The sequence below is a fragment of the Agarivorans albus genome (assembly GCF_019670105.1).
GTDB lineage: Bacteria > Pseudomonadota > Gammaproteobacteria > Enterobacterales > Celerinatantimonadaceae > Agarivorans > Agarivorans albus.
In genome coordinates this window covers 3607501-3838186 of record NZ_AP023032.1, presented here as the reverse complement: position 1 = coordinate 3838186, position 230686 = coordinate 3607501, and the positions used below count along the sequence as shown (strand labels likewise).

Below are 230686 nucleotides of genomic sequence, written 5' to 3'. Positions count from 1 at the left end.
CTAGGCTTTGGGTATTGCCTTGTGGGTCAATGTATTGGTAATCATCGGCAGCACTTAAGAACTCGCTGCCTTTAAGCAGTGAAGGTTTGATGCTAATTTTGCCTTGTTCTACCAAAATACCCAGCTCGCCAAAGCGGGTTAGAATTTCTTCCTTCACTTGCCCTGTCATGCCTGGCTGCTGAGCTCCGGCTTGTTTAGGGGTATGTGAGTAAGGGTCGGTAGGGAAGGCGCCGTACACCTCTGGAGACTTGTTAAAGCCAATGCCCGCTCGTACTTTGTAGTAGTACTCAGCTAGTTGTTGAGTGGCTAAGGAGTGCGGGTCAAGTTTGTAGGCGGCAAAATAGTTCTCTTGCACCGCTAACAATAGCTTAGACACCATATGCCAGTAGATTGAACCTAGACCTTCATAGCCAAACATTGTGCCAGAGCGACCAGTAAAGGCTTGGTGGTTAAACACTTCTTCGTAAACGGCAAAGATGTCTTGCCAGGCTGAGTCGGCGACTTCTGGGTAATCTGCTTTGGCGACGCCAATAGCAGCGGTTAGCGCACCTGCATTCTCAAAATCAGCATTAAAGTGGTAGTGACCTTGGTTATCTTGCTCCACAATACGTGGGTCGTGCTTCTCAAGCATGGTTTGCAGTGCCGGGTTAGCCGCAACGCGCGCTGCTAAAATTCGGTTTTTATTGGCAAAGCCCGCTAAGTCGCGATCGGGATAAAGCATAAAGGTGTGCTGATCCGCGCGGTACATACTGCTGTTGTATAACTTATCGAGTAAGTGAACCGCTTCGTCTGGTGTGAGTACTCCAGCAGACAATACCGCAACTTGGCCTTCTAACATTGGGTAAAGGTAATCTACAGCCACTTCATCTTGTTTATAATTAATGATGTTATAAGCGTTGTACAAACCGTCGTTACGGTAGTTGCTGGCAATACTCTTATCCATAATCTCTAGGCTTGGAGCAAGTAGTGCTTGAATATCTGCTACATCTACGGTTACTTTGCCAGAGAAGCCATGTTGGTAAACATGTTGGCGGTAATCTGCTGCGGCCTTGGCCAAGTCACGTAATACTTGGTTACGTTGAGTTTCGTTTACTGGCGCAGCCGCGACTAGTTGGCTAGCCTCTTGTAAAATTTTACTGCTAGCACTTAACCACTCGGCGAGCTCTTTAGACATGGCGTATTGCTTGTTGTCGGCAAATAGTTTTTGCATAAAGGCCACATAACGACGCATGTAATAAAGGGTTACCATGGACAAGCCAGTACCCACAATCGCGTTGTTGGCATCGTTCCATTCTGGGCGTTGGGTATTTAACCAAATACCGCCGTCTAACACTAAGTTTCCTAGCTTAGCGAGTAGTGGAACCAATAGTTTTTCAGCCAAGTTTGCCAAGTAGACTTCTTGGTTTTGGTCAAGCAATAGGCGAGCATCGCTGCCCATTACGCTTTGGCGGCTTTCAATGATTTTCTGTTTGTTTTCGTTAAATTCAACGGTGTTTTTGGCGTCGGCAAAAATCGCTTCTGCTGAAGAGATCTCGTAAGGCACATTGGCGTAGCTAAAAATCTCTGTATCTAGCAGGGCTTTTAGCTCTGCAGGTTGGTATTTGTCTGATTGCTCCAAAAATTTAAGCAAATAGATAATCTGGTGATCACCCCAGTAACCAATGTTGCTCCATGGATCGTCAGATTCCAATAACTCCCAATCAACCCCTGCTTTGGTGATGCGGTAAGGATTGTAGCCGTCAATGGTCGAGGCATTCACAAACTTGGCAATAAAGCTCTTAATAAAGCTTGGGTAACTTACGCCTAGTGCTTCCCAGTTTTGGAAAATGTCACGCCAGTTACCTTGGTAAGACAATAAACGATTGCCTTGGTTATCTTTTAGCTTGATCTCGAAATGATTCCAAGGGCGGCTTGGGTCGCCGTGGCGACGGCCAAAAGTAAGCGGTAAGTACTCATGGCACAAACGCAATAATTGCGGGCTATTTTGTTTAGCCGCTAACGACAGTAGCTCGTCGTAGTTAATCTTAGCTGGCAAGCTATTTAAGAAGCTTGTTTGGTCTAGCGCTACTTGGGTATTGGCATTCTTTAGGGTTTTCACAAAATCTGCACTTTCAACCCAGTACTGGTCAACAACCACACCACCGCGCATGTTGTTAAACAATACGTTGGCGTAGTGGTGTACGCTGGTCTCATCTTCTGCGGTTTTCTGGTAAGCATCGCTGCCAGCCATAAGCTTAAGAAGCTCCTGATGGTTTTGTTCAATCGATGCCATAACCGCTTGCTCAAGTTGTTGCGGCTTGCTGATTTGCTGCTGCAACTCTGCTAACTGGGCGTGTGATTGGTCAACATCGGCGACAATGCTCCAGCTATCCTGAGTGGCGGCGGCAAGTGTTAGCTTTTTATGAATGAAATAAGAGCCCCTTACTCCACGTGTTAGTTGTTCGTCTTCTACTGAGCTGCCACGGCGAAATGCAGCTAACTGCTGGCTAGACAGCAGTATTGATTGGCAGTTTTCCGCTAGCGAGAATACGCTAGTTGCTAACAGTGATTCTGCAGGCTCTGCGCGGTCGCTCAATTTAGCGTATAAGCTGTAAGTGGCTAGGCTAGAGTTGGCTTCGCGCTCATTCCATTTGTAGGCGTCAAGTAGGGCGCTGCTGCCTTGCATAATTGAGAATGGCGTATTCGACGGCAGTAAGTTTTGAATGCCATCCACTAGCTCAATTTCACGTGTTTTATGAGTGGTGTTGGTGAGTGTTGCTTGACGAACAAAACCAAACTTTTCGCTGCTGCTCCATTGGTACTTAAAGCTTAAACCTAAATCAAAATTGAGCTCTTCAAAGATGATTTTGTCACCCGCAATATTTTTATAAATATTGCGACGCAATTGGTAGAAACTATCGTGGTGTTGATTGAAGGGTTCCCACTGTTGGATGCCTGCTTCGCTCGTTACTTTTACAATAGTTTTGCTGCCGGTGTTTTCAGCATTCTCATGAATATAATCTACTGATTTATAGGGAAACAAAGCGTTCTCTGGGCGAATGCGCCCTGCCGATAAACAACCGGTTGAAGAGATGAATAACCAATGGTCGCTGGCTGAAACCACACTGATAAAAAACGGGGCCATCTGATCGACGTTTTTGATTTGGTAGTATTTATCACCATCAATAGAGACAAACTCTCCGGTGATGTCTTTTGTTAATGTATCCATGTTTTCTTCTTTCATTAGCTTAAAATCCATGTAAGCGCTTACTTTGCAGCGCAAAAAAATTCTTGTTAAACGTTAAAGCAACGTATGAAGTGATCGTCGGCAATTTGAGTCACTTCTGGAAATGCTTGATTACACTTGTCCAAGGCATTTGGGCAACGCGCAGCAAATGGGCAACCCACTGAGTTAGGGTGCCACATAGGAATGTCTCCCTTTTTCGCACCTAGTTCACGGCGACCACTTTTACTTGCCTCTGGCACCGCCGACAGTAATAGCTTGGTGTAGGGGTGCTGGGGCGTTTGGGTTACTTTGTCACTGTTACCCCATTCCACCATGTGGCCTACGTACATAACAGCAGTCTTTTCTGCAAAGTAGCGTGCGGTAGCAATATCATGAGTGATGTACATGAAACTGATGCCACGTTTGTCTTTTAAATCGGCCATGAGGTTCAAAATGCCCAAGCGCACCGATACGTCTAACATCGAAATCGGCTCGTCAGCTAAGATAACTTCTGGGTCAACCGCTAGTGCGCGAGCAATAGCAACCCGTTGGCGTTGACCACCACTTAGCTCATGGGGGTATTTCTCGGCGGTTTCCACTACTGGCGAAAGGCCTACTAAATCGAGCAACTCGTAAACCTTATTGCGTAGTTCTTTTTTGCTGGCGCGTTTGTGAATTAGCAAGGGGCGAGCAATATGGTGGTAGATTGAATGCACTGGGTTAAGTGAGCCAAAGGGGTCTTGGAAGATCATTTGTACTTGGCGAGCATATTCTAGCGAACCATGTTGTTTTACAAACTCATCCAAAGGCAGGCCCTTAAATAGGATGTCACCGCCATTTTTCTCATAGATGCGTGTTAGCACCCGAGCACCGGTACTTTTACCGGAGCCAGACTCTCCAACAATCGCTAAGGCTTGGCCCTTTTTAAGCTCAAAAGATACATCGTTAACTGCCCGCATTAGGTTATTTGGGTTAGACGATAAACCAATGGGAAAGTCTTTAATTAAGTTTTCGACCGCAAGTACGGTTTGATTTTCGCTTACTACGCTCATTTTTGAACCTCCAAAATATGACAAGCAGCATGAACACCGCTAGCTTGTGCGCGCAAAATAGGTTCATCGCTTTTACAGTTTTCTACACAATCGTTACAGCGCGCTTGAAAGTTACAGCCGCTAGGTAATTTGAGCAGGTTTACCGGGTCGCCTGGGATCCCGTATAAGCGCTCTTTTGGCCCATGAATGGTTGGGAACGACGAAACCAAACCTTTGGTATAAGGGTGGCTAGGCTGGTTAAATACTGTTTTGGCGTCGCCAATTTCAATCAAGTTACCGGCGTACATAACTCCAATACGGTCGGCTATTTCGCCCATTAAGCTTAAGTCGTGGCTAATGAACAAAATCGAGAAGCCAAACTTCTCTTTTAGATCGTAAAGCTCATTAAGGATCTCTCGTTCAACCACTACGTCTAGAGCCGTGGTTGGTTCATCCATAATGATTAGCTTTGGCTCTAGCGCTAAGGCGATAGCGATAACGACACGTTGGCGCATGCCACCACTTAATTGGTGAGGGAAGCTTTTTAAGCGGTCGCCATGAATACCCACTACCGACAGCAACTCAGTGGCTTTTTCGTTAGCCTGTTTTAGACTGACTTGCTTGTGAGCCAAAATAACATCGATTAACTGCTCACCAATGGTGATTACTGGGTTAAGTGAGTTCATGGCACTTTGGAATACTACCGAGGTGTCATTCCAGCGAAATGCCCGTAGCTGTTTATCGTTCATTTTCAGCACGTCCTTGCCCTTATAAAGGATTTCTCCTTCAGGGATTAGCGCGGGTGCTTTATGTAAACGGGAAATCGCGAAGGCGAGGGTGCTTTTACCGCAACCCGACTCACCAGCTAGGCCAAGGGTCTCGCCTGGGGCAATGCTTAAACTTACATTGTTTACCGCGCGAGCAATGCCATTGGGTGAAACATAGTCAACGCTTAGGTTGTTAATCTCTAGTAATGCTTGGCTCATGCTAAACCTCGACGTTGATTGGCTGCTTTTTGCAGTTTTTTCCATACTTTTAGGTGCGGACCAGTTTTAAGTTTTGGATTACTTACTTGGTCAATTGACATGTTAATTAGCGCTAGCGCACCACCGGTAAAGGCTAGAGCTAAGGCTGGTACTAGCATCTCCCACCATGCGCCGGTGTAGAGAGAAGAAGAAACTTGCGCCCAGTAGAGCATAGAGCCCCAGCTAACTTCGGTGGCGTCGCCTAAACCTAATATGCCTAAACCGGCCTCAGAGCCCATGGCGTAAATCACCGTACCCAAAAAGCCACCAAATACGATAGAAACCAAGTTAGGAAGAATTTCCACTAAGATGATGCGCAGCTTGGATTCGCCCATTACCTCGGCCGAAATGATGAACTCTTTGTTTCGTATTGCCATGGTTTGGGCTCTGATAACCCTAGCGCCCCATGGCCAGGAGGTGACCCCCAGCAGCACGGTTATCACTAAGGAGCCCACTTGCCCAAGAAAGGCGGCTAATACAATCAATAAGGGCAGTTGCGGAAAAACCAAAAATACATTGGTGATGAAGTTTAACCATTCATCAATTTTGCCACCAAAGTAACCAGAACTAACGCCAACGGCTACCGCAATGCTCATGGCAATAATACCGGCAGTAATCGCAACCGTTAGTGATTTACGGGCGCCAAAAAGCACTTGGCTAAAAACGTCGCGGCCGTTACGGGTTGTGCCCATAATGTATTCGGCACTTGGCGCTTGGTGAGGTCTGGATACACGTTTTTGTGGATCGTGTGTTGCAATTGCTGGAGCAAATAGTGCACCGAGCAAAATAATTGTAGCTAGTAATCCGCCAATAATTGCCGGTGGATTACCATGAAAAAAGGCTAAACACTTGGCTAATACTTGGTGCCACTTAGCTGAGTTGTGATGATGTTCCATAGTAAAACCTACTTCGAAATACGGGGATCAAGCCAGACATACAACAAGTCGGCGATGAAGTTTGCAGTTAGTACCGCAGTAACAAGAATGAGCAAAATAGCCTGAATAAGTGGGTAGTCGCGCGCCACAATACCTTTAAGCAAGATGTTGCCTAAGCCTTGGTAGTTAAACACCACCTCGGTCATGATTGAGCCGGCAAATGAGAAACCAATGGCCATGGCTATAGCGGTAGCTACCGGTAAGATCGCGTTACGCCCAGCGTAGCGATACATTACCCGAAAGCTCGATAGACCTTTGGCTTCTGCCATCGTCACATAGTCTTCACCCAGCACATTAATCATGGCGTTACGCATGTTAAATACCCAGGTGGCAATGCCTACCACAACCATGGAGCCCATGGGTAATATGGCGTGTTTAAGTACGCTACCAATAAACTCCCAACTAAAAGCAGGGTCTAAGGTAGGGTCGTAGGTATAAGCCAGTGGCAGCAGCTCTAACTGCAAACCAAAAAAGTAGAACAGCAATAATGCAGTTACGATGTACGGGAAATTACTAATAAAGGCGAGTACCGGCGGAAATACCTGACCAAAAAAACCTTCACGTCGATAAGAAGCGTAGGTGCCAATTGATACCCCGATAATTAGCGCTACAATCAATGAACCTAGGGCTAGGAACATGGTCCACGGCAGGGCCATTCCTATCACTTCAGTTACTCCCACTGGGAACATTAATACTGAAGGACCTAAATCCAAGGTAAATACACTTTTAATGTAGGCAATGTATTGCTCAAAAACCGAGCCATCCATAAAACCATACATTTCTCTTACCGCGTCCATTTGCGCGGGATCCATTCTGCCTTGAGCTGCTGCAAATAATGCGTCAACTGGATCGCCTGGCATTAACCGGGGTAACAAAAAGTTAAAGGAGATGGCGATCAAGAAGGCTGTGAAGTAAAAGCCCAGTCGGCGTAATAAAAAACTCATAATATTTTCCAAAGTAAGAGAGCCAACCAGTGGCTCTCTACAGTTGTGTTACTTAAGGTGAAGATTGTTAATGATTAACACTCGTTTACCACCGTCGTACCATACTGGCTGTACATATGGGTTTTCTGCGTTTGGCCAACCAACAATTTTAGAGCTGTTGTATTGGAACCAAGTTGGATTAGAAAATAGCGGAATGAAAGGTAAGTTCTCTGCGCTAAATACTTGCAGCTGCTTGATGATGTCGGCCTGTTCTGCAGTGTCGTTAGTTTTGCCAAAGCCATCAATTAGGGCGTCAATTTCTGGTGAGTGAACACCATGACCACCATGCCACGTTTTACCAATGCGCGAACTTGAGTAGTAATCTTGGTAAGCCAAAATAGGGTGGGTAGCTACTAGCGACCAGTTAATCGACATTTTGTATTTACTGTCTTTTAGTGACGAGTCATACACTGCCCAATCAACGGTTTTCACATTGGCTTTAATGCCTACTTCTTCGAAGTATTCGGTAACCATTTGTACTACTTGGATCCAATCGGTCCAGCCGTTTACTACTTCAATATCAAACTCGATGCGCTTACCGTCTTTGGTTTGGCGGAAGCCATCGCCACTTTTATCTACATAGCCAGCTGCATCTAACATTTGGTTAGCTTTGTCTGGGTTGTAAGTGGTTAAGTCTTTGTACTTAGCGGTAACGTCGGCATCAATATAAGTGCTGTATAGTTCACCAATACCACCGGCATTAAAGTTAACCGTTGGGTAACCATAGGCCGCGATATCTACAATCGCTTCACGGTCTAAAGCCATTGATAAGGCTTTACGTAATTCTAAATCGCTAAAAGGCGCTTCTTTTGTATTTACGTATAAATGAATAGCATCGTTTGCTGGGTACCAGTAATGATGATTTTCTGGGCTTGCCGCAACAAATGTATTGTCGATGTCAGCAATAAAGTTGGAACCCCAGTCAATTTCGCCTTTCATTAAAGCTGGCTGAATTTGCGAGTTATCGTTGTAAGAGCGGTAGGTAATACAATCTAAGTGAGGCAAACCTTCTAAGTAATAGTTGGGGTTGCGGCACAACTCCATTTGCTGGGTTTTAATATACTTCACTTCGGTCATTGGACCGCTACCAATAGGGTTGGGGTTTGTGAAGGTGGTTAAGTCACTTACTTTACTCCACACTTTTTCTGGAATGATATGGTATTTCTCTAGGTTCCAGATAAAGGTTGAATCAGCCTGGTTTAACTTAAACTCTACCGTTGTATCATTCGTTGCTTCAATGCTAATTAGGTTGCCGTCGGTCCAAATACCACGTTGGTCAAATGCACCATTTTCTTTGGTCATGGTGAAGCTATAAGCTACATCTTTAGCAGTAAGAGGGCTGCCATCAGACCAGGTTAAACCATCACGAAGGGTGAGCTTAATGGTTTTAAGATCGTCGGAATATTCAGCTGATTTAGCCAGGCGCCACTCAGTTTTACCGGTCATATTGTTGAAAACCATTAATGGTTCAAACATCACTCCATGTAACAAGTCTTTAGAAGTATAAGGGTTGTAGTTTTCTACAAAACCAGTACCAATAATCGGTACGGTAAGGGTTCCGCCTTGTTTAAGATCGCTGGCTATTGCGCTTCCTGATGACAACATTAAACCGCAAATAATTGAAGATAAAACCGTTTTACTCTGCATTAGATAATCCTTTTTTATCGGCACTCTCGCTAGGTACGCTTTCTTATTAATCCTTAAGGTCCACACTATAAGTCTTAAGAGCCAAAAAGAAAGCGCTTTCTTTTGTGGCACTCTATTTTAGAATCGAAATGTAGGCAATCTAAAGGCGGTTATTTTTCTACTTGGGTCACATTTAGCTCGGTTTTTACCTAATTAGGGGTGTTTACGAGTGGAAAATACACTATTTCCTTGGGATTTAAGCCATGCGCGTTTGATCTTGATAAGCTTTTCATAGGATTTGTATTAACAATATTTTGAAAACGCTTACTTTTCGTGATGAGCCTCAATATTTTTAATTAAGCCTTGCGGTAACGCTGTACAGATTCCGTTAGCTGTTGTTTATTTATACGTGTAATGGCGATGTAGCATTGCGCTCTAAACAAATTCATGGACAAGAACACTGGCTGAAAAGTCATTTTTTTAGCAATAAAAAGTAAGCGCTTTCTTTTTTGAGAGCCAAAAATAATCCGTTTTTTAGTTAAAACATGATGTTAATAACTATCAAGGACACATGGAATGACAGTGACAAATAGCAAATTCAAACTGGCCAATACGGTATTAGCTGCCGCTTTGGCTCTTGCGTTAAGTGGTTGTGCTGACGAAGTAGTAAATGGCGAAACCCCCGCAAATCCAGTAGAGCCTACCGATCCGGTTGAGCCAACTGATCCAGTAGGCAACGACCTGCTGGTGTTTAATGATGCGATAAACCCTTATTGGCCTGCATGGGACTGCTGTGGTGGTACCACACCAACGAATCCAATTGAGCTTAGTGACTACGGCATGGTCACCGAGTTTGCGATTAATGCTCAGCCTGCGGTGTTAGGTTTTGTTCGTGATAGTGAACGTGGTGCTTTAGACGCGAGTGCAATGGAAAGCACCGGTACTTTGGAGTTTGACCTTAAAATGACAGCCAGCCCAGGTGATGTGAACTGGGCGGTAAAATTAGAAAGTAATGGCGGCATTCAAAATGACGCCGGTGGTGAAGAAGTTGAAATAATGATCACCGCGCCGGTGTTAGATACTTGGCAGCACGTTAGTGTGAACCTTGCAGACTTAGCGACCCAAGGTTTAGACCTAAGCAGCATTGATAACATCTTAATCTACCCAGCTTGGGGAGAAGGTGAAGGCGCAGTTTACCGCGTAGACAATGTAGAGTTTGTGGCAGACGGTAATACCACCGACCCTGTTGATCCGGTAGAACCAACTAACCCAGATGCTGACAGCGGAACAAAACTATCATTAGATTTACCCATGACAGATTTTGGTGGTGCGGTAACCGAGTTAGCCGCAGCTAATCCAGCCTTAAATGGCATTACCGCTTACAGCACTAGTGCTACGGTAATTAAAACTACCAAAGCAGCGGCTGCAGAAGACTGGGCTGGCACCACACTGGGCGATACGGCCACCTTAGCCATTACCCAAGATCGCAGCATTATAAGTGTGTGGGTGTATTCACCAGAATCGGGCGTACCAGTGCTGCTTAAAGTAGAGAATGCAGACGACGATACACAAACTGCCGAGGTACTTGTTTACACTACTGTGGCGGCTGCCTGGGAAAAACTTAGCTTCGACTTTACCAATGTTGCAGATGGTACCCAGCAACTTAATCCAGAATATACCTTTAACAAAAAATCAATTTTCTTCGACTTCTTAGTGGACGCCAGTGAAGACAAAATTTTTTACTGGGATGACGTGACCTTTGTAGAACAAGAAGACACGACTGACCCAGTTGACCCAGTTGACCCAGTTGACCCAGTTGACCCAGTTGACCCAGTTGACCCGCCTGAAGGTGACTCAGTGGTAATTTTCAATGATGCCGCTAACCCAAGTTGGATCGCCTGGGATTGTTGTGGCGGTACCACACCAGCCGTGGTGACCGATAGCGATGATAGCTATGGAGCAGCCACCGAGTTTGAAGTAGTTGGCGAACAGGTTAATGGCTTTAGTAGCCGTGCCGATCACGGCGCTACCAACGGAACGCCTATTGATGCGAGTGCTTGGGCAAACGGTGGGTCTATCTCGTTTGACTTGAAATTGACCGCTGAAGGTGGCGCAACCGATTGGAAGTTTAAAGTTGAATCAAACGGCGGAGCTAACTTCGCAGAACTGAGTTTAGCCGAGCTTCCAGAGCTAGATACTTGGAAGCACTACAGCTTTGACTTAGCGGAGTTACAAAATGCAGGACTAGATCCAAGCGCTATTGACGTAGTGATGATTTTTCCAGCATGGGGAACGGGCATCGGTTCTAAATACTTAGTCGACAACGTTCAAGTCTCTTCCACTGGCGGTACCGAAGCGCCAATCGCTGGTGATGACAACACGGTAACTATCGATGAAGGCATAGATTTCGAAACCAAAACACTAAGTTGGGAAGTATTTGAAAACGACGACAACCCAGTTATTGAGTTTGTTGCTAACCCTGATACCTCTGGCATTAACGGCTCTGCTACGGTAGCCAAAATTACCGCTCGCGCAGCGGGAGCACCATGGGCTGGCACAGTGACTCGATCAGTAGAAGGTTTTGAGCTTAACGCTAGCAACAGCACTGTGAAAATGATGGTTTATAAAGACAAAATCAGCGCAGTACGCCTTAAGTTAGCAGCGGCTAACCAATGGGGAGCAGAGATTCTTGCGAGCAATACTAAGGTGGGCGAATGGGAAGAGCTGACTTTTGATTTTAGTCAGCACCCAGAGTTTGCCGCGGCTGCTGCACAAGGAGATATGGTTGAAGTTGTGGTATTCCCAGACTTTGATGACCCCATCGTAGAGGTTCGCCCTGCTGATACTGTTATGTATTTCGACAACATCAGCTTTAGCGCTCAACCGTAAGCTTAGATTGCAGGGGCATTTTGCTAAGTGCCCCTGCATTTATCCGTCACCGAGAATGCGCTAAACGTATTCTCATTTTCAAGGAAGTATCAGGTTAATTGTTTCAATTTAACTGGTGGAAAAAAGATGAAAATATGTAGTTTAAAATCAATTTTGCTGGCCGCCATGTCGGTATTAGTGGTGGCTTGTGCCGATGAGCCCCTGAATGATTTGGGTGATCCGGGAACTGGCCCTGGAACTGGCACCGAGCTTGCTCCTCAACCTGGCCCTGGTAGCGTTTATCCTAGCGCTCTAAACGGCGATGTAATTTTGGGTAACCCCGATTACTTAGCGATTTCTTATGGTGCTTGGCGTTCAACAGTACGCGAAAGTGGCGTTAATGTACCTACGGTTGATATGCATAAAGAAGACATGCAAATTTTATCGGCCATGGGCATAAAAATGCTCCGCACCTACAATACTCAGGGTTTCATTGGCCTTGATGGTAAAAGCAATACCGAGAACCTATTACAAGCCATTGCCGAGCTAATGGCCGAAGATGAATCTTTTGAAATGTACGTGCAGTTAGGGGTATGGATTGATGCCCTAAACTCATGGACTGATCAACCAGTGATTCACGATCAAGAGAACCCTGAAAATGCTTTAGAAATGGCTAAAGCCAAAGAGCTTGCCTTAGCTTACCCAGAAATCATCAAAGTGATTGCGGTGGGTAATGAAGCAATGGTTAATTGGGCAGAATACCACGTGGTACCTGGCATTATCCTTGGTCACGTTAACGACTTACAGCAATGGAAATCTGAGAACCCTTCGGTAGCCAATATTTGGATTACCAGTTCTGATAACCATGCGGTATGGGCAGGCATCGACGACAGTGCCAACATTGGTGAACAAGCAGATCTTATCGCATTGATTGAAGCAGTAGACTATGTGTCTTTACATACCTACGCTCACCACGACACGCTTTACGACCCTACTTTTTCAGCCGATTGGAAAGTACCTGCCAGCGAGCAAGATTTAACCGTGCAGGAGCAAGTTGATTCAGCAATGGATAAAGCCTACTTGCATACCGTGTCACAAATTAAAGTGGCGCAAGACTTTATCAATACCATTGATTCGAGCAAGCAAATTCACATCGGTGAAACGGGCTGGTCTACGGTTTCAAATGAAAACTTTGGTGCCGGCGGCACTCAAGCTGCCGACGAGTACAAGCAAAAAGCATTTTATGATGCAATGCGTACTTTCTCCAACGATTTTGGTGCGTCACTGTTTTTCTTCCAAGCCTTTGACGAGCCATGGAAGGGCGATGAAAGCAACCCGGGCCACTCAGAAAAACACTTTGGCTTAATTGATATTGACGGCAATGTTAAGTACCTAGCTTGGGATAAAGTAGAGGCCTTAAACAGCGCTGGTTTAACCCGCGGTGATGTATCGTCGTTTACTGCTAGCTTTGGCGGTGACTTTGATACTTTAATGGCGACTATTTTACCACCTCCTTATGCACCTGTTGTTACCCCTCCTGAAGAAGGTGAGTTTGTAGTATTGAATACTGCCTTATACGAAGGTGCGGTTGCCTATGGTTGGGACAGCCCTGCTACCGCTTGGGCTGGCGTAGATGATGCCACTGGCGTATTAACCATTGCTTCAGATCCTGCTACTGCCAAAGATTGGGGTTGGGGAGCTGGCGTAGGTATTCCTGGACAAACTAGTAACCTTTCAAGCTCTACCCAAATCACTTTCGAAATTAAAGGCGATGCTGCTTATGGCTTCTACCTTGGTTTCCAAACAACGGCCTCGGGCGGCACTAATCATTGGGTTCGCTTTAACGATGGCCAAGGTTACACCCTAACTGACCAGTGGGTTGAACACACTATTAGCTTAAGCAGCTTCTCTAACTTTGCTGCTGCTGATCTTAGCGTGGTTAACTCACCGTTCACTATTGCGGATCTTTATGCTGAATCAGGTGGCAGTGCGCCAACCTTAAGCAACATAGAAATTCGTAACATTTCTTGGTTGGAGTAAAGCGCCTCTAACCATTAGCTAGCGTACCAGTCGTTAGCGCGTAAGCCAGAGGCGATGATTAAACCTGTTTGATCATCGCCTTTTTTATTTAGCCCTTTGCTCGGCTGCGATCTGCGTGGCTAGCAAAACGGCTCAGCTTAACTCAAGGATAGTAAGCAAGATGTTTTCTCAAGACGATGCAGTAAGCCGTTTTACAGTTGCTAAAAAAGCAACGCTGTTGGCTGGTTTGTTTTTTGCAGCTACTTCATCGGCGCAAGCCGGCTGGGAAGTACAGTGGATCGACACCTTTGATGGTAGCCGGGTAAATTGGAGCAATTGGACCGCTCAAACTCAAGCAAACTATAACAACGAAGTGCAATGTTATACCGACGATGATTACTCTGATGAGCGCAACTATGAGGTATCGGAAGGTAGCTTAAAAATTATCGCCCGCAAAAAGACTCAAAACTGTGCAACTTTAGGCGGTCAACAAAAAACCTGGACCTCAGGGCGCTTAAATTCAAAAGACAAACGAGAGTTTCTGTATGGTCGTATTGAATCGAGGATCCGTTTTCACAACCTAGAAGCGGGTACTTGGCCAGCGTTTTGGATGTTAGAAAACCGCATTGCCGAGCAGCCAATAAAGGGTGATGGCGATAATGTAAATTGGCCAAATGTTGGGGCAGGTGAAATAGATGTATGGGAATGGTTTTCTAATGAGCCAAATACCTATATTACCAACTTCTTTAATGTATCAGGCTGTGGTGAAGAGCATCGTTATACTTATCCAAACGGTGGTAGCGATGTATTAAATTGGCACAAATACGCCATGGAGTGGAGCGAAGACAAAATAGACTTTTACGTTGATGAGACCTTGGTAGTTAGCCAGAATATTAGTGGCTGCAACCAATATCAAGAGCCTATGTTTGTACTGCTTAATCTGGCTATGGGCGGCAATTTAGGTGGTTTTATCGATCCCAATTTAGCGCTTGCCACTATGGAAGTCGATTACATTGCCCATTGCCAATTTAGCGATAGCAGCGATGCTAGCTACTGTGATGAAAATGCGCCCCGTGCCGATGATTCTGAGCCTAGCGACAGTTTAGCCAGTGTTGAACTTAGCCTTACTCAAGCAGGTAATGATACCCGCTTAGTCGACCCTGCTGCCGGCATGGTTACGGTAACTGCCAATATTGAGCAGGGTGAAGAGCCACTCGACAATTACAGTTTGTATTGGCAAACCGATGAACTACCTAGTCCAATTATGCAGGGAACCACTTTGCAGTTTGACCCTGCGTCAATGCTTGATGGCAGCTACTCCCTGCAAGTAAGCCTAGAGCATAACGCTGATAGCCAACTTAGCACCCGCGATGGTTTAGATTTTACTGTGCAAGCAAGCAGTGAGCCTGTTGATGGTCAATCAGATGGTGATTCGGGTGGTGGCAGCTTTGGCTTAGCAACTTTGCTTGGTTTAGCTGGTCTGCTGGTTTTTCGTCGTAAACACTTCAAATAAGCGCTGATTTAAGCGCTATTTCATTTTTGGCTAAGCCTTTTTGCGCTTAGCCAAGCTTTACCTTTCGCCTTGCTGTCCCCAATCGGGTAGGCACTTTTGCACCTGAAATTTATTAAAATTAATAAGGATATTAGTGATGATTGAAATGCTCAAAATTTACTTTTTGGCAATATGTTGTGCCTTAATGCTGGGGTGTGGAGGCAGCAGCGAGACAGACCCCGAGCCACAAAACGCTTATCAAGTTGCTGTCACGGTAGTGGATGCAAATAGCCAATTACCATTAGCAGATGCTCAAGTAAGCATTGCAGAGCAGGCTCAAACAAGTGATCAACAAGGTTACTCTAGCTTTGAGCTAGCTGCTGGTAGCTATTCCTTAAGCGTGAGTTTGGCTGGCTATCAAACTCACCAACAATCTCTAGAGCTTGGTGAGCAAGGCTTAAGCGTAAGTATTAATTTGGAGGCGCAACCAACAGTTAGCGGGCCTTTATATGTTTTTCACTCCGACAATGATAGCTCGTATAACATTGAACACTGGGGAGATAACTGGGGATCTGGCAGTGTAATTAGTGACCTTGATGACGCAAGTATGGGTCGCGTTGTTAATATCACCAGTGGCACCGCCTGGGGCAATAAAGCGTCTATTGCTTGGGGGAATGAGCCTGAAAATGCGGTAGCGATTGATGCTTATACCCACCTTAGATTTAAGATAAAAGCCAATTCCTTTACTGCGGTAGAGGTGGTATTGCAAGGGCCAAGCAATCCTGAATCTAAAGTTGCTTACGCCTTGAGCAGCGGCACGCCATTAGAAGATGGTTGGGTAGAAATGGAAGTTCCTCTGCCCTATGGCTTTAGCCAGCTAACTTGGCTAGGCTTAATTTTTGATAGCACCATCAGTGATAGCTTGTTGCTCACAGACATTTATATGTTAAGCCAAGAGTTAGTGACTAGCCAACCAAGTAGCGCTGCACCACAGCCACCTGCCTTAGCCGACAACGAAGCAGTAGTGATTTTTAGCGATAGCTTAAATGAAGACCAATATATATCGGTGTGGAACTCCAACTGGTGGAATGCGCCATTTTACTCGCCTGGAGTGATTGATGATAACAACTATGCCCGTTATGAGATTGCCGGATTGGGCGTAGAAGGCGGTGTTACTGGTATCGAGTTTGGTATTGAAAATGGCAGCGTTGATGCCTCTTCTCACGTGAATATGAACCTAGATTTGTATTTAGAGGCGGGCATTAGTCAACTGGAGATCCACTTAGTCTCCAGTGATGGCTCAGCTTTGTATAGTGTTATTTCTCCTCAAACTGAGCAATGGGTGTCTTATCAAATTCCCTTTGCTGAAATGCAAGATGCTGATGGCGAAGGTGACGGCGTATTAAACCCAGCAACGTTAACTATGGCCGGCATTAAGTTGTGGGGAGAGCCGGGTAAAGCAGTGTTCTTAGATAACCTGTACTTCTCTGGCCAGTCAAATACCTTCGAGTTAGCAGTAAGTGTTGTAAACCAATCCTCTCAAGCCATTGCTGGAGCGCAGGTGAGCGTGGGTGAGCAAAGTGCAACTACTAACGCCAGTGGTGTGGCTTTCCTTAATCTTGCAGAAGGCGAGCATAAGGTTAAAGCCGATGCCAGTGGTTACGGTGCGGCGCAAAAAAATCAGCAGCTATTGGGAGCTGATGCCAGCCTAGAGATTGTGCTGGTAGCAGAAAACCCTGGGCCAAGCGTTGCGGCAAACGTCGCTAGCGTGAGCGATGATGAGGTATTGGTTTTATACAGTGATAGTTTACAGGTAGATAAACCGATTTCTTATTGGTCTGATAATTGGTGGAATGCGCCAAGCCATAGTGAGATTCAAGTAGCAGGTAACAATGTTGCTCGCTTGCAGATTATTCCAGATGGCGTTGAAGGCGGCGTAACGGGCATTCAATACGGTATTCAAGATGGGGTTGTGAATGCTTCTGGCATGACTGGCTTGCGCTTTGATATGTATGCTACCAGTGGTGTTAGCCAAGCGGTATTCCAGGTTGTCTCTGCCAGTGGCCCGGTTATCCATACCATGCTGCCTGTAGCAACCGAGCAGTGGATTAGTGTTGAGCTAGTATTTGCAGATATGGTTCAACCCGGTGCTTTTGATGCCGCCAGCTTATCGCAACTTGGTGTGCAGCTTTGGGGTACCACTAGTGACAGCGTATACCTAGACAACATCTACTTTTACTAGCTTGCATAGCTAACTCAGCAAAAAGGAAGCCTTGGCTTCCTTTTTTGGTTGTGTGGTTTGCGCGTTTAATCCTAGGGTGGATTAAGTGTGATTATGCTTGCTGGAGCGAGTTGGTTGAGTTTATCCCAGCCTTGCTTAAAGTCGCTTTCACTAAAAAACAGCTGGTTATAGCTGCCGTCATTTAGAGCTAGATAAAGCCCTTTTTCTAAACGTTCTGCGAGCTCAATATTGTCTTTATTCACGTAGAAAAAATATCGACAAGTGTACTTGAGAACCACGTTATCCAGTAATTCAAACTGATTGGTGTGAGCTGCAAGCTCAGACCATACCTCATGCGCACCGCGTGAAAGGTAATCAAAGCGGCCTGCGGCCAACATAGGTAATAAGCTATGGTTTACCGAAGTAACAGGCTCGATGCCGTTGTAACGCATTACTTTGGTATCACTCCAATAGGTACCAGAGCCTGCACTAAATTGACGAAGTTGGCGTAAAGTCTTTATATTTTCAAAGCGCTTGCTATCGCCTGCTTGTACTAACAAAAAGCGATATTGGCCAAGGCCTTGTAATAAGTCGAACTTAACAGGGCGCAGTGTTTTATTACGCTGTTTAGTGGCTGTGGACCACATTACGTCTATGTATTGCTTGTCTTGTAAATAGCGGCGCAAGCGCTCATTGCTTAGCTCTCGCTCAAAAGGTTGAAGATTGGCAATGCCATACTCTTGTTCGGTTTTGGCTAGGGCAAGTGCCAGAACTTTTTCAAAATATTCTGAGCGTTGGCTGAACTTAGGATAACTAATGGTTTGTGGGTTATCAGCCATAGCATCATAGGGCAGCAATAGACCTAGCAATAGTGCAGTAGCGAGTGTTTGTTGTGCCCAAGGCTGCATGAGTATTCGCATCATATTTAACTAAATTCAATTTTGTTTCGGCCATTCATTTTGGCCTTATATAGCGCTTCATCCGCACGCTTAAACCAAGTATCAATGTTGGCCGAGTTTAGCTGTGCAACGCCAAAGGAGCTGGTTACTTGTTGTTGCTCTATTAACGGGCTGTTCGCGATAAGTGATCTAATGTTTTCGGCTAATACACAAGCCCCTTTTAACTGGGTATTGGGACACACAATCACAAACTCTTCGCCGCCCCAGCGGGCAAATACATCTTGGCCTCTAATAACCTCTGCTACTTGCTGACTGATAGATACTAATACTTGGTCTCCCACATCATGACCATGTTGATCATTTATTTGTTTAAAGTGGTCAATATCAAACATGATTAAGCTGGCTGCTTTAGATGAATGGGAGAACTCACTCATCAATGTGGAGAGTGTGCTACTTAAGCCGGCTCGATTAAGCAATTTAGTGAGGGGGTCGTGCTTTGCCATGGTTTTATATTTATCGCGCTCAATGCTCAAAAAGCTATTGATTTTATTAAGCTCTTCAGTTTTATTTTTCGATATTATGTATTTATTGCGCATTTTTCCGGCAAGGAAAATAGCATGTACCACTATGCTGGCAATCCATAGCGACAGCAGCAAAAAGTACAGATCTCTAGCGTTTATCCACTTACCACTAAAGCTAAAGGCATGCAGGGTAATTTCTAAATCTTTAAGTGAACGATTGTCGCCAGTCGCAATTTGTAAATACTCTACATTATCTAACCTAGCACCAGTGTCTATACCGTAGGGTTTGGCAAATACCCACCAAGATGGCACATAAAACTGATTTAACGCTAATTGATATTGAGCGCGTCCAATGGTTGGGTTGATGGCTTGAATATTGGCGCGAGTATGGCTGATTCTGTCATTACCATTTGGTAAGTCTTGCTCATTATTGAGCAGGTAAATCAGCACAGTGTCGCGCCTTAGATCAACGGTGGTTAAGTCTATCGTTAAAGTGTCAAACTTAGATAAGTCGGCATATTGTTTTAGCTTGGCTTTAAGTGGAATTAACATACTGCAAAATGGAAAAGTATGAGAGTTTACGGTTTTGCAGTGCAAAGTGACATTGGCATCGTTAACCTTAAGAGTACCAACAGATGCTCCCCCATTTATGTCATCGTTAAGTGCCGTCGCATTAAAGTGCTGATCAACCGGGTAGTTTAGCGACATGTTCATACCAAACTGTTGCCACAACATAAGGCTTATGGTGAATACCACCAACAAGGGATAGTAGATTTCTTGTCGACAATACTTCATTACTTTTGTTACCTCTGGTATTGCTTGGCGCAGTAATGCTATCTGGTAGGCATCTCACAAAACGCGTTATTGATTAATATTTGCCTTGTATTTGGCAGCAGAATTATTACATTGATAAAAAGAAAGCGCTTACTTTGATGTGTTGAACGTGAAGTTTGTCGGTGTTTTTACTCTAAAATGCTAAGCGGAACACATTTATAGGTACTAAGTGGCAGGGCTGGAAGGCCCGTAGCACGCGGTGTGGCGTGCATTGCTAGAGATAAAGGGAACTGTTATGAAAACAATTTTGGCCGCAAGTATAGTGTTAGCCTTGACCGCTTGTAGTAATAATCAAAGCATGATTGTTGACTACGGAACTGACGATACCAAAGATATTCAGAAAATTGCGCCAGAAGAAGGTTATGCAGCCTTAAAGCAAGCTGCAATATGTTGTGAATCTTTAAAGCAGCTTGATTACCAATTAGTTACTGCGCCAGGCAAGTTAGATTTTACTATTACGGCCAGTGACCCGGTATTTAACTTTAGCTCTGGGCGCTCCTTTGTAAAGGCATTTGAGCTACCTAATGCGCAAGGAGCAACCAATATTGATGTATCGGCCCCTATAGTAAATAGTGTGTTTGTACCATCGATTTTGGTGCTTGATGAAGATCATCAACCTTTGCAGTTATTCGACGACACTACGATTAACTACGATCCCAGCTCTATTGTTAGCGTAGATCGTTATTACGGCAATATATTGCTGCCGAGCCGCTACGGAGACCAGCAAAAGGCGAAATACCTATTGGTGTTTACTACCACCGAAGCAATGCAGCAGCAAACTAAGCTGAACCCACCAGACAGTAAGGCCGCAGAAACTGGCAGAGTAGATGTAAATATGAAGATTCATATGAACAAGCCTGTACCACATACTGCCATTGGCGCCGCTCGCCTCGCTTTTGATTATGTCCCAGCAGAGAAGCAAAATGCTGATGCGCTTGCTGCAGCTGCGGTAGTTACAACTAGCAATAGCGCTGTAAAGGTAGAACCTAGTCAATCTAGTGTCGATAGTATTTCCGCTAACTCAGCCAGTAGCAATACGCAAATATCTAGCATAGAACCAGAGGTAGCGGCCATGTTTGAGCAACTTATTCAGCAAGCAGTTGCCGATGGGAACTATGATAAAGCTCTAAAAATAGTTAAAGACGCTGAGCAAGCAGGTTTAGTGAATGCCAATGAGGTTTTTGTTAAGGCTGTAAAAGCACAGTAAAGTTTAGTTATAACCTTCTTCACACTCTAGTTAACTGCGCCCGCTGGTAACGTAGAGTGTGAATTTGCTACAAAATTCTTAACCTATCTCCACTTAGCTTGATTTTATTCATATAACTCTTTGATTTATATATATTTAATTCATTTAAATTCAAATAGTAAGCGCTTTCTTTTTGTGTGGGGGCGGTCACATTATGTTATTTGCTAAATATTTATACTAAAAATGAAAGTTTTTTAATGTGTTTTTACTGGTCTTTGTCTCATTAAGCCGTTTGTGGCTGTTTTGTGAGCTTTGTGCATTAGAGATTTTCATTTTTTTAGCCAAGAAAAGAAAGCGCTTACTTTTTGATGGTTGTTTTATATGGAAAATACTGACTTTTAATGGAGTTAAAATGAAATTGTCTAAACTATCGCTTGCGTGCTTAGCTGCAGTGTCTAGCTTGTCTCTCTCTGGTGGTGCTAATGCGTCTACCGAAGGTTTTGAGTTTCATGGCTACTTTCGTGCAGGGCTACTAACAAGTGCCGAAAACGATTTTAAAAAATCTAATTTTGCAGGCCAAAAAGAAACCTTAGGTCGTTTAGGCTTGGAAGCCGATAACGATGCTAGCCTTAACTTTGCTAATACTTGGGCCTTTGATGATGGCCGCTCAGTTAAAGTAAATGTTGGCTTAGGCGACTACGGCCAGGAGAGTTCTCTAAGCGCCAGCGCCGATGCCTTCCAAATGGGTTTTGGCCAGTTATTTATCGAGTTTGATGGCATGTCCTCAAGTGGCGTGTTCTGGGGTGGTAAACGAGAATACGGTAAAGATAACTACATCTTTATGACCGACTTTTTCTACAGTGATATGTCGGGTACCGGTGTAGGTATTACTGGCTACGAAGTGGGTGATGCACTGCTGGATTTTGCCTACATTGCCAGTGATCGCGTAGACCCTGATATTGACCGTTGGGCGACTGACGATGCAGGTAATTTAGAAAACCTTAATAACATCATGCATGCCTTTCAATTTGGTGTGACTTATGGCGCGCTTGAACTGTCTGCTATGTATAAAACCATGCCAGATAACTGGGATATGGATGGTAAAGAGTGGGCCGAAACGGGCTACGATTTAACCGCTATTTATACCCTTAATAGCTTCTTTGGTATTCCTGGTAATGGCTTCTCTAAAATTATTGCTCAAGCCGGTAAAGGTTTAGGTTCGGGCAACTTGCTAGCAGGTACTATCACTTCTTATAACGCTTACCACCCTGGTTCGCAGTTCCAAGGTGAACACCCAGATTGGACCTGGAGTTCAGCGTCTGCTGGTGGTGATGCCAACCGCTTGTTAACTATGGTTGATGAGAAAGATACCTCGGCACGTTTATTACTGTGGGGCGGTTACACCTTAGATAATGGCATTGGCTTCTTCCCGTCTATTCAAGGTCAATACAATGACCACCACGAAAATGATCTAGGTAGTTACGACTACTGGATTTCTGCAATGGTTCGCCCAACGTTCCCAGTAAGTGACCACTTCTACGTGCAGGGTGAATTAGGTTATGTGCATAACAACTGGAGTGGCGCCACGTCTAACCAGTCTAAAATTACGGTTGCACCAACCTTCATCTTACCTACCGGTATGGGACCTGCTCCAGAAATTCGTTTCTTAGCTACATATCTGCCTAAGTCGTGGACTCATACTAACGAATCGGGTGAATCAGATAGTGACTTCATCTTAGGTTTCCAAGCCGACGTGTGGTGGTAAACCCTTTAGAGCCTCTACTTAATTAGAGGCTCTAGCTAGTTCAAAACGTTTCCTTTCGTTCTTTACCTTTTTATTGGGGTAGGCGAGGCAATAACGCGGTTAACTAGGCAGCGAGCAATAGAGAGCTGAACAATTGCACGCTAGCTTAAGTAACCACGAATACTGTTTGTGTAGGACTGTATTTAGTAGCGCTTTTGTCTCGTCCTTTTTTAACTACTTGCCAACTTAGGAGTCAGATAATGGTTTTGATAGGAGTATTTATTTTACTGGTAATTAGTTATGTCGTTGTTATGGATATTGTCAACATAGTAAATTCTTGGTGATGTATGATTAGATTGTTCTCAAATAAAAAAGCCCGCAATACCTCTTTGGTAAGGCGTATGTACTTAGGCTTTGCGGTAATGGTGTCGCTGTTTATTGTTACTGTTGTTTTAATGCTTAATGGCACTAGTCGGGTTCACCAGCAACTGCTGATGGTGAACTCCGATGCACTTCCTCTAGTCACCTATTCCAATCTCACCAGTGTAAACTTGCTGATTGCCGATAAAACTTTTAAAGATTTTCTTACCACGGAAAACAGCGCCAAGCAGCAAGAGTTTGCCGATAAATTTGAGCAAGACCATCAAGCATTTTTAGCAGCTCTGGCAAAACTTAAGCAAGCTACACCTAAAGGTTCTTCACTAACTGAGCAACTGTTTGCATTAGAAGAACTAGAGCAACGTTATTTTGCCGAATCTAAACTGGCTATGGCTAACTACCGTAACCAACTTTCTGCTCAAAGTGAGCGCCGAATAACCGCTCGCCGTTTTCAACAACTGCAAACCGAATTGCGCTTAGGCATGAGCGAGTTTGTAAATAGCCAAGATGATCTAGCCATAAAACTAATGGCTAAAAGCTATTTTGAAAAACTAAAACAAACCGAAACCATTACCTCAGATGCCTTGGCTAGTGATGATGTGAAAGCCATTGCCGAGGCAATCAAAAACAATAAGCGAAGTGTTACCAGGCTTAATTTTTCTTACCAAGGCCTAGCCACACAATTGCCCGAACTTAGCCAGCATTTTGACCAAGCAACTGAACAGTTTATTCAAGACGTAGGCAAAAAGGGTGGGGTATTAGACTTACATCACCGCTCGGTTAAATCACGCAACTTACTGTATCAAAATATTGCAGTGCTGGCCGAAGAGGTAGATAGCGCGCTAGCCATTTTAGGCGAGTTTAGACAAGCGGCTAACGTACTCAAAGATAGCGCTATAGATAGTGCCGAATCTATTTACCGCGATAGTTACCAGCATGCTTTTGTTATTGGTGGCGTGGTGAGTGTCTTCTTATTGTTTTTGGCGTGGATCCTCTCTCGTAACGTGCGCAAGCCTTTAGCCAGTATGCTGCAGACCTTAGAAGCGCTTACCGCTGGTGATATGCGCCAGCGAGTGGATAACCATAGCTTTATCGAATTTGAACAATTGGGCGCGCACATTAATACCTTAGCGAGTCACTTGCAGAGCATTTTGCAAAAGCTTGGGGTAACTTCTACTAACCTGGCCGAAGTGTCTGCGCAAAACCAGTCTGCTATGTCGGAATCAAGTGATCGCCTTGGCGAGCAGCGCCATCAAACGGCTACTGTTGCGACCGCCATGACCGAAATGGAGCACTCAGTTAAAGATGTAGAGGCAAGTGCGAGAAGCTCGATGCAAAAGGTGGGCGATGTAGAGTCTGCAGTGCGCACCGGTAGTTTAGTAATGAGCAACAACACAGCCACTATTAATACCCTATCTGGTCAACTTAATGAGTCGGTAGACGCGGTTTCTGCGGTGCAGCAAATGAGTGTAGACATTGGCTCTATTCTCGACGTAATTCAGCAAATAGCGATGCAAACCAACTTATTAGCGCTAAATGCCGCCATCGAAGCTGCTAGGGCGGGTGAGCAGGGGCGTGGCTTCTCGGTAGTGGCCGACGAAGTGAGAGTGTTGGCAAAACGCACCACTGATGCAACCAGCGAAATTGAAGAAATGATCCAAGGTTTACAAGATAAATCAGAAGATGCTAACGCAGTGATTCAACGCTGTGTGAGTGAAATGCAAAACAGCGTGGAGCATTCAGAGCAAGCTAATAAAGCCATGAATGATATTCAAACCAGCATCGCCGAAATTAGCCAAATGAGCTATCAAATAGCTCATGCCGCTGAAGAGCAAACGACTACCGCCAATATGATTGCTCGTAGCTTGGAGGATATTAATAACGTTGCTGATTCCAATACTCACTCAATGAAGCTTGTAGCTAAAGTGAGTAATAAGCTCGACGAATTAGCCCATCAGCAAAATGAGCTGGTATTGGGTTTTAAAGTGTAAAGAGCGCCAGATAAAGCACAAGGATGTGCTGCGTTAAGTAAAGCAAGGCTCAGTGGTTGATAGCCTGAACTAAGCGTTATCAACTAGGGAAGCAACATGCAACAAATTGGTCATTACAAGGAGTGGGTTTTGAAATCGATTATTTGGCTGGGCTTGTTCGCATTGCTTGTGTCTCCTAGCTTGTTTGCCTACAACAGCTTTAGGGTTAAAAACCAACCCAACGAAACCATTAGTAACAATGCGCAAATCACCTATAAAGAACTGTTCACTAGTGCGGGAGTGCTTAAATCGAACATTCATGGCTTGGTAGGTTTGGTTAAGCATTACGGCATATTCAAACTTAGTTGTGCTGCCGAGGGTGGGGTAAGGGTCGAACACAACATTTTAAGCGCTCAACATAAAACCTTGTACCTCGATGGTAAGGCCTTAGCGGTGGATTTAAGCCACGGTTTGCCTGAACCAGTTATTGCTAATTTAAAAGTGGCTAATTCAGTCAGCTTCGCACAAGAGATCACCAATACTGCTGGAGAGGTTATTCCGGCTAATCAGGTTATTTCGCTAGCAGGCTTTGAGGCATCTTATTATCGGGTGAGTTATTTGTGTAATGAGCAACAGAAAGTGACGGCTGCACTGCGATTGTAAAAGGATTGTTCAGGCTTAGTTGAGCAAAGGCTGTTTTATTGGTTGCTAAGTAATTTTTTGTTGCTGCACCGACAGAAAACCAATGATAGAAGTTGTAAGGCAGATTAGTAATGTGTGGGGGATGCATACGCATAAATTTAGTTTGAATTGAGTAATCTGGGTGTAGTTTATTTATTATTTTAAGTTGACGATTAGTTTAAGTAACCCTGAATGTAACCCTTTGCCAACCTCATTGATTTTTAATGATTTAAAATCAATACGTTAATTGCATTGTTCAAGTCCGGCCTCTGTACCATATTTAGAAAAAGCCGTCCTAGTGACGGCTTTTTTGCGTTTTGATGCCGGAGTTTTCCCTTTATGTGTCATCATTTAGCCCAATCGGACTTCAATCAAATAGCTTAAACAAGCAATCTTGTTTCACGTGCTTATTGGTGGGTGTTATCAATCAATGGCTTTGAAGTAAGCTCTGACTTCGCTTATTGTTCTTGTCTAGCATTGGTTGTTAAGAGGGTGTGGTTTGTTGGTTAATACCATAGACAAGGTTTTATTTGCGGTTCTGCTGTTGGGCTTTATGCAGTTGCCGCTGTTAAGCAATCATTACTTGCAGTTTGTCAGTGGCCAACATGATGTATTGCAACAGCAAGTGGACAACTTTCAACAGAATGCCGAGTTGCACCAATACTCAAGCATTGACGCGATGATTGATGACTTTAAGAATAACTCTAACTTGGCGGTGCGCACAGACGCCGAGCAAAAACAGCAAACCATGTATGAATACGAGGAGCTGAACCAAGCCATTATAGTCTTTGAGCAAGGCACTTATTATCAGAAAGCCAAATACATGTTTAGCCCTCAGCGCTGGGAAACGCTTGAAAAAGTACTCGCTAACTTCAAACCTGGTATATCTTTAGAGCCATTATTCTTAGCCTATAGTGGATTGGCCGCTTTGTTGTTTGGCGGCCTGCTGATGTGGCCGATTAGAAGGGCGGGGCGGACACTTAAGTCTTAATACCAATCGTACTAAGTAACTGTTCATTCTATCTGGATAAAATACTAGATAACTGCGTTAGAATTTTTGATTGTAGAATAACTACTTATCGAAAAATCCTGGCTTATTCTCGAGTATTTATCCTGCGTTATTTCTGATTATTTACTTAGTGTGATTGGTATAAGTGAGAAGTCGTTACCAGCAGATAGTTAAAAGGCTGCATTAAGCAGCCTTTGGATTAGCGAGATCTGACTATTTTTTATAGTTTTGCCGCGGCTTCGAAGACTGCATGAGTGTACGCGCCTTCCGGTTTTTTGGTGATTACCGGCGTCGAATCACTATCCAGTAGAACGTTCACAGTGCGGTCAAAGGCTGCTGGGTCTAAGTAGCCGATACCTTTATCACTGCTGGCCAGTAATTTGGCTACTTCGTTAGCCATACGAATTTGGTGCTCTTCTGTTTGAGCGCCAGTATCATCGTAATCCAATACTATTAGGCCTGCTTCTTTAGGGTTAGCTGCCGCCCATTCCCAGCCTTGAATCGTTGCCTTTAAAAACTTGGCATAAGTAGCTAGTTTCTTACTGTCTTTTAAGCTGTCTTCTAGTACATATAAGCCGTCTTCTAAAGTGGCTACGCCTTCTTCTTCATACTTAAACAGCATCAGTTCTTCATTGCTTAAACCGCCATCTAACACTTGGCCATATTCGTTGTAAGTCATGGTTGAAACACAATCTGCTTGGCCTTGGAAAATGGGGTCTACATTAAATCCCTGTTTTAGAACTGTAACTCCATCTTCGCCGCCCGTTGTGTCGTAGCCTAGTTTAGACATCCAGCTCAAGAACGGGTATTCGTTACCAAAAAACCACACTCCTAAAGTTTTGCCTTTAAAGTCGGCAGGGCTAGAAATTCCGCTAGATTTCAAACAGGTTAACATCATGCCCGATTTGCCATAAATCTGCCCTATGTTAACCAGTGGTAAGCCTTTTTCTCGTGTTGCTAGTGCTGAAGGTAGCCAGTCGACCACTACGTCGGCTCCGCCACCGGCAAGCACTTGTGCTGGGGCTATGTCGGGTCCGCCTGGTTTAATGGTTAAATCAATTCCCTGGTCTTGGTAAAAACCTTTGTTTAGCGCTACGTAGTATCCAGCAAATTGAGCTTGAGTTACCCACTTTAGCTGTAAAGTCAGCTTCTCTGCTGCAGATGTCCCAAAACTAGCTGCAAGTAATGCAGCGCCTGATGCCAATGAAATCAGTTTCTTATTCATAGTTAATTCCCTTTATTACAACAATGCCTGAGTGTGTAAATTAGCGCTTATGGCTTCCTCTAAAAGCGGGATGCCAAAACAGTAATGACCTTTCTAAAAGAGCCAAGGCTCCGTAACTTAAGGACCCCGCAATTGCTGCAACAACAATCGTGGCCCAAACCATATCCATGTTCATTCGGCCTACTTCAGTAGAAATCCGAAAGCCCATACCTACGATAGGTGTGCCAAAAAACTCAGCCACAATTGCGCCAATGAGTGCCAGCGTAGAGTTGAGTTTTAAGGCGTTAAAAATGAACGGCAAAGCCTGTGGTAGTTGGCTTTTTATAAAAATCTGTGACTTGTTAGCAGCGTAGGTATGCATGAGGTCGTTATGAATGGCGTCGGTTGACTGTAAACCCGCAAGCGTATTAATAAACATTGGGAAAAATGTCATAACTACAATCACTGCGGCTTTTGATTGCCAATCAAAGCCAAACCACATCACCATGATAGGCGCGATACCAACAATTGGGATCGCCGACATAAAGTTCCCCAATGGCACTAAACCTGCTCGCAAAAACCGGTTTTTTACTGCCACTTGAGCAACTATGAATCCAGCGCTGCAACCTAGGAGGTAACCCGCCAAAACCGCCTTTAAATAAGTTTGCTTAAAGTCGGCCCAAAACATCGGTAAGTTGTTAGTTAAACTATAAAAAATATCGCTAGGTGCTGGCAGCAACACGGCTGAGACGGCAAAGCCTACCACTATGCTTTGCCAAGTAAGCAGTAGCATAAAGGCAAACAAGCTAGGCACAAGTACCTTCGTAACAGCAGCGTAGCTAGGGCGAGTTTCGGCCAGTTGAGTGAGTTGACTGAGTAAGGCAGAAACAGCATAAGCAGATACCGCAAGCAGCATAAGCAAGGCTGGCGATTGTTGATAGAAGCCTTGCTCACTCGAGCTTACTAAGGCTAGTTGGCCGGCCAACAGGCTGAGGTAAACGATGGTTAAAACATACTTAGGCATTGCTCAGCCCTCCACGACGTTTTAGCAAGGCGGTTTCTGCTAGGTTAACTATCCATACCAGTAATGAGCCAAGGAGTGCTGCCATGATCAGCGCTGCCCAAATTTGTTGCGTTTGGCCATAGTAAGAGCCACTTAACAAGCGAGAGCCCAACCCACCCTGAGCACCTGTTGGCAGTTCGGCAACAATGGCCCCTACTAATGCGGCCGCAATGGCCACTTTTAAACTGGCAAATAAGTAAGGTTGCGCCGAATACCATCTAAGTTTCCAAAAGGTTTGTAGAGCGCTGGCATTGTAGGTGTGCATGAGTTCTACATGCAGAGTGTCTGGGGCGCGCAAGCCTTTTACCATGCCAATGGTGACCGGGAAGAAAGACAAGTACATAGAAATAACCGCTTTAGGTAATACCCCGGTGATATTTAACGCACCTAATACCACCACAATAATTGGGGCAATAGCGAGTATTGGAATGGTTTGGGAAGCAATAATCCAAGGCATTAAACTAGCTTCCAAGGTCTTGTTGTGAACGATGCCAATGGCAATCACAATGCCTACAACAGAGCCCAAAAGGAAACCAAGCATGGTCGAGTTTAAGGTGATTAAGCTATGGTGAACTAAGGAGCGCTTAGAGCTAATTGCCGTATCAAAAACCGACTTTTTTAACTCTAAGGCTACTTGATGTGGGGCCGGCAGCATGGGGCGTTTTACTTGATAGGCTTGGCTAATAACTTGGCTGTATGTCCACTGTTGTTTTTTCCGTTCTAGCTGGTTGATTAGCTGGTTACCATTCATCAGCAAGGCAGCGATATACCAAATGCCAATAATGGCCAAAATCATACTGACGACTGGTAGCCAATTGGCGCGGAAGTTGAGGTTTTTCATATCACTACTCTCCCATGAATCTAATCAATGGCATGGTCGTTGGCTAGGGCGCTACGAATTTCGGCAGCCAATTGATGAAAAGCCGCTTGGTCGCGTAATGCCAGTGTTTTTAACCTAGGCAAGGGGCTCTCAATCACTTTTACTATTCGCCCAGGTCGCGGCGACATCACCACGATATGGGTGGAGAGAAGCACCGCTTCGTCGATAGAGTGGGTGACAAATACCACGGTTTTTTGTGTTTCCTGCCAGATGCGTAGTAACTCCATGTTCATGTGGTCACGGGTAATTTCGTCTAGAGCTCCAAAGGGCTCATCCATTAGCAGTAATTGCGGATTAATGCATAAAGCACGGGCTATTGAGGCGCGTTGTTGCATGCCTCCTGATAGCTGCCAAGGAAACTTGTTGTGAAAGTCTTGTAGGCCAACCATTTTCAGGTTTTTATCAATCTGCTTTTGTTGATGAGCACCAGACCGACCCGATATCTCCATTGGCAGGGCACAGTTTTGTTGAATGGTGCGCCACGGTAGCAAGCCCGGTGCTTGAAATACGTAGCCATAAAGTCGATTAAGTCGGGCGTCTTTAGGAGAAGTGCCGTCTACTTTGATACTGCCAGAAGTGGCTTGTTCTAAGTCGGCAATTACCCGCAACAGGGTGGTTTTACCGCAGCCTGATGGCCCAATAAATGAAACGAAGTCGCCTTCGTTAATATTCAAGTTAATGTTTGAAAGGGCATTTACTGGGCCGTCGTTGGTAGTAAACACCAGCGACAGATCCTCTATCGAAATCATTGAACGTTTGAGTTCAGCAGCTTGGTCTATTGTTTGTTCATCCATGACTTGTTTAATTGCTAGCATTGTTGTCCCTCTATCTTGCTATTAACTCGGTAAATAGTTAGCGCTGTACTGGCACTGGAGTATTTGCCTTATTAAATTTTTCCACGGCATCAAAAATAGAAGGGAAAGCAGGTCGTTTTATGTAGCGCCCGGCTCCTTCCTCTACAAACAACTGACCATCTTTAAATACCACCTTACCTTGGCTAATAGTGATGTGAGGAGCGCCGGTTACAGTGCGCCCTTCAAAGATATTAAAATCAATTTTCTGGTTATGGGTGGCGGCCGAGAGGGTATGTTTTTTCTGAGGATCCCAGATAACGATGTCGGCATCTGAGCCCGCAGCAATGCTGCCTTTTTGTGGGTAAATATTGAATATTTGGGCCGAGTTAGTCGATGTAACCGCCACAAATTCTTGCTCGCTTAAACGGCCTTGATTGACGCCCGAATCCCAAAGCACCATCATTCGGTCTTCTACGCCGGCAGTGCCATTGGGTATTTTGCTAAAATCATCTTTCCCTGCCGCTTTTTGCTCAGCACAAAAACAGCAGTGATCAGTGGCGGTAGTTTGTAATGTGCCACCCTGTAGTGCTTTCCATAATACCTCTTGGTGACCTTTAGGTCGGAAAGGCGGGCTCATAACATGAGCTGCCGCAGTCGCCCAATCAGTGCTTTGATAAACGCTGTCATCTAACTCTAAATGTCCGGCTAAACACTCGCCGTAAACTCGCTGGCCTTCATGGCGAGCTCTGGCTATTTCATCTACCGCTTCTTTACATGAAACGTGCACTAAATACAGAGGTACGCCTAGAGACTGTGCGATACGGATCGCCCTGTTGGCGGCTTCGCCTTCTACTTCGGTAGGCCGAGAAAGGGGGTGAGCTTCTGGGCCGGTCATGCCAGCTTCAAGCAGCTTTTGTTGCAGGTGATAGACAAGCTCGCCATTTTCCGCATGCACCGTAGGCATAGCGCCTAACTCTAAGCAGCGATTGAAGCTGTTCACCAAGGTTTCGTCTTCCGCCATAATGGCATTTTTATATGCCATAAAGTGTTTAAAGCTGTTCACGCCATGTTCGTTAACTAACAGGCCCATATCTTGGTATACGCTGTCGTCCCACCAGGTTACCGCTACGTGGAAAGAGTAGTCAGCTACCGAGCGCGAAGCCCAATCTCTCCAAGTATTAAACGCTTCCATCAAGGGTTGCTGAGGATTGGGAATTACAAAGTCGATAATCATGGTAGTGCCGCCGGCCAAGCCAGCAGCAGTGCCGCTATAGAAGTCTTCGCTTGCCACTGTTCCCATAAATGGAAGTTGCATGTGAGTGTGCGGATCGATACCTCCAGGCATCACCAGCTTACCTTTGGCGTCGATGACTTCGGTATCGTCGGGAACGCTTAGGTTCTCGCCTACTGCTTTAATCAAACCGTGTTCACAGTAAACGTCGGCAAATATGCTTTGATCAGCGTTTACTACCTTTCCACCTTTTATTAATAAACTCATGGCTCACAAACTCCATTTCGACTTGCTTAAAGACAACACCATGCTTGAGGTGTTCTCCTATCTCTTTTGAGGTATCTATGTTTATGCAATCTGCTGACCATATGGACAGAAGTTGTATTTGAGTGTGCTGTAAGCCGCGTACTTACTTGGCTTGAGTGCTTAAAGTGGCAGTGTTTGTCGAGCTTGGTAAAGAAGGCTAACGCCTCAAGGCTGGGCGGTTAAGCCCAATATTAGTGCATAAAAACTGAGCGATTTACTCGGGAATTAACTGTTTTTACTGATGTTATTTGTATGTGTTTTATTTATTTTTAAATAAATCAATGGTTTATGTGTTTATGGTTTATATCCTGTCCGCGTGGTCAGTAGTTTGCATGTGTCCACCTCGTATAGAACTGATTTGTTACTTCACTGCTTAGTACTAGGCGTATTTTGGTTATTGGAGGCCATGATGAGTAGCTTTAAAATTAATAGTGACCGCTTGTGGGACAGTTTAATGGAAATGGCAAAAATAGGTGCCACAGCCAAAGGGGGGTGCAAGCGCTTAGCCTTAACTGATCTCGATAAGCAAGGTCGCGAGCTTTACATTAAGTGGGCTGAAGAAGCCGGGTGTACGGTAAGTGTTGATCAGGTTGGCAACATATTTTGTGTACGCCCCGGTGAGGATATGAGTTTAGCGCCTGTTGGAACAGGCAGTCACTTAGATACCCAACCTTCGGGTGGTAAATTTGATGGGGTTTTTGGCGTACTATCCGGATTAGAAGTGGTGCGCTCACTCAATGATCTTGGCATTAAAACCAAACACCCTATTGAAATATCGGTATGGACCAATGAAGAAGGCTCGCGATTCGCACCAGCAATGATGGGGTCTGGGGTGGTGTCTGGCCGCTTTAGTCTGCAAGAGATATTGGACAGTCGTGATGTTGATGGTTTGCGTTTAGGTGACGAGCTGCAGCGAATAGGTTTTGCCGGAGATGTTCCAGTAACAGGTAGACAGTTCCATGCCTTTTTCGAAACGCATATTGAACAAGGTCCCTACTTAGAGGCAGAAGAAAAACAGATTGGTGTAGTGACCGGAGGTCAGGGGCAGCGCTGGTTTAATGCTACGTTAACGGGTCGAGAGTCACATGCTGGTACTACTCCAATGCACTTGCGTAAAGATGCGTTGTTGGCCAGTACTCAGCTCATTCAAAAGGTAGAAGACATTGCCAAAGCTCACCCTCCGGGATGTGGAACCGTAGGCTTTGTTAATGTTACGCCCAACTCTAGAAATACCATTCCCGGTAAAATTGAAATGAGTATTGATTTACGCCATCCCTTGGATGAAGAACTAAGTGCTATGGATAAAGAGCTGAGTGATTTTGTTGCTGAGTTAGCCGCGCAAACTGAAGTAGCAATTGAGCTGGATCCGTTTTGGTATTATGAGCCGATCCACTTTGACAAGGCTTGTGTCGAAGCCGTAAGAAACGCGACGGCTAAACTGGGGTACAGCCATATGGATATTATCGCTGGTGCCGGACACGACGCCTGTTATGTCTCCGACTTTGCGCCTACTGGAATGATTTTCACCCCTTGTCTAGATGGGATTAGTCATAACGAAATTGAGAGCACAACCCAAGAAGAGTGTGAGGCGGGCTGCTCGGTATTATTAAATGCCATGCTGACAATGGCTGAACAAGTTAGTGAAGATAGTACGATGCTGGCAAGTGATTTGGCTTGAACTTAAATTAACGAAAAGGCTAGCCAGAGTACTGAGTAATCTTGCTTGCTCTGTTGGTTTCGCATGGTGTTAAGCTATTGTTTTATTAGAATAGTTTAACACCACAACCTTTAAGTACCATGCGTGTGAGAAACTCAACGCCTTCCTCGTAGTCGCTTTCTTCCAACTTCTCTTTATCCATCATCATACTGCTTTGCATTGCATAATCGGCGTAAGCCTGAGTAGACGACCAAATCATAAATAGCAGGTGCTCTGGGTTGATGGGATCCATCCACTGCTTGGCGATCCATTCCCTAAATACCTGACAGGTTTTATCAAACTGTTGTTTTAGCTCGGTGGCTAATTGCTCACGCAAGTAAGGCGCACCATGCAGGATTTCGGCAGCAAATATTCGAGAGGCATTTGGGTGCTCTTTAGATAGCGTCATTTTTTGCAATATGTATTGGCGTAGCGCCAGCTTGGGGTGGTTATCGGCTGTCATCTCATCCATGTGGCTCATCCAAACCACCAATAGTTGGCTTAAAACACCCTTATATAAGGCTTCTTTAGTTTTGAAGTAATAGAGCACATTTGCTTTGGGTAAGTTAGCTTCGGCTGCGATGGCTGCAATGGTAGTAGCGCTATAGCCATTTTGAGCAAATAGCTTTTCTGCTACCTCTAAGATTTGCTTCAAGTTGTCTTTGCGAATATCGGCGAGCTTACGGCGTTTTGCTTTGCCTGGCGGCGGAGTTTTCATACTAATTGGTTTCTCAATGTAAGAGCACTTATTGCACTATTATGTAGCTGTTTGCCTTTAAAGTGAGCAAGTAGCCTAACTAAAGCATACCGTGTAATTGCAGCAGTTGTAATAGTGCTAGGTTATTTTTAGCTGGAAAGTGGCTTAATTATCCATAGAAAACAAATGGATATGATGATATTGATTATTTCAAAGTAATCTTCTGACCGTGTGGTCAGGAGGTGGCATGAGCTTTGCCTTATTTTTATACAACTAGAGATGCACGTCTCAGTAATAAAAAAGATAAGGAGATCCCATGGTGATGAGTATGGAGAAGCCACAAGGCTATTCGCAACAGCAGCTAGCGCTTGATCAAATGTTCAAGGACATCAACCCTGCGTTAAGTGCCCGCCAAGCCGGAATAGAAAGTTCGCGTTGTTATTATTGCTACGACGCGCCTTGCATAACCGCTTGCCCTTCAAAAATTAACATTCCTAGTTTTATTGCCAGTATTCATGCTGATGACTTAACTGGTGCTGCCAAAACCATTTACCAAGAAAACATTATGGGTGGCAGCTGTGCGCGGGTGTGTCCAACGGAAATTCTGTGTGAACAAGCATGTGTTCGAAACAAAGAACAAGAACAGGCTCCGGTGAAGATTGGCCTATTGCAACGTCATGCGACAGACAACGCAGTATTTGTTGGTCATCCCTTTAAGCGTGAAGCCGCCACCGGAAAAACCGTAGCTGTTGTAGGGGCTGGGCCAGCCGGTTTAAGTTGTGCTCACCGTTTAGCGATGTTGGGTAATGATGTGGAAATTTTCGAAGCTGCATCCAAAGCGGGTGGCCTAAATGAGTATGGCATTGCCAAATATAAGCTCACCGACAACTTTGCCCAAAAAGAAGTGGATTTTATATTAAGCATCGGCGGTATTACCTTACATACCGAAACAGCTTTAGGAAAAGATATCAGCCTAGAGCAACTAAAAGACCAGTTTGATGCCGTGTTCTTGGCCTTGGGCCTACAAGATGTGCAGTCATTAATGTTGGTGAACGAAGTACATCCTCAAGTGATTAATGCTGTTGATTTTATTAGAGAGTTGCGCCAGGCCAGTGACCTCAATCAACTCGATATCCCGCCGGAAAGCGCAGTGGTTATTGGGGCGGGCAATACCGCAATAGACATGGCATGCCAGCTTAAACGTTTAGGCACCGAAGAAGTTACCTTAGTTTATCGCCGTGGTGAAGAGCAAATGAGCGCCACCAAACACGAACAACAAATTGCTAAAAATCATCAGGTGAGAATAAAAACCTGGGCCAAACCCGAGAAGATTAACCTCGACCATGATGGCGTGCTACGCAGTATGACCTTTAGGAAAACCTATAGCGAAGACGGGCAATTAAAAGATAGCGACCAAACCTTTGATATTGCTTGCTCTGCTGTGTTCAAAGCGGTGGGGCAAAAATTTGCTTTCCCAGAAAAAGAGCAGCTAATTCCCACTCTAAGTAACGGCAAAATCACTACCGTAGGCCAGCAGGTTACCAGCCTAGATGGCGTGTTTGCTGGTGGCGATTGCACCGCAGAGGGACAAGATCTTACTGTTGAAGCTGTTCAGCAAGGCAAGTTAGCAGCCTTAGCGATTCATCAACATATTAATTCGGTAGAGGTGTGAAATTATGGCTGACTTATCAATAGAATTTGCAGGAATTAAATCTCCAAACCCATTTTGGCTAGCGTCTGCTCCGCCAACAGACAAGGCTTACAATGTGGAACGAGCCTATGAAGCTGGCTGGGGTGGAGTGGTGTGGAAAACACTAGGCGAAGACCCTGCCGCGGTAAATGTTTCCTCTCGTTATTCGGCGATTTACGACCACAATGGCGAAGTGGCAGGCTTTAACAACATCGAGTTAATAACCGATCGCAGCTTAGAAGTTAACTTACGTGAAATTGAAGCGGTTAAAAAAAGCTGGCCAGATAGGGCGCTAGTGGTATCGCTAATGGTGCCCTGTGAAGAAGAAGCCTGGAAGGAAATTGTAAAACAAGTTGAGCAAACAGGAGCCGATGGTTTAGAGCTTAACTTTGGTTGTCCTCATGGGATGCCCGAGCGAGGCATGGGTGCAGCGGTAGGACAAGTGCCAGAATACGTAGAAATGGTCACTCGCTGGTGCAAAACCTACAGTAGCATGCCGGTTATCGTAAAACTCACACCTAATATTACCGATATTCGTTTTTCCGCTCAGGCGGCAAAACGAGGTGGCGCCGACGCGGTATCGCTGATTAACACCATTAACTCGATTACTGGTATTGATTTGGACCAAATGGCCGCCAGACCGATTGTAGATGGTAAAAGTACTCATGGTGGTTATTGTGGCCCAGCTGTTAAGCCGATTGCCTTAAACATGGTGAGCGAGATTGCTCGTGATCCGGAAACCGCGGGCTTACCCATCTCGGGGATTGGTGGTATTGGTAATTGGCGCGATGCCGCAGAGTTTATTTCTTTGGGGTCGGGCTCGGTGCAAGTGTGTACCGCAGCGATGATCTACGGATTTAGAATTGTTGAAGAGATGAAGTCGGGTTTATCTAATTGGATGGACAGCAAGGGTTATGAAAAAATCACTGACTTCCAAGGCCTAGCAGTTCCCAATACTACCGACTGGAAGTACCTCAATATGAACTACAAGGTTGTAGCCGATATTGACGAAGATAAATGCATTGGCTGTGGTCGCTGCTATATTGCCTGTGAAGATACCTCTCACCAAGCCATCAATAAAACAGAACGCGCCGATGGCAGTGTTGCGTTTGAAGTAATTGAAGATAAATGTGTTGGCTGTAACCTTTGCCAAATCACCTGCCCAGTTGAGCAGTGTATTAAGATGGAGCAAAAGGAGGCCGAGAAGCCTTACATGAACTGGACGCAAGACCCGCGTAACCCCTATAAAGATGCTTCATAAGTGCCGTAGTTTCAGCGCATAAATACTAGCCTCCAGAACTTTTGGAGGCTTGTTTCTAGATAGGTAACTTGAGGGCTGCTGAAGGGAAATAAAGCGGCCGAAGCCGCAATTAATTACTATGAACCTAATGCAGCTAAACGCTGTTCAGTTTGCTCTATAGCATTTAATCCCCAGTCAACTACCGCCTCGGCGGGCTCAATATCGTAGAGATTTTGGCCGCTGGCGTGGTTAAGTATTTTGGCCGCACGCCAAGTGGCCAAGCTTAGTTGTGGCTCGGCAATACCGTGGCTGTGAATGCCAGCGTTAACCATGTAAATGTGGTTGCGACTCGCACCAGGCCATTTCACGCTAAAGTCTGGGCATAGCTCGGGCAGGCCTTGTGGATTAAGTGGGATTTGCTTGGCAAGTTCACTTAAGCACGCCGGTAGAGCACGGCTATAACCGGTGCACAGAATCACTACATCGGCGTTTATTTGAGTATTGTCGTGGGTAAGACCGTGTTCCAAATGCAGCTTATAACCAAGCTCTGAATGTGCCATAGACATAAGGGTACGATTGGGTTGAATAGACCACCAACTCGGTTTATTAAGTACAAAACGGTCGTGATATAAGCGTTGATAAATGCCTTGTAGGCAATCATTGGTGATGCCATCGCTGGTTAGCTTCTGTCGCGATACTTCACTGTTCTTGGTTTGCTGTGCCAGTTGGTAAAAACCATCTACGTAATCTGGCATGAAGTACTGGTCAGTAAAGCAGCTTTCATCTAAGGCCTCTATGTTAGAGCGGCGCGATATCCAGTTAATCTCTTTTACTTCACCAAAGGTATTGTCGAAGAGGTGTTGGAATACGTCTGCACCGGTTTGCCCGCCGCCAATTATAGCTACTCGTTTACCGCTTAAATTGGGTTTTCTAAGCGCTAATTCACTGGCATGAAAACAGCTATTGCTTATGTGTGGTTCGCAAAACGCAGGTACTTGCGGTTGCATGCCGGTGCCTACAACCAAATGCTTACTTTGATAACACTGATTGTCAGTCTCGATGCTAAAAAGGTCACCATCAAATTCGATTGACTGAACGTTTTGGTCAAATCGGGTATTAGCCAAGCTGTGGGCCGCCCAGCTTAAGTAGTGGGAAAACTCTAGGCGCGATATTACCGATTGGCCGGAAGCAATAAACGGATAGAGTTTGTGCTGCTCCACCAAGTAGTTTAAAAAACTATAGGGGTTGGTTGGGTCTATACCAGTAACTAAATCTTTTAAGTAAGAGGTTTGCATTTTTGCGTCGTTAAGCAACAAACCAGGGTGCCACGCAAACTCCTTTTTTCTCTCTAGAAACAAGGTGGAAAGGGCCGATTTAGTGCTGGCAAGCGCGGCAATACTAAGGTTAAAGGGGCCAATACCAACGCCTAATAGATCTAGTTTTTGAGTGTTCATATTACTATCCCTAAATCGCATATTGAGTGAAAAAACGCTCGCGGTCGCACTGTAATAGCGCCGCTCGCTTGTGAGGAAAATCAAACTCGAATTGCTTTTCTAAACCTAGTCTTTCGGTAATGCTAACTACGCGGTGATTATCGGCACGCGGCTCGCCCATGATTCGTTGGGTATTGGGCTCATCTAAAAAGCAGTACTGCAAAATGGCCGAGCCCCAAGTATCAAAGTACACGCCGCCTCTAAAGCTAAAATTACCTACCAGTATGTGTACTCCTCGGTCGTGATCTTGGCATTGATAATGCGGACCTAACCTGTCTTCTGGCGTCCAATACACCTCAAAATAACCAAAGGGAACGCCGTCAAATTCACCAATTACGGCATATTGATGGGCGTCCTCTTCCATTTTACTTAGGTACTCAGTGTGGCTTTGAAGGCTGCCTTCTAGCTCCCATACCGGTGAGATAATGGGGTGGTTGTGCCAGCGGTTAAAGCAGCTTAAGTCTCGCTGTTTGTCTATCACCCTAAAGGTGACTTGTCGCTTAAGGTGATAAAAATAGCGGGTAAATACTTGCCCGGTTGGTTTGTTGGGGCGAGAAGGATGCTTTATGCCGTTAGTGGCCACTGAGGTTTGTGGCTGATGCGCTGCTTGTTGCTCTCGCCATAGTGGCGCAGTTTGCAAAAACTGACTTAAACTCAAAGCCTTATATTGAGACTCCGCAACTAAAGCTTTGGCTGCTTTGGGGTAGTAGTTACTTTGCAAGGCAGCTACGTTAAGTTGGAACAAGCCATGTTCAGCAGCGCTCCACCATAGTAAGTCATCGGTTTTATGAGTCGCATTTAGCTGCGCATTATCTTCTTCAAAACTGAGTTGGCACCAATCACCTACTTTTTCCATTAATCCCCGGCTTAGGCTTGTCCCGTTCTCTCGAATCTCGAACTTAATGGCATTATCCGAGATGCGTTCATCTGCGAAACACAGGGTTCGGCCTCCGGCTAAGCTTTTAAAGCTTAATTGCTCAGCTTTTTGCTGTTTAAAAGGATTTGAAATAGAGCAGTAAATCTGGCTCGGGTCGGCTAATGTTGCCTCGTTATGGTCGGCTAAAAAGCAATAGAAATTGCGCTTCCAGTGAAGGCTTGGTGAGTTGAGTAAGTAGCTGTAAAAAGAGTTATCTTTTGGGTTTCTGGCGCTAAGCTCACTCATTTTGTCACGACATAAATCCCACAGTTTGGTTTCGTTAATTAGCTCGCCTGCTCCGATGGCAGCGATGGTGTTGAGTAAGGTATTTCCTATCAAATAGTAAGCGTGATAAGGATTCACCTGCTCAGCTTCCATAAAGTACTCAGGTACGCCATCGCTAAGTTGCTCTTTGAATAATGCTAATGCTTGGCTGGTTAAGCCGATACCTTGGCAATCTCTAAAGGCTGAGCCTGTAGGTAAATTATCTTCAATCTTGACCAAGATATTTTGCTGGTGGGCCAGCAAAACAAAGCCATAATCTGAACGTGCGATACACAGTGGCTTGATTACATTATCCCAAAAAGTCGACATCCAATGCAGTGCAGCATGCTCAAAGCACAGTTGCTGTTGCTGGGCATAGCGCTTAATCCAGCTAACTATTTGCGGCTCGGTTTGGCTGGCGTTTACTTGGTTTATGCTAGCTAAACAATACACATTGGCTGCGTTTAACTGGCTTTTCTCTTGATTGGATTTATGGAAGGGGTTTTCTCTAAAACTAATGAGTGGAAGATCTAACACCTCTCCATCAATGTCGTTAATGCTGGCCCAAAGCGGCTCTTCGATGAAGTAACTGTTTGGCAAGCGTTGGCGTAACTCTGCTCCGTTCTCACTATTAAGTAGTTGAGAAAATTGAATGCCTCGTTTGGCTTCTTTGCTGCTTAATAGGCGTAAAGAGTTGGTGAGCTTAACCGGTAATGAAACTTTTAGCATCCAAGCTTGTTGTGGATGGTAAATAGCACGGCTAGACGAGGTAGCTGTCCAGCCTGGTGAGCTTAGTGCTAAGTCTTTTACCACTTCATTCAGGCTTAAAGCCTGCTGGCTTTCTCGCCAGGCTTTAGCTTGCAAGGGGTGCATAGGAAACGGCACCCATTGTTTATCGATAAATTGAATTTCGCTCGGCTCTTTGGCGATTTTAACGCTGTTGCTATACAGCTGTTTGAGCTTTTCGCTCAGGTCGCCAATTTCACTTTCGCCTACTAAATGCGAGCTATGTACCGCAAACCATTCTATCGAGAATTGGCCAGCAAACTCTGGCAAATATTGGGTTTTCTCTTGCTGGTTAAGCGGCTCGCAGCTTTTACCTGCAGGGTGCATGCTGTGGCCACCAGTTAAACTTTGTTCCGACATAATAAACTGGTCTAGCGTAAGCGTAGAGCGCTCTGCTAGTGCCTGCTCAGCGCTATTTATGTAGCAATTAGAATCTTGCACCCGCTGTAAGAATAAGGCTTTTTTGTCTTCGCTTAACTCAGGGTAAAGTGCATTTACAATCAGGGTAGTAGCTTGCTTAAAGCTTATTGGGCTTTGGCTTTGCGCCTCATGCAAAATGATTTCGCCGCTATAACGGTGGCGCCAGCTGGGCGATACGTAACGTAGCTTTAACTCCAAGCTGGCCTTAGTAGAAAGAGGAAGAAAGACCGACTCTCCCTCGAGATGTTTGTTGGCGGTTTCAGCCAAAAGGCTATTGAAAAAAGCCTGCTGACAAAGTGCATGGGTACTCATTTTAGTCGCTCCTGATTGGCTGATTTAGTTTCTCCCCAAGGGCTTACGTTTGCCGCGCCAAGCCACTCGAAGCTGTGGTCGCTCACATTCGCGCGGGCTTTTTCTCTTTTACTTATTGGGCTACCTAACACCAAAAAACCTACTGGTTGGTGCTTATTTTGTAGGCCCAATAATTGGCGCACATTAGGTAGCTCGACCGCGTCGGTGCTATACCAAACCCCGCCAAACCCCAAAGCGTCTGCAGCTAACAAAATCATTTGGCATGCGGCTGCAGCAGAGAACACTTGGTCTTGTTTGGAGATGGGGCTGGGCTCGTTTATTTCGGCTGATACCAACACGATGCTGGGGGCTTGTTTTAAGTAGCTGGCAAGGCGTTTCGCTCGCTGTGGATCTAGCTCACTATTGCTTTGTTGCCATGCGGTTTGTAGCAAGCTGATTAGCTCTTCAATACGTGTTTGTTTAATCACTAAAAAATGCCATGGCTTTAGCTTTCCGTGGTCGGGAGTGCTCATGGCCGCTTGTAATATATCGGTCATTTGCTGGGTATTAGGCGCCGGCAAAGACAGCTCATGAACGTGGTAAGACACACGTTGATTGAGAAATTGTTGGAGTGTATTCACACGCGATTCCTGTAGCTAAGAAGCAAGAGTAAAATGAAGTAGATGGAGCCGATAACCGATACCATAAGGCCAGCGGGTATTTCGTTAGGCGCCATTAATTCGCGGCCTAAGCTGTCGGCCCATATCAATAAAATGGCACCAGTAATGCCCGATGCAGGTAATAGATGCTTGTGGCGATATAAACCTAAAAGCCGCGCACAGTGCGGTGCTAATAAGCCGATAAAGCTAATCGCCCCAATACTGGATACACAAATAGCAGTGAGAACCGCCGAAATAGCCAATAACAAGTAACGTTGGCGCTGTAACGCCAGGCCTAAGGTTTTAGGAATAACTTCGCCAAGCGGCATTAAATCTAACTGCCTTAATAGCGGGATGATGGCAACCAAGCAAAGTGCGATAACCGAAGCAATTGGGATAATTCGATCAAAGGTTGCCCCGTAGGTGGTACCCGCTAACCACATCATGGTGACCGAGGCGGTGGAGCTGCCAAAGGTGAGTAAAATCTGGGTGGCGGTGCCAGCAAAGGCAGTAATTACAATGCCAAATAAGGCTAGCTGGGCAACACTGAGCTGCTGCTTTAAGCCCCAAGACAGTAAGCCAATCACTAAGCTTCCACCGACCAACGCGGCGAGGGTTAACTGCCATTGATTCGCTGCAGGAAAGTACACCAATACCACGGCAATCAGTAATACTGCCACCGCACTTACACCAGAAATATCTGGGCTGGCCATGGGGTTTTTAAATAAGGTTTGCAGCAAAGTACCTGCGCAGGCTAAGCCAAAACCACCTAAACCCGCCAACAGCACCCGCTGATTCACCCATATTGCGCCTACATCTTGTGGGCTGCGCAAACAAAAAAACAAACTTAAACCAAGCAGAGCGCAAAGCGAAGCCAGTACCACGCGAGGGCGGGCATGAATGATAGGTGTTAAGCCGATGTTTTGGCTTTCCACGGCTGCAAGCGCTTTACCCGAGCGTTGAAAGAGCAGGAATACAAAGTAAGGCGCACCAAGCAAGGCAGTAAAAGCGCCAGTTGGTAAGCGATACCCTAGAAACAGTAAGCTACGCGAGCACCACTCTGCGGCTAATACTAAGGCTGCACCAATAATAACGGTGACTAGCCATTGTAAAGCGACATTATTGTTTTCGCCCTTAGCGAGTCTTAATACTAAGCGAGTAAGGTGAGGCGCCATTAAGCCCACAAAGCCAATCATGCCAACAATTGAAGTGGCTAAGGCAGCTTGGCCAATGGCGAGCAGCAAAATAGTCCAGCGCCAAGGTTTAACTGCTAAACCCAAGGCTGCGGCATTGGTATCGCCTAATAAAAATAGCGCTAACTTAGGTAAGACCAAGAGGCTTAAGGCTAAAAATGCCAGCATGGGTAGCGCTGTTTGTTTTAGTACTTCAGGGTTGGTTTGAAGTACTTGGCCGCTGCCCCATAAAAACAAGCCATCGGTTTGATTTTCGAAGTACAGCATAAACAGCGAAGAGAGCGCGCCAGCGCTTAAACCTAGCGCCATGCCAATTAAAACCACTGGTAGTTTGCCGCCTCCAATTAGCTGGCTAACCGCTAATACCGCTAAAGACAGCAACAGGCCACCCACTAAGGCACCCATCCATACCAGTTGTAGATTGGCCTCAGGTACAATTACCCGTACTAGCACTGCACCAAGCAGCGCACCAGCGGCAATTCCTAAGGTAGATGGGGAGGCAAAGTCGTTATCTAAGCTGTTTTGAATTAAGAAGCCAGAACTTGCCAGCAGTGCGCCAGTGCATAAAGCCATTAGCGCGGTAGGTAGCCAAATGTTAGTCAGCATTGCGTCTGCCAAACCAACCGGTGCAATGGCGGGGCGGCTAAAATAGTATGCGCTTAGCAGTAGCAGTAATAAACCTAGGCTTGAAGAAAGAGATTTAACCACCTTGTTGCTCCTGCCAATCTAGTAGTGAATTAGCAAAAGATTCAGCCATTTTTATCGACGACAGTGGCCCTCCAAAACTAAATAAAGGTTCAACTTCCGATAACTGGTTCTGCTCAACAAAGGGCAATAAAGGCCACACTGGTGAATGCATCATGCGCTCGCCGTCTACTTGGTTACCCGCAAGCAGCAAATGGCTGTTGCTTAGTTTTGGCAGCTGCTCAAGTTGCAGGTGGATAAAATCTTTACCCGGTAAACCTTGCTGCCAAACATAATTAAGCCCTAGCTGCTGGCTTATCGCACCGGCCAGGCTTTTATCGGTGAACACTCTTAAGCCGTAACCCATGCCAACAAACTTGGCGTAAGCAATTGGTTTATTGCTTAAACCTTGGTCTGCAAGTTGCTGTTTTAGCTCGGCTAAGCGCAGGCTTAAACGCTGTAAAGTTGCATCAGCGAGTTCAGTTTTATTCACTAACTTAGCAATGCCACTAAATACCTGTTGCGACTGCTCAAAGTAACTAAATTCAGTTTGCTTAGCTGAGGGAAATTGCTGGTAAAGCAAAGTAGGCGCTATGTGCTCTAAGGCGTCTAAAATTCGGCGATGGCGAAATTCATAACCGATAATTAAGTCGGGCTTTAACCTCGCGATAGTGGCCAGATCTGGCTCTTGGCGACGGCCTATTTCAGTGACCGAGTCGGGCAGTGCAGGGTGGTTAGTTTGCCACTTTTTGTAGCCTTTGGTTAAGGTTACTCCCACTGGCACAATATCTAAGCTCAGCAGCATTTCCGTTGCTGACCAATTCAGTGCTACTACCCGCACAGCAGGCTGCTCGAGGCTAACGCAATTGCTTAAACATACTTGCTGGCCCGCGGCATGAGCCGCTGTTGTGCTTAGTAAGGTTATGGCTAAAAACATCAGGCGAGTTGCTAGCAGGATCATTGCTGTTCCTCTGGCCATAGTATTTGTTGTTGTCCTAGTTGGTGGCTGGTAACCGGTGTTTGGTAAACTTCGCTTACGTCCTTGGCGTTAATCACCCGTTTGGCCTCACCACTATTCACAATGAGGCCATGATTTATCAAAATGGCTTGGTCGCTAAACTGCGCGGCTTGGTTTAAATCGTGGAGTACCCATACTATGGTTTTGAGGTATTTCTGGTTCAAACGTCGAACAATTTTTAGCAGGCTTAATTGGTGAGAGATATCTAACCAAGAGGTCGGTTCATCCAACATTAATACTTCGGTATCTTGGGCAAGCACCATCGCTAACCAAACTCGCTGTAGTTCGCCACCTGATAAATCGGTAAGCAATTGCCGAGCATAATGTTTAACCCCAGTTTCTTGCATCGCCCAATCAATGATTTCCTTATCGTCGTTAGAGATATTTTTATACCAAGGACGGTGAGGATGACGACCAAAACACACTAAGTCGGCCACATTTAAGGTGGCAGGCACGGGGTTGCGTTGTGGTAACAAGGCTAGCTTTTTAGCTAGCTGAGCACGGCTATAGCTTGGTAAAGCTTGGCCAGCAAATTCCACTTGCCCACTGGAAGGGGCTTGCAAGCCACAAAGCACCGACAATAGAGTGCTCTTGCCTGAGCCGTTAGGACCAATAAGCGCGGTAACCGCGCCTTGCTGTATCGTTCCACTCATATTTTTGAGAATGGTATTTCCCCCCAGTTGGAGGGAAATATTATTAAAAGTAAACAAGCGCTATCCCCTAGAATTCAGCGTTGTAGCTAAGTGCGTAGGTTCTGCCTTGGCCTTTAAAGCTAAACAATTCTGGTGCCGAAATGCTGCTGTAAAGGATCTGCGCGCGTTGTGACCAAAGGGTTTCGTAGTCTTTGTTGAAGAGGTTTTGAATACCAAAGTTAAGTTGGCCAATCGGCAAGGCGTAGTAGGCACTTAAGTTTGCTAACGAATAACCCTTAAGCTCTCCGCCGTTGTCATCGCTGTAGTCGGCCAGAGTTTGCCATTGCAACTCGGCGCCATAGTTAAAGTTGTCGTAACCACCGCGCAGTACGGCATTAGATGGGCTGGTTTCTTCGGCTGCTAGTGCGCTCCAAGAGCCGTCTGATTTAGTTTGGCTTTTGATTAAATGCGCTTGTACACCGCCGTACCAGTTTTCGGTGAACAGGTAGTTGGCTTGTCCTTCTAGTCCGTAGATGCGTCGTTCATCGTCGTTCACTACTACTGCTAGGTTGCTACGATCGTAAGAAGTGGTTTTATCCGACAATGAATAGTAAGCCGCTAATTGCACATCGTAGTTTTGTTGGGCGGTACGCCAACCTAGTTCGAGTGAGTTAGTTTTAACTCCTTCAAGGCGGTTATCGGCAACGTTAATGCTGTCAACCAAGCTTGGACCGTCTCCGTAGGTGCCACTGTAAGTGCCATTGCCGTAGTATTTGGCTGGGTCTGGTAAGTTGAAACCTTGGCTAAAGTTGGCCCAAAGTTGCTGTTGGTCGTTAATTCGATAAATTGCACCTAGGTTAAACAGCAGCTCGTTGTAGTCGGTTTTGCCGCCCTTAATGGCATCTGGTGAGATCGGGCCGTAAGCGCCAAGGCCTGCTAGGTGTTGTTGCAATACGCCTACGTTGTCGCCTACTTCATGTTCAATGTATTGGTAACGTAGTCCGCCAGATACACTCCAATCTTGGTTGATATCCCAGTTCGCTTGGCCAAAAGCCGACAGCTTCTGGGTATCAATATCTGGGTAGCGCTGCAGGGTTTGTACTTGCTTAAAGTTCATGCCGCCAGAGGCTAGCGCGGTGTTGGTATCAAAGATTTTTTGCTTGGCAGAAAAAGACTCAGACTCGGCATCAATACCGTAGCTAATTTCCAGGCTATCAAAGTCTTTGGTGAACAGCAGTTTTGCGCCAAGTACATCGGTTTCTTGTAATGATGCGCCGTATAAGGGGTAACTACTACCGGGTAGCGGCGAGCCGGTTACTTGATAAATCGATGGGAAGGGATAAAACTGCATCGACTCGCTGCGGTAATACGCCTCGGCCAGCATGGTTTGATTTAGCAGGTTGTTGTGTCGGTATTGCGCATTAACTAGCACACGCTCGGTAGCGGGTTGCTCCTCTAGTTGCAGGCCTTTTTGTATGCTAATTAGTTCTGGTGCACCAAAAATACCGGCTAAGTTAGGACCCAAATAAGTGCCGTACTCTGTATCTTGTTCGCTGTTGTAGTATTGGCCTGTAAGCGATAATAGCTGTTCGCTGGTGGGTTCAAATTCAAGATTACCCATGATATCGATGCTTTGATTAAATTGCAGATCGGTTTGGGTGATGTCTGGCAAAATCATTTGGCCATTGGCGTCGTAGGATGCGCCGCGCCCTTCGTAAGCGGCAGACAGTCTTCCTCGTAGTTTTTCGCTACCACCAGATACTGCTAACGCTAGGTTCTTGTTGAGATCCTCGCTGCTGCTAAAACCAGAAGAACCGCCAACTCTTAGCTCAACTTTTGTTTCATCTGGCGTCGCTTTTTTGGTGATGATGTTGATAATACCGCCGGCTGCGCCTGCGCCATATATCGATGTAGCGCCCGATAGTACTTCTACGTGAGCAATATTGAATGGGTCTATGCTGTCTAACTGGCGGCTAATTGCGCGGGTTGAGTTAAGCGATACGCCATCAATCATTACCAGCGCAGAGCGACCACGCAGGTTTTGGCCAAAGTTGGTACGCCCTTCGTTACCAAAATCAAAGCTAGGGATGAGACGACCTAAGGCGGTTTTTAAGTCGGCACCGGTGTTTATTTCGCGGTTTAACTGGTCTTGCTCAATCACCCACATGGTGGCTGCGATATCTGAGATTGAGGTATCCACCCGGTTGGCGGTGACTACCACCGTTTCCAAGGTATTGGCTGCATGGCCACAACTGGCAAACAGCACGAGTGCTAGTGGTGTTAACTTGGTGCTTAAAGTGTTTAGTTTGTTCATTATCTTCCTTGAACCTTAGTTATTGTTGTTACGTAAGAGTTGCTTGCAGTTGAGCTTGTCGGTTTAGGTGAACGATCAATCCGATCATTGCCAAACTGAACAACCAAATTGGGGTGAGCAGGGGGATGCTCAGCAATAAACTGATACTCGCTACTGCGGTACCTAGCAGGTAGCCAGCGGTGTGAGCCCTGGCTAAATAGGCACTTCGTTTTGCTCTAAACGAAAGTGATGGATTGGCTTGGTAGGCTTGTTGGCTATACCAACTTGGCAGGCCTGAAATAGCAAAAGCCAAGAGGGCTAATGCCAGCAATAACAGCCACCAAGTGGCTACCGAGAGGCTAAGTAGCATGGCGCCGCTACCAAGAAATAGTAAAAATAGGCTGGGAATAAGCCGCGCGTAGCGGGAGATTACAGGCAGTAAGAAGAACTGATAAACAATCAGTGCCGAGCTTAAATACAGCAGTAGAGAGGCATATACCTTGCTGGCTTGTTCACCCTGATAACCAAAGTTAAATAGCTGGGGAAGAACATAATATTGAACAATGCTAACCAGTGAAGTGGTTAGCACCGCCAAGCTTAAAATACTTTTAAAATGCCAAGACTTAGATGAGGTTATAGCGTGATTTTGGGTTTGCTGTTGCTTAGCGCTAGACCACGGCGGGGTGGTGCTAAGGCTATATAACAAGGCAGGTAAAACCAGCACAATAGGGCTAAACATAAGCCAATTTGTGGCCAGAGGAAGTAAGGCCAAGCTAGGCCCTAATAATCTGCCAATGGTGATGGCACCGCTGGTTTTGGCCAGTTGCCCAAGGTTAGTTTTGTTTACCACGCTAAGGTGGCAGTGAGCCAAAATAACAAAAGCGCTGCTAAATACACCCAACAACAAACGGCTTGCACCAACCACTAGTAGCGAAGTTTGCTCGCTGGCAAAAAGGCTTAGCCAAAATAATACATTGGCTACTAAGAAGCCGCCCACAGCAATGCGTGTGCTAGTCCAAAGGCCTAATTGGCTAAGTCTATTTCCCCAAAATTTCACGCCAAACCAATAAGTGATTAGGTTCAGGTTTAAGATCAGGGTGACTAATCCTAAGTCTTTTTCGCTTTGGGTAAACCCGAGTAAGTTCGATAGTTCTGGCAAAAAAGCCAGCACCAAAGTTTGGTTTAAGCCCAAAAGAATGAGTAAGCAGCGATACAACAAAACTACAACTTAAATACAAATGATAATAATTTGCATTATCATTGTTTATTTTTGTGGCTCATGTCAATATATTGATAACAAAAATAGCAACAAAAAATAAACTTAGTTTTACAAGGGGTTAGGAGAAGTAATGTTCAATCAAGCTCAGTGGCAGTTGGCCAATACTCATTTGGTCGCAAAAATTTTGAGTGAATTACAGTTTGAAGAACGGCTTCAATTTAGTCTAGTAGACGCTAGTAAACAGCAAGCTAAACCCTCGGATACTTTGCAATATGTTCTGGCTACGGCAAGTCGTAACTGGCGTTTTAACGCCAAGCAGGCTATCTGGGGCATGTTTATTATTGAGCCATCAAGCATTGAATTAAGTGATGCAAGTGTCCCGCTTGCTAGTGAATTACTGTTGGATATTCAAAGCCAAATTCAGATTAGTGATATTAATTTAGCTGGGCTGTTAGAGGAGATACAACAAACCTTATACAGTGATGTGCTGCGTTGGGAGCAGCAACAAAACATCAATGCGACCGATTTAGTATTGCTTAGCGAAACCCAGCGACAAGCATATTTAGACGCTCATCCTAAGGCCATTGCTAACAAGGGGCGTTTAGGCTGGGGTAGCCAAGAGCTTGCGAGCTATGCGCCAGAATCGGCAAGCGCAATTAAGCTGCATTACCTAGCCGTAGATAAAACACTCTGCCAGGTAGGCTTTAAACCGGGCTTAAGCCAAGCAGACCTACTTGAACAAACCTTGAGTGAGCAAGCATTTAGCTCTATGAATTCCAAACTGCCTAATGATTGGCAGAATACCTATTATGTTTTGGCGGTTCATCCTTGGCAGTTTGAGCGCTTTATTCAGGTGCAATATGCGCAATACTTAGCCGAAGGCTCGATGATTTACTTGGGCGAAGTAGCCGATTGCTGGCTAGCACAGCAATCTATTCGCACCCTAAGCAGCGACAACCCAGCCTTGGCTTTTGATGTGAAAACCGCCTTAACCATTCTTAATACTTCTTGTTATCGAGGGATCCCCGGGCAGTTTATTGCTCAGGGGCCACAGTTGTCTCAATGGTTAGCGGACTTGAGCCAGCAAGACGCTTTGTTTGTAGAGCGCGGGTTGTATGTTCAACAAGAGGTGGCAGGCGTATTTTGCCCTCATCCTCAGCAGCAACAGTTGCAGGCGGGGGCTTACCGCTATAAAGAAATGCTGGGCTGTATATGGCGAGAGCGCGCAGAAGCGGTAATTCCACAGCAGCAGCGGCCGATGTCTATGGCCACTCTCATGCAGCAAGACAATGGCGGAGAAGCAGCGATTGTTGCGCTGATCAGCTTAGCTGAGATTAGTGCTGAAACGTGGCTGCGTAAGCTGTTTAAGCACGTGGTCGTGCCTTTATATCACTTAATGTGTCGCTATGGCGTAGCCTTGGTCGCCCACGGGCAAAACATTACCTTGGCACTTGATAAACACCAACCTGCTGGTTGCATTATTAAAGACTTTCATGGTGATTTGCGCTTAATCGATCAAGCATTTCCCGAGCTTGAAAGCTTAGATAGCGAAGTGAGAGCTAACTTAACTCGCTTGCCTGCTAACTATTTGATCCATGATTTGATTACTGGCCACTTTGTTACGGTGCTACGTTTTGTTTCGCCTAAGTTGGTCAGTTTAGGTGTGAGTGAACAACAGTTTTATAGCTGGCTTGCCCAAGAGCTTGCTAGTTATCAAGCTAGTCACCCAGAGCTAAAACAACGCTTTGAGTTGTTTGATATATTTAAACCAGAAATAGAAAAGATTTGTGTAAATCGGGTGCGATTTAAGATTGGGTATGGTGATAGTGATCAGCGGCCATTACCGGAAATTGGCGAGCCGATAGCAAATCCTTTGTGTTGCTCTATTAGTCCTAAGAATTGATTCTCAAGCTTTACTGGCTTAATGCATAAGGGCGAAGCTCGCTCTTAAGTGTTTGTTGAACCTAGAGGCTGGCTAAGCTGCAGAGACGTAATAGCCGCAAACCTTCCAATGACCGTTCTCAAACACCGGTGTCACTGTTTCTATAACCTTTTGCAAGTATTCGGCTTCGAGCTCAAATTCTATGACCACATAGTCACCTACCGGTGCATTTGGTACCTTGCAAATATGATTCGCGCTCTTAAAGGTTCGGCGGGTGGTTTCTCCCACTTGCTGATTGACCAGTGTAATGCGTTTACTGAGCTCATCTAAGGAAATTTGTGAGCGAAAGTAGTCAGCTGTTGCCTTGTAGGCTTTTCCATAGTGGCTATTATCAATTAAATGTAACCAAGCTAAAGCTTCATTTACTGCTTCTGTTTTTAACTCTTTGTTTATTTTCACCTTATTTCCTTACTAGGGCCTGTTGATCTTTGGTGTTGAAATTTTATTCAAGATAAGCGGGCTTTAATCGCGGCGAGCACTTTGAAACCTAGTGGGCTAAGTGAAAAGTGTTCAACGAAGAGTAAAGTTCGCTTATCTGAACCCTTCGGGCAGCATTTCTTAGCCATTTATTCAGCGTTAGCGAGTGATTATTAAGCCCACTTAACTTCACACTCACTGCCTTGCCTAAATGGTTAATAAATTGCTGTAAAAACCATCAGCAAAGATCAACAGGCCCTAACTTGTTGCTTGGTTCTATTGGTTTTCTCCAATACGCCACAGCACTCCACTGGGATCGGTGAGGCAAAAATCACGCATCCCCCATGGTTGCTCACTGATTGGCGTGATGCTAAATGCTAATCCCGAGCCAGAGAGTTTGTCGCTAATAGTTTGATGCCAATGATCTAGGTCTTTAACCAGCCAATGCAGCATCAAGTTGTCGCATAACTGTTTTTGGTAAAAGTTTTGCAGTAGAAAAGAACAATTTTGGTGGTGGAAATAGGCAACACCTTGCTCGTTTGAAGCCAAGGTAAAACCAATGGTTTGGTAAAACTGGATGGAGGTTTCAAAATCCTTACTAGGTATAAATGCTTTTATTTCAATGGACTGTAGCGGCTTCATGGTTTTCCTTACTGCTAAGTAGGTCTAGCAGTTGTGGTATTTAGTTAAGCTGCACTAAACATCTCTTGTGTTAAGTTTACCGAGCGACATAGTGATGGGATATCGGGCAGCAACAGGTTTGAGCCTACTTCTTCAATTAGGCCCTCGGTTTTAAGTTTTTTCATGGTTCTGGATAAGGTTTCTGGCGTCATGCCTAATTGAGATGCTAGCAGCTTTTTACTGCAAGGCAGGGCTATTCGGTTCTCTTTTACATACTGTTTCTTGTAGATCTCTGCCAGTTTCATCACTAAGCGCTGATTAGCATTTACCTGGGTTAAAATGTCGATAGTATTCATCAATTCGCCTATGCGGTTGCCCATAAAACCCAATATTCGTAGTGACAGCTCAGGGCATTGGTGAAGCGTACTAAAGACATGCTCATAGGAGAAAGAGGAGAGAATGGAGTCTTGCTCTATACGAGCACTCATTGGGTATTTTCTTGGGCTTAAAAATAACGCAACTTCGGCAAAAATATCGCCGGCCATGAACACTTTAAACAGTTTTTCATCGCCATTAGGCATTAGTCGAAACAGTGATACTTTACCTTTTTCTATGCGATACATGTGGTTAGCTGACTGTCCTTGGCTAAATAACAGGTCGCCAGCTTTACAATAAAGCTCTGTTCTTCCTTCAAGAAATAGCTGTTTTTCTTTGGTTTTTAATACGGATATCATCGACGCTGACATAACTAAACCTCACGCTTGATAATTATCAAGAAGATAAAACATTCACTTGAATTATATTGGGAATGATAATCAATATCATTTGAAAGGCAAGTGGTTTTGGAGGATATATGTTTGGTATTAGTCGAGAGTTTCAAAGGATTGTCTTAGTTGCAATAGTGGTATTACTAAGCCTGCTGATGTTCTCAGTCGCTGCTGTTTAGCCGCAGTTTGTCTCTTCTGTATAGTGATGTTGCTAAGTAATAGCCATGTTTGGCGTTTGCCTATTCGCTAAACATTGCCTGTGGCATTTCAGCTAAAAAATAATCACTCCCTTATAAACAAAGTATTTGCAAAGCTAAAAGATCTTAATGATAATGATTTTCATTTGTATTTGTTGGCGGTGAAATGTGAATACTTGGCAAGGAATGATGAATATCGGCAATCAGTTTTTTAACCAACAAAATTGGCCTGAAGCTGAACGTTATTACGAAGACGCAATTTTTCTGCTTGAAGAGCGATTGGTTAAAAATCCACGTTGCGTTGAATCCATTCAAGGGTGGATTTGTGCTTATCACAACCTTGCCGAAATGTTTAACCGTGCCGGCAAGTTTGAAGATGCTCAACGCTGTTTGTTTATTCCCCATCAGTCGATGTTACGCATTTATCAAGACCAGCAAAGTGATGAGGACCTACAGCTGATTGCGCTTAAGGCAATCAAACTTACGCTTAATCCTTTGCTTGAGTTTGCCAAAGAACATCCACCCTGTGAGGCCTGTTTAGCCGAGCTTGAATCTCAACTTGAGCTAGCTTATGGCGATCAAAGGACCTACCACTAACCCTAAATGTAAAAGGACTTTTATGAAAAATCTTGCCGTAAAAACACTGGTAATAAGTGCAGCCTTGTTGCCTTGTATGGTGTTTGCCCATGCTGGTCACGATCATCAATCTAGTTGGTCAAACTTAGTTCACTTTCTATGGTTAGCCCCGATTATTGTTGCGGCCGGCCTGTTGTTTATTACACGTAAAAAAGCAGCATCAAAAAAATAAGGAGATAAGCATGTTTTACAATGCTTTCGCAAGATTGGATGAAGTGTTTAGCTTTAACAAGGTGTCTGCACATTGCGATATTCCGTGCAAAATCTACGATCCTATTTCGGCTCAGTTAGCGGTATTAACCATGATCCGTATGGTTGATTTGCTTGAAGAGCTACACGCTAAGTCTGAACTAAGTGCTAACGACCAAGCTCAGTTTGGCAGACTAGTCGCGCAAAAAGAGGAACACGGTTTAAAAGTAAAAGAAGAGATTAGGGTGATTTGGGGAGATTACATCAAGCAGCCTCAGCTTGATGCTTACCCGCAGTTACATGAGCTTAGCCACAGTATTATGCTGGCTGCATCTAAGGCTAAGCAAAATATCGATAAAAGTGCTTGCCTAGAGCTACTTGATAAAGTGAATCAATTTGCCGATATCTTTTGGCAAAGCAAAGGTGTAGCTACCTTTAAGGCCACTTGCCCTTATCCGCCAGCGCAACAGATCGTATACCCGGATTTGAAGGCGTAATTGTCTTGTTTGGTTTAAGCATTAACAAGATTAGAGGAGATAGCATGTCTCCTCTTTTACCTAAAAACAGCTATGTAATGTTTCACCGTTATTACCTGACTAAGCACTTTAAAGCGGGTGATGTAGTTAAAGTATTGCACCCTAAGTTTGGGTTAATTGTGAAACGAATAGGTTGTATCGACAAGTATGGCTTTATTTGGTTACGCGGCGAAAACCCTAGCAGTGTATCTACTGTTGATATGGGCCCTGTGCGTGCTTCGCGCATTAAAGGCAAGGTATTATTCTGGGTTAAACCGAGCTAAATAAGTTAGCGGTTTATATTATCGATAAATACTGTAGTTTCTGTTTACTAACAAGGTTCTAAGGCAGGCACTATTTGGCGAGTTTGCTGACAATTCCTTTCTTTACCCCTATAAATCATACTGATATTGTTGTTATTTATTTGTTTAGCTTGAACTATGTATTAAGCTTGGCTTAACTAAGCGTGTAAACAAGCAAAAGGCATTGCTTTGATGCGGTATGAGCGTAGTGACGGTATTTTCTAGCAGGAGGGTTGGATGACCGAACAAGAATTACTATCCCGTGTGAATGAATTACCCAAAGTCTCCAGTGTGGTTCAAGAGCTTGTTAGCATGCTTAACGACCCTGATTGTGATTTTGCCATGCTGGCAAAAAAGATATCCATGGACCAAGTGATTAGTGCGCGAGTATTGCGTTTATCCAACTCTGCTCATTTTGGTCGTAGCCGCACCATTGCCTCGATTAATGAGGCGGTGATTCGTTTAGGCATTGCGCCGCTCAAAACTATGGTGGTGGTATCTTGGCTTACTAGTGCGTTTCCCCGAGTGCCTAAGCTGGATATGCAGACCTATTGGAGTGATACCTTCGAGATTGCTAGCATTGCCAGTAAAATAGCCGAAAAAGTGCGTATCGATGCTAATGAAATGTTCACCGCGGGGATCTTGCATAACATTGGCGATTTAATGGTGTTTACTTTAGCGCCCGATGTTGCCGAACAGGTGGCCGCTCGAGTGGCAGAAGGGGAAGACCGCCAAGCTGTGCAGCAAGAGCTCCTTGGCACTACCACCGCAAAACTGGGCGCCGAACTAGCACGCGCTTGGAAATTTGCCCCGCGCTTAGTAGATACCATCGAGTTTCATGTAAATCCCGATGCCGCTAAAATTGAACCGCTGCGTGCCTTGGTGCTTAACTTTGCTTGTCGCTTGCATCAAGATTGGGATCATTTGGAAAGCAAAGCTGCCAAAATTGATTACTTTGCCAGCCATGCAAATTCTGGCGCGCTGGTATTGCCATCCTCTTTTTATGTGTCTATCGACAAAATCCGCGGCCAAGGCCGAGAAATGGCGCTGCAAATGGCGAGCTAGCACTAAAAGCGCTTATTGAGCTTGCTATTCTATGGTTTAATAGGCGCGTTAATTAGCTAGTGGATCCTTGTAGTGAGCGCATCAAACGAAAAACGTCTAAATAAATTTATCAGTGACTCGGGATTCTGTTCCCGTCGTGAAGCCGATAAATTGATTGAACAGCAGCGAGTAACCATTAATGGTCAAAAGCCTGAGTTAGGGACTAAAGTTCAACCGGGCGATAAAGTTGCAGTAGACGGTAAACTGATAAAAGCTATCGCTAGCAATAAATCTGATCGTGTTTACATCGCCTACAACAAGCCCATTGGTATCACCAGTACTACAGAGCGCCATGTTAAAGGCAACATTATTGATGCCATTGGCCACAAGCAGCGCATTTTCCCTATCGGCCGTTTAGATAAACCCTCTGAAGGGCTTATTTTTCTAACTAGTGACGGCGACATCGTAAATAAGATTTTGCGTGCCGAAAATGCTCACGATAAAGAATACGTGGTGACGGTAGATAAACCCCTAAGCGAGCGTTTTGTTGAACGGATGCAACGTGGCGTACCTATTTTAGATACCGTGACTAAGCCCTGTAAGGTGAAGGTAAACAGCAAGTTTGTCTTTACCATTGTGCTTACTCAAGGCCTAAACCGCCAAATTCGCCGGATGTGTGAGTATTTGGGTTATGAAGTTACCAAGCTTAAGCGCACCCGTATTATGAATGTGCACTTAGATAAACTTCGCCCTGGCCAATGGCGCAACTTAACAGATGCAGAAATGGCCGAGATTAATCAAGCTGTAGCCCATTCAAGTAAAACCGCACCAGAAACCACAGCAGCCACCGAGAAAAAGGTGTTTGTGAATAAAGCGGCAAGCAACAAGGCGCGTGATAAGTTTAAAAAAGCGCGTAGCCAAGGGGCAAATAAAGCTACTTTAAGCCTAAAGAAAAAGTAATCTTAAGCGGATTAATATTCAGCAACTTAGAAGCTCATGATGATAGATAAACAAGCGCGGCAATACCTGCAAGAGATGGATATCGATGTGTGGCTCAAGCGGGCCACACCGGTAAGCAAAACTCTGCGAGCGTCGCAGTCTTGGCCGCTAGTGCTAATTATAGAGCCTGCAGTTTTAGAGCAGCATTTAGCGCTGTTTAAAGGCATTGTTGCGGCGATGAAGCTAGAGTGGGCCGATATTCATATTTGTAGCGCCGCGCATTTTCCAGAAGCTATCGATAGTTGGGTGTTATGGGCCGATCCTTTGAACACCGCACCTAAGCATTCTAAAATCTTGTTTTGCGACCCACAGCAGTTGGCTAGCGATAAACAAGCTAAGCGTATTTTATGGCAGCAGATATGTGCTCAGATCTTAAAACAAGCTTAAGCCCTCTATCGGTGATGGATGTGCCGATGATGCTAAACATAGAGCAACAAGCACATTCGCACCCATGGAGCCGCGCTTTACTCACCAGTAACTTTGGTGGTTTGTATCGAAACCTTGGCCTTTGGCAAGACGACCGCTTATTGGCTTACATTATTTTGCGGGTGGTGGCTGGCGAGGCTGAATTGATCAATATTGCGGTAACGCCCGAACAGCAAGGCAAGGGTTTAGGCACCCAGCTTATGCGGGTAATGTTAGAAATGGCAGACGAGCAGCAATGGCAACAGATTTTGCTGGAAGTTAGAGAAAGCAATGTGAGTGCTCAAAAGCTCTATCTGCGTTTTGAGTTTGAGCAAATAGATCGCCGCAAGGGCTATTATCCCTGTGATAAAAAAGGGCGTGAAGACGCCCTTATTATGCAACGTTTTTGTTAGGCTTTATTTAGCTGCAACCGATGTTGCGGCTCTCTTCATTACCAGTGCCACTGAAAGTGAATACCCTGATAATTACTACCACCTTTAATTCTGCCAAATAGCGATGAGTTCTCGAAGATACCCGAGCGGTGATGAATGTTATAACCCAGCCACATTTTTTCCATTTCTGGCTTCTTAAACAAGTCACCTAAGTTTACATCTAAAGAAAAGTCTAAATAGTTGAGCAACTTGCTTGGATTATAACCTTTACCTTCTTCGGCTAAGTCAACTTCTTCGATATAGGTAATATTGGTGACATAAGAGAGGCCCTCTGCTACGCCAAAACGCCAACGAATTGGCCAAGTGAAGGTGTAATAAGCCTTAAAGGCAATCACATACTCTAGGATTGGATCCTGTACCTCAGAGCTATGGTGATAAGCCAAGCCTGGCGTTAGGTAAACGTCTATCGGGAAGCCGAGCAAGGTTTCACTGAGTAAGTGACCATAAAACACCGAGCTTAACTGGTTGTTATATTCATCTTTTTCGGCTTTAAAGTGGATGATATCGCCTAAGTTAGAAGGCGTAGCCCAAGCATGAGATACCCTCAAGTAACCTTTTGGCCAGTCGCCTTCAGTGGTTTGATACTGCTGATTGAAAAAGCTAATGCCCAAAAAGCTTTCGAATTGAAAATCTTTGTCGATGATATCTACGTTTTGTACTTCTTTACCGTAATAAGTACCCCCTAAGCGACCCACTAGATAGAAGTCTCGCCATACGTGGTAGCGCATATCGATACCGGCTTTTAAATCCACATCAGCTTGGGTTTTAAAAAGCTCTAGGCCGTAGTAGCGGGTATTGTACTCGCTGCTTTTAAGGTGAGCGATGGCATAGGGCGCTAGATACCAGCGATTGTAGTGCTTCTGCCAAGTAAGGCCTAAGTTGCCGTGAAAATTACCGGAATCATCACTTAATAACTCGGTGTTAAAAGAATAATTGGGTTTGAAGCGCCATTGGCTGCGAACACCGTAATCAATGCCGTCGCCGCGAATTTGGTTTTGATACTCTGACGGAATGTCGAAGAAGCGATATCGGCCCATAACAGAGATATCAAAGTCGTCTTCTTTCCATATTTTGTAGCCGGCTTCTAAGCCGTCTAGATATACTCGGTCGCCTCGGTAATATAGCAGCGGCATAACATCAGCAACGGTATTGGTTTCTGAGCGATAGGGGATAGTGGCATTTCTAAATCCAAAAGCGATGCCCCAATCGTCATCCATTAAACCGTCAACCATTTCACTGGCTTGGCTACTAAGGCTAAAACACCACAATGTTAAGACAAGAGAATATGAGAGTAGCGAGTTAAGGTGGCGTTTCACCGCTTGATTCTTCCATGTTGGCTGTTTTTCGAGCCAATATTGTCGCACGGGTCACAGATAAACTAAAGCTCGCTTCAGAAAGTGGCATGAAGTTTCCTTTTTGCAAGGTATCTTGTGCCACCCAAATTTGATTCATTTCTAAAACCAAATAGCTAGAAACGTGGTGCTCAGGATCAAACATTACAAACAAAGATGGGTAGGTATTAAGGTTGAACTGGTCGGCAAAACGCTCGTGGGTGCGGTCGGTATCAATGTTCACCTGTACTTTCACATAGTCTTCAAGCATGCGTTTGATTTGAGGATTGTTTAAATAGTCATATTCAAACGCGATACAGCGTTGGCAGGCTTGCCTGCGCAAATACAAAAACAGCGGTTTTTCAGTGAGTTTTGATTCTCTAATGCCTTGATGGTAGCCCTGGATATCAAATAGCCAGCCATCTTTGGCGCTCACTCCGCGGCCATGAACGTGGTAGATAAAAATGTAACTAAGAGCAGCGCCACCTAAGGCTATCAATATCAAAGTAAAGAAGACTTTTTTGAATAGCTCAAAGCTCATCGGTTGCCCCTTGGTGAATTAACTAAGCATTTGTTTATAAACGTACTTAGTTAGCTATCGGCCTAATAATAGTAAGCTTTAGTTTGTTGATAAATCAAGCTAGGGCTAGCTTGCAAGATTTGCTTAAAAAAAAGCCTCGCGAGTGCGAGGCTTTTTGCAGGAGAGCTTAGCTATTTAACAAATTCTAGAATTGTTAGTTGCTCACCTAGGTAGGCAGTATTGTTACCAGGAACTGGATACAGCTGCGAACTACGAGACTGTCCATCGTCGTTGTCTGCTAGGGCAATGTTCCAGTCAATGGTTTTACCCGCTAAGCTGTCTACCGGCAATTCAATAGAGAATTGCATGATGGTGCCATCTTCATTCCATTTGGCAACACGCTTACCAGGGAAGGTGTTTTTCTGGAAATCTTGACCCACTATGCTGCGCAGTTGTACAAACTCTTCACCAACTTTAATGAAAATTTCAATGTTGTCAGTTTGCCAATCATCGCCACTGGTCACCGTTTTGTTGTCATGGCGGTGAACAACGCCATGCAAGGTATTGCCAGAGTAAGCTACCCGCCAAGTGCCATGAATAATGTCTTGGCTTGGTGGTGTTTGGTTGATTGGATTAAGTTGGTTAAAGGCAAATGGGTAGTGGTAAACATTTTCCCATTTTGATAGGTCAAAAGCGCTAGTGGCGTCAAAGCCTTCAATTGGCTCGGCTTTAAAGCTAACTACTTGGCCTTTCAATTTATCGCTAATTTCAGTGTTTTGAGCAGTAAAGAATACTTCGCCAAAATCATGACCTTGCCAGCCGTTGTTAGTACCAGGCACCGGGTAAAGCTGCGCGTGACGACCAGCTTCTGGGCCAGCATCGTTATCGGCTAAGGCAATGTTAAAGCCTAAAGTTGTACCCGACAGAGTTTTGGTTTTCTTCGGCGTAATTGAGAACTCTAGAACAGTACCATCTTCGCTCCAGTAGTTTTTGATATCAGCTTGGAAGGCTGTAGGAGCAAACTCTTCGCCAACTAACGCACGAATTTGCGCAAACTCTTCACCAAAACCTAGGAATACCTCTACAGAGTCATTTTCCCAAACCTGCGCTTTGTTACCGGTAACAGTTTTGTCGTCTCTACGTTCGACACGCCCATAAAGGGTGTTGTCATCATAAAGTAAGGCAAAGCGACCCGAGATGTTGCTCTCTGCTGGTAAGGTTAAGTCTTTTCCACCTAACTGGTTGTAGGCGAAGGGGTAGAATACCGCGTCATTCCACTTGGCAATGTCGCCATCTAGAGGCATTGCTTGTTTCGCTTCATTACTAATAAAGGCTTCGAAGCGGCGTCCTGTATCAGCTAATGGTGCTGGTGGCTCCCAATCAAATTTACCGGCGGCTTTATCGGCAAATACTTTATTAACCGCTGTGTAAGCTGGTTTTTCTTTGTATTGCTTATCAAACATTAAGCCGTGGTCGTAACCTTTAAACCAATGCGGGATCCAGCTGTATTTATCGCTAATACCCCAAGTAGTGAAGAAGTTAACTTCATCATAGTAAGCTGTTAGCTTGGCTAAGTCTTCATACATGTTGGCTTGTTGTTGCAACATCCGGTCAGTAGCGGGATCTTGCATACGAATATCAATTTCGGTGAAGTGAAACTCTAAACCAAGCTCTTGAATTCGCTCAATGTTGGCAGCAATGTCGGCAACCCGAGGCTGTACGCCAACTACCAAGTGGGCTTGAGTACCAATACCGTGAATAGGCACACCTTGCTCTTTCAGTTTTTTCACTAAGCGGTAAGCTGCGTTCGCTTTTGGTGTTTTACCTTCGGTAGAGTAATCGTTGTAAACCAAAATCGCATCAGGGTCGGCTTTGTGGGCAAACTCAAAGGCTTTTGCAATATAGTCTTCACCTAGCGCTTTGTACCATATTGTTGGGCGCCAGCCGCCGTTATCATCTAAGGCTTCGTTTACTACGTCCCAGTATTTCACTTTACCTTTGTAGTGACTCACTACAGCGGTAATGTGCTCTTCCATGATTTTTAGCATTTCTTCTTTAGAGAAGTCGCCATTGTCTAACCAATCAGGGTTTTGAATGTGCCATACCAAGGCGTGGCCACGAACCATCATGTTATTTTTTTGAGCGAAATCTACCAGCTTGTCAGCTTTATCGAAGGTGAACTTGCCACGCTCTGGCTGCAAGTAGCTCCACTTCATTTCGTTTTCTGGGGTAAGTTGATTGAATTCACGAGCCAGTGTCTCGGCGAATTGCTTATCTTGAAGGTGGCGTGTTTCTAAGGCCGCACCGATGAAGGTGTCTTGACCTTTTACTACATCTCTTAACGGAGCAGCATTTACTTGTAAGCTGCAAATTGCAGCAGCAAGCGCCGCCACTTTAAAAAATCCTGTCTTAATCGCATGCTGGCGCATGTTTCTCACTCCTTAAACCGTTCTTAGCTTAAGGCTACCTTAGCCCTCCTTTTATCTAGGGAGCACTGCGAAACTTGATAAATTCGTTGCGAAAAATCACTAATGTGAGCTCTCTCATGCTTGTATGATAATTAATGAATTTCTCAGTTGCAGATGAAACTTGCTAATGTATGTTCCGCGCTGTCATCACTATTTGCTTGTTTAGTAACGATATTTAGATTGAACTAAGGCTTGGCGTTGTTTTCTTCTGAGAGGGGAGTTGCAGCCTGTTCATTGTTTGCTTGCTCAGCTTCTAAAGCGGCGCGCTCAGCTTTTGAAACATAGCGCGGTTTGTTGCTATTTTGCTTTTTAGCGTTGGCTTTTTTAGCTTTTTTCTTCAGCGTTTCGTTGATTTTCTTTTTGCGGTTCACGAGTTTGTGCCTGTACTAAATGAATGGCGCAAGTTTAACAAATTGTAGCAATAAGTTCTTTAGCTTATGCCTGAGGAATAAGTTAGCACCAGCATCCATGCCGGTTTGCTAAATTGAATGCTTAGGCTGCCTCATGTATGGCTTGATGGGCTTGCTTTTGAAGCTGCTCGGCTAAATCGAAGGGCAGGCGCAGAGCGTAGGCTAGGCCATCTAAGTGTGCTTGCTCAGCAGCGTTATCTAAGTTGATAGCAAAGCAAGAGGCCAAGTAGAGCTCAGATTTTTGCTCGATGGTTTCTACTTCACTGGCCAACTCGCCAATGGAAATAGGCTGGCGCATTAGTCGATACAAGGTTGATTTTACTTGCTCGCTAAGCGCCATTTGTTCTAGTGCTTCAAAAATTCGTTGCTGTTCTTGCTCGTCAATGTGCCCGTCTGCCTTGGCAGATGCGATCATCGCTTTAAGTATCGTGAGCTGAAAATCGTTGTTATTGGCGGTACTGGTAAAGCTGGATTGATCGATTTGCTCTAATTTTTGGCTAGTATGGTGGTTTTGCGAAGAGCTAGATTGCTTTTTCCAGTTACTAAAAGCGCTATAAGCTAAGCCACCCAGTACCGCTGCACCGCCATAGGTTGCCGCTTTGCCAGCAAACTTTCGTGCAGATTTGTTACTTACTAATAAGGCCATTAAGCCACCCGCTGCAGCGCCTCCGGCTAATCCACCCGGAATTGCCCCCAATACTCCACCACCTTGCTGTGCGGTTTTGGGAGCATCGCCAGAAGCACCTAAAAACTGGTTAAGTAAATTGTTAATCATGCTAATTTCTCCTCTTGCTTAGCTAGTCTTCTCCGTTAAGAAAACCAAGAATATGCAGCAAGCTGGTGAACAAATTGAAGATGGCAACAAACAACGAGGTTGTAGCCATAATGTAGTTGGTTTCTCCGCCATGAATGATGTTGCTGGTTTCATACAAAATTAGCCCCGACATCAACAGAACGAACATCGCCGATACACCTAAGGATAGCGCAGGAATGGCAAAGAAAATTGCGCCTAAACCGGCAAGAAAAGCCACAATAATGCCCACCATTAAAAAACCGCCCATAAAGCTAAAGTCTTTTTTGCTGGTAATGGCATAAGCAGATAGCGATAGGAAGATCACTGCGGTAGCTACCATGGCTTGGCTAACAATCAGGCCGCCATTTGGCAGGCTTAAGTAAGCGGTAAGGATTGGCCCAAGGGTTAAGCCCATAAAGCCAGTTAGAGCAAAAATACAAACTATGCCCCAAGCACTATTGCGCAGTTTCATGGTGGCAAACAGCAAGCCGAAGTAGCCCACCAAGGTGATAATGATACCGGGGTGGGGCAGGTTCATCGCCATAGAAAATGCCGCGCTAGCGCCACTAAACATAAGCGTCATAGAGAGCAAGGCATAAGTATTGCGAATAACTTTATTGGTGGCTAATACGCTCTCGTTAACATGGCTAGGGGTATTGCTAATAGGGTGATTGTTCATCTTGTCACTCCTTCCTCAGCAGAGTTTGTTGGGTATTCGGTGAACTCTACAAATTCGCTATTTAGTGGATCGTTATCGTCTTCATCGCTCAAGCTGTAATAGTCGGCAACACTAATGTCGGGAGCCCGTAGAGCTTTATTGCGCACCCGTGCTATACGCCGAGTTACCGAGCGACTAGCCCGGCTAGCTGCGCGGTCTATGGCAACATATATTTGAGCTTGAATGTCTTCTATCACCACATCGGCTTGGCCAGCTAACTTAACCAAAATTTGGCAGCGCTTGCCGTTTGCCCCGCTGCTCTCTTTGCTATCTGACAGCTTGACCGCAATGCGCATAATGTTGTTGTACTGGGACCCAAGTGCAAAGTTAATCCGTCTTTTGATGTAGGCTTGCAGTGGTTCACTCAGTGGAAAGTGTTGTGAATGCATATCAATTTTCATACTACTTGGCATGGTCTGCTCCTAAGCTGAATCAATACTTTGAATCACGAGTCACTACCATAATGGGCTTTTATACTTAGGTATACTCGAATATACTTTCCTTATGGTTCGAAAAATACGAAGTGTTTGCTGTGATAAATTATAAACATCTGCATTATTTTTGGGTGGCTGCCAAGCAAGGCGGTATTGCTCGAGCCAGTGAATTGCTGCATATCACGCCACAAACTATCAGCGGCCAGATAAGCTTGTTAGAGCAGCATTTTGGCAGCGCCTTATTTAGCAAAGTGGGTCGAAACTTAGAATTAACCGAAACTGGCCGTTTGGCTCTTAGTTACGCCGATGAAATATTCACTTTAGGTGATGAACTGGAAGATAGCCTAAGGCAAGGGTCAGCAGAACGTCCGCAGTTGCTAAAAGTGGGCATCGCCGAAGTGGTTCCCAAAACCATTGCTTACCGTCTGTTAGAGCCGGCCTACAACATGGGTGAGCCTTTACGCATGTTGTGCAAAGAAAACACCCTAGAGAGTTTGTTGGCAGAGCTAGCCCTAAACCGTTTGGATTTAGTGTTGGCAGATGGCCCTGTGCCTCCCGGTTTAGGCGTGCGTGGTTTTAATCATGCGTTAGGGGAAAGTGGCGTAAGTTTTGTGGCTAGCCCAAGCATTGCTAAGTCACTACAAGCTAACTTTCCGGCCTGCTTAGACGGTGCGCCATTGTTAATTCCAAGTGAAATAAACCTTATGCATGTACGACTGTTGCAATGGTTTGATAAACAAAACATTCACCCGCAAATTATGGGTGAGTTTGATGACAGCGCATTGATGAAAACCTTTGGTCAAGCTGGCGTGGGGGCGTTTATTGTGCCGACCGCCATTGCCGATGAAGTGGTGAATCAATACGGTGTTGAATTAATTGGCAGCATCCAAGACGTACGAGAACAGTTTTTTGCGATTACTGCCGAGCGCAGAATTGCCAATCCAGCAGTAGTGGCCATTACCGAGTCGGCGCGCGAATGGCTAGCGTAGTATTTCTAGTTAAGCCAGCTTAGAACGCTTTTGTGCTATGTGCTCCAAATTGATTAATTTGAGTTTGTTTGCTGCTTTACTAAACCGCTAAATGTTACCGGGTGATTTACACTTAAGCATATCTCTGTATGCCTTAGGTTTATTGTATGTCGCGCCAAGTATTTCCCTTCTCTATTGTTCAAGATGGCAAACCAAGTAACGGGCTTGCCGAACTGAGCTTGCTTAACTCAAATACCCTTAGAGTGAAGATTGTCCCTGATACCGAGAGTTTAAGCAAACAGCAAATGCTAAGTGAGTTGGTGGTGTTGCCGCAATTAACGGTTGACCCGCTGTATAGCTCTACCGAGCAAATGCGCAGCGAGCACTTGAATATAGCGTTTAGCGAAAACGGCTTGAGCATTAGCACTGCCGAAGGTGAGCTGCTGCGCGTAGCGCAAACTGCTTTTAAGCAACAAGGTGATGATAGCGCGCTTAGCCAGCACTTTGTTAGCTCAGGTGAACAAGCTTTTTATGGCTTAGGTCAATATCCTGATGGGATCTTTAACTACCAAGATCAAAGCCGCGAGATTTGCCAATCTAATAAAGGTATAGCAGCCCCTTTGCTACTATCCACCAAAGGTTATGCGGTGTTATGGAACCAACTTGCTTTTACCCAGTTTACTAGCCAAGGAGAGGGCTTTAGTTTTAGCTCAGCTGCTGGAGAGTGCATAGAGTTTTACGTTATTTATGGCCCCGAGTTTGACCAAGTTATTCAGCATTATCGAAAGCTTACTGGCGCTGCGCCGCTGTTTGGCCGTTGGGCTTATGGTTACTGGCAAAGCAAAGAGCGTTACGTAAATGCCGCCGAGCTAGTTGCCACAGCTAAAAATTATCGCGATAAAAAAATTCCCATCGATAACATCGTACAAGATTGGAAATACTGGGGAGATTTGGGCTGGAGCGCGATGCAGTTTGACGAGCAAGTGTTTGGCGATGCAGCCACAACCATTGCGCAACTTCATGATATGCACTTCAAACTCATGGTGTCGATTTGGCCAATTGTTGGCAAGGGCAGCCCAGTGTTTAAGGCCTTGTTAGAAAATGGCTATTTATTCGAAACCGAACATTGGGCCGATGGCCATATTTACGATGCTTATAGCCAAGGCGCACGTGATATTTATTGGCAACACCTTAAAGCCGGATTAATGGATCTAGGAGTAGATGCGCTTTGGATGGATGGCACAGAGCCAGAGTTTATCTCGACCCAAAATCCAAAAGATGGCGTGGAGTTTTGCCATCAGCAACGTGATACCGAGTTAGGCTCTTGGAAGCAGGTGCTAAATGGTTATTCCTTAATGACCACGCGAGGAGTTTATGAAGCGCAGCGCCAGCAGATTTTGCAAGGAGCAGAAGACAAGCGTGTTTTCACTCTTAGTCGCTCCAGTTATTTAGGTCAGCAACGTTACGCTGCGGCTTGTTGGTCGGGAGACATAAGTGCTACTTGGCAAGTATTGCGTCAGCAAATTCCAGCAGGCTTAAACTTGTGTGCCGCGGGTTTACCTTATTGGACTACCGACATCGGTGGATTCTTTACCAGTGGTTTTGGTGCGAACTTCCCAGAAGGTGTAGATGATGATGCCTACAAAGAGCTGTATGTTCGCTGGTTCCAATATGGGGCTTTTTGTCCGCTATTTCGCTCTCACGGCGCCAATACACCGCGCGAAATCTATCAGTTTGGCGAGCCGGGAGATTGGGCCTTTGACGCCTTGTTAAAGTTCGACAAATTGCGTTATCGCCTATTGCCTTATATCTATTCACAAGCATGGAATATTACTGAGCATGGCGGCACCATGATGCGTTTGCTGGCCTTTGATTTTAGGCAACAAGCGCAGCTGCATAACATTAGCGATCAGTTTATGTTTGGCGACAGTTTGATGGTGTGCCCAGTTACCCAAGCTATGTTCCATCAACAAAGTTTGCAGCAACAGTTGATTGCTCCAGAGCATTTGCACACGGCGGAAGGCTTGCAAGGCATTAGCGAGCAACACTTTTCTGATGATCAATTCAAACAGCTGGTTGCTACGCAAGTGGTTGAAAGCATCGATGGCAACTGGGCAGGTGGCCCGCCAGCGGGTTTGCCTTTAAGTGGTTATAGCGTGCGTTGGCAAGGGGTGCTAACCGTGCCGGTCGATGGCGAGTACAACTGGCTGATTCATGCTAATGATGGGGTGCGTTTCTATTTAGACGGTAAGCTGTTGATTGATAGTTGGCAAACTCAGGCGCAGCTTAACCATAAAGCGAGTTGTCATTTAGAGGCAAATCAACAATATCAATTGGTGGTTGAATATGCGCATTGGCAAGGTTCGTCAAAATGTAGCCTAAGCTGGGCACATGCAGGCATCGCTCATCAGCAAACACAGTTATATCCAGCTGAGCGAGAGGTGGTGTTACCTGCTGGTCTTGCTTGGTATAACTATTGGAACAAGCATTGCTATCAAGGTGGGCAAACTATTGCGATGGGCACGCCTATCGATATTATGCCCTTATTGGTGAAAGCAGGAGCCATTATTCCACATGGCCCCGACGTGCAGTATCACGATGAACTGCCCAGTGACCCGCTTATCATTGAGGTATACGCGGGTGAGGATGGCCGCTTTTGCTTGTACGAAGATGAGGGCGACAGTTATCGCTATGAGCAAGGGGCCTATAGCGAAATTGTGTTTGAATGGGATAACAGTAAGCGCTGTTTACATATTGCCAAACGCAGCGGCAGTTTTGCGGGTATGTTGCAACAACGTACCTTTATTGTTCACTTAATTAGCGCTTTTGATATTCAGCGACAAACCCTAGTTTATGTGGGAGAGGAGCAAAGCTTGCAGTTTTAAATAAACCAAATGCTGGGTGAGCTCTAAAACTGTGCAGCAAGCAGGCGCTTAAATTAGCAAAATTCTCTATAGATTGTTTTTAATAAACTAAACAATTACTTGGCTTATTCTCTATACTATTTAGCATCACTGAAGTGGCAGGGTAGCAACTTCAGTTCATTTTAATAACCTAGAGAACATGGATATGTTGAATCAAAAAACCTTTGAGCGCGGTGCAATGGAAGCCGCCATAAAAATAGGTTTACTATTTTTGTTAGCCGCATGGTGTATCGACATTGTGCGGCCCTTTATTACCCCGGTCATTTGGGCGATGATCTTGGCTGTAGCGCTTAATCCTCTGTATTTAAAACTCAAAAATGTGGTGGGTAAAGGTGGTGTAGCCGCCACCATTATTGTGCTGGTGTTTCTAGCCATAATTTTGGTACCTGGGGTTAAGGTGACTACCGCAGCAATCGACAGTTTAGCTGCTGTAGGTAAGCAAGTTCAGCAGGGCAGCTTTGAAATTCCTCCTCCTTCAAATTCAATCAAATCTTGGCCGCTAATTGGCGAAAAAGTACATGCGCAGTGGTCCTTAGCTGCCAGTGATTTACAGCGCTACTTAGGTACTTATGCAAGCCAAGTGGGTGACGTGGCTGGCAAGGTGATTGGTTTTGCTGGTGGGCTTATTGGCGGACTGTTGATGTTTTGCTTCTCGGTAATTATTGCCGGAGTATTTATGGCAAACGGTGAAAAAGCGGTACTGGGAGCGCAATCGTTAGCAAATGCCTTGGCAGGTAAGCATGGTAGCTACTTAACCAATTTAGCCAGTAATACCATTCAAAGCGTGGCAAAAGGCGTGCTTGGTGTTGCGGTTATTCAAGCTACTTTACTATCAATCGGCTTTTTTGCCGTAGGCGTACCGGGGGCGGCTGTATGGTCGGTGTTGGTGCTGATTTTGGCCATTGCCCAATTACCGCCGTTTTTAGTGGTATTGCCGGTGGTCATTTATGTCTTTAACCACGAGTCTACGGTGGTGGCAGGGATTTTTGCTGTATGGAGCATACTAGCGGGCTTTAGTGAAAATGTGCTCAAACCTTTATTGCTAGGGCGCGGCGTAGATGTGCCAATGCTGGTGATTTTGTTAGGTTCTTTAGGGGGAATGCTAATGTCTGGCTTTGTAGGGTTGTTCTTAGGAGCAGTAGTTCTAGCAGTTAGTTACCGCTTGTTAGTAGCATGGTTAGAGCTAAATTCTCAAGAGCAGGCAGATGCTAACGATTAAGTACCAAAACAAAAATTAGCCTTAAGTAAAATAAATACGGAAATAAGAGAAACACGATGTCTGAACAAAATGAAGCCTCAGAAGCTGCGCCAAGCAACCCTTTACGTAAAAGTTCGTTGTTGGTATTTGCCCTGTGTATTTTGGTTTTTATTATTTATGTCGTGAGCGATAGAGTGACGCCTAATACCGACAATGCTCGGGTATTTGGTTTTGTGGTGCCGATTGCCGCCTCGGTATCGGGCAAACTGGTTGAAGTGAATGTTACGAACAACCAGTTAGTTGAAAAAGGCCAACCTTTGGCCAAGGTAGCCGAAGAAGAATACGTGCTGGCGGTCACTCAAGCCGAAGCCGCATTAGAGTTAGCCGGGCAAGAAATTGGTGCAGGAACCGCTGGCGTTTCGGCTGCGCAAGCGCGCTTACTTGAAGCATCCACCTCTTATCAAGCGATTCTTACCGACGCCAATCGTTTGTTTGCCGTAGAAGACCAAAACGTTGTGCCGCAGCAAAATATTGATAGAGCGCGCAGCGATGTGGCCAAAGCTAAAGCTTCGGTAGCCAAGGCCAACGCAGAGTTGGAACAAGCTAAACAAAATCTTGGGGTGAGCGGCGAAGATAACCCTAAGCTGCAATCCGCTTTAGCTAAGTTGGGCAAAGCCCGTTTGGATTTATCTAAAACCGTAATTGTTGCGCCTTCTGAGGGAGGGGTGACTAACTTACAGCTAGAAGCTGGTTATTACGCGAATAAAGGCCAACCGCTGATGACTTTTGTCACCACCAAAGAGGTGTGGATTGAGGCCTATATGCGAGAAAACAATATTGCCAATATCAAAGCGGGCGACCCGGTGGAAATAGCCCTAGATATTGCACCAGGCAAAATCTTCAAAGGCGAGGTGGTGTCAATTGGGTTTGCGGTTAATTATGGTCAATCTAACAACTTAGGTGCGCTACCTACTATTCCGCAAACGGCTGGTTGGTTGCGAGATCCGCAGCGCTTTCCGGTAATCATCAAATTCTCTGATGATACTGCCCATGGCTTACGACGAATTGGTGCACAAGCAGATGTAACGGTATATACCGAAGGCACCTTCATTATGAAAGCGTTGGCTAAGCTGGCCTTAAGGGTTAAAAGCTGGTTCTCTTATGTCTACTAAGGCCTTAAGCTTGCGGCTTGCTAATCCTCTAAAAGCGCATATGTTGCGCTTTAGCTTAGTGAGTGCCTTGGTACTGGTGCTGGCGGTAAGTTTAGAGTGGAGTATGTCATTTGTTACTGCCATTTTTACCGCTCAGTTGTTATTGCCTGGCAAGCCACCGCTAAATTTGGCCTTAATTAAAACCTTAGCGCTAGCGGTATTAAGCTGTTTTTTGGTAGGGCTTGGGGTTGTGCTTATTGCCCAGCCTTATCCTTTGCTACTGTTTATCATTCTTGCTTGGTGTTTGTTTTTTGTATTTTACCGAGCCAGTACCGGTTTAAATGAGTTAGTGGTGCTATTTCTGTTGGTGGCACTAATCGCCTTGCCGATGTTGGCCAGTGCTAGCAGGGCAGCAGCGTCTAGTTTTGTTGTCGACTTTATGCTGGCCTTTGTCTTGGCCTTGTTGATAGTGGCCTTTGTGCATTGGCTGATACCAGTGAAAGACGACTTCCACCAAGGAGCAGAAAAGCAGCAAGCGCCGATTCTAAAACATCAAGATGCCTGTCGTCAGGCAGTGGTTAGCACCATAGTTATACTGCCACTTATTATCTACTTCTTTGCTTTCGATAAACTCAGTGATTTGCTAGTGGTGATTTTTGTGGCTATTTTGGCGCAAAACCCCGAGTTAACTAAAGGCGCAAAAGTCAGTATAGGAATTATTTTCACCAACATTGTAGGTGGGTTAATTGCTGTGCTGGTATTTAATTTATTGGTTGCAGCGCCGCAGTTTAGTTTTATGGCACTGCTAATTACCCTTACTTTTATGCTGATCGCCCAAGCTATTTACCTGCATCCTAAAGGCGCGATAGTAGCAGCTGGCCTATCGGCTTATATCATTATACTGGGCAGTACTATTGGCAGTGATGGCGGCTTAGCTACCACTAAGTTTTATGCGCGTATCTTCCAGTTAAGCATGGTGGGTTTGTATGTGGTGGGCAGTTTTTACTTAGTGCATAAGTTGGCTTGGCTTAAGCCAGTTAGTCCTAATAGCTGACCTTGTATTGTGAACCTGTTGCCGCTGATTAATTAAAAAGGCTGATTTACGGTAAAACGAAAAATTGAGTCATCTTTACTAAAACCTAGGTCTGCTCGCGCAACAATATTCTCAATGAAAATACGTGCGCCAAAGCCAGCGCTCCAATTCATGTTTTGGTGCAGTTTTGCAATATCTAACTGGTCTTCAACTTTTCCCATTTCTGCAAATACTGCAAATTGCCACCATGGGAAGTTATAGTTACGGATAAATGGAGCGCTGGTTTGTGGCTGCCAACTAGGTATCATGCGATATTCCGCTGCATAAAATACGGCGCTTCGGTCATTAAAGTAATCATCGGCATAACCACGCATACGATCCCCACCTCCAAGCACAGATTGAGCAAACCAAGCAGGTTGGCTATTGGGATCATTCTTATCCCAAGTGGGTATATCAGAAATATAAGCAGTAAGTGATAAACTCTGTTGTCTTGTCCAAGAAGTATTACCAAGGTCAAAGTAGTTTACTTGCTGCGCTTCTAAACGCGTGTAGCTGGCTCGCTCGGCATTGCCCCAGTCTCGAATCAATCGAGCATAACTATGATGACCAGCGTTCGGTGAAGGAGTATAGTTACGTGCATCATGATCTAAGGTAAATTGCACGCCCGCCGTTTTGCCTTCAACATTGCTTACATAGTCTGAACGAAAGTCTCGGCTACGATAAAACGGTTCTACTTCAAACACCGTTCGCGCAGTATATTCATGTCTTGTTGGTAGGCCAAGCAGCGGAGCTTTATAGGCTTGTTGGTGGCTTTCAGACAGTAGGTAGCGAAAGGTAAGTAGCCAGTCTCGCTGTAAGTAAGAAGCGTCGTTAGGCACATCGATGGGATCATCAGGGCGCTCGCCAATAAACATTTGTGTATCCATAAACTCGGCCTGTAGCCCAGAAATATCCATGGTCCAACGCTCTGTTAAACCAAGGTTAAAATAACCTAAGTAGCTGATGTAGCTGTTGTTAACCGAATAAGCACCAAAACCAACAACTTGTGCTTGTGGTTGACCAACACCGGTTACCGTTACAACTGAGCCAGCTAGCAAACCAGTACTTTCCATCGCACCTATGATGGGGATTACTACCGTTTCTGTGCCATTGTTAACAGCTTCCACATCGTAGACGTTAATTCTGTCTTCATCTGCTAGTAGATTGAAACTCCCAGTAAAGAGTGCAGCAAACAACCAACAAGCTTTCATGCTTCGACTACCTGTTTTCTTCGCTTGTGAGTTACTGGTAAGTATCGAACTAAATGTCATCGCTATTTTCTCTGGTTGTGTAACTAACGAAGGCTGTTGGGCCTGATTTGCGAGTGATTATAAGGAGCTGGTTGTTAACAAATAGGACTTAGAGAAATTCAAATTAGCGGATTTGTGGATGTGGTCTTGGCTAAATAAAAGGGATTGTGAAGGCTATTTTTCCTTAAGCTTTATGCTTGAGCACTTAGCTGCTGTTAATTGTTGGTTAAGCCTGTATGCTAAATATAAGCAATTACTTATGTATTAATTTCATGGATGAGGTTAAGCAACGTTGACTAAGAAGCTACTTATTGCCATTTTTCTAAGCTTTCAATCACTAGCCTTAGCCGGTGATTTGAGTATTGGGTTTGGTGCGTTTGCTTCGAATCGTGATTCTTCTATTATCAACAAGGGCGTAATGAGCTTGGACTTAGCCTTGGTTTACACCTGAACTATGCTGAAGACTGGGATCTTACCGGCTCAGACCATGATTTTTATTTAGATTCAAAGGCAGTTAGTGGTTACATGACGGACTTTAGTGCAGGGCTTCGTTATCACGCTAACCAGCACTGGTGAGTTAATCTAAGCTATGACTATTATCAGGTGGGAGTAGATTGGAATAAGGTCACCTTGAAATACACTTTTCAAGGCCCCTATTTGAGTGCGCAATATGTGTTTTAGTGAAGCATAAGAAGAAGTATCAACGATGAAAAATAAATTAGATGACTTAGATTTAAACCTTCTCCGTTTATTGTGTGCAGTGGTAGAAACACGTAATACCCACACGGCGGCAGATAAGCTGGGCATCTCACAAACCAGCGTCAGCCGAGGCATGGCTAAACTCAGAGAAACTTTTGGCGATAGACTGTTTATTCGCAAAGCTCATGGGGTAGAGCCTTCGGAGCTTGCTGAGCGATTGGCGGAAGCGGCTAACAGTATGCTGAATCCGCTAGTGAAGGTCTTGGAGTCTTTTCAAGATTTTGACCCCTTAGAGTTTGATGGCTGTGTGAGAGTCGCGGTACATTTAGCAGCTCTTGAAGTTCATGGCCCCGATTTGTTTGAAGCATTACGCGAAGATTTTCCCAAGGCTCGTATTGAGCTTTTATATTGGCAAGACAGAACCACCCTTGAGGTGCTATCTGGGGAAGTGGATGCAGTTGTTCAGTTTGAAGGTTTCCCTTTGCCGCAAGAAATCTACCTATTTCCGGTACTTGAATATCAAGTATGTTTAGTGGCAAAAAAACATCATCCAGTACTTTCTCGAACCAGCGAGTGGGATAGCGTGGGTAACTTGCCTGTTGCCAGAATTGTCACCGACGGGGTAGTGACGCGACGCGAAGCGATGGATGAGGTATATGAAGCAAAGGGTTTTCAGGCGAATGTCACTTTTAGCTCACATTGTATACGGGCAATCTTGAGAAAAGTCAGAACCTCAGATGCGATCATGTACGGTACAACTTATCTTCGAGACCTCGACGACGGGGTGGCATTTTATCCTCCTCCTCCAAATATGCCCGCCGCCGTATCTCGTTACACCTTGTGTGGTGGCTATCTACAAACAAAGCGTGACTACCCTTTAACGCAAGCTTTGCATCAAACACTGTTGAGTTACTTTGAAAATATAGAAACACCTCCTCTAGAGCTGCAGGATTAGTTGCTAAGCAGGTTGAGGTAACAATTGGGACTTTTTTGTACGGCTATCTAGCTGGCGAATACGGCTTCTAAGCTTTTGCTCCAATAAGATGAAAAAGCTAGGGCCCAGTAAACAAGGAGCAAATACAATTTCGTCTAGCCAATTTATATCTGCCAGTAAATGCAAATCACTGGCGATATCGCTCAATTGACTCTGAGTTAATTGAGCTGGCGACTGCGGCCAAGCTGCTGAGAGATCGACGCTTAGTAGTCGATAGTTTAGCCTGCTAAGCGATGTGGTTAGCTCTTTTAATTGCTCAGGTGCACTGCGGTGCACCAGTAGCAGCACACAAACGCCTTCCCCTGAATCTGTAATATGGTAACTACGGTCATTAAGATTTACTTGATACTTCATGGTTGTTCCTCTATTTGAAAGAGATGCTGATTATGGGTAACTGAGCGTGGCAAACCATGGTTTAAAGAAATTCATATTTGCTGAATAGTGCTTTTGCATATCTGAATTTCTCAAAACCGTATCACGCTTATCTAAAGTGGGTAAACTTCGCAGCAACTTTCACAAACATGGATTTAGTGAACACCGGCAGGGAAAGCCTATGTGATTTTGAATATATAACTAATCAAACGCTGAACTCGTTTGAAAGGAAGTTTAACTTTACTCTTTGGAGCCCTGTAATGCGCCTGTGTCAGCCCACATCATTAACATCGTTTGCTAAGCCAAAAGGTAAGCGACTACTCACTTCACTAATTGCAACTACGTTCCTAGTAGGATGTGGAAGTGAACCAGTTGAAGAAACCGCAACGCTTATTCGTCCAGTGTTTACCGAGCCAGCGGCTACGGTTGTGCTAAATAGTCAGAATCAGTTCTATGGTGAAGTGCAGTCAGCCAATCGCGCAGAGATGGGCTTTCGTACTGGTGGCCGTATTGCTGCATTTTTCGTTGATGAGGGTGACCAAGTGCTTAAGGGTGACTTGCTGGCAACTCTAGACCCTACCGATGCGCAAATTACTCTGTCTCGCGCTGAGATAGACCAAGAGAACACCCGCCGTGAGTATCTTCGCGCCAAGCAACTGTTCGACAACAATGGTGCGATTGCCAAGGCAGAGTTGGATCAAATAGAAAGCAGTTACTTGGTAGCACAAAATCGGGTTAAAGAAGCGCAACGTCAATTAAAGCACACTAACTTGTATGCTCACTTTGATGGTGTAATTGCTCGCCGAACTGCGGAAGACTACGACCTGGTTCAAGCTGAACAAACTGTGCTGACCATGCATGACTTGGACAATCTTGAAGTTGTTATCCAGATACCGGCGAGTGTAATGCAAACCCGCGGTGGTAGCGGTAAAGCATATGCTACTTTACGCACAATTCCGGGCCAGGTATTTGACCTCTCATTGAGCCGCTACGCTACCGAGCCTGATCCTGTTACTCACACTTATGCTATCACCTTGACCTTCGATGACATTCGCGATGAGCGAGTGTTCCCTGGTATGGCGGTGACTGTCACTCCAAACGATAAGTTTGAAGATCAAGCTCAATCAGTAATGGTGCCAGTTACTGCGGTGCAGCCAAACAACATGGGCCAACAATTTGTTTGGGTGGTTAATAGTGACAACCAACTCGAGCGCCGCGAAGTTGAAGTGGGTGGGATAAGCGTTGAGCAAGTGGAAATCATTGCAAATCTTACTCAAGGCGAACAGGTGGTGGTAGCTGGTTTAGCTGGATTGACCGAAGGTATGGCTGTGCGCGCTCAGCAACTTGACGCAGAGGGAGCCAAGTAGATGAATATTGCTCGCTATACCCTTGCTAAACGCACCAGTGTTTGGGTAATCATTGCCTTAATACTGATCGGTGGCTACATCAGCTATCAAAAATTGGGTCGCTTTGAAGATCCTGAATTTGTAATTCGCCAAGCGTTAATTGTAACGCCGTACTCTGGTGCTACAGCGCAAGAAGTCAGTGATGAAGTGACCGACGTAATCGAAGGTGCGCTGCAAAGCTTACAAGAAGTAAAAGAGATTACTTCTACCTCGAAGCAGGGCATGTCAGAAGTCACCGTAGAAATGAAGATGGAGTTCGCCAAAACCGAAGCGGAGCTTCAACAGATTTGGGATAAGGTGCGCCGCAAGATTAATGATGTGCAGCGACAACTTCCGGCAGGTGCTGGGCAGCCCATCGTCAACGATGATTTTGGTGATGTGTACTCGCAGTTCTACGCGGTTACTGGTGAAGGCTATACCGACAAGCAGCTACAAGATTACGTAGACGTGCTGCGTCGCGAATTAGTGCTGGTGCCAGGAGTTGCGCGTACTCAAACCTTGGCGGAAAAAGATGAAACCATTTTTGTTGAGATTTCTAACCAGCGCCTAGCGCAGTTCGGCATCTCGGCTGAGCAAATCTATCAAGTTTTAGAAAACCAAAACACCATTACCGTGGCCGGAGCTATCGACAGTGGTGATATGCACATTCCGGTGATTCCAAGCTCTACCATTCGCTCTTTTGACGATATTCGCAACATCCACTTGGGCTTGGGTAGTGATAACACCATCCTGCGCTTAGGCGATGTGGCTAAGGTAAGCCGTGGCTTCCAAGAGCCAGTTTCCATGTTGATGCAATACAACGGCGAGCGTGCCATTGGCTTTGGTATCTCTAATGTGGCTGGCGGTAACGTGGTTACCATGGGTGACGCAGTAAAGGCGCGTATTGAAGAACTAGCCAGTCAGCGCCCACTGGGTATTGAGCTAAATGAAGTCTCTTTGCAGTCGGATTCGGTAGCCGCTTCAGTTTCAGATTTCGTTAACAACCTCATTGCCGCAGTCGCGATTGTATTTGTGGTGCTATTGCTGTTTATGGGTCTACGCACCGGCCTTATTATTGGCTTTGTATTGGTGCTTACCGTTGCTGGCACCTTGATTGTGATGCTGATTGACAACATCGCCATGCAGCGTATCTCGCTCGGTGCTTTGATCATTGCCTTGGGTATGTTGGTAGACAACGCCATTGTTGTCACCGATGGCGTATTAGCCCGCTTGCAGAAAGACCCAAATGCTGACCGTGAGCAAGTGGTATCTGATGTTGTTGCTGCAACTAAATGGCCACTGTTGGGCGGCACCATCGTAGGTATTTGTGCCTTTAGTGCAATTGGTTTGTCACCTTCAAACATGGGGGAGTACGCCGGTTCGTTATTCTGGGTAATCCTATACTCAATGCTGCTCAGCTGGTTGTTCGCGGTTACCGTTACCCCAATGCTGTGTCACGACTACTTAAAAGTTAAGCCAGCGAAAACTAATCAAGTTAGCCGCCCAATGACTGCTTACACTCGTGTTTTGCACTGGGTACTAAAAAACCGCAAGGTATCGTTGATTGCCATTGCCGGCGCCTTGATGCTTGGCCTTAAAGTATTTGGTTATGTGCCTCCTGGCTTTATGCCGGAATCGCAACGCCCGCAGTTTGTGGTGGATGTACGTTTGCCACAGGGTTCGGATATTTCTCGTACCCATAAGGTCATCAACAGCATTGAGCAAGACGTTGCAGCGAAAGACGGTGTCACTAATATCACCAGCTTTATTGGCGGTGGCGGTCTGCGCTTTATGCTGACTTATTCGCCAGAGCCGGGTAACCCTGCTTATGGCCAGTTGTTGGTTGATGTAGCTGACCACAATGTGATTGAGCAATTGGTAACAGAGCTACAAACGGAGCTAGAGCAGGCTAATCCAGATGCATCAATCATGGTGTGGAAGTTTATGCTTGGCCCAGGTGGCGGTAAGAAGATTGAAGCTGCCTTCCAAGGCCCAGATAGCGCAGTGCTGCGCGGCCTAGCTGAGCAAGCTAAAGTGCTGATGAATGAGACGCCGGAACTGATTGCCGTTCAAGACGATTGGCGCCAGCAGGTGCCAGTGGTTCAGCCGGTGTTCTCCGGTGAGAAGGCTCAGCGCTATGGTTTAACCTCGCGCGAAATCAATGCGGCGATTAACCAAACTCTGACTGGTCGTAATGTAGGTGCTTATCGTGAAGGCAACGATCTAATTCCAATCGTGGTGCGTGCGCCTCAAGACGAACGTAACCATGCCCGTGCCTTGGAAAACACCGAAGTGTTTAGCCAAAACCTGGGTCAGTTTATTCCGCTAGCGCAGTTGGTTGATGAAGTTAATGTGGTTTGGCAAGACGCTATGCTAAAAAGGGTAGACCGCGTGCCAACCATTATGGCGCAGGCCGATCCTGCTCCAGGCATGCTTACTGCTGAAGCCTTTGAAGTCATTCGCACCAAGATTGAAGCCATGGAACTTCCACCGGGCTACAGCCTAACTTGGTATGGTGAATACAAAGAGGCCAAAGAAAGTAACGAAGCCTTAATGGCCGCTGCACCTTATGGCTTCACCGCCATGGTATTGGCAGTTGTGTTTATGTTTAATGGTATTCGCCAAGCCGTGGTGATTTGGATGACTGTGCCATTTGCCGTCATCGGTGTAGCGATTGGTTTGGTGAGCTTCCAGACGCCGTTCGAATTTATGGCTACCTTGGGCTTCTTAAGCTTGGTGGGCATGATGGTGAAGAACGCGATTGTACTGGTAGACCAAGCTGACGTTGAGATTAGAGAAGGTATGCCGCCATATAGTGCGATTATCGCAGCAGCGACAAGCCGTGCTCGCCCAGTATTGCTGGGTGCTTGTACCACGATCCTTGGCGTAGCGCCGCTATTGGTGGACCCGTTCTTCAAGAGTATGGCTGTCACTATTATGTTTGGTTTGTTATTTGCGACGCTGCTGACCTTGGTTGTGATTCCGTTGTTCTATGCTTTGATATTCCGTATTAAGGCTGACTCTGCCGCCCCTGTTCAGACAGCTGAGCAAGCAGTAGAACAATTAGAAAATAAGGCATAAACAAAAGTAGGGCGCACATTGCGGTGCGCCTTTTTATTTAGCGCCTTACAACAATGCTCGGCGTTAAAGGAAAGGAATAAAGAATGAATGTTATTGAAATAGAGGGCTTTCTTACCTTCACTTTGGCAATTATGTTGTTATTTGTAGGTAAATGGGCCACTGCAAAATTTGCTGTGTTACGTAATTACAGCATCCCAGAGCCAGTGATTGGTGGTTTTGTTTGTGCTGCGGTGGTGGCGCTGCTTTACTATTTGGCTAATATTCAACTGCAGTTCGACCTAGAGTTACGTGACTACCTGCTGTTGTACTTTTTTGCGGGCATTGGCCTTAAAGCCGACTTTAAAACGCTCATCTCTGGTGGCAAACCCTTGTTGGTGCTAACCCTTTTGGCGGTTATCTACATCGTGCTGCAGAACGGCATTGGTTTAGGCGTGGCCACTATGTTCGGCCTAGAGCCTATTGTTGGCCTGCTTTCTGGCTCAATATCTTTGATTGGCGGAGTAGGGACAACCATGGCTTGGGCGCCAACCTTTGAAGAAATGGGTATTGAGGGGGCTGCAGAGTTAGGCATTGCCAGCAATACGGTTGGCTTGATTGCCGCGTGTTTGATTGGTGGTCCAATTGCTAAGTATTTGATCAATCGTAATCAATTAAAAGCTGTTGAAGGGGATGAGCTAGATATTGGTGTTCATCATGAACAGTCGGTTCATTTGGACCACTTTGGTTACCTGTATGCATGGTTGTTCCTCAATCTCAGTATGATTTTTGGTTATATGATTAACCTTGGATTAGAAGAAGCCGGGCTTAACGTACCGCTATTTGTATCTTGCCTTATCGCGGGTATCGCCATTGGCAACTTTAAGAGCTTGGTACTCAAGAAGAAAATGGATGAGAACGCCAGTAAAGGTTTAAGCCTTATCTCAGATATCTGTTTGGGTATGTTCTTAACCATGGCCTTGATGGGCTTGCAGCTTTGGCAGTTGGTGAGTTCTATTGGTTTCATCAGCGTGGTGATGTTTGCTCAACTGGTGCTTTCGATAAGCTTCACCGTATTTATCGTGTTCAAGCTGATGGGTAAAGATTATGAGGCAGCTGTTATTAGCTCGGGTTTTGGTGGGATCACCCTAGGCTCAACGGCTACTGCGATTGTGAATATGACAGCGGTTACTCAACAACATGGCGCAGCGCACAAAGCCTTTATTATTGTACCTTTGGTGTGTGGTTTCTTCATTGATATAGCCAATGCCCTAATCATTAACGGCCTTATTGGTCTATTTACATAAACTTTTAGTAAATCAGCCTCTAATTACAGAGGCTGATTTATTGATGCAAATTTGAATTTCTCTAAACCCTTCTTACCCATATTTAAATATTAAATAATAAAGCCCTGTTTTTGTTTATAAGGGCTTTTTTATGAATCAAATTAACTTCACTGCCATTATGCTAATTCTGGTTATTCTGCTTCCTGTGGTGGTAAAACAAGTTTTTGGTTAATCAGTTGCATTTTAGAATTTTTCTAATTCTTGTTGTTTTGTTGGTTGGCCTAATAAAATTGAAAGGTAAATAATTGTTAAGTGGTTTGCTTTATACATTAGTAGCAGGTTTTTAACTTAGGGCTGGCAAGATAATAGTCTTGCGGCTTATCTAAGAAAAATAATCATTGAGAAATAACCATGAACATATTTAAAAGAAATGAAACCAGCGCCTTTAAACATGGCCGTTGCCCATTTAAAAGTGGCGTGCGCTATACCGGCGTAAGAATCGGTGGAGGAATGATGCTGGTAAGAAAATTTGAAGCCAAAACCGCCAGTAGTGAAGTAATAACAATGACAACCAAGCACTTTGAGCAAATTGTTGTGCCGGGTTAGCTTCGAACGGCTAAGAGTAGCTTATGCTTATCTAAGTACTAGCGATATGCTGAGTGCTGTTACTGCCAAATAAAACCATTCAAGCCCACTGAGCTTTCTCTCGCTAGCAACTATTACTACTGGTTAAACCAAAGTCCACAAAGCAAAAAAAGCGCAGCAGCGCTTTTGGGTATTTATTTAGCTGATGCTGAACCTATAGGGTGCTAAGACACTGTTCCATTTTTAAGCTCAGTCCTGGCTCTAATTGATCCCAATCAAAGCTAGCAATGTCTGTCGCTAGCTGTTGCTTCTCAGCTTCTGCAATCTGTTGCTCGTAAAGCGCAGCATAGTTTGGAGCATGAGTTTCCCAATGCTGAGGGTTGATGCCTTGACTGTATCCATAGCAATAAAGCCAGCGCATATAGGTATTGTCAAAAGGGGCGTCGGTTGGGAGCCCGGGTATGGTATGGTGAATGTACGAAAGCTTGAGTTCTGAATTGGTTAGTTTGGCCTGACGTTCAATCAAGGAAATATTAGTTTGGGTTTGAACACGTAACATAGTGGCGATCGAACGTCCCATAATGCCGAAGATACCGGGATTAGTTTCTTGCCATTCCGAGGCGAGTTTAGAATTGCTTACTACCCAAACCCGGCTTTCTAGGTTCTGGTTAGGAGCAAATCCAAGCGATTCCAAATATTGACTTTCATACTGACGATAAACCGAGATATCTAAGTTTTCTGGAATGAAGAACACCTGCGCCATTACGCCACCATCAACGTGTAGCTCATCATACACTTCACCATCAACCAGAACTGGCAGCAGTACCGGCTCGAAAGCTCCAGGAATGGCAGCGGATGCGATAATCACGTTTTCAAATAAGGTTTCTGCTTCTTCTCCGGTGTACTGCGCTATCGCGCCCATATCCCAAATTACGGCACGCTGTGCGTCTAAGTTGGTGGTCTTCACCAAGAAACGACGGCCACGCAAATGCTCCGCTGCAACCTGTGCCATTAAGTCTTGATTAATCTCGTCACGTACTAACTGAACAAAGGGTTGGGTGTCTAAGAAGGATGAGCTTGAAAATAGACTAAACAGGCTGCGCTTACTGTAGATGTTATCGTCAGAGTATTCGGTATAGAACTGGCGGATTTTGTGGTCGTAATCAGGCCCAAGGAAGGCGTATAGACCGAGAATAGCACCGGTGCTAATCCCGGTTACCAAGCGATACTCAGGGCGTTCACCGCTGGCACTTAAACCATTTAGCAAGCCTGCGCCATAAGCTCCGTTGGCACCACCACCGGAGATGGTTAGCATGTTTTGCACGCGAAGCTCGCCTTGCTCGTCCACTAGCAACTGTTTATCGAAGCTCTCGGTATACTCATGCAGCTCATCGGCATTAGGCTCTACATCGCCCCAGGTACGAATACTAGGATCAGCCAGTATGCCGCTGAGCGCAGCTTTGTTTAAGGGCAGGCCGTTTCGTTCTGGTGGAGAGCTACAGGCAACTAACAGGGCCGAGATAGCGGCTAAGACCAGGCTACGAGCCATAATGTTCATCCTTGGCTATGGCGAGTTTTAGTTATTTATTCAGTGTAATCAAATCGTTTGGTGGGGTCTAGCTGCGAGTGTTCAGCAAATAAAGTTTATTGCTACTTTAAGCCTTGGTTATGAAGTTTATGTATTAAAGAAAGCCCCCAGAATTTAGCTGCTGGGGGGATAATCTATGATGTTTCGACATATTTATACTTTATGTGCTTTATCTAAAGATTGACGAAATGATTTGGCCCAGCCATCAAAGGTTTGTTCTACATCGGCCCAAGTGGACCACGGGGTCGCATTAAGGAAGCGAGAACCTCTAGACTGCATTATCGCTACTGCATCAATGCGCTCGCTGGCCGCGTTACGAAATACGGTCTCGATGGTGACTTCTCCCACGCTAAGCGCGAAGGGTGCAAGTACTGTAGTGACATTGGCTGCCGCCGAAGGCGCGCTGATGCCAGAAATTTTGAAAGTGATACGTAGCGCATTGTCAGTTTTTTCACCACCAACTTGATAGCCAGCTTGGCTAAGCTCCTCACTGACTGACTTAGCTAAATATTGCTGCATCTTAGCAATGCTCTCAGCATTGTCTTTGTTCACATAACGTTCGCCATCAACCACGATTACCGGCTCTATAATAAAGTTATCGTACTCGCTTAGGCTAGCAGCACCGGGGCGAACGTAAACCACACTAGGTGCATGGCTGTGGTCCAACTCTAGGCCGTCGGTATCAGCTACAGCTTGGTAGTCTTGTACTTGTACCGGCTTAGCGCTGCAGGCTGCCAGCAGGGTAACAAGGCCAAACGCGAGTGGAATGCGAGTTAAGTTGCTAAGTAGTTTCATTGAGTCTTCTCTAATATATTTGTTGGGTAGTGTTGAGGTCGCGCACTCATGGCTAAGTTTGGTCTGGGTCTAAGCCCGGCCAAAGCGTAACCACAAGGCGCTGGTTCTTTATTTAGGTTTAGAATTTGTAGCTAAGGCCGGCCGTTACCACATACTCGTCTGATTCATAGAAATCGATATTTGAACTGGTGGTGTTCAAGCCAGAAAGTGATACGAAGTTCCAATTTTCCCATCCCATAACGTTGGCGTACTCATAAGCGACGAACAGCTTGTAGTGGTCATCTTTTCGTGTCTTATCGAAGATTGGATTAACCGCATCGTATTCAGTCTTGCCAAAGCCAGCGGTTAGGGCTAGCGAGTGTGCGTTGTGCACCATGTAGTAGGTCAACTCGGTTTCGTAACGCTCGTAGCTTGCCGCTGCACCCACTGCATCGTTCTCGGTATAGCTAAATGCCGGTACTAGTGCTGAGCTTTGGCCAATTTGGAAGGCATAACTAGCCTTGGCGAAGTAAACGTCGGCATCGCGGTGCAAGCTACGGTATTCAATTTGCTCGTTATCAATTTCATTTTTACCCACAGCCAAATCTAACGAGAAACCAGAACCCATGATTTGGTTCAGCTTTACGCGGTAGGCGTAACCATCAACGTCAGTCTCGCTGCGCGCATTATCTGTGTCGTAAGGGTTGGCCCACACTTCACCAGAAAGCACGGTAGGTAGAAAAGCAATGTCGATTTGCGTGCCGTTGGCAAAGTCATACTGGTAGCCAAGCTCAAAGGCCAAATCACCCACCGCCAAGTCATCGCGTGAAGTACCTAAATAAATACGTTGGTTGCGCTGCTGGCCTAGGTCGTAGGCCAAGTTACCTAGCGGAACAGCGATAAATTCGTCTTGGGTTTCGCCGCTACCGTTTAAGTTGTTCAGGCGAGCGTTGTTCTCGGTGCTCAGGTTTGAGTTAGTAGAGCTGAAGCCGCCAAGTAGGAAAATCTCGCCACTAAAGCGCGATGTTTCGGCAGAAAATGCATTGAGCGAAAACGTTGAGCTAATGGCTAGTGCTAATAGTGTAGTGTTGTTCATTTTTATATCTCTTCAAATAAGTGCACAAGTTGGTGTGCTGTTTAAGTTGGAAATGATTTTATTTATTTGGGTAGGTTTTAGTACGGTTTAGAGAAATTCAACTTTGCTATTTGGCTTATGATTTTTAAGTCATTGAGGAGCGCCAAATTTGGGTTTCTCTAAGTCATTTTTTTAGTTTTGTTTTCTATCTAATCTCTAATTTGTTTTCGCCATGTTAATGACGTGGTGCTTAAGAATGTTTAGAGGATAGGTAATGAGTATTTATATTGCGTTTTTATTTACTGGGGTGGTTTCAATGTTGTTTGTTTCTTTATTAAGGTTTTTAGAAGAAAGAAAACAATCAAATAAATCACCTGAAGAATAATTATTAATTAAACAAGGGGGAGTTAGGCAAATTTAGGATAGGGATTTTAGAAGATAGCTAAGCTGGCTATCGGCAGTGTCATGGATAACAAGCTACCCGAAATTTTAGTTGCTAGGTGTTTGGCCTGGTAATAGCGAATTAGGAACCATCTCATGACTATCAGCACTGCAGCGGTTGCAATCAACAGCACAGCACTTTTTTCAACATGGCAACGAGCGCAACTCGTAAAATATTTACAAGTATTAGCCTTAATAGTGGCTTTAGTTAGCACAGGTGTTGTGGCCCAAGACAAGTCATCTACTTATCAGTCAGTAGAACCTCGCAATAGCTATTTTGCTTTAACCATGGGGTCGGGCATCACCAACGTTGAAGGTGTGGATAAAGAAGATAAGAAACAAAACCACCGCTCATTTGATGTACGCTTTGGCCAGTATTTGAAAGACAATGTCCGCTTAGATTTTGTGCATGCTAATGAGGGCCACCCTTACAACCACCATCGAGATGGTTTTTCTACTCAGCTGGTTTACACCCCTATGTTGACTAAAACAGCTAGATTAGAACTTGGTAGTGGCCCTTACTTTTCATTTGATACCACTAGAAATGCCGAAGGTGTAGAGCTTAACGAAAAACGTTTGGGCATGATGAGCACCGTAGCCTTGGTATATCCCATCAATTACATCGGAACAGGTGCCCACTTACGGGGGCAATGGAACAATTATCTAATTCCAGATAGGCCAACCAGTAACTCCTTTTTAGTGGGCTTTGGTATTGATATCGATAATGGCAGTAATCAAGTTAAGCAAGATGGGAACGGATTTATTAATGAAGTGTGGGTGTCGTTAGCAAATACTAAAATCAATCATGGCGGTCCAGAAACCACTGTGGGCTATAGCGTTGAAGGAGCTCATCGTTTCTCAAACAATTACGCAGTGTCACTAGGTTGGTTAGACGAGGGGGGTGATAGTGGGTGGACTGAACGGCGCGGCATTACCGCTCAAGTTTGGCGCTTTATTCCACTAGGAAACCACCTTGAAGGACGATTCGGTGCCGGACCTTACTTTGCCCAAGACAAATATGAGCACGCTAGCGCTTTTGACACAAAGGGAGTTGTCACCATCGGGGTGAACTATTACCCACATTGGCGTAATACTCAAACTTGGTTTGTTGGTGGTAGTTTAACCAGAGTGATTGATAAAAAAGGTTATGAAAATGATGCTGACATAGCGCGACTGACTATCGGTTATCGATTTTAAGTAACTCGCTCGGCAAAAAACGCCGCTTAGAGTAAGCGGCGTTTTTGGTTTTATTTAAAGCGTCTTGCTACTAAGCCAAAACAGGCTAGTGCAAATAAGGCAATGCTGCCAGGCTCGGGAACCGAGAAGCGAATGTTATCGATAGCGCCAGAGCCGTTTAAGTGAATACGCATTGAGGCTACTTCGGCTACTGCAAAATCTAAGCGGTTCCAAGTATTGTCGCCGCCGGTATGCGGAGTGTAGAAATCAGTTGGGAAAATTTCGTTGTTTTGCGCATCAAACAAGTGAATGGCATTTTGTGCTGTGTAGCCATTCTCTGCCAGCTCAATGTCAAAAAAGTCGATACTTTCTAGGTATACCGAACTTGAGAAGTTAATGGTGAAGAAACCTGCAGGACGACGCCCTTCGTCATCTGGGTTGTTACAAATAAGGCCATTACACGAGTTTGGGTTCTCATGAATAATGAGTACATTGCCAGGGTTAGCAATACCTAAATTGGGTTGGTTAATATTACTAAAAGGCGACTCTAAATCTGGGTCCTGAGTATTGATAAGGCTGGTATCAAAAGCGACGGCCAAATTGTTTTGGCCTAAACGTACATTGGTTCCATCTATGCTAACACCATGACTTAACTGGTATTGACCATTAACAATTTCACCGTTGGCCAATTCATCAAAAGTAATCACACTGGCTTGGCTAACAAAAGTGGTAAGTAAGCCTACAACGGCGAAAAATACATGCTTGCGGTTCAAAACAATCTTCCTTGATATAAATGGTTCGACCAGTTCTAGGCAATTACTGTACCAAACTCGCAAGTCCATGGCCAGTATCACTTTTCTTACTGTTTTTATTAACAATAAATACTGGGTGTAAAGAATACTGACGAATTAATCGCTGCCTTTGTGGTAATTGCTGGAGTTAATACTAAAGTGCTTGCTGGTTTAACAAAGAGGGAGTTGTTGTATTGAGTAATTCCTACCTTTAAATGAGTAGCTATACGCAAAACACTTACCTATTCGCTATCGAAAGCCCTAGTTTTCCAATAGTAACTAAAGCGCCGATTGTTTATCAAAGCTAGATCGGCGAAAATACCCGCCAATTACGATTAACTAAACGCTGGGTGATTGTGCTGTTTCGGCCAAATTGCCGCTTTGCTGCATCCTCGCGTTACCAAATTAGAAGAATTGATTCGATGTCTAACGCTTCACTCTTGCAAGATATTGCTAGCCGAAGAACCTTTGCAATTATCTCTCACCCGGATGCGGGTAAAACCACCATTACTGAAAAAGTATTGTTGTTCGGAAACGCGATTCAAAAAGCCGGTACAGTGAAAGGTCGCGGTAACGCTACTCACGCTAAATCTGACTGGATGGAAATGGAGAAAGAGCGTGGTATCTCGGTTACTACCTCGGTGATGCAGTTCCCGTTTAACGATTGTATTGTTAACCTGCTAGATACTCCTGGACACGAAGACTTCTCGGAAGATACTTACCGTACCCTAACTGCAGTTGACTCCTGTTTGATGGTGATTGACGCGGCGAAAGGTGTAGAAGATCGTACCCGTAAATTAATGGAAGTAACTCGCCTGCGTGATACGCCTATTGTTACCTTTATGAACAAATTGGACCGCGATATTCGCGACCCAATGGAAGTAATGGATGAGGTAGAGAGCGAACTTAACATGATGTGCGCACCAATTACTTGGCCAATTGGCTGCGGTAAATTGTTTAAAGGTGTTTATCACATTCTTAAAGATGAAGTGATTCTTTACCAAACTGGTAAAGGCCATACCATTCAAGACCAACAAATCATCAAAGGTTTAGATAACCCCGAAATAGATGCCGCCGTAGGCGATGAGCTTGCCGAAACCTTGCGTGATGAGCTTGAGCTGGTACTAGGTGCGTCTAACGAGTTTGATCTTGAACTGTTTTTAAGCGGTGAATTAACACCTGTGTATTTTGGTACCGCGCTGGGTAACTTTGGTGTAGACCATATGTTAGAAGGTTTAACCAACTGGGCACCTGCGCCAAAACCTCGTGCTACTGATATAGGTGAAGTTACCGCTTCTGATGATAGCTTCTCTGGCTTCGTATTTAAGATCCAAGCGAATATGGATCCTAAACACCGCGACCGTATTGCCTTTATGCGCATTGTGTCTGGTGAATACAATAAAGGCATGAAAATGCGTCATGTACGCTTAGGTAAAGATGTAAGCATTTCTGATGCAGTAACCTTTATGGCAGGCGACCGCGCCGCTGCTGAAAAAGCGATTGCTGGCGACATTATCGGTTTACACAACCACGGCACCATTCAAATTGGCGATACTTTTACTCAAGGCCAAGCCATGAAGTTTACCGGTATTCCTAACTTCGCACCGGAAATGTTCCGCCGTATTCGACTAAAAGATCCTTTGAAGCAAAAGCAATTGCTTAAGGGATTGATTCAATTATCTGAAGAAGGTGCCGTGCAGTTATTCCGCCCTATGCGTAACAACGATCTGATCGTTGGCGCAGTAGGTGTGCTGCAGTTTGATGTGGTGGTACATCGCTTACGCACTGAATATAAAGTAGAAGCTGTTTACGAGGGCATTAGCCTTGCCACTGCGCGTTGGTGCGCTAGCGACGATTCTAAGAAGTTTGAAGAGTTTAAGAAAAAAGCTCACGATAACTTAGCCTTAGATGGCGGCGACAACTTAACTTATTTAGCGCCTACAATGGTTAACTTAAACTTAGCCACCGAGCGTTACCCAGACGTTAAGTTTATGCAAACTCGCGAGCACTAAGCCGCTTTTAAGCTAGTTTAATCGCCATAAAAAAAGGTCGCATAAAGCGACCTTTTTTGTGGCTAGTAGTAAGGTTCTATTCGCGCTCTTTGGTGTAAGGAACACCAATCGCTTTTGGCGCGATAGCTTTACCGATAAAGCCTGCCAGTAAGAACACGGTAAGTACGTAAGGTATCGCTTCAATGGCTTGCACTGGAATCGCGAAGTCGCCAATGGAGACGCCTTGTAAACGTATTGCCATGGCATCCAAGAAACCAAACAGTAAACATGCAGCCAATGCGGTAAATGGTCGCCACTTACCAAAAATCAACGCGGCTAACGCCATATAACCTTTACCGGCACTCATGTTCGGAATGAACTGGGCAGTTTGCGCCACCGACAAGTACACACCACCAATACCTACCAGTAAGCCACAAATAATTACCGCGCTGTAACGCATTCTCACTACTGAGATACCCGCGGTATCAACCGCTGCTGGTGATTCACCCACCGCTCGTAAACGTAAACCAAAGCGGGTTTTAAACATTACATACCATGCTAAAGGCACAGTTATGATTAGCAAATACACCAAGGCCGAGTGGCCGCTAATTAGCTCTGAATACAACAAACCAATCACTGGTACATCGGCCATTGCCTCAGCACCCGGTAGTTGAATAGGCGCGAAGCGGGCATCGCCACTCAAAGCGGGGGTTTGACCACCTTGGTGGAACCAGTGACGCCCAAGGGTCACCGTTAAACCAGCCGCCAAAATGTTAATCGCCATACCACTTACAACATGATCGCCACGGTGAGTAATGGTGGCAAAGCCGTGTAATAGGGCTAATAGTACCGAGATGCCAATACCTGCCAGTAAACCTAGCCAAGCTGAACCGGTTACATGCGCTGTTGCTGCACCAACAAATGCCGCAGCGAGTAACTTGCCTTCTAAGGCGATATTCACAATGCCCGAGCGCTCACAGAACATGCCGGCCAGTGAAGCGAAGATAAGCGGCGTCGCAACCCGTATGGTGGCGTCTAACATTAAGATAATTGTTTCAAACATCTTAAGCGACTCCTTCTGATGGGCTTGCTTTTTTAGCAAAAAGCTTGAGGTAAGTACGTTCAAGCGATGGCTTAAACATGTGCTCTAAAGCGCCTGAGAATAGAATCACCAAACCCTGAAGAACAACGACGATGTTACGGTCTACACCGTACTCAAAACTTAACTCTGCGCCACCTTGGTATAGGAAACCAAACAGTAAGCTGGCGAGTAATACACCAAGAGGGTGGTTGCGGCCCATCAGTGCTACAGCAATACCGGTAAAGCCAAAACCTTCAACAAAGTTTAATTTGATTTGGTGTAGTTCACCTTGCAAAACGTTAAGGCCAAAGAAACCAGCCAGCATGCCCGATATCAACATCGCAATAATCACGATTTTAACGTAGCTAATACCTGCATAAGTGGCAGCGCTAGGGTTAGAACCTACCGAGCGTATTTCGTAGCCCCAGCGCGTATGCCAAATAAATAACCACAGCAACAAACAGCACAGTAAGGCGAAAATGAAGCTTAAATTGAGTGGGCTCGCAGACATGCTCACACCCACCCAGCTAAGCATTTCATGCATTTTTGGTAGCCAAGAAGACGCCGCAAAAACTCGGCTTTCGGTGGCCATTGTGGTCTCAGGTTTAAGAATATCAACCAGTAAATAGGCCATTAATGAGGCTGCAATAAAGTTGAACATGATGGTGGTGATTACGATGTGTGAACCACGCTTGGCTTGTAAGTAAGCAGGGATAAACGCCCAAGCTGCACCAAATAAACCTCCCACTACAATGGCGACAGGGAATACCACATACCAAGGCGCAAACTCGCCTAAGGTTAAGCAGACTAAACCAACCCCTAAGCCACCAATATAGGCTTGACCTTCGCCACCAATATTAAATAAACCAGCGTGAAAGGCGATAGCCACGGCTAAACCGGTAAAGATAAATCCAGTGGTGTAATACAAGGTATAACCAATGCCTTCGGCATAGCCAAACGCGCCGGTCCACATCACTTTAATCGCATCGATGGGTGATATGTCGATATACATGAACAGCAAGGCCGACACTAAAAATGCGGCAAACACGTTGATTGCAGGTAATAGGGCAACGCTAACCCATGCAGGTACTTGAGCTTGGCTCATATTTCACCTCCCTGCGCGGTGTTTTTTATATGCTCTGGCACAATGTTGGCCATCATTAATCCTAAGGTTTGTTCATCCGCTTGTTCTGCGCTAACTTCACCTACAATCGCGCCATCAAAGACCACAATGATTCGATCGGCTAAGTTGACAATTTCATCTAACTCAACCGAGACCAGCAATACTGCTTTACCTGCGTCACGCGAGTGGATGATTTGTTGGTGAATGTATTCAATGGCTCCAATGTCTACGCCACGAGTAGGCTGGCCAACTAGAAGAATGTCTGGGTCTTGTTCCATTTCGCGAGCAATCACCAACTTTTGTTGGTTACCTCCCGAGAAGTTGGCGGTTTTTAAGCTGGTATCTGCGGGGCGAACGTCCCACTTTTCCATGCTTTGTTGACAGCCCTGTTCAATCGCTTGCTTGTCTTGCAATACCCCTTTGTTGTATTGCTCGAGGTGGTGATAACCGAGTATATAAGCTTCTTTGGCGGCAAATTTATTGATAAGCCCTTGCTTGTGTCGGTCTTCAGGAATGTGGCCTACGCCAATGGACCTAATGCTGCGCGGGTTGTAATGGCTTTCGGCATCAATGGTATGTCCGTTTAACGTCATACTGCCGCTGCTTGGGGTGATAATGCCGCTTAATAAGCTAAGAATTTCTGACTGACCATTGCCTGATACGCCGGCAATACCCACGATTTCTCCAGCGCGAACATTAAACGAGATATCTTTTACTCGTTTAACCCCGGCACTATCTATGTAGCTAAGCTTGCTCACTTCAATTAAAGGCGCTTGTGGTTTCGCTTCACCGCGCTCTACTTGCAGTAATACCTTGCGGCCTACCATTAGCTCGGCAAGTTGCTCTTGATTGGTTTCTGCTGTTACTACATGTTCAACCATTGCTCCCTGTCGCATCACTGATACATTGTCGGTAATGGCTAATACTTCACGAAGCTTATGGGTAATAATCATGATGGTGGTGCCTTGCTCACGTAACTTACCTAAAATGGTAAACAAGTGATCGGCTTCTTGCGGCGTGAGTACCCCTGTGGGTTCATCCAAAATGAGAATTTTAGCGCCACGATATAAGGCTTTTAAGATCTCTACACGTTGCTGCAAACCTACCGCTAGCTCACCAACAACGGCATCTAGTGGCACATCTAAACCGTAGTCTTTGGCTAGTTGCTTAAGCTTCTTACGCGCTGCGCTTAAACTATCTTCAAGCTTCCAGCCGTCTTCTGCACCCAGAACAATGTTTTCTAGCACGGTAAAGGTATCCACTAACATGAAGTGCTGGTGCACCATGCCAATACCCGCCTTGATGGCTTCTTGAGAGTTATGTGGTTGGTAATGCTGGCCATGTACTTGCATAGAGCCAGAGTCGGCATGATAGAAGCCGTAAATAATACTCATTAGGGTGGATTTACCGGCACCATTTTCGCCAATAATTCCATGAATTGTGCCTTTAGGAATGGCAAGGTCGATACTGCGATTGGCATGAACGCTGCCAAAGCGCTTATCGATTTTTTCCAGTTTAATGGCAAAATCAGCTGCGTGAATCAATTTCGATTTCCATTTCTAGCTAGTAAAAATACGCCAACTCGAGGTTGGCGCGTATTTTTAGCATTTAGTAGTTACAGGTGTTGTCCGACATGTAGTCATGAACAGTAATTTTGCCAGAAATAATATCGGCTTTAATTCCGTCTACGTATGCTTTCAATTCTGGAGTGATTAATGAAGCATTGTGCTCGTCTTGCGCCCAATCAACAGAATCTTCCTTAAGGCCTAAGGCTTTAATACCTGGCTGCCAAGTGCCGTCCATGCCTTCTTCCCAAGTGCTGTAAGCAACGGCGCCCACTTTCTTAACCATTGAGGTCAACATAGTGCCTGGCTGTAAGTGGTTTTGGTTTGAATCAACACCAATGGCATATTTGCCTGCATCTTTAGCGGCTTGGTAAACACCTAAACCGGTTCCGCCTGCTGCAGCATAGATAACGTCAGCACCTTGAGAAAACTGAGATTTAGCTAGCTCTGAGCCTTTAGCTGGATCGGCAAAAGCAGCTGGCGTAGAGCCGGTCATGTTTTGCAGTACTTTGGTGTCGGCATTGGCATAAACCGCACCTTGCTCATAGCCACAAGCAAATTTACGAATAAGCGGGATATCCATACCGCCTACAAAACCAACGGTATTGGTTTTAGATACCTTGGCTGCTAATGCGCCAACTAAGAAAGAGCCTTCGTGTTCTTTAAATACCACCGATTGAACGTTGGGTTTATCAATCACCATGTCGATAATGGTGAACTGAGTATCAGGGTATTCGGCTGCTACTTTCTCAACGGCTGAGGCCATGTTAAAGCCTACCGCAACAATTGGGCTGAATCCGCGGCCCGCTAAACGGCGTAAACCTTGTTCACGTTGTGCTTCATTTTGTGGTTCAAATTCGCGTACATCAACGCCTTTTTCTTTTTTAAATACTTCTACGCCATTGCGAAAAACAGCTTCATTGAATGATTTATCAAATTTGCCGGCAGTATCATAAACAACGGCTGGTTTAGCGGCTAACGCACTAAAAGAGGCAACTGCTAAAGCTGCAGCTGTAAGGTTGGTTGTGAATGTTTTCACGTCAAACTCCCTGTTTTTTTATTGAAATATTTTATCTAGTTAGGTCAGCGTTACTGGAACAAGCCCAAGCAGTACTCTTGCGTAAATGGCGAAGCTCACAGCCGATGTATTCATTGTTGATGAAGTGCATTTATCCAAGGATAGTAAACACCTACTTAAACTTACTAAGTGTAATCTACTATTGGGAATGTGTTGCACCATCGAGCATGACTTACTAGATATTGTCGGTGTCGCGTTTCGAATATTAACTATTTTCCCTGTAACCACTCTTTATATACAGTGATCCATTGGTAGAGTAGGATTAAGAATTACTGAATTCAATAAGCTATTCTCAGTATTTATCTTAATTTGTTGGGTATTTAAGAGATATTACCTATATATGTGGGTAAAATTACTATAAGTGACATGAAGCTCAGCAGAAGAGGTGGTCTATGGTCGCTCGAATAATCAGGCTTTTTCGCCACTATATCGCTTGTTACGATAGTTGGCTCCTCAAAAATGGTTTGGACAAACCTTGTCGAAGTTGCATTCCTCAAGAGCACCCTAAACAGGACAAAGGCGAGTAATGGCCTGGTTTGATACCCATTGTCACTTGGACTTCGCGCCATTTAAGCAGGATTTACCCAGTTACTTAGCAGAGTTCAAACGCTGCAATATACAAGGCTGCGTAGTACCTGCTGTGGGCCCAGAAAACTGGCAAACCGTAGTCGACCTATCTTCCCTTAAAATGTTGAAAATTGCCCTGGGTTACCATCCATGCTTTTTAGATAAAAATGCCTTGCAGGGGGAACCTGAGTTATTGCTCGGCGAACTAGAGGCTTTAGGCCAAATAGTCCAACAGTATCGAGAGCGGCTAAGTGCTTGGGGGGAGTGTGGTTTAGACGGTCGTTTCCCCGAAACCAACGCTCATCAAGAGTTTGCCTTTAATTGGCAAATAAAGGCGGCACAAAAACAAGCTTTGCCCTTACTTATCCATTCGGTGCGACTGCATGATCGCGTTGCTCATCTACTCAAACAAGCTCAGTTTGACCAAGGTGGGATTATTCACGGTTTTAGTGGCAGCTATGTACAAGCTAGCCGCTTTGTTGATTTGGGTTTTAAAATTGGCGTAGGCGGCACCATTACTTGGCCGCGTTCAGAAAAAACGCGCAAGGCCTTAAAACGCCTACCGCTAGATGCTTTGGTGCTAGAAACCGACGCGCCAGATATGCCTTTGTTTGAGATGCAACAACAGCACAATACGCCACTTAATCTCTCAGTTATTTTTGAGCAATTAGCAGCGCTGCGCAGCGAATCACCTCAAGAGCTTGAGCAGCGCCTATGGGACAACAGCCTACAAGTTTTAAGGCTAGAATCTTAAAGCTCTATGGCTTTGCCGGCGCATAGACACTTAAGCTAGTTAGCAAGCCTACTCAGGTTTATGCCTTAAATTTGTCGATATGGTCGGCATTAACAGCGGCGACGGCTGCACTTACTAACGTGGTTCCACTTAGTGGTTGTTCACTAGCGCCTAGTCGCATGGCTGGAGTCTCACCGTTTTGGTCGGTGATTACGTAGTTAAATAGGGCGCGATTAATTTCAAATAAGGCGTCAACCGAGCTGGCGCTTTTTAGCTGCTTCGACATGTTTTGCTCAAGGTGCACAAAGAAGTTCTGGCAAGCTTGCGGACGAGGTAAGTCGATGGGAGCGGGGACTTGCTGGCCTGAACTAATGCCACAAAACGCACCAAAAGGCGCTGGGTACCAGCGGTCATTCCACCAACCTACTTTGTTACCTGCAGCGCCCATATCTGATTGAGTGCGAGGATGCTGATAGATGTAATACACATCGGCGGACTTTTCACGTATTTGTTCAACACAGCTCATGAGAGCAGCACCGCGGATACTGCTTTCGTGCTCTATATAGTGGTGAAAATGCTTAACTTGGTGGGTAAATCCGGATAAAAGCTGAAAGTGTGCGTAGGCACAAATTGCCGGTTGAATGATTTGAGTACCGCGCAGATGCGAGGTGGGGCCGTAGTGTAAATCTTCAAAGTGATAACGGTTCAGAGTAAGCTGATAACGGCGCTTTAAGGCCTCTACAATGGGGCTATCTTGCAGTGCTGGTAGCCTAGTAGACGCTTGTTGCTGGTAGTAAACCGAATCATTAAGCTGCAATTGCGTTTGGTTATGGGTATGCAGTAATACGTAACCCGATTGCGCCTCGCTAGAGCACAGTGCCCAAACGCGCTTTTGCTCGGAAAACTCATGCACATTGCTTTCGGTATGAATCGCTAAAAACTGGCGTTTGAGAGCCATTACCTCTTGCTGGCGCGAATAAAACCGTAAACAGTGAAATAGGCGCTGTAGCAGTTGGTAATAGATTTTTGGCGCAATGTTCAGTTGCTGCATTATTTTCTGTGGGCTGTGTCCTAAGCTTAAGGAATTGAACAAACGACACAGTTGCTCACTGCCTTTCACGTGTACTTGGGTAAAGACGCTTTGGCACTTTCGGCATTGGTAACGTTGGCTGTTAGCACCGGTTTTTCCGTAGCGTTTAACGCCGGTAGTTGGGCCTAGAAAGAAGCCTGGTTCGCAGTTGCTGCAACCACAGGGAGCTTTGCTTAAGTGTAGTTTGGTGCGTTCTTCAACAATCAAGTTTACGCTGTGGCTGTCAACGAGAGGTGGGTAACTACCACACGCTTTGCAATGCAAGGCGGGATAACCCAATTGATGACTTTCGGCTAAATAGTCTGAGCTTTCGGTTAATCCAAAATTGGGACAGCGGCAGTTCTTACAGCAGTTAAACCGTTGTCTGTAGGCGAATTTTTGTTCTTTTTCAGGTTCAAGTGCTGCTGTCACTTTGTATTCCTTTTCAACATATTTAGTAACTAACTCTAGTTTGACTAATCTTTGACTATTATCCCGTGATCAGTCTCACGATTTTTAACAACTTAGAAACTTAAACTGCCAGCCATGAACTGAGGGGCAAAACAGCAATGACGCTGTGCCTTTAGCAAGTTCCCACGTATTTAAAGGACGAAAGAAAATGTACGAAGTTATTATTGCCTTAATTACTGGCGCGGTGGTTGGCGTGGTTTTTAGTGCTATTAAACTGCCACTACCTGCTCCACCGGTGCTATCGGGCATCATTGGTATTTTGGGTATCTATTTGGGAGGCATGGCCTACCAAAATGTCTTGGAACGTTTTTTTTCGTAACAAATTCGTTAAGCAACTTGGCTAATCGCTTAGGTATAAGATTTGATATTTCCTATAGTTTGCTTAGTAAGGTTGTGAATCGATAGTCGCCTTAGGAAGAAGTATGGCATAAACACATTTGGTAAGTAAGGTCTCTGAAACGGCTAATAAGTCGATTAGATTTGATCTAGTTATCATTTAGGCCAAAAACCCTAGGTATGATCGCCGGCAGTAGAATCCATTGCAGCTCAACCGGCATTAAGGTAGTTACCTGATCAGATAGTTGAATGTAATGGAATACTAAACAGACACGTTGTAGAAGGCTTCTTGTGCTGGTGGCAAGAAGATAGAAACGATGTAAGTTTCACAAAAAAATAATTAAACATTAGGGACACGTATGAACAGTACAGTAATGAGCTTGGTCGGCGTACTCGCGCTACTGGGGATTGCATTCTTGCTTTCCGATAACAAAAAACGAATTAACAAACGTACCGTTTTGGGAGCTTTTGCTATCCAAGCTGGATTTGGTGCCTTTGTACTTTACCTTCCATTTGGTCAAGACGTGCTAGCTGCTGTTTCAGGTGGTGTTCAATCGGTGATTGACAGTGCCCAAGCGGGTATTAACTTTTTGTTTGGTGGCTTAGGCACTGATGCAATGTTTGGTAACGGTGTTGGCTTTGTATTTGCCATTCGTGTATTGCCTATTATTGTATTCTTCTCTTCACTCATCGCGGTACTTTACTACCTTGGCATTATGCAGAAGATCATCTTGGTAATTGGTGGTGCTCTACAAAAAGCATTGGGCACTAGTCGCCCAGAGTCTATGTCTGCTACTGCCAATATCTTTGTTGGCCAAACCGAAGCGCCAATTGTGGTTAAACCTTTCATTCCAAAAATGAGCGAGTCTGAGTTATTTGCCATTATGGTTGGTGGTTTGGCTTCGGTTGCAGGTTCTGTATTAGCGGGTTACGCGGGTTTAGGTGTAGAGCTTAAGTACTTGATTGCTGCTTCATTTATGGCAGCACCTGGTGGCCTATTGATGGCTAAAATCATCAAGCCTGAAACTAATGCTTCTGAGCAAGATATGGACGCTACTTTAGCCGAAGAAGATCGCCCAGCTAACGTTATCGACGCTGCAGCAAGTGGTGCTTCTACCGGTTTGCACTTAGCGCTTAACGTAGGTGCAATGCTACTTGCCTTCATTGGTTTGATTGCGTTGCTAAACGGCATGGTTGGTGGCATCGGTGGTTGGTTTGGTGTTGAAGGCTTAACCATTGAACTTATTTTAGGTTACATTTTCGCACCGGTTGCTTGGATTATTGGTGTGCCTTGGGCTGAAGCCATTCAAGCAGGTAGCTTTATTGGTCAAAAGCTTATCGTTAACGAATTTGTTGCTTACATTAACTTTGTTGATATTCGCGAAACACTGTCAGAGCACACTCAAGTAATTGTTACTTTTGCACTATGTGGTTTCGCTAACCTATCATCAATTGCGATTTTATTAGGTGGCTTAGGTAGCATGGCGCCATCACGCCGTGGTGATATTGCTCGCCTAGGTCTTAAAGCTGTAGCGGCTGCATCATTAGCTAACTTAATGAGTGCTGCACTTGCTGGTTTCTTCTTCAGCCTGCTATAAGCTAGTAAGGCTTCTTGGCAATATGCCAAGAAGCCTCTATTTCAGTTCAATCTATTGCTGCTCTGGCATTAGGTTTAATCTTAAACTTTGAGGAATAGTTATGTCTCAGTCTCTTACTGCTGTGGCGCGTCAAGCCCTTTCTTTAATGGACCTCACTACTCTTAACGATGACGATACTCGCGAGAGTGTGGCGGCTTTATGTGCTCAAGCTAAATCGGCTCAAGGCCAAGTTGCGGCTATTTGTATTTACCCACGCTTCATTCCATTTGCTCGTAAGGTATTGGCCGAACACGATGCTAGTGATGTGAAAATTGCTACTGTGACTAACTTCCCTTTAGGTGAAGATGATGTGGAGTTGGCTGTAGCTGAAACTAAGGCCGCTGTAGCCTATGGCGCCGACGAAGTAGACGTTGTATTCCCATGGCGCGCCTTAATGGCAGGCAATGAGCAAGTGGGCTTTGATCTCGTTAAAGCCTGTAAAGCTGCCTGTGGCGAGATAAAGCTAAAAGTGATTATTGAAAGTGGCGAATTAAACAGCCCTGAACTGATTGCTAAAGCCAGTGAGTTGTCGATTAAAGCGGGTGCAGATTTTATTAAAACTTCTACCGGTAAAGTGCCGGTAAATGCAACGCCAGAAGCAGCAGAAATCATGCTAAAAGCAATCGCAGAGTTTAATCCAGATTGTGGCTTTAAAGCCGCGGGTGGAGTTAAAAGCGCCGAACAAGCGAAAATTTACCTAGATCTTGCGACTAAAACACTTGGCGACGATTGGTTAAGCCAAGCGCATTTCCGCTTTGGTGCATCAAGTTTATTGGCTGCATTGCAAGCCACTATATCAGGTGATGAGAACGCTCAAGCTGGCGCTGGTTATTAGTTAATTCTTCGATAAGAGTTAAGGAATGCTCATGTTGTTACCCCAAGAAATTATTCGACGTAAACGCGATGGCCAAGCGCTGTCGCTGGAAGAAATCCAGTTTATGGTTGACGGTATTACCAACGGCCAACTAAGTGATAGCCAAATTGGCGCTTTTGCCATGGCGGTTTACTTCAACAGTATGAATGGTACCGAGGCTACCGCGCTTACCTGTGCAATGCGTGATTCAGGGCAAGTGCTTAACTGGGATCATCTTAATCTGCCTGGGCCTGTAGTGGATAAACACTCTACTGGTGGTGTGGGTGATTTAACGTCGTTACTCTTGGGGCCAATGGTCGCTGCATGTGGTGGCCATGTTCCAATGATTTCGGGGCGTGGATTAGGCCACACTGGCGGTACCTTAGACAAATTAGAAGCTATTCCTAATTACTCTATCAGCCCCACATCGCAGCAGTTTGAAAGCATTGTGAAGGATGTGGGTATTGCGATTATTGGCCAAACCGGTGAGTTGGCTCCGGCCGACAAACGCTTATATGGCATTCGTGATGTTACTGCCACGGTAGAGTCTATCCCGTTAATTACAGCTTCTATCTTGAGCAAAAAACTTGCCTCGGGCCTAGAAGCATTAGTGATGGATGTAAAAGCTGGCAGTGGCGCATTTATGCCTAACTTTGCTCAGTCGAAAGCCTTGGCCGAAAGCATTGTAGAAGTGGCTAATGCTGCGGGTGTTAAATGCTGTGCCTTGCTAACCGATATGAACCAACCTTTAGCACCCAGTGCCGGTAACGCGGTAGAAATTGCTGAAACCTTACGTTATTTAAAAGGTGATACTTCAGCGCATCGCTTACATCAAGTAACAAAGGCTTTAGCTAGTGAAATGCTGCTATCTAGCGGTTTAGCCAGCTCTCAACAAGAAGCTGAGGATAAACTAGCCGCTAGCATTAGCTCTGGTGCAGCTTTAGAGCGTTTTGCCAAAATGGTGAGTGCTTTAGGTGGGCCAAATGATTTTGTTGAGCGCAGCGAGCTTTACCTGCCTCAAGCTAAGGTTGTGAAGCCAGTAACTGCAAAACAAAGTGGCATGGTTAAGCAACTAGACTGCCGAGAGTTGGGCATGGCGGTAGTAGGCTTGGGTGGCGGCAGAAGTGTGCCAGGAGCCGCCATTGATCACAGCGTGGGCATTAGTGAACTAGTAGAGTTAGGCGATGTGGTAGACAAGGGACAAAACTTGTTGATGCTGCATGCCAACGACGAAGACGCTTGGCAAGCGGCGGCAAAACAAATTCAACAGGCGATTAAACTCGACGAACCTAGCTCAGCGCAGGCCGATGTAAACCCTGTTTATCAGCGTATTGGTCCTTGTTAAGGAGACCCCTATGAAACGTGCAATTATATTAATGCTAGATTCCTTTGGCATTGGTGCCAGTGATGATGCCGAAAAGTTTGGCGATCAAGGTGCTAATACCATGCTGCACATTGCCGAGCAGTGTGCCCTAGGAAATGCCGATAAAGGCCGTAGTGGCCCGCTAACAATTCCTAACCTAAATCGATTAGGTTTGGGCCAAGCCTGCGGCGAAAGTGGTGGAGTTTTTCCGCCAGGATTAGACGCTCAGGTCCAGCCTATTGGCAACTATGGTTATGCCGCCGAAATGTCTAGCGGTAAAGATACGCCAAGTGGTCACTGGGAAATTGCTGGCGTACCAGTATTGTTTGATTGGGGTTACTTTAGCGAGCCTGAAAATAGCTTTCCGCAAAGCTTGCTTGACGAGTTAGTTAAGCGTGCAGATTTACCGGGCTACCTTGGTAATTGCCATGCATCGGGCACCGAAGTGCTGGAGCGTTTAGGTGAAGAACATATGGCTAGCGGTAAGCCGATTTTTTACACCTCTGCCGACAGCGTATTTCAAATCGCTGCTCATGAAGAAACATTTGGTTTAGAGCGTTTGCTTGAGCTGTGTGAAATTGCTCGTGAGCTAGTGGACCCTTACAACATTGGCCGAGTGATTGCGCGTCCATTTGTGGGTAACAGCGCAAAAGAATTTGCCCGCACCGGTAACCGCAGAGATTTATCGGTACTGCCGCCAGCGCCCACCTTGTTAGATCGTATGGCAGAAGCTGGCGGTGAGGTAGTGAGCATTGGTAAAATTGCCGATATTTATGCCCAGCAAGGTATTACTCGCAAGGTAAAAGCAACCGGCCTAGAAGGCTTGTTTGATTTAACCTTGAGTGAAATGGATCGCCAAGTAGACAACAGTATCATCTTCACTAACTTTGTCGATTTTGACTCAGCATATGGGCATCGTCGTGATGTACCAGGTTATGCTGCTGCGCTGGAATATTTCGATAAACGTTTACCTGAATTGCTGGATAAGCTTAGCGAGGACGATATTGTGATTCTGACCGCAGACCACGGTTGTGACCCAACCTGGCCGGGCAGTGATCATACTCGTGAACATATTCCTGTCATTTTCTACGGCAAAAATTTACCCGCTAGAAATGTTGGTAAACGCGATACCTTTGCCGACATTGGCCAAACCATCGCCGATTACATGAAACTGCCTGCTTTAGAGTACGGCACTAGCTTTTTACAAGAATAACAATGACGAGCAGCAGCAAGTTGCTAGCTGCTTGGAACAAACTTAATTAGGAGACTATATGGCAACCCCACATATCAATGCAGCACCAGGTGATTTTGCAGAAACCGTATTAATGCCGGGCGATCCCTTACGTGCAAAACACATTGCAGAGACATTTTTGGAAGACGTAGTTGAAGTAACTGGCGTGCGTAACATGCTAGGTTACACCGGTACTTATAAAGGTAAGCGTGTATCGGTAATGGGTTCAGGCATGGGTATTCCAAGCTGTTCTATTTACGCCCATGAGCTGTACACCCAATACGGTGTTGAGAACATTATCCGTGTAGGTAGTGCCGGTGCTGTAAGCAACGACATCAAATTACGCGATGTAGTGATTGCAATGGGCGCTTGTACCGACTCAAAAGTAAACCGTAGCCGTTTTAAAGGCCACGACTTTGCCGCTATTGCTAATTATGATTTGTTACGCGCAGCGGTAGATAGCGCTAAAGCACAAGGCATTGACGCTAAAGTAGGTAACATCTTCTCAGCCGATCTTTTCTATTCGCCAGAGCCTGATATGTTCGACGTAATGGAAAAACACAATGTTTATGCGGTAGAAATGGAAGCTGCAGGCTTATACGGCGTAGCCGCTGAGTGTGGTAAAGCGGCTTTGTGTGTTGTAACCATTTCTGACCATATTCGCAGTGGTGAGCAAACTACCGCAGAAGAGCGTCAAACTACCTTTAACGAGATGATCACTCTAACCCTAGAGTCGCTGCTTTAAGCTGGACTTTTATCTTTAGTGTTATCGCTTCTAGCAGCAATGTCTGCTAGAAGTTTCTTAGCCTTTTTCGCTTCTTTTCGCTCAGCCCGCTTATTGATATTAAACAGCGTGGCAAGATGGCGTTTCCTCGATAATACCCGTGTTAACAAAAAGCCAATGCTTATCGACATCAAAAACATAATCATGATTTTTGATTGGCCATTGGTGATGTAAGTATTCGCTTCGGCTAGTAGGGTTGTATGCTCTAGGGTAATACGCAAGTAGCCTAGGCTTTCACCTTGTTCTCCTCTAATCTCTGCAATGTAAGGTCTACGACCTAAGCCCTCTAAGGGAGTATGGCTTTGACCAGCTAAAGGTAACAGCTGTGAAAGCGGTAAGGCTTGTTGCGATTCGGCTAAACGCAAACCTTGATGGTCATAGATGGTGGCATCCTTTACAAAATGTTCTTTGACTAAGGCATTAACCAATTCGCTCAGCTCAGCTTGGCTATTTTCACCAATATAACCCGCTGCATTTAAGGCTGCTAACGAGGTAAGAGAGCGAGCCAGTTTCTCGGTTTGATTTTCAATTAACTGCTCACCATTGTGCTTTAGGGTCACATAGTAATAAAGTACCCAAACACAACACGCAATGGCGAGAAGCAATTGGGTGAATTGAATAATTCGATAGCGTCTTACTGCAGATTTGGCCACACGAACCTCTTTTTTATGCTTAAAGCCATTGTAGGTGCTTGCCAAACCAAAAAGCAATACGCTATCTTGATGCGCCGCAATTTTTAGAAACAAGGATCTCGTTTTGCAATCTCCACATAGTCTTGAAAGCTTACCGCAATCTTTAAGCCAATGGTCTGTGGCTTTAAAGCAGTTTCCCTACCGGGTTTGTCCTGAACAAGGGCTGGTTGAAACTCGGGAAGCTTTAACCGGTGCCTATATCTTGGTTTGGGCCAAAGAACTACTGATACCAGACTTTGCTGTATTGCGTCCCTTGGTTGATGAGTCAACTGCCTTGAACTTTTGCGGGCTAATGCCAGAAGCGGGCAACATTTGCGTATTGTTGCAAAGCCAAGCTGATAGCCAATGGTGCAAGGAGAAGCTGGCGGGGCTTGAGTTTAATTTTGATTTGGTGGTACTAGATCAGCTACCAGATTTAAGCCAACCAGGCGTAGTGTTGATGGATATGGATTCCACCACTATTCAAATTGAATGTATCGATGAGATTGCGGTATTGGCCGATATTGGCGAACAAGTGAGCGCTGTTACGGCAGCAGCAATGCGCGGGGAGCTAGACTTTGAACAAAGCCTACGTAGCCGAGTAGCGCTGTTAAAAGATGCGCCACAAAGCATCTTAAAGCAGGTAGCTGATAACATGCCGCTAATGCCTGGCTTGCAATGTTTAATTGACACCATCCACTCTGCTGGTTGGAAAGTAGCGATTGCCTCGGGCGGCTTTACTTATTTCGCTGAGCGTTTGCAGCAAGACTTAGGTTTTGACCACGTGCAAGCCAATGTTCTAGAAATTGAAAACGACACTTTAACTGGCCAAGTATTAGGTCCGGTGGTTGATGCTCAGGCAAAAGCCGATATTTTGATGCAGCTTAAACAGCAGTATGCTGCCAGCCAAACTATGGCGATTGGTGATGGAGCAAACGATCTAAAAATGCTAGCAGCGGCCGATTTTGGGGTAGCCATTCATGCTAAGCCTCTGGTGCAGCAACAAGCGCAGATGTCGATTAAACACAGTGATTTAGACGGCGCGGCGTGTATTCTTCGCGCCGCTAAAATGCTAGCTGCTTAGTTTTAAAGGCTGGGGTGCAGTGCTTAAGTTAAAGCGCTGCATCAACTCTTCGGTTACATCCGTCACTTCTATTACCCCTGCAACACTCCACAGCTCGTCTTCTAACTGCTTAGCGCGGTGAATCGCATAATGGCTAATGTAATCGAGTTCGCGTTGAATATATTCGGTATCAGGTCGACCAACCCGTGATAACTGCAGGTTAAAGGCATGCACCTTGCCGCGGCCTAAACTTAGGCTAACAAACTCACGTAATTGCTGAACAGAGTTAAAATTGCTGCTGCAACGTACCGATAATAACTGGTCGTTCTTTCTAGCCGTTACGGTGATCACTTCAATGTGTTCTGGGTTATCACTAGGCGCATGACTACGCAATTGAGTGGCGAGAAATGACGCGAGGTTTTCGCTGGCTAGAAACTTACTTAAGTCGGCAGTATGGGCACTGCTATCAATGTTTAACCAGTTATCGCTTGCTTGGGCAAAGGTACCGTAATTCACACACTTAACCTCTAAAGCGCCAGGCACTTTATGGATGAACATGGCACGGCAAAATAGTGGCGCACAGAAGATTTGTCTTAATGCATCGGACAAACCTGCAATGGCTTTGCCTTCGGGAAGCGTTGGCAACTTATCTAAATTATTGTCAATAAGCTGTTTGAAAAAGGCACTGCCTTGGTGTTGTTGGCCTTTTACTTCGATGACTTTTAAGTTGTAAATGGTGTGGCTGTTATTACAGTTGGTGACCTCATAGGCTAAATGAGACAGCTCGAAACTTTTAACCAGTTTTTGAAACTGAGGTAGCGCCAGATAAACTGTGTCTCCAACGCTATACTCTAGTGGCGTTTCTACTTCTACTTTCATTCCGCTGATGGAGAAATCGCTGGTCCAGCCGGTTTCGTTGCTACCCTGATGTTCCACTTCTATTAAGGAGCGGTATTGGTAGCGATTTTCTTTACGCAGCTGCAAATACTTGTAATTTACCTGTTCAAACTTGCTGATTGGTTGCTTGCTCTGGTTAAACAGCGACAACTTGTTGGGGTTACCGTCCAAGGGGTAATTTTGCTGGTAGCTTTCATCGATATGCTGGTTGGTGACATCACTTAACAAGCCAACCATGCTTAATCCATCTAAAGCCTTGGCGACACGCTCTCGTTCAATTGGCGAATCTTTTTTGGGTAAAGGAGAGCTTACCTCTGCATCGCTGGCTTGCGCAGGTTGATACTGAAACTTGAATACCTTCCAGCTGGGTTTACGGCAGCCAAAGGCGAAATAAAGATCGCGCAGTTCTGGATGCTCTGCAAGCTCTTCGCTGCTGGCTGAGTAGAAAAATAAGCGATTGTTCGCAGTATGAGTAAAGCAATAGATCAGGCTTTCACCACTGCTTAAGGCTTGGTAGCGCATCATCCTTGGTGGATGAAACAGTTGAGATAAATGACTGTGGTTAGTTTCATCGCGCCAATAAGAAAGCAGGTCGAGATTATTCTGCGTCGCTAAGGCATAACGCAGGCTTGCTGGCGTTTGGCCGCTAAAATACAAAGGCACGCTGCTTAAACGCGGCATTAAGTATTGTTCATAACCTTTGGTGATAACTGCTGCTGTAATGTTGTCGACGTCTACTTTGTAACGCCCGCGATAGGAGCGTAAAAAGTTTTTGAAGAAGTTATTAAACTCTTCGCTTGGGTCAACCACGATCATTCTTACCCATTGCTGCTGACCCTTGCGGTCGATTCCGACCACTTTATATTCGGTGCCAGCGCTTAATACGCGGTTTACAAACTCTTTTTCTAAGCCGGTGAAATACACGAAGTAATGTTCGTCTACAGAGAATTCTCGTTGGCTATCGACCTTAGCACGCAGGCCTGATACCGACATGTTGGAGGTTTTCGCATCAAATAGCGCACCGTCTACACCCGCCATTCGCAGTGGTGCAGTGAGGTGCATGCGCTCTTCACTTCTGCCGATATAGTGGCCTAAACGCACGGCGCGAGCGATGATATTTTTGGGGCGCCGTGCAGCGGCCTCTTGCGGGCTAATATTTTTCTTCTGCATCACCTTGAAGTTGTTCTCGGTGGTTTGCAGTTTCTCGTATATGCCTAGTGTGTATTGTTGTTTATAGAGCTTGAGCTGCTGTTTAAATACCTTAATGGCGATGTCATCGAGGTAGTGGGTTTTACCTTGGTAGTGAAACTCTTGGCATTCGCCGTCTACTTTTCCTCGAAGATCTACCAATCGTTGGCAAGGCGCGGATAGACGATTCATTTCCATTTTGAGCAAGAAACTTTCATTATTAGGAAGGTCTTGAGTTGCGCGCTTAAATACTTGGTTAAAGTCGCTGCTTCCCAATAATGGTAGTAATCGTTCTATTAAGGCGTAGTGCTTGCTTTCCGACATGTTGCTGGGTATTAATCCTTAATCATTGGTTTTACTGTCAAAACTCTGTCTCAATCTTTACAATCTTCAAGATCAAAGCAAAGATTGTGCCTTGAGAGAGATTCAAGGCAAGTACTTTTAACACTATTTTAGCATTATGTGACCGCTTGGAGGGTTAATGGCAAAAGCGAAAACGGCCTATGTATGTAACGACTGTGGTGCCGATTTCCCTCGTTGGCAGGGACAATGTGGTGAATGTAAAGCGTGGAATACCATTAGCGAAGTACGTTTGAGTGCTGCACCTTCACGTAATGACCGTTTCACCGGTTATGCCGGCAGTACCGCAGGCAAAGTCCAAACCCTAGAGAGCATTGACCTAGCCGAGTTACCGCGTTTTTCCACCGGCTTTAAAGAATTTGACCGGGTTCTAGGCGGCGGTGTAGTGCCTGGTAGCGCCATTTTGATTGGTGGTAGCCCCGGCGCAGGTAAAAGTACCTTGTTGTTACAAACCATGTGTGGCTTAGCGCAAACCATGGACACCTTATACGTAACGGGTGAGGAATCCTTGCAACAAATCGCTTTGCGCGCGCAGCGCTTAGGTTTGCCTAAAGACAAGCTAAAGTTACTGGCCGAAACCAGCGTTGAGCAAATTGGCCAGGTGGCTTTGGAAGTTAAACCAAAGATGATGGTGATTGACTCTATTCAGGTAATGCACATGGCTGATATTCAATCAGCACCAGGTGGTGTTAGCCAAGTGCGAGAAAGTGCGGCTTGGTTAACCCGTTTTGCCAAGCAACATAATATAGCCATGTTTATGGTGGGCCATGTAACCAAGGATGGCTCGTTAGCTGGGCCTAAAGTTCTGGAGCACTGCATTGATTGTTCGATCATGCTAGAAGGTGATGCCGATGGCCGCTTTCGTACCTTGCGTGGTAACAAAAACCGTTTTGGTGCGATTAACGAGCTGGGTGTATTTGCCATGACCGAACAGGGCATGCGAGAAGTGTCTAACCCTTCGGCCATTTTCCTTTCGCGCGGGCAAGAAGCAGCGCCAGGTTCGGTCGTGATGGTAGTGTGGGAAGGTACCCGTCCGCTATTGGTCGAGATCCAAGCATTGGTTGATTACAGCCAAATGGCGAATCCTAGGCGAGTAGCTGTAGGCCTTGAGCAAAACCGTTTGGCGATGCTGCTTGCGGTAATGCATCGCCATGCAGGTGTGCAAATGTCTGATCAAGACGTATTTACCAACGTGGTGGGTGGTGTAAGAGTCGCTGAAACTGGCGCCGATTTAGCTTTATTGGTGGCCATGGTCTCTAGCTTTAGAAATCAAATATTACCGCAAGAGTTGGTGGTATTTGGTGAAGTAGGCTTATCGGGAGAGATACGCCCCGTAAGCAATGGTCAAGAACGTTTGAACGAAGCCGCTAAACACGGCTTTAAGCGAGCGATAGTGCCTTTGGGCAATCGACCTAAGCAAGCAATAGCAGGGCTTGAGGTGATTGCCGTAAGTAAGTTGGCAGAAGCTTTAGAAGCGGTTTAATCCGCTTCTTGCTGTTGGTCAACTAAGTGCTCTAACTCGCGATGCAATAAGTCGTCATCACCTAGGTTTAATTCAATTAGTCGTTTTAGGTGGCTGGCGCTTTCGATATCAATGTGCAAACAACGTAAACCGATTTGCTGATTGCGTGTGTGTTTAACTTCTACATCCATGGTGATGCTAAGTTCTTCTACTGCAACATCACTCAGGCTAAAACTTAAGGTTAGCTGAGTGAGCTCTTCGTCCCAGTCATTTGGCAAGGTCACCAAGGCACCTTGTAACGATAAATCCAACAGTTGGCATGACCAAGATTGCTCCCCATGGTTTAGGTAGGCGGGGCGGTCAAAAAGAACTCGCAAAAATTGGCGACGCTCGTGCATGTCAGGGTTCCTGTTTATTCGGGGTACTTTAGCCTAAGCCTAGCGTAAATAAGCAAATTTTGCAGCTAAGTCGATGGTGTTTGCGTTAAGGCTTTAGCTATTATCTGCTGAGTATGTGACGCCAAAGATTGTTCATCCATTTGTGCCACTTGCTGAGCCGATATAGCGGGTAGCACCTGAATGTAAATAGGGTGATGGCCTGTAAGCTGTAAGCTTTTTTTAGGTAAGGCTTCGGCAGTGCCGTGAATCGCAATAGGCAATATCGCTACTTCTGCGTGTTTTGCTAAAGAAAACGCACCTAGTTTAAAAGGTTTTAGCTTGCCGTCGGCAGAGCGGCTTCCTTCAGGAAATAAATATACCGAGCTACCTTGTTTAAGGTGTTTTTCGGCTTGCTGGAGCATATTCTTGATGCTGTGTTTATCACCGCGTTTAAGTCCAATGTATTGATTAAGCCACATGTTCCAACCAACAAATGGCACTTTAAACATCTCGATTTTTGAGACCCATTTAAAGGGAATGAAAAGGGCAAAGGACAACAAAATATCTAATCCAGATTGATGATTGGATACGATGACATAAGCTTGTTTTTTATCGATATGCTGCAAACCCAAACGCCGTACTTGCCAATGAGGCACTATGATTAAATACAGACTAGCCCAGGCGCAGGTGAAGTAGTGTAACCATAGTCGGCGCTTATCAAATGCTGCTGTGAGCGCATAAATAATGCAGGCGATAAAGAAAAACAGTATCGAGCTGAGGGCAATAAAACTAAGAATAAGTAACGATAAAAGCTTGAGTAACACCTAGGCTCCTTGTAGTTCTGGGGCAAAGACTGAGTTTTTATAGCTTATTAATCAGTATATTAAGTGGTAATTATGCAACTGTCACGTGAGCAACTAACTATTCTGTTAATTCAGATCCGCGATGATACCGATACCCGCATCGAGGAATTAGCCAGTTTTAGCCACTTTTGCGGCGTAGCGGTAGAGCAGTTTAGAATTCTCAATGTTTTTGATACGCCTGATTGTAGCGATTACGCCTTGCAGGGCATAGATGCGGTGTTGGTTGGAGGTTCCAGCGAAGCCAGTGTGCTTGATCCGGAGGCCTACCCTTTTGTTAGAGCCATTCAGCAGCTACTGTTGCGCTGTATTGAGCAACAGTTACCCACATTTGCTTCTTGTTTTGGTTTTCAACTTGCGGTGCTGGCTTTGGGTGGCAAGATTGTTCATCAAGCGCGTGACTTTGAAATGGGCACCTTAGCTATTTCACTCAGTGAATACGCTCAAGAGGATGTATTGTTTGGTAGTTTGCCCAATCCTTTTATGGCGGTATCTGTTCATCGAGATAGTGCCTTAAGTCTGCCTGAAGGCTGTGTTTCCTTAGCGTTTACAAAACACTGTGTGCACGCGTTAAAAGTATCATCAGCACCTTTTTGGGCGAGCCAGTTTCACCCTGAGGTAAATCGCAGTATCTTAGTTCAACGTTTAAGCCAGTTTCGTGAGCATTACACTCAAGGGGATAATCATTTGCAGCAAGTGTTAACAGCCGCGCAAGAGACGCCTCATAGCAATGGTTTGTTAAAGGCATTCATAGATAAGGTGGTACTAGCTTGAAGAAGCTTTTTTTAGCTCTGGTGTTGTGGCCTACGTTTATTGGCTTTGTATTGGCTAAACCAAACTTGGGAGGTTTTAAGCCTGAGCAGGTTTGCCAAGCTGCGATAGCCAGTTTGCAAGGCGTGGACGTAAAAATGGTCGATAATTACCGCAGCGCTCAGTCGCTCATGCAAATGCGAGTGAGGCACAATGGGCAAAACCACAGCTACTATTGCCAGCTGGAAGGTGACCAAGTGTTATGGCGCAGGGCGCAAGATAGCCGATGGCAAACCAGCACCACGGTACGCTTTCACTACAATAGCAGTGCTAAGCAGTTATTTATTAAGCACTATTTGGCCGCTGCACAGTTAGCGGAGTATCGTTACCGTGGCGAAGATTTTTAAAAGTAAGCTAATAAGCTCGTCGCAGTTTAAGAATTTATTACTGACTGGCTAGTAGTAAGTTTTGATAATGATCAAGATAACTAGTTAATGATGTTTTGGTTTTGACTTTTAGTAGATTAAAAATCTTGATTAGCTGGTTTTTTGCTTGTATTCTTGCGCGAAAATCTATTCATGCTTAGTGAATATAACTACAGAATATACCAAATAGAGTGATTTTATATGCGAGACGCCAAGCCAGCATCTATGCCTAATGCCCCAACAAACCATCCTGCAGTAGGTTCTGCTTGGAAGTTTGTATTACCTTCATTATTGGGCATTTTCCTGTTTATGTTGCCGTTGCCTTACGATGGCTCGTTTACCATTCCGGTGGCGATTATGGCAAAAAGCTTGGTGGCGGCTTTAGGTGATAGCGCCTTGTGGCTGGTGGTTGGTTTGATCACCCTTAGTGCCCTAATGTCTACTTATACACTAATTGCTAAGCCAAATTGGCTTGGCAAAAATGCCTTGCTAACGTCATTGTTTCAGGTTTCTCTACCTTGGTATGTGGTAAGAATGTTGGGTTGGGTTCTGGTGCTGGTATGCGCTTTTGAATTGGGGCCTCAAGCTATTTGGTCGGGTGATACTGGCGGTCTCATTTTAGGTGACTTACTGCCTACCTTACTTAGCGTGTTCATTTTTGCTGGTTTGTTATTACCCCTCTTGCTTAATTTTGGCTTGTTAGAATTTGTAGGCACTTTGCTGAGCAAAATCATGCGTCCTCTATTCGGTTTACCAGGTCGCAGTGCAGTAGATTCAATGGCGTCTTGGTTAGGTGACGGTAGCGTAGGGATTTTGCTAACCAACAAGCAGTATGAAGATAAACACTATACCCAGCGAGAAGGCGTAGTAATTGCCACCACCTTTTCTGCGGTGTCTATTACCTTTAGTTTGGTAGTATTAGCGCAAGTTAACCTTGAGCATATGTTTGCACCTTTCTATCTTACTGTGTGTATTGCGGGTCTTGCTGCAGCGGTTATTGTGCCGCGCTTGCCACCGCTTTCTGGTTTTAAAGATCAATTTATTGATGGTAGTGAGCGCAAGCAAGATGACGAAGTTATTCCTGCTGGTTACAACACCATCACATGGGCTTGGCAGCTGGCACTTGTTCAAGCTGGTCGAGCGAGTCACCCTAAACAACTAGCTAAGCAAGGTGTGCATAATGTACTGGACATGGTGCTGGGTGTATTGCCGGTAATTATGGCGGTGGGCTCGGTAGCCTTAGTGGTAGCGGAATACACTCCCATTTTTAGTTTTTTAGGTAAGCCATTCATTCCTTTGCTAGAGCTATTGCAGCTTCCAGAGGCCGCCAGAGCGTCGGAAACCTTAGTGGTAGGTTTTGCCGATATGTTTATTCCGTCAATTCTTGCTGCGTCTATTGAAGCCGATATAACCCGTTTTGTTATCGCTGCGGTATCGGTAACTCAGCTGATTTATTTGTCGGAAGTAGGCGCGATTATTATGGGTAGCCAGTTGCCAGTTAAGCTGTGGCAATTGTTTGCTATCTTCCTGATTCGTACCTTGGTCACCTTGCCGATAATTGCGGTAATGGCCCATTTATTCTTTTAATATGTAAGCCGCTTAGTGTGAGTTAAGTGGCTTAGTTTTTACTGGAGAGTTGTATGCATTTTAGCGCTGCTGTGTTTGATATGGACGGCTTGCTGCTCGACAGTGAGCAAGTGTCTTACGATACCTTTTCTCAAGCTTGTAGTGAGCTAGGTTTAGCGTTTAAAGAACAGGTTTACCTTAGCTGTATTGGCACCAATGCCGAGCAAATAAAAAAGACCATTTGTGAAGGATACGGCGAGGGCTTGGATTATCCAAGACTGCGTGATTGTTGGTTGGATAAGTATCACGCCTTGGCTGTTGATCAAGCATTACCGATTAAGCAAGGTGTGGTAGATTTGCTGCAGTGGTTAACAAGCCAAGGCATTCCATTAGCCGTTGCCACTTCTTCGGGTAAACCTACTGCTGAAGCTAAGTTAGGCAACGCAGACTTACTGCATTTTTTTGAGAGTGTTTCTACCGGGTGTCAGGTGAATAATAGTAAACCGCACCCAGAAATTTTCTTAAAAGCCGCCAAGTCGCTAAATATTGACGCCAGTAAGTGTTTAGCCTTTGAAGACTCAGAAAACGGAGTTAGAGCTGCAGTAGCAGCAGGTATGCAGGTCTATCAGATCCCGGATCTTATTCAACCTAGTGACGAGCTCAAGCGCTTGGGACACAAGGTTCGCGCCTCCTTAAGTGAGGTCTTGCTGGAGCTAAAATAGTCGGGTTCATCTAGCCAGCAAATATTTGACGCTATTTGCTGGCATCGTTTTTGCTCATTGAAGATTATTAGAATCAGTAATGAGCAAATTATGATAGAAATTCAGATCAGTAACGATGTGCAAGCTTGGCTTCCTCGCGAGTTACCTTCCCTTGAAAACGCCTCTGTTCGTCATAGCTGGAGTGCTCACGCATTTGCTGTAGATTCACACGAATGCTTAGCAGTACTGGAGCGTAACAGTGGCTACGTAATGCTATTTTTTGATTTAAATAAGCGTGATTACCAAAACTTTTCTCGAGTTTGGCAGCTACGTTTATTGACCGAGGCCATTGCCGTAGCCGATTTACAGGATGAAGAAATTGAAGCCTTGAAAAAGAATATGTTGGCTGATTTTCAGAATGTATTGGTTACCGATGGGGTAAACCATCCCGTAGCGCCGCAGCTAGATAAGCTTAAAAATTTGATTCAAGTAATGGCTAAACGCGAAGGAAAAGTACCTAGCCAGCAAATGGATGAGTTTCGTTGGGGAGTAATTCTAAACGATTACGCTCAGCGTCAAAATGGCCTAAGCCCATATCAAAAAATGCAAAGCCAATGGCAAGCTATGGCTGCCACAGCACAATTCCATCAAGTATCAGCTCAATCATCTAGTACCAAGCTTTTACACTAGTTAAAAATTGCGCAAATAACTTGCAGCCATAGCATAATTGCTGCTTAATCAGGGTTTAACTCATTGATTAAGTGGCTGCTGTGGCGCTAGTTTCCTCTCATTCTTCCCGTCTTTATTTTGGTTTAGCTTGCTCGGTAATGGCTTCGTGCATGTTTGCTTTTCTTCCTTGGTATATCCATCAGTTTCCTTTAAATGAAAACAGCGGCAACTGGCTAGCAGCTCAGCGTATTGTGTGGAGCTGTTTGCTAATGTTTGTGGGGTTAGCTTGTTTCAAGCAACTACCTTTACTCATTCGGCACATGGCTAATTGGCGAGCTTGGCCACGCTTGATGCTGGCTGCTGTATTAGTTGGCTTGCAGTTTTGGTTGTTTATTTGGGCGCCAGCCAACGGCCAGACGCTGCCGGTTGCGCTGGGTTATTTTTCGTTGCCCTTGGTATTGGTATTAGTGGGACGGTTTGTTTATAAAGAGCAGCTTAGTAGCCTGCAATGGGTGTCTGTAACAGTTGCAGCTGTAGGAGTTGCTTACGCTTACGTAATGGCTGATGGATTGTCGTGGATAGTGCTGTTGGTGGCCTTGGGTTATCCCTTGTATTTTATGTTGCGGCGCAAGTATCCCTTGCCAAGCCATATTGCTTTTACTATTGATAACTTAATGCTACTGCCGCTTGCGTGCGCTTATTTGCTAATGGGGGATGGCGTGAGCGAAGCGCAAAGCCAGCTCTCGAATCTGTACAACTATGCCCCTTGGCTGTATTACTTCGGACTGGGGGTAGCGGGTACCATTCCTATGTTACTGTTTTTACTTGCTTCTAACTATTTGCCTCTAAGTTTGTTTGGCTTGATGGGTTATTTAGAACCTGTATTGGTATTTAGCGTGGGTTGGTTACTTGGTGAACGTTTAAGCCCTGAGCAGTGGCCAACTTATATTTTGATCATTTTTGCCTTAGTGTTATTGGCAATAGATGGTCTGCGGCGCGGTGTTCGACAAACGGCAAGCCGCAAAAAGCTGCCTAAAGCCTGTTAAGGTAGCGCTAAACTTGCAGTGATTGGGCGGTGATCGCCGCCTACTGAATCAAGAACCCTGGCGCTGGCAAAACTAAGATCTTCTGAAGCTAATACGTGGTCTATTCTTGCGCCGTGCCATGACGTGTATTTAGTGTAATTAACTCCGCTGCCTACTAGGTCAATGCCATTGTTTAGACCAGCTAAATGCCGTTGATAAAGATTTTCTTGGACCGTCATATTAAAGTCTCCAGCAGCTATATAGCTGGTTTGCTGCTTAGCCCAAGACGCCACCAAAGAGGCTTGCATGTTGCGAGCAAAGTGCAAGTTATTGAATGCTTCAGGCTCAAAACTACCATGGATTAAGGCGTTAATGGTTGGCCTTGGTGTGTCCATATGGATATTGGCTATACTCAGTTCTTTTCCGTCAATCGTGGTGTGATAAAACACCGCAAATTTACCAAAGCCACCAAAGGTTTCACGCGATAAACTGCCTTGATGTTCAATTGGCGTTCTGCTTACGGTGCAAAGGTGGTCGCAGTGGCTATACCAACTATCGTCAAAGACTTGCTGCACCCGCTCAGGCTTTGATTCCTGCATGAACACAATGTCGGGTTTTAGCTCCGCCACCAACTGGTGAATTTGCGGTGAGCTTGCGCCATTGCCGTTGTTTAAAGACAAAATGGTGATGGCGCTAGCTTGCCGCTGAGGCAACTTAAGCTGAAGATCTTGAAACTGTACAAACACCACCGCGCAGAGTGCCCAGCTTAGGTACTGCCATTTGCCTAGCTGGCGGATAAACAAAATCGGCGTAAGGGCCAGTAAAATCGCCCACCAGCGCGGAGAGAATAGGCTTAAATAGCTTATGGATATTCCTAGAGGGGTATCTGGCAGATGCGGCAAGCTCAATATTGCTCCTGCTGCTAGCAAACAGCAAATAGAAAGAGTAATAGAGAAGAATTTTACTAGCTTATTCATTAGCTTATTGTTACCTTCTGCGCCCTGTAAAATCTGGGCATAAGTATATACGCGGTAAGTGGCAAATTACCATGTCACGTCGTTTTAGCGTAACAAAGTTCTTGTAGTATGCGCAGTTATGGAAACGTAAACAATATGTAACAGCTGTGCCGCAGGCATTTCGCTGTTAATGGTGGTTTTGTTAACAAGTAGGTTGATTTCAAATGTTTTCTAAGCAAGGATCTGTTGCAGAAATTGGGTTCGGTATTAAGAACTTAAGCTTAAAAAAAACCAAGGCAGGTGGTGTGTTTCAGCTGTTACTAATATTACTGGGTGCGGTAGTGCTGTTTTTTAATCGCCGCGATAGTAGTCAAAGAGTGTGGGCTCGTTTACCCACGCTAAACGACTATCAGACTCGTTACCCTGAAAAAACTGAAGATGCTAATACGATTCGTTGTATCCATTGCGATAGCGACCAAACGTGGGAGTATGGTTTGGAAAGCCTGATGGATCACCGCCGTGAGTGTGTTTGTCTAGCCTGTGGACATCGTTTGTGGCGCAAAGAGCAAGAGAGCTTAGCTATTCAATAGCCTCTTCAGAACTCCTTAATCACTTCTCAAGATATTTAAAAATACCGGTGAATTAAATAGCGCTTGCCGTTCTATCCTACAAGTTACGTACTGATAGCGCTTACCTCTATGTTTGATACCTACATTGCGGTTGTCACTTGGTGGGCCTATTGCTTCGATGGAGTGTGGTACGTTTTCTAACATCACAAAAGCAATGTCGCGGCGAATTCTAATGCCTATATAACTTAACGACTTATTCATAATAAAGGCTTTAAACAAGTTTTCATAAACTTGAGTGATGGCGTTTACTCGCCCTGTGTAAATGGAGTAAATATATAAGCTGGCCGGTTCATTGTTGCTGGCTAGCATTTCTTCGCATATATCGGTTTCATCTAAGCTCTTGTCTAGTAGCTTCTCAAAGTAGGGCTGTTTTATCTTGAGAGCAAAACAATGCCCAGCGAGTTGACCGAGGTAGAAATAGTAACTTACCTCTGCAGCGAGATGGTTTTGAAGCGTCTCGAGCCAAGCGCTGTCCCACTGCTCATAGCCAAAGGTGAGGTTATCAATGTAATTGCTTAGGTGTTGTGCACTGTATTGAGTAAGGGGATGGGGCGGAGTAATTTGTTCAAAACTCTCTTCACTCTGCGGCAGGTAAGGGTGAGCACCTAAGTAGTGTTTAAACTTGGCTCGAGCTTCAAGGACTTTATTCATCGCTTGGTTGCTGGGAAGGTTTTTCGAGCTAAAGCTACTGGAAGTGAAAATTTTATAAGCTTCATCACCAAAGTAGCGAATAATTTCCAATTGCCGATTTAAACTCGGCTCTACTTTGCCCCGCTCCCAACGGCTCACCGCCAAGGCATCAAGCTCACTAAATTCTGGGCTAAAGGCCGCTAATACTTGGCAAAGCTGTTCTTGGGTTAGGTTTGCTTGGTTACGTTTTTGCTGCAAGTAGTCGGCAATGCTCTTGTAGTTAGCCATATAGAGTTATCAAGTAATTGTTATTATGTGCTTTATTTTAGCAGCACTTGTTGAATCGCCCAAAGGGGCTCGCTAGGCATTGATTATAAAAAAATATTTTTAACATGCTCTGATGCTAACTGGTGCTTTGATTTATCTTAGCGACCGATTATTTAGCAACCACGAGAATCTTGAATGAACAAAGTCGGAACCTCTATTAGTGTCGTTTTACTTGCAAGCAGCATGCTTGCTGGCTGTGCCTCAACGGATGGTGAGCCAGATCCTAACCAAGGAATGAAAACCGGTGCAGTAGGTGGAGCCGTTGTAGGTTTGGTTATGGGCGCGGTTACTGGAGATGCAGAGTTGGCGGTGAAAGGTGCTGCTGTTGGTGCTGCTGCTGGTGGGGCTAGTGGTGCAATGCGCGATTACGAGAATAGCCAAGAGAATCGTCGAACCGGCGTAACTGCAGAAGCCATCTCCCAACCAAACACAGTGATTATGAATGGTGACAATGCAACGGCTAATCAAGGTGAGCATTTGAACAAATTGCTGGGTCAATGGCAGGTAAACGTTTGGGCGATTCAGCCTGATGGTAGCACCATCGAAGCGCAGGGGCTTGCTCGCGGTAAAATGATGGAAAGTGACGCTGCTACGGTAGAGCTAGAGCAGCTAGAAGTTGCAGGTGAACAGCTAGAATTACAAGCTAGTACAACGATAAGTTATAACCTGCAACAGGGACATCAGTTAAGTGTGAGCGCGTCAAATCTTGAGAACGATGTTGTGTATGCTGGGGAATTTCAAGCGGCTATGAATCGTTTTAGCTACTATCCTTTGAGCCAAGTTAGTACAGCTAATATGCGCATGGAGTTACGAGTGGTGAGCCCGCAGCTATGGATTGTTGAAACCTACTCACAGCAAGGTAGTGAAGAGAAAATGATCCAGTCTTATCGCTTTAGCAAGATCAGTTAATAAAATTATAGTTATAAACTAACGTTAGTCGTTATTAGCCTATTTAAACGACGTGTTTAAATAGGCTGTTTTGGTGAGCTGGTTTCTACACGCTCAAATTGACTGGGCCAAGTTTGCTTTCTCCCCGCTTGCTTGGCTTGATATAAACCTTGGTCTGCCCTTTCAATCCAATCATCAATACTCTCACTTTCTTTGATGCTAGCTATGCCTGCACTAAAGCTAATCGACAGTTGGTTAGGCGCCAATAAACTAGAAATTTTAGCTACTAGCTTCTCGCTAGTTTGGTAGGCAGTATCAAAGTCTGCATCATGCAACATGATAAGAAACTCTTCGCCTCCATAGCGAAATACTCGGTCGTTAACGCGGGTGTTTTGTTGCAAAAAGTGGGTAAACCACACCAGTATTTGATCGCCTACATTATGGCCATGTTGATCATTAATGGCTTTAAAATGGTCTAAATCTAAAAGGATAATGCTAGCTTTTATGCCACTGCGTTTATGTTGTTGGGTAGCTTTTAGCAGTTCATCAAACAAGGCTCTACGGTTATAGCAACGTGTTAGGGAGTCTTTAAAAGCGAGTTCTTTGAGTTCGTTATTTTGTTTTACCAGTACCCGCGCCAAGCCCCATGCAAAGATGTGTGAAGCCACTACGCCAATACTAAAACGTATACCTTGATGAACACCTAAGTGATGAACACCAAGAATTATTGCCAGAATGCTTACAGCCAATACAAGGCGCTCTGCCATTTGCAGTGGTAAGTGGATAAAGCAGGCCAAAATTAATGCGGGAACAAAAAACTCGCCATGCATATTGGGTTGAGTCAGTGCTAATAAAACCGGGGGAATGGCTAGCAATAAGAACCATACGTCGGCAGTTTTGTAATGGTTGGATTCGGGTTTGGTGAATAAGAAGAATAGCGAAACTAAAATGGCCAAGGCGCAGGGTAGTACCACTAAGCCGTACCAAAATACCCCATTAACTAAATGAGTAATTGAAAAATAAGCACTAGGAATGAAACCTGCCAAATGCATGACAAGGCTCATTTTTCTTTCTGTAAACTCTGCTGGAGACCAGTCAGACACCATCGCAAAAACCTATGCCAAAAAGTTAAAATACGAGCTGGGGAGCTTTCCTTATGTTATTAAAAGTAAACTCTTTTTGGCGGATCCGTCAAATCAAATTGACGCTTTATTTATGCTTAAAGCTTAGTGCTCTGCTGCCTTTTAGTTGGCTGAGTGCTTGTTGTAAAATAAGTTCAACAAAATCTTTTAGCACTGTACTTGATTGAGCGTTTTTACTAAACGCTGCGTACATGGGACGCCATAAGGCTTGTTCAAATGACAATAAGTGCACAAATTGTTGCTGCGCATAATGTTCTACAGCCCAATAAGGCATCGCTGCCACTCCCATTCCTGCTGCGACCATTTGCAGTAACATGGCTGGGTTATCGGCGTGTTTCCATTGTTTTACGGCTACTTGGCTGGGCTGAAGAATGTAACGATATAAGTCTAAGCGTTGTGGCGTTACCGGGTAACTAATGATGGTCTCTTGGCTCAACTGGGAGGCTTTTATTGTCGCTTGGCTGCTTAAGCGGTGTTGAGGTGGGCAAATAAGTACCATTTCATATTCAAACAAAGGCTCAAAGTGGATTTGCTCCTCTGGGCTTACTTCAGACGTTAGCAGAATGTCAGCTTCCCCACGCTGTAACAAGGGCAGGCCGTTATAGTCTTTATCTTGGCAAAAATGGCTATTTACCTCTGGCCAAGTTTGCTGAAACCGCTGCAAAGCCGGCAATAACCATTGAAAACAAGCATGACAATCAACACTAATGTTTAAACGTGTTTGCTGTTGTTGGGCGGCGCTAAATTGTTGCTCGGTTTGTTCAATTAAAGGCAGCACTTGCTGGGCTAAACTAAGTAGTTGCTGGCCGTGTTGGGTGAGCTGCAAGGGCTGTTGCTTTCTTAACACCAGGTGACTATTGATGCGCTGTTCTAAGTCTTTTAGCTGGTGAGATAGCGCCGAATCTGTAATAAACAACTTGGCAGCCGCTGACTTTAAAGAAGAGCTAGCAGCAATCGCTTGAATACAACGTAAATGCTTTATCTCTAACATTTATCTGGCTAGCTCCTTTAAGTGTTTGGGCGAATTCGCAGCTTAGGCAGTTCAGGTTTGTTTGTACATATAAGTGCCAAGTTAGATGGCTAAACATGAATATTTTTCAATATAGAGAGGGAGAGCGCTTTAATTCTGTATGACCAGTTTTCACTGGATTAAGCAGAGTTGAGAGAAATTCAATTTAACTTGATGGCTTTTCAATTGTGTTGAGGCCTCGCTCTGGTCAATATGGGTTTATACATCTAGACGGCTAAAAGGATATTGATATGAGCACTACTCACGTATTGGGTTACCCAAGAATTGGTAAGCAACGAGAACTAAAATTTGCTTTAGAAAGCTACTGGCGTGGCGACTCTTCGCAGCAAGAGTTATTACAAGTTGGCAAAAATATTCGCCAACAAAACTGGCAAGCTCAAAAAGACAGTGGTCAAGCTTGGGTGACCGTAGGCGATTTTGCTTGGTACGACCAAGTACTAAATACCTCATTATTGTTAGGCAACCTGCCTAAGCGTCACCAGTCTGAGCAAATTAACCTAGATAGCATGTTTGCAATTGCTCGTGGCCAACAGGGCTGTGGCTGTAATCATGCGGCATCAGACATGAGCAAATGGTTTAATACTAATTACCATTACATTGTGCCGGAGTTTTCTGAAGACAGTGTATTTAGCCTACAGTGGCAGCAACTGTTTGATGAAATTCGCGAAGCATTTGAGCAAGGCCATGCAGTTAAGCCAGTTATTTTGGGGCCTGTTTCTTACCTGTATCTAGGTAAAAATGACGACCAAGCAGCCAGTAATTTTGACCGTTTGTCGTTATTGCCACAGTTGTTAACGGTTTACCGCGAGATCTTCCAAGCTATTGCTGATTTAGGTGTGGAGTGGGTTCAAGTGGATGAACCTATCTTGGGCCTAGAGCTCGATTCGCAATGGCAAGACGCATTATTAGCTGCTTATAAAACAAAGCTCAGCCCCACTAAGTTACTTTTGACCAGCTATTTTGCAGATGTGTTAGACAATGCCGAGGTGATTAAGCAATTGGCGGTAGACGGGCTGCATTTAGATTTATCTGCCGCTCCACAACAGCTTGAGCAAGTACTAACTTGGTTACCTGAAGCGTGGGTACTGTCTGCCGGTGTGATTAATGGTCGCAATGTATGGCGAGCGAATTTGCCAGAGATTATCGAAAACTACAGCTCACTTAAAGTTCGTTTAGGCGAGCGCTTGTGGCTTGCCTCGTCTTGTTCTTTGTTGCACAGCCCGCTTGATCTAGAGAGTGAAACGGACTTAGGTGATGCTAAGTATCGTTTGGCTTTTGCGGAGCAAAAACTATCTGAACTGCAAATACTTGATGAAGCGCTAAATGGTGAAGCTGACGCCCTGCGGCTATCTCGCCAATACAGTGCCGCTTTGCAAAACCTTAACAAGAAAAACAACTCCAGCTTGCAGCAGCGAATTAGCGCCTTAACCCCGGCTGAGCGTGAGCGTACTTTAAGCTTTGAACAGCGCCAAGAGATTCAGCAGAAAAGTTTGCAATTGCCACCCTTGCCAACCACTACTATTGGTTCATTTCCACAAACCAATGAAATTCGCCGTCAGCGTCGCGAATATAAGGCGGGGCAACTAAGCCAAGCTGATTATGATGCTGCGCTTGCTCAACATATAAAGGATGCCATTGAGCGTCAAGAGCGCTTAGATTTGGATGTGTTAGTGCATGGTGAAGCCGAACGTAACGACATGGTTGAGTATTTTGCCGAGCTATTAGATGGCTTTATTGCTAGCCGCTTTGGTTGGGTGCAGAGTTATGGTTCGCGTTGTGTAAAACCAGCAATTATTGTAGATGACATCGAGCGCGCTAAACCTCTTACTATTGAATGGAGCAGTTATGCGCAATCCTTAACTAACAAGCCGGTAAAAGGCATGTTAACTGGCCCGGTGACTATTTTGACTTGGAGCTTCGCCCGAGAGGATATTAGCCGCGCCCAAATCGCCGAGCAAATCGCTATCGCGCTTAATGACGAAGTGGCCGAGCTGCAACAAGCGGGTATTCAAGTTATTCAAATTGATGAACCTGCTATTCGCGAAGGTATGCCGCTTAAACGCAGCCAATGGGATGATTATTTAAACTGGGCGGTATCGGCCTTTAAGTTATCAGCCGCTAGCGCCAAGCCAGAAACGCAGATCCATACTCACATGTGTTACAGCGAGTTTAATGACATTATGCCGGCGGTTGCCGCATTGGATGCCGACGTATTAACCATTGAGACTTCTCGTTCGGCGATGAGTTTGTTGCAGGCCTTTGAGCACTTTGAGTATCCAAATGAAATTGGCCCAGGTGTTTACGACATTCACTCGCCTAACATTCCTAGCATCGATGATATTAAAGCGTTGATTGATAAAGCAGCACAATGGATCCCATTGCAACGTTTGTGGGTAAACCCAGATTGTGGCTTGAAAACCCGTAATTGGCAGGAAACTGAGGCAGCCTTAAACAACATGGTATTAGCAACCAAAGAGCTACGTGCTAGCTTTAGCTAAATTTAACCAGCAATAGCCCCTTTAATTAAGGGGCTATTTCGCCAATGACTTCGTTTTAATTAGCGCCTACACTAGAAATTACCCAGTTGTTTTGAGAGTTTCTATGCCAAAGGCAAAGTTCGTCTCTGGTGATATTTTTCGCCATATCGTTGTTATGTCCTCCACCAATGCCATTGGCTTAACTGCTTTATTTTTGGTTGATTTAGCCGATCTGTTTTTTATTAGCTTGCTGGGTGAGGCTGAGCTTGCTGCAGCGGTAGGCTACGCCGGAACCATCGCATTTTTTACCACTTCAATTTCTATTGGCTTATCGATTGCGATGACCGCCTTGGTGTCAAAAGCGATTGGCCAGCAAGATAAAGCGCGGGCTAAGCAGTTAGTCACCAATATCTTATTTACTGGTTTTTTAATTAGCGCTGCTTTTGCCGCTTTGGCTTGGTATTTTGCTCCAGAGCTGTTGAGCTTGATTGGCGCTAAGGCCAGAACCCATGAACTTGCGGTGCAGTATTTAAGAATCTTGCTGCCTTCGCTACCGATTCTTGGGTTGGCCATGAGTGGTGGCGCTGCACTGCGCTCGGTAGGTGATGCAAAACGGGCGATGTGGTCTACCTTGGCTGGCGGCGGCGTAAATGCGGTACTCGACCCTATATTCATATTTGCGCTTGGACTTGGATTACCTGGTGCCGCTATTGCCTCGGTTATTGCGCGCTTTGTGGTTGCGGGTGTTGCCTTGTCTGGAGTGGTCTACAAGCACCAGTTGTTTGCTGGCTTTAGTTTGCAAAAGTGGTTGGAAGATCTGCGCGCTATCTTAAAGGTGGCCGCTCCTGCCATGATGACCAATGTAGCCACCCCTTTAGGCAATGCTTATGTTACTGCTTCTATTGCTATTTTTGGTGATGCCTACGTAGCGGGTTGGGCTGTGGTTGGACGTATAATGCCGGTGGCATTTGGCATGATATTCTCGTTATCTGGCGCCATTGGCCCTATTGTTGGCCAAAACTTTGGTGCAAATAATTACGCTAGAGTACATGAGGCCTTAAGCAAAGCGCTTTGGTTTAACGGTGGGTTTGTTGTTGCTGTGTCGTTAATTCTACTGTTAGGGCAAAACGTCATTGTGGATGTGTTTGGTGTGGGTGGCGAAGCGGCCACTGTTATTGGTTTCTTCTGTACCTGGATAAGCTTTAGCTTTGTATTTAATGGGGCGATGTTTGTGGCTAATGCTGCCTTTAATAATCTTGGTTACCCAAGCACCTCTACCATGCTTAATTTTGGCAAAGCAACTTTAGGCACAATCCCTTTTGTTTATCTAGGTGGACAGTGGTTTGGGCCGCTGGGCGTGTTGGGTGGTCAAGCAGTAGGAACGGTTGTATTTGGATTATTGGCGCTGCGAATGGCTTTTTATATTGTGGCTAGAGTCACCAATAAGCATCAACGTCAATTGGCCGAGCAAGAACAGCCATTAGAGCCCAGTGTGCCGCTTACGCCATTTTGTTCTAGTCGCGCTTATATGTGTGCGGAAGCTGATTTGGAGGATACAGTGTCTTCTAAAGATACAGCAGCTGCTAAATCTTAAGCCACAGACAAGGGGCTTACATCAAATCGGTCGCCGAGTAAGTTTAGTAAGTCGGCTTGGCCGGCTATCACGGCAACAATAATTTTTCCCTGCTTGTGTTTGCTGGGGATCACCACTCTGCCTTGGCAATTCACAACTTGATCTTTTAACAGCATAGATTGCAGCTGATAAGGGTTGTCGCTTGGGTAAAAAAGCACGGTAACATCACTTAGGCCAACAGATTGAGTTTTCATGATGAGTCCTTCCAATTGTGTTTTGCCTCAATATAACGTTAGCACTGGCCGATTAGATCACTAGCTTTTCTGGGTAAGGCAGAAGGACTTGCTGTAAACAATCGTTGACTTCTTATTTCCTGTCGCTAATCTGACTGAAAATAAAAGGAATACCGATGATTAAACCAATCCAAGCCAAGATGCTAATGTTTGATTTAGACGACACCTTAGTGGATGACGGAATTGCTACCGAAACCGCCGCTAAAGCTTTGTTTGGTAAATATAGGCCCTCGCAAGCTGATGACGCCCTAAGTCATTGGAAGCGTGCGCTAAAACTTCATTATCCAGCTTTTTTACAAGGTAAACTTAGCGCCGCTGAAATGCGCCAAGCCCGCGCGCGCGAAGCTTTGCAAGATAAGAGCTTAAGTGCTGATGCTGCTGAGCAGGCTTTCGAATATTTCATGCAGCAATATATCGATGCAACAGTGTTGTACGGCGATACCTTGGCTTGTTTAGATCAGCTTAAGCAACAAGGTTGGCGCCTGGCATTAGTATCTAATGGGCCAGAAGATATGCAACAGCGAAAAGTACGTGCAGCTGGCTTGCTCGATTATTTTGAGTTTGTTCTAACCGCAGAAGCGGCTGGCGTTGCTAAGCCTAAAGCAGAGATTTTTCAGCAAGCCGCGCAATTGGCCAAGCTTGAGCTTAGCCAATGTTGTTATGTGGGAGACAACTTGGTGAATGATGCTCAAGGCTCCAGTGCCGCAGGGATGAGCAGTGTGTGGCTACAAAGAAGCAAGAGCTGTGAACCTGAATATCAGCCATTGGAAAATGTAAACTGGACAATAGCCTCACTAAATCAATTACATCAGTGCATTGGTTTAGCATAAACGTGTTGGTTGGCGGTTTTAAAGGAGCAGTGAAAGCAGTATGGCAATAGTTGGTTTATGGGACTGGTTGGCCGATAGCTTACGTTTTTACCGTCAGCATTTTACTCAATTGGCATTAATGGTTTTGCCCTTTGCTGTTCCTTTTGCCGCACTGCAAAGCCAATATGTTCAAAACCCTAGCGAGCCTTCTACCGCAAATTATTGGATGTTTGTGATAATAGGTTTGTTAATGCAGCCTGTTTATCAAGGTGCAATCATCTTGTACATGCGCGCCCAGTTTAAACAGCAACCTTGGTCAATCGCTCGCTGCTTTCAAGCGTCGCTAAGTATTTGGCCTTTGTTATTTACGGTAGTGGCAATTTGTTTTGCTTTGGTAATGCTTGGCCTGAGCTTTTTTGTGTTGCCTGGTATTGTTATCGCCAGTCGATTGTTGGTGGCAGATTTACATTGTGTACTAAACAAAAGCAGTCCCGTGGAAGCAATTAGCGCAAGTTGGCGGCAAACCGAAGCCTATAAGTGGCCTTTGCTAGCGGGTGTGATAGTGGTTGCAGGGGTTACCATGATACCGGTTTGGGCTGTGCATCATTGGTTATTAGACATTAACGCCAATGGCATATGGGTGTTTGCTAATCGAGTGTTTGGGCAAGTGCTCGAAGCTTTCTTTTTAGTATTTGCTTACCGTGCTTATAGCGCGATGAATGCCAGTGCAGAGTAGTTTAGCTATTTACCAAGCTGCTTATTCTTTTAAAGTGCTTATGTAAACTAGCCATCCGCCTAGCGGGGTAGGTGATTAGGCCGCGGTAAACTGTTGTTGCTTAGCTTGCAATTGGTAGCCTGCTGACGCTAAGCGTTGGCTCAATTGGCTCTGATTTAGCTCGTAAAATCTGCATAGTTCAGTAAAGCTAGAGAACTCATTCCTAATTTGCATGTTTACAATGCTTACCAAAATATTGATATCCATTTGTTGAACACGTTGTTGGTCTAACATGCATACTCCTTGGCTGGTTGAGGGCGGTTGAAGCCCCATTTGGTCCATGCTTTTTCGTGAAAGAAGTAAGCCACACTGTTTACTGCTGGCTCTACTATGGCTACCAAACCGCCAATCATCATGTCACCAGTTAACAACCAAGTGACCAAAAAAGCGATAGTGAAATGCATGCTGGCAAAAGTTAATGTTTTAATCATAATGTTGTCCTCGTTTATTTCTATATCTAAATGATAATCATTATCATTTACTTTGCAAGTTATTTTTGTGCTTTTTTTATTCGACAGTTGATTGGAAGGTTGGAAGGCAAAAATTTAAAGCTGGCTAGGGAAGTAGCTAAATGCGCCAGTCACTTCTAAAAATGAACAGACACTTGTTGTGCTTTATCTCGTTGCAATTAGCGCGGCTGAACAGTTTTTTTACTAATAAAACCACAAACCTGTATCTCGTTTGCTTGTGTTAGCTGGCCAATCTAAAAGCGCGCTAAGCTGCTTAGTTGTTATATACTTAGGCTATTGTTAAGCGCCTAATAGTAAAGATAAGGCTGTATCAGGGATGAGCTATGTTTCGACGTTTTAGTATTTTTTGGGGGCTGCTGCTTGTAGTAGGTTGTTCAAGCGTAATTGTTAATCAGTTTGATCAACACTTTGGCGAAGCCTCGGTACAAACGCGAGTTTTTTCAGAGAGCCATCCTCCTGCTGCAGAGTTCCTTGCAGAGGTAAAGCCAATTTTAGACCAGCGTTGTGTGATGTGTCATGCCTGTTACGACGCGCCTTGCCAGTTAAAACTTACTTCTGCAGCCGGGATTGACCGCGGTGTAACTACTGAGCGCGTGTACAATGCCAGCAGAGTGACTGCCGCTCCAACCACCCGCCTATATACCGACGCTAAGTCTACGCAAATGTGGCGTCAGAAAGGTTTTAACCCGGTATTAAATGAGCGTATTCAAAGCGAACAAGCGAATTTAGAAGCGGGGGTAATGTACCAAGCCTTAAAACAAAAGCGCGATTACCTAGACCCCGGTAACGAGATCCTAGATCCCGAGGCCTTTGATTTTGCTTTAGATCGAGCCCAGCAGTGTGTTGGTATTGAAGGCTACGCTAAGGTGCAGGCTTCACATCCTGAATGGGGAATGCCCTATGGGCTGCCGGCAATTAGCGATGCCGAGTTTGATACGTTAACTGCTTGGCTAGCTAGCGGCGCGCCGATGGCCGATGACTTAAGCGCACATAATCAGCTTGCTGAGCAGGTTGCTTATTGGGAGGCTTTTCTAAACGGTGACTCGCTCAAACAGCAGTTAATGGCGCGTTATATTTATGAACACCTGTTCATTACTCATTTGTATTTTGGTGATGACCCAAATACTCGCCCTGCATTTTTTAAACTGGTGCGCTCTCGAACCGCCCCAGGTACACCCATTGATGAAATAGCAACCCGTCGTCCTTACGATGACCCAGATGTAAGCCGCGTGTATTACCGCTTGGCTCCAGAGCGCGAAACCATTGTGGTGAAAACCCATATTCCTTATCGTTTAGACAAGGCTCGCCAGCAGCGTTGGACCGAGTGGTTTTTAGGTGACGATACCAAGGTAGACAGCTTACCGAGTTACGAGCCTAGAGTGGCGGGTAATCCTTTTGTGGCTTTTCAGGATCTTACTGTGAACGGTCGTTATCGTTTTATGTTGGATGATGCTGAGACCTTTATTATGGGCTTTATGAAAGGGCCTGTTTGTCGCGGGCAGGTGGCTTTAAATGTTATTCAAGACCACTTCTGGGTATATTTCGCCAACCCTGATAATCGCTATGAACAAGAGCAAGCTGAGTTCTTAGTTGAACAGAGCGACCACTTAAGAATGCCATCGGTTGAGCAAAGTAATGTTCTGCCAATTAGTGCTTGGCTTAATTACTCTAAGCGTCACCGCAAATTTATGGATGCCAGTATCGACCATGTGAATCAATGGCTGAGTAAAGACAGCTCGATACTCAATTTAGATTTACTGTGGGATGGTGACGGGGTAAACCAAAATGCCGCACTTACCATTTTCCGTCACTTTGACAGTGCCAGCGTTGTAAAAGGCACCGTAGGCAGGCAGCCAAAAACCGCTTGGGTTATTGATTACTCCTTGTTTGAGCGAATTCATTACTTGTTAGTGGCTGGGTTTGACCCTTACGGAAACTTGGGCCATCAATTAGTAACCCGTTTATACATGGACTTTTTACGTATGGAAGGTGAGGGCAGCTTTGCCTCATTCTTACCAGCTGAAATGCGTTATGATGAACTACGTAGCTGGTATATAGGTGCAGACAAAAATATTATCGAATTTGTTGAGTCTCGCCCGCAAGAGGCTTTCTTTAAAAGTGCAGTGGAATATAGCGGAGACGGGCCATACAAACAGCAGTTGTTTGACATGATTGGTGAGAAATTGGCGCCTGTATTAAGCCAAAAGCATCAAATTAGCTGGCCGCAATATTCACGAGAAGTGACTGATTTTGCCATTCAAGTAGGTGCTTGGCGCGGTGGCTCGATTAAGCTGTTGCCACAAGTGGTGTTTATTCAGGTTGACGACCTAGAGAAAGAGGAGCCTGAGTACTACACGCTATTGAGGCATAACGCTCATACCAACATTTCTAGCTTGTTCTTAGAAGACAATAACCGTTTGCCAGATCAAGACACCATATCTGTTTTGCCTGGCTTAGTAGGGGCTTATCCTGGTGCATTTTGGCAAGTCGAAAAGTCAGAATTGAAACAATTACAACAAACTTTGGTGCAAGTGCATAACGAACAAGGCTATCAAGCATTTATGAAACGATATGGCATTCGCAGAACCAATAACGAGTTTTGGCCATTTAGTGACCGCCTACATCAAGTCTACCTCCAAGCTGAGCCTTTGGAATCGGGTGTGTTGGATTACAGTCGCTTAGAGAATCGTTAGATTTATCTAACAAAAAGCCCAAGCAAAGTGCTTGGGCTTTTTAATTTGACGTTTTGTTAGTTTGTTTTAAATCGCGATACCATTTCTTGTAAGCTTCCTGCTAGAGAGTTAAGAGCGGTTGCGCTTTGTTCTAGTTGTTGAGAAACCTCGTTTGCTTGACTAGAGCCGTCATGAATATCGGTGATGTTGCGATTGATTTCTTCTGCTACCAAGTGCTGCTCTTCTGCTGAAGCCGCAATTTGCGTGGCCATGTCTCGAATGGTAAGTACCGATTGCAATATAGCCTCAAACACTGTGCTGGTTTGGTTGGTGGCCGTTACCGAGGTGGTCGAGTGTTCAATACTGCTAGAGAGCTTAGTGGCTACATTGGAAGTTTGTTGGCGTAAGTTACTCAATAGTTTGTCGATTTCTTCAGTTGATTCAGCAGTGCGGCCAGCTAGGGTTCTCACTTCGTCTGCAACTACTGCAAATCCTCTACCTTGCTCACCCGCTCGGGCGGCTTCAATGGCGGCATTTAAGGCCAACAAGTTGGTTTGTTCAGCAATGCCGCGAATGGTATCTAAGATTACAGTGATATTAGCTGATTCTTGCGACAGTTCATCCATGGCTTGATTGGACTCATTCAAGGTGGTTTCTAGTTGGCTAACGGCGCGCACCGTATCTTGAATAAGTTGATGACCTTCTTCTACCTGTTGCTGGCTGTCGTCGGCGCTAGAAGCCGCTTGGCTACAGTTTGACGCCACTTCATTAGAGGTGGCTACCATTTCATGGAATGCCGTTGAAACTTGTTCTACAGCGGCTAACTGCCCTTCTGCAATTTGTTTCATGGTGCTGGACAGCTCACTAGCTTGCGCTGCGGAGTTATCTACTTGTTCACTATTGCCTTTAATGCTGGCAACCAGTGAGTTAATCGATTCAACAAAGCGGTTGAAGGCATTGGCCATTTGCCCCGATTCATCGTTAGATTGGATATCTAAACGCTGAGTTAAGTCGCCTTCACCAGATGCGATGCCCTCTAGGCCTTCGGTGATGGTAATCATCGGTTTGGTGATCACGTTCATCAAGGTAAAGCCTATCGCGATAAATACCACCATCATCAAAATGGCAACGCCAATTATCAGGGTGATTAGTGAGTTGGCTTGTTGATAAACTTCGCTGGCAGGCATAAAGCCAATAAAGCGCCAGTTAAGATCAGGAGATAAGTACACGTTGGCTAACCACGTTTCACCGTCTTTTTCTATGGTATGTAAGCCTGGCGATGCGCTTTGAATTGCCTGATAGCTTGCCACGTCGCTAATCGCTTTAAACAGGTTTTCTTCACTTGATGGGTCAGCCAAAATCGTATTGCTGTCTTCAATCATGATGATGTAGCCCTGTTCACCAAACTTCACTTTTTTAATTAAGTCTGTGAGTTTACTTAGGGTGACATCTACGCCAATAGTACCAAATGCTCCTTTGGCGCCTTCAAAACGCACCATGTAGTCCACCAAGGGGGTTTTAGAGATTAAATCTTGGTAGGCGGGAATACGCACCGGGGTTGTCGAGTTTATAGATAAAGGGTACCAAGGCCGCACTCTTGGATCGTAGTCTGCAGAGTTTTTACCTAAGGGCCATTGAATATAACCACCATGGTCCATCGCCAAGTAGACATAGGCTAAGTCGGGCCTCGCTTCGCCAAACTCGCGCATAAAGTGAAAGGCTTCTTGCTCTACGCCGCCAATTTTATCAGGAGTCATCATGGTGCTGGGTTTGCCCATGTAGGTGGTTACACTATGGTCCAGTTGTCGGATGACTTTAGAGGTAGCGAGAAATTTAGCATCTTCGGCTAGGCCGTTCAGGTAGATGGAAAAGGTGGTGTCAATGTGCCCGAGCTCAGCAGTACTTCTTTGTTCAAAGTTGAGTTCAGCGCTGTTACGCACGCTCCAAACTGTGATGATGGAAATCACCAATACTGGGATAACCACTCCTGCGAGTAACAACAACAAAAACTTTGTTCTTATTTTCATTTTTAAGTCCACTATGCGAGCGCGTATTAAGATAAATATAGTGGACTTAGACAGGAATTCTAATTTGCCTTGAATAACTTAGCGGCAAATGCGGGGGAAAAGAACGCAGCTTAACTTGCAGGTAATACCCACAATAAGGCTAACGGGATAAACACTAAACTGGCGATGTTGCCCAGCATTACAATGGAGGCTACCCGTTGCGGTTCAATTTGATACTGTTCAGCAATGATAAAGTTGAGTACGGCGGGCGGTAAAGCTGCAAACAAAATTAAGCAAGATTGCTGCAAGCTGTTGAGCGGCAAAATAGCAATAGCAATGAAAGCACATAATAGGCCGCTAAGAGGGCAAGCGATAGCGCCAATCATACCGATGCGCCAATCTTTTAAATCTACATCGATTAATCTTACTCCTAGGGTAAATAGCATTAGCGGAACCGATATTTGTCCGAGCATTTCTATTGGCGTGGCAATGACTTTGGGTAGCGAGAGATCTAAGACACCCCAAACTATGCCGGCAATGGCAGCAACAATCACCGGAATGCGCAGTGTTGAAAGTAACTTTGCTTTAGTATCAATAAAATATAGGCCTACCGAAAAATGTAAGACCATTTCAACCACAAATAGAATCACAGCAATTGGCATGGCTGCTTCGCCAAAGGCTAAAATAATCAGTGGTAGTCCTAAGTTACCGGCGTTGTTGAACATCATTGGTGGCAAAAAGGTACGCGCCTTTAACCCTAAAGGCTTAATCAAAGGAAGCAATACTAGGCCGGAACCTAACACTACCCAAATTGATGCTAGTAGCAGTTCGCTATAATCCGCTAGCTCTAACTGGGTATTCGCCAGTACCGAGAAGATTAAGGCAGGGCAGAATATCTCCATATTCATCCGGTTGGCAGCGCTAATGTCGGGTCGGTGTTTACGGCCATAAATTAGGCCTAACACCACAATAATAATTAGTGGTGCAACAATACTTAAGATTTGCCAAGCCACAGCATTAGTCCTTCATCGAGTGAGAATTAAGCTTATCAGAAAAGTGTGTTGGGGCTAGTTAGCAATAAGTGTTATGGCTTTAACTGACTTGAATGGCTAGGCTAATAAAGAGTTCACCAAAGTTTGAGTCGATTATGTTGAAACAGCTCTACCTCGCTATGATCTTGCTTGTTATAGCTGGCCAAATGCCAACGGCGGCCATTGCCGAAGATGAGTTTGACATGGACATGGACATGGAGATGGACTTTCCAGAGCCAGATTTCCCTGAGCCTGAGCCCGACTTTCCAGAGCCAGAACAATTGCCTGAGTTAGAGCCTGAGCCTCCAATCGCTGAAGTATTACCCGAAGTTGACCAGCCAGAGGTGGAACTACCGATTGCTCCGCCGCCAGAAGAGGTGATCCCACCTGAAGAAATATTGCCACCTATCATTGTGCTACCACCACCGATATATTGGTTAGATGATCCTTGGGACTATTGGTATCCACATGACTATCCGCGCCATTACTACCGCCCAGCGACTATTAGCGTGAGGGTGAATGGTGAGCTTAAGTTGCGGATTGTGGATAGCCAGCAGCGTACTTTAGTTAATCAAACCTTAGAAGCTGGCACTTACCAGCAATGGCAGGGGCAAGCTCCATTTGCTGTCACTGTTAGTGAGCCGGCGCAAATATCGCTGAGCTACCAAGGTAAAGAAGTGGATTTAAGCGCTTACCAAGACACTGAAAATGCCTATTTTCAAGTGCCGCCTAATCGTTAAACTGTAGGGTCTGTTGATCTTTGCTGATGGTTTTTGCAGCAATTTCTTAGCCCACTAGGCTTCTAAGTGCTCGCCGCGATTAAAACCCGCTTATCTCGAACAACATTTCAACACCAAAGATCAACAGACCCTAATTACTAGAAATAAAAAAACAGAGCTGGTGCTCTGTTTTTTTGGGTTTAGCCTCGGAGTTTATTGGCTTGGTGGTGTGTAACCTTCAATATCCACTTCACCGTCTTCAAACAGATACTTAACCATTTCTGCTTGCAGTAGCTCGCGGTCATCTTGATTCATCAAGTTAAGCTTTTTCTCATTGATGAACATGGTTTGTTTTTTCTGCCACTCGGTCCAGGCTTCTTTGCTGATGTTGTCAAAAACGCGCTTGCCCACATCACCAGGAATCAGTTGAAAATCTAAGCCTTCGGCTTCTTTTTTTAAACGTTGGCAAAATACGGTTCTAGCCATAATAGGTCCTTTTTCCTTGCTTTGCCAAAGGGAGGCAAAGGCTAAATTAAAGTGCTTGTTGCGCTATTTTTAACAGCTTTTCTGTAACGGCAGCTAAGCCAACTTTGGGTGCTTGTTGCATGTTATACCAAAGTTGTTGATTGTCTGCCATGACTTGTAAGTTAGGCGCTTCGCTAAGCTCGATGAGCGAAGGTTGAATGTCTAAATGGTAGTGGCTAAAGGTGTGCCTTAGCGGCGAGAGCTCATAAATGGCATCGGCGCTCATTTGATGCTGATTTAGCCAATCACTAATGCTGTCTTCAATATTAATTTCAGGGAAGCAATATAGGCCTCCCCAAAGCCCTTGCATGGGGCGTTGATAAAGTAAAAACTGCTGCTGCCAATGCAAAATCAGCATTTGAGTGGGTTTTTCTGGCAATACTTTTTTGGGCTTTTTACCGGGGAAGTCGCCTTGACGCTGATACTTAAGCGCTTGGCAGTCTTCGGCTACAGGACAAACCTCGCAACTAGGTTTGCTGCGAGTGCAGACCATGGCGCCTAAATCCATCATTGCTTGATTGTATTCGGTAGTTTGTTGCTCTGGCGTATTGGCTTCGGCCAGTTCCCATAGTTGGTTTTCCACTGGCTTTTTACCTGGCCAACCTGCTATCGCTTGGTGACGAGCGAGTACTCGTTTAACGTTGCCATCTAAAATGGCATGGCGTTGCCCTAAGGATAAAGACAATACCGCGCCAGCGGTTGAACGCCCAATGCCTGGTAGAGCAATAACTTGGTCGATATCTTCGGGGAATCGCCCATTATGTTGCTCGGCAATCTCTTTAGCGGCTTTGTGTAAATTACGCGCTCGTGCGTAATAACCGAGGCCGGTCCAAAGGTGCAGCACTTCATCGGTATCGGCTTTAGCTAAGTCACTCACCGTAGGGAAACGTTGCATAAAACGTTCAAAGTAGGGAATAACCGTAGCCACTTGAGTTTGCTGCAGCATGATTTCCGACAGCCAAACTTTATAGGGGGTTTTGTCTTGCTGCCAAGGCAGGTGTTTACGCCCAGCTTGGTGATACCAAGTAACCACTCGGCTGGAAAAGTTTGCGAGATTGTTGGTCATTAAAAGTGCTTAGTTTAAATAGTGGGTTGGCAGCGAGGTTGTCGATTTCATGACTTCCATAGAAAAGGCAGAGCTTACATCGGTAAAGGCTAAGCGTTCGATCAGTTGCTTATATACTTTGTCGTAGTCGTCGATACTAGGCACAACAACCTGTAACAAGTAGTCGATACTGCCACTCATGCGGTGAGCTTCAATGATCTCTGGAATATCTTGAATGGCTTGCTTGAATTGATCCAACCATTGTTGGTCGTGCTGCGAGGTGCGCACACTTACAAACACGGTTACGCCTAGGTTGAGCTTAGCCCTATCGAGTAAGGCGACCTTGTGGCGAATAAAGCCTGCTTGCTCTAGTTTTTGCACTCTACGCCAGCAAGGGGTTGCCGATAAACCCACCCGTTCAGCGATGTCGTTGAGCGGGATGCTTACGTCTCGTTGCAGCAAATCGAGTATTAACTTGTCTTTACTATCGAGTTTCATTTTTCACACTTTGCTCAAATAATGAAAGTTGCTGCTATTTTCCCGCGCTTAAGCCTAAGAAACAACCGCTATCTTTGTGTGGCTACTCGCCCATTAGGCTTTGTTCTAACCAAAGCGCTTTATTGGGGCTAAATCCGCCAGCAGCGAGTAGTTCCTGTTTACTTATGTGGCCACGTAGGTGTTCTATGATGGCAGATGTTGATCGATGATTAGCTTGTAACCAACAATCCTGCGGATGATATTCCCCTTGATTTTGTGCTACTCCATTTAACAACACCGGCGCAAAACGCCAAGCATGACCAGGTACATATTCGCCTTGCAACTCAATGTTATTGTCGCCTTGCGTTAAGCGTATTTGATGAAAGATGCCTGGTGATCCACCCAAACTAAAATCCACCTCAATCTGATGCTGCTTGCATGCGAGATTTAAGCTTAAGTGTTGATTGTCATGCTGCCCCTGGCATTTTGTAGAAGAGAGCTGCTTTGGTTCGCCGAGTTTATGGAGTAACCAAGATAGGGGATGGCTGGCTGTCTCTAAAAACCACTGTTCTAAGGTAAAGTTAAGTGGCAAGTTTACCTGTGAGCTTAAATGCGCCTTAACTGGTTGTTCGGGTTCCAACAAGCTATTGATAAGCTGGGCGCTTGCTAAGCAATTAAAGGCATAGTTCACCCATAGGCTTTGCGGCCAGCTCGATAAGGCCTGGGTTGCACTTAAGCCCATTAGTGGCTTTTCACAAATGATCGCGGTGTTCTTAAAATGCTCGATAAGCGTTAAATGCGAGGCTGCTGGGCTGGCAATAACCACTAAATCTACTGGTGGCAATTGGTTGATGTTATTGCAAGCTGCAGCAATGCCATGTTGCTTTGCAAGGTGCTGGGCTTTGTTTATGTCTAAATCAAGTAAGGCTTTAACCTCTACTTGGCTTTGCTGCAAAGCGCCTAAGTGTACTAAACCCCAGTTGCAGCCAATAATCGCTGCGCTGTTAATGGCGGGCGTGTTGTTGAAAAGCAATTTACGAAGTCCTAATTGTTAACTTTGGCGGCAACCACAATAAAGCGTGCGCCAGTAGAGCCAGCTTGCACAAAGTGACTTTGTCCAGGGTGAATACAGTGGGAGTCGCCAACTTTAAGGGTTTGGGTTTGCTGCTCCTCTCCTTCAACCACGGTAATAACAAGCTCCCCACTGAGCAGATAATAAAGCTCTTCGGTATGAGTATGCTGATGCAAACCGATACTGCCATTGGCTTCTAGGCTTGAATCCATCACCAGCTCTATACCACTGGCTAAAATGCCTTCGGCTTTGTCTGGCTCTTCACTGTAAATCCACGTGCCATCTAAACGTCCTTTGCCTTGCATGCCCGCGGGAGCTGAAGGATTAAGGTGGGCAGGTTGATAAACCACGGTAGCCATATGCTGTGCTTGTTTAAAACTATAGCCTTGGCCCTCGTAGAGAGGAGCATCACCGCCATGAAACTCTTGGTCAATAAATTGCCGAGATTTTGGTTTGGAGGTCATTCAATTATCCTAAATGTTTTGCTTAGTACTTTAATTAATGTTTTTTGCTCAACAATCTGATGTTTTAACAGTAACGCTAGGGCCGTTGCCATTCTCTTGATTGGTATATAAAACATGGCAATCAAAGAATACACTTTTATCGGCTAAATCATCAGAAAAGAAGATGTAAATTCGATTCAATGCAGTCGATTTGTCCACAAAAAAGGGAGCGGCATCATTATTGGCAATGATCGAAGGTAAGGCCACAGAATCTATATCCAACCATGCTTGCACTTGAGTATTCAGTTGCTGAAAGCTATCGCTGCCATCTACCGCAGGATAGCCTTGATAAACAGGAAGCTGAGTACCCAAATAGTCTATTTCGCTGTTGCCATTGGTTTTATTTTGCAAGGCTGCTTCACTATAGACCAAATGCAAGCCTTCTCTCATTGCTCCACCAATAGTTTCTAATGTGGCAGCTTTACTATCGAAGCGTAAGTTGAGGAATTTCGGCAATGCTACTACACCTAATATGGCTAAAATCACAATAACCATCACTAGCTCGATTAGGGTAAAACCGTTTTGTTTGGAGATAGCCAACATTGTGAATAATCAACCCTCTTTGCTTGGGCTTTAACATCATTACCTGTTTATTATAGGAAACCTAACAGTAGGAGGCGCTATGTTAGAACTTAGACCTTGTTGCGAGCACTGCGAAACACCCTTAGCAGCCAATGCAACCAACGCGATGATTTGCTCCTTTGAGTGCACTTTTTGTAAAGAATGTGTGGAAACCGTTTTAGCTAATGTTTGCCCAAATTGCGGTGGCGGGTTTTGTTCTAGGCCTATTCGGCCAGAAGCTGATTGGGTGAATGGCAATAACTTGAGCCATTACCCGGCGGGTAAGCGAGTGGTGATTAAAGCGGTAAACCTCAGTCAGCAAAAAAGTTTAATTGAGCGAGTAGGGACGCTAGCGCCAAATAAACGCTAGGGGCTGTTTACCTTTCGAGCTGATTTTTGCTGCAAAACATTGCAAGCTTTAGCGTGCAAAGCTTGCACAACGGCGAGAACTTTGGATAATGCCAGCCCTGTTCTACATTTAGAATGTCCCTGCAATATCTAGTCTGGAAATATCATGAGCGAGCAAGACCAAAACCAAGCACCTGAGGCTTCTCAAGAGCAAGTTGAAGATAAACGTCTTCGTAAAATTCGCAGCTTTGTTAAGCGCGAAGGCCGTTTAACTAAACGCCAAGAAAAGGCATTAACAGAGTTTTGGCCGCAAATGGGCTTAGACCACCAAGCCAGCAACTACTCACTGGCGGATGTGTTTGGTCGCGAGGCAAAAACCGTACTAGAAATTGGTTTTGGTATGGGAGCGTCTTTGGTAGAGATGGCCAAGGCCGCCCCAGAAACCAACTTTATTGGTATTGAAGTGCATCGCCCCGGAGTTGGCGCTTGCATGGCCGATGCTGTTGAAGCGGGCATTACTAACTTGCGCGTATTTGAACACGACGCAGTAGAAATACTGAATGACAGTATTCCAGACAATAGTTTAGATACTGTTCAATTATTTTTCCCAGACCCATGGCACAAAGCGCGTCACCACAAACGCCGTATAGTGCAACTTGAGTTTGTTGAAGTGCTACGCAAGAAGCTAAAGATTGGTGGTGTATTCCACATGGCGACAGACTGGGAAAACTACGCTGAGCACATGTTAGAAGTCATGCAAGCTGCACCGGGTTATAGCAATACCTCTGACACTAATGATTATGTGCCACGCCCAGAATGGCGCCCATTAACTAAATTTGAAAACCGCGGCCATCGCTTAGGCCACGGTGTGTGGGATTTGATATTCGCTCGCGAGTCTTAATTACCCGCTTAATCGGTAAAGCAATTGAGAAGGTCGTTTAGAAATAAACGGCCTTTTTTTGTTACCGCCCAATGCTGATCATGTTCATCTAATAGCTCTTGTTGCCTTGCCTCTTTAAGCGATGAGTCAAGCTTGCTAAGCGGCAAACCACTTAAGTTAATAAACTCAGCCTTGGGAATATCTTCAAACAAACGTAAGCGGTTTAAGAAATACTCAAAGGCTAAATCATCTTGCTCCACTGCCCAGTGCTTAAACATAAATTCGCGCTCTGGAGCTAAATAACCCTTAGGGTGTTTAACTTTTTCTGTTCGTATGATGGCTTGTTGAGTTAGGTCGCTTATTTTGCCGTGTGCGCCACAGCCAATGCCTAGGTAGTCGCCAAAACGCCAATAATTAAGATTGTGTTGTGAGCGGTCGCCATTTTTACAGTAGGCCGAGACTTCGTATTGCTCGAAGCCTGCTTGTTGCAGTAGCTGGTGGCCTTGCTCATAAATATCCCATAACAGATCCTCGTTGGGCAGTTTGGGAGGGCGAGAAGCAAAGGCGGTATTGGCTTCAATCGTTAGTTGATACCAAGATAAATGGCTTGGGCCAAGGGCAAACGCTTGCTGCAAGTCGCTCATAGCTTGCTCGAGGCTTTGATTTGGCAAGCCGTGCATTAAATCAAGGTTAATGCGTTTAAAACCGGCTTGCTGGGCAAACTCAAAGGCTTTGATGGCCTCGTCACCGCTGTGAATCCGGCCAAGCTTGGTGAGGTGCTCAGCTTGAAAGCTTTGTACGCCAATGGATAAGCGGTTTACCCCTGCTTGAAAATAACCCGCGAAGCGCTCTGCCTCGGCGGTACCGGGGTTGGCTTCCATGGTAACTTCGGTCTCAGGGCTTAAAACCAAGCGCTGTTTGATGCCTTGCAATAAATCGCTGATAGCTTGGGCAGACAGCAGGCTAGGGGTGCCTCCGCCAATGAAAATACTGTGCAAGGCTCGGCCATGTAAGGCCGGAAAGCGGGCTAAGTCTGCATCTAAGTCGGCCAGCAGGGCTTGTATGTAGTCGGCTTCAGGTAAGTCTTGTTTGAGGCCATGGGAGTTAAAATCGCAATAGGGGCATTTTTGCACGCACCAAGGCACGTGAACGTAAAGGCTAAGTGCTGGGCTAAGCCTTAGCATGCTTGCGCTTCCATTTGCGCCAACAACTGGCGTAACGCAATACCGCGATGGCTAAGGGCGTTTTTTTCTGCCTTGCTGATTTGAGCAGACGTTGCTTGATGTTGTTCAACCCAAAATACCGGGTCATAGCCAAAGCCGCCAGCACCATGAATTTCTTCGGTTATGCTACCGCGCCATTTACCGTGGCAAATTAGCGGCGCTGGGTCATCGGCATGGCGCAAGTAAACCAATACGCAGTGAAACTCTGCGCCGCGCTGGGCTGGCGGCACCTGCTTCATTGCGTCTAACAGTTTAAGCACGTTGTCATGGTCATTTGCATCTTCGCCAGCGTAGCGAGACGAGTATAAACCGGGGGCTCCATTTAAGTAGTCTACGGCTAAACCTGAATCGTCAGCAATGGCAGCGAGCCCAGTAATCTTAGCCGCGTGTCGGGCTTTAATAATGGCATTTTCCACAAAGGTGGTGCCGGTCTCGGCGGCGTCTTCTATGGCAAATTCACTTTGGGCAATAATTTGCTTGTTTAGTGGTTTAAGTAATTCCGAAAGCTCGGCCACTTTGCCGGGGTTGCCGGTGGCAAGTACAACTTTTTGCATACTGAGTCCTAGAGTAACAAGAGGCTGGTGTAGTTTAATCGAAGGGGCTGTGCTGAAACAGCCTTATCTAACAGCTAAGGCTGGGTATTTTAGATTGTTTAGGGGTTGTTGATCTTTGGTGTTGAAATTTTATTCGAGATAAGCGGGCTTTAATCGCGGCGAGCACTTAGAAGCCTAGTGGGCTAAGCGAGAAGTGTTCAACAAAGAGTAAAGTTCGTTTATCTGAACCCTTCGGGCAGCATTTCTTAGCCATTTATTCTGCGTTAGCGAACGATTATTAAGCCCACTTAACTTCACACTCACTGCCTTGCTTAAATGGCTAATAAATTGCTGTAAAAACCATCAGCAAAGATTAACAGCCCCTAATCTACGTAGAACTTCTGTTGAAACTCTAGCAGCTGTTGGCTTTTGCCATCATCAATAGTGAGCTTGAAACGAAAGGTCTCTTCGTTGCTGTGACGTAATTCGGCAATGTAGTAAATCGACTCGCCTTCGCGAATTTCTTTAAACTCTAGGTTTTTTTGATTACCAATTAAGTTACGCGCTGTTCCTGATATGTTTACTGCAACTGGAGTCTTGTTAGCCGATTTGCTGTCGAGCACGGTAATGTTAATCAGGCCGTTATATCGGCTACGCTGCAAACCGTAAATTTTGGCGACTTCCGCTGGAATAAAGGTGGAGTTAAAAGCCACATAGTGCACTTCATAGTTACCCAGTTGAGCTTTTTGTTCCGCCTGACTGGGTAGAGAAAATAGCATTATGCTGGCGATCAAGTTGACCAAGAAAAACTTACTCATGAGGGCGACCTTTTTTACATGCATGGTTTAAGTATAGAAAGATTCTGCGCGATAAAAGTTACAGCAAACCAGCGATTATCTCAGGGATTTGTTTTGGCTGAGCAATGCTAATGGTTTTGTGGCGACCTAGTTCTCCGCGAAGGATAGAGATTTGGGACTTGGCCACTTTACATTGTTTCGCTAAAAACTTGCTCAAGTGCTGATTGGCTTTTCCATCAACCGGTGGAGCAGTAATAGCGATTTTAAGCTCTTCACCGTGCAAGCCAATAATTGCATCACGGCTGGCTTTGGGTTGCACGTAAACCTGCAACAGCAGGTTTACGTCATCAAAGCTAACGGGCTTAGGCAATTACAAAGAGCTCCAGAATGGCACCCAACCAGCGATTAACAAATTAAGAAAGTTAAGCGCAATAAATAGCACCAATACAGATAAATCCAATCCTCCCATGGAAGGAAGAATTCGGCGGATCGGTGAAAGTAGCGGTTCAGTTAATTGGCCTAATACATACTCTATTGGGCTGCGACCTTGGCTTACCCAGCTTAGGATAGCGCGCAGTAACAACACCCAGAACAACAACATTCCTGCTTCTTTTAGGGTGCTAAACAAGGCGAGAATCGCTACCGCAGTTAAATCAAAACCGCCACGTAGCTGCATTAAAATAGCCCATTTGGCAAAGGATATGACTAATGCCAAGAACACTGCTGCCCAATCTACTCCAGCGAATCCTGGGATAACCCGGCGTAGCGGAACGACAATGGGGTTGGTTGCTTTAACCACAAATTGGCTAAGCGGGTTGTAAAAATCGGCGCGCGCCATTTGTAGCCACACACGCAGTAAAACCACCATCAAGTAGAGGTTGAATACAACTTCAATCAAGTAACTAAGCGCTTGCATAAGGTCCTCAGAATAATTTAAAACAAACTTTCCATTTCGCGTCCGCGTTCAACGGCGGCGTCCATGGCATTGGCGACTACTTTACGTAAGCCTTGCTCTTCAAAAACACGAATCGCCTCGGCAGTCGTTCCTCCCTTAGAAGTAACATTGGCCCGAAGTGTCGCTAAATCAAGGTCTGGATTAGCGGCAACCAGTTCGGCACTGCCTAAAGCTGATTGTTGAACCAAGCTTCGCGCTTGTTCAGGGCTAAAGCCTAGTTGCTCTGCCTGCTGCTGCATAGCTTCCATGAATAGGAAAAAGTAAGCGGGGGCACTGCCTGCTGCTGCAATGATATGGTTGATATCATCTTCGTTTGCCACCCAGCAGGTTTCACCTACTGCTTGCATTAGCTGCTCAGCGCTAGCAATTTGCTCTTCGCTTACATCTGCTGGAGCAAATAAACCCGTCATACCGCGGCCAACCAATGCAGGAGTATTAGGCATGGTGCGCACAATGGCAACCTGCTCGCCCAGTAAACCTTTCAAGCGTTTAACGCTGACACCTGCAGCAATAGAGACAAACAGTTTTCTGCTTAAGTCATTGCCTGCATCGGCAATGGCTTGGCAAACCACTGCCATAAGTTGCGGTTTTACCGCCAATACAATCACATCGCTTTGGGCAATGGCTTGATTGTTATCACCAGTTACATTTACTGAAAATTGCTGCTTAAGATTTTGCTGCTGCTCAGTATTAGGATCACTAGCGGTAATGTTGCTTGGGTTTGCGCCATTAGCGAGTAAGCCGCCAATCAAACTGCTGGCCATGTTACCACCGCCAATAAACGCAATTCGAGCTGTCATGTTCAATTTTCCTTATTATTGTTCTTATACCAATCGTACTAAGTCACTGTTCATTCTAGCTGGTTAAAATACTCGATAATTGCGTTAGCATTTTTGATTGTAGAATAACTACTTATCGAAAAATCCTGTCTTATTCTCGAGTATTTTTCCTGCGCTATTTCTGATCACTTACTTAGTGTGATTGGTATTAGTTTCGTTGGCCAAATATCGCGCTGCCCACCCTAACCATGGTACTGCCGTTATTGATTGCCATTTGCATGTCGCCACTCATCCCCATGGAAAGAGTATCAACACTAGAATATTGTTGCTGTAATTCGCTAAATTTTTGTTGCATGGCAGCAAATTGAGTTGCCAGTTCTTGGCCTTGCTCAAGCTTTTGCGGAATGGCCATTAAACCGCGCAAGGTTAAGGCTGGCTGTTTCGCAATGTGTGCAGCCAATGCAAAGACATCTTCCAGTAACACTCCAGATTTAGCCGGTTCTTGGCTAATATTGACTTGAATACACACTTGCAAGGGCGCCATATTGCTAGGACGCTGCGCTGCTAAGCGATCGGCAATTTTGGCCCGCTCTAGGGTTTGCATCCAATCAAAGTGCTCCGCCACAAGGCGAGTTTTGTTGGACTGCAAGGGGCCAATAAAGTGCCATTCTATGGGCTCTTTTAACCAGCTTTGCTGTTGGCTTTCGATGATTTTATCTACGCCTTCTTGCACATAGTTTTCACCAAAGCTGCGCTGGCCCGCCTGATAGGCGCTGGCAATATCACTCAAGGGTTTGGTTTTACTAACGGCTAACAAATCAACAGCATCTGCGGGGCGATGTGCTTTAGCTAACGCTTGCTGAATTTCTTGGTTAACAAATTGAAGTGCTTGGGTAATACTGCTCATAGACTCACATTGAGGAAACAATTAAATGGATGTTACTGAATTACTGGCCTTTAGTGTAAAACATAACGCGTCGGATCTACACCTATCTGCAGAATTGCCACCGATGATTCGGGTAGACGGCGAAGTACGTAAAATTAACGTACCGGCATTAGAGCACAAACAAGTTCATAGTCTGATCTACGACATTATGAACGATAAGCAACGTAAAGAGTATGAAGAAAACCTCGAGATTGACTTCTCGTTTGAGGTACCTGGTGTAGCGCGTTTTCGTGTGAACGCCTTCCAACAAAGCCGCGGCGCGGCAGCGGTATTTCGTACCATTCCTTCAGAAGTATTGAGTTTAGAGCAACTAGGTGCACCGGCCATTTTTAGGCAAATCGCTGAACACCCACGTGGTTTAGTGCTAGTAACTGGCCCAACTGGTTCAGGTAAATCAACCACATTGGCGGCGATGATCGATTACATTAATGAGCAGCGCCATGAGCACATCCTTACTATTGAAGACCCGATAGAATTTGTGCACAAAAACAAAAACTGTCTGATTAACCAACGTGAAGTGCACCGCGATACCCACAGCTTTAACAATGCGCTACGTTCAGCGCTTCGTGAAGACCCGGATATTATTCTGGTTGGTGAATTACGTGACTTAGAAACCATTCGTTTAGCACTCACCGCAGCCGAAACCGGTCACTTAGTATTTGGCACCTTGCACACCACCTCAGCAGCTAAAACCATTGACCGTGTGATTGACGTATTCCCAGCAGCAGAAAAAGACATGGTACGTTCCATGTTGTCGGAATCGCTGCGTGCGGTAATTGCTCAAACTCTGCTTAAAAAACTGGGCGGCGGACGAGTGGCTGCTCACGAGATCATGACTGGTATTCCAGCTATTCGTAACTTGATTCGTGAAGACAAAGTGGCGCAAATGTACTCGGTTATTCAAACCGGTATGGCGCACGGCATGCAGACCTTGGATCAAAACTTAAAAGAGTTAGTAAACCAAGGCATGGTGTCTTATGAAGACGCTAAACTTAAAGCTGCAGATCCGAATAACTTCTAGGAGGGTTTATGTTACTCGATGAGCTATTAAGCGACATGTCGGAGCGTAAAGCATCCGATTTGTATCTATCAGTTGGGGTGCCACCTAGCGCTAAAGTGAGTGGCCGTTTAATGCCACTGAATGAGCAAAAACTAATGCCAGAACATGTCATGGATATGCTAGCTGCCATTCGCACAGAGGCTCAGCTAGAAGCTTTTGTTACTGGTCGTGAGGCAAACTTTGCCATCGCTCGCCAAGGCTTGGGCCGTTACCGTGTGAGTGCTTTTTATCAACGCGAACAGCCAAGCATGGTAATTCGTCGTATTGAAACTGATATTCCAAGTTTTGAGCAGCTTCAGTTGCCGCAAATTCTCAAAGAAGTAGGTATGTCGAAACGTGGTTTGATTCTGTTTGTTGGTGCTACCGGTGCCGGTAAGTCAACCACTCAGGCCAGTATGATTGATTATCGTAATCACAATTCAAGTGGGCATATTCTTACCATTGAAGACCCGGTGGAATTTATGCACAAACATGCTGGCTGTATTGTTAATCAGCGTGAAGTGGGCATTGACACGCCATCGTTTGATGAAGCCTTGAAAAACTCATTGCGCCAAGCACCCGATGTGATTTTGATTGGTGAGATCCGTACTCGTGAGACCATGGAGTTTGCTTTGCAATTCTCTGAAACGGGTCACTTATGTATGGCTACCTTGCACGCCAACAATGCTAACCAAGCCCTAGACCGGATTATGCACTTGGTGCCAGAAGAGCGTCATCGCCAACTGTGTTTTGACTTATCATTCAACCTACGTGCGATTGTGGCTCAGCAGTTAGTGCCAACCAAAGATGGTAATGGCCGTCGCGGGGTATTTGAAATTTTACTTAATACACCTTTAGCCGCGGATCTAATTCGTAAAGGTGATATGCATAAGCTCAAAGAGTTAATGAGTAAATCTCGCGAGCAGGGCATGTTAACCTTTGACCAAAGTTTGTTTGAGTTGTTTGAAAGTGGCGTAATTGGCTATACCGAAGCTATTGCCCATGCTGATTCACCTAACGATCTTCGTTTGATGATTAAATTGCATGGCACCGAAAAATCGAATAATTTAGACAGCGGAATGTTAGACGGTGTTACCGTCGATTTTTAACTCTTGAAAGGAGCATTATGTTAGCGGTTATTTCACCAGCTAAAACCTTGGATTTTAGTTCTGAGTTAGCGAGTTACTCATCTTCTCGCCCTGAGCTGCTTGAGCATAGTGCCGAGCTAATCGATGTGGCTAGGCAGTTAAGCCCAGCCGACATCGCTAGCTTAATGAAAATTAGTGATAAGTTGGCAGGCTTAAACGCTGCCCGTTTTGCTGAATGGACCAAGGACTTACCAGAAGATTTGGCTCGCCCAGCGGTGTTTGCCTTTAAAGGTGATGTATACACGGGCTTAGATGCAGCCAGCTTAAGCGCTGAGCAATTAGACTATGCTCAGCAGCATTTGCGGATCTTGTCCGGCCTTTATGGTTTGTTGCGTCCCATGGATTTGATGATGGCTTATCGCTTAGAAATGGGAATTAAGCTTGCCAACGAAAGAGGGGCAAACCTGTATCAGTTTTGGGGCGAGATTATCACCGATAAACTGAATCAAGCCTTAGCCGAGCAGGGCGACAATATTCTGGTTAACTTAGCCTCTAATGAGTACTTTAAAGCGGTTAAACCCAAGCTTTTAAATGGTACGGTTATTACCCCAGTGTTTAAAGATCAAAAGAACGGTCAGTATAAGATCATTAGCTTTTACGCCAAAAAAGCCCGTGGCTTAATGGCTCGCTATATGTTCGATAAGCAGGTCACCAGCTTAGAACAACTGAGCCAGTTTGATTATCAAGGTTACTATTTTGATGAAGCTAGCTCGGATGCTAGCACTTTGGTCTTTTTACGTGACGAAGCGTAAGACCTAAGGCGGTTTACAGCCTGAGAAAGCCCCACTTAGTTGGGGCTTTTTTATGCGCATAATTGTTTACGGCGCAATCGAGGGAGATTAAGGCTTTTAGCCACTAAAACAAATCGTCTTTACTAGGCTTAGCTTTTCACTTATCAGTAAGGAAAGCTAATATGTTAGACGCAATCTTAGAACACTATTCACAGTATCTTTATCTAAGCGCTGAAGTGACTAAAACCAATGGGCAACATGTTAATGTGAGTGAGCTGTTCACGGTTAAATTTACCTTGCTCAATACCGCCCCAACCATTCGAAGCACCCGCCAAGCTAAAATAGTTTTTTTAAACCCGTACTTACAGATTATTAAGACTGACTATGCCGCACCTTGGGGGCCAGATAATGAAGCTTGGGATTCTATGGGTTTGAACTTTCGTCGAGATCTCAAGCCCGGAGAAAGTGCTAACTTAGAAGTTGAATTTGTAGCCCTTCGCTCGATGGACCGCCGTAGATTCATTGTGGAAGAACCCTATACTTCGGTGTCGGTTAAAGCGCCATTGGACGTGAATGAACTCTTTTTTACACATCAACAGTTTGAGTTTTCACATGACATTCGTCTTCGCTCACCTACAGATAGAGAGTAAGTGAAAAGTAAAACTATATGATGATTTTAGGCGATTTATAGTAAGGACTTGTAAAGCTTTTAACTTTTTATTCACTTGAGTTTTTGCTCCAGCCTTGTCAATATCACAAAAAAGCCTACATAGAATAGGTTTAATTGGTAAATGGGTGACTTATTTTTTACTCAAGGTAATCGACATGAATAGTCGAGTTAGGCCATATGGAGATAATATGAAAAATAAGATTGCAGTGGTATTAGCGCTAGTTGGCGCAGCTTCATTATCAGGGTGTTCAACTCCTCCTGAAGGAGATATTAGGGTTTTGTGTCCGATTATCGGTGGTGCCTTTGGCTCTGTTGCTGGTGGTGGTGGCATGGTTGCCGGTGTTATCGGTGGCGCGTTGGTTTGTTCTAATCCAGATTTAGACGGTGATGGTGTGGCTAATAGCGTTGATGAGTGCCCCGATACACCAGCAGGCGCAATAGTCGACGAACGCGGTTGCGAAATTGTCGAAGAAGTTGTTGTAGAAGAAGTGGTTGTTGTTGAGGAAGAGATTGTAGAAGAGGTGGTCGTGGTTGCTGCAGCAGCTGCAGTACTAATTCCTGAGTCTTGCGAACAATATGTCATGGTTGAAGATGACAAAGTGGTTGGCTTTGAACATATCTTATTTGGCTTCAACAAAGACGAATACGATGCTGATGAACAAGCTAAAGTTGATTGTATCGCTAAAACCGTTATAGCAAATGACTTAAAAATTGATGTAGCGGGTCATACCGACAACATTGGTAGTGATGAATACAATTATGAGCTTAGCAAACGCCGTGCACATAATGTTGGAGTTGCTTTACTTGCTGCAGGTGTAACCAGAGATGCAGCGGTTGAAGAAGGCAAAGGCATTGCTGCACCAATTGCTTCTAACGCTACCGAAGAAGGTCGCGCGCATAACCGCCGAGTAGAAGTGCGAGTTTATAACTAATACGACGTTATAACAGTCACAAAAAAGCCACGCACTGCGTGGCTTTCGTTTTAATTACTTGGCTATTTCTTCGCTTTTTTAGCTAGCTTCTTAGCGCGACCCTTAGCCTTTTTCTTGGCGGCTTTTTTAGCTTCCGCCGTTTTAGGTTTTTTCTTCTTAGCCGGTGGCGCTGCAACACGGTGAGTTGGACGTAAGCCATCAATTACTCGGCGTTTAATTGGCTCTTCGGTATAACGTTCTGCTTTGGCCAACGCTCCCATATCATGTGCTTCAACCAGGTTTACAGCCATGCCTTTGCGTCCTGCACGGGCGGTGCGGCCAATACGGTGAACATAAACATCAGGGGTACGTGGCATATCATAGTTAAATACATGGCTAATTTCAGGTACATCTAAACCTCGGGCAGCCACGTCGGTGGCGATGAGTATGTTTACCTCGCCCTCTCTAAAGGCTTGCATGGCTTGGTTGCGTTTATCTTGAGCCATTTCGCCACGCAAATAAGATGCTTTAATCTCATCGCTTTGTAGCTGTTCTGCTAAGGCATATAAACGCTCACGGGTTTTTACAAATACTACACAACGCTCAATCTCTTCGTTAAGCAGGTAGTGGCGCAATAATTGGTATTTATGGGCAGCATCATCACAGAAGTGCAAAATTTGTAGAATCTTAGCGCGCTCACGACGAGGTGGTTCTACTTCAATTTGCACCGGATCTTGCATTACTTTGTCGGCAAATCGCAATAATCCTGAGCCTTCTAAAGTGGCAGAAAACAAGGCGGTTTGACTACGCTCACTGGTAGCGTCGCTAATCGTTTCCATGTCTTTAATAAAGCCCATGTCTAACATTCGGTCGGCTTCGTCTAGAATCAATACCTCAATGGCTTGGGTATCAAACACCTTATAGGTGATGTACTCCATTAAGCGGCCAGGAGTGGCGATCACGATATCAATATTGCCTTTAAGCTGTTCAGCGTGAACATCGTATTTAACCCCACCTGTGATATCGATGGTAGTGAGTTTGGTGTGCGCTGTTGCTAAACGAGCCTGTTCGGCGACTTGCATGGCAAGCTCACGGGTAGGCGTCAGAATTAATACTCGACCGGGCCCGGCTTTACGGCGAGGGTAGTCCAACAAATGTTGAATCGCCGGCAGCAAAAAGCCTAGGGTTTTGCCTGTGCCAGTAGGCGCAGAAGCCAGTACATCTCGACCATCAAGCATGGCCGGAATGGTTTGCTGCTGAATAGTTGTGGCTTTTTGTAAGCTCATATCGCTTACTGCAGCTAGGATCTGCGGGTCTAGGTCGAGGTCTTCGAAGGTCATAAATCTACCAAGTTGTGAGGCGCCATCGACTTGAACCAAAAGCGCGGGTCATTTACATTCGCGGCATAGTATAGCGCCAAACAGAGGCAAGCAAGAAGTGATCGATCATAATCAGCGTCCTGGATTCACCTTTAAGCGGTTTCATGTGGCGCACGATCAATGTGCAATGAAGGTGGGTACCGACGGGATCTTATTAGCGGCGTGGCTTAACCTGGCAAATGCTAAGCGTATATTGGATGTAGGAACAGGCACCGGATTAATTAGCTTAATCATGGCTCAACGTGGTGAAGGCAAGCTCAGTATTGATGCCATTGATATTGACGCTGATGCCTGTGAGCAAGCTAAATTAAATGTGGCGAACTCTCCATGGGCAGGAACTATCAATGTAACTTTAAGCAGTATGCAAACTCACCAACCACCTTATGCCTATGATCTTATTGTTTCTAACCCGCCGTATTTTCCTGCCGGACAGCAATTCGATGAAAAGCGCCAGCTGGCTAGGCACAGTGGCTCGCTCAATGCCGAGCAGTTTTTTGCTGCCTTGAAAAAGTTATGCCATGCAAACACTGAATTAGCGTTAGTGCTACCGTGTGATGTAGCAGACTTGTGGCAACAGCATGCCTTAAGCAACAATTGGTGTTTAATACATCAAGCTGAGGTGCAATCACTCCCCAATAAACCAGCCATTCGTCGTTTGATGCGCTTCTCTCAACACGCTTCGTTATCACCTAAGCAAGAGCAAATCCTTATCTATCAGGAGGATAGAACTTACTCTAAACAATATGTTGAGTTGTGTAGAGAATTGTACTTAAAAATGTAGATTTGTTTACTGTTGAGTTGGATCAATTATCCTTTATGTAGATTTATTCACTGGTTTTATGTTTTAAAGCCATGCTATATACTTCACCGCTTAAAAATATAATCAATTGCAATCTACAACGGGGATAACACGTGACCAAACCTCTTGGATCATGGAATACAATCAGCTTAGGGATGATGGTTTTTGCCTTTTTTTTAGGCGCAGGTAATTTAATTTTTCCACCTATGGCAGGCATGTTAGCTGGCGACAATTTAGCGATGTCGATGCTTGGCTTTCTGGCCACTGCGGTAGGTTTGCCTTTACTGGGTTTATTAGCGATTGCTAAAGCCGGCGGGGGTATTGTTCACTTAGGTCGTTATTTGCCCAGTAAAGTCGCCAACTTTATTGCGCTTGCCATTTATTTGGTATTAGTTCCGATGTTCGGTATTCCCCGTACATGTTTGGTAGCTTACGAGCTTGGCTTGGTACCGCTGGTTGAAAGCGCTAGCCAACTCACTTTAATTGCTTACTCGTTGTTCTATTTTGTGGCGGCTTTGTTTTTTATTCTGCGCCGTGGCGGTTTAATCGATACTGTTGGCAAAATAATCACTCCTTTGTTGGTAATTTGTATTGCGGTTATCGGTGTAAGTGTATTTAGTAATCCTTTTGCAGAGATTGCTGAAGCACAAAAAGGCTTTGCTGACATGCCTTTTGGTCAAGGCTTTATCGACGGCTATAACACTATGGACGCACTTGCAGCATTGATGTTTGGTGTGTTGATGATAGATGCGCTTAACGGTAAGGGTGTAAGCGGTAAAGGCGAGCAATTTGGCTACTTGGTTAAGGCCAGCATTATAGCAGCAATTGGCCTAACCCTATTTTATGTAGTGCTGTTTTACTTAGGTGCTACCGCAACTGGCGTAGCGCCAGAGGCGCAAAATGGTGGCGAAATTATTGTTGCCTACGTAGCAGTATTGTTTGGCGCTAAAGGCCAACTATTGTTATCTACCATTGTAAGTTTAGCCTGTTTTACAACGGCTATTGGTGGTATCTCGTCGTTCTCAACTTACGTGAGTGATAACAGCAAGTTCTCTTATAAACTTACCGCTATTGTTACAGCCGCCTGCTGTGCATTAGTGGCTAACATTGGTTTGAACCAGCTGTTGGTGGTTTCTATTCCAATTCTTATTGGTATTTACCCGGTAGCAGTGGCATTGATTGCATTTAACCTGTTAGTGGATTGGTTTAATCGACCTCAAATGGCGGCTCGATTAATTATTGGTGTAGCGGCTATTTTTGGCGTGCTCGATGCAATCAAAGCAACTGGTGTGAACATGGAAGCCTTTAATGTATTACCGGGCTTCTCACAAGGTTTTGCTTGGCTGTTGCCTACTCTAGCCGCAGTATTGGTTAGTGTGTTTGCTCGCTCAAGTAAGCAAACAGTAGCCGAAACCGCATAAGTTTAATTAGCGCCAACAACAAGTTGGCGCTGCTTTTCTTTAGTAAAAACAACATAACAGGTTAATACCTGTTTTTTTTGATTTTCTCCTTGAGATCTTGACGCGCAATCCCTCGTATTCCCCCGCCACGCGCAATACCATAGCCCGCTAATTGTTCGATTGTTGCAATGCAAAATGGAGTTTGTCATGAAAGAAGTCCCATTTAGGTGGATTGATCGCTTTAATATTCACCTTACCTTGCAGGAAAAGTTTCTACTTATGTTCGCTTTTCCTATGTTGGCATTGCTCGCGATCTTATTGATTGTGTCTAGTAATGTAGAGCACCATTTGCAACAGCTTGATCAGCAACAAGCCCAGCTAGTAAACCAAATTATTCAAGCTGAGCCCGAGCAATTGCGTACTGTATTGTCAAAAGCTGGTTATGAATTACGTGGCAACCGAGTAAGCTCTCAGCATCAGCAAACGTCAATATTTACGCTGTTTTCGGGGCTGCAATACGCCAGCGTTGCAGCGATATTGTTTGTTGCCGGTTTACTGTTTTACTACGTAATGACCTTTATTGGTGGGGCAATGTATCAAATTCACAATGCATTGGACTTGCTAGCTAAGGGCGATTTAACCAATCGACTTAACTACTTTCCGGTGCGAGATGAGTTCAGCTCTATCGCCATTATTATCGATAAAGTGGCGGAACGAGAACACCAGCTGGTGAGCGAAACCAATGCCAGTAACGCGATGGTTAAAGATCTTTGCCATCAACTCAACCAAACCAGCGAGCAATGTAACAGCCTAAGTGTGCAACAGCAGGATCGGGTTGATTCCTTAGCTAGTGCCATTGAGCAAATGGTGGTAACCATTCGTAACGTGGCTGCTAATGCTAGCGACACTGCCGAGCAAACAGGCCAAGCTAATCAAGCCACCAGTGAAGGCCAGCAAAAGGTGGAGTTAACAGTAGAGGCGATTGACCACTTGATGGGGGACGTACAGCGTGCCGAGCAAGCGGTCACTCAATTGGAAAAGCGTACTCAAGATATCGGTGCGGTGGTGACCACCATTAACTCCATTTCTGTACAAACTAATCTTTTGGCATTAAATGCCGCCATTGAAGCGGCTCGAGCTGGTGAACAAGGTCGCGGTTTTGCGGTTGTGGCAGACGAGGTGCGCAGCCTAGCTGGGCGAGCTCAGCAAGCCACTGTAGAGATTCAATCGATGATTGAAGAACTACAATCTACCAGCCTTGGTTTAAGCTCAACGGTTAAAGAAAGCGTGCAGCGTGGTGAAACCAGTAAAGAAATGATGGGTGGTGTGCATCAAACCATCGCGGATATTCATCAGCGTACCGATACGGTTTCGGCAAAAATTTCAGAAATTGCCACGGCCTCGGAACAGCAAGGGGTCGTTGCTACGGGTATCTCGGATGATACACACCAGCTGCGCGACCAAACCGTGTTAGTCACCGAGTTAGTGCAAGGCTCCGATCAAGCCATTAAATCGCTGCTGGAGCGAGTAGAAGTTTTGGAGTTGTTAACTAAAGAGTTAACGGTGTAGGCCAATATTGTTGTTGCAGCTAGTGTGATGGCTTTAATCACATTAGCTCGTTTAGCAAAATTTGCAGGGCTTTAAGTATCTTTTAACTCTGCCAATTCCTGCTTTAACTGGCCACACCATTGTTGAATACGCTGGTCGCTTAATTCGTATTGATGTTCATCGTCTAGCGCTAAGCCATAAAAGAATTCGCCGTCTTCGGTGAGTGCTTTAGAGGCTTCAAACTCATAGCCTTGGTTTGGCCAAAAGCCTATAAAGTTAGCGCCAGAGGGCGCCAGTTGCTCAAACAATAATCCCATAGCATCCAAAAACCATTCGCTATAACCCACTTGGTCACCTAGGCCAAACAGTGCGATGGTTTTGTTCTTAAAATCAAGCCCTTCAAGGTTATCCCATACGGCTTCCCAATCTTCCTGTAATTCGCCATAATCCCAAGTAGAAATGCCAAGAATAAGCAGCGAATAGTCGTGCATTTGGCTTATGTCGCAATCTTTAATATTGAACATGTCGATATCATGGTCGGCAAATTCAGCGAGAATTTTCTCCGCTGCCATTTCGGTGTAACAGGTAGACGAGCCAAAGAACAGGCCAATGCGCATGTAAAACTTCCTTAAGCGTTGCAGTGTGCGCGGGCAGTTTATCAAAAGCGCTAACTAACACCAATAAACCAAGTGTTAGCCCGATTAATTAGTGAGAAATATGCCAAGCAAGCAAAGCAAACCTAAAGCCAGCGAGATTGATAATCCACATATCAATCGCTTTATTGAACAGTTGTGGTTTGAGCACAGCCTTGCAGAGAACACCCTTAATTCTTATCGCAATGATTTAAACCAGCTGGCGAGTTTTTTGTTGCAGAAAGAAGTCCCGCTAGAACAAGCTGAAGCCTTAGACTTGCAGGGCTTTATCGCTTATCGCTATGAGCAAGGGCAAAAGCCAGCAAGCGCAGCTAGACAACTTTCCACCCTGAAGCGTTTTTACCGCTTTTTAATTCAAGAAAAAAGCCGAGAAGATGATCCCTGCGCGCTGTTAGCACAACCTAAATTAGAGAAAAAACTACCGGGTACCCTAAGCGAAGCCGAGGTAGATGCCTTGCTAAATGAGCCGCAGCTGGATGATCCCATTCAACATCGTGACTTGGCCATGCTAGAAGTTTTATATGCCACTGGGTTGCGAGTGACCGAGTTAGTTAGCCTGCAAATAGAGCAAGTGAGCTTGCGCCAAGGTTTGGTAAGGGTTGTGGGTAAAGGTGGAAAAGAGCGCTTAGTTCCTTTGGGGGAGCAAGCGGTAGATGTATTAGAACGCTACTTAAAGCAAGCGAGACCATTGTTACTAAAACAAGAGAGCGATGTATTATTTCCAAGCTCACGTGGTAGCCAAATGACCCGGCAAACTTTTTGGCATCGAATTAAGCGCTATGCCAGCTTAGCAGGGATTAACAACCACTTATCACCGCATACCTTACGTCATGCTTTTGCCACTCACTTGCTTAACCACGGCGCTGATTTAAGGGTGGTGCAAATGTTATTGGGGCATAGTGATTTGTCTACAACTCAAATCTATACCCACGTAGCAAACGAGCGTTTACGCAGTGTTTACCAGCAACATCACCCGCGCGCTTAGGCGACCTACTAAGCAGTTTATAACTAAATTTTTTGCATTTACTGCCTATAGGCGGTAAGTTTTGCAAGCTTTTCACGGTCTGCTTGTATACCCCTAATTCGGAGAAAATTTAATGAAATTATCCAAGGCCTTATTGTTGTCGATGAGTTTATTCGGCCTAAGCTTAAACACTGCCTGGAGTGACGATGCCAGTGAGCAGCCTGAAACTAAGGTGGCTCAAGCAGACATGACCAACAAATTGGATACTACAAAAACCAAACAGGTGATTGAAGCGCGTTTGGGTGTAAAAGTAGATGCGGTAGCCGAAACGCCATTAGCTGGTATTTATGAAGTGGCCACCAGCCAGGGCATGTTTTATGTGAGCCAAGACGGTCGTTATTTAATTCAAGGCAGCTTGTTTGATTTAGTTAATCGAGTGAACCTAACGGATGCAAGCATGGCTAAGGTTCGAATTAAGCAGTTAGCTAGTTTTGAAAACGACATGATTGTATTCAAAGCAAAAGATGAAAAATACGTTGTGACAGTGTTTACCGATACCAGCTGTGGTTACTGTCGCAAGTTGCATAATGAAATGTACACTTACAAAGAAAAAAACCAGCAGACTCAAAAAGTTGAGACCTTAGCGGGTTATACCGATTTAGGCATTACTGTGCGTTACTTGGCCTTCCCACGCGGTGGAGTAGATTCTCCCGTTTATGGTGAAATGCAAAGCGTATGGTGTGCTGATGATAAAGCCGGTGCCATGAGTGCAGCTAAAAACGGCAGCTCTGTGGCCAAAGCCAGCTGTGACAACACGGTGCTTAAACAGTACCAGTTAGGTGAAGCGTTCGGTGTACGTGGTACGCCAGCTATGGTGCTAGAAGATGGCACTATGTTGCCGGGATATCGCCCACCGGCTGCCTTGTTAGAGTTTTTAGAGCGTAGCTAGCTTTCACTGCTGTAAATAGGCTCCTACTTTTGTTAAAAAGGGGAGCCTTTTTTATTTCACCATCCTAGAGAAACCAATACGTGTTATTACGCCGCCGCGAAAATCTCGATACCCAAGCGCTACCAGCCGAATGGCCAGAGCTAATAAAACAAGTTTATGTGCGACGCGGAGTAAAAACCGCGGCCGATGTTGAACGGCGCGCTCAAGCTCTTTTGCCATTTCAAGGTTTGCAAGGCATGGATGATGCGGTCAACTTACTTATAAGCAATCTGCAGCAACGAAAGAAGATCCTGATTGTTGGTGACTTTGATGCCGATGGTGCAACCAGCACTGCACTATTAATGGCTGGTTTGCCGCAGTTTGGCTTTCGGTCTGTAGATTTTTTAGTGCCTAACCGTTTTGAGTACGGCTATGGCTTAAGCCCAGAGATTGTAGAGCTAGCCGCAGCCAAAGGTGCTGAGCTTATTATTACCGTGGATAATGGCATTTCCAGTATCAATGGCGTTGATAAGGCGCAGTCTCTTGGTATTCCGGTACTTATCACCGATCACCACCTGCCTGGTGAGCAATTACCCAAAGCGGCGGCTATTGTTAATCCAAATCTGTCGGCCTGCGCGTTTCCTAGCAAAAATTTGGCTGGCGTAGGTGTAGCGTTTTACTTGCTTATGGCGCTGCGAAGCAAAATGCGTGAACAAGATTTATTTGCCCAGCAAGGCTTGGTAGAGCCCAATATTGCCAGTTTATTGGATTTGGTAGCGCTAGGTACTGTGGCGGATGTAGTGCCGCTAGACAGTAATAACCGAATTTTAGTTCACCAAGGGCTGCAGCGTATTCGAGCAGGTGCCTGTAGGCCCGGCATTCAAGCGCTTATTGAAGTGTCTGGCCGCAATAAAGCCAGTATGGTGGCCAGTGACTTAGGTTTTGCAATTGGTCCGCGCCTTAACGCGGTTGGCCGCTTAGACGATATGAGCTTAGGCATTCACTGTTTGCTTAGTGACGACATTCACCACGCCCGCCAATTGGCCAGTGAAATGGATAGCTTGAATAGTGAGCGCAAAGATATTGAAGCCAGTATGCAGCAAGAGGCCCAGCAAAGCGTGAGCAAGTTGAGTTTAGATACTCAAAGCCTGCCCAAAGCACTGTGTTTGTATCAGGCCGATTGGCATCAAGGCGTAGTAGGGCTAGTGGCTTCACGCATTAAAGAAAAATATTATCGCCCAGTGTTTGCTTTTGCTGATGGCGATAATGGCGAGGTAAAAGGCTCGGGGCGCTCGGTGGCTGGAGTGCATCTTCGTGATTTACTGGAACGTATAGATACCCAAAACCCAGGTTTAATTGCTAAATTTGGTGGCCATGCAATGGCTGCGGGTTTGTCTTTATCGCAATCGCGATTTAGCGAATTTCAAGCTTGTTTAGAAAACACCGCCAAAGATTTTATTGATGAAGAGTGCCTCACTCACACCTTACTTAGTGACGGGGAACTATCACCAGAGCAATTGGTGTTGGAGTTTGCCGAAATGCTGCGTGAATCGGGACCTTGGGGCCAAGGTTTTCCCGAGCCTTTGTTTGACGGTGAGTTTGAGCTCTGTGCGCAGCGAGTTGTGGGCGAAAAGCATTTAAAGATGAGTGTGAAGCTACCGGGCATGAGCCAAGAAGTGGATGCCATTGCTTTTAATGTGGATCGTAGCATTTGGCCAAATGCCAGCCTCAAGCATGTGCAACTGGTTTATAAGCTGGACGTAAATGAATTTAGAGGGCGGCGGAGCGTACAACTTATGGTTGAACATTTAGCCCCCTTATAAACCTTATAGGAGTAGATAGATGTCTGAATCACTGATTGTGGTATGCCCTAGTTGCCAAGCAGGCAATCGCTTACCTGTGGCGCGAGTTGCTGAGCAAGCCAAATGTGGCAAATGTAAGCAAGCCTTATTTAGTGGTGAGCCGATTGATGTTACCGAAACAAGCTTTAGTAAGCACCTTGGTGGCCAGTTACCGGTGGTTGTCGATTTTTGGGCATCGTGGTGTGGCCCTTGTAAAAGCATGGCACCGGCCTACCAGCAAGCTGCCCAGCAGTTTGCCCATCGTGCACAATTTTTAAAAGTGAATACCGAGGAGCAACAAGCGCTAGCGCAGCGTTATCAAATTCGTTCTATTCCTACTTTAATGGTATTCAAAAATGGCAAATTATTAAGCCAACAAGCGGGGGCTTTACCGGCTCAAGCAATGCAGCAGTGGCTTGAACAGCATATTTAGCTAAATCCAATATCTTTAAAACTTTAGGGCTTATTCTTAGCGCTAAAGTTTTTGCTCTATCCTTCGCATTTTCTACAGCCTAATATTGTGTTGCTTACTCAAATAGAGATAATCCAAAAAGTTATGTTTTTTAAGTGTTTGTTGTTGGCGAGTTATCTATTTGTTGTCAATAATTTATAAACACATCAACTAAAAATAAGCCAAACACACGGCTAGTGATTAAAGGATTGTTTATGCCTAGGGGAACCTCTCTTACTGGAAATGAGCGCAAGATGGTTGAGCATCAACACATCGTTTCAACTACCGATCCTCGAGGCGTAATTACCTACGCTAATCAAGACTTTGTCGACATTAGCGGTTATAGCAACGATGAGCTGGTGACTCATGGACACAACATTGTTCGCCATCCTGCGATGCCAAAAGTGGCCTTTAAAATGCTTTGGGATCGAATTGAAAGCGGCAAACCATGGATGGGGATTGTGAATAATCGCTGCAAAAACGGTGACAACTACTGGGTAGATGCTTTTGTCACTCCGATGCTCTCTAACAAAGGAGAGATAGAGGGTTACCAGTCGGTGAGGGTAAAACCTAATGCCGAGGCAGTAAAACGCGCTGATCGTTTGTATCAACGCATCAATCAAGGTCAGGCACCTATTTCCCGCTTGGAGCGCGGGCTGAATATATTGAGCCGCTATAGCTTAAGTTTCGCCTTACCTGGATTATTGGTGTTGGCATTTTGCCTATTTAACTCGCTATTGTCTTTGGGTAGTGGGCTCATCGCAGCCTTGGTTATTATTGGGCTAAGCGTGTTGTTAGCCACTATGCTAAGTGCGTCGATCCGCAGTTTAGCCGCCAGCAGTAAACAAACTATTGATGATCCCGTGGCGCAATGGATTTACACCGGGCGCTGCGATGAACTAGGGCAATTGCAATTAGCCAATATTTTATTGGATCATCAACAACAAACCTTAATTTGGCGAGTCAGTGATTCTGCTCAGCAACTGGATAAGGTGGCGGCTCAGGCATCTAGCGCAACCGAAGGTGTATACACCGATATGGACTCGCAGCAAAATGAGGTTGAGCAAGTCGCTAGCGCCATTGGCCAAATGGCGAGTAGTGTTGAAGAGGTATCGTCGAGCGTCCAGCAAACCGTGGAGCAAACCAGCCAAGCCGATCAGCAAGTGCGCCAAGGCCACCAAGAAGTTAACGACACCATCGCCCAAATAAACCTGCTGGCTAAAGAAATTGATACCGCCAGCGAAGTGATCGCGTCGCTAGCTCAAGAAAGTGAGCAAATTGGCTCCTTTGTAACGGTTATTCAAGGCATTGCCGAACAAACCAATTTACTGGCGTTAAATGCTGCCATCGAAGCAGCTAGAGCGGGCGAACAGGGGCGAGGGTTTGCGGTGGTGGCTGATGAAGTGCGAACCTTAGCTAGCCGCACGCAAAGCTCTACCGAAGAAATTCAAAGCATAGTAGCAACGCTACAAACCGGGGCAGAAAGAGCGGTGAAAGTGATGCAACAAGGTAGCAAGGCGGCTCAGGGCAGTGTTGATCAAGCTGCTCATGCCGGCGATGCAATTATGCAGATTACCCAAACAGTGGAAGAAATTCGCAGCCGCATTAGTCAAATTGCCAATGCGACTGAGGAGCAGGCTTCTGTTGCCAGTGAAATTGGTGGCAATGTTTCTGCCATTAGCCAGCAAACTCAGCAAACCTTGCAGCGTTGCCAGCATACTAGCGAAGCCAATCATCTGTTGGCTGAACAAAGTGGCAAGTTGCGGGCAATGGTCGAGTTGTTTGCTCGCTGATCTAGCCTATAAATCAACAATAGATAACTGGGCTTAGCTTTTTGATTTTGCTTTCATCAGTATTAGGGTGAGGATAATTTTGCTGGGCACCATTAACAGCAAGCCTAAGCCAATAATACCTGCGATTATTTGTACCCCAGTTACGCCCATGGAAACGCTGATATTAGAGAACATAGCTAAAGCTACTCCCACTAGCACCAATAATAAACCTATGCATATAACGGCATATAATAGGTACTTTCCTTGTTGCTGAGTCATCATATAGCCCTTTTTAATAACGACTTAAGCCATTATTAAGCACATGCTTATATACAACCTTGCGTTAGCGCAGTTTATTGTGAATCTGCTGATTGTTTTGTTGGGTTACTTGCTTGAGATACTTTGAGTAAGGGGGCGTTTTCGGGCCAGCTGAGCATGCCTTTTACCTGCCAAAAACTACCAATAGTGGGTGTTGGTTGTTGATTGAAGTTGATAGTGAGTAAATTGCCTTCAGCACTTTTAGCTAAGACCTCTTGCTGGTTATTGGTGGTGCCAATAACCAGAATATCGCCTTCAACCAAAGCTGATTGTTGATGCGCTAGGGCGTGTTCTAAAGACAGGCTTTCTATCTGTTTAAAAGGGCTATTAGGCGCCCAGGTGTAGTAACAAAAAAGGCCAATCAGTAAAGCCATTACGAGAGGAATGCGTTTATCGATTATTCGAGGATCTTTGGCCATTTAATGGTCCTTGTTAGTGTTATTAAGCACTTAGCATTTCAGTGTTTTATCGCCCGCCAGCAACGTCGACAATACTACCCGTGATATAAGAAGCTTGTTCTGAGAGCAGCCAAGCAATGGCTTCGGCAACTTCGCTGGGCTGACCGGCGCGCTGCATGGGAATGGCACTACGGACACGTTCAATTCGGTTGGGTTCGCCGCCATCGGCATGCATGTCGGTATCAATAAAGCCTGGCCGCACCCCATTCACTCTAATCTTTTGCTCGGCTAATTCTAAGGAAAGCCCTTTAGTGAGAGTATCAATGGCACCTTTACTGGCTGCATAATCGATGTATTCGAAGGGAGAACCTATGCGAGCTGCGGCTGAAGATACATTAACAATGGCCCCTCCAGCCCCACCATAACTGCTGCCCATGCGCTTAATGGCGTATTTACAGCACAAAAAAGCACTGGTTACGTTAGTCGTGAGCAGCTGATTGATCCGGCTCTGGTCCATATTTACCAACGAGCTTTGTGGTAGCAACATGGCAGCATTGTTAACTAAGGCGGTAATGGGGCCGAGTTGTTGGTCAATGGCAGCGAACAGCTTATCAACTTGCTGCTCTTGGCTTACATCAGCAGCATAAGCCATTGCAGGAACACCTAAGGCATGGATTTGCTTCAGTAGCGTGTTAGCAGCCACTTGGTTTTGTTTGTAGTTAATACAAACGGCATAGCCTTGTTGCGCCAGCAGCAAAGCGGTAGCAGCGCCAATGCCACGACTAGAACCGGTGACGAGTGCAACTTTATTCATCGTTGTCCCTGCTATGTGAAGAAAGACCATGCTAGCAATATCACCCGCCTACAGAAAGCCTTTATGTTACGAATTAAATGACTATATTCCATACTATAGTGCGATAAACTTGCGCCCTAAGCGTTGGCTTTAAGCACTAATCTTTCTAGACTCTGGAATAACTTAACTATCACTTTTGAGATTATTTATGGATATTACCTTTGAATTAGCCAGTGCTTTAAATGTGCAAGCCTTACGTTTAGCTGACGAAAAACAAGTGAGCATTGCAGTTGCAGTGGTTGATGCTCACGGCGAGTTAGTAAGCTTTTCTCGAATGAACAATGTGGCTTTTCATGCCGCTGTACTAGCCCAGAACAAAGCGTATACCGCAGCGCGTGATCGCCAACCTACAGCCAACTTAGCAGCATGGGCAAAAGAAACTGGTAAAGACATGGGTTATTGGACGGATCCTCGTTTTACCGGTATTCAGGGTGGTGTGCCGATTTACCAAGATGGAAATGTGATCGGCGCCATTGGTATTAGCGGCATGAGTGAGCAAGACGATGCTGCTCTAGCGCAAGCTGCAATAGATGCTATGGTATAACCAAGATCAAATTTTCATCACTGGCGTAAACCTTTGGTTTGCGCTATTGACTTATCTCTCATATCATCCCTGTTCACCTTAACATTAGTTATTACGCGGTATTAGGCAATCACTAATGATTATCAGTTCATCTGAAAGTTTTTTAGTAAAAACTCCGTCAACTGTTCGGTACGTTTAGAGTGTTTTGTTAATAATTTGTTTTTAGCAAAGTTTGATGTTTGATTCGCTAAATGTTGCTATTGGAGTGGCAAGAGAGCTCTAGTCATATTATTCATGATGGCTTGGTTAGCAATTTTTTAACATTGTTGAGTCATAGTTGGCGACAGCATTAGTTATAAAAGGTAAACAGGGAAGTTATATGATTTTTCAAGTCAGCAAGCCTTTGGCACATTGTATTAGAGTTGCTGCGTTAGCTTGCTCGCCACTGTTACTTTTGGCATGTGGAGGTGGTGGAGATGAGCCATCTGCTCAACAGCAAACTCCAGACACGGGGGCTGCTGCTGTGGCACAAGCTATTGTGCTGCGAGCAGGGGAAACAAACCTAGCCGAAGGCGCGACTAGCCAATTGGAATTGGACTTAGTTTACGACAATGGTGTTACTCGAAATCTCACCCCATTCAAGCTTAACTGGCAATGTAACTCTGAAGCAGTAAGCATTAGTGAATCTAGTTATGTGACAGCAAATTCAGAAGGTGAAGCAAACTGCAGCCTTGCTTGGTCGTCATTGAGTTTGGTAGTGGATTTTACGGTTCGCTCTGATGAGATTATTGCTGAAAGCCTTACTATTTCCCCAGTTAGTCCGGTTGCTCTAACGCTTAACGATCAACAAGCTTTAGAAGTTATCGCCAGTTTTAATGACGGCTCTCAACAAGCAGTGAGCAGTGATGCGCAGTGGCTTTGTGATAGCAATGTAGTAAGTATTAATGCCCAGCAACTTACCGCCGAACAAGCAGGACAAGCCACGTGCAGCGTTACTTGGAAAAACCTGAGTGCTGATCTTGAGGTTGTCGTGTCTGCGCCCGCTACCTTAAGCAGTATTAGCATTAACCCTGCAGGACCCATTGATATTCCTTTAGCATCGAAGCAAAGCTTACAAGTTAACGCTAGCTACAGTGATGGCTCTGTGAAAGCGTCACTAAGCGATGTGCAGTGGGCTTGCGATAGCAGTGTAGTATCAGTAGATGCTCAACAGCTTCTAGTCACCAATCAGGTTGGCCAATCCATTTGCACTGCCAGCTGGCAGGGCCAGCAAGCAGATATTCAAGTTGAAGTATTAGCGCCAGCTGCCACTAACCACAAACTGTCTCTGGCATCGATAGAACACTTACGCTTTGCCGGGCAAGATTATAGCCGCTTTGCAAGTTGGGTCGACCAAGCGGTTGATGGTAATCCGGGATATGGATTTTCGCCTACCGATGCGGTTTACATGTATTACCTAACTCAAGATAAAAAATACATTGAGTTAGCAATTGAAGATGTAGAAGAGCAAGTCGTTGCGGCAGAAGCCCTGATTGCTGCAAACGACAAACCAAAAACTTCGTTTGATTCTTATCTTTACGTAGGCGATTTTATATCTGAGCTGGCTTACGTTTACGACTATGGTTATGACTTGCTTAGCGATAGCCAAAAAACGCGTTGGAAAAACTACGCTGAGCAGGCTATTTGGAATGTGTGGAACCATGCAGATGCACAGTGGGGCGGTAATAGCTTCCCTTGGAGCGGCTGGGCCACCACTAATCCAGGCAACAATTATCACTTCAGTTTCTTAAAAGCCACCATGACTTGGGGTTTAGTGGACGAAAACGAAACTTGGCTCAATCTACTCAGAGATGACAAACTGCCGAAGCTAGTGGAGTATTATGCGCAGTTTGCTGGTGGTGGTAGCCGTGAAGGGACTGGCTATGGAGTAGCTCAGGGTAAGCTATTTGAGCTGTACATCATTTGGCGAGACTCTACCGGGGAAGACTTATCACTTGAGTCTTTGCATACAAAACAAACCATCGATTACTGGATCCACGCTACTACTCCAGACTTAACGCATTTTGCGCCAATTGGCGACCAATCTCGGGTCTCATTCCCGGTACTGTTCGATTATCACGAAAGCTTAATGCAGCGTGCTGCCTCGTTAAATATTGGCAGTGACGCAGCGAAGCGTGGCAGTTGGTGGTTAGCTAATAATTCCGTTGACCCAATGCGTTTTGGCTTCAATCTGCATACTACTTTGTTGCAGCAAGAGCTCAATCAAATAGTGCCAAGTGATTTGCTGTATTACTCTTCTAGCGCTGGCCACCTGTTTGTTCGCTCCTCTTGGGATGCCGATGCAACATGGTTATCTGCCGTTGCAGGTATTTACGATGAATCGCATGCTCATCAAGACCAAGGCTCATTCACTTTGTTTAAAGATGAGTTTTTAGCAGTAACCCAAAATATTTGGTCACACAGCGGAATTCATCAACTTAGTGATCAGCACAACATCCTACGTTTTGAAGAGGCTGGAGAAATCATTCCGCAGAAGCGCGGTACCGAGGGCAGTATGACTCATCAGGTTGATGGTGATGTTACTACCATCAATATGGACCTAACCGGTGTGTATCCCGCCTACGATTCAATTACCTCGTGGCAGCGTGAGATTCGTTTTAGTGCTGACCAAGTTATGGTCACTGACCAATGTGTTGTAGCCGACACGGTTTCTGCTATTTGGCAAATTAACCTGCCAGAAGAGCCGATTGTACAAGCCGACGGTTCTATTATTGCGGGTAACTTAAAAATCACCCCAATAGCGCCTGCAACACCAAGTATTAGTATCATTAACTGGAATGACATTGATGCGGTTGAATACAAAGAAGACCGTTATAGGTTAGATCTAGAGGGTGGCGCTTGTAACTATCAAGTGCAATTGGATGTTCTAAACTAGAGCTGTGAGCAGATTTAAAAGGGAGCCTTGTGCTCCCTTTTTTGTATGTTAGTAGTACGACTTGTTAGAGGTTATCTTCGCTAGGCCTTTAATGATTCGGTAGATTGACCAAATCCAAACTCCTAACAGTACAAAATACCCTATGATTACAAATGCTAATACAAAGCCAATAATCGACAGGCCAAAACCCCACCAAAAGGTTTTAATAATATTTGAGTAGTGATCCTCAAACAGGGTACCTGCTGCATCCGCTTTTTTCACCATGGCCCAAATAGCGCCCACGATCCAAAACAGACCGGTAAACAAACCTAGAATCATTAAACCATAGCCTATTAATGCGCTGGTTTTTGCAGCTTCATCGCTAGCAGATAGAGGCGCTTCGGTGACTGCATTTTGCATTTCTGACATTATTTACTCCTTAAATTGTCAGTGAGTTTAGAACTGGTTAAATTGCCAAAGGCTTAGCGGGTATTTGAAAGTACGAGATTGCTTGTTCCCGATTTACTGAATACCTCTAAAGAGGTGAATATGACATAGAGAAAAGTGGAAAGCTTTAGCAGACAAGCTAGTTTTGCGTTAAATAATATTAATATAATCTTTTATATATTAATGCTTTAGCTAAAAGATGGTGAGAGCGGCATATTCAGAGGTTTAGGCTATTTGTAACCTGATTCTCGTAAGCGCTTGTATACCGTATTGCGGCTGATACCAAGCTGCTGAGCTGTCTTGGATATATTGCAAGAAAGTGACTGATAAACCGCGACTATGTCATCACTATTTGGCTGCTTAACTTGTTCTGGCTCAGAGTTAGTTTGCGAAGAGCTTGGAGTAAACTGTTCTACGTTAGTGACTTGGCCATCAAGGTCGGCAAAAAAGTCGTCGGGTAGATGTTGTAAATCGATGGCTTGGTTATCCGACATCGCTTGGGCGATTTGAATAACACTTACTAGCTGGCGAATGTTGCCAGGCCAAGGGTGCTGGCAAAAGCTATGCATTGCACGCTCTGTAATTAAGGCGTCTTGCGGTGTTTCTGCATAGTAATTTAGCAAAAACTGGATCAGGTGTTGTCGGTCACTTCGATGACGAAGCGCCGGTAGCTCAATGTTTAAACCGCTCACGCGGTAGTATAAATCTTGGCGAAAACTGCCTGCTTCTACATCATCTTTTAAGTTTCGGTTAGTCGCTGACACTAGCTTAAAATCTACCGGGTAAGACTCGGTACTGCCCAAGGGGTTTACTCTGCGCTCCTGCAATACTCTTAGTAAGCGCGCTTGTACATTCAATGGCATGTCGCCAATTTCATCTAAAAAGAGGGTGCCTTTATCTGCCTTGCGGATCAGCCCTATATAGCCTTTGCTGCTAGAGCCAGTAAACGCGCCTTTTTCATAACCAAACAGTTCCGATTCCACCAACTCTTGGGGAATCGCCGCGCAGTTTACCGTTACCATATTTTGTTTGCTGCGTTGGCTTGAGTGGTGCAGCGCTTTTACAAACACCTCTTTTCCTACCCCTGTTTCTCCGCGGATCAAAATGGGGATCTCTTTATCTACAATGCGTTTGCTTTGTGCCACGGCCTTAGCCATTACCGGGTCGCCTAAATTAAGGTCGTCAAGCAAGAATGCTTGTTTTTCTGAAAAGTGTTGCGCTTTGTTCTGCTCGGGCTTAAGCAAGGTTCTAAAATCTAATACTCGTGGTTTTGCTTGCTTAGGTTTATGTAAAACCCCATGCACCCTAAACTGCTGACGTGTAATCAGCGGAACTTGAAAGCTCTCAGGCTGGTTAATCAATTGGTTAACGCTTACTTCAAATAGCTCGTTTATATTCACTAACTTCAAGTCGGTGGCTAGCACTAGTTCTGCACGGCGATTGGCCGAAATCACTAAGCCGGTTTCATCAAATACAATCAGTGCTGACCATTGGCTATCGATGTTTTCCGGGCTGGTATTAAAACGCAGCAAAAAGTGCTCGCTATTGAAGTGCGAAATAATTAGCTGATTTTCAACCGCTTGCGACATGATCTTAACCATGCCTAAGGTATGAGATTCCGGCAGGTAAGTATCGCTAGAGATATCAATCACTCCCACCATCTCTCTATCAACCCCATAAATGGGTGCTGCAGAACCGGTCATAAAGCGGTTGGCCACTAAAAAGTGCTCGTCATGATGAATTTGCACCACGCTACCGGTTTTTAAGGCGGTGCCAATGGCGTTGGTGCCTAGCACTGGTTCTTGCCAGCCAGTGCCTGGTGAGAAGATTTCTTGATGCTGCTGTTTAAAGCGTTGCTCCCCCCAACTTTTTAATACATAGCCTTGATGGTCTGCCAGCATTACTTGGCTATTGCTGTTGCTTAGCAAGTTCTCGTAATACGGCAGTACTTGATGGTGGGTTGTCTCGAGTAATTGATGATGCTGTTCCAATAGGCACGACAAATCCCCCGCAGATTTATGCTCTACGTTTGGCTCACTATGATGGGTTAAGCCAGATTCTCGACAGCGCTGCCAAGAACTCTTAATTAGGGCTTCATGCTCTATATACCACTGTGATTTCTCGCTCATCTCAATCCTTAAATCAGCATCACATTGTTTAGTAGTGAACAGTGTTAGGCAGGCACTTTCGCATACGAACATTAATTGGTCAAAATCGATTAACAAAATGTTCACATTGATCACACTAAATGAACATTTTTTTATTAAAGTAAATGCTGTTGTGTTTATTAGGTTCAATTAAAACAATGAGTTAGATTTTGTTGGTGAGCTTGGCATAACTCTGGCAATAAGCTTCGTAGATTTGCGAATTTGAACAGAGTGCGAACATTGTTCAGCACAGAACAATAAGGAGAGCCCCCGCCCATGTCACTGACATTGGAAAACGTAACAAGGATGGTCGATGGCCAGTATTACATTAACCAAGCCAATCTCAATTTTGAGCCCGGCTCGTTTAACGTATTACTGGGCCGCACCTTATCAGGCAAAACCAGTTTAATGCGGCTAATGGCCGGATTAGACAAACCTAATACCGGCCGAGTGTTAATGAATGGCCTAGATGTTACCGGCGTGTCGGTGCAAGAGCGCAATGTATCGATGGTCTATCAGCAGTTTATTAACTACCCCAACATGAGCGTTTACGACAACATTGCCTCGCCTTTGCGCTTAGCCAATGAGTCGGAAACCACCATTAAGAAGCGGGTAATTGAAACGGCCGAAATGCTGCGTATTACGCCATTTTTGTCTCGCTTGCCTTTGGAGCTCTCTGGTGGACAGCAGCAACGTACCGCCATGGCGCGCGCCTTAATTAAAGATGCAGACATCATTTTATTTGATGAGCCCTTGGTGAACTTAGATTACAAGTTACGCGAAGAGCTGCGCCAAGAAATGCGCGAGTTATTTGCGCAGCGTAATACCATTGCGGTGTATGCCACCACCGAGCCTAACGAAGCACTCGCACTAGGTGGCACCACCACTATCTTGCATGAAGGCAGGGTGATTCAAAGTGGCCCAACGGCCGATACCTACCATTCGCCTCGCAATGTTACGGCAGCAGCTTTGTTTAACGAGCCGCCCATTAACCTTATTGCCGGCAAAATGAGCGCTACCGAAGTGACCTTTGATGACAAAGTGCACTTCCCGCTAAATGCCGACTTAAAAGCCTTGGGAGAGGGCAACTACCAGTTTGGTATTCGCCCTAGCCATTTAAGTTTACTGCCCAAAAATGATGACGATTTAGAGATTTCGGTTCAAGTTGAGCTAGCAGAAATCTCCGGCTCTGAAACCTTTTTGCACGTACGTAACGAGCACTTCCAATTAGTGCTGCATCTCTCTGGCGTTCATTCCTACCACGTAGACGAAAAAATAAAAATTTATGTGCCAACCCATAAGTTGCATGTATTCGACCATGCCGGTGAGCTTATTCAAGCATCAAGCCGCCGTATAGAGGATCATTATCATGGCTGAGATCCAACTTAAGTCTTTAGCGCATTGTTACGACAAGCAGGTCGAACAACCGCAATATGCGATTCGCGAAATGAATCATGTGTGGCAAAAGGGCGGTGCATACGCCTTGCTGGGTCCATCTGGTTGCGGCAAATCTACCCTATTAAACATTATCTCTGGCTTGCTAGAACCTTCAGACGGAGAGGTCTTGTTTGATGGGGTAAGAGTAAACGACATTCCGCCGCAAGAGCGCAACATTGCCCAAGTATTCCAGTTTCCGGTGGTGTACGACACCATGACGGTGTTCGATAACTTGGCCTTTCCACTGCGCAACATGGGCGCCAGTAAAGCCAAGGTGCAGTCTAAAGTGGGCGAAATTGCCGAAATCCTCGATCTCACCGCCGTACTCAATAAAAAGGCTGCCAACTTAAGCGCCGACGAAAAACAAAAAGTCTCGATGGGCCGAGGCTTAGTGCGAGACGACGTATCGGCCATTTTGTTTGATGAACCACTCACGGTTATCGACCCCCACCTTAAATGGAAGCTACGCCGCAAGCTCAAGCAAATTCATGAGCAGTTTAATATCACCATGGTGTACGTCACCCACGATCAGCTAGAGGCTTCTACTTTTGCCGACAAAATTGCGGTGATGTACAACGGCCAAGTAGTGCAGTTTGGCACCCCTCGAGAGCTGTTCGAACAGCCCAATCATACTTTTGTGGGCTACTTTATTGGCAGCCCAGGTATGAACTTAATGGAAGTTGAGCGCTGTGAGCAGGGCGTATGTTTTGGTGAGCAAAGTATCGCTTTAAATGAACACGAACTAAACGCGGTTAATGCTAGCCAATCTACCAACTTAAAAGTGGGTATTCGTCCCGAGTTTGTGCATGTATGGGATAAACCCAATGGCGATGCCTACCAAGCAGAGGTGCTGTTTGTTGAAGACCTAGGCACCTACAAAATCCTAAGTTTAAAACTGGGTGAGCAGGTGATTAAAGCTCGCTTGCAAGAAGACCAAAAAGTCCCTCATCAAACCGCCTATATCAGTTTTCCCGAGCAATGGTTGATGCTCTATATCGACGAATACTTGATCGCCAAGGAAGCACATCATGATTAAACCCTATACCAATAAAGCGTGGTACTTGGTACTGCCTGTGTTTGCGCTGGTGGCCTTTAGCGCCATTGTGCCCTTAATGACCGTGGTGAACTATTCAATACAGGATATTTTTGATGCCAATACCCGCTACTTTGTGGGCACCGAATGGTATCGCGAAATTCTTAACGATACCCGTTTGCACGACTCCTTAATTCGCCAATTTATCTTCTCTGGTTCGGTGTTATTAATCGAAATTCCCTTAGGTATTTTGGTGGCCTTAATGATGCCCTCCCGTGGCCCCGGCTCGGTAGTGTGTTTGTTGGTGTTAGCCTTACCACTGCTGGTACCACTAAATGTTGTGGGTACTATTTGGCAAATTTTTGGTCGCGCCGATATTGGCCTATTTGGTTGGGCACTTAATAGCCTAGGCATCGATTATAACTATGCCGCCAACCCCATGGATGCGTGGTTTACCGTATTGCTTATGGATGTATGGCATTGGACATCGCTGGTTGCCTTGCTGTGTTACTCCGGCTTACGGGCGATTCCCGATGCCTACTATCAAGCTGCGCGAATAGACCGCGCCTCTAACTGGGCAGTATTTCGTTTTATCCAGCTTCCCAAGCTTAAAAACGTATTGCTAATTGGCGTGCTGCTGCGCTTTATGGACAGCTTTATGATTTACACCGAGCCCTTTGTACTTACTGGCGGCGGGCCGGGTAACTCAACCACCTTCCTCAGCCAAACCCTCACCAAAATGGCGGTAGGCCAATTTGATATTGGGCCAGCAGGGGCGTTCTCGATCATTTATTTCTTAATCATTTTGTTAGTCAGCTGGCTGTTTTACACCGCTATGACTCATAACGACAGCAAGTAAGTACTGCGAAAGGATGCAATTATGAATATGAAAAAAACACTAGGGATGAGTGCCTATATCTTGTTCCTGCTGTTACCGATTTATTGGCTGGTGATTATGTCGTTTAAGAGTAATCAAGAAATACTCGGCGGGCTTAGTTTTTGGCCAGAGCATTTTACCTTTGCCAACTATGCCACCATTTTTAGCGACGCCAGCTGGTACATGGGTTATGTGAACTCGATTTACTACGTGTCACTCAATATGGTGATTACCTTGGCGGTAGCGCTGCCGGCTGCTTACGCCTTTTCGCGCTTTCGTTTTATTGGCGACAAACACCTGTTCTTTTGGTTGCTAACTAACCGAATGGCGCCGCCAGCGGTATTTTTGCTGCCGTTTTTCCAACTTTACTCATCGGTCGGTTTGTTTGATACCCACATTGCTGTGGCTCTCGCGCATTGTTTGTTTAACGTGCCGTTAGCGGTGTGGATCCTCGAAGGCTTTATGTCGGGCGTGCCACGCGAGATAGACGAAACTGCCTACATCGACGGTTACAGCTTTCCACGCTTCTTCGCCAAAATTTTTATTCCGCTTATTCGCTCGGGCATTGGGGTAACCGCCTTTTTCTGCTTCATGTTTAGTTGGGTAGAGCTGCTGTTGGCCAGAACCTTAACCTCGGTAGACGCTAAACCGATTGCCGCAGTAATGACCAGAACAGTGAGTGCCTCGGGCATTGATTGGGGCGTATTAGCAGCAGCAGGGGTGCTCACTATTTTGCCGGGAGTATTAGTAATTTGGTTTGTTAGAAATCACGTAGCCAAGGGCTTTGCCCTCGGACGGGTATAGGAGAAACAACATGAACTGGATGGCATGGACAACTCCATCAGCATTATTTTTTACCGGCATCGCCTGCATTTTGTTTGTGATGACCTGTTGGGAGCTAAAAAGTCCCTGCGTGGCGCGAAAAGGTTTTTTACCGATAGCTACTACCCGTGGCGATCGATTGTTTATTGGCTTGTTAAGCAGTGCGTTTATTCATCTTGGTTTTATCGGGATGACCGAACTCAGCATTTGGCTGCCCTTTGCGGTAGCTGTGGTGTGGCTGTTTATCGTAATGAGATGGGGGTAAGTAACACAAAACTCGAGAGCAAAAATGGATGTGCAAAGGCATCAAAAGGTGCCTTAAAAAACAACATGCACTTTAAAAAAACAAAAGGAATGAAGAAATGCCCTACAACAAAAAATCAGTGTTTAAGCTAGCTCGCCTTAGTGTAGCAATGGTCATTGCCGGATGTAGTAGCTTAGCCTTAGCAGATCAATACAGTGATGCCGCTAAACAATGGGTGGGAGAAGAGTTTACGCCTTCTACCTTGAGCCAGCAGCAGCAAATGGATGAGATGGCATGGTTTACAGAAGCGGCAAAACCATTTCGTGGTATGGAAATTAATGTAGCCTCAGAAACCATTACCACCCATGAATATGAAAGTAAGACCTTAGCCAAGGCATTTTTTGAGATAACCGGTATTAAGGTTAATCATGATTTGATCCAAGAAGGCGATGTAGTAGAAAAACTGCAAACGCAAATGCAGTCGGGTCGTAATATTTATGATGCCTACGTAAACGATTCAGACTTAATTGGTACTCACTTTCGCTACGGCAAAGTAGTTCCCATTAGTGACTTTATAAAAGGCGAGGGTAAAGACGTAACCCTGCCAACCTTAGATTTAGAAGATTTTATTGGTTTAAGTTTTACCACTGGGCCAGATGGAAAAATCTACCAGCTGCCAGACCAACAGTTTGCTAACTTATATTGGTTCCGCGCCGACTGGTTTGAACGCGCCGATCTAAAAGAGAAATTTAAAGCCGAATACGGTTACGAGTTAGGAGTACCGCTTAACTGGTCGGCTTATGAAGACATCGCCGAATTCTTCTCAGAAAAAGTAAAAACCATTGATGGCGAGCGCGTTTACGGCCACATGGATTACGGCAAAAAAGATCCATCGCTAGGTTGGCGCTTTACCGATGCGTGGTTATCTATGGCGGGTGCGGGCGACAAAGGCATTCCTAATGGTGTTCCGGTTGATGAATGGGGCATTCGTGTCGAAGGCTGTAACCCTGTAGGCTCAAGCGTAGAACGTGGTGGTGCCACCAATGGCCCTGCGGCAGTTTATGCCACCGCTAAATACGTAGAATGGCTTAAAAAATACGCGCCACCAGAAGCCCCAGGCATGACCTTTGGCGAAGCTGGTCCAGTGCCCGCACAAGGTAGCGTAGCCCAGCAAATCTTCTGGTACACCGCCTTTACCGCCGATATGACCAAACCTGGGTTACCGGTAGTGAATGAAGATGGCACGCCAAAATGGCGCATGGCACCTTCGCCACGCGGCCCATACTGGGAAGAGGGCATGAAGCTGGGTTATCAAGATACCGGCTCGTGGACGTTCTTAAACTCTACCCCGTTAGACAGACGCCAAGCCGCTTGGTTGTATGCTCAGTTTGTAGTGTCTAAATCAGTATCGCTTAAGAAAACATTGGTGGGCTTAACGCCTATTCGTGAGTCAGACATTAACTCACAAGCGATGACCGACGCCGCACCTAAACTAGGCGGTTTGGTGGAGTTTTACCGCAGTGATGCACGGGTACAATGGACACCAACCGGTACCAACGTGCCAGACTATCCAAAACTGGCACAGCTTTGGTGGCAATACGTGGCAGAAGCGGCCAGTGGTGAGAAAACCCCACAACAAGCAATGGATGGCCTAGCCGCCGCCCAAGACAAAGTGCTAACACGCTTAGAACGCAGTGGCGCGCAAGGCGAGTGTGGTCCTAAGCTTAACCCTAAGCAAGACGCCTCTTACTGGCTAAACCAACCTGGCTCACCTAAAGCCAAGTTAGCCAACGAGAAGCCACAAGGTAAAACCATCGCTTATAAAGATTTAATCGCCCAATAAGCAAACCAGTAAATAAAAAGACCCAGCCTCGGCTGGGTCTTTTTATTAGCAGTTAAGTTCAAACTGTAGGCCGCTTGTTTGCAGAAAGAAGGTCTTAGATAACGAAGTGAGGGCGCTTAAAGTGACTCTGCCCCCTTTTTTTTAGGCTTAGCTTTCCGATATAGCTGCAATACTGCCAGCCTCTTTATTTCTGATTCTATGCCAGACCAGCCAAGATAATAATTGCCGCCACTTGAGTATGATTTATATGCCAACAAGCTATCACCGGAGACTTTTTCTACCGACATAGCAGGGTTCTTGGACGCTAGAATAATTACTGAATCTCTTGGCCCTGGCCTCACATTCCAAAACCGACTATTTGGAAGAAACGACATTGCTACACCATTGATTGGGGCACCAATCTTCAAATAGTTATTAAGCGCTCCATCTATTTTATTGAGATCATAAGCTACGTTGTCGGTTGTTGCGTCAGGAGAATAACCGGATAGAGGATTTCTGTTGTTGATTTCAGTTACCAATACACAGGTGTTTTGACTTCGAAATATTAAGCAGGGTAATTGCTTGATATAAAATACAGTTCCTCTAGTTCTTCTTTTCTCTGCGTGTTCTTTAGCGGATTCGAAAGTAGTGTGCATGCAACCGTTTGCATACTGAGTTACCCATGTACTATGCCAAGCATTCCTTCCTGTATGAACGTAATAAATCAGTCCCCTAGAAATTCCTTTTAGAGGACTGCTATCAAGTAGATGTGTAGATGCTTGTACGAGTTCCATGATAGAGCCTAAAGCCTCATTAAGAGGCAATAAAATTGTTGGCTAAAATTAGCGACGAAGGAGCAAAAGCCAACTGTTGTTTGTCCTTTTAAACGACTTGTTAAGTCTCGATTTCTGCCGACTCTTCGTCTTTAGTAAGAAGCTCAGTCATAAATTTTACTGGTGATGCCAAAGCCTTCTTAATTTTTAAAGCTTTTGATGCAAATGAGTCCATTTTCTCAATTAATTCACCTAAACGTTTGATCACATCTTTATCGGTTTTGGATGCTTCTTTAAGTTCTTCTTGATTCGATACTACAGCTCCGAGAGTCCCTTGAAGTGCTTCCTTTAAACCTTTTGCGCCCTTTATTTTATATAAGTTTATTGCATTTCGAATTCTTTCAACCTCTTCCAAGAGCGAAAGTCGTAAGGCTTCTGGTAAATTGGACTTGTAAAGACTCTCAAATAATTCTTCTGTTTTTTGAATTATATCTTTAAGATCTTCTTCGGATAGAGATTCTTCTGAATAGAAACGCGATAGTTCTTCCGCGCAAAATTGTAACCTTGTTAAAGCCTCAGGTGTTAAGTGTGGCTTTACCGTACTCCACTGAGTTCCAAGGTTTAGAGGGAAAAATGCTCGCTCTATTTGGGCAAATGATGAAAGGTATAATTCATGGTTTAAACCCTCATTCATTTTAATAAGTGATTGTATTTCTTGAGATAGAGAATAAAGTTCAACAACAGACTTGGTAACCAATACATCATTTTCTTCTATCCCTAAAACTGTAGCCCAAGCTTTCTTTACTGGCGCTTTATCGTTTTGGTTTCTTACTTCGGCTAATATTTTATGAAGTCTTCCTGCTGGGTTTGATTCATCTATCAATTTACTCTACTCCTTCAAAGAGACTTAATAGTTTATTAATAGGAAAGTTTCCTTGTTTAAACACGGAATTTTTCCTCTTTTTACGCATTTGATAAATCCAATATTACCACCATTCCTAAACTACATCAGCCATCTAGCTCTAAAGGTAATAAAAATATCAGCACGAAAGGCGGAATGCATTTGGGGAAAGAAGAAAAAGTAATTTTTAGGTGTAAAATCACAGTACTTTTTTGGTCTGAACTTACTAAAGCTAAGAATAAACAGACGTAGGTTTGCAGCTTCGTGCCGCCGAAGCTGCATGCGTTTAATCAAAAATACTGCCGATGTTAGCGCTAGAGATAAACCGGGGGTTTTGCTTTATTCGCTGATGCAAGCGCTCTAGTTGGATGGCGTCACTGTATTTGGGAAATACGTTTACGTCGGCCAGTTGATGATGGGCTATTTTCTTTTGTCGCCACTTGCTGCAAACAGAATGCAATATCAGGCGGTCGGTTTCGCGTGCAAAGGCTTTGGCGCGATAACGCCAAATTATCTTACGTAGTACTTGGCTTAATTGGCGGTTGTGCTGCTTTATTGCCAGTTGGTAGAGGTATTCGTAAAAGGAGAGGTCTTCGTCACTTTTGGGGCTGAGTTTGTTTAGTGCAGAAAACTCGACTTCTTGGGAGAACTGAAAGTGGGAAATGTTATTGAGCTGCAGAGCCATGTAGGTGCGATGGCATTTGGAGCAGCGCCCACAGTTGCTGCTTGGGTCTTCCCAGCATACCCATAGGTTGTCTAAGGCTTCTGGGTAGTGTTTGATGAGCGCTATTTTGGCTGCTCGGTCGGCTTCTAACCCAAGGTGTGAAATTTGGCAGGACTCGCTAGACCATAAGGGATCTAACAACGGGTGGCTGTTAGAAGGGTTAATCGCATCGTAGGTAACTGCCCCACTAATTGCCATGCTTTTGGGGTTTAGCAGCAAGCTAACACTGGCTAAGGATGCGCCAAAGTTGGCAAAGCGGGCTAGGCCTGTCCAACCGGTAAACTCTTTTAAGTTACTTTCTACGCAAATTAGCCTTTTGTTAAACAGCTTGGCGGTTTTTTGGCAGCGGGCGACTAGCTGTTGCCAAGCTGGCTGGGGCATAGAGAAGTCGAAGCCATTAATAAGCACTAAGTTGTCTAGTTGCTCTTGGTGCTTAATCAGGTTGTAGGTGCCATCTACCCCGCCAGAGAAAAAGGCGCTGTGGCCTAATTGGCTAGCTGATGGCTTAAAGGTTTGGGTATTAACGTTTACCTTAATGCACTTAAAAATGGGGTTCCAAGCGTGCATCATGGTTTGAATAAGCGGCAGTTTTTCTAACAAGCTTGCCGATACGTAATACCGACGGTCGATCTCTATGTCTTCGCCCAAAAACATAGCCGGTATAAGTGCCGAGCACAAAAACGGGCTAGCGTCGTTACAGGCTATTAAGCACTCACTGCTGGTTTTAAACCACAGCGGGAAAGGTCCCAGCATGGCCGATATTTTGTGGTAATTGTTATGTTTTTCTAAGTTGAGCTGGTGGATTTTCATCGATTTTAATGCCGCACGAATAATTGTTTTAGCTTGTGGGCATAGCCATGCAAGATAAGTTCGTCGGCTTGTTTGATTAAAGCGCGCATATCAAAATCATGTTTGATGTGCTGCAGTGCTTCGATCATCACTGTGTCGTTTACCGCGATGGCTTGGTCGAGGTTTTCTTCAAGAAACTGTACATCGTGAATGTTATAAAGCTTTTGGTCTCGCAGTTTTTGTTTAACTAATTGGTCGCTAAGTGGGGGAAAGGAATCGGTCTTTATGCCTAATAAACGCAGGCTGCTCATGGTGCGAAGGCACTTTTCACATTCTCCGCAGTTGTAGCCATGGTCGTGCCAGCAAACCCTTAAAATTTTTAGAAAGTCTTGGTCTTTAGTGAGTTGTTTAAGTTTGTCGATACGCCTCACTTCGGCGCCATGATGGACAATTTGGGTGTGGTGATTACTCCATAAATGGTCGGTAATGTAGTTAGAGCCTTCGGGAACATTGTTTTGGTAGGTTAATCCCGCGGCAATAAAACACTTCTTTACCCCCAAGGCGAGCGCAATGCTGGACAGGCCGCCACCAAAACATACGCCCCATTTTAGTTGGTTGTGGTAACCCAAAAATCTAACGTTAGTTTCGATTGGATAAAGTAGCTTGTGGTGTTTTTCCAAATACTGTTGATTACACGCAAAGGCTTGTTGGTATAGCTCGTCGCTAGACAGCTGCATATCAATGCCTTTGGCAAATAGAAGGTAATCGATGTCTTGCTGGTTTTGTTGGTAAGTATGGTAACCGTCGACCCCTCCAGAGAAAAACGACACTTTATCATTGCAAGGAAACGGCTCTTCCTTAGCGGTGCCGCCCTTTATCTTAATATGGTGCATGTTGTGGCCAAGGTAGTCTTGCCAATAAGCAAAAATGTCCTGCAGCTGTTCGAGGTTGCGTAGCAAGGTAGGGGAATAGGTTGCGCTGTCTTCTAGCTGCAAGTCTTGGTTTTTTGCCATGCAAATCAGTAAACAAGCGGCAATAAATGGGTCGGCACTTAAGCGAGGCTGTAGCGGGGCGGGGAACTTGTACCATAAGTCGAAGCCAGCGCAATCGGCCCGAAGAATAGCGTGGTCGGGTTGCTGCTCAATGCGGATTTGGGAAATCTTCATAAAGCCTCCTTGCTGACTAGGGTCTGTGGATCTTTCGAGCTGATGTTTGCAGCAGTTTGTGGCTTATTTATTCAGCCAGATGCTTTGATGTATAGCTAAGCTACATGAGTAGCCGATAACGCAGTAGAAATGAGCCACAAACACTGCCCGAAGGGTTCGGCTAAAACCGCTTTATGCTTTGTTAAGGAGTATTAGCTTAGAATAACTAGGCAGCACACCCCTTGCCGCGCCTAAAACGATTTTATCTCGAACAAAATTTAACCGCGAAAGTTCAACAGACCCTAGTAAGCGTAGTGCGGGCAGGGAGATTTTAAAAATTCAAGTGCACAAAAATGACTATTTAGCTGCTAGAGAGTTGCTGTGTGTAGTCTGCATTTGTTTACAACAAAGCAGTTATAGAGAGCCCTAGCGCAAGGGTAATTAGGCTATTTTAGGCGCGATAAAGCGTTCGAATAGCCGCAAGGCTTAAGTTAGCTGTCGTTTAAGTGGGCCAAACAAACGGCTGTTGCACTGGTTCTGTTTTCTACTGCTAGTTTGGTAAATACCGCTTCAAGGTGTTTGTTTACGGTACGTGGGCTCATGTCTAAAATTTGTGCAATTTCTCGATTGGTTTTCCCTCTAGCTAACCACAGCACAACTTCTGATTCGCGCTCGGTTAAGCTGAATCGCTGGCGCAAGGAGTCGCGCTGGCTTTGGTCGTCGTTATTTACCAAGCGAAGTAAGTGCTCACCTGGTGACGATTGCCCCAAGTAGCGAACTTGCAACGCTGTGTTGAGGTTTTTAAGTGACAGCATGCTGTGTTTAGCTGGGGTATGGGCTAGCCACTGCTTAAGTTGAGGGCAAATCACCTCGGCTGCTGGGGTGGGTAAATCTTTTTGTGATTCCAGTGTTTCGCTTGCTTTGGCGCTTACCCAAATCATTTCGCCTCGGCTATTGGCGGTAAAGCTAGCTTGGCCTATTTCATCTAGGGCGCCATGAGCACTGCGGGTGAGGCGAGAATTGCTAATATGTACTTTTATCCGAGCAAACAGTTCATCAAGTTTTACTGGTTTATTGATGTAGTCTACCCCGCCAGATTCTAGGCCCTTAACCACCGACTCACTGCTGCTTAATCCGGTCATGAAAATTACTGGAATATCGCTAAGTTGAGTATTTTGTTTAAGTTGCTGGCAGGCTTCAAAACCGTCCATATTTGGCATTAATGCATCCATGAGTACTAAGTCTGGAGTAATGCGTTGGCTAATGTTGAGTGCTTGTTGCCCGTCCATGGCAATTAACACGGTGTAGCCTTGTTCAATTAAAGCGGTGTTAAGCATCGCCACCGATTCGGTAGCATCGTCAACAACGAGGATTAGTCCCTTTGAGTTTGTGGCGTTCATTAGATTACGACCTTTTCACAATAAGCGGTAATGCTGGCAAATTGATACTGTTCTAATTCCTTTCTTAGGGCGCGAGTTATGGTGTGTAACGCGCTGTCTTTCTCTAGGTTTTTTATTAGTCTATCAATCCCTTGTACAAAGCCTAGTTGCGCCATTTCGGCGATTTCTTGCAGCTGTTCGCGTTGGCTTTGGTTTAGTTGAATGTTTAGCGCTTGCGGCTCGGGCGAGGCGCTTTGCGTGCTGGTGTTTTGGTAGTTCCAATCTATGGCTAAGGCTTTGGCAACTTTTTCCAGTAGCGCGTTATCGCGCATGGGCTTAGCTAGGTAGTCATTGTGTAATGCTGGCTCGTGAATTTCTTCAGCGGCATTGAAATAAGGCGCTTCTGTGGCATCGGCTGACACCATGATGATCGGTACACTAATGCCATTGCTGCGAAGTTTTTTAAGCAGTTGCCAGCCATTCATATCGGGCATGGAGATGTCGAGTAAAAACAGATCAATGGCACTTAAGTAGGTATTGCTTAAACAAACTAATGCATCGTTGGCTTCATGAACCACAAAACCCAGTGGCGAGAGGATTTCTGATACTAAGTTACGGTGATTAGGGTCATCGTCTACCACCATTACGGTTTTGCTAGGGCCTTTGATAGAGTTTACTGGCGCTTGCACAGATTGCGGCTGCTGCTCTTTGTTTAAGCTAGCCAGCATGATGCTCAGTTTGAAGCTGCTACCTTTGCCAATCTCGCTGCTTACACTAATGTTTCCACCCATTATGTCGGTAAGCAACTGCGTAATAGTTAAGCCTAAGCCAGTGCCGGGAGAGCTGGGTATGTCCCTTTTCTCTACTCGCTCAAAGGGTTTGAATATTCGCTCGATATCTTGTTCGCTAATGCCTACGCCGCTGTCGGTAATGGTGAATTCTGCGACTTGATTACGGTAATAAACGTCTAAGGTTACCGAGCCTTGTTGGGTAAATTTAACCGCGTTGGACAACAGGTTAATGAGTATTTGCCGCAATTGAGTTTCGTCTGCGGTTACCCAGTTGGGCAGGTAAGGGCTGGGATTGTAAACGAAGGAAATGCCTTTGCTTTTGGCTTGAAGGCTGAACATATCTACCAAGTCATCCAGCAATTCACCAATGGCCACTTCATCACGTTGTAATTCGATGCGGCCTGCCTCGATGCGCGAGATATCTAATAGGCCTTCAATTATGTCGGCGAGGTGTTCTCCGCTGCGTTTGATAAGCGAGACTTTAGCGCTGTGCTCGGGCGCTAAACTTGGCGATTTTTCTAAGAGCTGTGCGTAACCCAGCACCGAGTTAAGCGGGGTGCGAAGCTCATGACTAATGCCAGTGAGGTAGCGGCTTTTAGCTTGGTTGGCTGATTCGGCGGTTTCTTTGGCCTGCTGCAAGGCTTGGTCGGTCACCTCGTGGGCAGATATTTCGCGGCTAAGTAACTCGGTTTGGCGCTGCGATTCATCTAATGCAAATTGGCGGCTGTCGTTGGCTAAAACAAATAGCCAAACCAGCACGCCAACAATAATCATCAATAAGAAAAATACGTGGCTTAAGGTTGCTGAAACTGCCGCTTTAGTGGCAAATTCGGTAACCGGGATCCGCGAATAGACTAGGTAAAACAAGCTGGCAATGAGCAAGGCAATGAGCGCCATTAAGCCAGAGAAATTTAACAGCCGAGTATTCATTAAGGATGACACGGCTTTAGGAAGTACTAGGCTAACAAATTGACTTAGTTGCTGACCAAAGCGAGCGTTTTCTTTGCATTGATCATGGCAGCGCGCATCTAGGGTGCAACATAGCGAGCATATTGCGCCGCCATAGGCTGGGCAGCTGGCAAGGTCTTCAATTTCAAAGTGATTTTGGCAAACCGTGCATTCTCCTTGGTGGGCCTGCAGTAGATTGGGCTCTCTTGCTAGGTAGTAGCGGCCTTTGGTTAAAATGGCGATGATAGGAGAGCACACAAAAGCGGTGCTTAAGCCGATGTAAGGCGCCAGAGCTTGGGCTGTGTCGCCGGCATTTCCGGTATAACAATAGATACTTAAAACAGATGCAATCACCATGGAACCGACCCCAACAGGGTTAATGTCGTAGAGGTGGGCGCGTTTAAACTCAATGTGCTTGGGGCTATAACCCAAGGGTTTGTTGATCACTAAATCGGCCACCAGTGCGCCAACCCAAGCAACCGCTACATTCGAGTAAATGCCGAGGATGTCTTCTAAAGCGGCGTAGATGCCTAGCTCCATAATCAGCAGGGCAATAATCACGTTAAATACCAGCCACACTACGCGGCCTGGGTGGCTATGGGTTAAGCGAGAGAAAAAGTTTGACCAGGCGATAGAGCCAGCATAGGCGTTCGTTACGTTAATTTTAAGCTGACAAACCAAAACAAAAATACCCGCCAAGGAGAGCGCAAGCAGTGGGGATTGAGCCATGTAGGAAAAGGCCACTTGATACATTTGAATAGGATCTCCGGCCACATCTTCGGCCACTCCGGCATTAATGGCTAGTACCACTAAAAACGATCCTAAGAGTATTTTAAGTGCACCAACAATAATCCAACCTGGACCTGCCGATAACAAGGCTACCCACCAACAGGCCCGGTGTTTTTTCTTGGCCTCGGGCATAAAACGTAAGAAGTCTACTTGCTCTCCAATTTGCGCCATTAACGAGAAAAGGATCCCCGACGCTGCACCAAATAAATGCAGGTTAAACTCACCTGAATTACCGCTCTCTAGCTTGCCTTCAAACTGTAGCCAGTTGTTAATTGCACTGGATTCATGCCACAAAATAAAAATGAGTGGAGCCAGCTGTAGTACCAGCCATATGGGTTGGCTCCACAGTTGAAAACGGCTAATGAAGGTGATCCCATGTGTTACTAGGGGGATCACCACAATGGCACTAATTAAGTAGCCAATGCTTAAGGGAATGTTAAATAACAGCTCTAAAGCCGAGGCCATAATGGCCGCCTCAATGGCAAAAAAGATAAAGGTAAACGAGGCGTAAATGAGAGAGGTAATGGTAGAGCCAATGTAGCCAAAGCCCGCGCCGCGCGTAAGCAAATCGATATCGACGCCATAGCGTGCAGCATAGTAAGAAATAGGCAGCCCACAGAAAAATATAATTGCCGAAACCAGCAATATGGCGATTAAAGAATTGTTGAAACCAAAGTTAAGAATTAGCGCGCCACCAATGGCTTCTAGGGCTAAAAAAGAGATTGCGCCCAAGGCGGTATTGGAGACGCGTGCAACCGACCACTTACGGGCATTTTTAGAGGTAAACCTTAGCGCATAATCTTCTAAAGTTTGGTTGGCTACCCAGCGGTTATAGTTTCTACGGGCTTTAAATACATGCTGGTCTTTCATCCCTTAAACGCCTTCCTTTGCGAATTCACAGGTTTTATAAGCATTTTTCGCGCCGTGGCTTTATCACCCTTTTGTTAAAATGGTTATTAAAATCAGACTGTTATGCTTGTTTAACTGAGTTATTTGTTGGTAGCGGTTTGCCACTCTCTTTAATATCTTGACCCTAAATCAATCTCTTATTCACCGCTATGCGTCAAATGACGTAGGTCGCTAGGGTGAACGGCGAATTTTGCTCAGCCTTGCAATTACGCATCATGGTATTCACCAAGTACGGACACTTTGTCTTACACACTCAGTAGGGATACCACTATGCAAAATCTCAAGAAAACAGGCTTAAGCAATTCGCTACGCCGTAATCTGCTAAAAGGAATGATGGCCTTGCCTGCCGCAATGCTGGTTTCACAACTAAGCTTTGCTGCAGCGCCTAGCACCGCTGAAGTAAATACTACCGGCTTAGCCGTAACCGACGATACGGTGAAGGTAGGTATTCTGCACTCGGTAACTGGCACCATGGCCATTAGTGAAACTGGCTCGGTGCAAGCTGAGATGCTAGCCATTGAGCAAATCAACGCAATGGGCGGCGTATTAGGGCGCCAGATTGAATACATTCAAGAAGATGGTGCCAGTGACTGGCCAACCTTTGCCGAAAAATCGAAGAAGTTATTAGTTAAAGATAAAGCAGCGGCGGTATTTGGTTGCTGGACTTCTGCTTCTCGTAAAGCGGTATTGCCGGTGTTTGAGCAATATAACGGCATGCTTTACTACCCAACGTTTTATGAAGGTTTAGAGCAATCTCCTAACGTAATTTACACCGGCCAAGAAGCTACTCAGCAAATTATTGCAGGGATTGATTGGGTAACCGATACCAAAGATGCCAAAAGCTTTTTCTTACTAGGGTCTGACTACATTTGGCCACGTACTTCTAACAAAATTGCCCGCAAACACATTGAAAAACTGGGTTTAAAAGTAGTGGGCGAAGAGTACTACCCACTGGGTCATACTCAGTTCAACTCGGTTATCAACAAAATTAAACTTAAAAAGCCTGATGTGATTTACGCCATTGTAGTAGGTGGCTCTAACGTTGCCTTCTACAAGCAGCTTAAAGCTGCGGGCATCGATATGAACAAAGAGAAGCCACTGGTATTAACTATTTCGGTGACTGAAGACGAGATCTTGGGCATTGGCGGTGAAAACATTCAAGGTGCTTACGCTGCCATGAAGTACTTCCAAAGCTTAACCAACCAAAACAATGAAGAGTTTGTAGCAGCTTTTAAAAAGCGCTGGGGCGACGACATTGTAATTGGCGACGTGACTCAAGCTGCCTACTTAGGCCCATGGTTGTGGAAAGCCGCGGTAGAAAAAGCCGGCTCGTTTGATATCGATAAAGTACGTGCTGCTTCGCCAAACCTAGAGCTAACCACTGCGCCAGAAGGTTATGTGAAAGTTCACGAAAACCATCACCTATGGTCTAAAACGCGAATTGGTCACGCTCAAGCCGATGGTCAATACGACATTGTTTATGAAACCGCAGACTTAATTGAACCAAACCCATTCCCTAAAGGTTATCAGTAACCGCTGTAGGTGGCTCAGCTCGCTGGGCCACTTGTTCTTTCGCTAGCTTTTAAGAGGGACTGAATATGTTTGCCGATTATACCAGCTCAGAGCTAACCGCCATTTTCGCCATGCAGGGATTTGCCGGTCTTATTTTGTTTTCTGTATTTGTTCTTATGGCCCTAGGTCTAGCCATTATATTCGGTCAAATGGGCGTAATTAATATGGCCCATGGCGAGTTTATGATCCTAGGAGCTTACATTACTTACCTTACTTCACAGCTATTTAGCAATTACCTTCCGGGTCTATTTGATGGCTACTTTTTTGTGGCAATGCTGCTGGCGTTTATTGTCACTGCTGCGCTGGGTGCGCTGGTGGAGTGGGCGATGATTCGCCATTTGTACAAGCGTCCACTAGATACCTTACTAGCGACTTGGGGTTTAAGCCTTATTTTACAGCAACTCTATCGCACCGTGTTTGGCGCTCGAGAAGTGGGAGTGAGCCTACCTGATTGGCTAATGGGCTCTTACGCCATTACCGACATTATTGAAGTGCCAATTAACGGCATATTTGTGATGGCATTAACCATCATGATCACCATTGGCGTGTACTTGCTAATGCAAAAATCTCGCTTAGGTAAACAAACTCGAGCGGTGGTGCAAAACCGCGCAATGGCGGGCGCTGTTGGTATTAATACCGAGAAGGTTGACCGTTACACCTTTGCCTTAGGTTGCGGTATTGCCGGTATTGCTGGCTCGGCCTTTACCATGGTGGGTTCTACCGGCCCAACAGCAGGGCAGCTCTACATTGTAGACACCTTCTTAGTGGTGGTATTTGGTGGCGCGTCAAGCTTGCTTGGTACCGTTGCATCGGCCTTTACCATCTCACAAGCGCAATCAACCATGGAGTTTTTCCTTAGTGGTTCGATGGCCAAAGTTCTCACCTTATTGACCGTGGTAGGCATTTTAATGCTGCGCCCTCAAGGTCTGTTTTCGCTCAAGGTTCGTCGTTAGGGAGAATGATGATGTTATCTCAACTTAGTGCTACTGCAGCACAAAATACCAGTAAGGTTGATTGGTGGAAGTATCTACTGTTGGCCGCGATTATTTTCATTGTGTTGCCTTTGTCCTTGGATATTTTCCGACTCAACTTAATTGGCAAGTATTTAACCTACGCCTTTGTGGCGATTGGCTTAGTGCTGTGCTGGGGGTGTGGCGGTATTTTAAGCCTAGGCCAAGGCGTGTTTTTTGGCTTAGGTGGTTATTGTATGGCGATGTTCTTGAAGCTGGAAGCCTCAAGCCCCGAAGCCACCGCGATTCAATCAACGCCAGGCATTCCTGATTTTATGGATTGGAATCAGCTCACCGAGTTGCCCTGGTTTTGGCAGCCCTTCGATAGCTTAGCCTTTACCTTGGTGGCGGTGATTGCAGTGCCGGTTTTGTTCGCCTTTATTATTGGTGTAGCTATGTTTACCCGCCGGGTAGGTGGGGTGTACTTCGCCATTATTACTCAGGCTATTGCTGCCATTCTCACCATCTTGATCATTGGCCAGCAAGGCTATACCGGTGGGGTAAACGGCATTACCGATTTACGCACCTTTTTAGGTTGGGATATACGCACCGAGTCGGCGCAGTACCTGCTCTACTTTATTAATGCTGTGTTGCTGTTCGGCTGTCTGTTTGCTGCCTTATACATCAAGCGTTGTAAGTTAGGCCGTTTGCTGGTGGCGATGCGTGAGAAAGAAGATCGAGTGCGCTTTTCTGGCTATAACGTTGCCAGTTTCAAAATCTTCATCTTTTGTGTTGGTGCAGCCTTTGCCGCCATTGGTGGAGCTATGTTTACCCTGCAAGTGGGCTTTATGTCGCCCTCCTTTGTGGGCATTGTTCCTTCCATCGAAATGGTGATTTTTTGTGCCGTGGGTGGGCGTTTATCCTTGCTTGGTGCGGTATATGGCACTTTGCTGGTAAACCTCGCTAAAACCAGCTTCTCTGAGTCTTTCCCTCAATTGTGGTTATTTGCCATGGGCGCGCTATTCATTGGTGTGGTGTTAGCCTTTCCCGATGGTTTAGCCGGTCTCTATCAATCTTACATTCAGCCTTGGTTTAAGCGCGTGTTCAAACCTAAAGCCAGCAAACCCGATGTGCCAAAGCAGGCGGTTCAGGCTGCAGAGCCTGAGGCTGATAGTGCTTCGCCATCTCTAAAGGAGAGCCCAAATGCCCCAGCCTAATTCATCAAAGAACAAAGATTTTGTACTCAGCGTTGAAGGTTTAACCGTGTCTTTTGATGGCTTTAAGGCCGTTGATGACTTGTCGCTATACGTTGAAGAGCAGGAGATTAGGGTGATTATTGGCCCTAATGGCGCCGGTAAAACCACGGTATTGGATCTGATATGTGGCCGAACTAAAGCCACCAATGGCTCGATTAAGTTCAAACAAAAGGAGCTTACCAAGCTTAAAGAACACCAAATTGTGCATGCCGGGGTAGGGCGTAAGTTTCAAAACCCTTCCATTTATGAAGATCTGAGTGTTTTTGAAAACTTGGAAATCTCTTACCCGCGCGGTCGCAATGTGTGGGGAGCCTTGACCTTTAAACGTGATGAAGCGGTGCACGCCAAGATCATGGAAATTGCCGAGATGGTATTTCTTAGCGACAAACTTAACGACCAAGCTGACTTGCTTAGCCATGGCCAAAAGCAGTGGTTAGAGATAGGCATGCTGCTTATTCAAGATCCAGAGCTGCTGATGTTAGACGAACCGGTGGCGGGTATGTCGGTAGCCGAGCGCAAACAAACCGCGCAGTTGCTGCAAAGCATTACCAAGCAACGCTCGGTATTAGTGATTGAACACGACATGCAGTTTGTTGAAGACATCGCCGACCGAGTGACGGTATTACACCAAGGAAAGGTGTTGTCTGAGGGCTCGATGCAGCGGGTGAAGAACGACCCTAAAGTGGTCGAAGTTTACCTAGGCCATTAAGGAGAAAGTGATGTTAGAACTAACAGATTACCACGTGGCCTATGGCCAGAGCGAAGTGATAAGTGGCATGAATTTTAGCCTCAAAGAAAATGAGATTGTGGCGATTCTTGGCCGTAATGGCATGGGCAAAACCACTTTAATGAAATCGCTGATTGGCATGATTCCGAGCAAAAGTGGTGAAGCCAATTTAGATGGAGAGCCCTTAGCAGAGAAAAAGAGCCATCAGCGGGTGGCTTCTGGTTTGGGCTTTGTGCCACAGGGCCGGATGATTTTCTCCACCATGACGGTGCAAGAAAACATTGAAACCGGCTTAACCAGCACTGGTGAAAACAAAGTACCCGATGACTTATACAGCATTTTCCCTGTGTTATGGGAAATGCGCCACCGCCGAGGCGGCAACCTTTCTGGCGGACAGCAACAACAGTTGGCGATTGCTCGTGCTTTGGCGAGCAACCCCAGCGTACTGCTACTGGATGAGCCCACTGAAGGTATTCAACCTTCAATTATTAAAGATATGGCAAAAACCCTAAAACAAATTCGCGACCAGCGTGGTTTGTCGATAGTGGTGTCGGAACAGGTATTGAGCTTCGCCCTTGATGTGGCGGACCGAATACTGGTGATTGAAAAAGGACAAATCGTGCATGACGTACAGCGCGATGACGTTGATGAACAGCAAGTGGCCGCGTACTTGTCGGTATAGCTTGCTGGGGAATTTACATTCAAGGAGAAAGACCATGGCAGAAACAATTATCAAGATTGACTTAAACAAATCGGCGTATGAAAACGAGAAGTTACATAATCGCTGGCACCCCGATATTCCTATGGCGGCTACCGTAAAACCAGGGGACGATTTCATTTTGGAATGTGTAGATTGGACTGGCGGACAAATCAAAAACGACGACGACGCCTCTGATGTGCGTGATGTTGATTTATCTCAGGTGCACTTTCTTTCTGGGCCGGTTGGGGTAGAGGGAGCAGAGCCAGGTGATTTGTTAGAAGTGGATATCTTAGATATTGGCACCTTTGATGATTCACAATGGGGCTTTAACGGCTTCTTCTCTAAGCAAAATGGTGGCGGCTTTTTAACTGAGCATTTTCCTGAAGCGCAAAAATCGATTTGGGACTTTAATGGCATGTTCACTAAATCTCGTCATGTTCCCGGTGTCGAGTTTGCTGGCCTGATTCACCCCGGCCTGATTGGCTGCTTGCCCGACAAAAAGATGCTAGATGAGTGGAACCGCCGAGAGAAAGAACTGTTTGATACCGACCCTGAGCGGGTACCAATGTTAGCGGCACTGCCTTACGCACCTACTGCTCACATGGGGAAAATGAAGCCCGATGATGCCAAAGTAGCGGCTGAAGAAGGTGCTAGAACTGTTCCGCCGCGTGAACACGGCGGTAACTGTGACATTAAAGATTTATCGCGTGGTTCGAAAATCTACTTCCCGGTTTATGTAAAAGGCGCGGGTTTGTCGGTAGGCGATTTACACTTTAGCCAAGGTGACGGCGAAATCACCTTCTGTGGTGCTATTGAAATGGCTGGCTGGATTCACTTAAGGGTTAATTTGATTAAAGACGGTATGTCTAAATATGCGATTAAAAACCCGATCTTTAAACCAAGCCCAATTACGCCACGCTACGATGACTACCTAATCTTTGAAGGTATTTCGGTTGATGAAGATGGCAAGCAACATTACTTGGATGCCAACGTGGCTTATCGCCAAGCCTGTTTAAATGCCATTGAATACCTCAAGAAATTTGGTTATAGCGGCGCGCAGGCTTATTCATTGCTTGGTACTGCGCCAGTACAAGGCCACTTAAGCGGGGTAGTGGACGTACCTAACTCCTGTGCGACGTTATGGTTACCTACCGATATCTTTGAGTTTGACATTAAGCCGAATGCAGATGGGCCAACTAAGTATTTAGATGGCAGTGTCGATATGCCTTTGGCTCCAGACTTAGATAAATAGAGAGGTGAGCTATGCCAGTTTATGACTATAAATGTGCCGAACATGGTTTGTTCTACGAACTAGCCACTATGGCAGATAGCGCTAAACCTGCTAAGTGCCCAAAGTGTGAGGCTTTGTCCGCTAGGGTTATCGTGTTGCCACCTGAGATATTGGATATGGCCGCCGAAACCAAGCAGGCGATTGAGCGTAATGAGAAAGCGCGGCATGAGCCGCAGCATTCAACGGTGGATACGCGGGCCGAAAATGCCGAAAAGCTTAAAAAAGGCTGCGGCTGTAAGCATACCAAGCGCGGTGGTTCTAAGCTGCTGTATACCGCTAACGGCGAGAAAATGTTCCCGTCTATGCGGCCTTGGATGATTAGCCATTAAGCTGGTATAGGATAAACCAAGAAGTTGGCGAGTGCTGGCTTCTTGGTTGGGCTGTTTTACCTAGGGGCTATTAATTTGCGATGTTTAAAAAATATACAGTGTGTATTTGGCTTAACTTGGTTTACACTAGCCCCCCAAGTGGCTATAGGAGCTGCTGGGCAAATGAGAGAAAGATTATGGCTAAGAAAAAAGTCGCTAAGTTGTTAGCGCATGAGCATGGTCGTGGGCAAATAAACGACAATGCAATTAAGGCGCTGGTTACCAGCCAGTTATTTAAAGCAAAAGTTGAACGGCCGAAAAAAGGCAAAGGTTCATACACTAGAAAGGGGCATAAGCTGAAGGGCAATGCCCCTTTCGACTTTTTGGGATTAACTCAAACTAAGCAGCTTCTAATAGGGTTTGCAGTTGCTTAAGCGAACTCACCTCATAGTGGGGCTCTATTCCCTCTGGCCTTTTTTCTCCGTGACGATTTAACCAGCAAGTTCTAATCCCCGCATTAATACCACCTTGTATATCTGAATGTGGATTGTCTCCTACCATTAATACCCGATGTTTCTCTGGTTGCTGCATTTGAGCAAAGGCATGCTCAAATATATCTTTATGCGGTTTTGCAACGCCCACTTGCTCAGAGATAACCAAAGGTGAGAAATAGCCGCTCAACCCGGTGCGTTCTAAACGAATTTTTTGCAAAGCGGTAAAACCGTTGGTAATAATGCCCATCTTCACTTTGCTCTTAAGTGCATCTAGCAAGTCTTTAGCGCCAGGTAATAGGCTGCATATGTCTGCCATTGCCTCTAGGAAGGCGTCATTGAGCGCTTGCGGGTGTTGTTCAAGCTGCTTGGCCCAATGCTCAAAGCGTTGCTGTTGAAGCTGCTCTGCATTCACCTGGCCGGCTTGATAGGCTTCCCATAAGGGCAGGTTGCGGGTTTGGTAATGTTGATAGTCTTGTTGCTCAAATTTAACCCCATAGCGAGAGAACATTAACTGTAAGCCGGCAAAAGCGTCAAAATGAAACAGGGTCTCATCGGCATCAAACAATATCCATTGGTACTTCATAAACAAATGGCTCGGTGATCAGTATAGTTAAACGCCTATGTTGGTAGAAGCTTGCAGCTAAGTCAAAGCGTGCGTTAGTAGCTTGAGTCACTTAGCTTTTTTAGCAGCAAAAACAAGCATAGAAAGTATTGGCCATTTTGCGCCGATAAGCGCTAGCAATTTAGATGCTCGCCAAAGCGGGTTATAGCTTGCAATTAAGCAAAAAAGGAGTACAATTCCGCGGCTTCAATTAGCGGGGATCCCATTTTGGGACCTTAAATTTTTTAACTAGTATGAGGACGATATGGTTACCATTCGTTTGCAACGTGGCGGCGCTAAGAAGCGTCCATTCTATCAAGTAGTTGTTACTGATAGCCGTAATTCACGTGACGGTCGCTTCATTGAAAAATTAGGTTTTTTCAATCCGATCGCAAAAGGTCAAGAAGAGCGTATTCGCTTGGAACAAGACCGCATTGATCACTGGGTTGGCCAAGGCGCTGCGGTTTCTAACCGTGTAGCTAAGCTAATCAAAGATTCAAAAGCAGCTTAATTTAGCCTTTTTAGTGGAGTTAAGATGAGCAATAAAGAACAGCCCATCGTACTGGGTCGCCTCGGTGCCGTTTACGGTATTAAAGGATGGCTAAAAGTTAACTCATTCACTGAAGATGCAGAAGCTGTATTTAACTATCAACCTTGGTTGATAGGTCGTTCTGGCGAATATACTTCAATTGAAGTGACAGAATGGCGGCGACACAGCAAATCTTTCATCGTTAAGCTTGAGGGCTACGATGTAAGAGAACAAGCACAGAGTTTAACCGGAATGGATATTGCGGCTTTGCCGGAAGTCCTACCGGAGCTTGCTGAAGATGAATATTACTGGCGTGACCTAATGGGCATGCAAGTGGTTAATCGTAGCGGCTATAACTTCGGGCATGTGACCGATTTAATGGAAACAGGCTCTAATGATGTTTTGGTTGTGAAAGCCAATTTAAAAGATGCCTTTGGCAAAAAGGAACGGTTAATCCCGTTCATAGAGTCTCAGATAATTGATAACGTCGATCGCGAGTCTCAAACTATTACTGTTGATTGGGACCCTAGTTTCTAGGTTCCTTTATGGCTGAGCAAATACCACAATTGTGGGTGGGAATAGTAAGTCTATTTCCTGAAATGTTTTCTGCCATAAGCGAGTACGGTGTAACTGGGCGTGCGGTAAAACGCGGCCTGATTAAGATTGAGTGTTGGAATCCTCGTGATTTTACTCATGACAAACATCGTACGGTGGACGACCGACCTTACGGCGGTGGCCCTGGCATGCTAATGATGGTGCAACCTTTACGGGATGCGATTCATGCTGCTAAACAGGCCGCTGGTGATGGGGTTAAGGTGATTTATATGTCACCGCAAGGGCGTACCTTGAAGCAAGATGGAGTAATAGAGTTAGCTCAACAGCAAAAGCTGATTATTGTTGCTGGTCGCTATGAAGGCATTGACGAACGCTTGATTCAAGCGGAAGTTGATGAAGAATGGTCGATTGGTGATTATGTGTTAAGTGGTGGTGAGCTGCCAGCAATGAATATGATAGACGCCGTCTCGCGGTTAATTCCGGGAGTTCTGGGGGATAAAGCTTCAGCTGAGCAGGATTCATTCTCCGATGGATTGTTGGATTGTCCACACTATACTCGTCCAGAAGTTTTGGATGGGCAAACAGTACCCGAGGTACTGTTAAGTGGTAACCATAAAAAAATCGAAGAATGGCGCTACAAACAGGCACTTGGGCGAACTTACTTGAGGCGACCGGAGTTATTGGAGAATCTAGCTCTGACTGACAAGCAAGAAAAGATTCTTGCTGAGTTTATCCAAGAGCAAACGCCCTTGGATAGTAAATAAAGATTCAGTTAATTCTAGGAAATAGTAATGAGCAATATCATTAAACAGCTCGAAGAAGAGCAATTGAAGCAAGACGTACCTGCGTTCGCACCTGGTGACACAGTTGTAGTTCAGGTAAAAGTAAAAGAAGGTAACCGTGAGCGTCTACAGGCGTTTGAAGGTGTAGTAATTGCTAAGCGTAACCGTGGTTTACACTCTGCATTTACTGTACGTAAAATTTCAAGCGGTGAAGGCGTTGAGCGTGCATTCCAAACTCATAGCCCGCTAGTTGAGAGTATTACTGTTAAGCGTCGTGGTGACGTTCGTCGTTCTAAGCTTTACTACTTGCGTGAACTTTCTGGTAAGAAAGCACGTATTAAAGAAAAATTGGCTAAGTAAGCCCTTTTCTTCGAGAATAAAAAAGCCCGCAGTAGCGGGCTTTTTTTATGTTTGTGGTTTAAGCCACTTCAAGTACAGAGTTGTCACCATCCACGCCATTTGGCTGGTAGCTGTCTGCTGCCCAGTCATTGTCATAGGCTTCTGCACCGTCGCTCAAGCAAAGTTTGTATTTAAACTGGTAGCTGCTTTGTTGATCTGTTGGCACGTTTACCACTACTTTGAACTTACCGTTTTTTAGCTTAGTAAGTTCTATGGGTTGCCATTCGTTAAACTCAGCTAGCAAGAAAATTTGCTCCGCTTCTTGAGTGGCTTCCTTCTCAATTTCAAAGGTAACTTTTACTTCTGGCTTCGATTTTAGGTATTGCTTCTTCAACGGCATGGTTTCTCCTCCGAGAGATAATATAAATCCGTATACTATGTGACCAATATCGATTCTTTCAAAAAAGTGAGAGCTTGGTCAATAGTTGATTAATTTTTTTACAGTTGAAAGTAGTCTTGAAGCAGGGCTGCGGTGAACTTTGTTCTTAGGTAATAACCACGAGGAAGGGTTTGAATTAGTTGGCCATTTGGGCCAATTGCGCTGGTTCGAGCCTTGTTATTAGCGGCTTTAGGGCGTAACTGTAACACTTGACCATGGCGCGCGGTAATTTGTTCTATTTGACCAAAAGCAATCATTTCCATGATTTCCTCCCAATCTGATCGGAGCAGTTGTTCTTGTTGGGGATTGGGGCTCCACAGGATGGGATTGGCCACAACGCGCTGATCTAAAGGAATATGCCGCTCTGCTAAAATGGGGATCCACAATACCCTCGATAGCTTGTTATACACATTGCTATTGTGCCAAGTTGATCCGGTGACATTGCACAGAGGAGTTATGCACACGTAGGTGCTTTCTAGTGGTTTGCCCGAAGCATCAATAGGAATGGTTTTAAGTTCTATACCCAGCTCTGGAAAGTCTTGGATAGGTTTGCTACCCGCACTCGCGCCCAAGCACCATTCGAGCAATTGACCGCTCCAGCCTTTTTCTCTTTTTAGATCTTTTGGAATGGCAAATCCTTCACGATGTGCAAGTTCGCCTAAGCTTAATCCGGCTAAAGACTGAGCGCGTTCGAAGAGTTCTGTTTCACTTTGTGGTTTAGCTGTCATGCATGCCTAGCGCCAACAAAAACACCATTGTATAGAAGCTGTTCAACAATTGCAGCAAAGCTTAAATGCTTAAGTGATTATAGCTAAGGCTATGTTTAAAAAAGGTTTTTATTAGAAACTGTGTGCTTTGATAGGAAGCTGTGGGGTTTATTCATAACTAATGAGCACTTACTAACAGCTTTGTCCACACATAATAGGGATAACTATCTGTCATTGTTATTAACTTGGATTTTATACACAGAATTATACGGTTTAATCAAAAGTGGTTTATTTTTAGTCAGAAATTTTAGCCGTTTGGCTAAAAAATTAGAACTGTGTGTTTTTTAAACGCTAGGACTTATAAACAGTTTTAACTTGCTAAAAATAACGCTTACTCAAACCATGGTTTTTTAACTTGTTGTTTTTGTTGAGTTATATGTGTTGTTGTTGGTGTGTTTTTTGTTCGGCTTTGAACTGTGATTTTGTCTATAGTGGGTTTGACCCAAGTTATGCACAGGATTTCTCACAGATAAGTCGAATAACTTTAATTAAGCCTGCATTATTACAATTTATTCCCTTTGTGATAGGCGTATTTGCCGCGCTTGTGATTCTGTGAAAGAATCACTTTATCTATAGTTTTTTAGCTGAAGGTTGTTTCAGTGATTGATGGGGATGGTTATCGTCCCAACGTAGGCATCGTTATTTGTAATCAGCGTGGTCAGGTTTTATGGGCACGTAGATATGGTCAACATTCATGGCAGTTCCCTCAGGGAGGCGTAGACGAGGGAGAGTCTGCTGAACAAGCGATGTATCGTGAGTTACATGAAGAGGTCGGCTTGTTGCCGCAAGATGTAAAGATTGTAGCAACAACCAGACATTGGCTGCGTTATAAATTACCAAAGCGCTTAATTCGTTGGGATAGTCCGCCGGTTTGTATCGGACAAAAACAAAAGTGGTTTTTGCTCCGCTTAGTGGGCAAAGAATCTAATATAAAATTTGATCGCTGTGGCCATCCAGAGTTTGATGATTGGCGTTGGGTGAGTTACTGGTATCCCGTAAGACAGGTAGTGTCTTTTAAGCGGGAGGTTTATCGCCGAGCATTAAAAGAGTTTGTAACGGCGGCCATGCCGTTTAACCGCTCGGAGAAACACCAAGGCAAAGATAAACGCCGGCGTTATAAAAAGCGAAAAGGAGCTTCGTAAGTGTTAGGAGAGTTACGCGCCATTGTTGAACAGGTAAGCAATGCCGATACTCTCGACAGTGCTTTAGCTATTCTTGTCGAAAAGATTCGCCTTACCATGCATACCGACTGTTGTTCGGTGTATGTGATGGACTCGCAGCAACAAAATCTTGTTCTGCGAGCAACCCATGGCCTTGCCAGTGAAGCTGTGGGTAAAGCAATGATGCCTTTGGGAGAAGGGGTTGTTGGTCAAGTTGCCGTTCGCGAAGAGCCGATTAATTTAGCTGATGCGCGTTTAAATCCTCATTTTAAGTATTTACCCGAAACCGCAGAAGACGGTTTCTTTTCATTTCTTGGAACACCAATTACTCACCAACGAAAGGTGTTGGGAGTATTAGTTGTACAACAGTCCGAAACCCGCAGTTTTGATCAAAGTGAAGAGTCATTTTTGGTAACGCTGGCTGCGCATCTAGCCGGGGTATTAGCCAATACCGATTTTCAAACGGTGTTACAAGAACCTACTAAGCACAAGTGGACTGAAGCAATAAAAGCAGGCTCTAGCTCTAGTGGGATAGCCATTGCCAAAGCTTGGATAAATCGCTCTACCGGCGCCTTAGAGCAGCAAGCTGTAGAAAAAGCTGAGGATAGTGAGCACCAATTACAGCGCTTCGATGTTGCCTTAGAAATTACTCGAGATGAATTTCATAGTTTAGCGATTAAGCTGTCTGAGCAGTTGCCCAAAGATGTCGCCTCCATCTTCGATGTTTATCAACACATGTTGGCTGATGCTAGCTTAGCTGGCGATATTCGCCGCAAGATTAGTGAGGGCTATCAGGTTGAAGGTGCGCTGCGTTTAGTGATAGAGCACTACGTGCAGCAGTTTGAAGAAATGAACGACCCCTACTTAAAAGAGCGGGCGGTGGATGTAAAAGATGTCGGTTTACGTTTGCTGCACGCCTTGGAATTAGGTCCTAGCGCAGAAATTATTCCTAGTGAGCCGGTGATTGTGGTTGCTGAGGAAGTCACTGCCACTATGTTCGCAAAAATTCCGCGTAAGTTTTTGGCCGGGGTTGTTTCTCAGCGAGGGGCTGCAAACTCACATGCAGCCATTTTGGCACGTGCCATGGGCATTCCAGCCTTAATGGGTTTAAGTTTTAACGTTAATAAGTTGCGTGGCTGCGAGCTTATTTTAGATGGTTATTCTGGCGAACTGTTTGTTGAGCCAGACAAAATTGTTCGTGATGAGTACATCGCTTTATTGGCGCAAGAAAGCGAGCTAAATAGTTTAGTTCAACAAGATTTAGATAAACCCGCTGTTAGCATCGACGGTGAAAACGTTGAAATGTTAATTAATGCTGGCCTTAGTGCCGATAGCGACATTGCGATTAATGCGGGTGCAGATGGCGTGGGTTTGTATCGTACCGAAGTGCCATTTTTGATGCAGGATCGTTTTCCCTCTGAAGACGAACAATATACTCGTTATCGCGACATTTTAAACAGCTATCGTGGTAAAGAAGTGTGTATGCGCACCCTTGATGTGGGCGGGGATAAACAGCTTCCCTATTTTCCTATTGTGGAAGAGAACCCATTTTTAGGTTGGCGCGGTATTCGCCTAACTCTCGATCATCCCGAGATATTTTTGGTACAGGCAAGGGCGATGTATCGCTCGGCTATCGAGTGTGGCAATTTATGTATTATGTTGCCGATGATCAGTTGCCTTAATGAGGTAGATGAAGCCTCGCGCTTGCTCGAGCAAGCTTGGGCGGAAGTGGTTGACGAATTAGATTTAACCGAACCACCAGAGCGGCCTAAACACGGGGTGATGCTAGAAGTACCCTCGGTACTATTTTTGTTGCCAGAATTAGCCCAGCGAGTGGACTTTTGGTCGGTGGGCAGCAACGACTTAACCCAGTACTTGTTAGCAGTAGACCGAAACAATACCCGCGTCGCAGAGCTGTTTGATACTTTTCACCCGTCTGTTGTGCGCGCATTAAATCAAATTATTGAACAAGCTAATCTGCACAATACTCCCGTTAGTTTTTGTGGTGAGTTGGCTGGCGAGCCGGTAGGGGCCTTGTTGGTATTAGCCTTAGGTTACCGTCGTTTAAGTATGTCTAGTTTTAACCTGGCTAAAATTAAATACATAATACGCCATGTGAACCTGAGTGAATTAGCGGCTTTGCGTGAGCAAATCCTACAAAGCCAAAGTGGTTCAGCGATATACAGCTTGTTGTATGAATATTTGCAGCAACAGAACTTGTCGCAGTTGGTTCGTGTTAGTAAACATTAATGAATTTGCCATGAGTCAGAGCTTGTTTCATGGCTGATTTAACTGCAAAATGCCCATTCTTTTTATTCCCTAAATAGAGCAAATTATCGTGTCTACACCTTTGCAATTTCCTGAAATTGATCCGATTGCGATTAGCATCGGTCCATTGGACGTACGTTGGTACGGTTTAATGTATTTGTTTGGCTTTTTATTTGCGATGTGGTTGGGTAACCGTATGGCCGATAAGCCTGGCAGCGGTTGGACACGCGCCGAAGTGAGCGATTTGCTGTTTTATGGATTTGTAGGGGTAATCATTGGTGGCCGAATTGGTTATGTGTTGTTTTATCAGTTCCCACAGTTTTTAGATGACCCCTTATATTTATTTAAAATTTGGACCGGCGGAATGTCGTTCCATGGAGGCTTGTTAGGTGTAATTGCGGCGATGATGTGGTTTGCGCGCCGAACCAAACGCCATTTTTTCACCGTAGCCGATTTTATTGCGCCACTCATTCCATTTGGTTTAGCCACGGGACGCTTAGGTAATTTTATGAATGGCGAGCTGTGGGGGCGCGCAACCGACATGCCTTGGGGAATGGTGTTCCCAACAGGTGGCCTAGTAGCAAGACACCCTTCACAGCTTTATGAGTTTGCCCTAGAAGGCGTATTGTTGCTGGTTATTTTGTTGGTTTATGCCAAGCGTAAGCCGCCAATGGGCGCTATCTCTGGTGCCTTTTTGTTAGGCTATGGTAGTTTCCGCTTTATTATTGAATTTTTCCGAGAGCCAGACAGCCACTTAGGCTTGTTAAGTTTAGGCATGAGCATGGGACAAATCTTGTCTTTGCCTATGATTATATTTGGCGTTTTATTTATTCGCTGGGCTTATCGACGCAACACCAAAGAGAGTAACGCATGAAACAGTATTTAGACCTATGCCAACGCATTGTTGATGAAGGCACTTGGATTGAAAATGAACGCACCGGTAAGCGTTGTTTAACCATTATTAATGCTGATCTTGAATATGATGTTGCCAACAACGAATTCCCATTAGTTACAACACGCAAAAGCTATTGGAAAGCCGCCATTGCCGAGTTACTGGGTTACATTCGTGGCCTAGATAATGCGGCTGATTTCAAAGCACTAGGCACGCCTACGTGGTTGGCTAATGCAAATGAGAACGAAGCGTGGTTAAACAACCCGGCACGTAAAGGCGACAACGATATGGGTCGGGTTTACGGCGTGCAGGGGCGTTCTTGGCGTAAGCCAGAAGGCGGGTCGGTTGATCAGCTGAAGAAGATCGTAGATGACCTATCAAAAGGCATTGATGATCGCGGAGAAATTTTGTCGTTCTATAACCCGGGTGAGTTTCACTTAGGCTGCTTACGACCATGTATGCATACTCATACTTTTTCTTTATTGGGCGATAGGCTTTACCTTACTTCGTCACAACGCTCGTGTGATGTACCGCTGGGGCAAAATTTTAACCAAATTCAAGTGTTCACGTTTTTGGCCTTGATGGCGCAAATCACCGGCCACAAACCGGGTAAGGCTTACCACAAAATTGTTAATGCCCACATCTATGAAGATCAGTTGGAATTGATGAGAGATGTTCAGCTTAAGCGCGAACCGTTTGCCGCCCCTAAGTTACATATCAATCCAAAGATTAAGTCTTTAGAAGACTTAGAAACTTGGGTAACACTTGACGACTTTGAAGTGACTGATTACCAATATCACGACCCTATCGCTTACCCATTCTCGGTATAGTTATCCAATTAACCCTGCTAGAAAGTGTGATTTCTAGCAGGGTTAAATATTCGACCCTTCTGTTAATCAATGGTTAAACCATTGTTTTTCCAATTTATCATCGGTTTTTCCGATGGTAAGTTCAGCTACAAGTGAATATGTTTTGTTCACACTCTCAGTAAAATGACTTTTTATTTTTCTCAGTGAGCTGTTATGAAATCATTTCTTGAACGTTTTTTAAGAATGGAAGCTGCTGGCGGTATCTTGCTAATGCTTGCCGCTGTGGTGGCACTGTTTATGGCAAACAGTGCGTGGTTGTCTCCTGCATATTTCGCTTTTCTCGATACGCCGTTTCAAGTTCGTATCGCGGAACTAGATATTAATAAACCATTGTTGCTGTGGATTAACGACGGCTTAATGGCCATCTTTTTCTTAGTGATTGGCTTAGAAGTAAAACGCGAGATGGTAGAAGGCGCGTTGTCGTCTAAAGAGCGAGCGTTATTGCCGGTAGTTGCGGCTATTGGTGGCATGGTTGTGCCTGCTGCTGTTTACCTACTATTTAACATCGGTGATGGAGAGCTAGCCAAAGGTTGGGCTATTCCTGCTGCTACTGATATTGCATTTGCACTAGGCGTTATGGCCTTACTAGGCAAACGTGTTCCAGCTAGTTTAAAGGTATTCTTACTGGCTCTTGCTATTGCTGATGACCTAGGCGTAATTGTTGTTATTGCGCTGTTCTATACCAGTGAAGTTGCGATTATGCCGTTGGTGTGGGCGGTTGCGGCTACCATTGGTTTATGGATGCTAAATCGTCGAGGTCACGCTGGCTTAAGTGCATATATGTTACTTGGCCTAGTGCTTTGGGTAGCGGTACTTAAATCTGGCGTTCATGCTACTTTGGCCGGTGTAATTGTAGGATTCATGATCCCTATTAAAGCTAAGGTAGGCGGGTCACCGCTTAAAAAGTTAGAGCATGCTTTGCATCCTGCTTCTAGCTTTATCATTGTGCCAATTTTTGCTTTTGCCAATGCTGGTGTTCCGTTAGACGGCATTAGCTTCGAGAGCTTCCAAAGCCCATTAGCTTTAGGAGTTATTCTTGGTTTATTGGTGGGCAAACCTTTAGGTATTTACACCTGCAGCCGTTTAGCTATACGAGCCGGCTGGGCTAAGTTACCTGAGGGATCCAACAATATGCAATTGCTGGCGACTTCAATGCTATGTGGTATTGGTTTCACTATGTCTATTTTCATCTCGTCGTTAGCCTTTGCGGGGCAAACGGATTTGATAGGCTTGTCGCGATTAGCTATATTGGCGGGGTCGGTAACTGCAGCCCTTATTGGCTATGGTTTACTTCATTGGTCTACCCGTGAAGAGGCGGCAAAAATTGCTGAGCAAGAGCAAGGCAAAACCAATACATTGAGTACGTCTTCGGTTTAACCATTAAGTGAAGGCTGTACCCTGTTTAAGCAAACCCCGTAAAGGGGTTTGCTATTAGGTAAGGCATGTCACACTTAAACTACAACCACCTTTACTACTTCTGGATGACCTACAAGCGCGGTTCTGTAACCGCTGCAGCAGAAGCATTATTCCTTACTCCGCAAACTGTGACAGGCCAAATTAAGCAATTAGAACAGCGTTTAGCTGGAGAGTTGTTTATTCGCCGTGGCCCAAAAATCACTCCTACCGAATTAGGCCAATTGGTCTACAAATATGCTGACCGAATGTTTAGCCTCAGCTACGAAATGCTAGATATTGTGAATTACTCTCAGCAAGAAAAACTGCTGTTTGAGGTTGGGGTTGCAGATGCTTTATCTAAGCGTTTAGCGAGCCGTATTTTGTTGTCAGCTGTGCCACCCGACGGCAATATTCGCTTACGTTGTGTTGAGTCAACGCATGAACTGTTGTTATCTCAATTGGCCGAACATAAGCTTGATATGATTTTGTCCGATTGTGGTTTAGATAATGCGCAGCAAGATGGCGTGTTGAGTAAAAAGCTAGGCGAGAGTGGTATAGCTTTTTTTGCCAATGAGCCAATGTCGTTGTTGCCATTTCCTGCATGTTTAGAGCAGCGCAGCTTATTATTACCGGGACGGCGCAGCTCCTTAGGGCGGAAGTTATGGACTTGGTTTGATGAGCTGGGGCTAAAAGTATCAGTACTTGGGGAGTTTGATGACGCCGCCTTAATGAAAGCGTTTGGCGCATATACCGATGGTATTTTTGTTGCGCCAGCCATTTATACCGAAGAAATCTTGGCTAACCCTAATACTCGCTTGCTTGGGGTTACTCACGACTTAACCGAGGAGTATCACGTATTGTTTGCTGAGCGAATGATTCAACACCCCTCTGTTAAACAGCTCTGTAACAGCGATTTTTCTCCTTTGTTTTCTGGAGAGCAACAGCTGCAAAATGTTGATGCTATTTTAAATTTCAATTCAAAATAAGCGCTAAGGCTAAGTAGTAAGATTCATAATATTTAACTATTTAGCGTAGATTTTATGTTTATTCGCTGATCAGCTTTCTTGTTGTGATTTATATCAAATAAAACGGTTTGACCACGCATTTAGTTTGAACTGACGCATGTTTACCGCTCTGGTTGCTTAATTATTCATCGGGTTAGCGCTACGCTATCTCTCATAGATTACAGAATATCATTCTGAGCTAAAGCAAATATCAAAAATTATCTTTAAGTTCAGCGTGTAAACAATAATAAGGGTTAGCAAGTACTAACCTAATAAATGTTTCTGGTAACTCTTTGTCGCGGTAGCAAAAATAAGCCTCCTTTCATCGAGCTGTTGTACAGAAGCCTCGTTAAACCAGATCATCTCAACTGTGTTTGGCGAGTGATGCTATTTAGCATCTGAGCGCAGAAACAAACGGTAGTAGGGCAATATAAATACGGTTAACACTAAACTTCCCATGTTTGGCTTCTGCATTTTTATCAGCGAGTAAAGCGTATTAGTGGCTTGAGAGCTACGAGTGCGGGAAAGGAAGCAATCATGAAAAAGGTGTTCGCCTTAAGTATGGTGGCTGCGTCGATCTCTGCGCAAGCGGAAATTGCAGCAACTCATATTTATCATAACCACATGCCAAACTTTTGGCCTTACTACGACGTAAGCAAATACGAAGGTCTAGCAGTAGGTGATCCAATTCGTTATACCTATGACGGCCAAGTTATTAACCTTAAGAATAACCCTCCAGCAAATTACACATTCTATATTCCTGGCAGCGGTGCGCCGATGCCGCATGATGACTTGGTATCTTATTATCAACATCATGCCAAAAAAGGCGCTTACTTAAGCTGGCCAATGGACACGGCTAGAAACAACAATGGTAATCATCCACAAAGCCAAACGCATGTCACCATGTCGGCATCAGTTATTAACAACGTGCAGAGTTTCGGCGAGTTAGGTAATTTGGATGGTTACAATTTAGGGTGGGGCGCTTATTGGCGCGATACCCAAAACGGTACAAAAACCAGCGGTGGTTTTAACGCTTTAGACACGATTCACTTCTCTGGTCACCATACTATGGGGCCATTGGTGGGTAATGACTATTTCTTAAAAGATTTGATTTATCAAAACGTTACTTTGGCGAAAGATTACTTCTTAGGTGACTCATTTAAATCATCGAAAGGTTTCTTCCCAACAGAGCTTGGTTTTTCAGAGCGGATTATTCCAGTACTTACCAAGTTAGGTATTGAATGGTCGGTACTTGGGAACGTGCACTATTCACGTACTTTGCGTGATTATCCTTATTTGAATGACCCCGGCAAAGATACTTTGATTTCTCCGCCTAACCGCGCAGATTTACAAAATGTTAGCGACATAGGTGCGTGGACCGAGTTACATATGTTCAATGAGCAACAGGTGACTTACAACAAGTTCCCGTTTGCTTCGATTCCTCACTGGGTTCAATACGTTGACCCTGAAACCGGTGAGCAGCACAAAGTTGCCGGTATTCCTGTTGAGCAAGCTAGCTCTTGGGAAGAAGGTTACCAAGGCTCAATTACTGCTGACGTACTAAAAGCTTTTGAAGGCGACGCTGCATCTTTAGGCCGTACCCAGTATTTCACCATTGCGCATGATGGTGATAACTCGTCAGGTAGAGCGGGTGATGGTGGCACTTGGGCTAACTCGGGCAATGTTACGTATGCCGATAGCTCGGTGCGTGGTATGGGCGTGGACGAGTACCTAAAAGCTTATCCAATTCCAGAAGACGACATTGTGCACGTACAAGATGGCTCATGGATTGATACACGAGATTCATCGGCTGATCCTACGTGGTACCACTGGCATATTCCAATGGGCGTTTGGCGTGGTCAGATGGCAGACTTTAACACGGTAAATGGCACCGATTTTGTGGCTACACGTGAGCACATGGTATCGCTTGAGTTAGGCTATCACTACCTAGAGCGTAACTTTGCTTTATTGCAAGCTGCCGAAAACTATGCAAAAACCGCTGAGCAAATTTGGTTAGACAATAACCCTAATTACTGGAGCCCAACTACCGCGCGTGATAACGAGGTAACTTACCCAGGTAACCAGCTTAATCCGTGGATGATGTCTTTCCCGGTTAAAGGTGATGCGAACAACAACTATGCTGGCGGTGCAAACCCTGCAGAGTTAGGTTGGTACTTCCTTATGGCCTCAATCGATTCTGGTTTTGGTTATTACGATGAAAACGTTGATGACGGGGTTAAACCTACTATTTCATTTAACCAGTCATTACACTTTACAACCCCGTATGTAGAAGCCAACCTTGCCCAAGATAAAACAGGTCCTTCGGTTTGGTGGCCACAGCGTTACCCATATAATCCTGGTAGTGCAAACTCAAGTAAAGCGGAAGGTTGGGCTACGGTATATGCCGATACCAAGTTTGCGATTTATACCTACGGTTATGACGTAAGCGGTATTCAAGATATCAAGGTTAAAGTACGTGTTCACAAAGATAAGTGGGCAACTGCTACCGATAAAACCTTTAAGCTCTATGATCCAAGCGCGCATGCTAGCGATCCTGATGTCGATCCTTCACGGGTTGGCGAATGGCAAACCTTTAGCATGACCGAGCGTGACTTAAACGGTGACATGAATGGTGTAGATTGGCAGCCTTCTGGTAAAGAAATGTTTGAAGTAGTGCCTGCTGAGAAAATCGGCAATATGTACTTCACCTACATTGATCAATACCAAGAGCAGCTGTTGGATTACTACATTGAAGCAACCGATAGTAAAGGCAACGTAACTCGTTCTGAGATTCAACAAGTTTACGTAGGTGCTGGTCAGTTTAGTAGCGTTGGCGGCAAAACCGTTGAAGACGTGAACGGCGCAATTGCTGGCGAAGCGATGTTCTTCACCGACAATGTTGTAGTAGGTGATAAGCGACCAACGGCCCATATTAATGCCGCAGGTGGCGAAGTAGAACTAGGCACTGTAGTAACTTTGAGCGCTGCTGGCTCAACTGACGAAGAAGGCCCAATCGCGAGCTACTTATGGAGCACTGGTGAAACCAGCCCGTCGATTACTGTTACTTTGAACGAACGTACCACTATATCGGTAACTGTTACTGACAGTGTTGGTCAGAAAGACTCTACCAGCGTGACTTACCGAATTATCGGTCAATCTGTATTGAGTACCTTGTATTACCAAGATAACAACGGTTGGGGCAAGGTATGTTTGCATTACACCGTAGACGGCGCAGTTACGTGGACTACTGCACCAGGTGAAGAAATGCAAAGCCTAGGTGACAACTGGTATAGCTTAACCGTAGATTTAGAAGACGGTAACCAGCTGGAGTTTGTGACGAATAACTGTAGTGGTGCTTGGGATAATAATGGTGGTCAAAACTATCAAATTGATGAGGGTAGTTGGAATGTAAGCGGCGGTGCAATTGCTGCAGGTATTCCAGACGGTTTAGACGGAAACAACGCACCCGTTGCCGCGATTAGCCCAGGAAGCCAGTCAGTGGCTAAAGGGTCACAGGTTGTGCTAAGCGGTGCTGGTTCAAGTGATTCTGATGGCTCTATTGCTAGTTACAGCTGGAGTACTGGTGAATCTAGTGAGTCAATCACCGTTACAGTGAATGAGACTCAAACGATTAGCCTAACGGTCACCGACAACCAAGGGAAAACCGCAACTACTTCGGTAACTCTAACGGTTATTCCAAACAAAGCGCCAGTAGCAACCATCTCTCCAGCTACTCAAACTGTAGCTGCCGGAACAACAGTAAACTTAGATGGTTCAGGCTCTAGTGATGAAGATGGTTCTATTGCTAGCTACCTATGGAGTACCGGTGAAACAACCAGCTCTATCTCTGTAGTTGTAGATGCCAGCCAAACTATTAGCTTAACCGTTACCGACAACGAAGGCGCTACTGCAACCGCAGAAGCCGTGCTAAGTGTTGAAAGTGATGAAAAAGCGAAGAACTTTAATCAGCTTTACTTCCGTGGTACAGCCAATGGTTGGGCGACAACGGCCATGGACTTAGTGGCTGATCATACTTGGCAAGTTGTGGTTGAATTTGATGGTCAAGCAGAGCAGCGCTTTAAGTTAGATGTTAATGGTGATTGGACCCAGAACTACGGTGATACCAATAGTGATGGTGTGCTAGAGCAAACCGGTGGGGATATCTTCACTGACGTGGTGGGTTCTTACTTGATAGAAGTGAATGATCAAACTTTGGCTTACAGCATTACCGAACTTAACGCTAACCAAGCTCCTACTGCAATAATTGGTGCATCGGCAACTCAGGTAGATATAGGCCAAAGCATCACCTATAGTGCAGCGGGCTCAAGTGATAGTGATGGTGTTATTGCCAGTTACTTATGGAGCAATGGTGATACGAGTGAAACCACAACAGTAACCTACAATACTGCGGGTTCACACAGTATTAGCTTAACCGTGACTGACGATGGCGGTAAAACTGCACAAGCGTCGGTAGTGGTTGAGGTGATTGATCCAAATGCTAACTTTACAGCTAACTTTGAGCAGTTGTATTTTCGTGGTACTGCTAACGGATGGCAAACTACTGCTATGACTTTAGTTGCCAACAATGTTTGGCAAGTTGGCGTGGACTTTGATGGCCAAAACAATCAGCGTTTTAAGTTTGACGTAAACGGTGACTGGTCAAATAACTACGGCGACAACAACAACGATGGCACTCTAGAACAAACTGGTGGCGATATTTTCACTGGTATTGTTGGAAGCTACATTGTTGAAGTGAATGATGCCACGATGCAATATCGGATTATTGCTCAGTAAGGTATTGGTTTAGTGACGTTAAAGCCGCTTAATTGCGGCTTTTTTGTGCTTCGCTCAAAAACCATGTGCTCAGCTTTAACCTAGCGAGCTATAGCCATTTCACGTATAGTTTGGCTTAAGTGAGTTAGTAGGTAGAAAGATGAACATTCAAGACATGCAAAAAAATGCTGAACCTGCATTAAAATTGTTAAAAGCGCTAGCAAACGAAAGCCGCTTAATGATTTTATGCCACCTAGTGGAAGGTGAGTTAACGGTAGGAGAACTGAACCAACGAGTCACTTTAAGTCAGTCTGCGTTATCTCAGCATTTAGCATGGTTACGAAAAGATCAGCTTGTGAGCACGCGTAAGGAGTCTCAAACCATTTACTACTCAATCGCTAGCGAAGAGGCTAAAGCGGTGCTAGGGAAGCTACATGAGCTTTACTGTAAGTAATTAGTACTAAATAGCAGACATAAAAAAACCGGCTTAGGCCGGTTTTTTTCATCAAGCGCTTTAAATTAAAGTGCGTTGATTTTTGCAACAATGCGGCTCTTATGACGAGCTGCTTTATTTTTGCTGATCAAACCTTTAGACGCGTAACGGTCTAAGATAGGTTGAGCTGCTTGGTATGCTGCTGTAGCTGCTTCTTTATCGCCTGCTTCGATAGCTGCAATAACTTTTTTCAAATTAGTGCGCATCATAGAGCGACGGCTAGCGTTATGTTGACGACGCTTTTCAGCTTGGATAGCGCGTTTTTTAGCTGACTTAATATTAGCCAAGTGTAACTCCTGAACTTTGTCTTGGAATTATGAATTTAAAGGCCGTGGAATATGCCCGTTTTTCATGTTTATGTCAAACAATTTTTAACCAAGTATAAATATCAAAGCAAGGAAAACCTAACTAAACGTCATGACCGTAGCATCGATCTTTATAGGCGGTTAAACTGTGCCGCGATTCTACCAGCATTTTTAATGTTAGGGCAGAGGAATTTGTGTAATTTAGCAACAGGACAGTGCATTGAGTAAAACCTTGTTAAAATCTGGCGCCATTGTTAGCGCTATGACCCTGATTTCCCGCATATTAGGTTTGGCTCGTGATGTGGTCATTGCTAATTTAATGGGAGCGGGTGTTGCTGCCGACGTATTTTTCTTTGCCAACAAAATTCCTAACTTTTTGCGCCGCTTATTCGCCGAGGGCGCGTTTGCCCAAGCATTTGTACCGGTACTTACCGAATACAAGCAAAAGAGTTCTGAAGACGAAGTAAGAGAGCTTATCGCCAAAGTTAGCGGTACGCTGGGCTTAGCCGTTACCATAGTTACCTTGTTTGGCATTATTGGTTCGCCTTTAATTGCAGCACTATTTGGCACGGGGTGGTTTATATCGTGGTTAAACGACGGCCCCGATGCTGCTAAGTTTGAACTGTCGGCCTTTCTACTTAAAATTACTTTTCCCTATTTATGGTTTGTCACCTTTACCGGTTTATCGGGCGCGATTCTTAACGCATTTGGTCGTTTTGCCGTGGCGGCATTCACGCCTGTATTGCTAAATGTGGCAGTGATTAGTTTTGCGATATTTGTTTCTCCAAACCTAGAACAACCTGAGGTTGGTTTGGCCATGGGGGTTTTCTTCGGCGGCTTAATTCAGTTTCTATTTCAATTACCCTTCTTGTTTAGGCTTAAGTTGTTGCAAAAGCCAAGTTGGGGCTGGAAACATCCTGGAGTGGTAAAAATTCGCACCCTAATGATCCCTGCATTGTTTGGTGTATCGGTCAGTCAAATAAACTTGCTATTGGATACCCTAATCGCCAGTTTCCTAATCACCGGCTCTATATCGTGGCTGTACTACTCCGACCGCTTGTTGGAGTTTCCGCTAGGTTTGTTTGGCATCGCCATTGCCACCGTGATTTTGCCAAGCTTATCGCAGCGTCATGTTGATAAAAGCCCGCAGCAGTTTCAGCAAACCATGGACTGGGCAGTGCGCATGGTGTGTTTTTTGGGCATACCCGCCACAGTAGGTTTGGCCTTACTTGGTCAGCCAATTTTACAAGTGTTGTTTATGCGTGGCGCTTTTGACCAACAAGATGTGTTAAACGCCTCCTACAGCTTAATGGCTTATAGCGGTGGCTTGTTGTTTTTCATGCTAGTGAAGGTATTAGCGCCAGGATATTACTCGCGCCAAGATACCAAAACGCCGGTGAAAATTGGCATTATCGCCATGGCAAGCAACATGGGCTTTAACCTTATCTTCGCGATTCCTTATGGTTATATTGGGTTAGCTATTGCCACTGCTTTATCGGCGTTGCTTAATGCCAGCCTGCTTTATCGCGGTTTACATAAACAAGGTGTTTACAAACTCGGCTCTCCTACCTTGGTATGTATTGTTAAAATTTTAGTGGCATCGACATTGATGGGGGGGCTCATTGTGTGGCTTTCTCCCCTTGCTGAACAATGGTTTGCGTTGTCTTGGATAGACAGTGTTTGGCAACTTTTAATCTGTGTAGCAGCGGCCGTGATTAGCTACTTGGTTTTGCTATTTTGCTTGGGGATAAGATTAGCTCACTTGAAAAGCAGTTTCGGGGCTGTAACTGCGGACTAAACAAGCTATAATCCGTCGGTTTTTGACGAAATAGGCGCGGGAATGGAGTTAATTCGCGGAATACGCAACATTAAAGCGCGTCACTATGGCTGTGCATTAAGTATTGGTAATTTTGATGGCGTGCATTTAGGCCATCAACAAGTAATTAAGCGTTTAGTTGAACAGGCTCGCCAGCGGAGTTTACCCGCTGTGGTGATGATTTTTGAGCCACAACCGCTTGAGGTGTTTGCTAAAGATAAAGCGCCCGCTCGAATTAGCCGATTTCGCGATAAGTATCAGCAACTAAAAAGCTTAGGTGTAGACCGCTTGTTGGTGGTGCGTTTTAGTCATGAGTTTGCTCAACAAAGTGCCGACTATTTTGTTCGCCAGTTATTGGTTGAATTGCTGGGAGTAAAATACCTAGCAGTGGGAGATGACTTCCACTTTGGTAAAGGCCGAGAAGGTAATTTCGCAAGCTTACAAGCGGCCAAAAAACAGTACGGTTTTGAGCTTACAGCAACCGATTCGTTTTGCTTAAATCAGCAGCGTGTGAGCAGTACGTTATTACGTCAGCATTTAGCCGGGGCCGATTTCTCAACGGTGGCTCAATTGTTAGGCAGAAAATTTAGCTTTAATGGCAAAGTCATTCATGGCCAAAAGTTGGGGCGTCAACTGGGCTTTGCTACGGCAAATTTAAAAGTTGCCCGCCATGTATGCCCCTTGCATGGGGTGTTTGCAGTTAAAGCCTATATACAAGAACAGCCAGGGCATCGCTTTTCAGGCATTGCTAACATAGGCTGGCGGCCAACCGCCGCAGGAAAAGATTTATTGGTAGAAGCTCATTTGTTTGAGTTTGACGCCAATCTGTATGGCCAACGATTAGTGGTTGAACCGCAGTTAAAAATACGAGATGAACAAAAATTTGATTCGCTTGATGCGCTTAAAGCTCAGGTGAATCTCGATATTAAGCGTGCAAAAGCCTACTATGGCCTTGCAGAGTAATTGACTGGAAAAGTGATTCGATGAGCGACTATAAAGATACTCTTAATCTACCTGATACTGAATTCCCGATGCGTGGTAATTTAGCCAACCGCGAACCTGCAATGCTTAAGCGTTGGAGCGAAAAGGATCTGTACGGCCAAATTAGACAGGCCAAAAAAGGTAAGAAGAGCTTTATTTTGCACGATGGCCCTCCATACGCCAACGGCAATATTCACCTTGGCCATGCGGTTAATAAGGTGCTTAAAGACATCATTATTAAGTCGAAGACTTTATCTGACTACGATTCTCCTTATGTGCCTGGTTGGGACTGTCACGGTTTACCTATCGAGCTACAAGTAGAAAAGAAAGTTGGCAAGCCGGGCAAAAAAGTAACCGCTGCTGAATTTCGTCAAAAGTGTCGCGATTACGCCGCTAAGCAAATTGATGGTCAGCGCAACGACTTTATCCGCATGGGCATTTTAGGTGATTGGCAAAACCCTTACCTAACCATGAACTTCGATACTGAAGCAAACATCATCCGTGCCTTGGCAAAAATCATCGATAATGGCCACCTATTGCAAGGTTCTAAACCTGTGCACTGGTGTACCGATTGTGGCAGTGCTCTTGCTGAAGCTGAAGTTGAATACGAAGATAAAACCTCTCCTGCCATTGATGTGCGTTTTACCGCTGTTGACGAAGCCGAAGTATTAGCCAAATTTGATCACCCAGAAGGCGTGACCGGTGAAGGGCCAATCTCTGCAGTTATTTGGACCACTACGCCGTGGACTTTACCTGCTAACCGAGCGGTAGCCTTAAATGCTCACCTTGAATATGTATTGGTTCAAATTGAAACTGAAACTGGCAAAGAACGTTTAATTTTGGCGCGCGATCTAATGGAAGAGTGTGTAGAGCGCTTTGGTGCAACTCACTTCCATGCTTTAGGTTACTGCCAAGGTGATGCCTTAGAGTTAGTTAAACTTAAGCACCCATTTTATGACTTTGAAGTGCCTGTTATTTTAGGTGACCACGTAACTACTGAGTCAGGTACAGGTTGTGTTCACACTGCTCCTGGTCATGGTCAAGAAGATTTCGCGGTAGGCCAGAAGTACAACTTAGAAGTGGCTAACCCGGTTGGTGATAATGGTGTTTACCTTGCCGATACCGAGTTTTTCGGTGGTCAGCATGTATTTAAAGCTAACGACAACGTAGTTGAAAAACTTAAAGAAACAGGCGCGCTTCTGCATCACCATGCTTACCGTCATAGCTACCCACATTGCTGGCGCCACAAAACCCCTATTATTTTCCGTGCTACGCCGCAGTGGTTTGTGAGCATGGACCAAAATGGTTTGCGTAAGCAAGCCATGCAAGAAATCGAGAAAACCCAGTGGATCCCAGATTGGGGCCAAAGCCGTATCGAAAGCATGGTAGAGAATCGCCCAGATTGGTGTATCTCTCGCCAACGTACTTGGGGCGTACCGATTGCATTGTTTGTGCACCGCGAATCTAACGAACTGCACCCTCGTGCGGTAGAGTTGATGGAAGACGTCGCTAAACGTGTTGAGCAAAGCGGTATTCAGGCTTGGTGGGATTTAGATGCTACTGAACTACTGGGCGATGAAGCCGAGCAGTACCGCAAAGTAGAAGACACGCTAGATGTATGGTTTGACTCTGGTTCAACTCACTCAAGTGTAGTTGCTGCACGTGAAGAGTTTAACGGTAAAGCTGCAGATATGTACTTAGAAGGCTCTGACCAACACCGCGGTTGGTTCCAGTCATCACTAATGATTGCTACTGCAATTAACGGCAAAGCGCCTTACCAGCAAGTACTTACTCATGGTTTCACCGTAGATGCTAATGGCCATAAGTTCTCTAAATCATTAGGTAATGGTATTGCTCCGCAGGATGTTTGGAACAAACTAGGTTCAGACATCTTACGTTTGTGGATTGCATCTACCAACTACACCGCTGAAATGAGCGTATCGGACGAAGTATTCAAGCGTAGCGCCGATGCTTATCGCCGTATTCGTAATACCTCGCGTTTCTTATTGGCTAACTTAGCCGGGTTTGAACCTGAGCAGCATTTAGTGGCAAGTGAAGACATGGTAGAGCTTGACCGCTGGGTAGTGGGTCGAGCCGCCGCTGTTCAACAAGAAATTGTAGAAGCCTACGAGCAATACCAGTTCCACGTTGTTTACCAAAAGCTAATGCACTTCTGTTCTATTGAACTAGGTAGTTTCTATTTAGATATCATTAAAGATCGTCAGTACACCGCAAAAGCTGATGGCCTAGCGCGACGCTCTTGTCAAACGGCACTATTCCACATCGCTGAAGCGTTAACCCGCTGGATTGCACCTATCTTAAGCTTTACCGCTGACGAGATTTGGCAAGCATTACCTGGAGAGCGTAGCGAATTTGTATTCACTGAAGCGTGGTACGAAGGCTTAACTGCGTTATCACAAGATAGCAAAATGAATGATGCATTCTGGGCTCAATTGATCACTATTCGTGATGAAGTGAACAAGAACCTTGAACAAGCACGCCGCGACAAGAAAATTGGTGGCACCTTAGAGGCTAAAGTAACGCTGTATGTAGATAGCCAGCTAGAGCAAGTGTTAAGCCAGTTGGGTGATGAGTTACGCTTTGTATTGTTAACTTCAGATGTAAGCTTACAGGCTTTAAGTGAAGCGGGTGATAATGCCGCTGCTACTGAGTTGGACAACCTTAAAGTTAAAGTAGAAGTAGCCGAAGCCGCGAAATGTGACCGCTGCTGGCACCACCGCGAAGATGTTGGTCAAAACGCTGAGCACCCAAGCTTGTGTGGTCGCTGTGTAACCAACGTCGCGGGTGAAGGTGAGTCTCGTAGCTATGCATAACGACGCTGTAGTAAGTAAAACAAATAGCACGGGTTTACGCTGGTTGTGGTTAAGTGTGGTGGTATTCATTGTTGACCAAGTTACCAAGTTTGCCATTGCTAAAACCTTCGATTTATATGAATCGGTAGCGGTAACGCCATTCTTTAATTTGGTTTCGGTTCGAAACTACGGTGCAGCTTTTAGCTTTTTAAGTGATGCCGGTGGCTGGCAACGTTGGTTTTTTACTGCCATAGCTCTTTTTGTGAGTGGTTTGCTGGTGTGGTGGATGAAAAAAACACCCGTCGAGCAAAAGTGGCCAGCCATTGCTTACGCCTTAGTATTAGGCGGAGCAATTGGTAACGTATTTGACCGCGTAGTGTTTGGCTATGTTATCGACTTCCTCGATTTTTACGTGGGCAGTTACCATTGGCCATCTTTTAACGTTGCTGACTCAGCCATTTGTGTGGGTGCGGTATTGTTAGTGTTAGATAGCTTTTTGTCGCCGCAAGCCAAGGAACCTAAATGATTCAGCAAGGAAGCAAAGTAGAACTTCATTTTGTATTGAAGTTAAGCGATGGATCGATTGCCGAAAGTACCTATAACTATCCAAAGCCAGCTCAACTGGTAATGGGTGATGGTAGCCTAACCGAAGGCTTTGAAGCGTGTTTATTGGGTTTGAAAACGGGTGATAAAAGCCAATTTGAACTTAATGCCGAGCAAGCCTTTGGCCAAAGCAATCCGGATAACATTAAGTACTTTGAGCGCAGCAAGTTTGGTGATGAAGCACCTGCCGAAGAAGGCAGTATTATTGCGTTTGCTCAGCCTGATGGTAGTGAAATTCCGGGCATTGTGCGTGAAGTAACCGGTGATTCAGTAACGGTAGATTTTAATCATCCGCTGGCTGGCCAAACGGTTATATTTGAAGTAGAAATTTTAGCGGTTAATTAAGGAGCGATAGTGGAAATACTGTTAGCGAATCCTCGCGGTTTTTGCGCTGGTGTTGACCGCGCTATTTCTATAGTTGAACGTGCTTTAGAAATGTTTGGTGCGCCTATTTATGTTCGCCATGAAGTGGTTCACAACCGCTATGTAGTAGATGGTTTACGTAAACGTGGTGCTGAGTTTGTTGATGAACTTAGCGATGTGCCCGAAGGCAGTATTTGTATCTTTAGCGCTCATGGCGTGTCTCAAGCTGTACGTGCAGAAGCCAAACAACGTGATCTTAAAATCTTCGATGCTACATGCCCACTCGTAACTAAAGTGCACATGGAAGTTACTCGTGCCAGCCGTAAAGGCATTGAGTGTATTTTGATTGGCCACCATGGCCACCCTGAAGTTAATGGCACTATGGGCCAATACGACAACGCTGACGGTGGTATTTACTTGGTAGAAACCGTAGAAGATGTTGCTAAGCTGCAGGTTAAGAAGCCTGAGCAGTTGTTTTACTGTACTCAAACTACTCTGTCGGTTGACGATACCTCCGCGATCATCGACGCATTACGTGTGACTTTTCCAGAAATTCAAGGGCCTCGTAAAGACGATATTTGTTATGCCACCCAGAACCGCCAAGATGCGGTGAAAGATTTGGCAGAAAAATCTGACGTGGTATTGGTAGTAGGATCGAAAAACTCTTCTAACTCTAACCGACTGCGTGAAAAAGCTGAGAAGTCAGGTGCAGCTGCCTACCTTATTGATGGCGTTAGCGACATTAATTGCCAATGGTTTAAAGCCGATAGTCGCATTGGTGTTACAGCTGGCGCTTCGGCCCCTGAGGTGCTGGTGGAAGAAGTGGTATCTGGTTTAAAAGCGATGGGGGGAGTAACCGTTGTTGAAAATCCTGGCCGCGAAGAAAACACCATTTTTGAAGTCCCCGCAGAGCTTAGAGTTACTCAAACCAGCTAACTGACTCATCTCTCAACTAAACCAAAAAAGAAGGCATAGCCTTCTTTTTTGCGCTATACCCTAATTAATTGCTCGCTTCGGAAGGCTCCGCTATCGAAGGCCACAAAGCATCAAGGATGGGTAGGTCGGGATGCAGCTAAAACACTCAAAAATCAGAGGGTTTACTCTGATTGAAGTTATTATCACCTCTTTTATATTGGCGGTAGGCTTGCTAGCGGTTGTTGCTATGCAAGCGGTTGCCAAGCGCTCAAGTTTCGAGACCCATCAACGTACTGTTGCCATGATTTTAGCTGAAGACATGGTGGAGCGGGTTCGCCTTAATCATATTGCTTGGCAAGCCAATAACCCCGCTACAGTTACCGTAGGTGATGGTCAAACCGCCAGAGCAAAACCCGCTTGCGCCGAGGATAGTGGTTTAATGACCGCTTGTAGCCTTGCCGATGTAGTGAATTACGATCTTTACCATTGGGAGTATGGCCTCTATGCCAAAGCAGCAGGTGCTAAGGGCGGCTTAGTTAAGCCAAACGGTTGCGTATTGTTAAGCGCTAACGGAGAGCTTACCGTGGTAGTTACTTGGTTATCGAGGCAGTCTTTTAGTGGCATTACCAGCAGTAATACGGTTACCGCCAATTGCGGAGCGCAGTCAGATAAACGCCGCAAGATGGCCTTAACGACGCGGGTGGCTTCATGATTAGGCATTCTCAGCAGGGCTTTACCCTTATTGAATGGCTAATTGCCATTGTGATCGGACTATTCTTAACTGCAGGGATTAGTAGTTTTTTGGTCGCCTCGCAGCGCAGTACCGAATCAACCTACCATAGTGAGCAATTGATGGAGAGTGGCAGAATAGCCATGCACTTGATTACTCGTGATTTAAGAATGGTGGGTTTTTTTGGGGAGTATACCGGTAATCCAATGGTTCGCGGCTCTGGCGTTGAGCTAGTCGCCACCGATATTACCGCAGCTAATGATTGCACAATAGACTGGATTGGTAGTACTCCAGAAGGTTCCTTTCCCTCTGTGGATGGCCGATTTAGCTCCTTGTTTGTAGGACAGATAAATAGCTCAAACTCTCTTAATGGCCAATACAGTTGCGTGAGTAGCCGCAGTAATTTGGTTGTAGATTCAGATGTTATTGGCATCAAAAGAGTGATTGGCTCACCCATCCAATCTGCGGGGGAATTAGATTCTGACCGCTACTACTTTGCCGCAAATGCAGCCAGTGCCCAAATATTTACCTCTGCAGACCCTTGGCCTACCGAGACAGTAATGCCTGGCAGGCAAATATGGGAATACCAGCATATTGTTTACTATCTGGATGTGAGCGCTCAGTCAGGTTTGCCGGTGCTTCGTCAGCTATACCTTGATAATAACAGCGGGATGCAAATCTTGGGATCTGGCCCCTTGGTGGAAGGCATCGAGCGGATGCGCGTATTGCTGGGAGTGGATACCGATACCACTCAAGATGGTGTGGTAAATGACTTTGTCTCCTCAGACAACGTGACACCTCAGCAATGGAGTGAAGGCAGAGTGATTGGCGCTAAAGTATTTTTGTTGGTTCGCTCCTTAACCGAGGATAAAAACTATACTAATGGGAATAGCTACGAATTAGGCGATTTGAGTGTCGCTGCTGCTAACGATCATTATCGACGGGCCTTATTTGAGTCGGTGGTATCACTAAGAAACATGGTGTATTGATGCAACTAACTGTTTTGCTTAGCCAAAATAAAGCCAAGAGCCAGCAAGGGGCCGCTTTGTTTGTGGCAATGTTATTTTTGCTCATTTTAAGCTTTTTAGGTGGGGTGTTATTAAGTAGCGCTAACCAAGGACTAAAAGTAGTGTCTGCGATGGGGGACCGGGTGGGTGCAGAGCACTTACTTGAAGGCGAAATGAATGAGTTAATTATTGAGCCTAATCTTCAAGGGGTGATTGGCGCTATGGCACCTGCTGCATCGATGGCAGTGTCAACCATGGTAACCGGGGCTGACGGTACCATGATTCATACGATAGACAGCGTGTGTGCGCGCAGTTTTACCGCCAGTAGCAATAACGCCATTACGCAGTGTCGCTACGTACGAGTAGATGCAACAAAAACATATGGAAAGGCTAATCGAGCTTCAACGTCAATAGCTGCCGGTATAGAGCAGCCGATGCTATAGCCAAAACGGTAAAGCCGCTTGCATAGTTTGCAGGCAAGGCAACAAGGAGAGAGCAGATGAACGGTCGGTTAAAGTCGGGACTGCTTGCATGGTTGTGTTCCGCAGCAGTAACTCTTCCAGTTTGGGCTGATGATACAGAGCTATTTTTATTTGATTTTAATAGCTTGAGTTCGGCTGACCCGAAGGTGTTAATTATATTTGATACTTCGGGCAGTATGGCTTGGAATATAACCACTCGCCAAGGATACAACCGAGACAGTAATGGCGATGTTAGTTACCAAGATTATCCTATTGCGGTTAGCTCTCAAAACAGCCTAGATAATGATTTCATCTATTTCACGGTTAACGGTGTTGATGGCTCGTATATTCCCACCGGGGCCAATGATGATCGGCGGTTTATTTGGGACATTAATAATTGCGCAGCATCTTATGAAGCCTTAGCTAAAAACGGTATTTTTACTGGTTACTTTCGTGAGCACCGGGTGCAAGGTGGCACTGGCTCATGGGACGATGTTCGCCTTAACAATGGGGCTAACTATACCGTTCTTGATTGCATGGATGACTATGAACTTAGTAGCGATGCGAGTGATGGTCGTTTACTGGATGATGAAGGAGACCCTCGCTCATTTACCGTAAAGCTGCAGGCTTCCGACGGGAGTTTTGTGGATAAAGTCGTTTCCACAATTAACCCTGGTCAATATCGCGAGAGTAATAACTCATATGTAGATGCACCGCAGGGCTACCCTATTAATGGTGCAGCAAATAACACTGATGACTTCTATACCCTTAATAAAACCGATGCAGAGCAAACCACCAAGGACTCATTTGATGATGGCTACTTAATTACGCTCTACTCTGCAAATTACCTACGTTGGTATCATCACTCAGATGCAACTACTACTCGACCTCGTATCGAAATTGCTCAAGAAGCAATGGAAAATGCTTTAAGTACCATTAATGGGGTTAAATTTGGCTTGATGGTGTTTAATCGCTCTAACGATGGCGGCAGGGTGATTCGGGGGATTCAAGCCTCGGATGATAATCAGGATCTTATATCAGATATTATAGAGCTCACTGCCGATGGCGGAACCCCGCTAGTAGAGACGCTAATGGAGGCCAAACATTACTTTGCTGGAGAAGCGGTAGATTATGGAGAAAGGGGGAATAACAACGAGAAAAACGATCGAGATAAAACTATTGAGACGTCCTCCGGAGGAACAAATACGTATATATCTCCCTATGAAGTGGGATGCGATAGCTCAATCAACATCATCTACGTCACCGATGGCACACCGAGTGTTGATGCTGGTGAAAATCAAAATGTTAAAAATCTGCCAATTAATACTGACAATGTATTTGGTTGTGATAATGCCACCACGGTTAATGGTTGTACTTGGAAGGATCCAGTTGGTTTTGGCACTGGCAGCGAAACCTCGTATTTACCTGTGTTATCTAAATGGATGAATACCAACGATATTAACCCCAACATGACGGGTAGGCAGTACGCAAAAATATCTACTATTGGTTTTGGTGAAGATGTTATCGAAGGCGGCACGGCAATGTTAACTGCTACTGCCGAAAATGCGCAGGGGCGCTTTTATCCTGCTGAAGATGGCGTCTCTTTAGAAGCGGCTTTTCGTCAAGCCTTAATCGGAATCTATGAAGAGAGTTCTTCTTTGGTTTCTCCCGCTGTAACTAGCAACAACTTTGACCGCACTCGTACTCTAGATAGAGTTTATTACGCCATGTTCAAGCCTTCGCTTAATCCACGTTGGCGAGGCAACTTGAAAAAGCTGGAACTGTCTTCTGAAGGCTACATGGCAGATCAAAATGGGAATCCTGCTATTGGTGCAGATGGTTCTATCATCGACGAAGCCAAAACATTTTGGTCTTTAGTCAAAGATGGCAACAACGTAGAGCTAGGAGGGGTCTCTGAAACCTTACTCAGCAATGACGCTCGAATGGTGTATTTCAATCAAACAGATAGCGGAAGCTTCACCACTTTAACTACTAACAACTTGGTCACAAAGGCGGGTAGCAATGCCGATTTGGCTAACCAACTTGGTGTTGTTGAAGACGATATTGCTGATCATGTAAGTTGGATCCGTGGTACTGATGTAGATAATGATGACGGAGATACCAGCACCACTATTCGCAGTGATTTAATGGGCGATCCGCTGCATTCTCGCCCCTTAGTCATTAACTACGGTTTACGCAGTGGCGCAGCTGCCGACAGCACAGATCCCGATGACATGGACATAAGAATCATTGTAGGTACCAATGGTGGTGCTATGCATATGTTTAAAGATACCGGATCAAGTGTTACAGAAAGCTGGGCATTTTTCCCCTATGAGCTACTAGGCAGGCAGCTTACCTTGCGCAGTAACATAGCAAGCTCGCAACATGTATATGGGATAGACGGCACTCCAACTGTATTCCTTAAAGATGCCGACAATGATGGCAAGTACAGCAGCAGTGGTGACAAAGTACTGGTGTTTACCGGACTACGCCGCGGTGGAGATGCTTATTATGCGATGGACCTTACCAAGCCTGACTTACCCAAAATGTTGTGGAGGATTGATAGTTCCAGCACCGGCATGTCTGAGCTTGGACAAAGTTGGTCTCAGCCTACAGTAGGTTATGTACCGGGCCATAGTAATCCGGTAGTTATATTTGGTGGTGGTTATGATACCAACCAAGATTTAGCCACTCCTGGTGATGATGATCGAGGCCGTGGTGTATTTATTGTTGATGCTTTAGATGGCAGTTTAGTGTGGAGCATTACACCGGGAGATGATGACCGCCTGACTCACAGCATTCCTGCTAAAGTCGCAACTTTAGATAGTGATGGCGATGGAAATATTGACCGCTTGTACTTTGGCGATACCGGAGGCCACGTATGGCGAGTGGATTTGTTTTCGGCGACGCAATCGAAGTGGAAAATGACCGCTTTAGCGAGCATTAGTGATAGCTCAGTAGTTACCGATAAACGTAAGTTTTTTACCGAACCGGTGATTGTAAGAACCTACCTGAAAAAGCTCACGCGCATCACTACCGGACAAGGGGATGACCAATTAACCATTACTGACTCTCAGCAAATTCCATACGATGCGGTATTAATCGGAACGGGTGACAGAACTAAACCGGTGAGTGATAAAGATCCCAACGGAGTAGACAACCGCTTCTATATGTTCCGTGATTATAATGTTCAAGTTACCGATTTTGGCGCGCTTGACGACGATGCTCAACCAGTAGCCATTGTTTCTAATGATTTATACAACATTACCAGTGATCCTATTGGTGCATTAAGTGATGAAACCGCCATTGAAACACAGCTCATTGCGCTGGGTGCGTCCAAAGGTTGGGTATATAACTTGGTTGAGGACGGCGAAAAGTCCTTGGGAGCGGCTTTGGTATTAGGTGGTGAGTTGTATTTCACTTCGTTCATTCCAGAAACCACTAACTCGGCAACATGTACTATCCCCACCATCGGCAAAGGTCGCACTTATGCTGTAGATATGCACATAGGTACCAGTATCAATAACAGTCGTTACTATGATGTAGACAACAAAGTACCCGATGATTTGATTATTCACTCTGGCGAGGATGAGCAAGGCGAGTCGGTGGTAAGAGTTTTTGGTGGAGATCCCGGTGAAGATCTAGAGTTTGATGATCAAGATGAAAACAATGATCATACTTGTGAAAATGCCGGCGAGTGTAAGGAAGGCTCGAGAGAAGCCAATATGGACATGAGTCCAAAACAAATTTACTTCTATTTTGATGAGGGCTAAATGAAACACTCGATGCGCGGCGTCACCTTAATGGAGCTCATGATTGCGGTAGCTATTGTCGCCATATTGGCGGCGGTAGCTTACCCTGCTTATACGTCATTTGTCGCCGAATCTCGGCGCAGTGAGGCCAAAAAAGAACTAGCCACCTTAGCGGTATTACAAGAACAGTATTACGCCGATAATGCGAGTTATGCAGCTAACCTTGCCAGCTTGAGCTTGGCTGCGTCTGGTGCAGGCTCTTATAACACCGAGAATGGCTATTATGCCATTACGCTAAGTAGTTCTGCAGCGGCTAGTACATTTACAGCTAAGGCGACTGCTTTAGGTACTCAACTTAGTGCTGATACCGACTGTAAAATTTTCTCTATCGATGATGAGGGCAGCAAGTCTGCTGAGGATTCGTCGGGAAATTCAAATGCTGATTGTTGGTGATCTTATGAAAGGTTTAGCTATTTTCTTATGTTTGATTTTGCCCATGTCTTCAAGCTGGGCGATTACCGTTAAGTGCTACATGGCTGGCTCCACAGGTTATGATCAAGTGGTAATAGCTTCGCCTAAAGATCTAGATTCAATAGCAGAGATTACAGCGGAAATTAAACAGCGGTATACCAATCACACCGCTAGTGCACAAAAGTTTGGCAGTATTTCTCAGATTGAATGTGTTGAATTTAACAGTGAGTTTAGCAGTGATATTGCGAATGTACGATTTGCAGAACTTGAATATTAATTAGAGTGGGGAGCTCAGTCACAGGCTTAGATAGGGCAGCTGCTTTTTTCACTATCGGTTATAAAACGAATATTGCCGCCTTTTGAGATAACTACACCATCAATGTAGCTATTATCATTTGAACAAAAGTATAGGCTTCCCGAAGCCCCAGCAATTAAACCATCGCTCTGAAAAGAAAATGAATCTACTGCTCCTTTAAAGTCGATATTGCCAGCCTTAGTAAATGGCTCTGCTGCCAGTAGAACTTTCTCACCACTATCCAATTTTCCATTGTTATTATCGTCGGCGAATACCGTTAAACCAGAATTCACTTCTCCGCCACAGTCGCTGCCATTGGCCTTTAGGGCACAAACAACTACACGTTGATTAAGGTTTATTGCTTGGCTGCGAGCAAAACGCACTTCTCGCATCATCCGGTTGCTTGATGCATCCGCCGCCATTGACTGAAACAAACTGTTCATACTGGGTACGCCGATACCCAGTAATACCACCGCGATTGCAATGGTTATCATTAATTCAAGTAAGGTAAATCCGGTTTGCTTAGTCAATTAAGGCACTCTTAACTCAAGTCTTTACTGTAAGTGTATACGCTTATGGCGGGTCTGCAGCTACAGAGGGATTTTTTGTACGAAGTGTGTGGTAAGTTCAATGAATAAAATCAAGGGCTGGTTGAAATGTTGAATCATTTATTCAATTGATGATTCTTGCGATGACGGTTAAGTCGAAAAAATTTAGCTAAGATATTGATTTTGCGTGAGCCGAGTGGTGTTTTTTAGCCAATTCCCTGATTAAGCTAAGTGTATAACGTTGTCACATGCGCGCGCTTGGCTTAAAGTAAGGACATAGATACTCAACAAAATGATAAATAAAAGGAAGTACACATGAAGCAAGTCACGGCAATTATCAAGCCATTTAAAATGGATGATGTTCGCGAAGCTTTAGCTGATATTGGTATTACGGGTATGACAGTTACCGAAGTAAAAGGCTTTGGTCGACAAAAAGGCCACACTGAGCTTTACCGTGGCGCTGAGTACAAAGTAGACTTCTTGCCAAAAATGAAGCTAGAGCTAGTCGTTCAAAAAGATGATCTAGAGCGTTGTATTGAAGCCATTGTGCAAACCGCGCAAACAGGCAAGATTGGCGATGGTAAGATCTTTGTTCGCGATGTAGACCGCGTTATCCGTATACGTACTGGTGAAGAAAACGAAGATGCGATTTAACGCGTACCCAGATACAAAAAAGGCGAGCTATTAGCTCGCCTTTTTTATGCTTAGTCAATCTTAATTCACACTAAGTATTAATGCGGTTTGCTCCGCTTTATCAGTAATGCCTAGAGCCTTGTAGCCATCTTCCATCACTTTAAGTGCATCGCGCGCAGATGGAGTATCAGAGAAGTTCTCAATCACATAGCGAGCGCGATTTACCGCACCAATATAAGCTTCACGCTTAATATAGTAACGCGCCACCGATACTTCGTAGCGGGCTAAGTTATCTTTTAAGTGAACCATGCGCTGCTTGGCATCTGCAGCATAATCACTGTGCGGATAACGATTAATCAAGGTTTTAAAGTCGTTAAAGGCTTGGCGAGAAAAGCTTGGGTCTCGGTCAAAACGGTCAATACCAACAACGCTTTGGAATAAGTTGTAGTCTGCCGCCATATTGGTAAGCCCGCGCATGTAATAGACGTAATCTAACTCACTGTGCGTTGGGTTATTGCGAATGAAACGGTCGGTGCTCGCTAAAGCCATCGCTGTATCACTACGTTTGTAATATACGTAGATAAGGTCAAGCTGTACTTGATTAGAGTAGGGACCAAAAGGATAGCGCGTATCTAAGGCTTCTAAGTTCTCAACTGCATCGGTAAACGCGCCATTGTTGATTGCTGTTTGGGCTTCAGCGTATAGCTCCGACGCTGGTTTGTCGGGGATCTTTGGCTTTTCTTTTGAATTCGAAGAACAAGCTCCAAGCATCAAGCCGAGCAGTATTACTGAAATTGTTTGCTTATAAACGCGCATCATGGACTAAAAATCGTCTTTGTTGTTTCTGTGATAACCAAATAACAATACTCGTCTCAACGTCGAAAAGTATTAGGTTAAACACCTCAAATAATGGGCAAACAGTATCCTCTATGCCACTTAAACCGTCAATCACCGAGTGACATATATAGTGGGAGGTGCATCTAACAAACCATTTTCTTCTATGCTTTAAGCTAGGAATGATTACAATAGCCCGTTTTGGCCTTCCTGTTAGAGGTAAAACCTAAGATGAGTCAACCTTTAGAGTTGCGAGCAATCGTTGATGATGAGCTAGCTGGAGCTCGCCTCGATCAGGCGTTAGCTGCGTTGTTTCCAGATTATTCCCGTTCACGGATCAAAGAATGGATCGTTGGCGAATGTGTTCGTTTAGATGGCGAACTGAAAGTTAAACCGAGGGAAAAGGTAGTTGGCGGGGAAGAAATTGTATTAAATACCGTGTTGGAAGACGTGGTTGAAGCCCAAGCTGAAGATATTGAGCTCGATATCGTTTATGAAGACGACGATATTCTGGTGATCAATAAGCCTATTAACATGGTGGTGCACCCTGGTGCTGGCAATAACAGCGGCACTGTACTCAATGCTTTATTGCATCGTTATCCATCAATTGCCGAAGTGGCTCGCGCCGGTATTGTGCACCGTTTAGATAAAGATACCTCTGGACTTATGGTGGTGGCTAAAACCGTGCCTGCGCAAACTCATTTAGTTGAAGCGCTTCAAGCTCGCCATGTAACCCGTGAGTATGAAGCGATTGCTACCGGGGTAATGACTGCTGGTGGATTGGTGGAAGAGCCGATTGGTCGCCATCCAACTAAGCGCACTCATATGGCTGTAGTTGCTACTGGTAAACCTGCTGTAACGCATTACCGCGTAGCGGAGAAGTTTCGCCAACATACGCGTATCCGCTTGCGCTTGGAAACAGGCCGTACTCACCAAATTCGGGTGCACATGGCGCATATTGGACACTCACTTTTAGGTGACCAAACCTACGGTCGTTTGCGTTTACCTAAAGGCTCTAGTGAAGAGTTGATTACTGCTATGCGTGGTTTTCAGCGCCAAGCACTGCATGCGGTAATGTTGCGTTTAGAGCACCCAATTACGGGCGAAATGATGGAGTGGCACGCACCAGTTCCTCAAGACATGTTAGATATTGCCGATGCCTTGCGCGCTGATCATAAACTCAATCCTGATTTAGGCTAATCATGGCTAAATTGCTGATTGATTGGCCTAGCCCAAAAAATGTAAAAGCGGTTTACAGTGACCGCTTAGCAGGCGCTAGCTTGGCTCCCTATGATTCCTACAATCTGGGTGATCATGTGGGGGACGACGCCAGCGCAGTGCAGACCAATCGGCAGCATTTCCAACAAGGTATGCCACAGCAAGTGTGTTGGTTAAAGCAAATTCACAGCACTCGTGTGGTAGATGCCAGTGAGCCTAGCATGCGTTTTGCTGAGGCAGATGCCAGCGTCGCGAAGCAAGAGCATGCGGTATGTGTAGTAATGACCGCAGATTGTTTACCAGTACTTTTTTGCGATAAACAAGGCACGGTAGTGGCGGCGGCACACGCTGGGTGGCGCGGTTTGCTCGATGGTGTGTTAGAAAATACCGTAGCAGCAATGAACATTGCTCCCAGTGAGATCATGGCTTGGTTTGGTCCTGCGATTGGCCCAGATGCCTTTGAAGTAGGTGCTGAAGTTTATCAGCAATTTGTTGCTAAAGACTCAAAGTCGGCCAGCGCTTTTACGGCTAGCGCAAATAGCGGTAAGTATTATGCCGATATCCACCAATTGGCTAAGCAGCGTCTTAGCGCGCTAGGTTTGAATGATGTTTATGCTGATGCGAGCTGTACTTTAAATAATGCCTCACGTTTCTTTTCTTACCGGCGTGACGGCCAAACCGGGCGAATGGCTGCAGCCATCTGGCTTAGCTAAAGCAATAAAGCTCACAAAACCATCGTCTTGATGGTTTTTTAATGCCATTTATCTTGAATTTTTTTACATCTAATCCCACATATTCATTAATAGCTTAATATATGTGGAGGTGTGACATGCGCCTAGATAGATTCACAAGCAAATTTCAATTAGCGATTTCAGACGCTCAATCTTTAGCATTGGGGCGCGACCACCAGTTTATTGAACCGGTGCATTTAATGTCGGCCATGCTAAATCAAGATGCCGCTTCGCTAAGGCCATTATTAGTAGAAGCGGGAATTGAAGGCAGCGCCTTACGTTCTCAGCTTTCCCAAGCCCTAGAGCAGTTGCCACGTGTTGAAGGCACTGGTGGCGAAGTACAGCTTTCGAACCAGTTAGTGGTGTTACTTAACCTTTGTGACAAGTTGGCGCAAAAGCGTAAAGATAAATTCATTTCATCAGAAATCTTCTTTTTAGCTGTTACTGAAGACAAAGGTAAGCTTGGCGATATTATGCGTGAGTTAGGCGCAAATAAAGAGAATATAGAAAAAGCCATTACCAAAATTCGAGGTGGCCAAAAAGTTGATGACCCTAACGCCGAAGACCAGCGCCAAGCACTAGAAAAATACACCATAGATCTTACCGAGCGTGCCGAGCAAGGTAAGCTTGACCCGGTGATCGGTCGTGACGACGAGATTCGTCGCACCGTGCAGGTATTGCAGCGTCGTACCAAAAATAACCCAGTATTAATTGGTGAGCCCGGAGTGGGCAAAACCGCGATAGCCGAAGGCTTAGCTCAGCGGATCATTAACCACGAAGTGCCGGAAGGACTAAAAAACAAACGCGTCTTATCGCTTGATATGGGTTCTTTGGTGGCCGGGGCTAAATATCGCGGCGAGTTTGAAGAGCGCTTAAAAGCAGTGCTTAATGAGCTTTCTCAAGAAGAAGGCCAAGTGATACTTTTCATCGATGAGTTGCACACTATGGTTGGTGCCGGTAAAGGCGATGGCGCGATGGATGCAGGTAATATGCTTAAACCTGCTTTGGCGCGTGGTGAACTGCATTGTGTAGGCGCAACAACGTTAAATGAGTATCGTCAGTACATTGAAAAAGATGCGGCACTTGAGCGTCGCTTCCAAAAAGTGCTGGTGGAAGAGCCTAACGTTGAAGACACCATAGCGATTTTACGTGGTTTAAAAGAGCGTTATGAGTTGCACCACTCGGTTGAAATTACTGACCCTGCGATTGTTGCAGCGGCCAGTTTGTCACATCGCTATATTTCCGATAGGCAATTACCCGATAAAGCTATCGACCTTATAGACGAAGCGGCTTCAAGTATTCGTCTGCAAATAGATTCTAAGCCTGAAGCCTTAGACAAACTTGAACGCAAAATCATTCAGTTAAAGCTGGAGCGTCAAGCGCTGCAAAAAGAAGCAGATAGCGCCAGCCTTAAACGACTAGCTTTACTGGACGAAGAGTTAGCTGAAAAAGAAAGTAAATTTAAAGAGCTAGACGAGGTTTGGAAGGCCGAAAAAGCCGCTTTATCGGGCACCCAGCATATTAAAGCCGATTTAGAACAAGCTCGTTTAGATATGGACGTTGCGCGTCGCGCCGGCGATTTAAATCGTATGTCTGAGCTGCAATATGGTCGCATTCCGGAATTGGAACGCCAGTTAGATTTAGCCTCGCAAGCCGAAATGCAAGATATGAGTTTGTTGCGTAACAAGGTGAGTGATGCAGAAATTGCTGATGTTTTGTCGCGCTGGACTGGCATTCCAGTTAATCGAATGCTGGAGGGCGAACGCGACAAGTTGCTGCGTATGGAGCAACAGCTGCACGATAGGGTGATTGGTCAAGGCGAGGCCGTAGAAGCAGTATCCAATGCTATTCGCCGTAGCAGAGCGGGTTTATCTGATCCGAACCGCCCGATTGGCTCGTTTTTGTTTTTAGGACCAACTGGTGTGGGTAAAACAGAGCTATGTAAAGCGCTCGCCGAATTTATGTTTGATACCGAAGAATCAATGGTGCGTATCGACATGTCGGAATTTATGGAGAAACACTCGGTTGCTCGTTTAGTCGGGGCGCCTCCTGGTTATGTGGGTTATGAAGAGGGCGGTTATTTAACAGAAGCTGTAAGGCGCAGACCTTACTCGGTTATTCTGCTTGATGAAGTAGAAAAGGCTCATCCAGATGTGTTTAACATTTTGCTGCAGGTATTAGACGATGGCCGCTTAACTGACGGGCAGGGGCGAACAGTAGATTTTCGCAATGCAGTCATCATCATGACGTCCAACCTTGGCTCAGACATTATTCAAGAGCGACATGGTGAGATGACTCATCAGGAGATAAAAACTGCCTTGATGGGCGTGCTTGCTCAGCAGTTTAGGCCTGAGTTTATCAACCGAATTGATGAATCGGTGGTATTCCATCCATTAGCACACGAACAAATCCGCACAATTGCCGGAATACAAGTTCAGCGTTTGGTGCCGCGTTTGGAGGAAAAAGGTTACAAGTTGGAGTTTAGCGATGCGGTGTTAGATAAATTAGGGCAAGCTGGCTTTGATCCTGTCTATGGCGCAAGGCCTTTAAAGCGGGCTATTCAGCAACAGTTAGAAAACCCCCTAGCGCAAGCCATTTTATCGGGACAAATCGAACCAGGAAAAACCATTCGTATCGAGTTGGAAGATGGCCAATTAGCCTTTAAATAAAAGTAAAGCGTAAGCAAGCTAATTAGCTTGCTTACGTTGTTGTTTTTGGAGTTGTTTTAAGTTGAGATAGCTTTTTGTTTGGCTGTCGCTAAGCAGCTTAGCAATCTCTTGATCTTTTTCTTTTAACAACTCTCGCATTGCTTTCCACATTTGTTTTCTATCGCCTTCAAAACCAAATAAGTCATCCATCAAGCTGTTGTATCGTTGTTCAAGTTGAGTAAATTGGCTAATTTGGTGCGGGTCTAAACTCAAATGCTTAGTCAATCTTTCTATGTCCATAGTGTTACTACCAATTTGTGCGTTTAGTCGACCTAAAAAATGAACTCCTCCTAATATTTATTTCTTATGTCTAAGATATAGTTCATTGCGCTGCTTTTGTCTTTGAATTGCTATTAACAACTAGGGGCTTATGCTATTTTTAGCCAAAGTTTTAAGGCTGTTTTATAGAGTATTTAAATGACCGAGCAAAAAGTTAGCGAAGGTGCCCGCCAAAAAGGTATCTTCTTACTCCCCAATTTGTTTACCACCGCAGGGCTGTTTTCAGGCTTTTATGCAGTAGTAGCATCAATGAACGACCAATTTGAAGCAGCGGCTATCGCCATCTTTGTTGCAATGATTTTTGATGGAGTAGATGGCCGAGTTGCTAGGTTAACAAATACCGAGAGTGCCTTTGGTGCAGAGTATGACTCGATGGCCGATATGGTTTCCTTTGGTATTGCCCCTGCTCTGGTGGTTTACAATTGGGCGCTGCACGACTTAGGCAAAATAGGCTGGTTGGCAGCATTTGTTTATACAGTAGGTGCAGCCTTGCGCCTTGCCCGCTTTAACACTCAAGTGGGGATTGCGGATAAACGTTTCTTTCAAGGTTTAGCTAGTCCAGCCGCGGCCGCGTTAATAGCTGGGATGGTCTGGTTTGCTCAAGACCTTCAGTTTTCAGGTAACAGTTTAGAATTTGTTGCCTGCTTTATTACTGTCATCAGTGGTCTGTTAATGGTGAGTAACTTCCGCTATCACAGTTTCAAAGGTATCGATTTAAAAGGCCGTGTACCATTTTTTGCTGTGCTGCTTATTGTTTTGGTGTTTATTGTTATTGCCGTTAAACCAGCAGTTATCCTATTTACACTGTTTGCCGCCTATGCTGTTTCGGGACCTATCTACACTGTTCGCACAGTAAAGGACCTCAAGTTTAAACACGTAGTGGGTGATGAAGAAGATCTAGATTGTCATCGAACAGAGAGCCAGCATAAAGACGATGAGCAATCTATTGAACCAGTAGCTGAAGATAAAGTAGAAAAGTAACAAAATAGTACTTAATGAGAAAAAAGGCGCTTAAATGGTGCCTTTTTGCTTAATTAGTATGCTGTTTTGGTTTTATCTTTCAATAATTGGTAAAAAATCAAAATAACTGTTGCTTTACCAAATCGCTTCCCTATAATGCACCTCCACTGACTCGGCACGCAGCGCACTAAAGCGAAGTAAGGCTAGGTCAGGGTTAGCAAGGCCTAGGGCTGAGTTAGCCGGCTCTCAAACTTCTTTTTAAAATGTTTTAAAAAGCGGTTGACAGCCACAGAGGAAAGCGTAGAATGCGCACCTCGCTTCGGCAAGAAGCAACGCTCTTTAACAATTTATCAAGCAATCTGTGTGAGCACTCACAGGACCTTAAGCGAAAAAATTAAGCTTAAGTGAACTGGAGTCTTGCACTGTAAAACACAGTAATAATTTCAGTTTTTAACTTTGAGCGAAAAAACTTTTGATTGAAGAGTTTGATCATGGCTCAGATTGAACGCTGGCGGCAGGCTTAACACATGCAAGTCGAGCGGTAACATTTCTAGCTTGCTAGAAGATGACGAGCGGCGGACGGGTGAGTAATGCTTGGGAATATGCCTTTACGTGGGGGACAACAGTTGGAAACGACTGCTAATACCGCATAATGTCTTCGGACCAAAGGAGG

At 45.2% G+C, this 230686-nt stretch carries 206 protein-coding genes and 1 rRNA gene (2 of these 207 running past the window's edge); 118 read left to right on the top strand and 89 right to left on the bottom strand.

The window, feature by feature from the left end; all coding sequences use genetic code 11:
• The 6 genes from K5620_RS17405 to K5620_RS17380 form a co-directional block, all read right to left on the bottom strand.
• Positions 1 to 3208 carry the 5' portion of a hypothetical protein gene (locus K5620_RS17405; protein WP_215426391.1) on the bottom strand. It extends 224 nt beyond the left edge of the window, so only the first 3208 of its 3432 coding nucleotides appear in the window; the start codon lies at positions 3206 to 3208; its stop codon lies beyond the left edge, outside the window.
• A gap of 65 nt (positions 3209 to 3273) precedes the next feature.
• Entirely contained in the window at positions 3274 to 4257 is a 984-nt protein-coding gene (locus K5620_RS17400; RefSeq protein WP_016401634.1) for an ABC transporter ATP-binding protein, read from the bottom strand.
• Positions 4254 to 5222 carry an ABC transporter ATP-binding protein gene (locus tag K5620_RS17395; protein WP_016401633.1) on the bottom strand — a complete coding sequence of 323 codons (969 nt, stop codon included), beginning with the start codon at positions 5220 to 5222 and terminating at the stop codon, positions 4254 to 4256. Before K5620_RS17395 ends, K5620_RS17400 begins: the two co-directional genes overlap by 4 nt.
• A complete protein-coding gene (locus K5620_RS17390; protein ID WP_016401632.1) occupies positions 5219 to 6157 on the bottom strand; it encodes an ABC transporter permease in 939 nt (312 codons plus the stop codon). The genes K5620_RS17395 and K5620_RS17390 overlap by 4 nt, the downstream gene beginning before the upstream one ends.
• Before the next feature lie 8 nt (positions 6158 to 6165).
• The gene (locus K5620_RS17385; protein WP_016401631.1) at positions 6166 to 7140 is read right to left on the bottom strand and encodes an ABC transporter permease; all 975 of its coding nucleotides are present in this window, start codon (positions 7138 to 7140) and stop codon (positions 6166 to 6168) included.
• A 48-nt stretch (positions 7141 to 7188) separates the two neighbouring features.
• Positions 7189 to 8826, bottom strand: coding sequence for an ABC transporter substrate-binding protein (locus tag K5620_RS17380; RefSeq protein ID WP_016401630.1), 1638 nt, complete (start codon positions 8824 to 8826; stop codon positions 7189 to 7191).
• A 555-nt stretch (positions 8827 to 9381) separates the two neighbouring features.
• On the opposite strand from K5620_RS17380, the gene K5620_RS17375 reads away from it, so the two are divergent.
• The 4 genes from K5620_RS17375 to K5620_RS17360 all read left to right on the top strand — a co-directional run bounded on the left by K5620_RS17375 (position 9382) and on the right by K5620_RS17360 (position 17426).
• Positions 9382 to 11694, top strand: coding sequence for a hypothetical protein (locus K5620_RS17375; protein WP_016401628.1), 2313 nt, complete (start codon positions 9382 to 9384; stop codon positions 11692 to 11694).
• Between the two features lie 126 nt (positions 11695 to 11820).
• Positions 11821 to 13713 (top strand): glycoside hydrolase family 17 protein, encoded by a 1893-nt coding sequence (locus K5620_RS17370; protein ID WP_016401627.1) that lies wholly within the window; start codon positions 11821 to 11823, stop codon positions 13711 to 13713.
• Between the two features lie 160 nt (positions 13714 to 13873).
• Positions 13874 to 15205 carry a glycoside hydrolase family 16 protein gene (locus K5620_RS17365; protein ID WP_016401626.1) on the top strand — a complete coding sequence of 444 codons (1332 nt, stop codon included), beginning with the start codon at positions 13874 to 13876 and terminating at the stop codon, positions 15203 to 15205.
• 136 nt (positions 15206 to 15341) lie between these two features.
• Positions 15342 to 17426 carry a carboxypeptidase-like regulatory domain-containing protein gene (locus K5620_RS17360; protein WP_016401625.1) on the top strand — a complete coding sequence of 695 codons (2085 nt, stop codon included), beginning with the start codon at positions 15342 to 15344 and terminating at the stop codon, positions 17424 to 17426.
• A 71-nt stretch (positions 17427 to 17497) separates the two neighbouring features.
• Here K5620_RS17360 and K5620_RS17355 read toward each other — a convergent pair whose 3' ends face one another.
• Both K5620_RS17355 and K5620_RS17350 read right to left on the bottom strand, forming a co-directional pair.
• Positions 17498 to 18328, bottom strand: coding sequence for a type 2 periplasmic-binding domain-containing protein (locus K5620_RS17355; protein WP_221077406.1), 831 nt, complete (start codon positions 18326 to 18328; stop codon positions 17498 to 17500).
• A 2-nt stretch (positions 18329 to 18330) separates the two neighbouring features.
• On the bottom strand, positions 18331 to 19620 hold the full coding sequence (locus K5620_RS17350; protein WP_016401623.1) for a GGDEF domain-containing protein: 1290 nt from the start codon (positions 19618 to 19620) through the stop codon (positions 18331 to 18333).
• A 274-nt stretch (positions 19621 to 19894) separates the two neighbouring features.
• On the opposite strand from K5620_RS17350, the gene K5620_RS17345 reads away from it, so the two are divergent.
• The 5 genes from K5620_RS17345 (at position 19895) to K5620_RS17325 (ending at position 26609) form a co-directional block, all read left to right on the top strand.
• Entirely contained in the window at positions 19895 to 20866 is a 972-nt protein-coding gene (locus K5620_RS17345; protein WP_016401622.1) for a MalM family protein, read from the top strand.
• A 391-nt stretch (positions 20867 to 21257) separates the two neighbouring features.
• Positions 21258 to 22610 carry a carbohydrate porin gene (locus tag K5620_RS17340; protein WP_016401621.1) on the top strand — a complete coding sequence of 451 codons (1353 nt, stop codon included), beginning with the start codon at positions 21258 to 21260 and terminating at the stop codon, positions 22608 to 22610.
• Between the two features lie 326 nt (positions 22611 to 22936).
• Complete coding sequence (locus K5620_RS17335) at positions 22937 to 24958, top strand: methyl-accepting chemotaxis protein (RefSeq protein ID WP_016401620.1); 2022 nt, start codon at positions 22937 to 22939, stop codon at positions 24956 to 24958.
• A gap of 129 nt (positions 24959 to 25087) precedes the next feature.
• Positions 25088 to 25600: a hypothetical protein gene (locus K5620_RS17330; protein WP_016401619.1), complete on the top strand. Its 513-nt coding sequence runs from the start codon at positions 25088 to 25090 to the stop codon at positions 25598 to 25600.
• A 520-nt stretch (positions 25601 to 26120) separates the two neighbouring features.
• Positions 26121 to 26609 carry a DUF2937 family protein gene (locus K5620_RS17325; protein ID WP_215426390.1) on the top strand — a complete coding sequence of 163 codons (489 nt, stop codon included), beginning with the start codon at positions 26121 to 26123 and terminating at the stop codon, positions 26607 to 26609.
• A gap of 238 nt (positions 26610 to 26847) precedes the next feature.
• Here K5620_RS17325 and K5620_RS17320 read toward each other — a convergent pair whose 3' ends face one another.
• The 5 genes from K5620_RS17320 to hydA are packed head-to-tail and all read right to left on the bottom strand — an operon-like array spanning position 26848 to position 32066.
• A complete protein-coding gene (locus K5620_RS17320; RefSeq protein WP_016401617.1) occupies positions 26848 to 27852 on the bottom strand; it encodes an ABC transporter substrate-binding protein in 1005 nt (334 codons plus the stop codon).
• Between the two features lie 40 nt (positions 27853 to 27892).
• The gene (locus tag K5620_RS17315; RefSeq protein WP_016401616.1) at positions 27893 to 28855 is read right to left on the bottom strand and encodes an ABC transporter permease; all 963 of its coding nucleotides are present in this window, start codon (positions 28853 to 28855) and stop codon (positions 27893 to 27895) included.
• Positions 28848 to 29735 (bottom strand): ABC transporter permease, encoded by an 888-nt coding sequence (locus K5620_RS17310; RefSeq protein WP_016401615.1) that lies wholly within the window; start codon positions 29733 to 29735, stop codon positions 28848 to 28850. Before K5620_RS17310 ends, K5620_RS17315 begins: the two co-directional genes overlap by 8 nt.
• A gap of 20 nt (positions 29736 to 29755) precedes the next feature.
• Positions 29756 to 30589, bottom strand: a complete 834-nt coding sequence (locus tag K5620_RS17305) for an ABC transporter ATP-binding protein (RefSeq protein ID WP_016401614.1) — start codon at positions 30587 to 30589, stop codon at positions 29756 to 29758.
• Positions 30590 to 30626: 37 nt separating this feature from the next.
• Entirely contained in the window at positions 30627 to 32066 is a 1440-nt protein-coding gene (gene hydA / locus K5620_RS17300) for a dihydropyrimidinase (RefSeq protein ID WP_016401613.1), read from the bottom strand.
• A 445-nt stretch (positions 32067 to 32511) separates the two neighbouring features.
• Between hydA and K5620_RS17295 the strand changes: the two genes are divergently transcribed.
• Positions 32512 to 33783 (top strand): Zn-dependent hydrolase, encoded by a 1272-nt coding sequence (locus K5620_RS17295; RefSeq protein WP_040307114.1) that lies wholly within the window; start codon positions 32512 to 32514, stop codon positions 33781 to 33783.
• 85 nt (positions 33784 to 33868) lie between these two features.
• Here the strand turns inward: K5620_RS17295 and K5620_RS17290 are convergent, their stop codons facing one another.
• A complete protein-coding gene (locus K5620_RS17290; RefSeq protein WP_016401611.1) occupies positions 33869 to 34519 on the bottom strand; it encodes a TetR family transcriptional regulator C-terminal domain-containing protein in 651 nt (216 codons plus the stop codon).
• Positions 34520 to 34814: 295 nt separating this feature from the next.
• On the opposite strand from K5620_RS17290, the gene K5620_RS17285 reads away from it, so the two are divergent.
• Together K5620_RS17285 and preA are read left to right on the top strand one after the other, a co-directional pair.
• Positions 34815 to 36170, top strand: a complete 1356-nt coding sequence (locus K5620_RS17285) for an NAD(P)-dependent oxidoreductase (protein ID WP_016401610.1) — start codon at positions 34815 to 34817, stop codon at positions 36168 to 36170.
• Between the two features lie 4 nt (positions 36171 to 36174).
• The gene (gene preA / locus K5620_RS17280) at positions 36175 to 37449 is read left to right on the top strand and encodes an NAD-dependent dihydropyrimidine dehydrogenase subunit PreA (protein WP_016401609.1); all 1275 of its coding nucleotides are present in this window, start codon (positions 36175 to 36177) and stop codon (positions 37447 to 37449) included.
• 116 nt (positions 37450 to 37565) lie between these two features.
• Here preA and K5620_RS17275 read toward each other — a convergent pair whose 3' ends face one another.
• Genes K5620_RS17275 through K5620_RS17240 form a run of 8 tightly spaced genes read right to left on the bottom strand, consistent with a single transcriptional unit; the run spans position 37566 to position 49236 of the window.
• Complete coding sequence (locus K5620_RS17275; RefSeq protein ID WP_016401608.1) at positions 37566 to 38882, bottom strand: lysine N(6)-hydroxylase/L-ornithine N(5)-oxygenase family protein; 1317 nt, start codon at positions 38880 to 38882, stop codon at positions 37566 to 37568.
• Positions 38883 to 38892: 10 nt separating this feature from the next.
• Positions 38893 to 41619 carry a GNAT family N-acetyltransferase gene (locus K5620_RS17270; RefSeq protein WP_016401607.1) on the bottom strand — a complete coding sequence of 909 codons (2727 nt, stop codon included), beginning with the start codon at positions 41617 to 41619 and terminating at the stop codon, positions 38893 to 38895.
• On the bottom strand, positions 41616 to 42239 hold the full coding sequence (locus K5620_RS17265) for a nitroreductase family protein (RefSeq protein ID WP_016401606.1): 624 nt from the start codon (positions 42237 to 42239) through the stop codon (positions 41616 to 41618). The genes K5620_RS17270 and K5620_RS17265 overlap by 4 nt, the downstream gene beginning before the upstream one ends.
• A complete protein-coding gene (locus K5620_RS17260; protein ID WP_016401605.1) occupies positions 42236 to 44158 on the bottom strand; it encodes an iron ABC transporter permease in 1923 nt (640 codons plus the stop codon). Before K5620_RS17260 ends, K5620_RS17265 begins: the two co-directional genes overlap by 4 nt.
• On the bottom strand, positions 44151 to 45095 hold the full coding sequence (locus K5620_RS17255) for an ABC transporter substrate-binding protein (protein ID WP_016401604.1): 945 nt from the start codon (positions 45093 to 45095) through the stop codon (positions 44151 to 44153). Before K5620_RS17255 ends, K5620_RS17260 begins: the two co-directional genes overlap by 8 nt.
• Positions 45092 to 45862 (bottom strand): ABC transporter ATP-binding protein, encoded by a 771-nt coding sequence (locus K5620_RS17250; protein WP_051147607.1) that lies wholly within the window; start codon positions 45860 to 45862, stop codon positions 45092 to 45094. The genes K5620_RS17255 and K5620_RS17250 overlap by 4 nt, the downstream gene beginning before the upstream one ends.
• Before the next feature lie 10 nt (positions 45863 to 45872).
• Complete coding sequence (locus K5620_RS17245; protein ID WP_016401602.1) at positions 45873 to 48098, bottom strand: TonB-dependent receptor; 2226 nt, start codon at positions 48096 to 48098, stop codon at positions 45873 to 45875.
• 28 nt (positions 48099 to 48126) lie between these two features.
• Positions 48127 to 49236 (bottom strand): hypothetical protein, encoded by a 1110-nt coding sequence (locus K5620_RS17240; RefSeq protein WP_215426389.1) that lies wholly within the window; start codon positions 49234 to 49236, stop codon positions 48127 to 48129.
• A gap of 190 nt (positions 49237 to 49426) precedes the next feature.
• On the opposite strand from K5620_RS17240, the gene K5620_RS17235 reads away from it, so the two are divergent.
• The gene (locus K5620_RS17235; protein WP_016401600.1) at positions 49427 to 51199 is read left to right on the top strand and encodes an IucA/IucC family protein; all 1773 of its coding nucleotides are present in this window, start codon (positions 49427 to 49429) and stop codon (positions 51197 to 51199) included.
• A gap of 72 nt (positions 51200 to 51271) precedes the next feature.
• Here the strand turns inward: K5620_RS17235 and K5620_RS17230 are convergent, their stop codons facing one another.
• The 3 genes from K5620_RS17230 to K5620_RS17220 all read right to left on the bottom strand — a co-directional run bounded on the left by K5620_RS17230 (position 51272) and on the right by K5620_RS17220 (position 53022).
• A complete protein-coding gene (locus tag K5620_RS17230; protein ID WP_016401599.1) occupies positions 51272 to 51637 on the bottom strand; it encodes a DUF4019 domain-containing protein in 366 nt (121 codons plus the stop codon).
• A gap of 294 nt (positions 51638 to 51931) precedes the next feature.
• The gene (locus tag K5620_RS17225) at positions 51932 to 52297 is read right to left on the bottom strand and encodes a VOC family protein (protein ID WP_016401598.1); all 366 of its coding nucleotides are present in this window, start codon (positions 52295 to 52297) and stop codon (positions 51932 to 51934) included.
• Between the two features lie 44 nt (positions 52298 to 52341).
• A complete protein-coding gene (locus tag K5620_RS17220) occupies positions 52342 to 53022 on the bottom strand; it encodes a Crp/Fnr family transcriptional regulator (RefSeq protein ID WP_016401597.1) in 681 nt (226 codons plus the stop codon).
• Positions 53023 to 53408: 386 nt separating this feature from the next.
• Between K5620_RS17220 and K5620_RS17215 the strand changes: the two genes are divergently transcribed.
• The 8 genes from K5620_RS17215 to rimI all read left to right on the top strand — a co-directional run bounded on the left by K5620_RS17215 (position 53409) and on the right by rimI (position 57743).
• Positions 53409 to 53837, top strand: a complete 429-nt coding sequence (locus K5620_RS17215) for a hypothetical protein (RefSeq protein ID WP_215426388.1) — start codon at positions 53409 to 53411, stop codon at positions 53835 to 53837.
• A 22-nt stretch (positions 53838 to 53859) separates the two neighbouring features.
• Positions 53860 to 54048 carry a hypothetical protein gene (locus tag K5620_RS17210; protein ID WP_016401595.1) on the top strand — a complete coding sequence of 63 codons (189 nt, stop codon included), beginning with the start codon at positions 53860 to 53862 and terminating at the stop codon, positions 54046 to 54048.
• A 10-nt stretch (positions 54049 to 54058) separates the two neighbouring features.
• Positions 54059 to 54562 carry a superoxide dismutase, Ni gene (gene sodN, locus K5620_RS17205; protein ID WP_016401594.1) on the top strand — a complete coding sequence of 168 codons (504 nt, stop codon included), beginning with the start codon at positions 54059 to 54061 and terminating at the stop codon, positions 54560 to 54562.
• Positions 54511 to 54864 carry a S24 family peptidase gene (locus tag K5620_RS17200; protein ID WP_343212522.1) on the top strand — a complete coding sequence of 118 codons (354 nt, stop codon included), beginning with the start codon at positions 54511 to 54513 and terminating at the stop codon, positions 54862 to 54864. Before sodN ends, K5620_RS17200 begins: the two co-directional genes overlap by 52 nt.
• Before the next feature lie 255 nt (positions 54865 to 55119).
• Positions 55120 to 55947: an HDOD domain-containing protein gene (locus K5620_RS17195; RefSeq protein ID WP_221077405.1), complete on the top strand. Its 828-nt coding sequence runs from the start codon at positions 55120 to 55122 to the stop codon at positions 55945 to 55947.
• Between the two features lie 72 nt (positions 55948 to 56019).
• Positions 56020 to 56886: a 23S rRNA pseudouridine(2604) synthase RluF gene (gene rluF / locus K5620_RS17190; RefSeq protein ID WP_084681806.1), complete on the top strand. Its 867-nt coding sequence runs from the start codon at positions 56020 to 56022 to the stop codon at positions 56884 to 56886.
• Between the two features lie 36 nt (positions 56887 to 56922).
• The gene (locus tag K5620_RS17185; protein WP_016401589.1) at positions 56923 to 57312 is read left to right on the top strand and encodes a DNA polymerase III subunit psi; all 390 of its coding nucleotides are present in this window, start codon (positions 56923 to 56925) and stop codon (positions 57310 to 57312) included.
• The gene (rimI, locus tag K5620_RS17180) at positions 57273 to 57743 is read left to right on the top strand and encodes a ribosomal protein S18-alanine N-acetyltransferase (protein ID WP_246612296.1); all 471 of its coding nucleotides are present in this window, start codon (positions 57273 to 57275) and stop codon (positions 57741 to 57743) included. The genes K5620_RS17185 and rimI overlap by 40 nt, the downstream gene beginning before the upstream one ends.
• Before the next feature lie 38 nt (positions 57744 to 57781).
• On the opposite strand, the gene K5620_RS17175 is transcribed toward rimI, so the two are convergent.
• The 7 genes from K5620_RS17175 to K5620_RS17145 form a co-directional block, all read right to left on the bottom strand.
• Entirely contained in the window at positions 57782 to 59098 is a 1317-nt protein-coding gene (locus tag K5620_RS17175; RefSeq protein WP_040307111.1) for a MipA/OmpV family protein, read from the bottom strand.
• Positions 59082 to 59654: a thioredoxin family protein gene (locus tag K5620_RS17170; RefSeq protein ID WP_016401586.1), complete on the bottom strand. Its 573-nt coding sequence runs from the start codon at positions 59652 to 59654 to the stop codon at positions 59082 to 59084. The genes K5620_RS17175 and K5620_RS17170 overlap by 17 nt, the downstream gene beginning before the upstream one ends.
• A 170-nt stretch (positions 59655 to 59824) precedes the next feature.
• Positions 59825 to 62062, bottom strand: a complete 2238-nt coding sequence (locus K5620_RS17165; RefSeq protein ID WP_016401585.1) for an endo-1,4-beta-xylanase — start codon at positions 62060 to 62062, stop codon at positions 59825 to 59827.
• A gap of 224 nt (positions 62063 to 62286) precedes the next feature.
• Entirely contained in the window at positions 62287 to 62472 is a 186-nt protein-coding gene (locus K5620_RS17160; protein WP_016401584.1) for a DUF2986 domain-containing protein, read from the bottom strand.
• A gap of 121 nt (positions 62473 to 62593) precedes the next feature.
• Complete coding sequence (locus tag K5620_RS17155) at positions 62594 to 63286, bottom strand: tellurite resistance TerB family protein (RefSeq protein ID WP_016401583.1); 693 nt, start codon at positions 63284 to 63286, stop codon at positions 62594 to 62596.
• 22 nt (positions 63287 to 63308) lie between these two features.
• On the bottom strand, positions 63309 to 63983 hold the full coding sequence (locus K5620_RS17150) for a Bax inhibitor-1/YccA family protein (protein ID WP_016401582.1): 675 nt from the start codon (positions 63981 to 63983) through the stop codon (positions 63309 to 63311).
• Positions 63980 to 64435: an HPF/RaiA family ribosome-associated protein gene (locus K5620_RS17145; protein ID WP_016401581.1), complete on the bottom strand. Its 456-nt coding sequence runs from the start codon at positions 64433 to 64435 to the stop codon at positions 63980 to 63982. Before K5620_RS17145 ends, K5620_RS17150 begins: the two co-directional genes overlap by 4 nt.
• Positions 64436 to 64554: 119 nt before the next feature.
• Here K5620_RS17145 and nhaR (K5620_RS17140) point away from each other — a divergent pair, with 119 nt between their 5' ends.
• The 5 genes from nhaR (K5620_RS17140) to K5620_RS17120 all read left to right on the top strand — a co-directional run bounded on the left by nhaR (K5620_RS17140) (position 64555) and on the right by K5620_RS17120 (position 71751).
• A complete protein-coding gene (gene nhaR, locus K5620_RS17140; RefSeq protein WP_040307123.1) occupies positions 64555 to 65445 on the top strand; it encodes a transcriptional activator NhaR in 891 nt (296 codons plus the stop codon).
• Between the two features lie 146 nt (positions 65446 to 65591).
• Positions 65592 to 68309, top strand: a complete 2718-nt coding sequence (locus K5620_RS17135) for a TIM-barrel domain-containing protein (RefSeq protein ID WP_016401579.1) — start codon at positions 65592 to 65594, stop codon at positions 68307 to 68309.
• A gap of 184 nt (positions 68310 to 68493) precedes the next feature.
• On the top strand, positions 68494 to 69567 hold the full coding sequence (locus K5620_RS17130) for an AI-2E family transporter (RefSeq protein ID WP_040307121.1): 1074 nt from the start codon (positions 68494 to 68496) through the stop codon (positions 69565 to 69567).
• A 56-nt stretch (positions 69568 to 69623) separates the two neighbouring features.
• The gene (locus tag K5620_RS17125; RefSeq protein WP_016401577.1) at positions 69624 to 70718 is read left to right on the top strand and encodes an HlyD family secretion protein; all 1095 of its coding nucleotides are present in this window, start codon (positions 69624 to 69626) and stop codon (positions 70716 to 70718) included.
• Positions 70708 to 71751, top strand: coding sequence for a DUF2955 domain-containing protein (locus tag K5620_RS17120; protein WP_016401576.1), 1044 nt, complete (start codon positions 70708 to 70710; stop codon positions 71749 to 71751). Before K5620_RS17125 ends, K5620_RS17120 begins: the two co-directional genes overlap by 11 nt.
• A 32-nt stretch (positions 71752 to 71783) precedes the next feature.
• Here K5620_RS17120 and K5620_RS17115 read toward each other — a convergent pair whose 3' ends face one another.
• The gene (locus tag K5620_RS17115; protein WP_215426387.1) at positions 71784 to 73040 is read right to left on the bottom strand and encodes a BamA/TamA family outer membrane protein; all 1257 of its coding nucleotides are present in this window, start codon (positions 73038 to 73040) and stop codon (positions 71784 to 71786) included.
• Between the two features lie 271 nt (positions 73041 to 73311).
• On the opposite strand from K5620_RS17115, the gene K5620_RS17110 reads away from it, so the two are divergent.
• Entirely contained in the window at positions 73312 to 73470 is a 159-nt protein-coding gene (locus tag K5620_RS17110) for a hypothetical protein (protein ID WP_016401572.1), read from the top strand.
• A 255-nt stretch (positions 73471 to 73725) separates the two neighbouring features.
• On the top strand, positions 73726 to 74673 hold the full coding sequence (locus tag K5620_RS17105) for a LysR family transcriptional regulator (RefSeq protein WP_016401571.1): 948 nt from the start codon (positions 73726 to 73728) through the stop codon (positions 74671 to 74673).
• A 3-nt stretch (positions 74674 to 74676) separates the two neighbouring features.
• Here the strand turns inward: K5620_RS17105 and K5620_RS17100 are convergent, their stop codons facing one another.
• Complete coding sequence (locus K5620_RS17100; RefSeq protein WP_016401570.1) at positions 74677 to 75066, bottom strand: hypothetical protein; 390 nt, start codon at positions 75064 to 75066, stop codon at positions 74677 to 74679.
• Between the two features lie 278 nt (positions 75067 to 75344).
• Here K5620_RS17100 and K5620_RS17095 point away from each other — a divergent pair, with 278 nt between their 5' ends.
• From K5620_RS17095 to K5620_RS17080, 4 genes are all read left to right on the top strand, one after another.
• Complete coding sequence (locus tag K5620_RS17095) at positions 75345 to 76451, top strand: efflux RND transporter periplasmic adaptor subunit (RefSeq protein ID WP_016401569.1); 1107 nt, start codon at positions 75345 to 75347, stop codon at positions 76449 to 76451.
• Positions 76452 to 79550 carry an efflux RND transporter permease subunit gene (locus K5620_RS17090; RefSeq protein WP_016401568.1) on the top strand — a complete coding sequence of 1033 codons (3099 nt, stop codon included), beginning with the start codon at positions 76452 to 76454 and terminating at the stop codon, positions 79548 to 79550.
• 83 nt (positions 79551 to 79633) lie between these two features.
• A complete protein-coding gene (gene gltS / locus K5620_RS17085; RefSeq protein WP_016401567.1) occupies positions 79634 to 80833 on the top strand; it encodes a sodium/glutamate symporter in 1200 nt (399 codons plus the stop codon).
• A 390-nt stretch (positions 80834 to 81223) separates the two neighbouring features.
• Positions 81224 to 81418: a hypothetical protein gene (locus K5620_RS17080; RefSeq protein WP_016401566.1), complete on the top strand. Its 195-nt coding sequence runs from the start codon at positions 81224 to 81226 to the stop codon at positions 81416 to 81418.
• A 193-nt stretch (positions 81419 to 81611) separates the two neighbouring features.
• Here the strand turns inward: K5620_RS17080 and K5620_RS17075 are convergent, their stop codons facing one another.
• The 3 genes from K5620_RS17075 to K5620_RS17065 all read right to left on the bottom strand — a co-directional run bounded on the left by K5620_RS17075 (position 81612) and on the right by K5620_RS17065 (position 84855).
• Positions 81612 to 82946, bottom strand: a complete 1335-nt coding sequence (locus tag K5620_RS17075; RefSeq protein WP_221077404.1) for a patatin-like phospholipase family protein — start codon at positions 82944 to 82946, stop codon at positions 81612 to 81614.
• A 192-nt stretch (positions 82947 to 83138) separates the two neighbouring features.
• Positions 83139 to 83780 (bottom strand): DUF3313 family protein, encoded by a 642-nt coding sequence (locus K5620_RS17070; protein WP_016401433.1) that lies wholly within the window; start codon positions 83778 to 83780, stop codon positions 83139 to 83141.
• 118 nt (positions 83781 to 83898) lie between these two features.
• Positions 83899 to 84855 (bottom strand): DUF2860 domain-containing protein, encoded by a 957-nt coding sequence (locus K5620_RS17065; RefSeq protein WP_016401432.1) that lies wholly within the window; start codon positions 84853 to 84855, stop codon positions 83899 to 83901.
• Positions 84856 to 85371: 516 nt separating this feature from the next.
• Between K5620_RS17065 and K5620_RS17060 the strand changes: the two genes are divergently transcribed.
• Positions 85372 to 86472 carry a hypothetical protein gene (locus tag K5620_RS17060; RefSeq protein ID WP_016401430.1) on the top strand — a complete coding sequence of 367 codons (1101 nt, stop codon included), beginning with the start codon at positions 85372 to 85374 and terminating at the stop codon, positions 86470 to 86472.
• A gap of 50 nt (positions 86473 to 86522) precedes the next feature.
• Here the strand turns inward: K5620_RS17060 and K5620_RS17055 are convergent, their stop codons facing one another.
• On the bottom strand, positions 86523 to 87224 hold the full coding sequence (locus tag K5620_RS17055) for a PEP-CTERM sorting domain-containing protein (RefSeq protein WP_016401429.1): 702 nt from the start codon (positions 87222 to 87224) through the stop codon (positions 86523 to 86525).
• A gap of 440 nt (positions 87225 to 87664) precedes the next feature.
• Between K5620_RS17055 and prfC the strand changes: the two genes are divergently transcribed.
• Positions 87665 to 89254, top strand: coding sequence for a peptide chain release factor 3 (gene prfC, locus K5620_RS17050; RefSeq protein ID WP_016401428.1), 1590 nt, complete (start codon positions 87665 to 87667; stop codon positions 89252 to 89254).
• A gap of 76 nt (positions 89255 to 89330) precedes the next feature.
• On the opposite strand, the gene K5620_RS17045 is transcribed toward prfC, so the two are convergent.
• The 4 genes from K5620_RS17045 to K5620_RS17030 form a co-directional block, all read right to left on the bottom strand.
• A complete protein-coding gene (locus tag K5620_RS17045; RefSeq protein ID WP_016401427.1) occupies positions 89331 to 90296 on the bottom strand; it encodes an ABC transporter permease in 966 nt (321 codons plus the stop codon).
• Between the two features lies 1 nt (position 90297).
• Positions 90298 to 91419, bottom strand: a complete 1122-nt coding sequence (locus K5620_RS17040; RefSeq protein WP_016401426.1) for an ABC transporter permease — start codon at positions 91417 to 91419, stop codon at positions 90298 to 90300.
• Positions 91416 to 92981, bottom strand: a complete 1566-nt coding sequence (locus tag K5620_RS17035) for an ABC transporter ATP-binding protein (protein ID WP_221077403.1) — start codon at positions 92979 to 92981, stop codon at positions 91416 to 91418. The genes K5620_RS17040 and K5620_RS17035 overlap by 4 nt, the downstream gene beginning before the upstream one ends.
• A gap of 64 nt (positions 92982 to 93045) precedes the next feature.
• Positions 93046 to 94041: a BMP family lipoprotein gene (locus tag K5620_RS17030; protein WP_016401424.1), complete on the bottom strand. Its 996-nt coding sequence runs from the start codon at positions 94039 to 94041 to the stop codon at positions 93046 to 93048.
• A gap of 565 nt (positions 94042 to 94606) precedes the next feature.
• Here K5620_RS17030 and K5620_RS17025 point away from each other — a divergent pair.
• The gene (locus K5620_RS17025; protein ID WP_016401423.1) at positions 94607 to 95401 is read left to right on the top strand and encodes a TatD family hydrolase; all 795 of its coding nucleotides are present in this window, start codon (positions 94607 to 94609) and stop codon (positions 95399 to 95401) included.
• A gap of 58 nt (positions 95402 to 95459) precedes the next feature.
• Here K5620_RS17025 and K5620_RS17020 read toward each other — a convergent pair whose 3' ends face one another.
• On the bottom strand, positions 95460 to 96881 hold the full coding sequence (locus K5620_RS17020) for a hypothetical protein (protein WP_016401422.1): 1422 nt from the start codon (positions 96879 to 96881) through the stop codon (positions 95460 to 95462).
• A gap of 187 nt (positions 96882 to 97068) precedes the next feature.
• Here K5620_RS17020 and K5620_RS17015 point away from each other — a divergent pair, with 187 nt between their 5' ends.
• The 6 genes from K5620_RS17015 (at position 97069) to deoD (ending at position 103085) form a co-directional block, all read left to right on the top strand.
• Entirely contained in the window at positions 97069 to 97239 is a 171-nt protein-coding gene (locus tag K5620_RS17015; RefSeq protein WP_016401421.1) for a XapX domain-containing protein, read from the top strand.
• A gap of 376 nt (positions 97240 to 97615) precedes the next feature.
• Positions 97616 to 98854: a NupC/NupG family nucleoside CNT transporter gene (locus K5620_RS17010; protein ID WP_016401420.1), complete on the top strand. Its 1239-nt coding sequence runs from the start codon at positions 97616 to 97618 to the stop codon at positions 98852 to 98854.
• A gap of 100 nt (positions 98855 to 98954) precedes the next feature.
• The gene (deoC, locus tag K5620_RS17005; RefSeq protein ID WP_016401419.1) at positions 98955 to 99728 is read left to right on the top strand and encodes a deoxyribose-phosphate aldolase; all 774 of its coding nucleotides are present in this window, start codon (positions 98955 to 98957) and stop codon (positions 99726 to 99728) included.
• A gap of 31 nt (positions 99729 to 99759) precedes the next feature.
• Positions 99760 to 101091, top strand: a complete 1332-nt coding sequence (deoA, locus tag K5620_RS17000) for a thymidine phosphorylase (protein ID WP_016401418.1) — start codon at positions 99760 to 99762, stop codon at positions 101089 to 101091.
• Positions 101092 to 101101: 10 nt separating this feature from the next.
• Entirely contained in the window at positions 101102 to 102322 is a 1221-nt protein-coding gene (locus K5620_RS16995) for a phosphopentomutase (RefSeq protein ID WP_016401417.1), read from the top strand.
• A 58-nt stretch (positions 102323 to 102380) separates the two neighbouring features.
• Positions 102381 to 103085, top strand: a complete 705-nt coding sequence (deoD, locus tag K5620_RS16990) for a purine-nucleoside phosphorylase (RefSeq protein ID WP_016401416.1) — start codon at positions 102381 to 102383, stop codon at positions 103083 to 103085.
• Here deoD and K5620_RS16985 read toward each other — a convergent pair.
• A complete protein-coding gene (locus tag K5620_RS16985) occupies positions 103082 to 103870 on the bottom strand; it encodes a YtjB family periplasmic protein (RefSeq protein WP_016401415.1) in 789 nt (262 codons plus the stop codon). The genes deoD and K5620_RS16985 overlap by 4 nt on opposite strands.
• Positions 103871 to 103880: 10 nt before the next feature.
• Here K5620_RS16985 and serB point away from each other — a divergent pair, with 10 nt between their 5' ends.
• Positions 103881 to 104879: a phosphoserine phosphatase SerB gene (gene serB, locus K5620_RS16980; RefSeq protein WP_016401414.1), complete on the top strand. Its 999-nt coding sequence runs from the start codon at positions 103881 to 103883 to the stop codon at positions 104877 to 104879.
• Here serB and K5620_RS16975 read toward each other — a convergent pair.
• Positions 104868 to 107267 carry a PilZ domain-containing protein gene (locus K5620_RS16975; protein ID WP_016401413.1) on the bottom strand — a complete coding sequence of 800 codons (2400 nt, stop codon included), beginning with the start codon at positions 107265 to 107267 and terminating at the stop codon, positions 104868 to 104870. The two genes, serB and K5620_RS16975, sit on opposite strands and share 12 nt — an antisense overlap.
• A 157-nt stretch (positions 107268 to 107424) precedes the next feature.
• Here K5620_RS16975 and radA point away from each other — a divergent pair, with 157 nt between their 5' ends.
• A complete protein-coding gene (gene radA, locus K5620_RS16970) occupies positions 107425 to 108786 on the top strand; it encodes a DNA repair protein RadA (RefSeq protein WP_016401412.1) in 1362 nt (453 codons plus the stop codon).
• Here the strand turns inward: radA and K5620_RS16965 are convergent.
• Both K5620_RS16965 and K5620_RS16960 read right to left on the bottom strand, forming a co-directional pair.
• Positions 108783 to 109163, bottom strand: a complete 381-nt coding sequence (locus K5620_RS16965; RefSeq protein WP_016401411.1) for a PilZ domain-containing protein — start codon at positions 109161 to 109163, stop codon at positions 108783 to 108785. The genes radA and K5620_RS16965 overlap by 4 nt on opposite strands.
• Before the next feature lie 65 nt (positions 109164 to 109228).
• A complete protein-coding gene (locus K5620_RS16960) occupies positions 109229 to 109966 on the bottom strand; it encodes a lysophospholipid acyltransferase family protein (RefSeq protein WP_016401410.1) in 738 nt (245 codons plus the stop codon).
• 72 nt (positions 109967 to 110038) lie between these two features.
• Here K5620_RS16960 and K5620_RS16955 point away from each other — a divergent pair, with 72 nt between their 5' ends.
• The 6 genes from K5620_RS16955 (at position 110039) to rarD (ending at position 115159) form a co-directional block, all read left to right on the top strand.
• Complete coding sequence (locus K5620_RS16955) at positions 110039 to 110776, top strand: type 1 glutamine amidotransferase (protein ID WP_016401409.1); 738 nt, start codon at positions 110039 to 110041, stop codon at positions 110774 to 110776.
• Positions 110773 to 111159: a hypothetical protein gene (locus K5620_RS16950; RefSeq protein ID WP_016401408.1), complete on the top strand. Its 387-nt coding sequence runs from the start codon at positions 110773 to 110775 to the stop codon at positions 111157 to 111159. Before K5620_RS16955 ends, K5620_RS16950 begins: the two co-directional genes overlap by 4 nt.
• Before the next feature lie 243 nt (positions 111160 to 111402).
• Entirely contained in the window at positions 111403 to 112764 is a 1362-nt protein-coding gene (locus K5620_RS16945; RefSeq protein WP_040307058.1) for a YjiH family protein, read from the top strand.
• Positions 112765 to 112817: 53 nt separating this feature from the next.
• Positions 112818 to 113465 carry an HAD family hydrolase gene (locus tag K5620_RS16940; protein ID WP_016401406.1) on the top strand — a complete coding sequence of 216 codons (648 nt, stop codon included), beginning with the start codon at positions 112818 to 112820 and terminating at the stop codon, positions 113463 to 113465.
• Positions 113466 to 113555: 90 nt separating this feature from the next.
• Positions 113556 to 114134, top strand: coding sequence for a DUF6933 domain-containing protein (locus K5620_RS16935; protein ID WP_016401405.1), 579 nt, complete (start codon positions 113556 to 113558; stop codon positions 114132 to 114134).
• 71 nt (positions 114135 to 114205) lie between these two features.
• Positions 114206 to 115159 carry an EamA family transporter RarD gene (gene rarD, locus K5620_RS16930; RefSeq protein WP_051147597.1) on the top strand — a complete coding sequence of 318 codons (954 nt, stop codon included), beginning with the start codon at positions 114206 to 114208 and terminating at the stop codon, positions 115157 to 115159.
• On the opposite strand, the gene K5620_RS16925 is transcribed toward rarD, so the two are convergent.
• The gene (locus K5620_RS16925; RefSeq protein WP_016401403.1) at positions 115156 to 116115 is read right to left on the bottom strand and encodes an endonuclease/exonuclease/phosphatase family protein; all 960 of its coding nucleotides are present in this window, start codon (positions 116113 to 116115) and stop codon (positions 115156 to 115158) included. The genes rarD and K5620_RS16925 overlap by 4 nt on opposite strands.
• 203 nt (positions 116116 to 116318) lie before the next feature.
• On the opposite strand from K5620_RS16925, the gene K5620_RS16920 reads away from it, so the two are divergent.
• Entirely contained in the window at positions 116319 to 116684 is a 366-nt protein-coding gene (locus tag K5620_RS16920; protein ID WP_016401402.1) for a hypothetical protein, read from the top strand.
• A gap of 15 nt (positions 116685 to 116699) precedes the next feature.
• On the opposite strand, the gene K5620_RS16915 is transcribed toward K5620_RS16920, so the two are convergent.
• The gene (locus K5620_RS16915; RefSeq protein ID WP_016401401.1) at positions 116700 to 117641 is read right to left on the bottom strand and encodes a helix-turn-helix transcriptional regulator; all 942 of its coding nucleotides are present in this window, start codon (positions 117639 to 117641) and stop codon (positions 116700 to 116702) included.
• A gap of 174 nt (positions 117642 to 117815) precedes the next feature.
• Here K5620_RS16915 and K5620_RS16910 point away from each other — a divergent pair, with 174 nt between their 5' ends.
• Positions 117816 to 118589 carry a YMGG-like glycine zipper-containing protein gene (locus K5620_RS16910; protein WP_051147596.1) on the top strand — a complete coding sequence of 258 codons (774 nt, stop codon included), beginning with the start codon at positions 117816 to 117818 and terminating at the stop codon, positions 118587 to 118589.
• A 56-nt stretch (positions 118590 to 118645) separates the two neighbouring features.
• Here K5620_RS16910 and K5620_RS16905 read toward each other — a convergent pair whose 3' ends face one another.
• The gene (locus K5620_RS16905) at positions 118646 to 119632 is read right to left on the bottom strand and encodes a GGDEF domain-containing protein (RefSeq protein ID WP_215426379.1); all 987 of its coding nucleotides are present in this window, start codon (positions 119630 to 119632) and stop codon (positions 118646 to 118648) included.
• A gap of 145 nt (positions 119633 to 119777) precedes the next feature.
• Positions 119778 to 120701: a LysR substrate-binding domain-containing protein gene (locus K5620_RS16900; RefSeq protein ID WP_016401398.1), complete on the bottom strand. Its 924-nt coding sequence runs from the start codon at positions 120699 to 120701 to the stop codon at positions 119778 to 119780.
• Positions 120702 to 120970: 269 nt separating this feature from the next.
• Between K5620_RS16900 and metE the strand changes: the two genes are divergently transcribed.
• Together metE and K5620_RS16890 are read left to right on the top strand one after the other, a co-directional pair.
• Complete coding sequence (gene metE, locus K5620_RS16895; RefSeq protein WP_016401397.1) at positions 120971 to 123238, top strand: 5-methyltetrahydropteroyltriglutamate--homocysteine S-methyltransferase; 2268 nt, start codon at positions 120971 to 120973, stop codon at positions 123236 to 123238.
• A gap of 103 nt (positions 123239 to 123341) precedes the next feature.
• Complete coding sequence (locus K5620_RS16890) at positions 123342 to 124811, top strand: MATE family efflux transporter (protein ID WP_016401396.1); 1470 nt, start codon at positions 123342 to 123344, stop codon at positions 124809 to 124811.
• On the opposite strand, the gene K5620_RS16885 is transcribed toward K5620_RS16890, so the two are convergent.
• Positions 124808 to 125044 carry a DUF2375 family protein gene (locus tag K5620_RS16885; RefSeq protein ID WP_016401395.1) on the bottom strand — a complete coding sequence of 79 codons (237 nt, stop codon included), beginning with the start codon at positions 125042 to 125044 and terminating at the stop codon, positions 124808 to 124810. The genes K5620_RS16890 and K5620_RS16885 overlap by 4 nt on opposite strands.
• A gap of 155 nt (positions 125045 to 125199) precedes the next feature.
• Here K5620_RS16885 and K5620_RS16880 point away from each other — a divergent pair, with 155 nt between their 5' ends.
• Both K5620_RS16880 and K5620_RS16875 read left to right on the top strand, forming a co-directional pair.
• The gene (locus tag K5620_RS16880) at positions 125200 to 125913 is read left to right on the top strand and encodes an HAD family hydrolase (protein ID WP_016401394.1); all 714 of its coding nucleotides are present in this window, start codon (positions 125200 to 125202) and stop codon (positions 125911 to 125913) included.
• A 40-nt stretch (positions 125914 to 125953) separates the two neighbouring features.
• Entirely contained in the window at positions 125954 to 126628 is a 675-nt protein-coding gene (locus tag K5620_RS16875; protein WP_016401393.1) for a YciC family protein, read from the top strand.
• Positions 126629 to 126703: 75 nt separating this feature from the next.
• Here the strand turns inward: K5620_RS16875 and K5620_RS16870 are convergent, their stop codons facing one another.
• On the bottom strand, positions 126704 to 126901 hold the full coding sequence (locus K5620_RS16870; RefSeq protein WP_016401392.1) for a DUF4250 domain-containing protein: 198 nt from the start codon (positions 126899 to 126901) through the stop codon (positions 126704 to 126706).
• Complete coding sequence (locus tag K5620_RS16865) at positions 126895 to 127098, bottom strand: DUF2061 domain-containing protein (protein WP_016401391.1); 204 nt, start codon at positions 127096 to 127098, stop codon at positions 126895 to 126897. Before K5620_RS16865 ends, K5620_RS16870 begins: the two co-directional genes overlap by 7 nt.
• A gap of 362 nt (positions 127099 to 127460) precedes the next feature.
• Here K5620_RS16865 and K5620_RS16860 point away from each other — a divergent pair, with 362 nt between their 5' ends.
• A complete protein-coding gene (locus K5620_RS16860; RefSeq protein ID WP_016401390.1) occupies positions 127461 to 129830 on the top strand; it encodes a fatty acid cis/trans isomerase in 2370 nt (789 codons plus the stop codon).
• A 56-nt stretch (positions 129831 to 129886) separates the two neighbouring features.
• On the opposite strand, the gene K5620_RS16855 is transcribed toward K5620_RS16860, so the two are convergent.
• Together K5620_RS16855 and K5620_RS16850 are read right to left on the bottom strand one after the other, a co-directional pair.
• Complete coding sequence (locus tag K5620_RS16855; RefSeq protein WP_016401389.1) at positions 129887 to 131836, bottom strand: methyl-accepting chemotaxis protein; 1950 nt, start codon at positions 131834 to 131836, stop codon at positions 129887 to 129889.
• Between the two features lie 110 nt (positions 131837 to 131946).
• Positions 131947 to 132828, bottom strand: a complete 882-nt coding sequence (locus tag K5620_RS16850) for an AEC family transporter (RefSeq protein ID WP_016401388.1) — start codon at positions 132826 to 132828, stop codon at positions 131947 to 131949.
• Between the two features lie 134 nt (positions 132829 to 132962).
• Between K5620_RS16850 and K5620_RS16845 the strand changes: the two genes are divergently transcribed.
• On the top strand, positions 132963 to 133586 hold the full coding sequence (locus tag K5620_RS16845) for a DUF4115 domain-containing protein (protein ID WP_016401387.1): 624 nt from the start codon (positions 132963 to 132965) through the stop codon (positions 133584 to 133586).
• Between the two features lie 192 nt (positions 133587 to 133778).
• Here the strand turns inward: K5620_RS16845 and K5620_RS16840 are convergent, their stop codons facing one another.
• The 6 genes from K5620_RS16840 to K5620_RS16815 form a co-directional block, all read right to left on the bottom strand.
• Entirely contained in the window at positions 133779 to 134051 is a 273-nt protein-coding gene (locus tag K5620_RS16840) for an oxidative damage protection protein (protein ID WP_016401386.1), read from the bottom strand.
• A gap of 46 nt (positions 134052 to 134097) precedes the next feature.
• A complete protein-coding gene (gene mutY / locus K5620_RS16835) occupies positions 134098 to 135156 on the bottom strand; it encodes an A/G-specific adenine glycosylase (RefSeq protein WP_016401385.1) in 1059 nt (352 codons plus the stop codon).
• Positions 135157 to 135165: 9 nt separating this feature from the next.
• A complete protein-coding gene (locus K5620_RS16830; protein WP_016401384.1) occupies positions 135166 to 135633 on the bottom strand; it encodes an Lrp/AsnC family transcriptional regulator in 468 nt (155 codons plus the stop codon).
• Between the two features lie 82 nt (positions 135634 to 135715).
• Positions 135716 to 136645: a Gfo/Idh/MocA family oxidoreductase gene (locus K5620_RS16825; protein WP_016401383.1), complete on the bottom strand. Its 930-nt coding sequence runs from the start codon at positions 136643 to 136645 to the stop codon at positions 135716 to 135718.
• A gap of 11 nt (positions 136646 to 136656) precedes the next feature.
• Entirely contained in the window at positions 136657 to 137148 is a 492-nt protein-coding gene (locus tag K5620_RS16820) for a cupin domain-containing protein (RefSeq protein WP_016401382.1), read from the bottom strand.
• Between the two features lie 48 nt (positions 137149 to 137196).
• On the bottom strand, positions 137197 to 137730 hold the full coding sequence (locus K5620_RS16815; protein ID WP_016401381.1) for a type II secretion system protein: 534 nt from the start codon (positions 137728 to 137730) through the stop codon (positions 137197 to 137199).
• A 79-nt stretch (positions 137731 to 137809) separates the two neighbouring features.
• Here K5620_RS16815 and K5620_RS16810 point away from each other — a divergent pair, with 79 nt between their 5' ends.
• Together K5620_RS16810 and trmB are read left to right on the top strand one after the other, a co-directional pair.
• Positions 137810 to 138118: a DUF1272 domain-containing protein gene (locus K5620_RS16810; protein WP_016401380.1), complete on the top strand. Its 309-nt coding sequence runs from the start codon at positions 137810 to 137812 to the stop codon at positions 138116 to 138118.
• Positions 138119 to 138262: 144 nt separating this feature from the next.
• A complete protein-coding gene (gene trmB / locus K5620_RS16805; protein ID WP_016401379.1) occupies positions 138263 to 138997 on the top strand; it encodes a tRNA (guanosine(46)-N7)-methyltransferase TrmB in 735 nt (244 codons plus the stop codon).
• 8 nt (positions 138998 to 139005) lie between these two features.
• Here trmB and hemW read toward each other — a convergent pair whose 3' ends face one another.
• From hemW to K5620_RS16770, 7 genes are all read right to left on the bottom strand, one after another.
• Positions 139006 to 140160, bottom strand: a complete 1155-nt coding sequence (gene hemW, locus K5620_RS16800; RefSeq protein WP_016401378.1) for a radical SAM family heme chaperone HemW — start codon at positions 140158 to 140160, stop codon at positions 139006 to 139008.
• Positions 140154 to 140753, bottom strand: coding sequence for an RdgB/HAM1 family non-canonical purine NTP pyrophosphatase (gene rdgB / locus K5620_RS16795; protein ID WP_016401377.1), 600 nt, complete (start codon positions 140751 to 140753; stop codon positions 140154 to 140156). Before rdgB ends, hemW begins: the two co-directional genes overlap by 7 nt.
• 362 nt (positions 140754 to 141115) lie before the next feature.
• Entirely contained in the window at positions 141116 to 141550 is a 435-nt protein-coding gene (locus K5620_RS16790) for a DUF4426 domain-containing protein (RefSeq protein WP_016401376.1), read from the bottom strand.
• A 58-nt stretch (positions 141551 to 141608) separates the two neighbouring features.
• The gene (gene yggU / locus K5620_RS16785) at positions 141609 to 141899 is read right to left on the bottom strand and encodes a DUF167 family protein YggU (protein WP_016401375.1); all 291 of its coding nucleotides are present in this window, start codon (positions 141897 to 141899) and stop codon (positions 141609 to 141611) included.
• Positions 141900 to 142445, bottom strand: a complete 546-nt coding sequence (locus tag K5620_RS16780; protein WP_016401374.1) for a YggT family protein — start codon at positions 142443 to 142445, stop codon at positions 141900 to 141902. It abuts the gene before it with no gap.
• Between the two features lie 17 nt (positions 142446 to 142462).
• A complete protein-coding gene (gene proC, locus K5620_RS16775; protein WP_016401373.1) occupies positions 142463 to 143284 on the bottom strand; it encodes a pyrroline-5-carboxylate reductase in 822 nt (273 codons plus the stop codon).
• A 187-nt stretch (positions 143285 to 143471) separates the two neighbouring features.
• The gene (locus K5620_RS16770) at positions 143472 to 144170 is read right to left on the bottom strand and encodes a YggS family pyridoxal phosphate-dependent enzyme (RefSeq protein ID WP_016401372.1); all 699 of its coding nucleotides are present in this window, start codon (positions 144168 to 144170) and stop codon (positions 143472 to 143474) included.
• Between the two features lie 25 nt (positions 144171 to 144195).
• Between K5620_RS16770 and K5620_RS16765 the strand changes: the two genes are divergently transcribed.
• The 5 genes from K5620_RS16765 to K5620_RS21840 all read left to right on the top strand — a co-directional run bounded on the left by K5620_RS16765 (position 144196) and on the right by K5620_RS21840 (position 148729).
• The gene (locus K5620_RS16765) at positions 144196 to 145230 is read left to right on the top strand and encodes a type IV pilus twitching motility protein PilT (protein WP_016401371.1); all 1035 of its coding nucleotides are present in this window, start codon (positions 144196 to 144198) and stop codon (positions 145228 to 145230) included.
• 8 nt (positions 145231 to 145238) lie between these two features.
• Positions 145239 to 146357, top strand: a complete 1119-nt coding sequence (locus K5620_RS16760; protein ID WP_016401370.1) for a PilT/PilU family type 4a pilus ATPase — start codon at positions 145239 to 145241, stop codon at positions 146355 to 146357.
• Positions 146358 to 146374: 17 nt separating this feature from the next.
• The gene (gene yaaA, locus K5620_RS16755; protein WP_016401369.1) at positions 146375 to 147148 is read left to right on the top strand and encodes a peroxide stress protein YaaA; all 774 of its coding nucleotides are present in this window, start codon (positions 146375 to 146377) and stop codon (positions 147146 to 147148) included.
• Between the two features lie 161 nt (positions 147149 to 147309).
• Positions 147310 to 147777 carry a hypothetical protein gene (locus tag K5620_RS16750; protein WP_016401368.1) on the top strand — a complete coding sequence of 156 codons (468 nt, stop codon included), beginning with the start codon at positions 147310 to 147312 and terminating at the stop codon, positions 147775 to 147777.
• A 208-nt stretch (positions 147778 to 147985) separates the two neighbouring features.
• Positions 147986 to 148729: an OmpA family protein gene (locus tag K5620_RS21840; RefSeq protein WP_016401367.1), complete on the top strand. Its 744-nt coding sequence runs from the start codon at positions 147986 to 147988 to the stop codon at positions 148727 to 148729.
• A 62-nt stretch (positions 148730 to 148791) separates the two neighbouring features.
• On the opposite strand, the gene srmB is transcribed toward K5620_RS21840, so the two are convergent.
• Positions 148792 to 150048 (bottom strand): ATP-dependent RNA helicase SrmB, encoded by a 1257-nt coding sequence (gene srmB, locus K5620_RS16740; protein ID WP_016401366.1) that lies wholly within the window; start codon positions 150046 to 150048, stop codon positions 148792 to 148794.
• Between the two features lie 97 nt (positions 150049 to 150145).
• Between srmB and K5620_RS16735 the strand changes: the two genes are divergently transcribed.
• The 3 genes from K5620_RS16735 to K5620_RS16725 all read left to right on the top strand — a co-directional run bounded on the left by K5620_RS16735 (position 150146) and on the right by K5620_RS16725 (position 153855).
• Positions 150146 to 150868: a tRNA1(Val) (adenine(37)-N6)-methyltransferase gene (locus K5620_RS16735; RefSeq protein WP_215426378.1), complete on the top strand. Its 723-nt coding sequence runs from the start codon at positions 150146 to 150148 to the stop codon at positions 150866 to 150868.
• Positions 150869 to 150999: 131 nt separating this feature from the next.
• Entirely contained in the window at positions 151000 to 152307 is a 1308-nt protein-coding gene (gene brnQ / locus K5620_RS16730) for a branched-chain amino acid transport system II carrier protein (protein WP_215426377.1), read from the top strand.
• 186 nt (positions 152308 to 152493) lie between these two features.
• Entirely contained in the window at positions 152494 to 153855 is a 1362-nt protein-coding gene (locus K5620_RS16725) for a methyl-accepting chemotaxis protein (RefSeq protein ID WP_016401363.1), read from the top strand.
• Between the two features lie 71 nt (positions 153856 to 153926).
• Here K5620_RS16725 and fldB read toward each other — a convergent pair whose 3' ends face one another.
• On the bottom strand, positions 153927 to 154451 hold the full coding sequence (gene fldB / locus K5620_RS16720; RefSeq protein WP_016401362.1) for a flavodoxin FldB: 525 nt from the start codon (positions 154449 to 154451) through the stop codon (positions 153927 to 153929).
• Between the two features lie 100 nt (positions 154452 to 154551).
• Here fldB and xerD point away from each other — a divergent pair, with 100 nt between their 5' ends.
• From xerD to K5620_RS16695, 5 genes are all read left to right on the top strand, one after another.
• A complete protein-coding gene (gene xerD, locus K5620_RS16715; protein WP_016401361.1) occupies positions 154552 to 155472 on the top strand; it encodes a site-specific tyrosine recombinase XerD in 921 nt (306 codons plus the stop codon).
• A gap of 112 nt (positions 155473 to 155584) precedes the next feature.
• Complete coding sequence (locus K5620_RS16710) at positions 155585 to 156400, top strand: thioredoxin fold domain-containing protein (RefSeq protein ID WP_016401360.1); 816 nt, start codon at positions 155585 to 155587, stop codon at positions 156398 to 156400.
• An 80-nt stretch (positions 156401 to 156480) separates the two neighbouring features.
• Complete coding sequence (recJ, locus tag K5620_RS16705; protein ID WP_016401359.1) at positions 156481 to 158202, top strand: single-stranded-DNA-specific exonuclease RecJ; 1722 nt, start codon at positions 156481 to 156483, stop codon at positions 158200 to 158202.
• A gap of 19 nt (positions 158203 to 158221) precedes the next feature.
• Positions 158222 to 158653 (top strand): thioredoxin TrxC, encoded by a 432-nt coding sequence (trxC, locus tag K5620_RS16700; protein WP_016401358.1) that lies wholly within the window; start codon positions 158222 to 158224, stop codon positions 158651 to 158653.
• 233 nt (positions 158654 to 158886) lie between these two features.
• The gene (locus K5620_RS16695; protein WP_040307053.1) at positions 158887 to 160464 is read left to right on the top strand and encodes a PAS domain-containing methyl-accepting chemotaxis protein; all 1578 of its coding nucleotides are present in this window, start codon (positions 158887 to 158889) and stop codon (positions 160462 to 160464) included.
• 33 nt (positions 160465 to 160497) lie between these two features.
• Here K5620_RS16695 and K5620_RS16690 read toward each other — a convergent pair whose 3' ends face one another.
• The 3 genes from K5620_RS16690 to K5620_RS16680 all read right to left on the bottom strand — a co-directional run bounded on the left by K5620_RS16690 (position 160498) and on the right by K5620_RS16680 (position 161973).
• Complete coding sequence (locus K5620_RS16690; protein ID WP_215426376.1) at positions 160498 to 160725, bottom strand: hypothetical protein; 228 nt, start codon at positions 160723 to 160725, stop codon at positions 160498 to 160500.
• Between the two features lie 71 nt (positions 160726 to 160796).
• The gene (locus K5620_RS16685; RefSeq protein WP_016401355.1) at positions 160797 to 161180 is read right to left on the bottom strand and encodes a hypothetical protein; all 384 of its coding nucleotides are present in this window, start codon (positions 161178 to 161180) and stop codon (positions 160797 to 160799) included.
• A 46-nt stretch (positions 161181 to 161226) separates the two neighbouring features.
• Positions 161227 to 161973 (bottom strand): SDR family oxidoreductase, encoded by a 747-nt coding sequence (locus K5620_RS16680; protein ID WP_016401354.1) that lies wholly within the window; start codon positions 161971 to 161973, stop codon positions 161227 to 161229.
• A gap of 187 nt (positions 161974 to 162160) precedes the next feature.
• On the opposite strand from K5620_RS16680, the gene K5620_RS16675 reads away from it, so the two are divergent.
• Both K5620_RS16675 and K5620_RS16670 read left to right on the top strand, forming a co-directional pair.
• Positions 162161 to 162556, top strand: a complete 396-nt coding sequence (locus K5620_RS16675; protein ID WP_016401353.1) for a GlcG/HbpS family heme-binding protein — start codon at positions 162161 to 162163, stop codon at positions 162554 to 162556.
• 358 nt (positions 162557 to 162914) lie between these two features.
• The gene (locus tag K5620_RS16670) at positions 162915 to 165470 is read left to right on the top strand and encodes a hypothetical protein (protein ID WP_016401352.1); all 2556 of its coding nucleotides are present in this window, start codon (positions 162915 to 162917) and stop codon (positions 165468 to 165470) included.
• Positions 165471 to 165518: 48 nt separating this feature from the next.
• On the opposite strand, the gene K5620_RS16665 is transcribed toward K5620_RS16670, so the two are convergent.
• Together K5620_RS16665 and K5620_RS16660 are read right to left on the bottom strand one after the other, a co-directional pair.
• The gene (locus tag K5620_RS16665) at positions 165519 to 165878 is read right to left on the bottom strand and encodes a DUF4870 family protein (protein WP_016401351.1); all 360 of its coding nucleotides are present in this window, start codon (positions 165876 to 165878) and stop codon (positions 165519 to 165521) included.
• A gap of 248 nt (positions 165879 to 166126) precedes the next feature.
• On the bottom strand, positions 166127 to 168025 hold the full coding sequence (locus K5620_RS16660; RefSeq protein ID WP_016401350.1) for a sigma-54-dependent Fis family transcriptional regulator: 1899 nt from the start codon (positions 168023 to 168025) through the stop codon (positions 166127 to 166129).
• Between the two features lie 294 nt (positions 168026 to 168319).
• Between K5620_RS16660 and K5620_RS16655 the strand changes: the two genes are divergently transcribed.
• The 6 genes from K5620_RS16655 to K5620_RS16630 all read left to right on the top strand — a co-directional run bounded on the left by K5620_RS16655 (position 168320) and on the right by K5620_RS16630 (position 174299).
• Positions 168320 to 169420: an ABC transporter ATP-binding protein gene (locus tag K5620_RS16655; protein WP_016401349.1), complete on the top strand. Its 1101-nt coding sequence runs from the start codon at positions 168320 to 168322 to the stop codon at positions 169418 to 169420.
• Positions 169413 to 170516: an ABC transporter ATP-binding protein gene (locus K5620_RS16650; protein WP_016401348.1), complete on the top strand. Its 1104-nt coding sequence runs from the start codon at positions 169413 to 169415 to the stop codon at positions 170514 to 170516. Before K5620_RS16655 ends, K5620_RS16650 begins: the two co-directional genes overlap by 8 nt.
• Positions 170509 to 171372, top strand: coding sequence for a carbohydrate ABC transporter permease (locus K5620_RS16645; protein ID WP_016401347.1), 864 nt, complete (start codon positions 170509 to 170511; stop codon positions 171370 to 171372). Before K5620_RS16650 ends, K5620_RS16645 begins: the two co-directional genes overlap by 8 nt.
• Before the next feature lie 21 nt (positions 171373 to 171393).
• Positions 171394 to 172194, top strand: coding sequence for a carbohydrate ABC transporter permease (locus K5620_RS16640; protein ID WP_016401346.1), 801 nt, complete (start codon positions 171394 to 171396; stop codon positions 172192 to 172194).
• Between the two features lie 10 nt (positions 172195 to 172204).
• Positions 172205 to 172477, top strand: a complete 273-nt coding sequence (locus K5620_RS16635; protein ID WP_016401345.1) for a DUF2160 domain-containing protein — start codon at positions 172205 to 172207, stop codon at positions 172475 to 172477.
• 97 nt (positions 172478 to 172574) lie between these two features.
• A complete protein-coding gene (locus K5620_RS16630) occupies positions 172575 to 174299 on the top strand; it encodes an ABC transporter substrate-binding protein (protein ID WP_016401344.1) in 1725 nt (574 codons plus the stop codon).
• 116 nt (positions 174300 to 174415) lie between these two features.
• Here K5620_RS16630 and K5620_RS16625 read toward each other — a convergent pair whose 3' ends face one another.
• From K5620_RS16625 to K5620_RS16600, 6 genes are all read right to left on the bottom strand, one after another.
• Positions 174416 to 175072 (bottom strand): hypothetical protein, encoded by a 657-nt coding sequence (locus K5620_RS16625; RefSeq protein WP_016401343.1) that lies wholly within the window; start codon positions 175070 to 175072, stop codon positions 174416 to 174418.
• Between the two features lie 100 nt (positions 175073 to 175172).
• Positions 175173 to 175934 (bottom strand): hypothetical protein, encoded by a 762-nt coding sequence (locus K5620_RS16620; RefSeq protein WP_016401342.1) that lies wholly within the window; start codon positions 175932 to 175934, stop codon positions 175173 to 175175.
• A 304-nt stretch (positions 175935 to 176238) separates the two neighbouring features.
• Positions 176239 to 177486, bottom strand: coding sequence for a hypothetical protein (locus K5620_RS16615; RefSeq protein WP_016401341.1), 1248 nt, complete (start codon positions 177484 to 177486; stop codon positions 176239 to 176241).
• A gap of 5 nt (positions 177487 to 177491) precedes the next feature.
• Positions 177492 to 178631 carry a hypothetical protein gene (locus K5620_RS16610; protein WP_016401340.1) on the bottom strand — a complete coding sequence of 380 codons (1140 nt, stop codon included), beginning with the start codon at positions 178629 to 178631 and terminating at the stop codon, positions 177492 to 177494.
• Between the two features lie 470 nt (positions 178632 to 179101).
• Positions 179102 to 180010 carry a response regulator gene (locus tag K5620_RS16605; protein WP_016401339.1) on the bottom strand — a complete coding sequence of 303 codons (909 nt, stop codon included), beginning with the start codon at positions 180008 to 180010 and terminating at the stop codon, positions 179102 to 179104.
• Positions 180010 to 183387: an ATP-binding protein gene (locus K5620_RS16600; RefSeq protein ID WP_016401338.1), complete on the bottom strand. Its 3378-nt coding sequence runs from the start codon at positions 183385 to 183387 to the stop codon at positions 180010 to 180012. The genes K5620_RS16605 and K5620_RS16600 overlap by 1 nt, the downstream gene beginning before the upstream one ends.
• Positions 183388 to 183696: 309 nt before the next feature.
• Between K5620_RS16600 and urtA the strand changes: the two genes are divergently transcribed.
• The 8 genes from urtA (at position 183697) to K5620_RS16560 (ending at position 190664) form a co-directional block, all read left to right on the top strand.
• Positions 183697 to 184959 carry an urea ABC transporter substrate-binding protein gene (gene urtA, locus K5620_RS16595; protein WP_016401337.1) on the top strand — a complete coding sequence of 421 codons (1263 nt, stop codon included), beginning with the start codon at positions 183697 to 183699 and terminating at the stop codon, positions 184957 to 184959.
• 65 nt (positions 184960 to 185024) lie between these two features.
• On the top strand, positions 185025 to 185951 hold the full coding sequence (gene urtB / locus K5620_RS16590) for an urea ABC transporter permease subunit UrtB (protein WP_016401336.1): 927 nt from the start codon (positions 185025 to 185027) through the stop codon (positions 185949 to 185951).
• Positions 185952 to 185956: 5 nt separating this feature from the next.
• Positions 185957 to 187165: an urea ABC transporter permease subunit UrtC gene (gene urtC / locus K5620_RS16585; protein WP_246612295.1), complete on the top strand. Its 1209-nt coding sequence runs from the start codon at positions 185957 to 185959 to the stop codon at positions 187163 to 187165.
• The gene (gene urtD, locus K5620_RS16580; RefSeq protein ID WP_016401334.1) at positions 187152 to 187913 is read left to right on the top strand and encodes an urea ABC transporter ATP-binding protein UrtD; all 762 of its coding nucleotides are present in this window, start codon (positions 187152 to 187154) and stop codon (positions 187911 to 187913) included. Before urtC ends, urtD begins: the two co-directional genes overlap by 14 nt.
• A 10-nt stretch (positions 187914 to 187923) precedes the next feature.
• On the top strand, positions 187924 to 188613 hold the full coding sequence (gene urtE / locus K5620_RS16575; RefSeq protein WP_016401333.1) for an urea ABC transporter ATP-binding subunit UrtE: 690 nt from the start codon (positions 187924 to 187926) through the stop codon (positions 188611 to 188613).
• Positions 188614 to 188647: 34 nt separating this feature from the next.
• On the top strand, positions 188648 to 189883 hold the full coding sequence (gene fmdA, locus K5620_RS16570) for a formamidase (protein WP_016401332.1): 1236 nt from the start codon (positions 188648 to 188650) through the stop codon (positions 189881 to 189883).
• Between the two features lie 11 nt (positions 189884 to 189894).
• Positions 189895 to 190251, top strand: a complete 357-nt coding sequence (locus tag K5620_RS16565) for a zinc ribbon domain-containing protein (RefSeq protein ID WP_016401331.1) — start codon at positions 189895 to 189897, stop codon at positions 190249 to 190251.
• Positions 190252 to 190427: 176 nt separating this feature from the next.
• Positions 190428 to 190664 (top strand): ribosome alternative rescue factor ArfA, encoded by a 237-nt coding sequence (locus K5620_RS16560; protein WP_016401330.1) that lies wholly within the window; start codon positions 190428 to 190430, stop codon positions 190662 to 190664.
• Here the strand turns inward: K5620_RS16560 and yjjG are convergent.
• On the bottom strand, positions 190630 to 191307 hold the full coding sequence (yjjG, locus tag K5620_RS16555; RefSeq protein ID WP_016401329.1) for a pyrimidine 5'-nucleotidase: 678 nt from the start codon (positions 191305 to 191307) through the stop codon (positions 190630 to 190632). The genes K5620_RS16560 and yjjG overlap by 35 nt on opposite strands.
• A 283-nt stretch (positions 191308 to 191590) precedes the next feature.
• Here yjjG and rpsP point away from each other — a divergent pair, with 283 nt between their 5' ends.
• Genes rpsP through rplS form a run of 4 tightly spaced genes read left to right on the top strand, consistent with a single transcriptional unit; the run spans position 191591 to position 193551 of the window.
• A complete protein-coding gene (rpsP, locus tag K5620_RS16550; protein WP_016401327.1) occupies positions 191591 to 191836 on the top strand; it encodes a 30S ribosomal protein S16 in 246 nt (81 codons plus the stop codon).
• 24 nt (positions 191837 to 191860) lie between these two features.
• Positions 191861 to 192391 carry a ribosome maturation factor RimM gene (gene rimM, locus K5620_RS16545; protein WP_016401326.1) on the top strand — a complete coding sequence of 177 codons (531 nt, stop codon included), beginning with the start codon at positions 191861 to 191863 and terminating at the stop codon, positions 192389 to 192391.
• A gap of 8 nt (positions 192392 to 192399) precedes the next feature.
• Positions 192400 to 193173 carry a tRNA (guanosine(37)-N1)-methyltransferase TrmD gene (gene trmD, locus K5620_RS16540; RefSeq protein ID WP_016401325.1) on the top strand — a complete coding sequence of 258 codons (774 nt, stop codon included), beginning with the start codon at positions 192400 to 192402 and terminating at the stop codon, positions 193171 to 193173.
• Positions 193174 to 193200: 27 nt separating this feature from the next.
• Positions 193201 to 193551: a 50S ribosomal protein L19 gene (gene rplS, locus K5620_RS16535; protein WP_016401324.1), complete on the top strand. Its 351-nt coding sequence runs from the start codon at positions 193201 to 193203 to the stop codon at positions 193549 to 193551.
• A 58-nt stretch (positions 193552 to 193609) separates the two neighbouring features.
• On the opposite strand, the gene K5620_RS16530 is transcribed toward rplS, so the two are convergent.
• Complete coding sequence (locus tag K5620_RS16530) at positions 193610 to 193930, bottom strand: isoamylase early set domain-containing protein (RefSeq protein WP_016401323.1); 321 nt, start codon at positions 193928 to 193930, stop codon at positions 193610 to 193612.
• 98 nt (positions 193931 to 194028) lie between these two features.
• Positions 194029 to 194697 carry a DNA mismatch repair endonuclease MutH gene (mutH, locus tag K5620_RS16525; RefSeq protein WP_016401322.1) on the bottom strand — a complete coding sequence of 223 codons (669 nt, stop codon included), beginning with the start codon at positions 194695 to 194697 and terminating at the stop codon, positions 194029 to 194031.
• 638 nt (positions 194698 to 195335) lie between these two features.
• Here mutH and rppH point away from each other — a divergent pair.
• The 8 genes from rppH to K5620_RS16485 all read left to right on the top strand — a co-directional run bounded on the left by rppH (position 195336) and on the right by K5620_RS16485 (position 207551).
• Complete coding sequence (gene rppH / locus K5620_RS16520) at positions 195336 to 195878, top strand: RNA pyrophosphohydrolase (protein WP_016401321.1); 543 nt, start codon at positions 195336 to 195338, stop codon at positions 195876 to 195878.
• The gene (ptsP, locus tag K5620_RS16515; protein ID WP_016401320.1) at positions 195879 to 198146 is read left to right on the top strand and encodes a phosphoenolpyruvate--protein phosphotransferase; all 2268 of its coding nucleotides are present in this window, start codon (positions 195879 to 195881) and stop codon (positions 198144 to 198146) included. It begins immediately after the preceding gene.
• 85 nt (positions 198147 to 198231) lie between these two features.
• Complete coding sequence (gene lgt, locus K5620_RS16510; protein ID WP_215426380.1) at positions 198232 to 199038, top strand: prolipoprotein diacylglyceryl transferase; 807 nt, start codon at positions 198232 to 198234, stop codon at positions 199036 to 199038.
• On the top strand, positions 199035 to 199886 hold the full coding sequence (locus K5620_RS16505) for a thymidylate synthase (RefSeq protein ID WP_016401318.1): 852 nt from the start codon (positions 199035 to 199037) through the stop codon (positions 199884 to 199886). The genes lgt and K5620_RS16505 overlap by 4 nt, the downstream gene beginning before the upstream one ends.
• Before the next feature lie 192 nt (positions 199887 to 200078).
• Positions 200079 to 201302 carry a Na+/H+ antiporter NhaA gene (gene nhaA / locus K5620_RS16500; protein ID WP_051147592.1) on the top strand — a complete coding sequence of 408 codons (1224 nt, stop codon included), beginning with the start codon at positions 200079 to 200081 and terminating at the stop codon, positions 201300 to 201302.
• Positions 201303 to 201367: 65 nt separating this feature from the next.
• The gene (gene nhaR / locus K5620_RS16495) at positions 201368 to 202306 is read left to right on the top strand and encodes a transcriptional activator NhaR (RefSeq protein WP_016401316.1); all 939 of its coding nucleotides are present in this window, start codon (positions 201368 to 201370) and stop codon (positions 202304 to 202306) included.
• Between the two features lie 555 nt (positions 202307 to 202861).
• A complete protein-coding gene (locus K5620_RS16490) occupies positions 202862 to 207118 on the top strand; it encodes a PKD domain-containing protein (protein WP_016401315.1) in 4257 nt (1418 codons plus the stop codon).
• 139 nt (positions 207119 to 207257) lie between these two features.
• Positions 207258 to 207551: an ArsR/SmtB family transcription factor gene (locus K5620_RS16485; RefSeq protein ID WP_016401314.1), complete on the top strand. Its 294-nt coding sequence runs from the start codon at positions 207258 to 207260 to the stop codon at positions 207549 to 207551.
• Positions 207552 to 207616: 65 nt separating this feature from the next.
• Here K5620_RS16485 and rpsT read toward each other — a convergent pair whose 3' ends face one another.
• Positions 207617 to 207877, bottom strand: a complete 261-nt coding sequence (rpsT, locus tag K5620_RS16480; protein WP_152784499.1) for a 30S ribosomal protein S20 — start codon at positions 207875 to 207877, stop codon at positions 207617 to 207619.
• A 238-nt stretch (positions 207878 to 208115) separates the two neighbouring features.
• On the opposite strand from rpsT, the gene murJ reads away from it, so the two are divergent.
• The 12 genes from murJ to K5620_RS16420 all read left to right on the top strand — a co-directional run bounded on the left by murJ (position 208116) and on the right by K5620_RS16420 (position 222084).
• Positions 208116 to 209693, top strand: a complete 1578-nt coding sequence (gene murJ / locus K5620_RS16475) for a murein biosynthesis integral membrane protein MurJ (protein WP_016401312.1) — start codon at positions 208116 to 208118, stop codon at positions 209691 to 209693.
• Between the two features lie 42 nt (positions 209694 to 209735).
• Entirely contained in the window at positions 209736 to 210674 is a 939-nt protein-coding gene (ribF, locus tag K5620_RS16470) for a bifunctional riboflavin kinase/FAD synthetase (RefSeq protein WP_016401311.1), read from the top strand.
• 20 nt (positions 210675 to 210694) lie between these two features.
• Positions 210695 to 213526 carry an isoleucine--tRNA ligase gene (ileS, locus tag K5620_RS16465; protein WP_016401310.1) on the top strand — a complete coding sequence of 944 codons (2832 nt, stop codon included), beginning with the start codon at positions 210695 to 210697 and terminating at the stop codon, positions 213524 to 213526.
• Positions 213519 to 214031 carry a signal peptidase II gene (gene lspA / locus K5620_RS16460; protein ID WP_016401309.1) on the top strand — a complete coding sequence of 171 codons (513 nt, stop codon included), beginning with the start codon at positions 213519 to 213521 and terminating at the stop codon, positions 214029 to 214031. Before ileS ends, lspA begins: the two co-directional genes overlap by 8 nt.
• Positions 214028 to 214453 carry an FKBP-type peptidyl-prolyl cis-trans isomerase gene (gene fkpB, locus K5620_RS16455; protein ID WP_016401308.1) on the top strand — a complete coding sequence of 142 codons (426 nt, stop codon included), beginning with the start codon at positions 214028 to 214030 and terminating at the stop codon, positions 214451 to 214453. Before lspA ends, fkpB begins: the two co-directional genes overlap by 4 nt.
• A 9-nt stretch (positions 214454 to 214462) precedes the next feature.
• Complete coding sequence (ispH, locus tag K5620_RS16450) at positions 214463 to 215407, top strand: 4-hydroxy-3-methylbut-2-enyl diphosphate reductase (RefSeq protein WP_016401307.1); 945 nt, start codon at positions 214463 to 214465, stop codon at positions 215405 to 215407.
• 130 nt (positions 215408 to 215537) lie between these two features.
• Entirely contained in the window at positions 215538 to 216098 is a 561-nt protein-coding gene (gene pilV, locus K5620_RS16445) for a type IV pilus modification protein PilV (RefSeq protein ID WP_016401306.1), read from the top strand.
• Positions 216095 to 217105, top strand: coding sequence for a PilW family protein (locus K5620_RS16440; protein WP_016401305.1), 1011 nt, complete (start codon positions 216095 to 216097; stop codon positions 217103 to 217105). Before pilV ends, K5620_RS16440 begins: the two co-directional genes overlap by 4 nt.
• Entirely contained in the window at positions 217105 to 217566 is a 462-nt protein-coding gene (locus K5620_RS16435) for a hypothetical protein (RefSeq protein ID WP_016401304.1), read from the top strand. Before K5620_RS16440 ends, K5620_RS16435 begins: the two co-directional genes overlap by 1 nt.
• Before the next feature lie 56 nt (positions 217567 to 217622).
• Positions 217623 to 221357, top strand: coding sequence for a pilus assembly protein (locus tag K5620_RS16430; protein WP_016401303.1), 3735 nt, complete (start codon positions 217623 to 217625; stop codon positions 221355 to 221357).
• Positions 221358 to 221789 (top strand): type IV pilin protein, encoded by a 432-nt coding sequence (locus K5620_RS16425; RefSeq protein WP_016401302.1) that lies wholly within the window; start codon positions 221358 to 221360, stop codon positions 221787 to 221789.
• Positions 221773 to 222084 (top strand): hypothetical protein, encoded by a 312-nt coding sequence (locus K5620_RS16420; protein WP_040307052.1) that lies wholly within the window; start codon positions 221773 to 221775, stop codon positions 222082 to 222084. The genes K5620_RS16425 and K5620_RS16420 overlap by 17 nt, the downstream gene beginning before the upstream one ends.
• 26 nt (positions 222085 to 222110) lie before the next feature.
• On the opposite strand, the gene K5620_RS16415 is transcribed toward K5620_RS16420, so the two are convergent.
• Positions 222111 to 222632 carry a GspH/FimT family pseudopilin gene (locus K5620_RS16415; protein WP_016401300.1) on the bottom strand — a complete coding sequence of 174 codons (522 nt, stop codon included), beginning with the start codon at positions 222630 to 222632 and terminating at the stop codon, positions 222111 to 222113.
• 333 nt (positions 222633 to 222965) lie between these two features.
• Between K5620_RS16415 and K5620_RS16410 the strand changes: the two genes are divergently transcribed.
• On the top strand, positions 222966 to 223304 hold the full coding sequence (locus K5620_RS16410) for a P-II family nitrogen regulator (RefSeq protein ID WP_016401299.1): 339 nt from the start codon (positions 222966 to 222968) through the stop codon (positions 223302 to 223304).
• A 60-nt stretch (positions 223305 to 223364) separates the two neighbouring features.
• Here K5620_RS16410 and K5620_RS16405 read toward each other — a convergent pair whose 3' ends face one another.
• Complete coding sequence (locus tag K5620_RS16405; RefSeq protein ID WP_016401298.1) at positions 223365 to 224102, bottom strand: outer membrane protein assembly factor BamD; 738 nt, start codon at positions 224100 to 224102, stop codon at positions 223365 to 223367.
• Between the two features lie 246 nt (positions 224103 to 224348).
• Between K5620_RS16405 and rluD the strand changes: the two genes are divergently transcribed.
• The 3 genes from rluD (at position 224349) to clpB (ending at position 228735) form a co-directional block, all read left to right on the top strand.
• Positions 224349 to 225317, top strand: coding sequence for a 23S rRNA pseudouridine(1911/1915/1917) synthase RluD (gene rluD, locus K5620_RS16400; RefSeq protein WP_016401297.1), 969 nt, complete (start codon positions 224349 to 224351; stop codon positions 225315 to 225317).
• Positions 225318 to 225319: 2 nt separating this feature from the next.
• The gene (gene pgeF, locus K5620_RS16395; protein ID WP_016401296.1) at positions 225320 to 226048 is read left to right on the top strand and encodes a peptidoglycan editing factor PgeF; all 729 of its coding nucleotides are present in this window, start codon (positions 225320 to 225322) and stop codon (positions 226046 to 226048) included.
• Positions 226049 to 226164: 116 nt separating this feature from the next.
• Entirely contained in the window at positions 226165 to 228735 is a 2571-nt protein-coding gene (gene clpB / locus K5620_RS16390) for an ATP-dependent chaperone ClpB (RefSeq protein ID WP_016401295.1), read from the top strand.
• 18 nt (positions 228736 to 228753) lie between these two features.
• On the opposite strand, the gene K5620_RS16385 is transcribed toward clpB, so the two are convergent.
• Positions 228754 to 229014 (bottom strand): hypothetical protein, encoded by a 261-nt coding sequence (locus K5620_RS16385; protein WP_040307051.1) that lies wholly within the window; start codon positions 229012 to 229014, stop codon positions 228754 to 228756.
• A gap of 177 nt (positions 229015 to 229191) precedes the next feature.
• Between K5620_RS16385 and pssA the strand changes: the two genes are divergently transcribed.
• The gene (pssA, locus tag K5620_RS16380) at positions 229192 to 230034 is read left to right on the top strand and encodes a CDP-diacylglycerol--serine O-phosphatidyltransferase (protein WP_016401293.1); all 843 of its coding nucleotides are present in this window, start codon (positions 229192 to 229194) and stop codon (positions 230032 to 230034) included.
• A 452-nt stretch (positions 230035 to 230486) separates the two neighbouring features.
• Positions 230487 to 230686: ribosomal RNA gene (locus K5620_RS16375) — 16S ribosomal RNA — on the top strand; it runs 1343 nt beyond the window's last position.

Bases quoted from the DNA above. Each gene is read 5' to 3' on its own strand.
- radA (WP_016401412.1), top strand. From the start codon at position 107,425: ATGGCAAAAGCGAAAACGGCCTATGTATGTAACGACTGTGGTGCCGAT.
- K5620_RS17275 (WP_016401608.1), bottom strand. From the start codon at position 38,882: ATGAACACTCAAAAACTAGATCTATTAGGCGTTGGTATTGGCCCCTTT.
- K5620_RS16955 (WP_016401409.1), top strand. From the start codon at position 110,039: ATGCAACTGTCACGTGAGCAACTAACTATTCTGTTAATTCAGATCCGC.
- K5620_RS16945 (WP_040307058.1), top strand. From the start codon at position 111,403: ATGCCTAATGCCCCAACAAACCATCCTGCAGTAGGTTCTGCTTGGAAG.
- K5620_RS17220 (WP_016401597.1), bottom strand. From the start codon at position 53,022: ATGTCAGCGTCGATGATATCCGTATTAAAAACCAAAGAAAAACAGCTA.
- K5620_RS16910 (WP_051147596.1), top strand. From the start codon at position 117,816: ATGAACAAAGTCGGAACCTCTATTAGTGTCGTTTTACTTGCAAGCAGC.
- pgeF (WP_016401296.1), top strand. From the start codon at position 225,320: ATGGCTAAATTGCTGATTGATTGGCCTAGCCCAAAAAATGTAAAAGCG.
- trmD (WP_016401325.1), top strand. From the start codon at position 192,400: ATGGCTGAGCAAATACCACAATTGTGGGTGGGAATAGTAAGTCTATTT.
- rdgB (WP_016401377.1), bottom strand. From the start codon at position 140,753: ATGCAAAAAGTTGTACTTGCCACCGGCAACCCCGGCAAAGTGGCCGAG.
- srmB (WP_016401366.1), bottom strand. From the start codon at position 150,048: ATGACCTTCGAAGACCTCGACCTAGACCCGCAGATCCTAGCTGCAGTA.
- K5620_RS17125 (WP_016401577.1), top strand. From the start codon at position 69,624: ATGTCTGAACAAAATGAAGCCTCAGAAGCTGCGCCAAGCAACCCTTTA.
- mutH (WP_016401322.1), bottom strand. From the start codon at position 194,697: ATGACAGCTAAACCACAAAGTGAAACAGAACTCTTCGAACGCGCTCAG.
- K5620_RS17400 (WP_016401634.1), bottom strand. From the start codon at position 4,257: ATGAGCGTAGTAAGCGAAAATCAAACCGTACTTGCGGTCGAAAACTTA.
- deoC (WP_016401419.1), top strand. From the start codon at position 98,955: ATGTCTCAGTCTCTTACTGCTGTGGCGCGTCAAGCCCTTTCTTTAATG.
- K5620_RS16820 (WP_016401382.1), bottom strand. From the start codon at position 137,148: ATGACCTCCAAACCAAAATCTCGGCAATTTATTGACCAAGAGTTTCAT.
- prfC (WP_016401428.1), top strand. From the start codon at position 87,665: ATGTCTAACGCTTCACTCTTGCAAGATATTGCTAGCCGAAGAACCTTT.
- K5620_RS17120 (WP_016401576.1), top strand. From the start codon at position 70,708: ATGTCTACTAAGGCCTTAAGCTTGCGGCTTGCTAATCCTCTAAAAGCG.
- ileS (WP_016401310.1), top strand. From the start codon at position 210,695: ATGAGCGACTATAAAGATACTCTTAATCTACCTGATACTGAATTCCCG.
- K5620_RS17290 (WP_016401611.1), bottom strand. From the start codon at position 34,519: ATGAAAACTCCGCCGCCAGGCAAAGCAAAACGCCGTAAGCTCGCCGAT.
- K5620_RS16750 (WP_016401368.1), top strand. From the start codon at position 147,310: ATGTTAGACGCAATCTTAGAACACTATTCACAGTATCTTTATCTAAGC.
- K5620_RS16610 (WP_016401340.1), bottom strand. From the start codon at position 178,631: ATGAAGATTTCCCAAATCCGCATTGAGCAGCAACCCGACCACGCTATT.
- trmB (WP_016401379.1), top strand. From the start codon at position 138,263: ATGAGCGAGCAAGACCAAAACCAAGCACCTGAGGCTTCTCAAGAGCAA.
- proC (WP_016401373.1), bottom strand. From the start codon at position 143,284: ATGACAGCTCGAATTGCGTTTATTGGCGGTGGTAACATGGCCAGCAGT.
- K5620_RS16695 (WP_040307053.1), top strand. From the start codon at position 158,887: ATGCCTAGGGGAACCTCTCTTACTGGAAATGAGCGCAAGATGGTTGAG.
- K5620_RS16905 (WP_215426379.1), bottom strand. From the start codon at position 119,632: ATGAGCCTTGTCATGCATTTGGCAGGTTTCATTCCTAGTGCTTATTTT.
- K5620_RS17370 (WP_016401627.1), top strand. From the start codon at position 11,821: ATGAAAATATGTAGTTTAAAATCAATTTTGCTGGCCGCCATGTCGGTA.
- hemW (WP_016401378.1), bottom strand. From the start codon at position 140,160: ATGCTAAGGCTTAGCCCAGCACTTAGCCTTTACGTTCACGTGCCTTGG.
- K5620_RS16605 (WP_016401339.1), bottom strand. From the start codon at position 180,010: ATGAACGCCACAAACTCAAAGGGACTAATCCTCGTTGTTGACGATGCT.
- K5620_RS16635 (WP_016401345.1), top strand. From the start codon at position 172,205: ATGAACTGGATGGCATGGACAACTCCATCAGCATTATTTTTTACCGGC.
- K5620_RS17235 (WP_016401600.1), top strand. From the start codon at position 49,427: ATGTTCAATCAAGCTCAGTGGCAGTTGGCCAATACTCATTTGGTCGCA.
- K5620_RS16885 (WP_016401395.1), bottom strand. From the start codon at position 125,044: ATGAAAACTCAATCTGTTGGCCTAAGTGATGTTACCGTGCTTTTTTAC.
- K5620_RS16650 (WP_016401348.1), top strand. From the start codon at position 169,413: ATGGCTGAGATCCAACTTAAGTCTTTAGCGCATTGTTACGACAAGCAG.
- K5620_RS17255 (WP_016401604.1), bottom strand. From the start codon at position 45,095: ATGATCCTGCTAGCAACTCGCCTGATGTTTTTAGCCATAACCTTACTA.
- K5620_RS16435 (WP_016401304.1), top strand. From the start codon at position 217,105: ATGCAACTAACTGTTTTGCTTAGCCAAAATAAAGCCAAGAGCCAGCAA.
- K5620_RS17090 (WP_016401568.1), top strand. From the start codon at position 76,452: ATGAATATTGCTCGCTATACCCTTGCTAAACGCACCAGTGTTTGGGTA.
- K5620_RS17245 (WP_016401602.1), bottom strand. From the start codon at position 48,098: ATGAACAAACTAAACACTTTAAGCACCAAGTTAACACCACTAGCACTC.
- fkpB (WP_016401308.1), top strand. From the start codon at position 214,028: ATGATTCAGCAAGGAAGCAAAGTAGAACTTCATTTTGTATTGAAGTTA.
- urtA (WP_016401337.1), top strand. From the start codon at position 183,697: ATGCAAAATCTCAAGAAAACAGGCTTAAGCAATTCGCTACGCCGTAAT.
- hydA (WP_016401613.1), bottom strand. From the start codon at position 32,066: ATGAGTTTATTAATAAAAGGTGGAAAGGTAGTAAACGCTGATCAAAGC.
- K5620_RS16665 (WP_016401351.1), bottom strand. From the start codon at position 165,878: ATGTCAGAAATGCAAAATGCAGTCACCGAAGCGCCTCTATCTGCTAGC.
- K5620_RS17365 (WP_016401626.1), top strand. From the start codon at position 13,874: ATGTTTTCTCAAGACGATGCAGTAAGCCGTTTTACAGTTGCTAAAAAA.
- K5620_RS17390 (WP_016401632.1), bottom strand. From the start codon at position 6,157: ATGGAACATCATCACAACTCAGCTAAGTGGCACCAAGTATTAGCCAAG.
- K5620_RS17320 (WP_016401617.1), bottom strand. From the start codon at position 27,852: ATGAATAAGAAACTGATTTCATTGGCATCAGGCGCTGCATTACTTGCA.
- pssA (WP_016401293.1), top strand. From the start codon at position 229,192: ATGACCGAGCAAAAAGTTAGCGAAGGTGCCCGCCAAAAAGGTATCTTC.
- K5620_RS17340 (WP_016401621.1), top strand. From the start codon at position 21,258: ATGAAATTGTCTAAACTATCGCTTGCGTGCTTAGCTGCAGTGTCTAGC.
- K5620_RS17045 (WP_016401427.1), bottom strand. From the start codon at position 90,296: ATGTTTGAAACAATTATCTTAATGTTAGACGCCACCATACGGGTTGCG.
- K5620_RS17270 (WP_016401607.1), bottom strand. From the start codon at position 41,619: ATGAGTACCCATGCACTTTGTCAGCAGGCTTTTTTCAATAGCCTTTTG.
- K5620_RS17135 (WP_016401579.1), top strand. From the start codon at position 65,592: ATGTCGCGCCAAGTATTTCCCTTCTCTATTGTTCAAGATGGCAAACCA.
- K5620_RS16855 (WP_016401389.1), bottom strand. From the start codon at position 131,836: ATGAAAATAAGAACAAAGTTTTTGTTGTTGTTACTCGCAGGAGTGGTT.
- K5620_RS17355 (WP_221077406.1), bottom strand. From the start codon at position 18,328: ATGATGCGAATACTCATGCAGCCTTGGGCACAACAAACACTCGCTACT.
- K5620_RS17385 (WP_016401631.1), bottom strand. From the start codon at position 7,140: ATGAGTTTTTTATTACGCCGACTGGGCTTTTACTTCACAGCCTTCTTG.
- K5620_RS16890 (WP_016401396.1), top strand. From the start codon at position 123,342: ATGCCAAAGGCAAAGTTCGTCTCTGGTGATATTTTTCGCCATATCGTT.
- K5620_RS17010 (WP_016401420.1), top strand. From the start codon at position 97,616: ATGAACAGTACAGTAATGAGCTTGGTCGGCGTACTCGCGCTACTGGGG.
- lspA (WP_016401309.1), top strand. From the start codon at position 213,519: ATGCATAACGACGCTGTAGTAAGTAAAACAAATAGCACGGGTTTACGC.
- K5620_RS16815 (WP_016401381.1), bottom strand. From the start codon at position 137,730: ATGTTGGCTATCTCCAAACAAAACGGTTTTACCCTAATCGAGCTAGTG.
- K5620_RS17210 (WP_016401595.1), top strand. From the start codon at position 53,860: ATGAAAAATCTTGCCGTAAAAACACTGGTAATAAGTGCAGCCTTGTTG.
- K5620_RS16865 (WP_016401391.1), bottom strand. From the start codon at position 127,098: ATGATTAAAACATTAACTTTTGCCAGCATGCATTTCACTATCGCTTTT.
- K5620_RS17155 (WP_016401583.1), bottom strand. From the start codon at position 63,286: ATGATTAACAATTTACTTAACCAGTTTTTAGGTGCTTCTGGCGATGCT.
- K5620_RS16655 (WP_016401349.1), top strand. From the start codon at position 168,320: ATGTCACTGACATTGGAAAACGTAACAAGGATGGTCGATGGCCAGTAT.
- K5620_RS16615 (WP_016401341.1), bottom strand. From the start codon at position 177,486: ATGAAAATCCACCAGCTCAACTTAGAAAAACATAACAATTACCACAAA.
- preA (WP_016401609.1), top strand. From the start codon at position 36,175: ATGGCTGACTTATCAATAGAATTTGCAGGAATTAAATCTCCAAACCCA.
- K5620_RS17380 (WP_016401630.1), bottom strand. From the start codon at position 8,826: ATGCAGAGTAAAACGGTTTTATCTTCAATTATTTGCGGTTTAATGTTG.
- K5620_RS16660 (WP_016401350.1), bottom strand. From the start codon at position 168,025: ATGAGCGAGAAATCACAGTGGTATATAGAGCATGAAGCCCTAATTAAG.
- K5620_RS16995 (WP_016401417.1), top strand. From the start codon at position 101,102: ATGAAACGTGCAATTATATTAATGCTAGATTCCTTTGGCATTGGTGCC.
- K5620_RS16505 (WP_016401318.1), top strand. From the start codon at position 199,035: ATGAAACAGTATTTAGACCTATGCCAACGCATTGTTGATGAAGGCACT.
- urtC (WP_246612295.1), top strand. From the start codon at position 185,957: ATGATGATGTTATCTCAACTTAGTGCTACTGCAGCACAAAATACCAGT.
- K5620_RS16440 (WP_016401305.1), top strand. From the start codon at position 216,095: ATGATTAGGCATTCTCAGCAGGGCTTTACCCTTATTGAATGGCTAATT.
- K5620_RS16845 (WP_016401387.1), top strand. From the start codon at position 132,963: ATGTTGAAACAGCTCTACCTCGCTATGATCTTGCTTGTTATAGCTGGC.
- K5620_RS16925 (WP_016401403.1), bottom strand. From the start codon at position 116,115: ATGAATAAGCTAGTAAAATTCTTCTCTATTACTCTTTCTATTTGCTGT.
- K5620_RS16780 (WP_016401374.1), bottom strand. From the start codon at position 142,445: ATGCAAGCGCTTAGTTACTTGATTGAAGTTGTATTCAACCTCTACTTG.
- clpB (WP_016401295.1), top strand. From the start codon at position 226,165: ATGCGCCTAGATAGATTCACAAGCAAATTTCAATTAGCGATTTCAGAC.
- pilV (WP_016401306.1), top strand. From the start codon at position 215,538: ATGCAGCTAAAACACTCAAAAATCAGAGGGTTTACTCTGATTGAAGTT.
- K5620_RS17315 (WP_016401616.1), bottom strand. From the start codon at position 28,855: ATGCCTAAGTATGTTTTAACCATCGTTTACCTCAGCCTGTTGGCCGGC.
- K5620_RS17165 (WP_016401585.1), bottom strand. From the start codon at position 62,062: ATGCGCCAGCATGCGATTAAGACAGGATTTTTTAAAGTGGCGGCGCTT.
- K5620_RS17305 (WP_016401614.1), bottom strand. From the start codon at position 30,589: ATGCTAGCAATTAAACAAGTCATGGATGAACAAACAATAGACCAAGCT.
- metE (WP_016401397.1), top strand. From the start codon at position 120,971: ATGAGCACTACTCACGTATTGGGTTACCCAAGAATTGGTAAGCAACGA.
- K5620_RS17345 (WP_016401622.1), top strand. From the start codon at position 19,895: ATGAAAACAATTTTGGCCGCAAGTATAGTGTTAGCCTTGACCGCTTGT.
- fldB (WP_016401362.1), bottom strand. From the start codon at position 154,451: ATGCGCATTGGCCTGTTCTTTGGCTCGTCTACCTGTTACACCGAAATG.
- trxC (WP_016401358.1), top strand. From the start codon at position 158,222: ATGTCTGAATCACTGATTGTGGTATGCCCTAGTTGCCAAGCAGGCAAT.
- K5620_RS16385 (WP_040307051.1), bottom strand. From the start codon at position 229,014: ATGGACATAGAAAGATTGACTAAGCATTTGAGTTTAGACCCGCACCAA.
- urtE (WP_016401333.1), top strand. From the start codon at position 187,924: ATGTTAGAACTAACAGATTACCACGTGGCCTATGGCCAGAGCGAAGTG.
- K5620_RS17350 (WP_016401623.1), bottom strand. From the start codon at position 19,620: ATGAAGTATTGTCGACAAGAAATCTACTATCCCTTGTTGGTGGTATTC.
- K5620_RS17065 (WP_016401432.1), bottom strand. From the start codon at position 84,855: ATGAACAACACTACACTATTAGCACTAGCCATTAGCTCAACGTTTTCG.
- K5620_RS16670 (WP_016401352.1), top strand. From the start codon at position 162,915: ATGATTTTTCAAGTCAGCAAGCCTTTGGCACATTGTATTAGAGTTGCT.
- K5620_RS16690 (WP_215426376.1), bottom strand. From the start codon at position 160,725: ATGATGACTCAGCAACAAGGAAAGTACCTATTATATGCCGTTATATGC.
- K5620_RS17285 (WP_016401610.1), top strand. From the start codon at position 34,815: ATGGTGATGAGTATGGAGAAGCCACAAGGCTATTCGCAACAGCAGCTA.
- K5620_RS16530 (WP_016401323.1), bottom strand. From the start codon at position 193,930: ATGCCGTTGAAGAAGCAATACCTAAAATCGAAGCCAGAAGTAAAAGTT.
- K5620_RS16490 (WP_016401315.1), top strand. From the start codon at position 202,862: ATGAAAAAGGTGTTCGCCTTAAGTATGGTGGCTGCGTCGATCTCTGCG.
- K5620_RS16765 (WP_016401371.1), top strand. From the start codon at position 144,196: ATGGATGTTACTGAATTACTGGCCTTTAGTGTAAAACATAACGCGTCG.
- K5620_RS16485 (WP_016401314.1), top strand. From the start codon at position 207,258: ATGAACATTCAAGACATGCAAAAAAATGCTGAACCTGCATTAAAATTG.
- rplS (WP_016401324.1), top strand. From the start codon at position 193,201: ATGAGCAATATCATTAAACAGCTCGAAGAAGAGCAATTGAAGCAAGAC.
- K5620_RS16830 (WP_016401384.1), bottom strand. From the start codon at position 135,633: ATGAAACTCGATAGTAAAGACAAGTTAATACTCGATTTGCTGCAACGA.
- gltS (WP_016401567.1), top strand. From the start codon at position 79,634: ATGAATGTTATTGAAATAGAGGGCTTTCTTACCTTCACTTTGGCAATT.
- urtD (WP_016401334.1), top strand. From the start codon at position 187,152: ATGCCCCAGCCTAATTCATCAAAGAACAAAGATTTTGTACTCAGCGTT.
- K5620_RS17375 (WP_016401628.1), top strand. From the start codon at position 9,382: ATGACAGTGACAAATAGCAAATTCAAACTGGCCAATACGGTATTAGCT.
- K5620_RS16630 (WP_016401344.1), top strand. From the start codon at position 172,575: ATGCCCTACAACAAAAAATCAGTGTTTAAGCTAGCTCGCCTTAGTGTA.
- K5620_RS17170 (WP_016401586.1), bottom strand. From the start codon at position 59,654: ATGAGCTTTGAGCTATTCAAAAAAGTCTTCTTTACTTTGATATTGATA.
- K5620_RS16920 (WP_016401402.1), top strand. From the start codon at position 116,319: ATGTTTTCTAAGCAAGGATCTGTTGCAGAAATTGGGTTCGGTATTAAG.
- K5620_RS16645 (WP_016401347.1), top strand. From the start codon at position 170,509: ATGATTAAACCCTATACCAATAAAGCGTGGTACTTGGTACTGCCTGTG.
- K5620_RS17150 (WP_016401582.1), bottom strand. From the start codon at position 63,983: ATGAACAATCACCCTATTAGCAATACCCCTAGCCATGTTAACGAGAGC.
- K5620_RS16430 (WP_016401303.1), top strand. From the start codon at position 217,623: ATGAACGGTCGGTTAAAGTCGGGACTGCTTGCATGGTTGTGTTCCGCA.
- K5620_RS17395 (WP_016401633.1), bottom strand. From the start codon at position 5,222: ATGAGCCAAGCATTACTAGAGATTAACAACCTAAGCGTTGACTATGTT.
- K5620_RS17105 (WP_016401571.1), top strand. From the start codon at position 73,726: ATGAAAAATAAATTAGATGACTTAGATTTAAACCTTCTCCGTTTATTG.
- K5620_RS17025 (WP_016401423.1), top strand. From the start codon at position 94,607: ATGGCCTGGTTTGATACCCATTGTCACTTGGACTTCGCGCCATTTAAG.
- rluD (WP_016401297.1), top strand. From the start codon at position 224,349: ATGAGTCAACCTTTAGAGTTGCGAGCAATCGTTGATGATGAGCTAGCT.
- K5620_RS17015 (WP_016401421.1), top strand. From the start codon at position 97,069: ATGTACGAAGTTATTATTGCCTTAATTACTGGCGCGGTGGTTGGCGTG.
- K5620_RS17335 (WP_016401620.1), top strand. From the start codon at position 22,937: ATGATTAGATTGTTCTCAAATAAAAAAGCCCGCAATACCTCTTTGGTA.
- ribF (WP_016401311.1), top strand. From the start codon at position 209,736: ATGGAGTTAATTCGCGGAATACGCAACATTAAAGCGCGTCACTATGGC.
- K5620_RS17360 (WP_016401625.1), top strand. From the start codon at position 15,342: ATGATTGAAATGCTCAAAATTTACTTTTTGGCAATATGTTGTGCCTTA.
- urtB (WP_016401336.1), top strand. From the start codon at position 185,025: ATGTTTGCCGATTATACCAGCTCAGAGCTAACCGCCATTTTCGCCATG.
- K5620_RS16975 (WP_016401413.1), bottom strand. From the start codon at position 107,267: ATGTCGGAAAGCAAGCACTACGCCTTAATAGAACGATTACTACCATTA.
- K5620_RS17145 (WP_016401581.1), bottom strand. From the start codon at position 64,435: ATGCCAAGTAGTATGAAAATTGATATGCATTCACAACACTTTCCACTG.
- K5620_RS16860 (WP_016401390.1), top strand. From the start codon at position 127,461: ATGTTTCGACGTTTTAGTATTTTTTGGGGGCTGCTGCTTGTAGTAGGT.
- K5620_RS17040 (WP_016401426.1), bottom strand. From the start codon at position 91,419: ATGAGCCAAGCTCAAGTACCTGCATGGGTTAGCGTTGCCCTATTACCT.
- K5620_RS16760 (WP_016401370.1), top strand. From the start codon at position 145,239: ATGTTACTCGATGAGCTATTAAGCGACATGTCGGAGCGTAAAGCATCC.
- K5620_RS16725 (WP_016401363.1), top strand. From the start codon at position 152,494: ATGAAAGAAGTCCCATTTAGGTGGATTGATCGCTTTAATATTCACCTT.
- K5620_RS16420 (WP_040307052.1), top strand. From the start codon at position 221,773: ATGCTGATTGTTGGTGATCTTATGAAAGGTTTAGCTATTTTCTTATGT.
- K5620_RS16625 (WP_016401343.1), bottom strand. From the start codon at position 175,072: ATGGAACTCGTACAAGCATCTACACATCTACTTGATAGCAGTCCTCTA.
- K5620_RS17185 (WP_016401589.1), top strand. From the start codon at position 56,923: ATGATGATAGATAAACAAGCGCGGCAATACCTGCAAGAGATGGATATC.
- K5620_RS17130 (WP_040307121.1), top strand. From the start codon at position 68,494: ATGTTGAATCAAAAAACCTTTGAGCGCGGTGCAATGGAAGCCGCCATA.
- K5620_RS16880 (WP_016401394.1), top strand. From the start codon at position 125,200: ATGATTAAACCAATCCAAGCCAAGATGCTAATGTTTGATTTAGACGAC.
- K5620_RS16840 (WP_016401386.1), bottom strand. From the start codon at position 134,051: ATGGCTAGAACCGTATTTTGCCAACGTTTAAAAAAAGAAGCCGAAGGC.
- K5620_RS16900 (WP_016401398.1), bottom strand. From the start codon at position 120,701: ATGTTAGAGATAAAGCATTTACGTTGTATTCAAGCGATTGCTGCTAGC.
- K5620_RS16410 (WP_016401299.1), top strand. From the start codon at position 222,966: ATGAAGCAAGTCACGGCAATTATCAAGCCATTTAAAATGGATGATGTT.
- K5620_RS17295 (WP_040307114.1), top strand. From the start codon at position 32,512: ATGATGAGTAGCTTTAAAATTAATAGTGACCGCTTGTGGGACAGTTTA.
- K5620_RS17310 (WP_016401615.1), bottom strand. From the start codon at position 29,735: ATGAAAAACCTCAACTTCCGCGCCAATTGGCTACCAGTCGTCAGTATG.
- K5620_RS16935 (WP_016401405.1), top strand. From the start codon at position 113,556: ATGATAGAAATTCAGATCAGTAACGATGTGCAAGCTTGGCTTCCTCGC.
- rimI (WP_246612296.1), top strand. From the start codon at position 57,273: ATGGCAGCAGATATGTGCTCAGATCTTAAAACAAGCTTAAGCCCTCTA.
- yaaA (WP_016401369.1), top strand. From the start codon at position 146,375: ATGTTAGCGGTTATTTCACCAGCTAAAACCTTGGATTTTAGTTCTGAG.
- K5620_RS17060 (WP_016401430.1), top strand. From the start codon at position 85,372: ATGACTATCAGCACTGCAGCGGTTGCAATCAACAGCACAGCACTTTTT.
- deoD (WP_016401416.1), top strand. From the start codon at position 102,381: ATGGCAACCCCACATATCAATGCAGCACCAGGTGATTTTGCAGAAACC.
- K5620_RS16870 (WP_016401392.1), bottom strand. From the start codon at position 126,901: ATGTTAGACCAACAACGTGTTCAACAAATGGATATCAATATTTTGGTA.
- nhaA (WP_051147592.1), top strand. From the start codon at position 200,079: ATGAAATCATTTCTTGAACGTTTTTTAAGAATGGAAGCTGCTGGCGGT.
- fmdA (WP_016401332.1), top strand. From the start codon at position 188,648: ATGGCAGAAACAATTATCAAGATTGACTTAAACAAATCGGCGTATGAA.
- K5620_RS17095 (WP_016401569.1), top strand. From the start codon at position 75,345: ATGCGCCTGTGTCAGCCCACATCATTAACATCGTTTGCTAAGCCAAAA.
- K5620_RS16425 (WP_016401302.1), top strand. From the start codon at position 221,358: ATGAAACACTCGATGCGCGGCGTCACCTTAATGGAGCTCATGATTGCG.
- K5620_RS16565 (WP_016401331.1), top strand. From the start codon at position 189,895: ATGCCAGTTTATGACTATAAATGTGCCGAACATGGTTTGTTCTACGAA.
- K5620_RS16810 (WP_016401380.1), top strand. From the start codon at position 137,810: ATGTTAGAACTTAGACCTTGTTGCGAGCACTGCGAAACACCCTTAGCA.
- K5620_RS16675 (WP_016401353.1), top strand. From the start codon at position 162,161: ATGGATATTACCTTTGAATTAGCCAGTGCTTTAAATGTGCAAGCCTTA.
- deoA (WP_016401418.1), top strand. From the start codon at position 99,760: ATGTTGTTACCCCAAGAAATTATTCGACGTAAACGCGATGGCCAAGCG.
- K5620_RS16875 (WP_016401393.1), top strand. From the start codon at position 125,954: ATGGCAATAGTTGGTTTATGGGACTGGTTGGCCGATAGCTTACGTTTT.
- K5620_RS17195 (WP_221077405.1), top strand. From the start codon at position 55,120: ATGACCGAACAAGAATTACTATCCCGTGTGAATGAATTACCCAAAGTC.
- K5620_RS16710 (WP_016401360.1), top strand. From the start codon at position 155,585: ATGAAATTATCCAAGGCCTTATTGTTGTCGATGAGTTTATTCGGCCTA.
- K5620_RS17115 (WP_215426387.1), bottom strand. From the start codon at position 73,040: ATGACATTTAGTTCGATACTTACCAGTAACTCACAAGCGAAGAAAACA.
- K5620_RS17100 (WP_016401570.1), bottom strand. From the start codon at position 75,066: ATGAAGTATCAAGTAAATCTTAATGACCGTAGTTACCATATTACAGAT.
- K5620_RS16940 (WP_016401406.1), top strand. From the start codon at position 112,818: ATGCATTTTAGCGCTGCTGTGTTTGATATGGACGGCTTGCTGCTCGAC.
- K5620_RS17075 (WP_221077404.1), bottom strand. From the start codon at position 82,946: ATGGCTCGTAGCCTGGTCTTAGCCGCTATCTCGGCCCTGTTAGTTGCC.
- K5620_RS16680 (WP_016401354.1), bottom strand. From the start codon at position 161,973: ATGAATAAAGTTGCACTCGTCACCGGTTCTAGTCGTGGCATTGGCGCT.
- xerD (WP_016401361.1), top strand. From the start codon at position 154,552: ATGCCAAGCAAGCAAAGCAAACCTAAAGCCAGCGAGATTGATAATCCA.
- K5620_RS16915 (WP_016401401.1), bottom strand. From the start codon at position 117,641: ATGGCTAACTACAAGAGCATTGCCGACTACTTGCAGCAAAAACGTAAC.
- K5620_RS16560 (WP_016401330.1), top strand. From the start codon at position 190,428: ATGGCTAAGAAAAAAGTCGCTAAGTTGTTAGCGCATGAGCATGGTCGT.
- rimM (WP_016401326.1), top strand. From the start codon at position 191,861: ATGAGCAATAAAGAACAGCCCATCGTACTGGGTCGCCTCGGTGCCGTT.
- K5620_RS16685 (WP_016401355.1), bottom strand. From the start codon at position 161,180: ATGGCCAAAGATCCTCGAATAATCGATAAACGCATTCCTCTCGTAATG.
- sodN (WP_016401594.1), top strand. From the start codon at position 54,059: ATGTTTTACAATGCTTTCGCAAGATTGGATGAAGTGTTTAGCTTTAAC.
- K5620_RS16965 (WP_016401411.1), bottom strand. From the start codon at position 109,163: ATGCACGAGCGTCGCCAATTTTTGCGAGTTCTTTTTGACCGCCCCGCC.
- K5620_RS16790 (WP_016401376.1), bottom strand. From the start codon at position 141,550: ATGAGTAAGTTTTTCTTGGTCAACTTGATCGCCAGCATAATGCTATTT.
- K5620_RS21840 (WP_016401367.1), top strand. From the start codon at position 147,986: ATGAAAAATAAGATTGCAGTGGTATTAGCGCTAGTTGGCGCAGCTTCA.
- K5620_RS16640 (WP_016401346.1), top strand. From the start codon at position 171,394: ATGAATATGAAAAAAACACTAGGGATGAGTGCCTATATCTTGTTCCTG.
- K5620_RS17225 (WP_016401598.1), bottom strand. From the start codon at position 52,297: ATGAAGCCGCTACAGTCCATTGAAATAAAAGCATTTATACCTAGTAAG.
- K5620_RS16600 (WP_016401338.1), bottom strand. From the start codon at position 183,387: ATGAAAGACCAGCATGTATTTAAAGCCCGTAGAAACTATAACCGCTGG.
- K5620_RS16770 (WP_016401372.1), bottom strand. From the start codon at position 144,170: ATGAGCAGTATTACCCAAGCACTTCAATTTGTTAACCAAGAAATTCAG.
- mutY (WP_016401385.1), bottom strand. From the start codon at position 135,156: ATGACCAACAATCTCGCAAACTTTTCCAGCCGAGTGGTTACTTGGTAT.
- nhaR (WP_016401316.1), top strand. From the start codon at position 201,368: ATGTCACACTTAAACTACAACCACCTTTACTACTTCTGGATGACCTAC.
- K5620_RS17070 (WP_016401433.1), bottom strand. From the start codon at position 83,780: ATGAAACTACTTAGCAACTTAACTCGCATTCCACTCGCGTTTGGCCTT.
- K5620_RS17080 (WP_016401566.1), top strand. From the start codon at position 81,224: ATGAACATATTTAAAAGAAATGAAACCAGCGCCTTTAAACATGGCCGT.
- yjjG (WP_016401329.1), bottom strand. From the start codon at position 191,307: ATGAAGTACCAATGGATATTGTTTGATGCCGATGAGACCCTGTTTCAT.
- K5620_RS16405 (WP_016401298.1), bottom strand. From the start codon at position 224,102: ATGATGCGCGTTTATAAGCAAACAATTTCAGTAATACTGCTCGGCTTG.
- rpsP (WP_016401327.1), top strand. From the start codon at position 191,591: ATGGTTACCATTCGTTTGCAACGTGGCGGCGCTAAGAAGCGTCCATTC.